The sequence below is a fragment of the Limnospira fusiformis SAG 85.79 genome, assembly GCF_012516315.1.
GTDB classification, from domain to species: domain Bacteria; phylum Cyanobacteriota; class Cyanobacteriia; order Cyanobacteriales; family Microcoleaceae; genus Limnospira; species Limnospira fusiformis.
On record NZ_CP051185.1, the window covers coordinates 1,265,497 to 1,496,182 of the forward strand.

The 230,686-nt window shown below is 44.8% G+C and carries 184 protein-coding genes, 2 tRNA genes, 6 pseudogenes and 1 riboswitch (2 of these 193 running past the window's edge); of the genes and pseudogenes, 105 read left to right on the forward strand and 87 right to left on the reverse strand.

Annotation, left to right across the window (positions count from 1 at the left end; all coding sequences use genetic code 11):
- Positions 1 to 54, forward strand: a pseudogene (locus HFV01_RS06210) (zinc ribbon domain-containing protein) (its annotated part extends 198 nt beyond the left edge of the window); the annotation flags it as partial.
- A 39-nt stretch (positions 55 to 93) separates the two neighbouring features.
- Positions 94 to 858, forward strand: a complete 765-nt coding sequence (locus HFV01_RS06215; protein WP_006624210.1) for an HpsJ family protein — start codon at positions 94 to 96, stop codon at positions 856 to 858.
- Here HFV01_RS06215 and HFV01_RS06220 read toward each other — a convergent pair.
- The 5 genes from HFV01_RS06220 to HFV01_RS06240 all read right to left on the reverse strand — a co-directional run bounded on the left by HFV01_RS06220 (position 855) and on the right by HFV01_RS06240 (position 9,798).
- Positions 855 to 4,922 carry a CHASE4 domain-containing protein gene (locus HFV01_RS06220; protein WP_193520913.1) on the reverse strand — a complete coding sequence of 1,356 codons (4,068 nt, stop codon included), beginning with the start codon at positions 4,920 to 4,922 and terminating at the stop codon, positions 855 to 857. The two genes, HFV01_RS06215 and HFV01_RS06220, sit on opposite strands and share 4 nt — an antisense overlap.
- Before the next feature lie 736 nt (positions 4,923 to 5,658).
- Positions 5,659 to 6,981, reverse strand: a complete 1,323-nt coding sequence (locus tag HFV01_RS06225; RefSeq protein WP_006624217.1) for a flavin-containing monooxygenase — start codon at positions 6,979 to 6,981, stop codon at positions 5,659 to 5,661.
- Positions 6,978 to 7,802, reverse strand: coding sequence for an SDR family NAD(P)-dependent oxidoreductase (locus HFV01_RS06230; RefSeq protein ID WP_006624219.1), 825 nt, complete (start codon positions 7,800 to 7,802; stop codon positions 6,978 to 6,980). Before HFV01_RS06230 ends, HFV01_RS06225 begins: the two co-directional genes overlap by 4 nt.
- Positions 7,803 to 7,804: 2 nt before the next feature.
- On the reverse strand, positions 7,805 to 8,785 hold the full coding sequence (locus HFV01_RS06235; protein ID WP_006624221.1) for an SDR family NAD(P)-dependent oxidoreductase: 981 nt from the start codon (positions 8,783 to 8,785) through the stop codon (positions 7,805 to 7,807).
- A gap of 77 nt (positions 8,786 to 8,862) precedes the next feature.
- Entirely contained in the window at positions 8,863 to 9,798 is a 936-nt protein-coding gene (locus tag HFV01_RS06240; protein ID WP_046321485.1) for an NAD-dependent epimerase/dehydratase family protein, read from the reverse strand.
- 298 nt (positions 9,799 to 10,096) lie between these two features.
- On the opposite strand from HFV01_RS06240, the gene HFV01_RS06245 reads away from it, so the two are divergent.
- The 3 genes from HFV01_RS06245 to HFV01_RS06255 all read left to right on the forward strand — a co-directional run bounded on the left by HFV01_RS06245 (position 10,097) and on the right by HFV01_RS06255 (position 13,367).
- Entirely contained in the window at positions 10,097 to 12,088 is a 1,992-nt protein-coding gene (locus tag HFV01_RS06245; RefSeq protein WP_193520914.1) for an adenylate/guanylate cyclase domain-containing protein, read from the forward strand.
- 83 nt (positions 12,089 to 12,171) lie between these two features.
- Positions 12,172 to 12,762, forward strand: a complete 591-nt coding sequence (locus HFV01_RS06250) for a Uma2 family endonuclease (RefSeq protein WP_006624228.1) — start codon at positions 12,172 to 12,174, stop codon at positions 12,760 to 12,762.
- Positions 12,763 to 12,770: 8 nt separating this feature from the next.
- Positions 12,771 to 13,367, forward strand: a complete 597-nt coding sequence (locus tag HFV01_RS06255) for a Uma2 family endonuclease (protein WP_006624229.1) — start codon at positions 12,771 to 12,773, stop codon at positions 13,365 to 13,367.
- On the opposite strand, the gene xth is transcribed toward HFV01_RS06255, so the two are convergent.
- The 5 genes from xth to ileS form a co-directional block, all read right to left on the reverse strand.
- On the reverse strand, positions 13,364 to 14,155 hold the full coding sequence (gene xth, locus HFV01_RS06260) for an exodeoxyribonuclease III (protein ID WP_006624231.1): 792 nt from the start codon (positions 14,153 to 14,155) through the stop codon (positions 13,364 to 13,366). The genes HFV01_RS06255 and xth overlap by 4 nt on opposite strands.
- 335 nt (positions 14,156 to 14,490) lie before the next feature.
- The gene (locus HFV01_RS30230) at positions 14,491 to 15,018 is read right to left on the reverse strand and encodes an AAA family ATPase (RefSeq protein ID WP_006624232.1); all 528 of its coding nucleotides are present in this window, start codon (positions 15,016 to 15,018) and stop codon (positions 14,491 to 14,493) included.
- A gap of 173 nt (positions 15,019 to 15,191) precedes the next feature.
- Positions 15,192 to 15,614: a type II toxin-antitoxin system VapC family toxin gene (locus tag HFV01_RS06270; protein WP_006624233.1), complete on the reverse strand. Its 423-nt coding sequence runs from the start codon at positions 15,612 to 15,614 to the stop codon at positions 15,192 to 15,194.
- Positions 15,611 to 15,856, reverse strand: coding sequence for a hypothetical protein (locus HFV01_RS06275; protein ID WP_006624235.1), 246 nt, complete (start codon positions 15,854 to 15,856; stop codon positions 15,611 to 15,613). Before HFV01_RS06275 ends, HFV01_RS06270 begins: the two co-directional genes overlap by 4 nt.
- A gap of 67 nt (positions 15,857 to 15,923) precedes the next feature.
- On the reverse strand, positions 15,924 to 18,818 hold the full coding sequence (gene ileS / locus HFV01_RS06280) for an isoleucine--tRNA ligase (protein WP_006624237.1): 2,895 nt from the start codon (positions 18,816 to 18,818) through the stop codon (positions 15,924 to 15,926).
- Between the two features lie 188 nt (positions 18,819 to 19,006).
- Here ileS and psb30 point away from each other — a divergent pair, with 188 nt between their 5' ends.
- A complete protein-coding gene (gene psb30, locus HFV01_RS06285; protein WP_006620174.1) occupies positions 19,007 to 19,138 on the forward strand; it encodes a photosystem II reaction center protein Ycf12/Psb30 in 132 nt (43 codons plus the stop codon).
- Between the two features lie 99 nt (positions 19,139 to 19,237).
- Here psb30 and HFV01_RS06290 read toward each other — a convergent pair whose 3' ends face one another.
- Positions 19,238 to 19,642 carry a DUF4346 domain-containing protein gene (locus tag HFV01_RS06290; RefSeq protein WP_006624239.1) on the reverse strand — a complete coding sequence of 135 codons (405 nt, stop codon included), beginning with the start codon at positions 19,640 to 19,642 and terminating at the stop codon, positions 19,238 to 19,240.
- Between the two features lie 234 nt (positions 19,643 to 19,876).
- Between HFV01_RS06290 and HFV01_RS06295 the strand changes: the two genes are divergently transcribed.
- From HFV01_RS06295 to HFV01_RS06325, 7 genes and pseudogenes are all read left to right on the forward strand, one after another.
- Positions 19,877 to 22,135 carry a ribonucleoside-diphosphate reductase subunit alpha gene (locus tag HFV01_RS06295; RefSeq protein WP_187758270.1) on the forward strand — a complete coding sequence of 753 codons (2,259 nt, stop codon included), beginning with the start codon at positions 19,877 to 19,879 and terminating at the stop codon, positions 22,133 to 22,135.
- 150 nt (positions 22,136 to 22,285) lie between these two features.
- Complete coding sequence (locus HFV01_RS06300) at positions 22,286 to 22,498, forward strand: hypothetical protein (protein WP_006668400.1); 213 nt, start codon at positions 22,286 to 22,288, stop codon at positions 22,496 to 22,498.
- Positions 22,499 to 22,861: 363 nt separating this feature from the next.
- A pseudogene (locus tag HFV01_RS06305) lies at positions 22,862 to 23,344 on the forward strand (ribonucleotide-diphosphate reductase subunit beta); the annotation flags it as partial.
- 318 nt (positions 23,345 to 23,662) lie between these two features.
- Positions 23,663 to 24,043 (forward strand): annotated as a pseudogene (locus tag HFV01_RS06310) (ribonucleotide-diphosphate reductase subunit beta); the annotation flags it as partial.
- 225 nt (positions 24,044 to 24,268) lie between these two features.
- Entirely contained in the window at positions 24,269 to 25,120 is an 852-nt protein-coding gene (gene map, locus HFV01_RS06315) for a type I methionyl aminopeptidase (protein WP_006624242.1), read from the forward strand.
- 148 nt (positions 25,121 to 25,268) lie between these two features.
- Positions 25,269 to 26,009, forward strand: a complete 741-nt coding sequence (locus HFV01_RS06320) for a response regulator transcription factor (protein WP_006624244.1) — start codon at positions 25,269 to 25,271, stop codon at positions 26,007 to 26,009.
- 245 nt (positions 26,010 to 26,254) lie between these two features.
- Positions 26,255 to 26,646, forward strand: a pseudogene (locus tag HFV01_RS06325) (zinc ribbon domain-containing protein); the annotation flags it as partial.
- Positions 26,647 to 26,882: 236 nt separating this feature from the next.
- Here HFV01_RS06325 and HFV01_RS06330 read toward each other — a convergent pair.
- A complete protein-coding gene (locus HFV01_RS06330; RefSeq protein ID WP_193520915.1) occupies positions 26,883 to 27,644 on the reverse strand; it encodes a PHP domain-containing protein in 762 nt (253 codons plus the stop codon).
- Between the two features lie 205 nt (positions 27,645 to 27,849).
- On the reverse strand, positions 27,850 to 29,046 hold the full coding sequence (locus HFV01_RS06335; RefSeq protein ID WP_006624247.1) for a HetZ-related protein: 1,197 nt from the start codon (positions 29,044 to 29,046) through the stop codon (positions 27,850 to 27,852).
- A 394-nt stretch (positions 29,047 to 29,440) separates the two neighbouring features.
- On the opposite strand from HFV01_RS06335, the gene HFV01_RS06340 reads away from it, so the two are divergent.
- From HFV01_RS06340 to HFV01_RS06350, 3 genes are all read left to right on the forward strand, one after another.
- Entirely contained in the window at positions 29,441 to 29,731 is a 291-nt protein-coding gene (locus HFV01_RS06340; RefSeq protein WP_006668404.1) for a hypothetical protein, read from the forward strand.
- Between the two features lie 36 nt (positions 29,732 to 29,767).
- On the forward strand, positions 29,768 to 30,022 hold the full coding sequence (locus tag HFV01_RS06345) for a hypothetical protein (protein ID WP_006668405.1): 255 nt from the start codon (positions 29,768 to 29,770) through the stop codon (positions 30,020 to 30,022).
- 73 nt (positions 30,023 to 30,095) lie between these two features.
- Positions 30,096 to 30,242, forward strand: coding sequence for a hypothetical protein (locus tag HFV01_RS06350; RefSeq protein ID WP_193520917.1), 147 nt, complete (start codon positions 30,096 to 30,098; stop codon positions 30,240 to 30,242).
- A gap of 229 nt (positions 30,243 to 30,471) precedes the next feature.
- Here HFV01_RS06350 and HFV01_RS30235 read toward each other — a convergent pair whose 3' ends face one another.
- A complete protein-coding gene (locus HFV01_RS30235; RefSeq protein ID WP_257720169.1) occupies positions 30,472 to 30,606 on the reverse strand; it encodes a hypothetical protein in 135 nt (44 codons plus the stop codon).
- A 53-nt stretch (positions 30,607 to 30,659) separates the two neighbouring features.
- Between HFV01_RS30235 and HFV01_RS30240 the strand changes: the two genes are divergently transcribed.
- The gene (locus HFV01_RS30240) at positions 30,660 to 31,403 is read left to right on the forward strand and encodes an AAA family ATPase (RefSeq protein ID WP_006668406.1); all 744 of its coding nucleotides are present in this window, start codon (positions 30,660 to 30,662) and stop codon (positions 31,401 to 31,403) included.
- A complete protein-coding gene (locus HFV01_RS30245) occupies positions 31,370 to 31,831 on the forward strand; it encodes an AAA family ATPase (protein ID WP_006624252.1) in 462 nt (153 codons plus the stop codon). The genes HFV01_RS30240 and HFV01_RS30245 overlap by 34 nt, the downstream gene beginning before the upstream one ends.
- On the opposite strand, the gene HFV01_RS06360 is transcribed toward HFV01_RS30245, so the two are convergent.
- The 3 genes from HFV01_RS06360 to HFV01_RS06370 form a co-directional block, all read right to left on the reverse strand.
- A complete protein-coding gene (locus tag HFV01_RS06360) occupies positions 31,828 to 33,756 on the reverse strand; it encodes a cation:proton antiporter (RefSeq protein WP_006668407.1) in 1,929 nt (642 codons plus the stop codon). The two genes, HFV01_RS30245 and HFV01_RS06360, sit on opposite strands and share 4 nt — an antisense overlap.
- Before the next feature lie 218 nt (positions 33,757 to 33,974).
- Positions 33,975 to 35,321, reverse strand: coding sequence for a GH25 family lysozyme (locus HFV01_RS06365; protein ID WP_006668408.1), 1,347 nt, complete (start codon positions 35,319 to 35,321; stop codon positions 33,975 to 33,977).
- A gap of 152 nt (positions 35,322 to 35,473) precedes the next feature.
- Entirely contained in the window at positions 35,474 to 36,136 is a 663-nt protein-coding gene (locus HFV01_RS06370; protein WP_006624255.1) for a class I SAM-dependent methyltransferase, read from the reverse strand.
- Positions 36,137 to 36,316: 180 nt separating this feature from the next.
- Between HFV01_RS06370 and trxB the strand changes: the two genes are divergently transcribed.
- The 12 genes from trxB to HFV01_RS06430 all read left to right on the forward strand — a co-directional run bounded on the left by trxB (position 36,317) and on the right by HFV01_RS06430 (position 53,362).
- Complete coding sequence (gene trxB / locus HFV01_RS06375) at positions 36,317 to 37,669, forward strand: thioredoxin-disulfide reductase (protein ID WP_193520918.1); 1,353 nt, start codon at positions 36,317 to 36,319, stop codon at positions 37,667 to 37,669.
- 34 nt (positions 37,670 to 37,703) lie between these two features.
- The gene (locus tag HFV01_RS06380; RefSeq protein ID WP_006668410.1) at positions 37,704 to 38,588 is read left to right on the forward strand and encodes an ABC transporter permease; all 885 of its coding nucleotides are present in this window, start codon (positions 37,704 to 37,706) and stop codon (positions 38,586 to 38,588) included.
- A 966-nt stretch (positions 38,589 to 39,554) separates the two neighbouring features.
- Complete coding sequence (gene rpoD, locus HFV01_RS06385; protein ID WP_006668411.1) at positions 39,555 to 40,718, forward strand: RNA polymerase sigma factor RpoD; 1,164 nt, start codon at positions 39,555 to 39,557, stop codon at positions 40,716 to 40,718.
- A 273-nt stretch (positions 40,719 to 40,991) separates the two neighbouring features.
- Positions 40,992 to 42,359: an NAD-dependent succinate-semialdehyde dehydrogenase gene (locus tag HFV01_RS06390; protein ID WP_193520919.1), complete on the forward strand. Its 1,368-nt coding sequence runs from the start codon at positions 40,992 to 40,994 to the stop codon at positions 42,357 to 42,359.
- 161 nt (positions 42,360 to 42,520) lie between these two features.
- Positions 42,521 to 44,158, forward strand: coding sequence for an acetolactate synthase large subunit (locus tag HFV01_RS06395; protein ID WP_006624262.1), 1,638 nt, complete (start codon positions 42,521 to 42,523; stop codon positions 44,156 to 44,158).
- Positions 44,159 to 44,372: 214 nt separating this feature from the next.
- Positions 44,373 to 45,263, forward strand: a complete 891-nt coding sequence (locus HFV01_RS06400; RefSeq protein ID WP_046321496.1) for a fumarylacetoacetate hydrolase family protein — start codon at positions 44,373 to 44,375, stop codon at positions 45,261 to 45,263.
- A 50-nt stretch (positions 45,264 to 45,313) separates the two neighbouring features.
- Positions 45,314 to 46,438, forward strand: coding sequence for a cobalt-precorrin-5B (C(1))-methyltransferase CbiD (gene cbiD, locus HFV01_RS06405; protein ID WP_006624264.1), 1,125 nt, complete (start codon positions 45,314 to 45,316; stop codon positions 46,436 to 46,438).
- Positions 46,439 to 46,549: 111 nt separating this feature from the next.
- A complete protein-coding gene (gene guaA, locus HFV01_RS06410) occupies positions 46,550 to 48,175 on the forward strand; it encodes a glutamine-hydrolyzing GMP synthase (RefSeq protein ID WP_006624265.1) in 1,626 nt (541 codons plus the stop codon).
- A gap of 1,302 nt (positions 48,176 to 49,477) precedes the next feature.
- Positions 49,478 to 49,822: a hypothetical protein gene (locus HFV01_RS06415; RefSeq protein ID WP_006624269.1), complete on the forward strand. Its 345-nt coding sequence runs from the start codon at positions 49,478 to 49,480 to the stop codon at positions 49,820 to 49,822.
- Between the two features lie 606 nt (positions 49,823 to 50,428).
- Complete coding sequence (gene mgtE, locus HFV01_RS06420; RefSeq protein ID WP_006668413.1) at positions 50,429 to 51,799, forward strand: magnesium transporter; 1,371 nt, start codon at positions 50,429 to 50,431, stop codon at positions 51,797 to 51,799.
- 79 nt (positions 51,800 to 51,878) lie between these two features.
- Positions 51,879 to 52,490: a DUF7219 family protein gene (locus tag HFV01_RS06425; protein WP_006624272.1), complete on the forward strand. Its 612-nt coding sequence runs from the start codon at positions 51,879 to 51,881 to the stop codon at positions 52,488 to 52,490.
- 164 nt (positions 52,491 to 52,654) lie between these two features.
- A complete protein-coding gene (locus tag HFV01_RS06430) occupies positions 52,655 to 53,362 on the forward strand; it encodes an MgtC/SapB family protein (RefSeq protein WP_006624273.1) in 708 nt (235 codons plus the stop codon).
- An 86-nt stretch (positions 53,363 to 53,448) separates the two neighbouring features.
- Here HFV01_RS06430 and treS read toward each other — a convergent pair whose 3' ends face one another.
- The 3 genes from treS to HFV01_RS06445 form a co-directional block, all read right to left on the reverse strand.
- Positions 53,449 to 56,769: a maltose alpha-D-glucosyltransferase gene (treS, locus tag HFV01_RS06435; RefSeq protein ID WP_006624274.1), complete on the reverse strand. Its 3,321-nt coding sequence runs from the start codon at positions 56,767 to 56,769 to the stop codon at positions 53,449 to 53,451.
- 43 nt (positions 56,770 to 56,812) lie between these two features.
- Positions 56,813 to 58,144, reverse strand: a complete 1,332-nt coding sequence (locus HFV01_RS06440; RefSeq protein WP_006624275.1) for a dihydroorotase — start codon at positions 58,142 to 58,144, stop codon at positions 56,813 to 56,815.
- 72 nt (positions 58,145 to 58,216) lie between these two features.
- The gene (locus tag HFV01_RS06445; protein WP_006624276.1) at positions 58,217 to 58,954 is read right to left on the reverse strand and encodes an AsmA family protein; all 738 of its coding nucleotides are present in this window, start codon (positions 58,952 to 58,954) and stop codon (positions 58,217 to 58,219) included.
- Positions 58,955 to 59,107: 153 nt separating this feature from the next.
- Between HFV01_RS06445 and HFV01_RS06450 the strand changes: the two genes are divergently transcribed.
- From HFV01_RS06450 to HFV01_RS06470, 5 genes are all read left to right on the forward strand, one after another.
- Positions 59,108 to 60,403 carry a glutamate-5-semialdehyde dehydrogenase gene (locus HFV01_RS06450; protein WP_193520920.1) on the forward strand — a complete coding sequence of 432 codons (1,296 nt, stop codon included), beginning with the start codon at positions 59,108 to 59,110 and terminating at the stop codon, positions 60,401 to 60,403.
- A 237-nt stretch (positions 60,404 to 60,640) separates the two neighbouring features.
- Positions 60,641 to 61,237 carry a COP23 domain-containing protein gene (locus HFV01_RS06455; RefSeq protein WP_008052611.1) on the forward strand — a complete coding sequence of 199 codons (597 nt, stop codon included), beginning with the start codon at positions 60,641 to 60,643 and terminating at the stop codon, positions 61,235 to 61,237.
- A 37-nt stretch (positions 61,238 to 61,274) separates the two neighbouring features.
- Complete coding sequence (locus HFV01_RS06460) at positions 61,275 to 62,162, forward strand: S1 family peptidase (RefSeq protein ID WP_046321503.1); 888 nt, start codon at positions 61,275 to 61,277, stop codon at positions 62,160 to 62,162.
- A gap of 36 nt (positions 62,163 to 62,198) precedes the next feature.
- Positions 62,199 to 63,449, forward strand: a complete 1,251-nt coding sequence (locus HFV01_RS06465) for a S1 family peptidase (protein WP_006668416.1) — start codon at positions 62,199 to 62,201, stop codon at positions 63,447 to 63,449.
- An 87-nt stretch (positions 63,450 to 63,536) separates the two neighbouring features.
- On the forward strand, positions 63,537 to 64,607 hold the full coding sequence (locus tag HFV01_RS06470) for a hybrid sensor histidine kinase/response regulator (protein WP_006668417.1): 1,071 nt from the start codon (positions 63,537 to 63,539) through the stop codon (positions 64,605 to 64,607).
- Between the two features lie 71 nt (positions 64,608 to 64,678).
- On the opposite strand, the gene HFV01_RS06475 is transcribed toward HFV01_RS06470, so the two are convergent.
- Positions 64,679 to 65,146: a Tic20 family protein gene (locus tag HFV01_RS06475; RefSeq protein WP_006624283.1), complete on the reverse strand. Its 468-nt coding sequence runs from the start codon at positions 65,144 to 65,146 to the stop codon at positions 64,679 to 64,681.
- Between the two features lie 160 nt (positions 65,147 to 65,306).
- Positions 65,307 to 65,501 carry a hypothetical protein gene (locus tag HFV01_RS06480; protein ID WP_006624285.1) on the reverse strand — a complete coding sequence of 65 codons (195 nt, stop codon included), beginning with the start codon at positions 65,499 to 65,501 and terminating at the stop codon, positions 65,307 to 65,309.
- A 298-nt stretch (positions 65,502 to 65,799) separates the two neighbouring features.
- Here HFV01_RS06480 and glyA point away from each other — a divergent pair, with 298 nt between their 5' ends.
- The 6 genes from glyA (at position 65,800) to HFV01_RS06510 (ending at position 71,260) form a co-directional block, all read left to right on the forward strand.
- Entirely contained in the window at positions 65,800 to 67,083 is a 1,284-nt protein-coding gene (glyA, locus tag HFV01_RS06485; RefSeq protein WP_006624286.1) for a serine hydroxymethyltransferase, read from the forward strand.
- A 141-nt stretch (positions 67,084 to 67,224) separates the two neighbouring features.
- The gene (locus tag HFV01_RS06490; protein ID WP_006624288.1) at positions 67,225 to 68,292 is read left to right on the forward strand and encodes a glycosyltransferase family 4 protein; all 1,068 of its coding nucleotides are present in this window, start codon (positions 67,225 to 67,227) and stop codon (positions 68,290 to 68,292) included.
- Positions 68,293 to 68,323: 31 nt separating this feature from the next.
- Positions 68,324 to 69,568, forward strand: coding sequence for a competence/damage-inducible protein A (locus HFV01_RS06495; protein WP_193520921.1), 1,245 nt, complete (start codon positions 68,324 to 68,326; stop codon positions 69,566 to 69,568).
- Between the two features lie 231 nt (positions 69,569 to 69,799).
- A complete protein-coding gene (locus tag HFV01_RS06500) occupies positions 69,800 to 69,937 on the forward strand; it encodes a hypothetical protein (RefSeq protein WP_006624290.1) in 138 nt (45 codons plus the stop codon).
- A 41-nt stretch (positions 69,938 to 69,978) separates the two neighbouring features.
- Complete coding sequence (gene aroQ / locus HFV01_RS06505; protein WP_006624291.1) at positions 69,979 to 70,419, forward strand: type II 3-dehydroquinate dehydratase; 441 nt, start codon at positions 69,979 to 69,981, stop codon at positions 70,417 to 70,419.
- Between the two features lie 16 nt (positions 70,420 to 70,435).
- Positions 70,436 to 71,260: a hypothetical protein gene (locus tag HFV01_RS06510; RefSeq protein ID WP_008052607.1), complete on the forward strand. Its 825-nt coding sequence runs from the start codon at positions 70,436 to 70,438 to the stop codon at positions 71,258 to 71,260.
- Between the two features lie 220 nt (positions 71,261 to 71,480).
- Here HFV01_RS06510 and HFV01_RS06515 read toward each other — a convergent pair whose 3' ends face one another.
- Positions 71,481 to 71,717: a hypothetical protein gene (locus HFV01_RS06515; RefSeq protein ID WP_006624294.1), complete on the reverse strand. Its 237-nt coding sequence runs from the start codon at positions 71,715 to 71,717 to the stop codon at positions 71,481 to 71,483.
- Between the two features lie 36 nt (positions 71,718 to 71,753).
- Positions 71,754 to 71,900: a hypothetical protein gene (locus HFV01_RS06520; protein WP_006624295.1), complete on the reverse strand. Its 147-nt coding sequence runs from the start codon at positions 71,898 to 71,900 to the stop codon at positions 71,754 to 71,756.
- Between the two features lie 898 nt (positions 71,901 to 72,798).
- On the opposite strand from HFV01_RS06520, the gene HFV01_RS06525 reads away from it, so the two are divergent.
- The 3 genes from HFV01_RS06525 to leuS all read left to right on the forward strand — a co-directional run bounded on the left by HFV01_RS06525 (position 72,799) and on the right by leuS (position 78,314).
- Positions 72,799 to 75,312 (forward strand): HD family phosphohydrolase, encoded by a 2,514-nt coding sequence (locus HFV01_RS06525; RefSeq protein ID WP_193520922.1) that lies wholly within the window; start codon positions 72,799 to 72,801, stop codon positions 75,310 to 75,312.
- Positions 75,313 to 75,326: 14 nt separating this feature from the next.
- Positions 75,327 to 75,617, forward strand: a complete 291-nt coding sequence (locus HFV01_RS06530) for a hypothetical protein (protein WP_006624299.1) — start codon at positions 75,327 to 75,329, stop codon at positions 75,615 to 75,617.
- A 117-nt stretch (positions 75,618 to 75,734) separates the two neighbouring features.
- Positions 75,735 to 78,314: a leucine--tRNA ligase gene (leuS, locus tag HFV01_RS06535; RefSeq protein ID WP_008052602.1), complete on the forward strand. Its 2,580-nt coding sequence runs from the start codon at positions 75,735 to 75,737 to the stop codon at positions 78,312 to 78,314.
- Between the two features lie 264 nt (positions 78,315 to 78,578).
- Here the strand turns inward: leuS and HFV01_RS06540 are convergent, their stop codons facing one another.
- The 3 genes from HFV01_RS06540 to HFV01_RS06550 form a co-directional block, all read right to left on the reverse strand.
- Complete coding sequence (locus HFV01_RS06540) at positions 78,579 to 79,055, reverse strand: hypothetical protein (RefSeq protein ID WP_006624302.1); 477 nt, start codon at positions 79,053 to 79,055, stop codon at positions 78,579 to 78,581.
- A 53-nt stretch (positions 79,056 to 79,108) separates the two neighbouring features.
- Positions 79,109 to 79,915, reverse strand: coding sequence for a nickel/cobalt transporter (locus tag HFV01_RS06545; protein WP_006624303.1), 807 nt, complete (start codon positions 79,913 to 79,915; stop codon positions 79,109 to 79,111).
- Positions 79,916 to 80,143: 228 nt separating this feature from the next.
- Positions 80,144 to 81,652 (reverse strand): DUF3370 domain-containing protein, encoded by a 1,509-nt coding sequence (locus HFV01_RS06550; RefSeq protein ID WP_006668425.1) that lies wholly within the window; start codon positions 81,650 to 81,652, stop codon positions 80,144 to 80,146.
- A 39-nt stretch (positions 81,653 to 81,691) separates the two neighbouring features.
- Here HFV01_RS06550 and alaS point away from each other — a divergent pair, with 39 nt between their 5' ends.
- The gene (alaS, locus tag HFV01_RS06555) at positions 81,692 to 84,322 is read left to right on the forward strand and encodes an alanine--tRNA ligase (RefSeq protein WP_193520923.1); all 2,631 of its coding nucleotides are present in this window, start codon (positions 81,692 to 81,694) and stop codon (positions 84,320 to 84,322) included.
- Between the two features lie 155 nt (positions 84,323 to 84,477).
- Positions 84,478 to 85,635 carry an AAA family ATPase gene (locus tag HFV01_RS06560; RefSeq protein ID WP_006624306.1) on the forward strand — a complete coding sequence of 386 codons (1,158 nt, stop codon included), beginning with the start codon at positions 84,478 to 84,480 and terminating at the stop codon, positions 85,633 to 85,635.
- A 130-nt stretch (positions 85,636 to 85,765) separates the two neighbouring features.
- On the opposite strand, the gene HFV01_RS06565 is transcribed toward HFV01_RS06560, so the two are convergent.
- Together HFV01_RS06565 and crn3 are read right to left on the reverse strand one after the other, a co-directional pair.
- The gene (locus tag HFV01_RS06565) at positions 85,766 to 86,695 is read right to left on the reverse strand and encodes an RluA family pseudouridine synthase (RefSeq protein ID WP_193520924.1); all 930 of its coding nucleotides are present in this window, start codon (positions 86,693 to 86,695) and stop codon (positions 85,766 to 85,768) included.
- A 188-nt stretch (positions 86,696 to 86,883) separates the two neighbouring features.
- Positions 86,884 to 87,813 carry a CRISPR-associated ring nuclease Crn3/Csx3 gene (gene crn3 / locus HFV01_RS06570; protein ID WP_006624309.1) on the reverse strand — a complete coding sequence of 310 codons (930 nt, stop codon included), beginning with the start codon at positions 87,811 to 87,813 and terminating at the stop codon, positions 86,884 to 86,886.
- An 85-nt stretch (positions 87,814 to 87,898) separates the two neighbouring features.
- Between crn3 and HFV01_RS06575 the strand changes: the two genes are divergently transcribed.
- The 3 genes from HFV01_RS06575 (at position 87,899) to HFV01_RS06585 (ending at position 92,492) form a co-directional block, all read left to right on the forward strand.
- Entirely contained in the window at positions 87,899 to 89,359 is a 1,461-nt protein-coding gene (locus tag HFV01_RS06575; protein ID WP_006624310.1) for a TIGR03985 family CRISPR-associated protein, read from the forward strand.
- Positions 89,360 to 89,426: 67 nt separating this feature from the next.
- Positions 89,427 to 89,978: a hypothetical protein gene (locus tag HFV01_RS06580; RefSeq protein ID WP_006624311.1), complete on the forward strand. Its 552-nt coding sequence runs from the start codon at positions 89,427 to 89,429 to the stop codon at positions 89,976 to 89,978.
- A gap of 108 nt (positions 89,979 to 90,086) precedes the next feature.
- Entirely contained in the window at positions 90,087 to 92,492 is a 2,406-nt protein-coding gene (locus HFV01_RS06585) for an ATP-dependent helicase (RefSeq protein WP_046321869.1), read from the forward strand.
- Positions 92,493 to 93,104: 612 nt separating this feature from the next.
- On the opposite strand, the gene HFV01_RS06590 is transcribed toward HFV01_RS06585, so the two are convergent.
- Positions 93,105 to 94,229 carry a THUMP domain-containing class I SAM-dependent RNA methyltransferase gene (locus HFV01_RS06590; protein ID WP_006624313.1) on the reverse strand — a complete coding sequence of 375 codons (1,125 nt, stop codon included), beginning with the start codon at positions 94,227 to 94,229 and terminating at the stop codon, positions 93,105 to 93,107.
- A gap of 531 nt (positions 94,230 to 94,760) precedes the next feature.
- Positions 94,761 to 95,666, reverse strand: coding sequence for an alpha/beta fold hydrolase (locus HFV01_RS06595; protein WP_046321873.1), 906 nt, complete (start codon positions 95,664 to 95,666; stop codon positions 94,761 to 94,763).
- A gap of 1,775 nt (positions 95,667 to 97,441) precedes the next feature.
- Here HFV01_RS06595 and HFV01_RS06600 point away from each other — a divergent pair.
- Together HFV01_RS06600 and HFV01_RS06605 are read left to right on the forward strand one after the other, a co-directional pair.
- Positions 97,442 to 100,957, forward strand: a complete 3,516-nt coding sequence (locus HFV01_RS06600) for a helicase-related protein (protein WP_193520925.1) — start codon at positions 97,442 to 97,444, stop codon at positions 100,955 to 100,957.
- Positions 100,958 to 103,166: 2,209 nt separating this feature from the next.
- A complete protein-coding gene (locus HFV01_RS06605) occupies positions 103,167 to 106,055 on the forward strand; it encodes a DUF1156 domain-containing protein (RefSeq protein WP_193521265.1) in 2,889 nt (962 codons plus the stop codon).
- A gap of 353 nt (positions 106,056 to 106,408) precedes the next feature.
- On the opposite strand, the gene HFV01_RS06610 is transcribed toward HFV01_RS06605, so the two are convergent.
- On the reverse strand, positions 106,409 to 106,870 hold the full coding sequence (locus HFV01_RS06610) for a hypothetical protein (protein ID WP_193520926.1): 462 nt from the start codon (positions 106,868 to 106,870) through the stop codon (positions 106,409 to 106,411).
- A gap of 1,754 nt (positions 106,871 to 108,624) precedes the next feature.
- Here HFV01_RS06610 and HFV01_RS06615 point away from each other — a divergent pair.
- Positions 108,625 to 111,996 carry a Swt1 family HEPN domain-containing protein gene (locus HFV01_RS06615; protein WP_193520927.1) on the forward strand — a complete coding sequence of 1,124 codons (3,372 nt, stop codon included), beginning with the start codon at positions 108,625 to 108,627 and terminating at the stop codon, positions 111,994 to 111,996.
- Positions 111,997 to 115,724: 3,728 nt separating this feature from the next.
- Here the strand turns inward: HFV01_RS06615 and HFV01_RS06620 are convergent.
- On the reverse strand, positions 115,725 to 116,234 hold the full coding sequence (locus tag HFV01_RS06620) for a hypothetical protein (protein WP_006624321.1): 510 nt from the start codon (positions 116,232 to 116,234) through the stop codon (positions 115,725 to 115,727).
- 61 nt (positions 116,235 to 116,295) lie between these two features.
- Here HFV01_RS06620 and HFV01_RS06625 point away from each other — a divergent pair, with 61 nt between their 5' ends.
- The 9 genes from HFV01_RS06625 to HFV01_RS06665 all read left to right on the forward strand — a co-directional run bounded on the left by HFV01_RS06625 (position 116,296) and on the right by HFV01_RS06665 (position 125,705).
- Positions 116,296 to 117,213 carry a histone deacetylase family protein gene (locus HFV01_RS06625; protein ID WP_006624322.1) on the forward strand — a complete coding sequence of 306 codons (918 nt, stop codon included), beginning with the start codon at positions 116,296 to 116,298 and terminating at the stop codon, positions 117,211 to 117,213.
- A 25-nt stretch (positions 117,214 to 117,238) separates the two neighbouring features.
- Positions 117,239 to 117,805: a DUF4126 domain-containing protein gene (locus HFV01_RS06630; protein ID WP_006624323.1), complete on the forward strand. Its 567-nt coding sequence runs from the start codon at positions 117,239 to 117,241 to the stop codon at positions 117,803 to 117,805.
- Between the two features lie 161 nt (positions 117,806 to 117,966).
- Positions 117,967 to 118,785 carry a cobyrinic acid a,c-diamide synthase gene (locus HFV01_RS06635; protein ID WP_193520928.1) on the forward strand — a complete coding sequence of 273 codons (819 nt, stop codon included), beginning with the start codon at positions 117,967 to 117,969 and terminating at the stop codon, positions 118,783 to 118,785.
- 146 nt (positions 118,786 to 118,931) lie between these two features.
- Positions 118,932 to 120,083 carry a glutamate--cysteine ligase gene (gshA, locus tag HFV01_RS06640; protein ID WP_006624325.1) on the forward strand — a complete coding sequence of 384 codons (1,152 nt, stop codon included), beginning with the start codon at positions 118,932 to 118,934 and terminating at the stop codon, positions 120,081 to 120,083.
- A 158-nt stretch (positions 120,084 to 120,241) separates the two neighbouring features.
- Positions 120,242 to 120,703, forward strand: a complete 462-nt coding sequence (locus HFV01_RS06645) for a tRNA (cytidine(34)-2'-O)-methyltransferase (protein ID WP_035759327.1) — start codon at positions 120,242 to 120,244, stop codon at positions 120,701 to 120,703.
- Positions 120,704 to 121,275: 572 nt separating this feature from the next.
- Positions 121,276 to 123,453: a peptidoglycan DD-metalloendopeptidase family protein gene (locus tag HFV01_RS06650; RefSeq protein ID WP_006668433.1), complete on the forward strand. Its 2,178-nt coding sequence runs from the start codon at positions 121,276 to 121,278 to the stop codon at positions 123,451 to 123,453.
- 137 nt (positions 123,454 to 123,590) lie between these two features.
- A tRNA-Met gene (locus HFV01_RS06655) sits at positions 123,591 to 123,663 on the forward strand.
- A gap of 206 nt (positions 123,664 to 123,869) precedes the next feature.
- On the forward strand, positions 123,870 to 124,466 hold the full coding sequence (locus HFV01_RS06660) for a peroxiredoxin (protein ID WP_006624328.1): 597 nt from the start codon (positions 123,870 to 123,872) through the stop codon (positions 124,464 to 124,466).
- Positions 124,467 to 124,523: 57 nt separating this feature from the next.
- Positions 124,524 to 125,705: a PQQ-dependent sugar dehydrogenase gene (locus HFV01_RS06665; RefSeq protein WP_006624329.1), complete on the forward strand. Its 1,182-nt coding sequence runs from the start codon at positions 124,524 to 124,526 to the stop codon at positions 125,703 to 125,705.
- A gap of 267 nt (positions 125,706 to 125,972) precedes the next feature.
- On the opposite strand, the gene HFV01_RS06670 is transcribed toward HFV01_RS06665, so the two are convergent.
- Positions 125,973 to 126,947 (reverse strand): alpha/beta fold hydrolase, encoded by a 975-nt coding sequence (locus HFV01_RS06670; RefSeq protein ID WP_006624330.1) that lies wholly within the window; start codon positions 126,945 to 126,947, stop codon positions 125,973 to 125,975.
- Between the two features lie 174 nt (positions 126,948 to 127,121).
- On the opposite strand from HFV01_RS06670, the gene infC reads away from it, so the two are divergent.
- Positions 127,122 to 127,664: a translation initiation factor IF-3 gene (infC, locus tag HFV01_RS06675; protein ID WP_006624331.1), complete on the forward strand. Its 543-nt coding sequence runs from the start codon at positions 127,122 to 127,124 to the stop codon at positions 127,662 to 127,664.
- A 341-nt stretch (positions 127,665 to 128,005) separates the two neighbouring features.
- On the opposite strand, the gene HFV01_RS31635 is transcribed toward infC, so the two are convergent.
- Entirely contained in the window at positions 128,006 to 128,170 is a 165-nt protein-coding gene (locus HFV01_RS31635; RefSeq protein WP_315640501.1) for a zinc ribbon domain-containing protein, read from the reverse strand.
- A 980-nt stretch (positions 128,171 to 129,150) separates the two neighbouring features.
- Here HFV01_RS31635 and HFV01_RS06690 point away from each other — a divergent pair.
- Positions 129,151 to 129,330: a hypothetical protein gene (locus tag HFV01_RS06690; protein ID WP_006625930.1), complete on the forward strand. Its 180-nt coding sequence runs from the start codon at positions 129,151 to 129,153 to the stop codon at positions 129,328 to 129,330.
- A 336-nt stretch (positions 129,331 to 129,666) separates the two neighbouring features.
- A complete protein-coding gene (locus HFV01_RS06695; protein WP_150105301.1) occupies positions 129,667 to 129,867 on the forward strand; it encodes a hypothetical protein in 201 nt (66 codons plus the stop codon).
- A 206-nt stretch (positions 129,868 to 130,073) separates the two neighbouring features.
- Here HFV01_RS06695 and HFV01_RS06700 read toward each other — a convergent pair whose 3' ends face one another.
- A complete protein-coding gene (locus tag HFV01_RS06700; protein WP_006624333.1) occupies positions 130,074 to 130,649 on the reverse strand; it encodes a hypothetical protein in 576 nt (191 codons plus the stop codon).
- Positions 130,650 to 130,817: 168 nt separating this feature from the next.
- Here HFV01_RS06700 and HFV01_RS06705 point away from each other — a divergent pair, with 168 nt between their 5' ends.
- Together HFV01_RS06705 and HFV01_RS06710 are read left to right on the forward strand one after the other, a co-directional pair.
- Complete coding sequence (locus tag HFV01_RS06705; protein WP_006668437.1) at positions 130,818 to 133,850, forward strand: HEAT repeat domain-containing protein; 3,033 nt, start codon at positions 130,818 to 130,820, stop codon at positions 133,848 to 133,850.
- A gap of 58 nt (positions 133,851 to 133,908) precedes the next feature.
- Positions 133,909 to 134,385, forward strand: coding sequence for a Crp/Fnr family transcriptional regulator (locus HFV01_RS06710; RefSeq protein ID WP_006624335.1), 477 nt, complete (start codon positions 133,909 to 133,911; stop codon positions 134,383 to 134,385).
- A gap of 547 nt (positions 134,386 to 134,932) precedes the next feature.
- On the opposite strand, the gene HFV01_RS06715 is transcribed toward HFV01_RS06710, so the two are convergent.
- Positions 134,933 to 135,424, reverse strand: a complete 492-nt coding sequence (locus HFV01_RS06715; RefSeq protein WP_193520929.1) for a hypothetical protein — start codon at positions 135,422 to 135,424, stop codon at positions 134,933 to 134,935.
- A 134-nt stretch (positions 135,425 to 135,558) separates the two neighbouring features.
- Here HFV01_RS06715 and HFV01_RS06720 point away from each other — a divergent pair, with 134 nt between their 5' ends.
- Complete coding sequence (locus HFV01_RS06720) at positions 135,559 to 137,181, forward strand: peptide chain release factor 3 (protein ID WP_035760108.1); 1,623 nt, start codon at positions 135,559 to 135,561, stop codon at positions 137,179 to 137,181.
- A gap of 465 nt (positions 137,182 to 137,646) precedes the next feature.
- On the opposite strand, the gene aqpZ is transcribed toward HFV01_RS06720, so the two are convergent.
- From aqpZ to HFV01_RS06740, 4 genes are all read right to left on the reverse strand, one after another.
- Complete coding sequence (gene aqpZ / locus HFV01_RS06725) at positions 137,647 to 138,393, reverse strand: aquaporin Z (protein ID WP_006624338.1); 747 nt, start codon at positions 138,391 to 138,393, stop codon at positions 137,647 to 137,649.
- A 253-nt stretch (positions 138,394 to 138,646) separates the two neighbouring features.
- Entirely contained in the window at positions 138,647 to 139,840 is a 1,194-nt protein-coding gene (locus tag HFV01_RS06730; protein WP_006624339.1) for an ABC transporter ATP-binding protein, read from the reverse strand.
- A 418-nt stretch (positions 139,841 to 140,258) separates the two neighbouring features.
- Complete coding sequence (locus tag HFV01_RS06735; RefSeq protein WP_150105303.1) at positions 140,259 to 140,531, reverse strand: hypothetical protein; 273 nt, start codon at positions 140,529 to 140,531, stop codon at positions 140,259 to 140,261.
- Between the two features lie 9 nt (positions 140,532 to 140,540).
- Positions 140,541 to 140,774, reverse strand: coding sequence for a hypothetical protein (locus tag HFV01_RS06740; protein ID WP_190593788.1), 234 nt, complete (start codon positions 140,772 to 140,774; stop codon positions 140,541 to 140,543).
- 87 nt (positions 140,775 to 140,861) lie between these two features.
- Between HFV01_RS06740 and HFV01_RS06745 the strand changes: the two genes are divergently transcribed.
- Complete coding sequence (locus tag HFV01_RS06745; RefSeq protein WP_006668440.1) at positions 140,862 to 141,506, forward strand: hypothetical protein; 645 nt, start codon at positions 140,862 to 140,864, stop codon at positions 141,504 to 141,506.
- A gap of 351 nt (positions 141,507 to 141,857) precedes the next feature.
- On the opposite strand, the gene HFV01_RS06750 is transcribed toward HFV01_RS06745, so the two are convergent.
- Both HFV01_RS06750 and HFV01_RS06755 read right to left on the reverse strand, forming a co-directional pair.
- Positions 141,858 to 142,130, reverse strand: a complete 273-nt coding sequence (locus tag HFV01_RS06750) for a hypothetical protein (protein WP_193521357.1) — start codon at positions 142,128 to 142,130, stop codon at positions 141,858 to 141,860.
- Positions 142,131 to 142,139: 9 nt separating this feature from the next.
- Entirely contained in the window at positions 142,140 to 142,373 is a 234-nt protein-coding gene (locus HFV01_RS06755) for a hypothetical protein (RefSeq protein WP_190593788.1), read from the reverse strand.
- A 404-nt stretch (positions 142,374 to 142,777) separates the two neighbouring features.
- Between HFV01_RS06755 and HFV01_RS06760 the strand changes: the two genes are divergently transcribed.
- The gene (locus HFV01_RS06760; protein ID WP_193520930.1) at positions 142,778 to 143,065 is read left to right on the forward strand and encodes a hypothetical protein; all 288 of its coding nucleotides are present in this window, start codon (positions 142,778 to 142,780) and stop codon (positions 143,063 to 143,065) included.
- A gap of 409 nt (positions 143,066 to 143,474) precedes the next feature.
- Here the strand turns inward: HFV01_RS06760 and HFV01_RS06765 are convergent, their stop codons facing one another.
- Both HFV01_RS06765 and HFV01_RS06770 read right to left on the reverse strand, forming a co-directional pair.
- Complete coding sequence (locus tag HFV01_RS06765) at positions 143,475 to 143,711, reverse strand: hypothetical protein (RefSeq protein WP_193520931.1); 237 nt, start codon at positions 143,709 to 143,711, stop codon at positions 143,475 to 143,477.
- Between the two features lie 40 nt (positions 143,712 to 143,751).
- The gene (locus HFV01_RS06770; RefSeq protein ID WP_193520932.1) at positions 143,752 to 146,382 is read right to left on the reverse strand and encodes a DNA gyrase/topoisomerase IV subunit A; all 2,631 of its coding nucleotides are present in this window, start codon (positions 146,380 to 146,382) and stop codon (positions 143,752 to 143,754) included.
- A 285-nt stretch (positions 146,383 to 146,667) separates the two neighbouring features.
- Here HFV01_RS06770 and HFV01_RS06775 point away from each other — a divergent pair, with 285 nt between their 5' ends.
- Positions 146,668 to 147,066 (forward strand): response regulator, encoded by a 399-nt coding sequence (locus HFV01_RS06775; RefSeq protein ID WP_193520933.1) that lies wholly within the window; start codon positions 146,668 to 146,670, stop codon positions 147,064 to 147,066.
- 11 nt (positions 147,067 to 147,077) lie between these two features.
- Here HFV01_RS06775 and HFV01_RS06780 read toward each other — a convergent pair whose 3' ends face one another.
- The 6 genes from HFV01_RS06780 to HFV01_RS06805 all read right to left on the reverse strand — a co-directional run bounded on the left by HFV01_RS06780 (position 147,078) and on the right by HFV01_RS06805 (position 153,773).
- On the reverse strand, positions 147,078 to 147,929 hold the full coding sequence (locus HFV01_RS06780; protein WP_006668443.1) for a tetratricopeptide repeat protein: 852 nt from the start codon (positions 147,927 to 147,929) through the stop codon (positions 147,078 to 147,080).
- Between the two features lie 88 nt (positions 147,930 to 148,017).
- On the reverse strand, positions 148,018 to 149,430 hold the full coding sequence (locus HFV01_RS06785) for a sensor histidine kinase (RefSeq protein WP_006624348.1): 1,413 nt from the start codon (positions 149,428 to 149,430) through the stop codon (positions 148,018 to 148,020).
- Positions 149,431 to 149,512: 82 nt separating this feature from the next.
- Positions 149,513 to 150,034, reverse strand: coding sequence for a pentapeptide repeat-containing protein (locus HFV01_RS06790; protein WP_006624349.1), 522 nt, complete (start codon positions 150,032 to 150,034; stop codon positions 149,513 to 149,515).
- A gap of 128 nt (positions 150,035 to 150,162) precedes the next feature.
- Positions 150,163 to 150,585, reverse strand: a complete 423-nt coding sequence (locus HFV01_RS06795) for a hypothetical protein (RefSeq protein WP_006624350.1) — start codon at positions 150,583 to 150,585, stop codon at positions 150,163 to 150,165.
- 118 nt (positions 150,586 to 150,703) lie between these two features.
- Positions 150,704 to 152,404 (reverse strand): CTP synthase, encoded by a 1,701-nt coding sequence (gene pyrG, locus HFV01_RS06800; protein ID WP_035760109.1) that lies wholly within the window; start codon positions 152,402 to 152,404, stop codon positions 150,704 to 150,706.
- Between the two features lie 193 nt (positions 152,405 to 152,597).
- Positions 152,598 to 153,773 carry an NAD(P)/FAD-dependent oxidoreductase gene (locus tag HFV01_RS06805; RefSeq protein WP_006624352.1) on the reverse strand — a complete coding sequence of 392 codons (1,176 nt, stop codon included), beginning with the start codon at positions 153,771 to 153,773 and terminating at the stop codon, positions 152,598 to 152,600.
- A 78-nt stretch (positions 153,774 to 153,851) separates the two neighbouring features.
- Between HFV01_RS06805 and HFV01_RS06810 the strand changes: the two genes are divergently transcribed.
- The gene (locus tag HFV01_RS06810) at positions 153,852 to 154,001 is read left to right on the forward strand and encodes a hypothetical protein (RefSeq protein WP_006624353.1); all 150 of its coding nucleotides are present in this window, start codon (positions 153,852 to 153,854) and stop codon (positions 153,999 to 154,001) included.
- A gap of 251 nt (positions 154,002 to 154,252) precedes the next feature.
- Here the strand turns inward: HFV01_RS06810 and HFV01_RS06815 are convergent, their stop codons facing one another.
- Together HFV01_RS06815 and HFV01_RS06820 are read right to left on the reverse strand one after the other, a co-directional pair.
- On the reverse strand, positions 154,253 to 155,473 hold the full coding sequence (locus HFV01_RS06815) for an AAA family ATPase (RefSeq protein WP_006624354.1): 1,221 nt from the start codon (positions 155,471 to 155,473) through the stop codon (positions 154,253 to 154,255).
- A 325-nt stretch (positions 155,474 to 155,798) separates the two neighbouring features.
- A complete protein-coding gene (locus tag HFV01_RS06820; RefSeq protein WP_006624355.1) occupies positions 155,799 to 156,362 on the reverse strand; it encodes a hypothetical protein in 564 nt (187 codons plus the stop codon).
- A gap of 92 nt (positions 156,363 to 156,454) precedes the next feature.
- Between HFV01_RS06820 and HFV01_RS06825 the strand changes: the two genes are divergently transcribed.
- Positions 156,455 to 157,120 (forward strand): cytochrome b/b6 domain-containing protein, encoded by a 666-nt coding sequence (locus HFV01_RS06825; RefSeq protein WP_318286195.1) that lies wholly within the window; start codon positions 156,455 to 156,457, stop codon positions 157,118 to 157,120.
- A 132-nt stretch (positions 157,121 to 157,252) separates the two neighbouring features.
- Here the strand turns inward: HFV01_RS06825 and secA are convergent, their stop codons facing one another.
- Positions 157,253 to 160,042 carry a preprotein translocase subunit SecA gene (secA, locus tag HFV01_RS06830; protein ID WP_006624357.1) on the reverse strand — a complete coding sequence of 930 codons (2,790 nt, stop codon included), beginning with the start codon at positions 160,040 to 160,042 and terminating at the stop codon, positions 157,253 to 157,255.
- Between the two features lie 141 nt (positions 160,043 to 160,183).
- On the opposite strand from secA, the gene HFV01_RS06835 reads away from it, so the two are divergent.
- Positions 160,184 to 161,068 (forward strand): alpha/beta fold hydrolase, encoded by an 885-nt coding sequence (locus tag HFV01_RS06835; RefSeq protein WP_006624358.1) that lies wholly within the window; start codon positions 160,184 to 160,186, stop codon positions 161,066 to 161,068.
- 474 nt (positions 161,069 to 161,542) lie between these two features.
- Here HFV01_RS06835 and HFV01_RS06840 read toward each other — a convergent pair whose 3' ends face one another.
- Complete coding sequence (locus HFV01_RS06840; RefSeq protein WP_193520934.1) at positions 161,543 to 162,997, reverse strand: restriction endonuclease; 1,455 nt, start codon at positions 162,995 to 162,997, stop codon at positions 161,543 to 161,545.
- Here HFV01_RS06840 and HFV01_RS30250 point away from each other — a divergent pair.
- Complete coding sequence (locus HFV01_RS30250; RefSeq protein WP_071533653.1) at positions 162,975 to 163,190, forward strand: hypothetical protein; 216 nt, start codon at positions 162,975 to 162,977, stop codon at positions 163,188 to 163,190. The two genes, HFV01_RS06840 and HFV01_RS30250, sit on opposite strands and share 23 nt — an antisense overlap.
- Before the next feature lie 588 nt (positions 163,191 to 163,778).
- Positions 163,779 to 164,732: a DNA methyltransferase gene (locus tag HFV01_RS06845; RefSeq protein WP_235677513.1), complete on the forward strand. Its 954-nt coding sequence runs from the start codon at positions 163,779 to 163,781 to the stop codon at positions 164,730 to 164,732.
- Here the strand turns inward: HFV01_RS06845 and HFV01_RS06850 are convergent.
- The 4 genes from HFV01_RS06850 to HFV01_RS06865 form a co-directional block, all read right to left on the reverse strand.
- Positions 164,698 to 165,615 (reverse strand): hypothetical protein, encoded by a 918-nt coding sequence (locus HFV01_RS06850; RefSeq protein WP_006624363.1) that lies wholly within the window; start codon positions 165,613 to 165,615, stop codon positions 164,698 to 164,700. The two genes, HFV01_RS06845 and HFV01_RS06850, sit on opposite strands and share 35 nt — an antisense overlap.
- Positions 165,612 to 165,875 (reverse strand): helix-turn-helix domain-containing protein, encoded by a 264-nt coding sequence (locus HFV01_RS06855; protein ID WP_006624364.1) that lies wholly within the window; start codon positions 165,873 to 165,875, stop codon positions 165,612 to 165,614. Before HFV01_RS06855 ends, HFV01_RS06850 begins: the two co-directional genes overlap by 4 nt.
- A 428-nt stretch (positions 165,876 to 166,303) precedes the next feature.
- Positions 166,304 to 167,137 carry a Tab2/Atab2 family RNA-binding protein gene (locus tag HFV01_RS06860; protein WP_006624366.1) on the reverse strand — a complete coding sequence of 278 codons (834 nt, stop codon included), beginning with the start codon at positions 167,135 to 167,137 and terminating at the stop codon, positions 166,304 to 166,306.
- A 22-nt stretch (positions 167,138 to 167,159) separates the two neighbouring features.
- A complete protein-coding gene (locus HFV01_RS06865) occupies positions 167,160 to 167,519 on the reverse strand; it encodes a DUF4870 domain-containing protein (protein WP_006624367.1) in 360 nt (119 codons plus the stop codon).
- A 155-nt stretch (positions 167,520 to 167,674) separates the two neighbouring features.
- On the opposite strand from HFV01_RS06865, the gene map (HFV01_RS06870) reads away from it, so the two are divergent.
- Positions 167,675 to 168,436 carry a type I methionyl aminopeptidase gene (gene map / locus HFV01_RS06870; protein ID WP_006624368.1) on the forward strand — a complete coding sequence of 254 codons (762 nt, stop codon included), beginning with the start codon at positions 167,675 to 167,677 and terminating at the stop codon, positions 168,434 to 168,436.
- Positions 168,437 to 168,548: 112 nt separating this feature from the next.
- Here map (HFV01_RS06870) and HFV01_RS06875 read toward each other — a convergent pair.
- The 3 genes from HFV01_RS06875 to HFV01_RS06885 form a co-directional block, all read right to left on the reverse strand.
- A tRNA-Gln gene (locus HFV01_RS06875) sits at positions 168,549 to 168,620 on the reverse strand.
- 119 nt (positions 168,621 to 168,739) lie between these two features.
- Complete coding sequence (locus tag HFV01_RS06880) at positions 168,740 to 172,462, reverse strand: PAS domain S-box protein (RefSeq protein ID WP_193520935.1); 3,723 nt, start codon at positions 172,460 to 172,462, stop codon at positions 168,740 to 168,742.
- 375 nt (positions 172,463 to 172,837) lie between these two features.
- Positions 172,838 to 173,944, reverse strand: a complete 1,107-nt coding sequence (locus HFV01_RS06885) for a Gfo/Idh/MocA family protein (protein ID WP_046321389.1) — start codon at positions 173,942 to 173,944, stop codon at positions 172,838 to 172,840.
- 284 nt (positions 173,945 to 174,228) lie between these two features.
- On the opposite strand from HFV01_RS06885, the gene HFV01_RS06890 reads away from it, so the two are divergent.
- From HFV01_RS06890 to HFV01_RS06900, 3 genes are all read left to right on the forward strand, one after another.
- Positions 174,229 to 175,095: a DUF6816 family protein gene (locus tag HFV01_RS06890; protein ID WP_006624371.1), complete on the forward strand. Its 867-nt coding sequence runs from the start codon at positions 174,229 to 174,231 to the stop codon at positions 175,093 to 175,095.
- A 6-nt stretch (positions 175,096 to 175,101) separates the two neighbouring features.
- Complete coding sequence (locus HFV01_RS06895; RefSeq protein ID WP_193520936.1) at positions 175,102 to 175,935, forward strand: transglutaminase-like domain-containing protein; 834 nt, start codon at positions 175,102 to 175,104, stop codon at positions 175,933 to 175,935.
- 76 nt (positions 175,936 to 176,011) lie between these two features.
- On the forward strand, positions 176,012 to 176,782 hold the full coding sequence (locus tag HFV01_RS06900) for an ABC transporter permease (protein ID WP_006624373.1): 771 nt from the start codon (positions 176,012 to 176,014) through the stop codon (positions 176,780 to 176,782).
- Positions 176,783 to 176,786: 4 nt separating this feature from the next.
- Here HFV01_RS06900 and HFV01_RS06905 read toward each other — a convergent pair whose 3' ends face one another.
- Complete coding sequence (locus HFV01_RS06905) at positions 176,787 to 177,275, reverse strand: arsenate reductase/protein-tyrosine-phosphatase family protein (protein ID WP_006624374.1); 489 nt, start codon at positions 177,273 to 177,275, stop codon at positions 176,787 to 176,789.
- 579 nt (positions 177,276 to 177,854) lie between these two features.
- On the opposite strand from HFV01_RS06905, the gene HFV01_RS06910 reads away from it, so the two are divergent.
- From HFV01_RS06910 to psbU, 5 genes are all read left to right on the forward strand, one after another.
- Positions 177,855 to 178,199: a hypothetical protein gene (locus HFV01_RS06910; protein ID WP_006624375.1), complete on the forward strand. Its 345-nt coding sequence runs from the start codon at positions 177,855 to 177,857 to the stop codon at positions 178,197 to 178,199.
- Positions 178,200 to 178,249: 50 nt separating this feature from the next.
- Positions 178,250 to 179,722 carry a 9,9'-di-cis-zeta-carotene desaturase gene (gene zds / locus HFV01_RS06915; RefSeq protein ID WP_006624376.1) on the forward strand — a complete coding sequence of 491 codons (1,473 nt, stop codon included), beginning with the start codon at positions 178,250 to 178,252 and terminating at the stop codon, positions 179,720 to 179,722.
- Between the two features lie 89 nt (positions 179,723 to 179,811).
- Entirely contained in the window at positions 179,812 to 180,258 is a 447-nt protein-coding gene (locus tag HFV01_RS06920) for an SRPBCC family protein (RefSeq protein WP_006624377.1), read from the forward strand.
- Positions 180,259 to 180,564: 306 nt separating this feature from the next.
- Positions 180,565 to 180,687, forward strand: coding sequence for a hypothetical protein (locus HFV01_RS30255; RefSeq protein WP_315663033.1), 123 nt, complete (start codon positions 180,565 to 180,567; stop codon positions 180,685 to 180,687).
- Between the two features lie 22 nt (positions 180,688 to 180,709).
- Positions 180,710 to 181,144, forward strand: coding sequence for a photosystem II complex extrinsic protein PsbU (gene psbU, locus HFV01_RS06925; protein WP_006624378.1), 435 nt, complete (start codon positions 180,710 to 180,712; stop codon positions 181,142 to 181,144).
- A 546-nt stretch (positions 181,145 to 181,690) separates the two neighbouring features.
- Here psbU and HFV01_RS06930 read toward each other — a convergent pair.
- Positions 181,691 to 182,587 carry a TIGR04168 family protein gene (locus HFV01_RS06930; protein WP_006624380.1) on the reverse strand — a complete coding sequence of 299 codons (897 nt, stop codon included), beginning with the start codon at positions 182,585 to 182,587 and terminating at the stop codon, positions 181,691 to 181,693.
- A gap of 128 nt (positions 182,588 to 182,715) precedes the next feature.
- Between HFV01_RS06930 and nadA the strand changes: the two genes are divergently transcribed.
- From nadA to HFV01_RS06945, 3 genes are all read left to right on the forward strand, one after another.
- Entirely contained in the window at positions 182,716 to 183,681 is a 966-nt protein-coding gene (gene nadA / locus HFV01_RS06935; protein WP_006624381.1) for a quinolinate synthase NadA, read from the forward strand.
- Between the two features lie 362 nt (positions 183,682 to 184,043).
- Entirely contained in the window at positions 184,044 to 185,834 is a 1,791-nt protein-coding gene (typA, locus tag HFV01_RS06940) for a translational GTPase TypA (RefSeq protein ID WP_193520937.1), read from the forward strand.
- Between the two features lie 193 nt (positions 185,835 to 186,027).
- Positions 186,028 to 186,132: riboswitch (Glutamine riboswitch) on the forward strand.
- A gap of 34 nt (positions 186,133 to 186,166) precedes the next feature.
- Positions 186,167 to 186,361, forward strand: a complete 195-nt coding sequence (locus HFV01_RS06945) for a hypothetical protein (protein WP_006624383.1) — start codon at positions 186,167 to 186,169, stop codon at positions 186,359 to 186,361.
- Positions 186,362 to 186,493: 132 nt separating this feature from the next.
- Here HFV01_RS06945 and HFV01_RS06950 read toward each other — a convergent pair whose 3' ends face one another.
- Positions 186,494 to 187,696 (reverse strand): Coenzyme F420 hydrogenase/dehydrogenase, beta subunit C-terminal domain, encoded by a 1,203-nt coding sequence (locus HFV01_RS06950; protein ID WP_006668682.1) that lies wholly within the window; start codon positions 187,694 to 187,696, stop codon positions 186,494 to 186,496.
- A gap of 195 nt (positions 187,697 to 187,891) precedes the next feature.
- On the reverse strand, positions 187,892 to 188,359 hold the full coding sequence (locus HFV01_RS06955) for a universal stress protein (protein WP_006624387.1): 468 nt from the start codon (positions 188,357 to 188,359) through the stop codon (positions 187,892 to 187,894).
- Between the two features lie 118 nt (positions 188,360 to 188,477).
- On the opposite strand from HFV01_RS06955, the gene leuB reads away from it, so the two are divergent.
- Positions 188,478 to 189,569 (forward strand): 3-isopropylmalate dehydrogenase, encoded by a 1,092-nt coding sequence (gene leuB / locus HFV01_RS06960; protein ID WP_006624388.1) that lies wholly within the window; start codon positions 188,478 to 188,480, stop codon positions 189,567 to 189,569.
- A gap of 105 nt (positions 189,570 to 189,674) precedes the next feature.
- Here leuB and HFV01_RS06965 read toward each other — a convergent pair whose 3' ends face one another.
- Positions 189,675 to 191,162, reverse strand: a complete 1,488-nt coding sequence (locus HFV01_RS06965; protein ID WP_193520938.1) for a DNA methyltransferase — start codon at positions 191,160 to 191,162, stop codon at positions 189,675 to 189,677.
- A 223-nt stretch (positions 191,163 to 191,385) separates the two neighbouring features.
- Between HFV01_RS06965 and HFV01_RS06970 the strand changes: the two genes are divergently transcribed.
- Positions 191,386 to 192,759: a helix-turn-helix domain-containing protein gene (locus tag HFV01_RS06970; protein WP_318286198.1), complete on the forward strand. Its 1,374-nt coding sequence runs from the start codon at positions 191,386 to 191,388 to the stop codon at positions 192,757 to 192,759.
- A 36-nt stretch (positions 192,760 to 192,795) separates the two neighbouring features.
- On the opposite strand, the gene HFV01_RS06975 is transcribed toward HFV01_RS06970, so the two are convergent.
- From HFV01_RS06975 to HFV01_RS06995, 5 genes are all read right to left on the reverse strand, one after another.
- Positions 192,796 to 193,089: an MAE_28990/MAE_18760 family HEPN-like nuclease gene (locus HFV01_RS06975; protein ID WP_111894793.1), complete on the reverse strand. Its 294-nt coding sequence runs from the start codon at positions 193,087 to 193,089 to the stop codon at positions 192,796 to 192,798.
- A gap of 13 nt (positions 193,090 to 193,102) precedes the next feature.
- Positions 193,103 to 194,212 (reverse strand): DUF262 domain-containing protein, encoded by a 1,110-nt coding sequence (locus HFV01_RS06980; RefSeq protein WP_193520939.1) that lies wholly within the window; start codon positions 194,210 to 194,212, stop codon positions 193,103 to 193,105.
- 356 nt (positions 194,213 to 194,568) lie between these two features.
- Positions 194,569 to 195,003: a ferredoxin gene (locus HFV01_RS06985; RefSeq protein WP_006624397.1), complete on the reverse strand. Its 435-nt coding sequence runs from the start codon at positions 195,001 to 195,003 to the stop codon at positions 194,569 to 194,571.
- Positions 195,003 to 195,389 (reverse strand): DUF1257 domain-containing protein, encoded by a 387-nt coding sequence (locus HFV01_RS06990; protein ID WP_006624398.1) that lies wholly within the window; start codon positions 195,387 to 195,389, stop codon positions 195,003 to 195,005. The genes HFV01_RS06985 and HFV01_RS06990 overlap by 1 nt, the downstream gene beginning before the upstream one ends.
- 45 nt (positions 195,390 to 195,434) lie before the next feature.
- On the reverse strand, positions 195,435 to 195,644 hold the full coding sequence (locus tag HFV01_RS06995) for a DUF2997 domain-containing protein (RefSeq protein WP_006617668.1): 210 nt from the start codon (positions 195,642 to 195,644) through the stop codon (positions 195,435 to 195,437).
- A 380-nt stretch (positions 195,645 to 196,024) separates the two neighbouring features.
- Between HFV01_RS06995 and HFV01_RS07000 the strand changes: the two genes are divergently transcribed.
- Both HFV01_RS07000 and HFV01_RS07005 read left to right on the forward strand, forming a co-directional pair.
- Positions 196,025 to 196,696, forward strand: a complete 672-nt coding sequence (locus HFV01_RS07000; protein WP_006624399.1) for a glycoside hydrolase family 108 protein — start codon at positions 196,025 to 196,027, stop codon at positions 196,694 to 196,696.
- Between the two features lie 148 nt (positions 196,697 to 196,844).
- Positions 196,845 to 197,456, forward strand: coding sequence for a class I SAM-dependent methyltransferase (locus HFV01_RS07005; protein WP_006624402.1), 612 nt, complete (start codon positions 196,845 to 196,847; stop codon positions 197,454 to 197,456).
- Positions 197,457 to 198,290: 834 nt separating this feature from the next.
- Here the strand turns inward: HFV01_RS07005 and HFV01_RS07010 are convergent.
- Complete coding sequence (locus HFV01_RS07010) at positions 198,291 to 198,989, reverse strand: HAD-IA family hydrolase (protein WP_006624403.1); 699 nt, start codon at positions 198,987 to 198,989, stop codon at positions 198,291 to 198,293.
- A 164-nt stretch (positions 198,990 to 199,153) separates the two neighbouring features.
- Complete coding sequence (gene acsF, locus HFV01_RS07015; protein ID WP_006624404.1) at positions 199,154 to 200,230, reverse strand: magnesium-protoporphyrin IX monomethyl ester (oxidative) cyclase; 1,077 nt, start codon at positions 200,228 to 200,230, stop codon at positions 199,154 to 199,156.
- 270 nt (positions 200,231 to 200,500) lie between these two features.
- Between acsF and HFV01_RS07020 the strand changes: the two genes are divergently transcribed.
- Genes HFV01_RS07020 through HFV01_RS07030 form a run of 3 tightly spaced genes read left to right on the forward strand, consistent with a single transcriptional unit; the run spans position 200,501 to position 202,938 of the window.
- Positions 200,501 to 200,977, forward strand: a complete 477-nt coding sequence (locus HFV01_RS07020) for an NINE protein (protein ID WP_193520940.1) — start codon at positions 200,501 to 200,503, stop codon at positions 200,975 to 200,977.
- Between the two features lie 2 nt (positions 200,978 to 200,979).
- Entirely contained in the window at positions 200,980 to 202,308 is a 1,329-nt protein-coding gene (gene guaD, locus HFV01_RS07025) for a guanine deaminase (RefSeq protein ID WP_193520941.1), read from the forward strand.
- Between the two features lie 12 nt (positions 202,309 to 202,320).
- The gene (locus tag HFV01_RS07030) at positions 202,321 to 202,938 is read left to right on the forward strand and encodes a TIGR04282 family arsenosugar biosynthesis glycosyltransferase (protein ID WP_006624407.1); all 618 of its coding nucleotides are present in this window, start codon (positions 202,321 to 202,323) and stop codon (positions 202,936 to 202,938) included.
- A gap of 41 nt (positions 202,939 to 202,979) precedes the next feature.
- On the opposite strand, the gene HFV01_RS07035 is transcribed toward HFV01_RS07030, so the two are convergent.
- The 6 genes and pseudogenes from HFV01_RS07035 to bicA (HFV01_RS07060) all read right to left on the reverse strand — a co-directional run bounded on the left by HFV01_RS07035 (position 202,980) and on the right by bicA (HFV01_RS07060) (position 211,703).
- Positions 202,980 to 204,605 (reverse strand): S-layer homology domain-containing protein, encoded by a 1,626-nt coding sequence (locus HFV01_RS07035; protein WP_006624408.1) that lies wholly within the window; start codon positions 204,603 to 204,605, stop codon positions 202,980 to 202,982.
- A 242-nt stretch (positions 204,606 to 204,847) separates the two neighbouring features.
- On the reverse strand, positions 204,848 to 205,915 hold the full coding sequence (locus tag HFV01_RS07040; RefSeq protein ID WP_318286200.1) for an RNA-guided endonuclease InsQ/TnpB family protein: 1,068 nt from the start codon (positions 205,913 to 205,915) through the stop codon (positions 204,848 to 204,850).
- 37 nt (positions 205,916 to 205,952) lie between these two features.
- Positions 205,953 to 206,528 (reverse strand): annotated as a pseudogene (locus HFV01_RS31970) (IS607 family transposase); the annotation flags it as partial.
- 250 nt (positions 206,529 to 206,778) lie between these two features.
- Positions 206,779 to 207,681, reverse strand: coding sequence for a carbohydrate ABC transporter permease (locus HFV01_RS07050; RefSeq protein WP_187758713.1), 903 nt, complete (start codon positions 207,679 to 207,681; stop codon positions 206,779 to 206,781).
- A gap of 75 nt (positions 207,682 to 207,756) precedes the next feature.
- On the reverse strand, positions 207,757 to 209,487 hold the full coding sequence (bicA, locus tag HFV01_RS07055; protein WP_006624412.1) for a bicarbonate transporter BicA: 1,731 nt from the start codon (positions 209,485 to 209,487) through the stop codon (positions 207,757 to 207,759).
- Between the two features lie 524 nt (positions 209,488 to 210,011).
- The gene (bicA, locus tag HFV01_RS07060) at positions 210,012 to 211,703 is read right to left on the reverse strand and encodes a bicarbonate transporter BicA (protein ID WP_006624413.1); all 1,692 of its coding nucleotides are present in this window, start codon (positions 211,701 to 211,703) and stop codon (positions 210,012 to 210,014) included.
- 105 nt (positions 211,704 to 211,808) lie between these two features.
- On the opposite strand from bicA (HFV01_RS07060), the gene HFV01_RS07065 reads away from it, so the two are divergent.
- On the forward strand, positions 211,809 to 211,961 hold the full coding sequence (locus HFV01_RS07065; protein ID WP_008052335.1) for a hypothetical protein: 153 nt from the start codon (positions 211,809 to 211,811) through the stop codon (positions 211,959 to 211,961).
- 412 nt (positions 211,962 to 212,373) lie between these two features.
- On the opposite strand, the gene HFV01_RS07070 is transcribed toward HFV01_RS07065, so the two are convergent.
- A complete protein-coding gene (locus HFV01_RS07070) occupies positions 212,374 to 213,546 on the reverse strand; it encodes a hypothetical protein (protein ID WP_006624417.1) in 1,173 nt (390 codons plus the stop codon).
- Between the two features lie 49 nt (positions 213,547 to 213,595).
- Between HFV01_RS07070 and HFV01_RS07075 the strand changes: the two genes are divergently transcribed.
- From HFV01_RS07075 to HFV01_RS07100, 6 genes are all read left to right on the forward strand, one after another.
- Positions 213,596 to 213,799 (forward strand): hypothetical protein, encoded by a 204-nt coding sequence (locus HFV01_RS07075; RefSeq protein WP_006668696.1) that lies wholly within the window; start codon positions 213,596 to 213,598, stop codon positions 213,797 to 213,799.
- Positions 213,799 to 215,742: an AMP-dependent synthetase/ligase gene (locus HFV01_RS07080; protein WP_035759345.1), complete on the forward strand. Its 1,944-nt coding sequence runs from the start codon at positions 213,799 to 213,801 to the stop codon at positions 215,740 to 215,742. The genes HFV01_RS07075 and HFV01_RS07080 overlap by 1 nt, the downstream gene beginning before the upstream one ends.
- A 211-nt stretch (positions 215,743 to 215,953) precedes the next feature.
- A complete protein-coding gene (locus tag HFV01_RS07085; RefSeq protein ID WP_006624420.1) occupies positions 215,954 to 216,403 on the forward strand; it encodes a YlqD family protein in 450 nt (149 codons plus the stop codon).
- Positions 216,404 to 216,593: 190 nt separating this feature from the next.
- Positions 216,594 to 217,868 (forward strand): dihydrolipoamide acetyltransferase family protein, encoded by a 1,275-nt coding sequence (locus HFV01_RS07090; RefSeq protein WP_006624421.1) that lies wholly within the window; start codon positions 216,594 to 216,596, stop codon positions 217,866 to 217,868.
- Between the two features lie 158 nt (positions 217,869 to 218,026).
- Positions 218,027 to 219,085: a zinc-dependent alcohol dehydrogenase family protein gene (locus HFV01_RS07095; RefSeq protein WP_006668698.1), complete on the forward strand. Its 1,059-nt coding sequence runs from the start codon at positions 218,027 to 218,029 to the stop codon at positions 219,083 to 219,085.
- A gap of 9 nt (positions 219,086 to 219,094) precedes the next feature.
- Positions 219,095 to 221,296, forward strand: coding sequence for a pentapeptide repeat-containing protein (locus HFV01_RS07100; protein WP_006668699.1), 2,202 nt, complete (start codon positions 219,095 to 219,097; stop codon positions 221,294 to 221,296).
- A 75-nt stretch (positions 221,297 to 221,371) separates the two neighbouring features.
- On the opposite strand, the gene HFV01_RS07105 is transcribed toward HFV01_RS07100, so the two are convergent.
- The 5 genes from HFV01_RS07105 to HFV01_RS07125 form a co-directional block, all read right to left on the reverse strand.
- Positions 221,372 to 222,403: a CobW family GTP-binding protein gene (locus HFV01_RS07105; RefSeq protein ID WP_006624424.1), complete on the reverse strand. Its 1,032-nt coding sequence runs from the start codon at positions 222,401 to 222,403 to the stop codon at positions 221,372 to 221,374.
- Positions 222,404 to 222,457: 54 nt separating this feature from the next.
- Positions 222,458 to 223,162 (reverse strand): hypothetical protein, encoded by a 705-nt coding sequence (locus tag HFV01_RS07110; protein WP_006624425.1) that lies wholly within the window; start codon positions 223,160 to 223,162, stop codon positions 222,458 to 222,460.
- 95 nt (positions 223,163 to 223,257) lie between these two features.
- Positions 223,258 to 223,905, reverse strand: a complete 648-nt coding sequence (gene folE / locus HFV01_RS07115; RefSeq protein ID WP_006624427.1) for a GTP cyclohydrolase I FolE — start codon at positions 223,903 to 223,905, stop codon at positions 223,258 to 223,260.
- Between the two features lie 117 nt (positions 223,906 to 224,022).
- The gene (locus tag HFV01_RS07120; RefSeq protein WP_006624428.1) at positions 224,023 to 224,841 is read right to left on the reverse strand and encodes a metallophosphoesterase family protein; all 819 of its coding nucleotides are present in this window, start codon (positions 224,839 to 224,841) and stop codon (positions 224,023 to 224,025) included.
- Positions 224,838 to 225,629 (reverse strand): GTP-binding protein, encoded by a 792-nt coding sequence (locus HFV01_RS07125; RefSeq protein WP_193520943.1) that lies wholly within the window; start codon positions 225,627 to 225,629, stop codon positions 224,838 to 224,840. Before HFV01_RS07125 ends, HFV01_RS07120 begins: the two co-directional genes overlap by 4 nt.
- Before the next feature lie 76 nt (positions 225,630 to 225,705).
- Between HFV01_RS07125 and HFV01_RS07130 the strand changes: the two genes are divergently transcribed.
- The 3 genes from HFV01_RS07130 to HFV01_RS07140 all read left to right on the forward strand — a co-directional run bounded on the left by HFV01_RS07130 (position 225,706) and on the right by HFV01_RS07140 (position 228,804).
- On the forward strand, positions 225,706 to 226,941 hold the full coding sequence (locus HFV01_RS07130) for an FAD/NAD(P)-binding protein (protein WP_006624430.1): 1,236 nt from the start codon (positions 225,706 to 225,708) through the stop codon (positions 226,939 to 226,941).
- A gap of 285 nt (positions 226,942 to 227,226) precedes the next feature.
- The gene (iscB, locus tag HFV01_RS07135) at positions 227,227 to 228,498 is read left to right on the forward strand and encodes an RNA-guided endonuclease IscB (protein ID WP_193520944.1); all 1,272 of its coding nucleotides are present in this window, start codon (positions 227,227 to 227,229) and stop codon (positions 228,496 to 228,498) included.
- A gap of 84 nt (positions 228,499 to 228,582) precedes the next feature.
- Positions 228,583 to 228,804 (forward strand): WD40 repeat domain-containing protein, encoded by a 222-nt coding sequence (locus tag HFV01_RS07140; RefSeq protein ID WP_006668704.1) that lies wholly within the window; start codon positions 228,583 to 228,585, stop codon positions 228,802 to 228,804.
- Positions 228,805 to 228,960: 156 nt separating this feature from the next.
- Here the strand turns inward: HFV01_RS07140 and HFV01_RS07145 are convergent, their stop codons facing one another.
- Positions 228,961 to 230,319: a helix-turn-helix domain-containing protein gene (locus HFV01_RS07145; protein ID WP_193520945.1), complete on the reverse strand. Its 1,359-nt coding sequence runs from the start codon at positions 230,317 to 230,319 to the stop codon at positions 228,961 to 228,963.
- Positions 230,320 to 230,523: 204 nt separating this feature from the next.
- Here HFV01_RS07145 and HFV01_RS07150 point away from each other — a divergent pair.
- Positions 230,524 to 230,686, forward strand: a pseudogene (locus HFV01_RS07150) (DUF3784 domain-containing protein) (its annotated part continues 77 nt past the right edge of the window); the annotation flags it as partial.

A 230,686-nucleotide genomic window follows, 5' to 3' on the forward strand; every position in this document is an offset into this window, starting at 1 on the left:
GGTAATAGTGCTATCGTCGCATTGTCAGGCAATAGCCGGATAAATGTCGCGTAAATGTATCAGTCTCAGTAAAAATACGGAACTTGATGTGTTATGAAAGGAACAACTCCAAATCAAATCCCGTCCCAGGCTGCTGGATTTTTGAGGCTGGCGGGGGTAATTTTATTCTTTTTTGCCCTAATTAACTATATTTTGCTGTTTGTGCCAACGAATTTTGGGGATCTCAGGTGGCAACTGAATTTTACTACTCAGATGGTAGAACAAGGGGTGATTCCGGTGTTGGCGATCGCCTTAATGTTTTGTGCATACGGGTTACAGGAGGTAGCTGGTCTATCACCAGAAAAGCCTAAACAGGGGTTTAACAGTCTCAAATTTTGGGTTTATGTGATTTCTGGCATTCTGGGGGTGATGTATTTAGTGCTGATTCCCCTGCACGTTGGCACTACTATAGCAGCGAGTAATGAAACGATTGAGAAAATTAATCAGGATGCAGCGACGGCCAAAATGCAGCTAGAAGAACGCCTGCAAGAACAACAAACCCAAATGTTAGCTATCTTAGGCAATCAGCAGCGCTTAGAAGATTATATCCAAGAACAACAGCTTACCGAAGCACAATTAGCGCGCCTGCAAGAATTTCAGGAAAACCCGGAAGCGTTGGGAGTCCAAAGCAATGCCATTGGCCAGGAACTGAAACAGGAAATTGAAAACCGTCGGCGAGAGGCAGAAAAGCGATCGCAACTGGGGACTTTCAAATCTAATCTCCGGGTCGGCTTAGGTAGTTTACTGCTGGCTAGTTGCTATCTGACTATCGCCTGGAGTGGCTTAATCAACAAACGCAGTCGCAAAAAAGCCGGTTAAATGGTCAAATTTGCGCTCGCTTCATTGGTCAGGGCTTCCTTGACTCTTTCTAACTCGGCTTGAATCTGAGTATAAACTGATTCAGCCGATGGTTGAGGAATGGGGACACCTGCATCTACTCCTTGACGGCCCATGATTTCTAATTGCAGACATAATTCGGATAAACCAAAAGCGCCTAAAGTCCCACTGATGGATTTCAGGGAATGGGCGGCCTGTTTGAGGGCTGTGGGATCATTTTGTTGGAGGGCTATTTGAATAGTGTTCAGAAGTTCCGGGGCGCTTTCGATGTACATTTCGGCGACTTCTTCCAAGGCTTCTATCTCTCGCAGTCCTTGTAAAACAGTGGGGTCAAGAATGGGGGAAGATTTGCTATCATCGGTGGTGGTATTTAAATATGTTGAAGGTACAATGGCATCGCAGGTGATGGGGCGACAGTTACGGAGAACTTTAACTAATTGTTCCATACGGATAGGTTTACTGATATAGTCATCCATTCCGGCTGCTATACATTCAGCGCGATCGCTTTCCATAGCATTGGCTGTAACGGCGATAATGCGCGGGCGTGGGGAGTAGGGTTTTTCTTGGTTATCATAGCGTTTTTTAATCTGTCGGGCTGCTTCTAAGCCATCCATAATGGGCATCTGCATATCCATTAAAATGACATCGTATGGCTGTCTTTCTAGGGCTTCGAGAACTTCTAAACCATTCCCGGCGACATCAGCCCTATATCCCATTCTTTGCAGGATTTGTAGGGCGACTTTTTGGTTAACTAGGTGATCCTCGGCTAATAAAATCCGCAGGGGGAGTTTTTCTGCTAACAGGGGAATATCTTGGGGCGATCGCATTTGGTTGCGACTCCAATTTTTAATCTGTAGAGGTTCCCCACACAGGACGTTAATCAGAATATTGTATAGGGGTGATTGTTTAATGGGTTTATTCAGAAAGGCGACAAAATCTCGATGATCGGTGGGGTTAAAATTTTGTTGACCGACGGAAATTAACATGACTAAGGGGAGGTCAACCCCGGCTGAAGTCTGTCGGACTTGGGTGGCAAAATTGAACCCGTCCAAATTGGCGATTTCCATTTCCACAATGGCGATATCAAAGGTTTTACCTTGTTTTAACCAGGCGATCGCTTCTGTGGGGCTGTCGGTATCTTCTACCACTAAACCCCAGCATTGAACTTGCTTGGTCAAAATTTGGCGATTGGTGGGGTGAGAGTCAATAATTAATAGTCGTTTTCCGGCTAATTCATCAGCATGATTCCACTGTGGTAATAAATTCTGGCTACTCTGAACTACTATGGAAAAATAGAATGTAGATCCCTGTGTGGGAGTATCTTTATTTATCTGCCAATTTTCTGGGGGATGACCACCGATCGCATCACCACTGACTACCCACATTTTACCCCCCATCATTTCGGCCAGTCGCTGACTAATAGCTAGACCTAATCCTGTCCCGCCATATTGTCGATTCGTGGAAGCATCAACCTGACTAAAGGACTTAAATAAACGATTCATGCGATCGACCGGAATACCAATACCTGTATCCGACACTGCTACCTCAATTTGATAGTGGGTAGAATACATAGATTTGGCAGTCAATTCTAAATCCGAAAACAGTGGTTTTGCTGACACTGATACCAACACTTCACCCCGGGCGGTAAACTTAACGGCGTTGCTGAGTAAATTCACTAAAATTTGCCTAACTCTTGCCATATCTCCCACCACTTCATTGGGGGTATAAGCATCAATGAAATATCCCAATTCTAGGGATTTACTCGCGGCTTTGGTCGCCAATAAGTCCAGGGATTCTTCAAGACAAGTGCGTAAACTAAAGGGGAAGGCTTCTAGGTCTAATTTTCCTGATTCTATTTTGGAGAAATCTAGGATATCATTAATTAAAGAAAGTAGGGCATCACTACTGCTGCGAATGGTTTCGACAAAATCCTGTTGAACTAGACTTAAAGGAGTATCTAATAACAATCCGGTCATCCCAATTACTGCATTCATGGGAGTCCTAATTTCATGGCTCATAGTGGCTAAAAATTCACTTTTGGCACGAGTGGCTGCGAGAGCCTCATCCCTGGCTTGACTCAATTCTTGGGCGGTTTGCTGTCGTTCTATTTCACTACCTATCCACTGCGCCATGAGTTTTAATAGTTCTTGGTCAACGGCTCTAAATGGCTCATTTAAAGGGTTTTGACTCCAAAAACAAAGAGTTCCATAAACCTGACCATAGACTTTAATAGGAATAGCCATATATGCCTCAATTTGCCAGCAATTTTCATCGGCATAAGAGGGGAATCCGGAGACTAACACTGATTCAAAAATCAGGGGGTTTTCAGCCTTTAATGTCGCCAAAATCAACGGATTATTTAAATCAAAATTATCCCCAAATGACCAGCTATTATTAGGGTCAATTCCTGCCATAATTTGGGCGGAAGGCTGGGGGGTGTCTAGGTTCAATATCTGGTTAATTATACCGACTTCTAAGTGGAATTTATCACAGCCCAACTTGAGGATTTGCTGGAGTTGTTCTTGCCAGTCTAAATGACGAGATGAGGTGATTTGATAAAGACTCCTAATTGAGGCTTCGCTGTCTTGTAGTTCCTGTTCCCGCTGTTTGCGATCGCTAATATCTCTGGAGACACCCAGAATTTCTTGCACTCTCCCGGTCTCGGGATGATAAATAGCGCGACTGGTGGTTTCAAACCAAATATATTCGCCGTTTTTGTGGCGTATACGATAGGTTAGAGTATAGGATACTTTTTGACTTAAAACAATTTCTAATGTCTTGCTGAGTGTGTTAAGGTCATCTGGGTGAAAAAATTTACTGGGGTGTTGACCAATTAAACTTTCCGGCTCATATCCTAATAGCAACGAACAGGCGGGGGAGGCGTAGCGGATCAAACCTCGGCGAGAGTGATGAGTAATTAAATCGGTGGAATATTCCGCCATTAGCCGATATCTTTCTTCACTATCCTGGCTTTGAATATTGGCTTGTTCTAAGGCTTCTAACATTTGATTAATGGTTTGTCCTAACCCGGTGAGTTCATCTTCCCCTGGGGGTACTGTCAGCCGTAGGGATGGGTCGCGACTTTGGCCGATTTGATTAATTTTGTGGGTGAGGTCTAACAGTCTGGCTAAAATCAGTTTCTCAAATACCAGTATGGTAATTGCACTTAAAATTATGCCGATCAGAAATAGGGAAAATGTGAGATAAATTAGGCTGGTGCGACCTTGGCGGAAAATGGGGCGATCGCTTTGGATTTCCAGGTTGAGAATCGGTCGATTATAAATGTCTAGGAGGGGAATAGACCCCAGGATAGTCGAAGTATCTAGGGGTTGAACTCTGATGGGGTCTTCCGCATTGATGATTTGTTGGGTTTGTTGGGGGTTGAGGGGAGTCCAAGGGTTGATTTCCACCGCAAGTTGGGTAATTTGAGTCAGGCGATCTATTTCGTTATGATCAAGATAGCGACCCACTACTAGGGTTCCCCGGCTTGGTCCATGGGCAATACTGGTAAGGATGGGACGGGCCGATAGCAGCAATGGGCCTTCTGGTAACATGACGATCCCTATTGTGGGACAGGGGATTTCCTCTTCTTTCTCAAAACAAGACCGGGAGGGGTTGGAAAATGACAGACTGACCGATTTTAGGTGAGGCGAGAGACTGGCGGGAATAGGGGTTTCTGTTTGGCTGTTGATGTCGAAACCTTTGCTGAAGACGATTTGACCTTGGCTATCTATCAGAATGAAGAGATTTAGCCTCAGATCCATAAACATAGTGTTAGCTAGGTTAGATCGCACATATCGGCTATTTTGTTGATTGATAAAGGCATAGGTATCATCCCATTTGGCTTGATCTTGAGCGATCGTATCTAAATTAGCCAGGTCATCCTCTAAGGCTTTAATTACCCGGACTACATCCTGATGCACCGACTCAATCTCCAGATTACGGAAATTCTGAATCAGGATACAGGATGCTGTTGTATACAACACCACAATTAGGCTAATTAGTGCTGCGCCAATAATGAGCAATGTCTTCTTGTGCAATTTCATAATCTTCCTCCGAGAAACCCCATCCCCTTGTGGGTGGGGAGGGATAGGAACAGCAATTGATATAGAGTGGGCGGGACCCCCAAAAGTGCATCATTCAAAAGCCATTTGAGTGCCATGGGTATTGTGCAAAGTCAGTTCTACTGTTTCTCCCTCGCCAACCACTGGTTTAAAGTAATACTAACCATCACTTCCCCTACTAACATACAATCCTGTTGCTTTCTGGGTAATTCCCCTCCGTTGTCCCAAGACTCCCTGGAGTAAGTCTGGTTGGCTTGACAAAAAATCTTTAACCATAAGGTTTGACAGTTAGGAACTAGCGACCCATTCCCAGGTAAGAACTTCAACCCTTACTCCCAAGGTAGACCCGGAAAGTCTCTCGAAGGCTTCACCCAGGTCTGTCAACTAAACTCACTTAGGTTTGTGGCTGTGGTCAGCCTCATCCCTTTGTGGGGGGTTATTGACGGCGTTTTGCGTTGATGATGCTTCTACGAAACAACTGGGATGAGTAAATAAACTTAGCACCCAACCACCCGGAAAGGCTTGGTTATTTGTGACCTGACATCAAAATAGAGACTAATAAACCCATAATCTGTTGATCCAACTCAAAACTAAGGTAGATACTTTGATTGTAGCCTAGGTTGTTGGAAAGTTGGCTAATTACATCCATAAGACCAGTTATAGCCTTGTAGGAAGTCCTGGGGTTGAGAAATTGTCTCTGAGCCGTTGATGGGTGCTTCTAGGCTTGAAAGGGATTTTCAAAATTAGGATAACGTTGATCAATTTGGTGGGCTTTTTTTGTGAACCAATTAAACAAGAGGTTAAATAGTTGAATTTGCCTCAAAACTTTCTGTGGATCAGATAGGTGAGTGGTCGGCAAAGTCTGTCCGATTTCCTTCAAGACTAAACCCAAGGGAATCTTGATTTCCTCTTGTAGTTTTAAACATCGGGTAAATAAGGGCGCATAAGCAGAAATCAACGAACCTACACCGCCTCGCGCTTGACCCCATCCGATATAATATAGCCCTTGATAATCATCTAAAAATGCCCCCCCATAACACTGCACAGTCGCCCCCTTGACTCTTTGTAATTCGGGAGGTAGAAAGGGATAGGAAACATGATAGCCTGTGCCACACACTATTAAATCAAAGGTTTCCCTGGTGCGATCGCTAAATTCTACATCCCAACCGTCTAATTTATTGACGGCGGGTTTGGGGGTGATTTTTCCATGCTTGATATAGTAGGGTACTTCATTATTTAGGGTGGGATGTTTATCGAAAATTCGATATTTTGGTTTGGGCAAACCATAGTTTTCATGGCTGCCAAAACTTAGCTTGATTATACCATAACACATTAATCTTTGCAAGGCTTCAGGCATCCACCAACGAATTAAATCCGATAGAGGAACACCAGCAAAGGTTTTGGGAATAAACCACACAGACTCCCGCAGGCTTAACACCGATTTTTGACCGACTCTAGCTGCTTCGGCGGCTAGGTCACAGGCGGAGTTACCACCACCAATTATTAAGACTCGTTTACCTCTAAGTTGGTCGGGTGTTTTGTAGTCTTTAGAATGTATCATTTCACCGTTAAAAGTTCCGGGAAATTCGGGAAATCGTTTGCACCAATGATGACCATTACATATAATCACCCCTTTATAAATTCGCTTTTCTCCATTATCAAAGCTGACTAACCAGAGATTTTTGGCGATAGGATTAACTAGGGTAACGGTGCGTTTTAGTTCAATGTTAGGGCGCAGATTAAAAGCATCAGCAAAATGGTTTAAGTAGTCCCACATTTGTTTGGCACTAGGAAAATCAGGATAATCATTCGGCATCGGAAAATGAGTGAATTGGGTGATTTTCTTCGAGGAAATAATATGGGCAGTTTCATAGACACCATGATACCAATTACCACCAATATCATCACTGGCATCTACTTGATCATAGGGAATTTTCGCGGTTTTTAAACCTTCAGCAATACCTAATCCGACAAATCCGGCTCCGATGATTAGATATTTGTCGGCAGTTTTGGGGTTATTTCCTAAGATTTGAGCAGTCATACTTTAGGTTTTTTTACAAGTTTTTTAGCAGCCAAAAACGAAATTTTATCTAACCAAAAAGGAGTATAGCGTTTGAGTAAATGAATGAAATTTGCCGGGGAGTCTGGGAATACATGGAGTTGATTGGATTGAATACCTCGCAAAGTCGCTTTCATGACCTGCTTAGGGTCGGTCAACCAAGCCTCTGGTAAACCTTGATAGTTAGTGGCTAGGGTTCCATATTTTTCAGCGTCTAAAATTGGGGTCCGACTAAAAAATGGGTAGACGGCGGTCACTTTGACATTGTAGGATTTTACCTCATCAAAGAGTCCCTCACTAAAGCCTCGTAAGCCAAATTTACTGGCGCAATAGTGAGTTAAACCAGCTTTCCCACTCCAACCAGCCACGGAGGAAATATTGACGATATGACCTTGGCGACGGCTAATCATATCCCCTACAAATAGACTGGTTAAACGCATTGGTGCAAGTAGGTTTACTTCCATGAGGGTTTCCCATTTTTCCGGGGGTGTTTCGTCCATCCGACCATAAACGGCTAGTCCGGCGTTATTGATTAAAATATCGATGGGAACTTCCAGGCTTTTGACTTGATTAAATAAGATTTCGCATCCCTCACGGTTAGATAAATCAGCCTCGAAACAAGCGAGGATTTCTCCGGTTTTAATCTCCTGTTGAATTAGTTGTGCTTGTTGGTGGAGAGTGGGTTGATGGCGATCGCTTAAAATTAAACGGCTACCTGCTGCTAATAATTGGCGGGTGAGTTGTTGACCAAATCCGCCAGTAGCACCCGTTAAAACTACTGTGGCATTTTCTAGTTGAGTCATGGTTAAATTTTCGGAGATTTTAGCATAGTTGATAATAGCACAGACCAGGGAATATTTACATTAGGAATTAATGATGCAGATTTTTGGAGTTGCGGCCATTTCATGGGTAGTAAAAAACGCAGCGATCGCAGAGAAACTGGACGATTACCATTTTCATCTACTAGATTATACTCTTGAGCGCGTTCGGCGACAATTTGCAGGCGACCACTGCGACGCATAATATTCGGATCGGCTGCTAAGGCTGCAATAACTCTCCCGGTCAAGAGGGGTGTTTCCCAATTATAGCGGTCAACAAGCGATCGGATTGCTGGATCATCTGTGGCGACATTGGAGGCTTCTATTTCCGTGGCGACCCTAGACATATGTTCTGTGTTAACAATTCCTGGCCAAACAGCAACGGAAGCGACATTATAGGGTTGGAGTTCAGTCGCAAAATCCGCCGCCAAGCGATCGCAGGCAGATTTTCCAATCCCATAAACGGCACTAAAAAGATAGGAAAATCCCCCCCAAGATGAAATAGTACAGATTAAACCTTGACGACGTTTAACCATCATTCTAGCTGCTAAAACAGCCGCCACATAATGACTGCGTAAGCCTACATTATTAACTTCATCCCAAACTTGCGGTTCGCTTTCCCAAAAGGGTTTACCCTGCATTTCTGTTAAAGTTCGCACTCCCTTATATGCGTTATTTACCAATAAATCAAGTTGTCCCTGTTGTTCCTGATCAATGCGATTAAAAAGTAATTCCACTTGTTGATCATCACCGTGATCAACCGCAATCGCGATACATTTACCCCCGGCTTTTTCCACCTCTAACCGAGTCTCTTCTAAACTGCCTCCTACAGCATCATTGGCTTGCGATAGGCTGCGACCTGTGATATAAACAGTAGCGCCAGCTTCTCCTAAACCAATGGCAATTCCTTTACCTAATCCTCTGGATGCACCTGTAACTAAGGCGACTTTACCTGCTAAGTTGGTCATGTTCGATTATTCGATGTAATGGTATAATTAAACAATTGGGGGGTAATTAATTAATAACTACCCCTTTTTGATGAAATTTACCCGGCGGCTTTGATGATTTCATCGTCGGTAGAAAAGTCTACCTCTCCTTGATTACTATTAGCTAGATAATCGTTTTGGCAGGAATCTTTTAATCCCGAAATCAGATCATATTGGGGTTGCCAATTGAGTTGATTTATGGCTTTGTGAACATCCGCAAAGAAATGCTGAACTCGCAGGGGAAATGCTTTACGTTTCCCGAAATCAAAGTTTTTGGGGTCATAATGAATTAATTGCAGGTCATCTGGGGACTGACCCGCAGCGATCGCACAGGCTTTGGCTAACCCATCAAAGGTGACAAAGCGATCGCCTGAGATATTATACACTTGACCAATAGCCGTTGAATTTCCTAATACTGCTACCATGGCATTAGCTAAGTCTTCCACATGACCTAATTGGGTGATGTGCATTCCATTACCGGGAATAGGAATGGGACGTTTAGCAACAATGCGATCGAAAAACCAGGCCTCTAAAGGGTTATAATTTTGTGGTCCGTAGATGTAAGTTGGTCGGATTGATGTCCAAGGAATACCCACTTTTTGCAAGTAGGTTTCCGTTTCATATTTCCCTAAATGGCGACTTTTGGGATCGGTGGGGTCTCCTTCAATATGAGGCATTTGATCAGACTTGAGATAGACTCCGGCTGAACTCATATAAACAAAGTGTTTCACCTGACCATTAAATAAATCGGCTAGGGGTTGGGTATCACTTAATTGGCGACCATTATTATCAAAAATGACATCAAAGGTTTCACCGGATAGCTTTTCTTTCAATTGGTTGGCATCAGTGCGATCGCCATGAATTTGTTTAATTCCGTCTACCGGACTCGGTTTATTTCCCCGATTAAATAATACCACGTCATGACCATGGCTGACTAAAATCTTGGTGAGATAAACCCCAATAAACCTAGTGCCACCCATGATTAAAATTCGCATTTTATCCATCTCCTAATGATTAATTTTTATGGTTGATAGTAAACTGGTCGCTTGGCTAATTTCTAGCCAAAAACCATAATACCATGGAGTTATACAACTTATAACTAAAGTGGTAGGAATAGCTCCCAATGGTAACTAAATTAATCTTATATGATTCTGGGTATTGATACCAACAAGTTATACGATAGCATAATTACCCGATGACCAGACACTATCCAAAAGCCATTTTAGCAGTTTCCACAGTTTTCAAGGTATACTGACGACAGTTGAAACTCAAAGTTGTCAGGTAGTTAATTCCATGTTGGCTTTCTATCTTCGCCGTTTTCAGAGACAACTCAAGCGGATATTCAGTAACATTTCACTCCGCACTATTTTAGTAGTACCGTTTTTGCTACAAGTAGCATTAACTGTCGGTTTGGTCGGTTATTTTTCTTTTCGCAATGGCGAAGCAGCCGTGCGAGATTTAGCATTTCAACTGCGCCAGGAATTAACTGCTCGCATTGACCAGCAATTACAAGCATATATTAGAATACCTCATCAAATCAATAAGTTAAATACCGATAGCTTTTGCCAGGGTCAAATTGATTTTTATAGTGGGGAAAGAATTAATGTTTTTTTGCAGCACATTAAAAACTCACCTTATCTTAATGCCGTTTATTGTGCCGAAGAAGAAACCGGAAATTTTATCGGTGTGAGTTGGAGTGATGACGGGTCATTTTTTGAGTTAATGATTAGGAATAATCAAACCAATGGAAATATGCACTTATACGGTATTGATGTCCGTGGCGATCGCCTTTATTTTCTTAGGGATGCTGGACCCTATGAGCCTCGTCAACGTCCCTGGTATCGAGCCGCACAAGCCACAGGAAAGTCCGTATGGAGTGATATTTATTTAGATTTTACCACACAATTACCCACCATTACCGCCAGTTTATCTACTTATGATCCTTGGGGAAATCGTTTTATTGGCGTGTGCGGAACTGATATTTTATTATCTGAAGAACTCCGGAGATTTTTGCAAAATTTAGGAATTGGTAAAACCGGAGAAGCCTTTATTATCGAGCGTTCTGGTTTATTAGTTTCCAGTTCCACTGATGATAGTATGACCCGGAAAATTGGCGATCATATCCAAATTCGTCAAGCTACAGAAAGTGAAAATATATTAGTCCGAGAAACCGCCAAATATTTAACCAATAAAAATTTAAACTTACACACAATCACTAAACCCAAACAATTCGATTTTAAAATCAAACGCGAACGGCAATTCGTGCAAATCTTACCATTTAGTGATGGTCATGGCTTAGACTGGTTAATTGTGTTAGTAGTTCCCGAAGATGATTTTATGGCTACTATTAATGCCAGCAAACGCACTACAATTTTAATGTGTATTTTGGCTTTAATCTTTCCTACAATTTTTAGCATTCTGATAGCTAGATGGATTAGTCTTCCTATCTCCAATTTGAGTGACGCAAGTCAGGCGATCGCTCAAGGCAAATTACAGCAAAAAGTTCATGCTAATGGTATCAAAGAACTCAGGATTTTAGCCAAGTCTTTTAACATGATGACTCAACAGGTTCAAGATGCTTTTTCCGCCTTAGAAAAACGGGTAGAGGAGCGGACGTTTGAACTCCGATATGAAAAAGATAAATCCGAAAAACTATTATTAAATATCTTGCCAAAAGCTATTGCTGATCAACTCAAGAATGAACAAAAAACCATTGCTTGCTCTATGGAAAATGTGACCATTTTATTTGCAGATATTGTCGGCTTCACTCCTTTATCTGCTCGCATTCCTCCCATTCAGTTGGTGGAATTGCTAAATCAGATGTTTTCCCGATTTGATGAATTAGCCGACAAGTATAGTTTAGAAAAAATCAAGACTATTGGTGACGCTTATATGGTAGTGGGAGGCTTACCAATTCCCCGGGATGACCATGCAGAAGCGATCGCCGATATGGCTTTAGAAATGCAGCAAATTATGGATGACTTTAAGACTTGTAAAATCTTGGGTAATATTTCAGGTTGCGAACATTTTCAAATTAGGATTGGTATTAATACTGGATCCGTAGTAGCCGGAGTAATTGGCATTAAAAAATTCTCCTATGATTTATGGGGAAATGCCGTTAACATTGCTTCCCGCATGGAATCATCAGGAAAACCTGGCTCTATTCAAGTTACAGATATCACCTATGAACGCCTAAAATATCGTTATAAATTTAAACCCAGAGGCACAATTAATGTTAAGGGGAAAGGCAATATGACCACCTATTGGCTATTAGGTAAAATTTAGACAATCGTAAACTTTTATTAATCTCAATGTTTGTCTGCATTCAAAATATGATATAATCTTAATTACTATTGGAGAGTTAGCAAATGATTGCCACACCCAATTTTGCCAATGTATCCCCAGATGATTACCTAAAACTAGAGGAGCAAAGTTCTGTCAAGCATGAATATATTGATGGGGAAGTCTACGCTATGGCGGGTGCAACTGATACCCATGTTACTATTGCTGGAAATATATTTGCCCTACTTCGCGCCCAGGTCAGAGGTTCTAGTTGTCGGGTGTATATATCAGATATGAAAGTCCGTATTCAAAAAGCCAAAAGTGAGCGTTTTTACTATCCCGATATTCTCGTAACCTGTGACCAGCGTGATAGAGATACACCCACCTATAAACAATTTCCTCAACTTATCATTGAGGTATTGTCCGACTCCACAGAAGCCTTTGATAGGGGTGATAAATTTATGGACTATCAAAGTCTTGATAGCCTACAGGAATATATATTAATTAATACCCGTCATCCTCGCTTAGAGATTTTTCGCCGTCAGGATGACAGTTGGCTATTTAATAGTTATAGTTTATCTGAGGATACAGACGACACTACTTTTCATATTGTTAGCCTGGATTTCACCGAACAAATTGCCGCCATTTACGAAGATGTTAACTTTAATAATCAATAAATATAAATATGATTGCCACACCCAATTTTGTCAATTTATCCCCAGATGATTACCTAAAACTAGAAGCCCAAAGTTCTGTCAAGCATGAATATATTGATGGAGAAGTCTACGCTATGGCGGGTGCAACTGATACCCATGTTACGATCGCTTTAAATATGGCGATCGCACTTCGTAATCATCTCAGAGGCTCTAGTTGTCGGGTGTATATATCAGATATGAAAGTCCGTATTCAAAAAGCCAAAAGTGAGCGTTTTTACTATCCCGATATTCTCGTAACCTGTGACCAGCGTGATAGAGATACACCCACCTATAAACAATTTCCTCAACTTATCATTGAGGTATTGTCCGACTCCACAGAAGCCTTTGATAGGGGTGATAAATTTATGGACTATCAAAGTCTTGATAGCCTACAGGAATATATATTAATTAATACCCGTCATCCTCGCTTAGAGATTTTTCGCCGCCAGGATGACAGTTGGCTATTTAATAGTTATAGTTTATCTGAGGATACAGACGACACTACTTTTCATATTGTTAGCCTGGATTTCACCGAACAAATTGCCGCCATTTACGAAGATGTTAACTTTAACTTACCCGAAAACTAAGTTCCGATTTCTAAAATAACGGGTGCATGATCACTCGGTTTTGGTTGGGTTCTGGGTTCAGTGTCAATGTAACAAGCGATCGCATTTTGATAGAGTCCAGGACTTAGATAATGGTGATCAATTCTCCAGCCTCGGTTGCGGGTAAATGAGGCGGCGCGGTAGTCCCACCAGGTAAAATGTCCGCCGTCTTGGGTAAACTTACGAAAGCCGTCTGCTAAACCCAAATTAGCGATCGCATCTAAGGCTTGACGTTCCGCCGCCGATGCCATAATATGATTTTCCCGGTTTTGAGGATTATAAATATCCCGATCTTCTGGCGCAATATTAAAATCACCACAAATACACAGATGAGGATATTTGATTAACATCTGTTGTAGATAATCCCCTAATCGGTTTAACCACTGTAACTTATACTCATATTTATCACTTCCCACACTCGACCCATTCGGGATATAAACATTGACAATACAGATATCATCAATCACCCCAGCAATTACCCGTTTTTGGTCGTCCAATTCCCCCACCTGGTCAGCACCCAAAATCGGAGTAAATCCCATAATTACAGACTCGATATTTAGGCGACTAAAAATTGCCACCCCATTATAGGCTTTTTGACCATAAATATAGACATGATAGCCCAATTCTTCAAAAGGCGATCGCGGAAAATCTTGATCAATAACCTTAGTTTCCTGTAGGCACAAAACATCAATATCCTGACCTTGTAACCAGCTCAAAACTTGGTCTTGTCTAGTCCGAATTGAATTCACATTCCAGGTAGCAATTTTCATATTTAGTCGGGGAAGAAAACATGATTGTTAATTATACCAAAACTCATGTAAACTTACAAATATTGCCTGGGATATTCTGAGCATAGATAAACTCTGGTCAAGTAATTATAGGGGTAAGGATATCTCCCCTTTGATTTTATCCTCCACCCTACAGCTTTCAGAGATTCATCGACGTTTCGCGATCGCATTTTCTCTGAGCAATTTAGTCTGAGCAATTTGGTCTGAACAATTGCGATCGATACCATAATATCTCACCGGAGATTTAGGGCTAAGATTAATAACCCCATTAGGTCAATCCCTGGTCAACACAGAAGGGCGATCGCATTTTTTAACCATCAACGAATGATGAAATTGGGCTTTAAGAAAATACATCTGGACAAATAAATTCTACTTTTACTCCATGAGTGGCTAATTGATCGCCAAAATCTCGCCAATCTGAATCTACCGCATTTAATATGGGCGATTGATGGTGCGATCGCCACCGCGACAAATTGGCGATCGGATAAATCAAGACCATCCAGATTTGGAGCAATGGAAAATAATGTGCGATCGGGTTCCCTTTCTAAATCGGGAATTTCTAGTAAATTGGGCAGCTTCCACTCGACAGAAATATAGAGTTTTCCCGGAATTTGATGGTTATGCAAGATGTCCGAAAATGTCCCCAACTCAACATAAGCCCCCCTCGTTTCCAGTACCCGTTGGCGATCGACTGCTTCAACAGTTTGCTTCAGCATCAGTAATAGTTGTAAGATGGAAGTTTTTCCCGAACTATTGGTGTCAAAAAAGCCAGTCAATGGGGCGATTCTGATGTAGCCAGTATCCTGCCAGGATTTGAAAGATTTGGCGCGTAACTGGGTAATCATTTTTATGGTTTACGATATCTCCTTAACAATTAAGACTAATACATATTACTATCGGGCTTGCCTCTTAGACTGAGAAAAAAGGAGAACAACTCGGTTTTCTCACGGAACAATTCAGTTAGTAAAAATCACCCGCTAAGGCAGCCACACACCGATATTTTGTCTACTTGTGATAATTATCGCTCGTTAGGAATCACTAAAGGGATGATTTCATTTTTATTTTTCCGATAGATTCTAAAGTCACTATCAAGGGTCAAGACAAGGCTATTCGGATCAATCTCTGCCATACGCACTAAACAGGCATCTGCTAGAGACATCGGAACAGACTGGTAACGTTGCATTAATTGATGAACCATCGAAAATTCATCGATGAGTCTAAACGGAATTTTGAGCTTTTGGCTGTTAATCAAGTTGAGAATGGTTGTTTCTGCACCATAAATTTTTCTGAACAAAAAGCAGGTTTCAGTTATCACAGGTTCGCAGGTTATGATTGGTGAAGAAATATTGTTTAGTTGATTTTTGACCCAACTATGGTATTGTTCGCTACGGTTTAAAAGAGCAACCAGAAACCCTGTGTCAATAATTACTGTTGGTTTCATTCTGTACCGAATCCTTCTAAGTATTTTTTATTGGTGGCTAAATCGCCGGGTCCCCCTTCTAGGCATCCGATAAATTCATGGGCATCTTCTAAAAACGATCTGCTTTCTAGGGATACATCTGTTTTTTCGGTCTTGGTTTCTGGATAACGTTTTTTGAGAAGTTGAATGAAGTCAATGAGTAAGTCTTGCGCTTCTGGTGGCAGAGTTTGAATGTCGTTTTGAATTTGGTTTAGATTATTCATACTTGTAATCTCCTATGAAGTAGGAAAAATTTAATAAACCGGGTTGGGAGAAACCCGGTTTCTGTGGTTAAAACTCTCCGGCTAAAGCCGAAACACAACGTTCGCAGATGGTGGGATGTTCTGAAGACTCACCGACATGGACAGAGTAATTCCAACAGCGATCGCATTTTTCGCCCTCAGCATTCACCACAGCGATCGCCATCAATTCCGACTCACTTTTATACTGCAAATCTGCCAGTTTATCTGGATTTTCCAGTAACTCAACCTGAGAACAAATCAACAGATATCGCAAAGCATCAACGCCGTTATTCTGCTTAAATTCCGCCGGATTTGGATTCATTGCCGCTAACTGTTGACGCAATTTTTCATCTGCCACATATAGCAAGATTTTAGCATCCAGAGAAGAACCCACCATTTTATCTTTGCGCGCCTGTTCCATCACCTGATTAACCTCGGCGCGAATCTCCCGTAATTTCACCCAAAACTCTGCTAATTCAGGCTTTTTCCAGGCTTCATCTAACCGAACCCAACCAGATTCAAATACTGATAAATATGGCGTAGAATATGGTATATTTTGCCAGATATCCTCTGCCGTATGACAAAGGACAGGCGCGATCGCTTTCGCCAAATTTTCTAGGGCGATCGCCAAAACAGTCTGACAACTGCGCCGCCGGAAACCATTTTCCGCGCTAATATATAGTCGGTCTTTCGCAATATCCAAATAGAAATTGGATAAATCGACCACACAGAAATTTTGCACTACCTGAAAGAATCGGAAAAACTGATAAGTTTCAAAAGCGTCTGTCACCTCCGCAAACACTTCCGTCATGCGGTGCAACATATACCGATCTAACTCCGGTAAATCCTCATAAGCGATCGCATCTTTTGCTGGGTCAAAATCATGCAAATTCCCCAACAAAAACCGCGCCGTATTTCTAATTTTGCGGTAAACATCCGACATCTGTTTCAGGATATTTTTACCCAAAGGTACATCCGCCGAATAATCCACCGAAGACACCCACAAACGCAGGATATCCGCACCATAAGCGGGGTCTTGTTGTTGATTTTTGCCCCCATTAATAACCACAGCCGGGTCTACCACATTTCCCAGGGATTTACTCATTTTATATCCCTTTTCATCCAGCACAAAACCATGAGTTAGCACAGTTTTATAAGGTGCAATCCCATGATTAGCCACACTGGTTAATAAACTAGACTGAAACCAACCCCGATGTTGATCAGAACCTTCCAAATAAATATCAGCCGGATAAGCCAATTCTGGGCGCTGTTTAGCCACCGCCGCCCAAGAGGAACCCGAATCAAACCAGACATCCATAGTATCGGTTCCCTTGCGGTATTTCTTGCCATTATTAACGTAAGATTCCGGCAGTAATTCCTCAACCGAAAGTTTCCACCAAGCATCAGTACCGTGTTGAGCAATAATATCTTTTACATGGTTAATCGTTTCCTCATTTAGCAGAGGTTCCCCCGTTTCTTCCTCATAAAAAACTGGAATGGGAACCCCCCAACTGCGCTGACGAGAAATACACCAATCACTGCGATCGCTTACCATTGGCGTAATCCTATTTTCTCCCTGGGAGGGAATCCACTGCACCTGTTTAATAGCTTCTAAAGCCTGTTCACGGAAACCTTCCACCGATGCAAACCATTGTTCTGTCGCCCTAAAAATTGTCGGTTTTTTCGTCCGCCAATCATAGGGATATTTATGTTGATAGGGTTCCTCTTTAATCAAAGAACCCGCCTCTTGTAACGCTTCAATAATCGCGCCATTAGCATCTTTGAGAACATTTAAACCCGCGAACTCTCCCGCCTCCTCCGTAAAATCACCATTTTCATCTACTGGCGAAAGTATAGGTAAACCATAACGCTGACCTACGATATAATCTTCCTGACCGTGACCGGGTGCTGTATGAACCAAACCCGTCCCCGATTCAGTAGTCACATAATCACCACCAATTAAAATCGGACTTTCACGGTCAAATAGAGGATGTTTATAGGTGCAATTTTCTAGCAGTGCGCCTTTCACCGTAGCTTTCACAGTTAAATTAGTGTGAAAAGTAGCTGATAACCTTTCCACCAATTCCGCAGCCACCAACAGATACTTAAACTCAATAGGACTTTCTGAATCCCCTTGAGTTTCTACCACCGCATAGGTTAATTCTGGATTCAGAGCAACTGCCAAATTTCCCGGAATCGTCCAAGGCGTAGTCGTCCAGATTGCTACTCCTAAATCCGGTAAATATGGACTCAGTAACTCTCGCACCGATTCCGCTAAACTCGTAATTCTGAAAGCCGCATAAATACTGCGGGAAGTGTGACCTTCGGGATATTCTAATTCTGCTTCCGCCAGGGCTGTTTTGGAACTCGGACTCCAATGGACTGGTTTTAGACCCCGATAAATGTATCCCTTGAGAACCATAACACCGAATACAGCAATTTGAGCCGCTTCGTATTCCGGAGTTAGGGTTAAATAGGGGTTTTCCCAGTCTCCCCACACCCCATAACGTTGAAATTGGGTTTTTTGTTCTTCAACGGTTTTCAGGGCAAAATCTCGCGCTTTCTCACGCAAAGTTAGCGGGGTGAGTTGTTCCCTTTCTGACTGCTTCATCTGTTGCAGCACTTTCAATTCAATCGGGAGTCCGTGACAGTCCCAACCCGGCACATAGCGGACTTTTTGCCCCTGTAGGGTTTGGTAGCGGTTAATAATATCTTTGAGAATCTTATTCAGGGCGTGGCCTATGTGTAGCTGTCCATTGGCATAAGGCGGGCCATCATGAATTATAAACCGATCGCCCGGATTGTTTTCACAGAGGCGATCGTATATCTGGTTATCCGCCCAAAATTTTTGTAATTCTGGTTCCCGTTTGACGGCATTAGCCCGCATATCAAACTTGGTTTTGGGCAGGTTAACCGTGTCTTTGTAGGCGTTTTTTTCGGTCACGGCAGTATACTGAACGATTCTCTTGGGTTAGCAGTTTTCAGATATTTTAACTCTTTTGGGGACAGCTTGCCACAAATTCACCATCGCGCTTGTTGAGTTTTGTAACGTTCCTTAAAATAATTGGGCGATCGCCTGATATGATTAGACCTTGGTTTATATCATCGCTTTGGGAAGTTTTGGGAGGAACAATGGACTTTATTACCAACTTGTTCAGCAATGTCAATTTTGAACTGATCGCCCAGTTACTAATGCTATCACTGATTGTGATTGCTGGCCCGGTGGTGATCGTATTGTTGGCGTTTCGTGGGGGCGACCTGTAGCATCAGACCCCCAAAATCTCTGAATCCAACGGAGGCGGGTGGGTTTTACCTAGCCTCCCGTTTTCCTGTCCCTACCAGCAGACCTACATCGACTAGAATTTAGTCCTGGATGTAATCCTGTCCATTCACTAAAGCCATTTCCGCCCGGACGAACTCCCGCCCCAGGTATAGGGCATGATCAAAACAAGTCAGCGGACAGGTACTTGCTTCTTCTGTGATTTTAATACCTAATTCTTTCGCCGTTCTTCCCCGGTAAATACCAATCGGAGTCCGCTTGAGTTCCCCTTTACACGGGAAAGGTTCCCCCGTGTCTGGATCCACAGCTAGACCCTGTTCGTTGATATCGTTGCTATAATGTTCCGCGCAAATTAAGCCCTTGTCCCGGTCAATATAAATGATAAAATAGCCCCCCGGATCGAGTTGAATAAAACGCTGGGAGAGCTTGTCATCTAAGGCTATGCGTTCTTCTGGAGATAGGTTGGTGTTCGTTGATAGAGTAGACACAAAAGTTAAAAATGCGATCGCTACAATACAGTCTACTTATTACTTTACAATATCTCGATTATTTAACAGAGGATTGTATCAATTTATACAGAAACCCCCAACTGTTAAAAATTATTAATTGGGCCATTTAGCACTAGATATAGCGTAAAACGAGAAATTTGTCAATACCTGTCACTAAATATATATATAGAGTAAATTAGTAAAGCTGATTCAAATTCCAGACAGAAACAGACCATGCAAACCCTATCAACCACAACTGATACCCCCTTCAATCGCCAAATTCAGGTAATCCGGCGGGATGGATCATTAACTCTTTTGGATGTGTCCAGAATTCGCGCAGTCGTCAACTGGGCTTGTGAAGGCTTAGATGCTAACCCCATTACTTTGGAAGCTGGACTGACCACTCGCCTGAAAAATGGAGTCACCACCAGGGAAATTCAGGATAACTTAATAGGTTGTGCCTTAGAGTTGTGTAGCCCCTCAGACCCAGACTGGCGGTATGTAGCCGGGAGGCTGCATATTTGGAACTTGTGGAAAGATACCCTAGTTAGCCGTGGCTACCAATATGAGGATTATTGCCAAACCGTTACTAGCAAAGTGAAATCTGGTCAGTATGACGCGCGCTTATTAAAATATACCCCCGACCAGTTGAGAGAAGCGGGAAGCTGGATTAACCCCCAATGGGATAAAGATTATGATTATGCGGGGGCGGTTTTACTAACTAAACGTTATTTATTACCCGAGGAATTACCCCAAGAAGCCTTATTATCTTGTGCCTTATTATTAGCCGTAGTCGAAGCCCCAGAAAAACGAATGTTTTGGGCGCAGAAATTCTATCAAGCGATCGCCCTGCGTCAGATTTCTTTAGCCACCCCGATTTTAGCTAATTTGCGGATTCCTAACGGGTCTTTGAGTTCCTGTTTTATTATCGGTATGGATGATAATTTAGAGAACATATTTGACACCATTAAAGACGCTGCCCGGATTTCCAAAAATGGCGGCGGTGTTGGCGTAAATGTCAGCCGCATTAGGGCAACAGGTAGCTGGGTAATGGGTAAGCCTAACGCATCCGGTGGCGTGATTCCCTGGATTAAACTGTTAAATGATACCGCCATTGCTGTCAATCAGGGAGGCCGTCGCGCTGGCGCAATTACCGTCAGTTTAGATGTGTGGCATTTAGACATTCTCGAATTTTTGGAGATGCAAACCGAGAATGGAGACCAGCGCCGGAAGGCTTATGATATTTTCCCTCAATTAGTCATTTCTGATGAGTTCATGCGCCGGGTGCGTAACTGCGAAAACTGGACTCTGATAGACCCCTACGAAGTCCGGGTAAAATTGGGCATAGAATTATCAGAATTATGGGGTGAAGAATTTGAGTCAGCTTATCAAAAAATAGAAGCGTCTTTAGACTATGAATTAAAACTATATAAGCGGATAAATGCTAGGGAACTGTTTAAAAACATTATGCGATCGCAAGTAGAAACCGGGATGCCTTATCTGTGGTTTAAAGATACTAGCAACGCCGCCAATCCTAACCAACACGAAGGATATATTCCTGGGGGTAACTTGTGCCAAGAATCTTGGTCTAACGTCAAACCAGGAGAACTCGCCCATACCTGCAACTTAAATAGTCTAAATCTCTCTAATTTAGATTGGCAAGACCTACCCAATATTTGCGAAATAGCCGTCCGCATTTTAGACAACACCATCGAAATTACTCACCCACCATTTCAAGCCAGTATTGACCATAATCAACGTTATCGCACCATTGGCGTGGGTGTCATGGGGTTAGCGGATTGGTTAGCCAAACGGCGTTTTTCCTATAGCCATTTACAGGAAATTAGCAACCTGTTTGAAGATATCGGATTTTACTGCACTAAAACCTCAATGGAACTCTCCAAAGAAAGGGGGGCTTATCCGGCATTTGCTGGAAGTTCCTGGAGTCAAGGTAAGTTAATTGGTGCTAAACCAGTCGATTGGTTTTTAACCCACGCCGACGATAAACAAAGGTGGAAAGAATTAAGCGAAGATATCCAAAAATATGGGATTAGGAACTCTCATATAACCGCCATTGCTCCCAACACATCATCATCCTTAGTCCAAGGTTGTACCGCCAGCGTATTACCCTGTTATAGTCGTTTCTTCTATGACAAATGGGCTAAAGGAACCGTCCCCATTGCGCCTCCCTTTATTAAAGACAACTTCTGGTTTTACCCAGAGAATAAAACCCTAGACCAGCAAATTGTTGTCAAAGCCGTAGCTGCCATGCAGCAATGGATTGATACAGGAATATCAATGGAGTTGATGTTTAACCTCAATCAAGGCGTATATTTCCCCGAGGAACCCGCGCGCAGCCTTAAAGCTAAAGATATCTTTGACACCCTGATGGCTGCTTGGGAACAGGGGTGCAAAGCCATCTATTATGTGAGGACAGTTCAGCGGGACAGCTTTCAAGAATCCGACGATGCCTGCACAGCTTGTGCAAATTAGCTATAATATCCGTTACCACTAAACTTCTGGTCGGGGGCATCCTAAATTCTCCCGATTAGTTTAGTGTTGTTGATGAAAATCAGCCGCTGATAAATACAACTTTTCAGCATTGATGAACATCAACAAAAACTCCCGTTTTGGATGGAAAAAATGACGCTTGTACTAAACTTTAACGGTCACAACAATAAGCAAATCAACAAAATGCCCCTCAATCCCATCTTTAATCCTGATGGTAACGATGATGTGGCTCACCGTTCAATGTGGTTTGGCGAGACTACCAACCTAATGCAACTCAATGATGTTCGCTATTCTTGGGCAGTCGGTTTATACAAGCAAATGCGCGAAAATTTCTGGGTTAATTAGGTAGCCCAGATTAAACCCCTTGAAAACGGGGGAACTCTGGAGTTGCATGGTTCGCCAAAACTGGGGATAACCGACAAGGAACCTTACCAAGTTGATGTTAAACAAAGAAAAGGTTTTTTTGCGCTAATGGCGATCGCATATAGCACTACAGACAATCCCGTGCCCAGCTCACAGATACTGAGAAGGTGTAGAGACTATCCAGGTTATGGAGTAGGCAGTAAGCGGTTGACTGTCGAAGCGGGGGGCTCTTTTGTTTCACAAGAGATGATGATATAGTCCGATCTATGTGGTGACACATAGCAGCTTGAATAAAGCGGGCAACACCTAGCGACTGTTGTTGAACATCAATGACCTGAAAAATTAGACATCACCCAGGATGTTGTCGATTACACTAATTTAACCCCTGATGAACGGACGGCATTTGATGGAATTCTATCTTATTTAACTTTCTTGGATTCCATTCAAACCTGCAACATTCCGTATCTGAAAAATAGTGTAACTGCCCCAGAAGTCAGCCTCTGTATGGCCGAACAAATCTCTCAAGAAGGAATGCACAATCAGAGTTATCAATACATGATTGAAACTATCATTCCTTCGGAACGGAGAAACTACGTTTATGACTTTTGGCGCACCGATAAAGTTTTACGCGATCGATGTGAGTTTATCGCCGGACTTTATCAAGAATATGTTGATGATCCCACCCCGGAAAATTACTTTGTCTCATTGATGGCAGATTACTTGTTAGAAGGAATGTACTTTTATAATGGGTTCATTTTCTTCTACAATTTGGCATCGCGAATGTTAATGCCTGGAAGTGCCGATATTTTCAAGATGATTAACCGTTAATGTTAGCGGCTATTGTCAGTAATGATAATAGAAAACCCCTTGAATTCAGGGGAAGTCTCATTGAGATAATCCTGAGCGAAACCTATGCTAATTAGCAGAATGTTCAAACTATGTCAGAGTTAAAATCTGGTAACTGTTATGAACAAGGGACGTGCAAAGACCATCCAGAAATGGAGTAGAGTCAAGCGACTCGAAGCGGGGGGAATCCTTCTTACATAAGCTAAGGATTGTGATATGGTCTGTTCTATTCGGCGACGGGTAGCTGCTTAAATCAAGCGGGTAGGGAATAGCGACCCCTACTGAACATTAAAGGACGAACTTTCTCATGTGCGGTTATTCCAGAAAATTATCCCGGAAGCTATGGCAATTTTTCCCCATTCCCAAGACCGGATTTATGAAATGTTCGATGCGGCTGTTCAACATGAATGCCGCTGGACCAATCATATTGTTGGTAACAACATTTTGGGAATTACTGAACACAGTACAGAACAGTACACTAAATATCTCGCTAATATCCGACTGCGTTCTATTGGTTTAGAATCCCTCTATAGTGACCCCAAATACCAAAAGAGTCCCTATACTCATTTAGAGCGTTTCTCGGATACTAAAAAAGAAGCTCACACTAAGGCGAACTTCTTTGAAGCCAGTGTTACCAGTTATGTGATGTCTTCTGGGGTGAGTGGCTGGGATGAAATTTGAGGATTACCCACCACTAAACTGTTAGCAACGCAACCAAGACAGGAAGAGACTATCACAAACCTTCTTCCTGTTTTGATTTCTACGGTCAGCCTCTGACGCGGAATTGCTACCATGAGTAATAATACTGAATGTTTCAGACCCATATAACCCAGACATTCCTCAACAGGTGTTCTACAATAAGATATTGCACCCCTGTAAAATTCCATTGATCCAATCTTCGAGATAATGAGAAAACTGTTTAGCGATTTAATTTCCAAACCAGCACCCCCAGCCCAACCCCAACCCCAACCCCCCCAAATTAAAAAACGCCGTGGCGGTATCAGCATTAAAACCCCCGAACAAATCGAAATCATGCGAGAGTCGGGTAGAATAGTCGCGACAGTCCTCAAAGAGATCTCACAACAGATCAAACCTGGTATGACTACCGCAGAAATCGATGCCTACGCTGAAAGGCGGATTAGGGAATTAGGCGCTGTTCCTAGCTTTAAAGGCTATCACGGCTTCCCGGCTAGTATTTGCATCTGCATTAATAACGAAGTAGTCCACGGTATCCCCCGTAAAAATAAGGTGATCCGTAACTCAGATGTGGTAAAAGTCGATACAGGAGCCTACTACCAGGGTTTTCATGGAGACTCCTGCATCACTATTGCTATTGGTGAAGTGACACCATCAGCTAGTAAACTGATTAGAGTGGCTGAAGAATGTCTGTATAAAGGCATTGAACAAGTCAAAGCTGGAGCCTACTTGCTAGACATCGCTGGAGCTATTCAAGACCACGCAGAAGCTAATAACTTTCAGATTGTCCAAGAGTTTACAGGTCATGGGGTAGGAGAAAACCTGCACGAGGAACCTTCGGTGTTTAATGTCCGCACCTATGATTTACCTAATGTCAAGCTCAAAGCAGGTATGACCCTAGCCATTGAACCTATTTTAAACGCTGGCTCTCGATTTACCCGTATCCTTAGCGATCGCTGGACGGCAGTTACGGTTGATAACGCCTTATCTGCCCAATTTGAGCATACTGTATTAGTGACTGAAAACGGCTACGAAATTTTAACCGATCGCCATCAAGTCTAAACAGATACCCCACCAGCCAAAACAGGTAAATTTTCCTCAACCCTACTAAATACCCCCTCCCTTGGGTCTAGGGTTGAGGAGAGATCCACTTTCCCCGGCTTCGGCTGATAAGTCATCAAACCTGTTAACTTTTATCAACTTTATAAAAATGTCAAATCAAATCCCAGAAAATGAGCCACAAGGGGAAGAAATACCCCCAGTATCTCCTCGACTTTTATTAGTAGATGATGAACCGGGATTAAGGGAAGCTGTCCAAGCCTATTTAGAGGACAGTAACTTTATTGTAGATGTCGCGGAGAATGCTAAACTGGGCTGGGAATTACTACAGCAAAATCTACCAGATTTGGTAATTACTGATATTATGATGCCGGAAGTTGACGGCTATCAATTCCTCGAACAAATGCGGTCAGAACCCAAATTTAAAGCACTTCCTGTGGTGTTTTTAACTGCTAAAGGTATGAAAGGCGATCGCATTCAAGGTTATCAAGCCGGTTGTGATGCCTATTTATCTAAACCCTTTGACCCAGAAGAACTGGTAGCCATTGTTAAAAACCTGTTAGAACGTCGAGCCGCCACCCGCCAGGAAGCCGAAGAAGGCACCCCAGATATTACCGCCTTAGCTGGACAAATTGCCCGCATTGAAAATATGCTCAAGGGTAAAACTGGCATCAATTTGAGTCCTTCCCCCATTAAAATTGACCTAACACCCAGAGAACAAAGTGTTTTAGATTTAGTCGCTCAAGGACTAATGAATAAAGAAATAGCCAGCCGTTTAGAAACCAGTGTCCGCAATGTCGAAAAATATGTGAGTCGGTTATTTACTAAAACTGGAACTAATAGCCGCACTGAATTAGTCCGTTATGCTCTCGAACACGGTTTAACCAAGTGAAAATACTTGGGTATTTGTTAAGATTTATTGAGAATCATCATGAAATCTCCATTTTTTTGTTAGCATTCAGTCAGAGAGCATGATTTAATCTCAAATTAGGTTAACATTTTACGGCAATACAGTATAATACCAAGTATGGGTGCGAGACCTTCGGGTATGAAATAGAGCTGAAATGGGCGAAATAACTACCCGGTGAGGACTTCAACCCCTTGGTTGATTGGGTCGCATCCCTGGCCATCCCATAACACAGCCTGATTTTTTGGCCCACCTTCGAGACTTCCAATATGGTTGCCAAGGTGAAGCGTCTAATCAGGTCTAAGACTGCCCGCGCCATGCTGACATGGGCGCATTATCGATTCAAACTAACCCTGAGACATCAAGGGGAAATAACTGAACAGTTGTAGATGTGACCGAAGAATACACCAGCAAAACCTGTACTCACTGTGGTCATGTCCATTCCCAGCTAGGTGGCTCAAAAGTGTTCCGATGTCCGGAGTGCGGGTTCACTCTACCACGGGACTGGAACGGTGCTTTTGGAATCTTTCTAAAAGCTTTGCGGGATACCGCCTCTGTTACCTTAACGGGTAATAGTGCTATCGTCGCATTGTCCGGGAACAACCGGAAAAATGTCGCGTAAATGTATCAGTTCAAATTGACAACAGTCAATCCGATTATGAAAACCTCTGTTTGGCATAAAGAATCAGTATCAACCCTAATCCAAACATTTTTACTCCTGGTGCTGCTGTTGAGTTTTTTCCTGATGATTAGTATGGCAGGCACCGTTTGAGATTAGAGATGATCGAATTATCGCGATGCACTATGCTCAATGACCAAAAATACACCCCGTCTCTTTTGAGCGGGGGAGTTGGAAATTTAAAGTCGCACTAATAGGTTAAGGCCGTGGGTATCGGTGCCACAGGTAGGCAGTAAATTGTAATCCCAAGCCAGTTGTTGTATTTCTTCAGTAATTTTCGGCGTTGGATACCAGGGGTTAGTCCGGCGATAGCCATAGAAAACCTCAACGCCATCAATTCCTAGGCGACTGGCTTCGGGGATGAGTTCTGCGGATGGGCGGCGATAGCGTGCTGGGTGAGCTAAAACAGCTAGACCGCCAGCATTTTGGATAGCGGCAATCACAGCCCCAGCCCCGGAATTTTGACGAGGGGCGGAATGATGCTGTAAATAGGGATAGATACTGGGAGCATCTGGGTCAAAAGCATAGCCCAAAATATGCACGTCGGTTTCCAGGAGGTGGGCGTTAATTTCAACACCCGTCCACAGGGTCAGGGATGGGATGTTGTCTGGTTCGCAAGCATGACTTTTCCGGTGATTTAACCAATGCTGGGCGATTTGATAGCCCTCAGTGGTATGGTGGTCTGTGATGGCAAGTCCTTTGAGTCCAATAGCGATCGCCTGTTGAATTAGGGCGATCGGGTCAAGCTGTCCATCCGATTTCGTGGTATGAGCATGGAAATTGTAGGATGTGGGACAGCTATCCGCATCAATTCCCTGTAAGACTTGAATAAGTGCTGACCGACTCATAGCCGTAGACTCAACATATTGCTTCTGAGCATTTTCCCAAGTTTTCGATAAACTGGAGAAGGATGCAGAAGCCGGGACAAGATTGACTGACATAGCCGTCGATTTCTTAATAAACCTTTACCTACATCTACTGTATCGAATTTATCAGGCCTGATGTGGGATTTCGGCTGATTTAAGGACGATTTTAGATTTAAAATTCTTATATATACTTACTAATTCTTATATATACTTACTAACTGCCATTTTAGGGAAGGATGGGGCGATCGGGTGGAATTGCCGATGCCCATTTTTCCCCACCCTAAGCTGATGCTTCACTGTTGCGATAACTAGCCGCCTGATTAAGCAATTTAGACCAACGCTTCTGTACCTGTTTGGGAGTACATTTGAGAGCGACTGCGATCGCCTTATCAGTTTCTCCATCCCGCTTGAGTTGCAATAAAGTCCTTTCCGCCAGAGACAGATTATCTTGAAACACCCGCCATTGCTCAGTAGTCATCCCCAGTTTTTGGTCTAAGTCCGCTCCCAACCACTCATGAACCAGTTTCCAGTTATTAGAGTGAGCAAACTTTTCGACATGGTACTTAAACCGTTGTTGTAAGTAGTCCCGTTGACGAGGGGTGAGATTAAGGGCCTTATCAATATCGCCGGCTTGCCAATCCTGAAGTTTCAGAACCAGATAATCTACACAATCATTCTGACCCTGAGCTTCCAAATATTGTATCAGTTCTGCAATCACGCGATCGCGCAATACAGCATCAGCCGGGTCAACCATCTCAGACACCATCAAATCGCGAATTTGCTGCATAGCGTGGGTGCGACTTTGAGCCTCAGCTTCCTCAGTTTTGCCCCCCTCAACCGCCAATTCAATATCAAGAGACATTTCTGGGGGTTGACCTTTAGCAAAACCTTGAGCCCGCAGGACGATTAACCGTTGGCGGTTGCGACCCGGTAAACCAATCTGACGCTTGGCATATTGTTCTGTAAAAGCCATATATTCAGAGAGTTCTAACCGAGTTTGGGGGGTGTATTCCGCTTCCAGTTGATGTTCACGACGAAACGCCCGCAGAGACTCAATATAGAAGCCTTGGAGGAAATCTTCAATCAAATTATACCGAGCCTGGAAATGCAGATTAGAGTTAAAAGGAGCCACATGGCGGTACACCATCGCCGCCAAATTTGAGTGCAGTTCAACCCGACCTTGGCGAGAACCCAGACGATAGTATTGTAAGCATTTTTGCAGGCGATGGCGGGCTAAGTTCAGTTGCCAGGTTCCTACTTCCCCGGAATCTTGAATCCGCTTGCTTTTGCTGCAAATGCGATCGACTTCTATAGCAATTCGCATCATTACTGACTCGCTGCTGGCTGGTTTCAGTTTCAGAACTTGCTGAATTTCCTCTAGGAGGCTGTTAACTACCGTTTGAGTATGTAAGGTCTCAACACTGTTATCTGACAGTTCAGGGGCGGCGACGACGTTGGTAGAATTAGTATTAAACATTTTAATTACCTGGTATAAGTGGGCTGTTGCAGAGGTTGAGGCGTAGGTGCAAGGTCTTGGCTGGCTTGTTTGTTTCCCTGTCCTGATTCAACTCTCTACAATTTGAATAGTAGGAGCAACCACATTCAAACAGGGTCTGAACTGTTCCACTCTTTTAAGTAACTGCAATCACTGCTAGGGTGAACTGACCCACTATGTGAATATCACTCTCGAACCTATTTCGCTCAAACTCCCTCTGGATAAGGATTTAGACATCAGCGCGATCGCTCCTTTTCCCCCATCGTTCAACCTATAGGGCTACCCCCATTTCGTAGACAGTTACCTAACTGGTTCCTTCTGTAGTCTTCTCAAATGGATCTTGGGTTCCACGCTCTATCCACCCAACCTATTAAATATGTTGGGTTCCACTACAGTTACAGAAAACCCCCTGATGTTGGGTTCCACTACAGTTACAGAAAACCCCCTGATGTTGGGTTCCACTACAGTTACAGAAAACCCCCTGATGTTGGGTTCCACTACAGTTACAGAAAACCCCCTGATGTTGGGTTCCACTACAGTTACAGAAAACCCCCTGATGTTGGGTTCCACTACAGTTACAGAAAACCCCCTGATGTTGGGTTCCACTACAGTTACAGCAAAACCCCCTGATGTTGGGTTCCACTACAGTCACAGCAAAACCCCCTGATGTTGGGTTCCACTACAGTCACAGCAAAACCCCCTGATGTTGGGTTCCACTACAGTTACAGAAAACCCCCTGATGTTGGGTTCCACTACAGTTACAGAAAACCCCCTGATGTTGGGTTCCACTACAGTTACAGAAAACCCCCTGATGTTGGGTTCCACTACAGTTACAGAAAACCCCCTGATGTTGGGTTCCACTACAGTTACAGAAAACCCCCTGATGTTGGGTTCCACTACAGTCACAGCAAAACCCCCTGATGTTGGGTTCCACTACAGTTACAGCAAAACCCCCTGATGTTGGGTTCCACTACAGTCACAGCAAAACCCCCTGATGTTGGGTTCCACTACAGTCACAGCAAAACCCCCTGATGTTGGGTTCCACTACAGTTACAGAAAACCCCCTGATGTTGGGTTCCACTACAGTTACAGAAAACCCCCTGATGTTGGGTTCCACTACAGTCACAGCAAAACCCCCTGATGTTGGGTTCCACTACAGTTACAGCAAAACCCCCTGATGTTGGGTTCCACTACAGTCACAGCAAAACCCCCTGATGTTGGGTTCCACTACAGTCACAGCAAAACCCCCTGATGTTGGGTTCCACTACAGTCACAGCAAAACCCCCTGATGTTGGGTTCCACTACAGTCACAGCAAAACCCCCTGATGTTGGGTTCCACTGCGTTACACCCAACCTACTTAAAATAGATGGCTGTATCATGGCCTGAGTTCCTGGTATAATATTCGTCTACTGGTGATTAGATGGCACAAATCCCTGAGATTCCACGAGTCCCTTCCACTGAGCATTAGAAATCTGTCGATAGTAATGTAGTAATAGCGATCGCCCTGAGCCGAAATAAATTAAATTAACAATTATTCCCATTCAGCCATCAGCTCATCCCTCCCCAAATCGATAATTAATATGCCCCCTTTTTTATGAAAATAGTAGCTCTCCGAATTAAAAACTATCGCGCCTTTGAATCCTTAGAAATTAAAGATATTCCCCCCTTCTGCGTCATCATTGGAGCCAACGGCACCGGCAAATCAACCCTCTTCGATATCTTTGGATTTCTGCGTGATGCTCTCCAAAATAATATTCGGCAAGCCCTGCAAGTTAGAGGCGGATTTAACGAAGTAGTTACCAGAGGAAAAAGCCACGAAAATATTGAAATAGAATTAAAATTCCGCATGGAAATATCCAACACAGAACGCCTGGTTACCTATATTTTGATTGTCGTTCAAGAGAAAAGACGACCCATCATCTATCGAGAAATTCTCCGCTATAAACGTGGTGAACATGGTAAACCATTTCACTTTCTGGACTTTCAAAAAGGTCAGGGATATGCTATTATCAACGAAGAAGACTTTAGCCAACCTGATGAACACCTAAAACGGGAAGAACAAAAACTTGAATCCAGCGATATTTTAGCCATTAAAGGACTAGGACAATTTCAAAGATTCAAAGCCGCCAGTGCCTTCCGTTCACTTATCGAAAACTGGCACGTTTCCGATTTTCATATTAGCGAAGCCAGAGGCAGCAAGGATGCTATGCCGAACACCTCTCCCCCACAGGCGATAATATGGCAGTCGTTGCCCAATATATCTATCAAGAACACCCGGAAATATTTGACGAAATTATCCAGAGAATGCAGCAAAGAGTCCCAGGAATTTCTAAGGTAGAAGCTCAAGAAACGCCAGATGGTAGATTAATCCTTAAATTTCAAGACCAAGCCTTTAAAGATCCTTTTATCGATCGCTATGTTTCCGATGGAACCATGAAAATGTTTGCTTATCTAATCCTCCTGTTTGACCCTAAACCTCACCCTTTACTCTGTGTCGAAGAACCAGAAAATCAACTCTATCCGAGTCTTTTATATGAACTGGCTGAAGAATTTGCCAGCTATGCTGCTAGAGGCGGACAGGTCTTTGTATCTACCCACTCTCCAGACTTTCTCAATGCTGTTCCCCTGGACAGTATTTTCTGGCTCACCAAAGAACAAGGAATCACCAAAATCTCAAAAGCCAGCCAAGATAAAAGCCTGATTAATCTCGTCAACGCCGGAGACTTACCTGGGTATCTGTGGCGTGAAGGCTGGTTGACTAGCTAGTTACTAGGTTCTTTAGCGGAAATAGTTTCGAGGTGAGGAGATGGAATCGGAACTTCCTCGACGACAGGATGCTTATCGAGGGTGAGATCGGTTTGTTGAGAACCGGATAAACGTTTAAGTAGTTTAGGTTTAGGGTCATGGAGTAAGTAAATAATACGATCGCCTGCTTGCCAAGTTTCCGCCACTGGGACTACCATTAGCTGTTCTTGACGCAACAGTAATAGAGGGAGAAACTCCCCTGACCGAATCATCGCTTGTAAATGCGATCGCTGAAACTCCAGTCCCGGTTGTCTCAGCAAAGTTTCCCCCAACTTCACCTCACGGTCTTGGACATATTGACTCCACTGTTTAAGGGGAAACTCTGGAATAAAAGCCTGTTGTACCTTCTCTTTACCATTACTGTTAGCCGTTTTCTTTTGGGGTTCTTGGGGAAAAATCGCCAACACACGGGGAGGCTGGAACTCTTCCGCCGCCCGTTGTGCTAAAACTAGATTCACCTCACCATTGCTAGTCATAGCCAGGAAAGTCCCCATAGACTCAAGTCCCGCCTCTTCCAAGACATTAGGATCAAGGGCGCTACTCTGATAAACACGCAACCCTTCATCCTTAGCCTGTTCGCAAGCCTCTGGGTCAGTATCAATAATCACCACGGACTCATTGCGTTCTTGGAACATTTGTCCAATCAGGCGGCTGATAGGATTTGAACCGACAATTACGGCTCCGGTAGCTGTAGATGATGTAACTCTTAATAGTTGAGCCACATATTTAGCCGTTAGTCCTTGGGTGACAACAGTCATAATAATCGTCAGGAAAACCAAAGCCTTAATGGAGTCTCCCCCATTCATTCCCCGTTGAGTCAACAGAATCGCAAATAGGGAAGACACAGAGGCTGATACAATTCCCCTAGGTCCTATCCAAGCAATAAAAAACTTTTGTCGCCAGTTAAGTTTACTCGATAGGGTACAAATCAAAACGTTAATGGGACGGACAATAAACATCAGAGCGAGTACAGTTAACACACTCCCCCACCCCAAGGCGACAATACTTTCTAAAGACAGATCCGCGGCTAACAGAATAAACAGCACGGACACACATAACATGGTCAGTTGTCCCTTAAAGCGGCGCAGTTGACGCATTTCTGGAACCCCGACAGAACGCACCACCATACCGGCGACAACTGCAGTCATTAGCCCCGATTCACTACTGACCAATTCAGCAGCATCATAGAGTCCCCACAGAGCAGCTAAGACGACTAAACTGGTGAGATCCTCAGACATAAACTTAGCTTGTTTGAGACTCCACCCCATTAATGCACCACCGACGACCCCGATAGTGGCACCAATTCCTAGACGAGTGATTAATTCCCGGAACAACTCCACGGGGTCAGCACTACCACTGAGAACTACATTAAGCACTAAGACGGCGAGAATAGCACCAATGGGATCGATTAGCACTCCTTCCCCTTCCAAAATCGCGGCTACGGGTCGATCCACAGAAACCTGTTTGAGTAGGGGACCAACTACAGTAGGTCCGGTCACAACGACTAAGGACGCATACAGAAAGGCGATCGGCCAGGGAAATTCCCCTAGCCAATGAGCAGCCATACCACCACCGACCAAGGTGATCAATGTTCCGGCTGTTACTAAGTTACGGATACTTCCCGAAACAGCCCCTAAAGCTCTCAGTTCTAGACTTAATCCCCCTTCAAACAGAATTAGGGCTACCGAAAGGGAGACAATGACTTCTAAGCCATCGCCGAGTAAGTTGGGATGGACTAGCCCTAAAATATCATTGCCTACTAGGATACCGAATATCAGTAGAAAGACAATGGCAGGAACTTTCAGGTAGTCCGCTAAAACTTGAGCACCGATACCACTAATGATGGTTATGACCATCAGCATGGTGATCTCAAAGGATGTGTCCATAAGGGTTACTGTCGCACGCTCAAAATATCTTTCTTAACTTGATATCAGACCCGCCATGAAACAGAGGAGGATTCCATCTGCTCCAACAAATCAAAAATTGATTATTGTTGAACTTCTGGCGGGGTAACTACTTGGGGTAGATAGTGGGAACTGGGAACAGTGAGGTTAATCTTAACCTATCCTAGATTTGGCGATCGCCTTACCCCCTATATAGCAGTTTATCGAGAACTGGGTCTACGCCATAATCTGGCAAACTCTACCATGGTAGGGGCGGGAATTTGCGTTTGTAGCCATTCGATCGCCTCTTTTTGGGTAGCAGTCCCACTGTAGAATCTACAGACATCGAGTAACCGAATATCAACCACTACTTCCGGGGTGGCGTTCCATTTCTGCTCAAATTCCAGCAAGATAGTCGCTGGAATTTCCCGCTGTAACCACCGCAGAGCTTGATTTTGGTTCGGCAGATCCCGATAATAACGGCACACATCTATAATTCTAATCGACTGGGTTTGGGGAATAGCCTGATTTCTCCACAAACGCGCAAACTCTAATAAGGTCTCCGATGGGATTCTCTCCTGTAACCAGACTAAGGCTTTATCTTCCGTCGCAGAACCACGATAGATCCTACAGATATCAATTAGTTCTAAGGTTGGTGTCGGTGCGGGTGCGGGTGCGGGTGCGGGTGCGGGTTCCGGTGCGGGTTCCGGTGCGGGTTCCGGTGCGGGTTCCGGTGCGGGTGCGGGTGTCGGTTCTGGTGTCGGTTCGGCTTCTACCCTTGGTGGGACGAAGTTTTCCACTTGACCCATTAATGCAGTCCAGGTTTTTAAGCCAGCTACCCCATTTTTTTCTTTAATGCCTTTGTTATCCTGAAAACTGATGACAGCCCTTTCGGTTCCCGCGCCAAAAATGCCGTCAATTACTCCGGGTTCAAAGCCGCGTTTTTTCAGCATTGTCTGCATCAATTCTACTTTCGGTCCCCGTTCCCCTCTGCGGATACTCTCAAAGATGTTTATATCTACCCCGCCTCGGATACCATCAACTTGACCGCGATCTGTATATTGCCAAAATACCCAGGTTTTCCATTTTCCTGGTATGGCTGGTTTTTCGGCTTGGGTATAGTGGGCGATCCATAGGGGATATTCCGAAAAGCGATCGGTGTTCAGTTGTTGCCAAAATCCTGGATAGGTGTAAATTATCGGTTGATATCCGGTGGCTGCTTCGATCGCTTCTAGCCACACAGCAGCGCGATCGCATATTGTTTTGGAATCTAGCCCGTCCGTGGTTTCAATATCTAACACCGGGGGTAAATCTCCCGGTTCCAGGGGAACAGTTCTCAGGAAGTTATCGATTTGTCCTTGAATATTGCTGGCCGGCCTAAAAAAGTGATATGCTCCCCTAATTAAGCCGTTGGCTTTGGTTGCTTTCCAATAGGGAGCAAAAACATCCGCCACAAAGGTGGCTCCCTCCGTTGATTTAATTACAGCAAACTCCATACCGGAATTAGCCACTGCTTTCCAGTCAACGTTGGGTTGGTAGTCTGAAACATCTATACCGCGTATACTCATGGGTTTGACATTTAACAATAATATTTTGATCGGGTATTGGCGAAAATTCGGATCAGCTCATCAAATCGCTATCGGGCCAGTAAATTTAGCCATTGACTCCAGTTTCGCACTTTGACTATCATACTTCTGAGTTCCGTTGATTAACAGTTATGTTAGCCGATCGCTATTTTTTCCGCCGTCCAGTGGCGATCGCTTGATGTATAAACTTTAATATCCCCTAATCCAGCTTGGTTTACCATCTCCTGCACTTCTTCTAAGGTAAATGCCGCCTGTAGGGAATCTCGGAATAGTTGTTTTTGATGCTGGTTACAGTCCCCTGCATATTCCTCTACTAGGCGATCGCGATCGGCTTCATTTTGCGGTCGCTGTAAGTCCCGCAGGAAAATCCCTCCCCCCGGTTTTAATACTCGTTTTACCTCACACAAAAAAGGTAAAGGGTCCCCTAGATGATGCACTATACTATTGGAAATTACTAAATCAAACTGACCGTCAATATATGGCAACTTTTTGGCATCCACTAAGGCTAATTCCACTTGATTACTCACTGCCGCAGCCTTGATATTACTCTCCCCTATTTTCAGCATATTTTCGGATAAGTCAATCCCGATAATTTGCCATCCTGGCTTGTGTTGGGCTATCAAAATCGGGATGCGTGCTGTTCCCGTTCCCGCATCTAATACCATCCCTTTTGATTTGGGTAAAACGGCGATCGCCTGTTCCGCAAAAGCTCTATTCACCTCTACAAAGTCCATAGAGTCATACTCTACAGCCTCCGACCAACTATCCATTACTTCCGGTTCTAACACTCGTTTCATTTAGATTCCTTTACCCATAAACTTTGACAAAAAATCATTTATTAACCTTAAATTATTATTGATGAATTATTGATTGTCAAGTCCTGAACCCTCCTCGGATGATTTTAGGAAACTTGCCTTAAACAAAGTCCTGATGGTTTATAATGAAAGATTGTATAATTTCCCCCTACCATATTGAAAATGGTTGAAAATTTAGTGATTATCGGTTCTGGTCCCGCTGGATACACTGCCGCTATCTATGCAGGACGCGCTAACCTCAAACCCATTGTATTTGAAGGATATCATAAGGGTGGGGTTCCCGGTGGACAATTAATGACCACCACAGAAGTAGAAAACTTCCCCGGTTTTCCTGATGGTATCACCGGACCGCAATTAATGGATCGCATGAAAGCACAAGCCGCGCGCTGGGGGGCTGAATTAATTACCGAAGACGTGATTAAAGTGGATCTCAGTCAAAGACCCTTTACCCTCACTTCCCCAGAGCGGGAAATCTCTACCCATAGTATTATTATTGCTACGGGAGCTACTGCTAAACGCCTAAACCTACCAGGGGAAGAAATTTTCTGGAGTAATGGCATTTCCGCCTGTGCTATTTGTGATGGCGCTAGTCCCCTATTTAAAGGAGTGGAATTAGCCGTTATCGGTGGCGGCGACTCAGCCGCAGAGGAAGCGGTTTATTTAACTAAATATGGCAGTCATGTACATCTTTTGGTGCGTCGAGATGAGTTGCGTGCTAGTAAAGCTATGCAGCAGCGGGTTTTACAAAACCCCCAAATAACCGTTCATTGGAATACCCAGGCATTTAAAGTATTTGGCAATGGTAAACTTGGGGGAATTATCGTCAAAAATAATCGCACCAACCAGGAAAGTGAATTGCGGGTTAATGGTTTATTTTATGCCATTGGTCATACTCCCAACACTGATATTTTTGAGGGACAGTTAGAACTGGATGCTGTCGGTTATATTGTCACTAAAAATAATGGCGTAGAAACCAGCGTTGAGGGTGTTTATGCCGTTGGAGATGTTCAAGATCATGAATTTCGTCAAGCGGTGACAGCGGCGGGTAGTGGCTGCATGGGGGCGATGTTGGCAGAACGATGGTTATCCTCTCATAATTTGGCTCGGGAATTTGCACAAACTCAATCATCATCAGAGACAACAGCCACTCACCCAGAAACTGAGGCCGCAGACACTGAGGAAACTTACGATATCAATAAAACTAAGCATAAAGGAAGTTATGCCCTGCGGAAACTCTACCATGAGAGCGATCGCCTAATTATGGTTAAATATGTATCCCCCACCTGCGGCCCCTGTCACAGCCTCAAACCGATTTTAAATAAATTGGTCGATGAGTTTGATGGTGAAATCCACTTTGTCGAAATTGATATAGAACAGGACCCGGAAATTGCACAAAATGCCGGAGTGATGGGAACTCCAACTATTCAGTTTTTTAAACATAAGGAGTTAGTCAGAGAAATGAAGGGGGTTAAACAAAAAAGTCAGTATCGAGATGTCATTCAAAGTAATTTATAGTTATCCTTTCGGTATGTTAGCTGTTAACTGAACAATGACTTCCACTAAATCTCGATTGGCTCGATTTTGGACCCGCGCGGGTTCCCCTAGTGTTTCCAGTTGGATGATGACAATTGGTTTTGTGATCACAACTGTTTTTGTGGCGATCGCTATTTTCTCCCCAGTATTAGAAAGTTGGGGATGGATACAGAGTCCCACCGAATTTCTCGCCAACCCCATTCATCAACCCCCCGGACTCAAGCACTGGTTTGGAACCAATCGCCAGGGGTATGATATCTTTTCTCGTACCCTATTCGGCACTCAAGCAGCCTGGAAGGTGGTACTGTTAGCAACAGTATTAAGTTTATGTATCGGCGTTCCTCTGGGGCTTCTGAGTGGCTATCAGGGCGGGAAAATAGATCGTTGCTTGTTGTTTTTGATGGATACCATCTACACCTTACCGGGACTGCTGCTATCCATTACCTTAGCCTTTGTCGTTGGTCGTGGGGTGTTTAATGCAGCCTTAGCCCTTAGTATTGCCTATATCCCCCAGTATTATCGGGTAGTTCGTAACCATACCACCAGCGTCAAAACCGAATTATTTGTCGAAGCCGCCCAAGCCATGGGGGCTGATACTTGGACAGTGCTTTCTCGCTACCTGTTCTTAAATGTAATTCAGAGTGTCCCGGTTTTGTTAACTCTGAATGCAGCCGATGCGATCCTGATTTTAGGAGGATTAGGATTTTTAGGCTTAGGGCTACCACCAGAAACTCCTGAATGGGGCCATGATTTACGCCTAGCCTTAGAAGCGCTTCCCACTGGGATTTGGTGGAGTACATTGTTTCCCGGATTAGCCCTTACCATCATGGTAGTGGGGCTATCTTTGTTAGGAGAGGGAATTAGTGAGTGGATAAATCCTAAGACCCGAAATCAAAGTTAAACCCAGAAAATGATTAATAAATCAACAATTGACCACCAAATATTAAGAGATGACAGCAAAAACTTAATGTGATTTAACATTTTATGGGATTCCATTTTTTCAAATTTGAGCTACCTTAACAGAAAAGGCTGACGCAATCTGAGAACTCAATGATCACGTTTACCGTGGAAGTCTTTATTGAACTGGAGTTCTCCGATTCGTCTGGTTTCAGTTTTTTGAGCAGATCCCTTGGCTCAAGACCAAACCCAGCAACTTAGCCTCTATATGATGCAAGTTGGCATTAGTCCTGTGAAAGCGGGAAAACTGAGGATATCCTGTATTCGACAACCCAGTTGGCCGGTTTGAGAATACCCAGTCTTGAAAATTCTCTATTGAGGACAGACCAAGGGATTGAGACCTGAAGTAGCGCCAGCTATGGAATCACCGAGATGGTGCTGACCAGATATGTATTTCAATTCTGAATTAAACTCCTCGAAGTTTCTCCGCGAGGTTTGGGATGAAAATTAAAATAGGATTGCTCAATTAACCTAACCCCCATAGTCTCTTATATGGGCTAACATAGATTGGGAAAGCGATTCATAAATCACTTAATGAATTGTACCTACCATACTTATTGTGTTCCTTGACACGCTAGGGGTAGGGTAAGCCAGAATGAATCGATGGCAGTAGTAGTCAAACTCCCTTGGTCTCCAATGCTGTTGCTAATGGGACTGAGTTGGCTGTTGTAGTTCACCCGGTCAGGGCCGACCCTGGTCAATGAAACCTGAGATATTTTATCTATATGGTTTGAACAACTTTTGTCACCCCTAGCTGATTGGCTGTGTCGGAATTAAATCATCAATAGTTTATGATGATCAAGCCGATGTTACAGTCAGACCCAGTGGGTAATTGGCTAAACTGTCATAAGACAGATATATTCTGTCTCTCGTGATGGATTCTTGAATTGAGGAGCATGAGGAACGCGGCATGATCCAAATAAAAGACGGACTCGCAACCACCATTGAGCCTGAAATGGAAACAATTGAATTATCTGACCCGAAATCTGATCCAGATTTAGTTGAAAATTTGTTTGAACATGGAGAATCTCTCCAACAAGAATTAGAGGAGTCTCAATCTGAAACAGAACTAGCTAAGGCTGGGAGTGCCGGGAAATCTCGGCGACGTGCCCAGACAAAAAAAAAGCACTATACAGAAGATTCGATTCGACTGTATCTTCAGGAAATTGGTCGGATTCGCTTACTGCGAGCCGATGAGGAAATTGAACTGGCTCGTAAAATTGCCGATTTGCTGGAGTTGGAGCGAATACGAGAAAAGCTAATAGAGCATTATCATCGCGAACCTAACGAAAAGGAATGGGCAAATGCGGTTGATATGAGGCTACCAGAATTCCGCCGTCGCCTATTTCTGGGCAGACGAGCTAAGGATAAAATGGTTCAGTCTAACTTGAGGTTGGTGGTTTCCATTGCTAAAAAGTACATGAATCGGGGTTTGTCGTTTCAAGACTTAATTCAAGAGGGAAGCCTAGGGTTAATCCGGGCGGCGGAAAAATTCGATCACGAGAAAGGCTATAAGTTCAGTACCTATGCGACTTGGTGGATTCGTCAGGCTATTACTCGGGCGATCGCTGATCAGTCTCGGACGATAAGACTTCCAGTTCACCTGTATGAAACTATCTCTCGGATCAAAAAGACTACTAAACTCCTATCTCAGGAAATGGGTCGTAAACCGACGGAGGAAGAAATCGCTACCCGGATGGAAATGACCATCGAGAAGTTAAGATTTATTGCGAAATCCGCTCAACTACCTATTTCTCTGGAAACTCCCATTGGTAAAGAAGAAGATTCTCGCTTGGGAGACTTTATTGAGTCTGATGGAGAAACCCCAGAAGATCAGGTTTCTAAGAATTTGCTACGGGAAGACCTCGAAAGTGTATTAGATACTCTCAGCCCCAGGGAACGAGATGTTTTGCGACTACGCTATGGACTCGATGACGGACGGATGAAAACCCTAGAAGAAATAGGGCAGATATTCAACGTGACTCGGGAGCGCATTCGCCAGATAGAAGCTAAGGCTTTACGAAAGTTACGTCACCCCAACCGCAATAGTATTCTCAAAGAGTATATTCGCTAGGGGATACCTACAGCCTGAACCATAATTTGGTCTTATATCACCCAGAGAACAGCTTTCTGGGTGTTCTTTTAGTTTTGTAAGTAAGATGAAGAAAAATTAAATTTGTCGGGAATTAGAGCCGGATGTTTTCTCATAAATTTTAAGTTATTTAAATAAAGTTATAGATTTGTGTAAACAGTTGGCTGAAGGGGAAATTAATTGATAATAGATGGTTTTTCAGAGGTAGGATGATTAGATGTAAACATTTAATTTTATGAAAAACATCAATTTGTTATGGGAATCGCCACCATCAACCCAGCCACGGGAGAAGTGGTCAAAACCTTTGAATCCCTGACTGACTCGGAGATAGAAGCCTGTCTGGAATCAGCAGAGCAAGCCTTTACCCGTTACCGCTATCTGCCTTTTGACAAAAAAGCTGAATGGATGAACCGAGCGGCGGAGATTTTGGAGCGAGATGCACAGAGATTTGCTCAAATCATGACATTGGAGATGGGAAAACCTATCAAAGATGCGATCGCCGAAGCGAAAAAAAGCGCCTTGGTTTGTCGGTTTTATGGGGAAAACGCGCCTCAGTTTCTGGCTGATGTTCCGGCTGCCAGTGATGCGACTCGGAGTTTCGTGCGCTATCAACCCCTAGGAGCCATTTTAGCGGTCATGCCTTGGAATTTCCCATTTTGGCAGGTGTTCCGCTTTGCGGCTCCGGCTTTAATGGCGGGAAATGTGGGGTTGCTCAAACACGCCTCTAACGTGCCTCAATGTGCTTTAGCTATTGCCGAAATCTTCAAAGCGGCTGGGTTTCCCCCTGGAGTTTTCCAAACCCTCCTAGTGGGAGCAGACAAAGTAGCTCAAATTGTGGCTGACCCGCGCGTTAAAGCGGCCACCCTGACAGGAAGTGAACCGGCTGGAGCTAGTTTAGCTTCGGAAGCTGGTAAAAATCTCAAAAAAACAGTGCTAGAATTAGGAGGCAGCGATCCATTTATTGTGCTAGAAAGTGCCGATCTAGAAGCAGCAGTACAAACGGCGGTGACAGCTAGAATGCTGAATAACGGTCAGTCTTGTATTGCGGCCAAGCGGTTTATTCTTGCCGATCGCATCGCCGGAGAATTTGAAAAAAAACTGGTCGCCAAATTTAAGGCGTTGAAAGTGGGAGACCCAATGCTCCCAGATACAGAAGTAGGTCCCCTGGCTACGCCGGGAATTCTCAAGGATATTGACGAACAAGTGCAAACTTGCCTAGCAGCAGGAGCCAAAGCGCTCACTGGCGGTCATCGACTCTCTGAGCGTCCGGGAAACTTCTATGCGCCTACTATTTTAGCTTCCATCCCCCCCGGAACACCTGCTGATCAGGAGGAATTTTTTGGACCTGTGGCGCTCTTATTTAGGGTGAAAAGCCTAGATGAGGCGATCGCATTAGCGAATAGCACATCTTTTGGTCTGGGTGCAAGTGCATGGACTACAGACACTGCCGAACAGGATCGTTTAACTTTAGAACTAGAAGCCGGAGCCGTGTTTATTAACGGTTTGGTCAAATCCGATCCGCGCTTGCCCTTTGGTGGCATTAAACGCTCTGGCTACGGACGAGAGTTAAGCATCCAAGGCATTCATGAGTTTGTCAATGTGAAAACGGTCTGGATTAAATAACTCCGACTCCAAATTAGGGGTAAAAATTACCTGGTTAATTGTTGATATATGACATTTTTACTGGGGGATTTTGCGCCTATATTTGACCCTAAAAACTGCGGAAATTATGCGGATAATTATCCGGTTGTTTTAATCTATTTGTATGGTTGAAAAATTGCCCAATGAATACAGCCGAACTTTTGGTAAAATGCCTCGAAAATGAAGGGGTTAAATATGTCTTCGGACTACCGGGAGAAGAGAATATGGAAGTTCTCGAATCCCTGAAAGATTCTTCTATCCAATTTATCACCACCCGCCATGAACAAGGTGCTGCATTTATGGCAGATGTCTACGGACGTTTGACCGGAAAAGCAGGGGTTTGTTTGTCTACCTTGGGACCTGGTGCTACTAACCTAATGACAGGGGTCGCAGATGCTAACCTTGATGGCGCTCCCTTGGTGGCAATTACGGGTCAGGTGGGTACAGACAGAATGCACATTGAATCCCATCAATACCTGGATTTGGTGGCAATGTTTTCCCCTGTAACTAAGTGGAATGCTCAAATTGTCCGACCTAGCATTACCCCGGAAATTGTCCGTAAGGCTTTTAAATTAGCCCAAACGGAAAAACCCGGTGCGGTTCATATTGATTTACCGGAAAATATTGCTAGTATGGCTGTGGAAGGGCAGCCGCTAAATCGCGATCGCCGCGAAAAAATTTATTGTGCTTATCAAAGCATGAATGAAGCAGCCAGCGCTATCTCTAAAGCTGTTAATCCCCTTATCCTAGTAGGTAATGGAGCTTTGAGAGCTAATGCTAGTGAGGCGGTGACTGAATTTGCTACCCAACTAAATATTCCTGTAGCTAATACTTTTATGGGTAAGGGGGCGATTCCTTATACCCATCCTTTATCTCTGTGGACTACAGGACTTCAGTTGCGGGATTTCATTAGTTGCGCTTTTGATAAAGCTGATTTGGTGATTGCCATTGGCTATGATTTGATTGAATATTCCCCGAAAAAATGGAATCCTAAAGGCACAATTCCGATTATTCATGTGGGGGCTAATGCCGCGGAAATCGATAGCAGTTATATTCCTATTGCCGAAATTGTTGGGGATATTTCAGATTCTCTTCATGAGATTCTGCGTCGGTCTGACCGCACTGGTAAACCTGACCCCTATGGGGTAAAACTGCGCTCAGAGATTCGCCAAGATTATGAACGCTATGCTAATGATGATGGTTTCCCCATTAAACCTCAAAAAATTATCTATGATTTGCGGCAGGTGATGGGACCGGAAGATATCGTGATTTCTGATGTCGGGGCCCATAAAATGTGGATGGCAAGACATTACCACTGCGATCGCCCTAATACTTGTTTGATTTCCAATGGTTTTGCGGCTATGGGAATTGCTATTCCCGGGGCGATCGCCGCTAAATTTGTCAATCCTGAATTAAAAGTAGTGGCTGTTACTGGAGATGGCGGTTTTATGATGAACTGTCAGGAATTAGAAACCGCCCTGCGAGTTGGTACACCTTTTGTCACCCTGATTTTTAATGATGGTGGCTATGGTTTGATTGAATGGAAACAAGAAGACCAGTTTGGCTCGTCCTCGTTTATTAAATTCGGTAATCCTGATTTTGTCAAGTTTGCTGAAAGTATGGGATTGAAAGGATACCGGGTTCAGGCGGCGACTGATTTGGTTCCTATTCTTAAAGAAGCACTGGCTTCGGAAGTTCCTGTGGTGATTGATTGTCCCGTAGACTATCGGGAAAATGCCCGCTTTAGCCAACGGGCTGGCGGTTTGTGCTGTCCTATTTAACTATTGATTTGATTTCACCACCAACCCGCTGAGACTTTCTGATTTTCTCAGATTTGCATTTCTCAGACCCAGCGATCGCCTTTGGTCGCTGGGTACTCCCTTTCTGGGAGAGGGCTTGGGGGCGAGGGCTTATTTGTCGGTTGATTCAGGATTGCTATCAATAGCCTGATACAATTGTGGTCATGTAGGATGTGCAGTGGGTGAGATTCTAAGTATGAAGTTTGTAACCCTAAAAAATGGACAATTGGGGACTTTAGTTGCTCAGACTGTTGTGGACTTAGTTAAAGCTAGTCAGATTTTGGATGAGTCCTTAACTACTCAGACTTTATTAGAATTAGTAGAAGCTGGAGAAACTGCTATTCAGGCGGTTGGGGATTTGACCGAGATCGCTTTCGCGGCAAAAATTGCCTGTGCGCCGTTGACAGATACTCAAATTCTCGCGCCTTTTCCTCATCCTAAACGCAATATTTTTTGTTTGGGTAAAAACTATTTAGATCATGCTAAAGAAATGCTGGGTAGAGTTGACCAGGACGATAAACTACCCACCCAAATGATTATTTTTACTAAAGCTACCACTACGGCGATCGCTACCGGTGACATAATTCCTAGCTATAGCCATTTAACCTCGAAATTAGACTATGAGGCAGAATTGGCGATTATTATTGGTAAAAAAGGCAGTAATATTTTACCGGAAAATGCCTGGGATTATGTATTCGGTTATACGGCTTTAAATGATGTATCGGCTAGGGATTTGCAATCAGATCACCGCCAATGGTTTCGGGGAAAAAGCCTAGATGGTTTTGCGCCTATGGGTCCGGTAGTGGTGCATCGTTCGATTATGCCACCTCCGGCAAATATTGAGATTTGCTGTTGGGTGAATGGGGAAAAAAGACAACAAGCTAAGTTTGATCAAGTTATCTTTGATGTCCCCGCAATTATATCTACTCTGTCGGCGGGAATGACTCTATTACCAGGAGATATTATTGCGACAGGTACTCCGGCGGGGGTAGGTATGGGATTTAATCCCCCCCGTTTCCTAACTGCTGGAGATGAGGTAGTTGTGGAAGTGACAGGGGTAGGTAAATTGATTAATAAGGTAGGGTAAAATATGGGAGAAGATGATATATATAATTTACTCATATCTAGGTTTGACTTATGACTAAACCTCGTTCTGGATATACACTCCCGGTTTTTGCTTGTGCGGCGGCGATCGCAGCTTTGGAGCATCTCCAAGACCCGACCCCTAATGATAAAAATACGGTGAACGTGGATTTAATTGACCCACCAGAAACGGCGGAAATTGCGATCGAACAGGTGGCTCGTATTAGTGATCATGCCGCTTTAGGAATTACTCGTTCAGACCCAGGAGATAACTTAGATATTACTCGCCATACACCAGTTTGGGCAATAGTAGAAATAATAGGCCGTAATATTAACTCCCTAGAAACCCCCATTAAAATTGTCGGTGGTGAAGGGGTGGGAGTCCAGGAAAAAGGGGAACAGGCGGCGATTTATAAATATGCCAAATCCCTGATTTTAAGTAACCTGAAATCCCTGGTATCACTAGGCGATCGCATTCAAGTTACCATTATTTTACCAGAAGGCAAAAAACTAGCCAAACGCACATCTAACGAAGCCTTTGGAGTCATCCAAGGACTATCATTGCTGGGGACAACAGGTATATCCCAACCCCTCAGCGTCCCGGAACAGTTGGAAGTGTATCGGGAGACCCTGGAAGCCAAAGCTACCGACTTTCAGACCCTAGTATTTTGTATTGGTGAAAATGGATTCGACCTAGCCACCCATTTAGGTATTAAGCCCGAACAAATTGTCAAAACGGCTAACTGGTTGGGACCAATGCTAGTAACAGCAGGATTTGTGGAAGTTGAATCAATTTTACTATTTGGATATCACGGAAAGCTGATCAAAATGGCTGGGGGTATTTTCCACACCCATCACCACCTCGCAGACGGACGCTTAGAAATTTTAACCGCCCACTGTGCGGATATGGGATTACCAACCCCAGATCTACAGAAGGTTTTGCATTCTCCGACCACCGAAGATGCTTTATTGTACCTGCGGGAACTAAAAGGGGATTGGGTCGATCGCATATATGGTTCGATCGCCTCGGCTATTGATCATCGCGCCGCCGCCTATATCCACACCCACGCCGAAGTAAATGTCCAGGTGGGGTCAGTGTTATTTGATCGCCAACGTCAAATTATCTGCAAAAGTGCGATCGGTGATACAATTTGGCAGCAAATTTGTTATGCTGGTTAAGATAGTCTCTCAACAAATTATCAGCAAAATTCTCGCATTTTCACTCCTCCCGGTGCTACCAGAACCCACTAGCCCCATGACTCTATTAACATCTACAACCCTGAACTAAATATGACTGTGCAAACCTCAGCCCCAGAGCAAACTCGACCGACACCAATAGCCGAACCGGTTACCTCAGTTAATCGGGAAATGGTTGTCATCTTAGATTTCGGTTCCCAATACTCCGAACTGATCGCCCGTCGCATTCGGGAAACCGAAGTCTATTCCGAAGTCATTTCCTATCGCACCAGCGCCCAAAAATTAGCCGACCTGAACTTAAAAGGGATTATCTTATCCGGTGGACCTAGTTCGGTCTATGACGAAAAAGCCCCCCATTGTGACCCAGAAATTTGGAATCTGGGGGTTCCGGTGTTGGGTGTATGTTATGGAATGCAGTTAATGGTTCAACAACTGGGGGGAGGGGTAGAACGCGCTAAACTAGCCGAATATGGTAAGGCTTCCCTAACTATTGATGATCCGACCGATTTACTCACTAATGTAGAGCAAGGGTCTACCATGTGGATGAGTCATGGTGACTCCTGTACCAGACTACCAGAAGGGTTTGAGGTTCTCGCCCATACCGAGAATACACGCTGTGCAGCGATCGCTCACCATGAACGCCAACTCTATGGAGTTCAGTTTCACCCCGAAGTAGTTCACTCTATTGGTGGTCAAGCCTTAATCAGGAATTTCGTTTATCATATATGCGACTGTGAACCGACCTGGACGACAGAAACCTTTGTCGAAGAAGCTATCCGCGAGATTCGGGCTAGAGTAGGAGATAAACGGGTATTATTAGCCCTTTCTGGCGGCGTGGACTCCTCAACTCTGGCATTTTTACTCCATCAGGCGATCGGAGATCAACTTACCTGTATGTTTATTGACCAGGGGTTTATGCGGAAATATGAACCCGAAAAACTGGTAAAATTATTTGATGCTCGGTTTCATATCTCCGTTGAATACGTTAACGCCCGCGATCGCTTTCTGGAAAAACTCAAAGGAGTGACCGACCCCGAAGAAAAACGCAAACGCATTGGGGCGGAATTTATCCAGGTATTTGAAGAAGAATCAGCCCGTCTCGGACCCTTTGACTATCTCGCCCAGGGAACCCTTTATCCTGATGTCATTGAGTCAGCCGATACCAATGTTGACCCGAAAACTGGGGAAAGGGTAGCCGTGAAAATCAAAAGCCATCACAACGTTGGCGGTTTACCCAAGGACTTACGGTTCAAATTAGTTGAACCTCTCCGTAAACTGTTTAAAGATGAAGTTCGCAAAGTTGGGCGATCGATAGGTTTACCCGAAGAAATCGTCCGCCGCCACCCCTTCCCCGGTCCGGGTTTAGCCATTCGTATTCTGGGGGAAGTTACCGCCGAAAAACTGAATATTCTCCGTGATGCTGATTTTATCGTCCGTGATGAAATTCACAAATCCGGCGTTTATCATGATTTTTGGCAAGCCTTCGCCGTATTGCTTCCCGTCCGCAGTGTAGGAGTTATGGGAGATCAGCGTACTTACGCCTATCCCGTCGTGTTGCGATTTGTCTCTAGTGAAGATGGTATGACCGCCGACTGGTCGCGGGTTCCCTACGATTTACTCGAAACTATTTCTAACCGCATTGTCAATGAAGTGCGAGGGGTCAATCGGGTAGTTTACGATATCACATCTAAACCCCCAGGAACCATCGAATGGGAGTAGGATAATTAATAATTAATAATTAATAATTAATAATTAATAATTATTAGTTGTTCATCCTGTAGGGGCGGGTTCTGCTGTAAATCATCATTCCCACCGGGGTTTTGGTAAACCCGCCCCACTCCCGTCAATCATCACCCCACCCGGATAATTAATAATTAATAATTAATAATTAATAATTAATAATTATTAGTTGTTCATCCTGTAGGGGCGGGTTCTGCTGTAAATCATCATTCCCACGGGGGTTTTGGTAAACCCGCCCCACAGCGGTAAATCATCATTCCCACCCGGATAATTAATAATTAATAATTAATAATTAATAATTAATAATTATTAGTTGTTCATCCTGTAGGGGCGGGTTCTGCTGTAAATCATCATTCCCACCGGGGTTTTGGTAAACCCGCCCCACAGCGGTAAATCATCATTCCCACCCGGATAATTAATAATTAATAATTAATAATTAATAATTAATAATTATTAGTTGTTCATCCTGTAGGGGCGGGTTCTGCTGTAAATCATCATTCCCACCGGGGTTTTGGTAAACCCGCCCCACAGCGGTAAATCATCATTCCCACCCGGATAATTAATAATTAATAATTAATAATTAATAATTAATTATTATTAGTTGTTCATCCTGTAGGGGCGGGTTCTGCTGTAAATCATCATTCCCACGGGGGTTTTGGTAAACCCGCCCCACAGCGGTAAATCATCATTCCCACCCGGATAATTAATAATTAATAATTAATAATTAATAATTAATTATTATTAGTTGTTCATCCTGTAGGGGCGGGTTCTGCTGTAAATCATCATTCCCACGGGGGTTTTGGTAAACCCCACAGCGGATAATTAATCATTATTCCCACCCGGATAATTAATAATAATAATAATAATATAATTATAATTAATTATTATTCGGGTTCACTAGGGCGGGTTCTGCTGTAAATCATCATTCCCACGGGGGTTTTGGTAAACCCGCCCCACAGCGGTAAATCATCATTCCCACGGGGGTTTTGGTAAACCCGCCCCACAGCGGTAAATCATCATTCCCACGGGGGTTTTAGTAAACCCGCCCCACAGCGGTAAATCATCATTCCCACGGGGGTTTTGGTAAACCCGCCCCACAGCGGTAAATCATCACCCCACGGGGGTTTTGGTAAACCCGCCCCACAGCGGTAAATCATCACCCCCACCCGAATCATTATTAATTGTTAATTATTAATTGTTAATTATTAATTGTTAATTATTAATTGTTAATTATTAATTGTTAATTATTCATTGTTAATTATTCATTGTTACTGATGAAAAATGGACTATAAAACTGCCCGTAGTTTCTTAATTGACCAGGGTATGGCTTTGGAAATACAAAATAACCCCGATGCCTTTTTAATTCGTCTGAAAGAAGGTAAGCCCCCGGTCCCTGGTCAAGTGACATCGATTTTGTTAGCAATTAAACTGGTGTATGACTCCCTCAAAGAAACCGATAACTTCGATCGCCCCCTGGTGTTGGCTTTGTATCAATTAGCCATGGAAAGCCATCAGCAATTGATTCTCAAGTCTAAACAGGGTGTCGAATGGCCTCCCCTACTCCAAGAAGATCTTAATCGGATATCTCTGGGGGTGAAAAGTATTTTTTCCGGTCAATGGTATTGACAAAAACCAGATTGTATGCTTACAATGCTAAGGTGTATGGCAGAAGGCTGGTTTATGCCAGCTTGGATGCCACAAGTTTGCTTTAACTTTTTGAGGAAACTAAACCAATGGAGATTCCTGGTAGTAGTAGTTTTATAACTACACATCAAGAGTCCGATTCGTCTACAGAAGACCCTGACCCTGGCCCTAGGTGTGGCTGGCAGTTGATTGGTTTGATGAATTTGCCCCGATCGCTTTATTAGAGATTAGGGGGTTCATCTCCGGTCACTGCTGGGCATAGTGACTGGGAAGGAAGGAGGTAAACCCCCTAGACTATTACTGAATATTTCAATCAATTTCGAGTTGGTTTTTTCTGGTTATTGGAAGAAAAAGCCAGGCTGTTTTTGGATGTTTGATTATTGAATAAATAGTGCAGCCAGTGGACTGGTTGACAGGTTGGATCTTTGAGGATTTATTCAGCCTGAAACTGTGTTTGGTCTACTTTTGCCACTCCCAAAATGACCTTTTGTGAGTCGGTTTTTGCTGGCAAATATCCTCAAAAAATTAAGGCAATAAACATGGTTTGATGCTGCCAATTATCCGGTATTTCGTGAGTAGAGGTGAAAAATGCGTGGCAATGTTTTGAACGATTTACTACAACCTTTTGCATTAGAAGCGGCGAAAAAAGAGGCGAATAGTTTACCAGCTTCGGAATTGGTACAACTGCTGATGCAAATTGAACCCCATAAGCGAGTGATAGCGTTTCGATTACTAGAAAAAAACCGAGCGATCGCTGTTTTTGAATATTTACGCCCGGAAGAACAAGCCGATCTAATTCAAGATATGGAAAATCCCGAAGTAATGACGCTTCTGGAAGCACTTGATCCTGATGATCGTGTGCAGCTATTTGAGGAACTTCCGGCTAAAGTGACTAAGCGACTGATAGGGAAACTCAGTCCCCAAGCCAGGGAAACCGTTAACTTACTACTGGGATATCCCGAAAATAGTGCGGGAAGAATTATGAATCTGCGGTTTATTACAGTCCGCAGTAACATGACCGTTGCGGATGCCCTAAGCATTATCCGCCAATCGGAATTAGACCCGAATCAACTGGCGGTTGTGTTTATTATTGATGCCGAAAGATATTATCGCGGATTTGTTTCTACCGTTAACCTGATTAGATTCGACCCCCATCAAATTATTGGTGAATTAGCCGAGGGAGAAACCATTGCCGTCCGCGCCAGCGATCGCGATTTAAAAGCGGCTAAACTCCTGAAAAATAACGACCTTCCCGCCATTCCCGTAGTCGATAACGAAGGGCGATTAATTGGAGATATCACCTTTGATGATGTGATTGACTTAGTGGAAGAAGAAGCCACCGAGACAATTTTAGGCCAAGCCGGAGTCGGGAATTTATTAACCCGCGATCAAGGCTGGAGTGAAAAACTGGTGCGTGGTCCTTCCATATATGCCATTAGACTGCGGATAATTTTCTTAATTGTCACCCTGATTGGCGGTTTTTTAGTCGGTGGTGTGATCGAAAGGTTTGAAGATACCCTAGAGGCGATCGTGGCGGCTGCCGTATTTATTCCCCTAGTCATGGATATGGGAGGAAATGTCGGCACTCAATCAAGCACTATTTTCGCCCGTGGTTTAGCCTGGAGTCAAATTCACCCCAGCCAGTTTACTGCTTATCTATTCCGAGAAATTCGCATTGGCTTGATTATGGGGGTGATTTTAGGCACTGTGGCGGGAGTAGCCGCCTACTTCTGGCAAGGATTACCTAACGATATCCCCCAACTCGGTTTAGCCGTCGGAATTGCCCTAGCTTGTGTAATTACTCTGGGAGCAATTTTAGGGGCAATGTTACCGATGATTATGCTAAGACTAGGCTTTGATCACGGTCCTGGTGCCGATCCATTTATCACCACAATTAAAGACTTTTCCGGTCTGTGGATTTATTTTTCCCTAGTGGGGTTACTGGTTGGCGTTAGTTAACTGCCATTAAACCCAGTATCTGAGTCACGGAATCACCCTAAGCTGGCAAAAAGATTGTAACAACTAAGGAGATAAGAACATGATGATGAGTCAAGCTATCACTTCCCGCCCCAGTGTTATTTCTACCCTCAAACAAATTTGTTTGCGGAAACAGGAAATTGCACAAATTTACAAAGCTATGGCAAAACGGGAATCTTCGGCATCCCGTCGGGAGACTTTACGCAAAATGGCGAGTTCCTCCGAGCAATCTATTTTATCTCCAGCTTGCACATTGAACCAGTTAGGGGAATCAGTACCTAGTCTCAAATATTCATGGTGGCAGCGGTCATGGCATCAATTAATTGCCCAAGTTAATCTTCCCTTGATTTTGCATTTGATTCAGAAGTTAGAGGCACAGGATAACTATTATTTGAATCAAATTTTGGCTGAATATGGACAAAAAACTACTGCTGCTATCAATGATCGGAGCGAAGATCGGCTGGTTTTGCAACAAATGTTATCTCCCCATTGTCGCTATCGCGGACAACTGACTTCAGAACATCTGCGTTTTAACCAAGTTTTTCAGGATTTTTCTAATCAAGTGGCGATCGCCTGTGCTTTAGAAACCAGTGGTAAAATCTCACCCGGACAAGCAATGGAGCGTCTGGAACAGTTGTGGGAGGAGTTGCAAGACTCCCAACCCGAATCATAACCGCTCCCGAATAGGGCAATATGGGGAGGTTGAACCCCTCCCCATCACTTATTTTTCCGGTGAGTGCTGCCGAAAATATCCTAAAATCAGCAGTCAGTAGGTTCTTGGCATAGTTTAACTCAACTGTGTACAGAGTCCATCGAACCACAATCGGAAGGTGATACATGGAGTGGACAGAAACATTGCTGAGACTGACTGTGGCATTTTTGTTAGGCTCGGCTTTGGGAATTGAACGTCAGTGGCGACAGCGCATGGCTGGGTTACGGACTAATACATTGGTAGCCACGGGAGCGTCTATGTTTGTTATTCTTTCCGTGATGACTCCCGGAGAGGGTAGCCCTACCCGCATTGCGGCTCAAGTTGTGTCTGGAATTGGTTTTCTGGCTGGGGGTGTAATTTTAAAAGAAGGCCTCACGGTTAAGGGGTTGAATACGGCGGCGACTATTTGGTGCGCTGCGGCAATTGGGACTTTATCGGGGGCTGGTTTTTTTTCCGAAGCATTTATGGGAGCCGGTGCGGTTTTGATTGCTAACACGGTTTTGCGCCCCTTGAGTCTTCGCATTAACCAGCAACCTACAGAAGGGACTGAATTGGAATTTAATTATCTCTGTTCCCTGGTTTGTCGGGGTAATGAGGAAGCTAATGTCAGGATTTTGTTACTGGATGCTCTGGGTCAAATGAAGAAAATTAAGCTGCGTTCTTTGCGGAGTCAAGATTTGGATGACTTTAATCATTTGGTTGAGGTTGAAGCTGAAATGATAGCCCAGAATCGTGATGATAATTTGTTGGAGCAAATAATTAGCCGATTAAGTTTAGATCCTTCGATTAAATCTGTGAGTTGGCGGATTCTTGAGCAAGACTATGATGAATAATTAATGGTTGATTATCAATTATTCATGACCCGGTAGAGGCGGGTTACACTGTCAATGCTCCGCCTCCCCATCGATTCGATAAACCTTTAGACCACAACCTCTAAGAGTTGCTGTAAGGGAATATCAATTAGTTGTTGATTGCGATTATAGTGGAAGTCTAAACTTTGGATAATTCGCTCTAGGAGGTAGCTGTCCAGCAATACCTGTAATTCCTGCTTGGTCTTGGGTAAAAATCCATCCTCTTTAGCTACTTCTAAATAACTGCCCAAAAATTTAGCACCTACCCAATTATACCAGATTTTCGCCCATTGTTCCATTTCGGGTACGTTTTCGGGTCGAATCATGCCATTTTCTACCTCGTTGAGTAAAGCCACACGAGTGGCATAATTGAGGGATTGTAACATGGCGGCGACATCCCGCAAAGGCGATCGCTTCATCCGCCTTTCATTTAAAGTGCGGTAGGTTTCTCCCTCAAAGTCAATCACCCAAAAATCTTTACCTGTATAGAGGATTTCATCTAAGGAATAGTCCCCATGACAACGGGTTCGCATTCCGGTAATTTTGAGGTTCAGTAGGGATTGAAAACGCCCTAAAATATACTCATGTTTACTCAGAACTTTTTTGGCTAAATCGCGGGTTTCCGGTTTCATAGAACCCAGTCCTTTTCTCAGCTTTAGCATTACCTGTCCGGTCAGGTTTCGGGAATATTGATAAATCGATCGCTGATACAAAGATGAAAATGGTTCTGGGGTAAAATTCGGATCGTCGGTATCGCTGGATAAGGCAATATGTAACTCGGCTGTGCGTTGACCTAGTAGTTGAATATTACTCAGATATGATCCGATCGCGATCCCTACTTCTTCGGGAATTTCCTCATTTTTTAAGGTTAGCAGAGATTCTGAGGGAACCTCCACCGGAGTTTCCGTGGTTGGTAAAGTTATGCGATCGAAAAAGTCTCGGAGATTATCTAAAGTATAATTCCAAGCCTTAACACCATCGGGAATATATACCTGCAAAACTCCTAAAGTTGTAGACTCTCCGCGACGGGGTTGATATTTTAACCCTCCCATTACTGGCGCAATGTGTTCTAATTGTTGTTTCTGTCCCAAAAAACTGCGAATTTCTAATTCGGGATTAATACCCGGTTCGACTCGGCGGAAGAATTTGAAAATTAGGCGATCGCCATAAACAACTAAGGCATTTTTATCCGTTTTTCCCATTAGCTGAGGGTTGAGTTTCTCTTGACTCATATCTACCCCCGCCAGCGCCTCCGTAGTCGTGGCCGTTAAAGTGCCATGTTTACCCTTATACTGTTGGCGGTTCCGAATCATATCTAAGGGGAGAGTTAAGAAGTCTTGATCAGCACTTGCTTCAAATAAAATTCCCTCCTGATCATCGATTTTTACTGAAGCCAGTACCGCACTAGGAAAGTTAGCACTAACTTCTTTTGATTGTTCACCAATAGCACAAGATAACAGCACTACATAGGTTTCGGCAAACCCTTCCGTATAGTCTACATTTAGCATGACAATAGCTGCTTCCTGTTTCGGAAAAGGAATCGGAATAAAATCAGCAATTGTCACCGACTGCATAACCCTAGATTTACTAATAAACCACGAGGATCGATGCAGATATTCCGGGAATAAAGACTCTAAACGTTCGCGGGTATCCGACTGAGAAAATATTTGATGCCAACTTTTAGCCACTTCTAAAGCTGGCAGTTGGTGGCGGGGACGTGGTAGCAGGCTGGTGGCTGGATCAAACTGAAGCATAAACCAGTAAAATCCATAGGGTGCGATACTCAGAAAATAGCTAGATTCACCAATTTTGGGGAACTGATTTCGCCCGAAAATTTCCACGGGAACCATTCCCTGGAATGGGGTTAAATCTAATTCTACACTCTGCACAAATCGCGACAGGTTTGCCACTACTAAAATATGTTCCCCAGAGTAGGTGCGGACAAATGCTAATACTTTCCTGTTTTCGGGATGTAACAGTTCAAAAGTTCCACGTCCAAAGGCTTGAAAACGTTTCCGCATCGCAATTAAACGTTTCATCCATGACAGCAGGGAATTAGGATTAGCGCTTTGCGCTTCCACGTTGATGGCTTCGTAGTGATATTCAGAGTCTAAAATAACTGGTTGATACAGTTTCTGAGGGTTGGCACGACTAAAGCCAGCGTTACGGTCAGGACTCCACTGCATGGGGGTGCGAACTCCATTGCGATCGCCTATATATATATTATCCCCCATACCAATTTCATCACCATAGTACAGCACGGGAGTTCCTGGTAAGGAAAGCAGCAGACTATTCATTAGTTCAATTTGGCGGCGATCGTTCCCCAGTAGTGGCGCGAGACGGCGACGAATGCCTAAATTTAGTCGCGCTTGGGTATCTTCTGCATAGACCCGATACATATAATCTCGGTCCTCGTCTGTCACCATTTCTAAGGTTAACTCGTCATGGTTACGCAGAAATAATGCCCACTGACAATTATTAGGAATAGAGGGAGTTTGGTTGAGAATATCCACAATGGGGAAACTATCTTCCATTCGTAATGCCATAAACAAACGAGGCATTAACGGGAAGTGAAAATTCATCTGACATTCATCACCTTCCCCATAGTAAGCGGCGGCATCTTCCGGCCATTGATTGGCTTCCGCTAATAGCATCCGATCCTCATATTTGCTATCAATATAAGCCCGTAATCTTTTCAAAAAGGCATGGGTTTCTGGCAGGTTTTCGCAGTTGGTTCCTTCCCTCACACACAGATAGGGGACTGCATCTAAGCGCATCCCATCTACTCCCATTCCTAACCAAAAATCCGCGAGTTCTAACACGGCTTGCTGCAATTCGGGACTCTCATAATTTAAGTCCGGTTGATGGGAGTAAAAACGATGCCAATAATAGGCTTTTGCTACCGGGTCCCACGCCCAATTAGAGGTCTCAAAATCCTGGAAAATAATCCTAACTTCTGGGTATTTGTCGGGGGTATCACTCCATACATAAAATTCCCGTTCTTTACTGCCTTTGGGGAGTCTCCTCGCCCGCTGAAACCACGGGTGCTGGTCGGAAGTGTGGTTAACTACTAACTCGATGATTACCCTAATTCCCCTTTCATGGGCGGCATCCAGAAAGGTTTTAAAATCATCTAAATTACCATAGATATAATTAACATCTCGGTAATCGGAAATATCATAACCATCATCTCGCAAGGGAGAGGGGAAAAATGGTAAAATCCAGATGGCAGTGATGCCGAGTTCTTCCAGATAATCTAATTTTTCCGTGAGTCCAGCAAAGTCGCCAATACCATCGCCATTACTATCACAATAGGCGCGGACTGGCACTTCGTAAATAATCGCATCTTTGAACCAAAGCGGATCATTATTGAGTTTTGATTGTGCCATAGGTTGAATTTCTGTTCGTCAATATTTGCTGATGTTTAGGGGTTTAATGATGGTCAAATGTCAAGGCTTTCCCTCTTACTTCTAAGTTAAGTTTGCCATGGTCATACACTACTTGACCTCCGACAATAGTAACCACTGGCCACCCGGTTAGCTGCCAACCCTCAAAGGGACTCCAGCCACACTTGGTTTGCAATTCTGAGGCTAAAACTGGGCGATAATTGTTTAAATCAACTAACACTAAGTCAGCATCATAACCAGGGGCGATCGCTCCTTTATTCGGGATATTATAACCTTTTGCTACGGCTGTTGACATCCAGTTAGATACCTGGGCAACACTACAACGTCCGACGGCGATCGCCTGAGTTAGCATCACTGGTAAGGATGTCTCAACTCCCGGCATTCCTGAAGGGCTATTGGGATATGGTTTGGCTTTTTCTTCTAGGGTGTGGGGGGCGTGATCTGTAGCAATAAAGTCGATGACTCCATCCAACAACGCTCGCCAGAGAACTTCATTATTTTCAGGCGATCGCAAAGGCGGATTCATTTGAGCTTTGGTGCCAATTTTACCATAATCGGTGATATTTAGCACCAAATGTTGGGGGGTAACTTCTGCTGTTACCCAGGCGGGTTTATCCTGTCGCAGCAATTCGGCTTCTATACCTGTAGATAGATGCAAAATGTGCAATCTTCGTTGATACTTTTTAGACAGCTTCAGAGCCAGTTGGGTGGCTTCTAGGGCGGCTTGTTCATCCTGGATCTGGGAGTGAATGGCTGGATCTGTTTGTCCCGCAAATTCCTCGCGCCGACGATTAATCCGGTCCTGGTTTTCCGCGTGTACCGCAATTAGGCGATCGCCTTTAGCAAAAATCGGTTCTAAAATTTCTTCGTGATCGACCAATAAAGGTCCGTGCATTGACCCCATAAAAATTTTAATCCCAGGACTCGGGTTAGCCTCTAATAAATCCGGTAAATTCTCAGGAGTCGCCCCCATAAAAAAGCCATAATTTACCAAACACTTTTGGGCAGCCCTTTCTAGTTTATCCGCCAACGCTTCCTTTGTGCTAGTTAAAGGGCGAGTATTCGGCATCTCCAAAAACGACGTAACGCCACCTTTAGCGCAGGCGCGACTGGCTGTTGATAAATCTTCTTTATATTCTAGTCCCGGTTCCCGAAAATGAACCTGGGGGTCAATTACTCCCGGTAACAGAGTTAACCCCTCTGCATTTAGGTCCATTTCTGACTCTCCGGCGGCGGGAAGTTCTGAACTAATTTCCAGAATTTTACCCCCCCCCAGTTTAACATCTCCTAAGCTGAAATTGCCATCCGGTAGCAGAATATTCGCGCCACGGATATAGATGATTTGGGTAGTAGACATGACTGATTTGTGACCGTGTAGTTTAGATAACCACTACCATTTTACCATCAACTGGCTACAACTTATCATCATTTAGCTCGGATTAGTTTCCGGGGCGATCGCTTCTTGTAAAATCTCCGGGATTTTTTCCCCACCATCTCTAATAATACTCTCGAATATATCTTGTACAACTTGCCGAATCAAGTCGCTGGTCAAAATTTCTTCAAAGTCCTCTGATGACACATTAGTTAGACGCAGGTTAGGGAGTTGAAAATCGAGAGAACTGGCAAATCCCAAAGGTGCTAAAGTCACATTAACTTTAGTATTCTGAACATCGATAACATCAAAGTTAATTTTTAGCTTAGTTTTCGAGGTTTCCTCTGTGGTTTCAGTCCGTGTCTGCGGTTCCGAAGGTTGGGTGGATTTCAGATTATTGATAATTGCCAGGATATTGTTGTTTAGTAGTCTCTGTTCGATGTTGACATCAATATAGTTAATCGCGAAATTATTGATTTCCACCACATCAGTTAACAGGCTTCTCGGAGTCACATCAATATCCACCTGATGAATCTTGAGAACATGGGGAGTGCTAAAATTATCAGGATTGTTGATGGTCAGATTATTAATCCGCAAATCACCCCGCAATTTATCCAAACTCAAAGATTGAATTTCGGTCGGTACTCCTAGGGTAGAACTCACTGTATTTTCTAGGTAGTTTTGCAATTGGCTATCTACCCTTGATAAAGTCACATTGGCGATCGCAGCTAGGACAATCAGCACCCCGCCCACAATCCCAGCAATAGTTAACCAATTTTTCCGTTTTTTAGTCATGGTTTCACTCCAGATTTAGCCCGTGATTTGGATATATTATAGACCAGAAAATTTCACAGTTGATAGGTTCCCCGTCAATTGTTTGCTATAATTATTATAGCTGTCTACTGTCCACTACTACTGCTTAACTATATTTTACATAAATTGCTGACCATGACTATTTCTCCGTTGCTAATTGAAACCGCCCAAAAAACCCAAGCAGCAGCCCGCCAATTGGCTGTTTTATCTACAGATGCCAAAAATCAGGCGATCGCATCCATAGCCCAAGCCCTAGAAAATGCCGCCCCAGACATTCTCGCCGCCAACCAGATGGACTGTCAGCAAGCCCAAGCTGATGGTATTGCGAAACCTCTTTATAACCGCTTAAAACTCGATGAAGCCAAGTTAAAAGGCGCGATTTCCGGCTTGCGAGATGTCGAAAAATTAGCCGACCCAGTAGGCGCAATTCAAATTAATCGGGAACTAGACCAAGGCTTAAACTTGCGCCGGATAACCTGTCCTTTAGGAGTCTTAGGAGTAGTCTTCGAGGCGCGACCAGATGCCGTTATTCAAATTTCCGCCTTAGCCGTCAAGTCGGGAAATGGCGTAATCTTAAAAGGTGGCAAAGAGGCGATTAATTCCTGTCGAGAACTCGTCAAAGCCATCCGCCAGGGACTAGCCACAACAGCAGTCAATCCCGAAGTCGTACAGTTATTAACTACTCGCTCCGAAATTATTGAGTTATTGCAGTTAGATAAATATGTCGATTTAATTATCCCCAGGGGCTCCAATTCTTTTGTACAATTCGTCCAGGAAAATACCCGGATTCCCGTTTTAGGTCATGCGGATGGTATTTGTCATCTATATATAGACCGGGAGGCAGATATATCCAAAGCCCTACCCATAGTCATTGACTCAAAAATCCAATATCCAGCCGCTTGTAATGCCCTAGAAACCCTGTTAGTGCATCAGCAAATAGCCCCGCAATTTTTACCCAAACTAGCCGCAGAACTCCAACAAAAAGGAGTAGAATTAAGGGGGGATAGTCACAGCCAAAAAATCGTCAATATTGCCCCAGCCACAGACGCAGACTGGCAGACAGAATATACTGATTTAATTCTCTCAATTAAAGTAGTCGAAAATTTAGAAGCCGCCATTTCTCATATTAATACCTACGGTTCAGGGCATACAGATGGCATCATTACCGAAGACCAAGAAGCCGCCCAAACCTTTATGGCAATTGTAGATTCAGCCGGAGTATTTCATAACTGTTCCACCCGTTTTGCTGATGGTTTTCGCTATGGTTTTGGGGCGGAAGTTGGTATCAGTACCCACAAAATGCCCCCCAGAGGTCCCGTAGGTTTAGAAGGATTAGTGACCTATAAATATCAATTAATTGGGGATGGTCATATCGTCGCCACTTACGCCGGAAATAATCCTAAACCATTTACCCATAGAAACTTACTTTAATAACAGCCTAGCCATTTCCACCTAGAAAGGCGGGAGCAATTATTCAGGTTGATCATCTCACCCCCAACATTGCTTAACCCGCCTAACTGATTATGGTTAACTAGATTACACCAAGTTACTAGAATTATTATTTAGCATAAATTTTCCTAAAATTCCCAAAACATAATCATTTCTTAATAGTTGACGATCGCCCCCAAACCGTCCATAATATAAGGTAAGGTCTCAAGGGCTTATAAAATGCAAAAAAATCCAACTGTGCAACTAGCAACTGTAGCAGCCATTGCCTTGGGAGGTTTCGCCGTATTTCAGCCGCCTGATGTCGCCCAAGCGCAAGCAACATCCTTTTACTGCGACATGAACTCCCCCATAGGCTATCCCACCGTCTATGCTCGCACACCCGCCGGAAATAAACCCATAGTTAGCTTATATTCTGAATATTTCAGCGCCTCTGGCTATTCCCCAGAACGCCGCTGTCAGGAAATCGCCCAAAGGTTTACCAACTTTTCCCATACTGGACAACTGAGATATCTAACCGCCGGATATGTCAACAATTTACCAGTAATTTGCGTAGTTTCCGATCATGGAATGCCCTGCGCTAGTAACACCATATTATTTACCATGAAAGCGGACGACCCCGAACCCGCCGAAAGTAAACTTCAGCGACTGTTCAACATCCGCCGAGGAGCCAGTGATATCCTATTTGAAAGCGAAGATGATGCAGGTGTCTACATCAACTTTGATCAATTTTTAGGGGGAGTTCCCGCCGAAAGTTCTACCCCCGCACCCATGACACCATCAGACCCCCCCAGTTCTCAACCGGGGACAGCGTGGTGAGCCTTCAAATATCTACCAAGTATCTCAAGTATCTAAGGTGCAGCAACCACTCAAATTTTTAGCGAGAGCGATCGCCATTAGTTTTCCCCTGTTAGGATTAAGCTGTCAAGCACAAGTGCTGACAGAAGAAGAAAGCAGACAATTTCAGCGGGAACCAACCCTAGCCGCCAACACCAGTCCACCAATTCCCTCAACAGCCGCACTGCACCAAAAAGCTAGACAGATTACTGTCCGCGTTTATTCAGGAAGGATGTGGGGAACCGGGGTAATTATTGACCATCAGGGTGGCATTTATACAGTGGTCACCAATGATCATGTTTTGCTACCAGGGGGAGGGCAAAATTATCGAGTCCAGACCTACGATAACCGCATCCATGCTGCCGAAATAGTTAACTCTATATCTTGGTTTCACAATGATTTAGGGATTGTGCAATTTCGCAGTGTAGATCACTCCTATAATGTAGCAGCGATCGCCTCCACCCCAGTAGACCTAGGAGAAACGGTAATCGCGGCTGGATTTCCCTTAGAACCCGACCCATCAGCCCCCCAAGGGTTTGTGATTACAGAAGGTGAAGTCTCCCTTTGGATGCCACAGCCATTTATCGGAGGTTATCAGGTAGGATACACCAACGACATTTTTTCAGGAATGAGTGGCGGACCCCTATTAAATCGCCGAGGGGAACTGGTGGCTATTAATGGAATGCACAAATATCCACTGTGGGGAAATGCTTATGAATTTGTAGACGGTTCATCCCCGGACCCCGCCCTAGCAGCAAAACTGGTTGAGTACAGTTGGGCGGTTCCCATTCACACCGTGTTACAACTCGCCCCCAATTTCACATCAGCAAACACCATCAACCCCAAACCCTCACCCCCCGTTGAACCCGTTGAACCGGTATCCTCACCCTCGCAATGGTTTTGGTAAACCAGAACAAATATCAGGTTAGGAACAATGACAAAAATGCGATCGCTTACTCAAAATCTACTACTGTTAGCCGGAGTCTCCCTATTAGCGACTCTAGCGCCCGCCGCCCTGGCTGCACTTTCCCCCGCAGAAATCAACTCCATCGCCAGCCAAACCACCGTATTAATTGCGCCAGAATTGCGACCGGAACTCATCGAAGCCCTAGAAAATAACTACAGAAATCCCCTAGCCAGCCAAAACAACCCCGATGGCGTATGGCATCCCGGCTCTGGTGTCATTATCGCCCGCGAAGGTAATCGCCACTATGTTCTGACTGTTAGCCACAACTTCCGACAGCGAGACCTAAATGCTGGAATCTCTTACGGTATCCGCACCAGTGACGGTAAAGTTCATATAGTCCAACAACCCAACGATGGGCGAGGCTGTCCCCTCAACGGTTCTCCCACCCCAGGAAATTTAATGAGATTTGGCTGTTATTCCATCAGCCTACCCACGAGAGTAGACGGACCGGATCTAGCCGTAGTAGTATTTGAAAGCGATCATCACTATCCTGTAGCCCCTTCCGCGACCGAAAACTCCCTCAATGTGGGCGACCCTATTTATGTTTCCGGCTGGCCTGACCCCGAAAAAGAAAGAGATGCCACCACCGGACGCTGTCTCGGGAGAGCAGCCCGTCGCCAAAGACGATTTACCTGGGGACCGGTTACGGGAGTAGTTAACCCCGCCAGCAGCGAAAACGGTTATAGCATTTTTTACTTAGACAATACCCGTCCGGGAATGAGTGGCGGTCCTGTATTTGACAACCAAGGTCGCGTGGTCGGCGTTCACGGTCGCGGTTCCGCTGGGAAAGCCCAACTGGTCAATCGATTCTGTTCGGTTAGTAATGCCCCCAACGCCCAAGCCTTTGAGTCGGGGGATTTTGCGATCGAAGGTCAAGGAACCGGACGCGCAGACCCAGAGGCTCTACGAACCCGCTTTAGTAGCGGTCAAGCCTTTAATAATTTTATCGGCTTAATTCGCCGCACGGGTTTAAATCTATCATTTAATACCAATCCTCCACCGCCCCAAATGATTCAATTCGCCTTGACCGCCATTCCCGCCGGAAGTAGCACGGGAACGGTAGATTTTGCGATCGGATCTGTTCCTGTTGGCAGTTTTGATGACCCTCAAGATGTAATTCCTAACATTTATGATAGTTACAGTTCTTTTGAGGGATTAGGTTCTCGACTGCGAGATACACCGTCTGGCGGTTGCGATAGTCTACTTTTGGGAGAGCCTTGTTGGTAAATGTATGTTATAATAGCCCAAATTAGACTGGCTCCCGTGTCTTGGTAGTTGCGACAACTACTGGGATATCATCTGAAAAGTTAACTTATGACATCTTCCTTGCCATCTATTCTGATTGTAGATGATGACCCCGATAATTTTGATGTAATCGAAACTTTATTATCAGACCAAAATTATCAGTTGCATTATACATCTAATGGGACTCGGGCGATCGCCTCCTTGGATATACTGCAACCCAATTTAATTTTACTCGATGTCATGATGCCCGACATGGATGGCCAGCAAGTTTGTCGCGCTATTAAAGACATTCGCAAATGGCAAACTTTACCCATTATTATGGTCACCGCCTTAGACAGTAAAGAAGACCTCGCCCGCTGCTTAGAAACCGGGGCTGATGATTTTATTAGTAAACCCATTAATCGGGTGGAACTCGTTGCTAGAGTTAACTCTATGTTGCGGATAAAGTCTCAATATGATGACCTGGAAGCTATTCTAAAATCCCGCGAAGATATGGTTAATATGATAGTTCATGACCTGCGGAATCCTTTAATGAGTTTATTATTTAGCCTATATCTTTTACAGAGGACAGAACTTCCCCATAAAATTGAAGATAAAATTGGTAAATGCTTACTCTCCGCCCAACGTTTACAAGCGTTAATCAACGACTTGGTAATCATGGGGAAAATGGAAAACCGACACATTGAGTTAAATTTGGCGGATGTTGATCTGTGTACTACTATTCAATCCACTGTGGAAAATTTCCAGGTTATCGCCACTCAAAAAAATATCCAACTTATTTGTCAACTTCCCGCGCCTGGTGGTACAATTAGAGTGGATGAGGCACTATTTACACGAGTTTTAGATAACTTACTTTCCAACGCCACGAAATTCTCACCCCGTCATAGTGAAATTATTATTAATGCTGATTATCTTACCCCCAAAGGTGCTAGGGTCCAAGTAGTTGATTTTGGTCCGGGAGTCCCGGAGGAATTTAGAGCGAGTATTTTTAATAAATATGACATCGGTAAAATAGTTAAAAATGTCTCTCAAATTGGCTTGGGATTGGCTTTTTGTAAAATGGTTGTTGAAGCACACGGCGGACACATTAGAGTTATCCCTAACCAACCACAAGGCAGTATTTTTGAGATTACTATATAATAGTTATTTCCGACTGTCGGAAAACAAGGGCAGCCCCTAAGACCGCCCCCAGATATTAACAGTTGGTAATTTTAGCGAACCTGCATATAAACGGCATCGGATATAGTCGGAATTTCTGCATACTGTCCCCGGATAGATTGGACAATACCATAACTAACAGAGGCTAAAACACCCAAGAAAATCATATTAAACAGAGTTTCTTGGATAAACCCTTGCAATGGGATAATCCCCAAAATCAGACTACAGCCCAAAATGATAATATTCAACAAAATCGACTGCATGGCATTAAATCTGATAAAGTGGGGGATATTTTCGTTACGCACCACCAGCAGATACAGCAAGAAAAAGACAATCAGACCCGCAAAAGGAATAGACTGAAAAATTGCCATTAGGGGAGCTACGGGAATCAAAATAATCTGTAGTATGGGAAATTGAGTTAATAAAAATCTGCCGAACTGTACTCCATACATCAAGGGTAGCATATAGGGCAAACAAGCAAAAATGCGATCGCGAACAGTCGTTGTCCCACGCCAATTCATAGTCAGCTCTCCTGTTAACCAAAAAAAGTCGATACTCCCAGGATAACGCAGTGACGACGGAATATGGCTCAACTACCAATTTAGATTTCACAGAGACAGCCCCCGTTATAGCCAAACCTAACGGGAGTATGAATAGCGATCGCTCAACCCACGCCGCCAGTTAAATATTAGCAATGCGGAATCCCATCTGACACTCATACTGACCGGGTTGATTATCTCCGGGTTTACGGATCAGATGACCACAACTGAGATGGTCGCCACGCCATCGGGGTTGACCGCTATGGTCGGCGAGTAAACACCCCTGACACACTTGATGGCTTTCAATAATTTGGTTTTCCATGACCATGACTAACATAATCCTCCCTCCCCGCGATTGCTGAAGCCCTATCCCCATTATATTTTGAGATTCGTTAAGACCCCAGGATTGATGCACAACTTAACATGGCCATTAATATCAGGTTGTGTCACGGGATACATCCAATGATCAGATTTTGTTGGCTGGGGTGGAAATATCAACTGGCGGCGGCCAGATTTTTCTGGGTTAAATGTATCTGGGGGCAGTAAGCGGGTTATGATGGTGAATTTGGGGCGCACTTTCAAGCGATCGCTCCATAGTACCAAAACCTAAGAACTCTGAAAGGGGAATTTATACAGTGAGTGACACCAACCTAGACCAATTAGCCCAAAGTGATCCAACGGTAACAGAACTCATCGGACAGGAATTACAGCGTCAACGGGAACACCTGGAACTAATCGCCAGCGAAAACTTTACCTCCGCCGCCGTTTTAGCCGCCCAAGGGTCAGTCCTCACCAACAAATATGCGGAAGGACTCCCCAAAAAACGCTACTATGGCGGTTGCGAATTTATCGATCAAATCGAGCAAATAGCCATCGATCGCGCTTGTCAGCTCTTTGATGCTACCCATGCGAACGTTCAACCCCATTCAGGCGCTCAAGCTAATTTTGCCGTGTTCCTGGCTCTCCTACAGCCGGGAGATACAATCATGGGGATGGATCTATCCCACGGGGGACATTTAACCCACGGTTCCCCGGTCAATGTGTCGGGTAAATGGTTTAATGTTTGCCACTATGGAGTCAGTCCAGAAACGGAAACCTTGGACTATGACAAGATTTTGGAACTGGCTAAACAACATCAACCCAAACTGATGATTTGTGGCTATTCCGCCTATCCCCGGATTATTGAATTTGACAAATTCCGAGCGATCGCCGATGAGGTGGGAGCATATCTCCTAGCGGACATCGCCCATATTGCGGGACTGGTCGCCACAGGTCATCACCCCAACCCATTACCCCATTGTCACGTGGTCACCACCACCACCCATAAAACTCTGCGGGGACCTAGGGGGGGGTTAATCCTTACCCGTGACCCAGAATTGGGCAAAAAACTAGATAAAGCGGTTTTCCCCGGTACTCAAGGCGGACCCCTGGAGCACGTGATTGCTGGTAAAGCGGTCGCCTTTGGGGAAGCACTAAAACCGGAATTTAAAACCTACTCAACCGAAGTGATCGCCAATGCTCAAGCGTTAGCTAACTGCTTACAGCAACGGGGCTTAAAAATTGTTTCTGGTGGTACAGACAACCATCTGATGTTGGTGGATTTGCGATCGGTGAAAATGACCGGAAAAATTGCCGATCGCTTGATGAGTGAAATCAACATCACCGCCAATAAAAACACAGTCCCCTTTGACCCAGAATCACCCTTTGTCACCAGTGGTCTGCGGTTAGGTTCTCCAGCCATGACCACCAGAGGGATGGGAATTTCAGAATTTATGGAAATCGGTAATATTATCGCCGATCGCCTATTAAATCCTGATGATGACACAGTGACAGCCGACTGTCGCGCGCGCGTCGCCCAACTTTGCGATCGCTTCCCCCTATATCCCCATCTACAAATCAAAGTTCCCGCACTGACTTAATCAGTTTCTGGGTCTGATGGGTGCCAAAATAACCAACAATACCCCCATCTTTTAAAGGGAGACTGTGATCAGGCGGTTCAAAATATAGTAGACTCACCCTGAACTAGCTTTTAGCACCCATCCCAAAAAAACTTTGATCAGATGCCCTATCCTTTTTATCATCTGCTGGCTTTTGTAATTTCTACCGTCGTGGTCCTGTGGAGTACACCGATAGTCAAAAATATCGGGCTGAAAAGTGGACGAGTAGATTTACCCTGCGATCGCAAAGTGCATAAGCGTCCTATGGTTCGCTTGGGGGGAGTTTCTATCTTCATCGGTACACTCATCGCACTACTATTAGTTTGGTGCTTGGGTGGTTTTATCGGCGCAGATGGTCAGCCCCTCCCCCCTAAACAAGAATTTGAAATTTTAGGGGTCGCTATAGGCGCTATAGCATTCTTTCTCATTGGCTTGGGAGACGATTTATTTGGTCTGTCTCCCTTAACTCGATTAATCTTACAAACAGCGATCGCCAGTTCAGTCTGGTGGGTCGGAGTCCGCATTGAATTTCTGAGTATCCCCTACTTTGGCGGCTTAATACATATCGGCTGGTTAAGTTTACCCGTCACCGTCCTTTGGTTAGTGGGAATGACTAATGCTATAAATTGGATTGACGGTCTCGACGGTCTCGCTGCTGGAGTTTCCGGTATTGCAGCCGTGGTGATGTTAATCGCATCTCTATATATGAATCAACCCGCCGCCGCCCTCATTGCCGCCGCCCTAGCTGGGGGGTGTCTGGGATTTCTCCGATATAATTTTAACCCCGCTCAGATTTTTATGGGCGATGGCGGTTCCTATTTTATGGGGTTTACCTTGGCTGGTGTCGGAGTTATTGGTTTAGTTAAAACTACCGCCGTAACCTCTGTTTTACTACCCTATCTAATTCTAGCTGTGCCGATTTTGGATATGTCAGCAGTTATTATTGAACGATTACGACATGGAAAATCTCCCTTTGCTGCTGATAACCGCCATCTGCATCACCGACTACTAAAAGCGGGTTTATCTCAAAGGTTAACCGTTCTCTTTATCTATACTCTCACCCTATGGGTAGGGAGTTTGGCTCTGGCTTTCTCCGGTTTTCCCAGTGGTTTGGTCTATGCTTGGGGGGCTACCGGATTGTTGGGTTATACCAGTTGGAAAGCCGTAAAGCGTGCCAAATCATCAAGTTAATAATCTCTGACGATTTTTCATCATCAAATATATGACGGCTGAAATTATTTGTGTGGGGACAGAATTACTCCTGGGTAACATTACTAATACTAATGCCCAATTTCTGGGAGAACAATTAGCCGAACTTGGTATTCCTCACTATTATCAAACTGTGGTGGGAGATAACCCAGAACGTCTCAAAAAAGCGATCGCGATCGCCTCGGAAAGATCACAACTCCTAATTTTTACCGGAGGCTTGGGACCGACTCCCGACGACCTGACGGTAGAAACCATTGCCGACTTTTTCCAGACCCCCCTGATTGAAAAACCAGAAATCATCCAAGATATTGCCCAAAAATTCGCCAGCCGTGGGCGAGAAATGTCTCCCAGTAACCGCAAACAAGCCCTAATTCCCCAAGGGGCAGACATCCTCTACAATCCTATTGGTAGCGCTCCGGGGATTATTTGGCAACCAAAAGGCGATCGCCTCACCATCCTAACATTCCCCGGAGTTCCCGCCGAAATGAAACGAATGTGGGTAGAAATCGCCATTCCCTACCTACGGCTACAAGGCTGGTGTTCTCAGACCATCTACAGCTGCATCCTCAAATTTTGGGGCATTACCGAATCAGCATTAGCCGAACAAGTAGCCCCCTTCCTAGACCTACAAAATCCCACAGTAGCCCCCTATGCTAATTATGGCGAAGTCAAACTGCGAATTTCCGCCTGTGCCGAATCTGCCACCCGCGCCGCCGCACTTATTGAACCAATCGTAACCCAATTAAGACAAATTGCCGGATTAAACTGTTATGGTGCGGATGATGACACCCTCGCCTCCGTGGTCGGTCAGCATTTGCGACAAACACAACAGACCCTGAGTGTAGCTGAATCCTGCACCGGCGGCGGTTTGGGTAAAATGATTACCGAAATTTCTGGCAGTTCCCAATATTTCTTAGGTGGAGTTATCGCATACGATAACCGCATCAAACACCAACTCCTGGGAGTTAATGCCACCGACTTAGAGCAATTGGGGGCAGTATCCGCTACAGTTGCCGAACAAATGGCTCTGGGAGTGCGATCGCTCCTCCAAACCGACTGGGGACTATCCATAACCGGAATTGCTGGACCATCAGGAGGTACAGACAGCAAACCCGTCGGATTAGTATACATCGGACTAGCCCAACCCGACGGAACCGCCACCGTCCAAGAATTTCGTTTCGGGGACCAGCGAGAACGCTCCTGGATTCAACGAGCCAGCGCCTGTAGCGCCCTAGACCTACTCCGCCGCCAATTTTAACCTGATCATCTTGCCAAATTCTATGAAGATTTGTTATGATTAAATCAGTGCTGGGCAACTAGCTAATCTTAGGGTATGTCAGTTTTGCTAACAGTAGGCACTGAAGGCTAATAGTCTGTCTACCCATTTCGTGTAGGAGCAGTTCCGAAATTGCTACTACCCTAAAATCAAAGAAATTGCGGGTTGGAGTTAGATTAGCCTGCGAATTTGTAAAAAGGAGCCATTTTTGCAATGGAATACATTGAAAAGGTACTGGAGAAACTCCGGGAATGGGCGCGGGATCTAATCGAAGCATTATTAGGTCCAGAAGCACAACCGGAAGCGGAACCAGTTCCTGTCCCAGTAAGAGATTTTCCTCGCCAGAGATAGTAGTAAATCAGTCTAAAGTCAACTGCTGAGGTATTAAGAAATTGTTAAGTATTCTGGTGCTGCATGGTCCTAACCTAAACCTCTTAGGTCAGCGGGAACCGGGTATCTATGGCAAAGCCACTTTAGATGACATTAACCAACTGCTAACACAGGAGGCAGCATCATTAGGGGCTGAGGTTGTGGCTAGGCAGTCTAATCACGAGGGAGTCTTGGTCGATGCCATTCACTCAGCATTAGATCACCATCATGGCTTGCTGATCAATGCAGGAGCCTATACTCATACCAGTATTGCTATTAGGGACGCTATATCAGCAGTCAAAATTCCCACTGTTGAGGTTCACCTGAGTAATATTTACACCCGCGAACCCTTTAGGCATCATTCCTATATAGCCCCGATCGCGATCGGTCAGATTAGCGGTTTTGGGGCTGATAGTTATTGTTTAGGTTTGAGAGCATTGGTAAACTATCTGCGATCGCCCTAAAACCCAAACCTTCCACATGGAACACCCATTATTAGCAAAGTTCCAAGGCGCTTTGCTAGGCGCGGCTTGCGGTAGTTATCTCAGTCATCACCCACCCGAACCGGACTGGGTGGGTTTAACTATGGCTTTCACCGCCAGTCTCATTGAGCATCAAGGCTTAGATTTAGACCATTGGGGTCAAATTTGGCAAAAAAGCTGCCAGCGCCCCCCAGATAGCCCACCAAACCCCGATGAAGCGGCTTTAATTGCCTTCCCTGTAGCTCTATTTTTCCATGAAAACCGACCCCTCCAGCAACAGCAATTAAAACAATTAGCCGAAATATGGTCTGAGAGTGATGGCAGTCTGGAAAGGGAAGCCACAATGTTAGTGATGGGTGAAATCATAGCCCAAATCATGGCAACAGCAAGGGATAATCGCCCCATAATACCGAGGATATTAGAAAACCTATCCACCAACAACACCAGGGTTGAGCAGCAACTGTCTCAGGTGCAAATAGCCCTAGCTGAATCAATGACGCTGATACAAACACAGGCGCATTTGTCGAGTTTTCCTCATTCCAGCCTAGCCCTAGGATTGTACTGTTTTCTGAGTACACCTGAGCAACCCCTATTAACCCTAAAGCGTTCATCCCAAGTTAATTCAAGGTCTGCACTGACAACCATCATCAGTGGTATATTATCGGGAGCCTATAATACTCTGTTAGGCATTCCTGTCGGTTGGAGAATCAACCATCAAACTCCCCACCCCCCAGCGGAAATCTCTATGCTTGACCTAGGAGAAAAATTATTTAAAATTTGGTCTGGGGTTGATCCATGCGCCCTGGACAGTGCTTTAATTTAACAGGTCCACAATATGGCGGGGGTTATCTAGCGATCGAAAGGCGATCGCATTATTCTCCATAGTCTTAGATCAGGGGTTTTGCTTCTGGAAGTTTGCCGATCCGATATTTGGTGGCAATTTCCCAGACGGTGGGACTGCTAACCATAATGTAATGGTTGGGGTTACGAATTGTGGTCATTGAAAAGCCACCAGAGGAGGATATGAGTATCAACGAGATAGCTTATTCCCATCGCTGCAATTCTTCTTCTGGTAAAGGTTCAAAAAATGCGTCTGAGAGTTCTCCGGTGAGTAAACCAGGGCGGCGCGGTTCCGCTTCGTTATCGGTCACAGTGGCAGATTTTTCTGGATTTAAACCCAAACGGAAATAGTGAATTAGGTCATAAATTTCGGTGAGTTTGTCTTCGGGAATAGCTTGTAATTCTTGGATGATTTTTTCAATTAACATAAATTCTGCCATATTCCATGGTTAGATTAACTAGAAATATCCCAAATTTTAGGCGGCGGTGTCCTCGTTACTGGCAGCCATTTCTTTAGCCTTTTCGCTGGTGAGATTTTTCTGGGTGTTGGGTTTCGTCCCATAACTCATCCAAGCTGAGGGCGTGGGAGTAACTTTACCCCAGCCACACTCTACACACTGCACATATGTTGTCCCCACCTGAGAACATTGCCCGGATCAATACATTGAAACTGCCGAACAGAACCATTGACTATTCCAAAAGTTAGACTCAGACCTGTTCTATATTTGGCATAGGTAACAGCACTGACATCGCCACAATTGCTGATTATTTGGTGCGATAGAGAGTTAAGCATTTGAGGAGAATTTAATATATCATCCGCCCACTCAAATTGTCGTGGATGAAAGGGGTATCCACCTAACTTAACTACTAGATGAGCCAATCGACCGGAAGGAAAAGCCCGCCACCTTTCTCTAACGTCCCTAACTTCAAAGTTAACAACGATATTCCGACGATTTTGAATAGTGGTCCTAACGTTTATTACTGCATTACGACAAGAATTAGACTGTGCAAAAGATGGCAATTGACTGCCAAAAAGCAGACTTATACTACAAAAGAGAACGGTGATTGATTGTTTCATAAAAAACTCCTATCCGTGATGGCGGCGAGGGTGGTAAAGGTTTCTTAGGAGGTTTGGGGGGTGGCTATGGTCTCAAGGCGGGGGTTCCCGGCGGATAGATTCTGGCTTTGACTCCCTTGTGAATAAACTCGATCGCACCATTAGCACTATAATACCATCAGAGGATAGGTGATTGTCGATTTTCCGGGCAAGTCGCCCCTCAATTCCCGCCGCCAATCTATGTATCCCGACACTCAAAAAAGGGGGTGGTTCGCGGGACTTATACCCGTCCGAACAAAACACAAGTTAAAATAACAAATACTGCCCGCCGCTAGGCAGAAAAGGGGCGGATTCGAGGGGTCTAGGACCTAAATAACTACTGGTGCGGAAATATGACTCATCCCAATTGAGGAATATCGCGCCGGGGATTTAGGTTAAATTTAAATTGTGCCGGATAGGTTTGTATGGATAGGTTTGAGTCAATCACCCGACAGATTGAAAGGCTTCGGAGTCATACTCGCCATTTATCATCGCGAGGAGGGACTGCTGAAGTGGTAAATCAGGGTACAAATAAGCAAAAATCTAGTGCGATCGCATTGAATAACTCAGAAACTGCGGCGGGAAACGGTAACGGTTCCCCGACCCGGAAAAGGCGATCGTCTCAAATCGGTTATCCCCTCCTGTGGGTAATAGCAATTAGCACCCTCACAGGTGTCATGGGGGTTCGCTTTTATAACCAACCCAGATTATCAGTCGGCAGATATGCTCCCGAATCCTTTATCGCTCCGGCTGATGCTACTATTGAAGACATAAAAACCACCGAAGAAAAGCGCCGAGCCGCTCAGATGGGGGAGATATCCGTTCTGGTTATCGATCCGACTATTGACCGGGAAATTCTGCAAAACCTGGAATCAGTATTTGATCAAATTAACACCATTCGAGAATTAGCTGGACCCCTTCCCTATGTTAACACTGGCATTGTCTCCACAGATGTCCAGAGCCATATTCGCCAGCTACCACAACGACAATGGCAAGAGTTGATTACCAAAGTTAATCAGACCCCTAGTTTAGAAACCACCGACGAACCGGAAACCGTCACGGTCGATAAATCTAATATCCAAAAGTTTAAGAGTAAATTGGAGCAGGAAAGACAGCAACGTAAGGCTTATTTACAACTGTCTCAATACCGCAACCGAGTTGACGAGGAAGTTTTTTCAGATTTAATCTCGGAAATCTCAAATGCTCGTCGCAGCTATGCCCAAGCGGTTGATTTACTCTCCGAACAACAGACCTCAGAAGCTAGAGAGCTATATGATAGCACTGTATTAAACTGGTCTGATCAACTATGGCAAGAGACCCAATTTAGCATTTTACAGATAGCTAGACAAATGCTATCCCAAGGTATCGCTCTAGGTTTACCTAATGACATTATCAGACAAGCTGCCAGTCTCCATATTAACGGTGTAATTCCCCCAGAATCCCAAGGCTTTGCTAATACAGTTTTAACCAGATATCTCCGACCTAATTTGATTAAAGATCCCGTAGCTACCCGACGACGAGCTGAATTAGCTGCCCAAAAAGTTGAAACTGTGATGGTGAATGTCAATCAAGGTGATGTGATTATCCAAGAAGGTGAGACGATCACTCAGCGAGAATTTGTCATCCTTGACTATTTTGGGAAGAGTGAACGGGGGATTAATTGGAGAGGCTTAATGGGGTTTGTCTGCTTAGTGACAGTCTCGATTGTGATTGTGCTTGTAGTACAAAGAAAATTCCGTCCGGGTTTGCGACGACGAGATTATATTCTCTTATTGATACTAAGTCTCAGCACTCCGGTGTTATTACTGTTAAAAATACCAGCTACGAATTTGCCAGCGGTGGGGTTATTAATCGGGAGTTTTTATGGCTCTGCAGTCGGTGTGACTGTGGTAACTCTCCTATCAATAATGCTTCCCATTGGTATGGAAATTGAGACCATTTCCCTGGTGGCTAGTGCCGCTGGTGGTCTGGTGGGTAGTTTAATGGCTGGAAAGTTGCGATCGCGTGAAGAATTAGCCCTCCTAGGTGGGGCGGTAGGTATAACTCAAGGGCTAGTTTATTTAATCGCTACCCTGATGGTAAGTTCTACGGCTACGGTGATTTTTCATGTGCTGCTGGGGGCGGTCACTCTCAAAGTTTTGGAAGGTTTGGCTTGGAGTATTGTCGCTTTAGGATTAAGCCCCTATTTAGAGCACGTTTTTGACCTAATTACACCCATACGACTAGCAGAATTAGCTAATCCGAATCGCCCCCTACTGAAAAGATTAGCCACAGAAGCTCCTGGCACTTTTCAGCATACCATGTTTGTGGCTAGTTTAGCAGAAGCCGCCGCCAGTCACCTAGGCTGTAATGTGGAACTGGTACGGACGGGAACCCTTTACCATGATATTGGTAAAATGCACGACCCCCTAGGATTTATTGAAAATCAGATGGGTGGTCCGAATAAACATGATGAAATTGACGACCCCACAGAAAGCGCTCGCATTATTAAAAAGCACGTCAGCGAGGGTTTAGTTATGGCTCGTAAATGTCGCTTACCTAAAGCTATTCAGGCTTTTATCCCCGAACATCAGGGACAAATGTTGATTGCTTATTTTTACTATGCAGCCCAACAAAAAGCCAAAGAAGATAATAGCATTGTAGTTAAGGAAGAAGATTTCCGCTATGATGGACCTATCCCCCAATCTAAGGAAACTGGTATTGTCATGTTAGCAGATTCCTGTGAGGCGGCATTGCGATCGCTTAAAGATGCCACCCACGAAGAAGCCTTACAAATGGTTAATAAAATTCTGCGCGCTCGGTGGCAAGATAATCAATTAGTAGATTCGGGATTAACACGGGAAGACATGGCAAAAATTGCCGAAATTTTCGTCCGGGTCTGGGAACAAGTTAACCATAAACGTATCGCTTACCCCAAAGGTGTTTTCTCATCAAGATAATGGATAATTGACAAATGTTTTCCCAAGTTTATTATTTACTCTGCTCTCAAAAAGATGGTCAATATGTAGCCGCTCATCCTAACCCGGATTTACCCGAAAGCTATGTGCTGCTATTTGCCGAACATTTTGAAGCCCTTAGCTACCTGAACCAACATGGCGCAGAAGTTAGCGATCGCTTTACCGTTGAATCTATCTCAGGTTCTCAAATCCAAAGCATTGTTCAACGTTGGGGATTTTCTGGCTTGGGGATGGTCAAAGACCCCCTGATTCCCACCATTGAATTTTTATCCATTCAACCGGGATAATAATAACCGCTCCCTGGGGTATTTCCTCTAACTGCATTTCACAGATGCCATCTAGCCCTCAATGTGCAAAAATAATCCCAGAGAGTTCTATGATCATCAACAGCGCGGAGTTAAACTGTGGAGTCCCGATATAATCCTGCATCCATCGAACAGAAGTGGCAAAACACATGGGCTGAACAGGGGTTGTACCAAACCCATCAAGACCCCAATAAACCCAAATTTTATGCCCTATCCATGTTTCCCTACCCATCGGGAAGCCTGCACATGGGTCATGTGCGTAATTACACCATCACCGATGTAATCGCGCGACTGAAGCGGATGCAAGGATATCGCGTCCTACACCCCATGGGATGGGATGCCTTTGGACTACCAGCCGAAAATGCAGCCATTGATCGCGGTATCCCTCCCCAAACCTGGACTTATCAAAACATCGCCCAAATGCGCGAACAACTCCAACGGCTGGGATTTTCCATTGATTGGGATGCTGAAGTAACCACCTGTTCGCCGGAATATTATCGCTGGACTCAGTGGATTTTTCTGCAATTTTTCCAAGCCGGACTCGCCTACCAAAAAGAATCGGCGGTTAACTGGGACCCCATCGACCAAACCGTATTAGCTAACGAACAAGTAGATAATGAGGGGCGTTCCTGGCGTTCTGGTGCCATAGTAGAACGGAAATTATTGCGCCAGTGGTTCCTCAAAATTACCGACTACGCCGAAGAACTCCTCAATGACCTGGAAAAACTCCCCGGTTGGCCAGAACGAGTGAAACTAATGCAGGCTAACTGGATTGGTAAATCTGTGGGGGCGCGTTTAGATTTCCCCATTGTGGGAGTTGATGATCAAATCTCTGTGTTTACCACCCGTCCTGATACGGTCTATGGGGTGACTTACGTTGTTCTCGCCCCAGAACATCCCTTAGTCGCCCAAGTTACCACAAAAGACCGCAAAGCTGAGGTAGAAGCCTTTATTAAACAAGTGACGGCTGAAAGCGAAATGGAACGCACCGCTGAGGATAAACCCAAGCGCGGCATTCCCACGGGTGGAAAAGCTATCAATCCTTTTACTAAAAAAGAGGTTCCTATTTGGATTGCGGATTATGTCCTCTATGAATACGGAACTGGCGCGGTGATGGGGGTTCCCGCCCATGATGTCAGAGATTTTGCCTTTGCTACTCAATACAATTTACCCATTCGCCAGGTGATTGTTCCTGATGATGCTGATAACGATAATGACCCGGATGATGAGGTGAAGCAAGCCTACACGGAACCGGGAATTATGGTAGACTCAGGACCTTTTAGCGGCGAACACTCTAGCCACGGTAAACAGGCGGTGATTGAGTATGCGGAAGATGAAGGCTATGGGGAAGGAAGGGTTCAATATCGCCTCCGGGATTGGTTGATTTCTCGTCAACGCTATTGGGGTTGTCCGATTCCGATTATTCATTGTCCTGACTGTGGGGCGGTTCCGGTTCCTGATGGGGATTTACCTGTGAAATTGCCGCAAAATGTGGAATTTAGCGGCCGTGGTCCGTCTCCGTTGGCAACTTTGGAAGATTGGGTTAATGTTCCCTGTCCTAGTTGTGGCACGCCAGCCAAGCGGGAAACTGACACTATGGATACGTTTATTGATTCTTCCTGGTATTTCCTGCGCTATCCTGATGCTCAAAATGCTGACCAGGTTTTTGATGTGGCTCAGACTAATGATTGGATGCCTGTTGATCAGTATGTGGGGGGGATTGAACACGCGATTCTACATTTGTTGTATTCTCGCTTTTTTACCAAGGTATTACGCGATCGCAATTTATTAAAGTTTGATGAACCTTTCCAACGGTTATTAACTCAGGGGATGGTGCAGGGGATTACTTACAAAAACCCGAAAACTGGTAAATATATCCCCCCGAATCTAGTTAACACCAATGAACCCAAAGACCCGGAAACAGGCGATCGCTTGCAGGTTTTCTTTGAGAAAATGTCGAAATCCAAATATAATGGAGTTGATCCATTATTGGTAATGGAAAAATATGGCGCAGACACCGCCCGTATGTTTATCCTCTTTAAAGCACCCCCAGAAAAGGATTTAGAATGGGATGATGCTGATGTCGAAGGACAATTTAGATTCCTGAATCGGGTATGGCGGTTAGTTACCGAATTTGCGGCTAATCACTCGGTTAGTAGTACCAAATCAACTACTGGGAATCTGAATAAAGCCGAAAAAGACCTGCGCCGCGCTATCCATAATGCTATTAAAGAAGTTACCGAGGATTTAGAGGGGGATTACCAATTTAATACAGCCGTATCGGAAATGATGAAATTGAGTAACGCCCTATCTGATAACAGCAAAATTCAAGACTCCCCCATTTATCAGGAAGGAATCGAGACTCTGTTAAAACTTCTGGCTCCTTTTAGTCCCCATATTACTGAGGATTTGTGGCATCAAATTGGTCATAGTGATTCAGTTCATCTACAGTCTTGGCCGACATTTGACCCCAGTGCTTTAGTGGTGGATGAAATCACCTTAGTAATTCAAATCAATGGTAAAACTCGCGGCACTATTCAGGTGGCTAGTGGGGCGGATAAGTCTACTTTGGAACAACTAGCCAAAGACTCAGAAATTGCTCAACGACACCTGGAGGGTAAGCAACTACGCAAGGTGATTGTTGTACCTGGTAAGTTAGTCAATTTTGTGGTCGGTTAATTTACCATTTAACGATTTGGGTAGGGTGCGTCCAAACCCGGCTATATGAATCCTCACCGAATAACTATCGGCTGACGCACCTTCAATCAATTATCGGGTGTTCAGGATAATTCTCTAATCATGATTTGGGTAGGGTGCGTCCAAACCCGGCTATATAAATCCTCACCGAATAACTATCGGCTGACGCACCTTCAATCAATTATCGGGTGTTCAGGATAATTCTCGGTGTCTGACGCACCCTACGGGAACTAGGGTAGCTGGGGGTTAAAAGCGGATTTTGTTTTTCATAAAATGCCCGAAAAGTCCGAAACAAAGGGCAATTTCTGCGACAATGATTTGATCACCAAAATGGTGATGGCGTTGGGGGGAATGATAATGAACTTGGCTGATAGCATTTAAGTCAATAATGCGATCGCTGATGGGAATCATCAACTTATCCCAGTGGCTACCTTCGCCAATTTCTACAGCCCAACTACCCATGACTGAGTAATCAGGTTCAAACAAAAATAAACCGTTTTCGTCTGTTATTCCTTTGGTCTCGGGCAAATTGGAGTCGGCGGGAGGATGCACGACTACATCGGCATTATAAAAGGCTTCTCCGGTACTAAATACGGCCTCGATTTCTAGGGCTTCCCCTTGTAGATGATAGTTGGTGAGGACACTATGGGCTAAGGCATCTCCGGGAAAACCTAGGAGACTAATAAAAATGGCGATCGCTACTACAAACTGTTTAAATTTCATCGGCTTTGGAGAATACTAAAATTGACTAATTGGCACTACTGATATCGGTCGTTTTAGGCGAAAGAGTGGGCTGAGATAAATGTTAAACCCATGCCAATCAAAACGACAAAGAAGGCACTTACAATAGATAACTTCTGCAAAATCATCTGATTTTCTGGGAACTTTTCCAGCCACTGACCAGCATAAACGGCTACTAAGCCTAAACTGACTAGGACTAATGCTAACCCTAAACTAAAACTGCCCACTAGAAATAATCCATAGACGATCTGGTGTAGGGCTACTGCACTTAATAACAGAACAAGTGCTGTAGGGCAAGGAACTAACCCGCCAGCAATCCCTAATTTAATCAGAGATGATACACTACTTGAGGTGTGACTGTGGCTGTGGCTGTGACCGTGGCTGTGACCGTGTCTGTGGCTGTGACTGTGACCGTGGCTGTGACTGTGGCTGTGACTGTGACTGTGGCTGTGGCTGTGGGAATTTAATCTTTTTCTGAGTAGGTCTAAGCCAATGAGACAAATGGCGAATCCACTGAAACCACTCAGTAGGGGATACAATTGTTCTGGTAAGATATATTGGGAAGCAAATAGGGCGATCGCACCTAAGACAAAAACACTGAGGGTATGGGTGGCTGTGGTGGTGACTCCTAGTAAAATGGCTTGTTGTGGGGTTCCCTTACTGCCGATTAAATAGGCACTTACTAGGGTTTTACCATGTCCTGGGGATAGGGCATGAATTGCACCTAGACCAAAGGCAATGGCTACCCCTACCAGAATTGTAGTTAAATTCGGATCGGCTGTAAGCAGATTCACCAAATCGGCGCTATGGTTGAGATGGGCGAAAATTAGATTTGCTCTCATGTTAACAGTGATATGCTATAGGTCTGATTTGACGGTTAAGTTGATATTACGACAATAGCCAATTATAAGCTGTCGTTGATGGATATGGGGAAAAGTTGCAGGGTGAGTTTTGGTTGATGACTTGTGATTATGATTGATTTGCCCTAATAGTGCGGTTGATTTTTGGGCAGTTTGATAAGTCTCATGGGTGAGGATTTACAGGTGATTAAATAACGGAGATTTACGGGACTATTTTAAGGTTCTGATAGTCACCACCTGGGGAGGTGTAGCATCTGGGGGATAGCGGAAATCTAACCGAACTAAACGGGTTTCTTGTGGCTTCAGCTTGAGAGTTAGTAGGGGTTCAAGAATTTGTCCGCGACGATGCCATAAATGCAGATATTTAGTATTTTCCACAGAGCGATCGTCGTGATATTGTAGGCGGACGGTGCCGCGAAAATAGGGGAAATCCCAGGGAGGCTGTCGGAACATCAACCCGCCTTGGGATAGGTTTTCTTCCTTTTGAGGAGTTTCTAAAGTAATGGTGACTACCTGTTGAGTATCTGTAGGATTAAACAGGGGAGTAGTTAGATCATAATGAACGCCATAATTACCATGGGATTGATAAGCAGTATCAGGATAGCGAACGGCTAATTCGGCGGCTTGAATTTGACGGGTTCCCAAGGTGCCGCTTCGGATGGTACTAATCACATAAGAAATGGCTTTTCCGGCTTCAGGAATAGTTAGGTAGTTAGCGGCTTCATCAACTAAATCGGCTTGCCATTTAGAACCCTTTTGTACTCCAGCGACTCGACTATAAACTAACTGACCAGTAGTTTGTTCGGGTGGAGTTGGTAAGCGATCGCGAGGCTGTGCTAAACTGCCATTATACAGGAGATTTTGCCATTCTTGTAATTCTGGCGATCGCTCCTTACCATCAGGGGAAATCTTGGCATACATTGCCAAACTTGCCACATACAGATGAGAAGGAGTGGGAACAGTGCCACTGGTGGTACAATTGAGGCGCATAAAAGTCGATCGCCCATTGACCGGACGTTCCAAGCCTTTAACCGGAATTGGATGATTTAACAACATCCGCATTTCGCCGGGGGGAATTTCTAACTGAGAGGGAAAATCGGCTAGTCGGGTTCCCCGCATCACCGCATCAACGGCGCGAATACCGGGTCCTGAATAGACATTTCCCAGGGAATTATCAGCCATGGGCGGTTTCTCCTGAAAAGGGGCATCAGGTTCCAACAAATAACTCGCCACCGCCGGAATATGCAGCCTCACAGGCTCGTTATGGGGGTTGTAGACCAAAATACCTATATAGAGGGTTTTGGACTCTGGTGGCGTATGTACGAAGTGATGGGCGAACAATTCAAACTCACCCCCCAGAGGATAATCAAGATGGGCTTCTGGGACAGCCTTACCATGAGGGGGAAATGTGGATAGCAAAATTCCCTCCTGCTTCACCCACTCCGGGCTGTTACTATTAAACATTGGGATATCGTCCAAAGCGCCGGGGAGAGGTCGCACTTCCCCCGGTTGAATGGCGACTGAATGTTCCCTTTGGGCTTTCAGAGCAGCCAATAGGGGGTTTTTAGGGGACTTCCAGGCTAGTAATTGGGTAGTTACCTGGCTTTTCACCGGAACTACCACGGACACCCGAAACAAGATCCCCGCCAAACCGCCGCCTAAAGCTGCGAGTGCGACAATGCAAATAGAGGTGATGAGATTGAAAACTCGATCCTTCATTGATCCTGAGATTTTAGAGTTCCAAATTGTTAATTGATTATGTCCTATTCACCACAATTCCTCAGCGGGAGCGAAATTCGTCAGAAATTCCTCAATTTCTACGCCGAACGTCAGCATAAAATTATGCCTAGCGCTTCTTTGGTCCCAGAAGATCCTACCGTCCTGCTAACTATCGCGGGAATGCTACAGTTTAAACCCATATTTCTAGGACAGCGACCCCGGGAAGTTAACCGCGCCACTACGTCCCAGAAATGTATCCGCACCAATGATATCGAAAATGTAGGACGCACCGCCCGCCATCATACTTTTTTTGAGATGTTGGGTAATTTTAGCTTTGGAGACTATTTTAAAGAACAAGCGATCGCTTGGGGTTGGGAAATTTCTACCGAGGTATTCGGACTGCCGCCAGAACGTTTAATTGTTAGTGTATTTGAGGAGGACGACGAAGCCTTTGCGATTTGGCGAGATCAAATTGGTATCCCCCCCCACCGCATTCAACGTATGGGTGAAGAAGATAACTTCTGGAAATCTGGACCGACGGGACCCTGTGGCCCCTGTTCGGAGATTTATTATGATTTCCACCCAGAAAAGGGGGATGACCATATCGACTTGGAAGATGATAGCCGATTTATTGAATTTTACAACCTGGTTTTTATGCAATATAACCGGGATGCTGATGGCAACCTGACCCCTTTACAAAATCAGAATATTGACACGGGTATGGGGTTGGAAAGAATGGCGCAAATTCTGCAATGTGTGCCGAACAACTATGAAACTGATCTGATTTTCCCGATTATTAAAACGGCGGCGGATCTGGCGGGTATTGATTACGCTAAAAGTGATGATAAAACTAAGGTTTCTCTCAAGGTGATAGGGGACCATCTGCGGGCGGTGGTTCATCTGATTGCTGATGGGGTGACTGCTTCTAATGTGGGGCGAGGTTATATTCTGCGGCGCTTAATTCGCCGGGTGGTACGTCATGGGCGCTTGATTGGTATCACCGGAGAATTTACTACCAAGGTGGCGGAAACGGCGATTGGTTTATCGGAAGATGTTTACCCGAATACCCGCGAACGGGAAAGGGTGATTAAGGGGGAATTGCAACGGGAAGAATCGCGGTTTTTGGAGACTTTGGAAAGAGGAGAAAAACTGCTGGCTGAATTGTTGGCAAAACAGCCGGATCAAATTTCTGGTCAGGATGCTTTTGTTCTCTATGATACCTATGGATTTCCCCTAGAATTAACTCAGGAAATAGCTGAGGAAAATGGGTTAACTGTTGATGTGGATGGTTTTGAGGCGGAAATGTCTGCCCAAAGAAAGCGATCGCAAGCCGCCCATGAAACTATTGATTTAACTGTTCAGGGTAGTTTGGATAAGTTGGCAGAACAGATCCACCCAACGACATTTTTGGGCTATGATTTCCCGGACTCTGAAGCGACGGTGGAAGCGGTTTTAATTGCTGGTAAATCGGTGACGGAAGCGGTGGCGGGAAGTGAGGTGCAAATTGTGCTTGACCAAACTCCTTTTTATGGGGAGTCTGGGGGACAAATTGGCGATCGCGGTTATTTGACTACTTCTGATGTGATTGTCCGGGTTGATGATGTGAAAAAAGATTCGGATATTTTTATTCACTTTGGTAGGGTGGAAAGGGGAACTTTAACTGCGGGAATTACTGTGAATGCACGCATTGACCGCGCTTGTCGTCGTCGCGCGCAGGCTAATCATACGGCTACCCATTTATTGCAAGCGGCACTAAAATTAATTGTTGATCCGGGTATTTCTCAGGCGGGTTCTTTGGTGGCTTTTGACCGCCTACGATTTGATTTTAACTGTCCTCGTGCTTTGACAACTGAGGAGTTACAACAGGTGGAAAATCAGGTGAATAGTTGGATCGCTGAAGCACACCCAGCCACGGTGACACAAATGGCTTTAGAGGAGGCTAAAAATAAGGGGGCGATCGCTATGTTTGGGGAAAAATATGCGGCGGTGGTGCGGGTGGTTGATTACCCGGGTGTATCTATGGAGTTGTGCGGCGGAACTCATGTTACTAATACGGCGGAAATTGGATTATTTAAGATAGTTTCGGAAACCGGAATTGCGGCGGGTATTCGGCGCATTGAAGCTGTCGCGGGACAGTCGGTTTTGGATTATTTGAATGTCCGAGATGCGGTGGTTAAAGAATTAGGCGATCGCTTGAAAGCTAAACCGGAGGAATTGCCAGAACGCTTCACTAATTTACAAGCGGAATTAAAAACGACTCAGAAACAGTTGGAAGCTGTGAAAGCTGAGTTGGCTATAGCACAATCTGACCAATTATTATCTACTGCTGAAAGGGTGGGAGATTTGCCAATTCTGGTGGCGGAACTTCCCGGAGTTGATGGAGAGTCCCTGAAAACGGCGGCGGAACGTTTACAGCAGAAATTAGGCGAAAGTGCGGTGGTTTTGGGGTCTGTAAGTGATGGTAAGGTTAGCCTGGTGGCGGCTTTTAGTCCGGTGGTAATTAAGGATAAGAAGTTGCAGGCTGGTAAGTTTATTGGTGCGATCGCTAAATTATGCGGCGGTGGCGGCGGTGGTCGTCCGAATTTAGCCCAAGCTGGCGGACGCGACCCTAGTAAATTACCCGAGGCTTTATCAACAGCAAAATCTCAGCTAATTGACGCATTGAAATAGTTAGTAAATCAGGTGGGTATTTTACCCACCTTTTTTGATACCTAGGCTATAATTATGGCTACAGGTTCAACGAATAATGAATCCAGATAATTAATTAAGTGCCTAGATTTATGTTATAATTGGCTGCTGCCATAATTTACCGATAACGTCAAACTATGAAAATCAATCAACTACAATATTACGATGAAGAATATCAATGGAGGCTGGCACCCATAGATTTATTAGAAAATTGTAACCTACTGGTGGGGGTGTCTGGTGCTGGGAAAACCAGAATCTTAAAATCTATCTATAGTTTAAAAGCCATAGCCAATGGTGCGTCTTTAAATGGCGTTAGCTGGAGTGTTAATTTTTCTACCAAAGATAATCATCAATATCTGTGGTCTGGTAAATTTGAAACCAAAGAAAATTTAACCCTTATTGATAGTGATTCTGAGAAAAAAAACCCGGCTAGAATTCTCGAAGAAACTCTCCAATTAAATGGAGATATCATTGTCAATAGAACGCCAGAAAACATAATTTTTCAGGGTTCAAAAACCCCTAAGTTATCGCCTTTTGAGAGCGTTATAGAATTATTAAAAGAAGAAGATATTATTATTCCAATTAAACAAGAACTAGACAAAATTATAATTACTGATTCAGCACGTGATTTTGATAAAATCTGGAGATTACCAGTCTCTGTATTTAGAAAGCATGAAAATGCCTCTTTGTCAGTTATTAAAGGAAGTGATTTACCTATTTTTATTAAATTGGCTATTGTTTATAGAATACTTCCCCAAGAGTTTGCCAAAATCAAAACAACTTTTATCAGTATCTTTAATAATGTCGAAGATATCAAAGTAGAAACTTTAAAAGATGAGGATATTCCTATGGCATTATCCCGATTATTACAAGAGGCGACGATGGTTAGTATCAAGGAAAAAGGGGTAGACAAATGGATTGATAATATTTCATCAGGAATGTTTAAAACTTTGATGTATATCAGTGAATTATATTTATCTCCTAATGATGGCGTGATTCTGATTGATGAATTTGAGAATAGTTTAGGAGTTAATTGCATTGAACAGGTCACGGAGTTAATTTTAACCGATAGACAATCTCAATTTATTCTGACCAGCCATCACCCTTATATCATTAATAATATCAGTCCTGCTTATTGGAAAATAGTCACTCGTAAAGGGGGTTTAGTCACCGTGAAAAGTGCCAAAGATTTTCATATCCCAGAATCGAGACAAAAGGCTTTTATTGATTTAATTAATGTCCTTAAAGATGACGAACTGGCAAATAATAATAATTATCATCTCATAAGTTCATAAGCCTAATTGATAATTAATTTGGGTCTGGGGGCGGGTTTAGCAATATGGTCGCTGGGAAATTTAATTGACTGTGGAACCCGCCCCTACGGGATAAATGCTAGTTTTTGTGAAATGATTAAAACCCAAATATCTACATAGGTGGATATTCGGTAGATAATTCCTGGGGTGGGGTAGCGGTTAGATGGAGATTTGCGCCAGTTTGAGGATGTTGGAAACTCAGAGAATAAGCGTGTAAATAATATCCACAATCTCCCGGAAATGTGCTATGATTGTTTGAGGTTGGGTCGGGTATGCGTGGCTTTCCGCCAATGGTATAAAGAGGATCTCCCACTAGGGGAAATCCGGCGGCGGCGAGGTGAATGCGAATTTGATGGGGTCTACCTGTCAGAATGGTTACTTGTACGATCATTTTATCGGTGTCTCGCTTAATTACTTGACAGTGACTTTCGGCGGATAATCCGGTTTCTGTCGCGCCGTAAATATACCCGATAATCGGATGGGGAATTTTGCCGATCGCACAATTAATACTAAAATAATCCCTAGGACTACAACCTTCAGCTAAGGCTAAATAAACCTTAGTAATTTGTCGGTGGCGCATTTGTTGGGTTAAATGCGATCGCCCTAAGGTAGACCTCGCCAATAGCACCAGTCCTGATGTTCCCCTACCTAAGCGATGAATTGGTATCGGTGTATCCTGGGGATATTCCCTTTGTAATTGTCGCAGTAGGGTATGTTCCAAAAAACCGCCACCAGGTATCACTGGAAGTCCTGACGGTTTAGCAACTACTAAAATATCTGCATCCTCATAAATTACCTGGAAAGATAGGGGAACATCTGGTTCACTCCACGGGGGTCGATGATAGGCGAGTTGCTGTCCGGCTTGAAGTTCTATTTCTGCTGTCGCTGGCTTTCCATCTAACCAAATCTGCTGCTTATTAATGCGATCGCACCATTCATTTCTACTGGAATGGGTATATCGCTTGCTATAGTAATCCAAGACAGTTAATCCGGCGCTAAGGCGATCGACTTTTTCCCGATAAATCCAACCTGAATTTAACAATTAACTCTCTTCTCAAGACATGAGATTAAATCTATCACCAAATCACCAATTTGTCAACCCATGACCATCACATATCACCTGGGGGAAACTCTCCCTAACAGGTAAATTTCCCCCTCAACATACTAGATGATTACACCAAATTTTATACATGAGATAACCTTCGATTAATTGGTGAATTAAAGTAGACTTTACTGCGGTTTGTTTAGGAGTGTTTTTACCTGCTCTAGTAAAACTGTGGGAATTTGGCAAATACCCCCTTGTTCCAGTACACCCCAAGTCATTTCTAGCCAAGGTTCCCGTTTATGGATTACTTCCTCTATTTCCAAAGAACTATGCAGAACCGTCAGACATTTGAGATTACCGCGATCGCGACAAAATTCATGCCACGGGGCAATTTCTTCTGGCTTAGAACTAATGATTAAATAATGAGTACAGGCTTCTAGTAACGGTACTTTTTCCGTCTGTACTTGACCACCTACATCTACCACAACTAAAGTTTTTTGACGACGTAGATTAAGGATAGCTTGACTATGATGCTGGAAAAAATTATCAGTTATCCCACCTTTATAAGCAAGTTTATAGGCTTCGCGATCGCTTGATTTTGTCATCTCCCCTAACTCCAAAATCCAGTTACCTTCACCATCCCAGTGAGCCCTCTGTAAATATATGTCAGAATACTCAGTTAATAGGGTGCGGAATAGTGCGTGGGACAGGACAGATTTACCGCTGTCAGGTGGTCCTACAATCATCATGGCTGGACACAAACGCGGGGGTAAATTTTCCTGTACATCGATAGATAAAACCTGTCCGACCTGAGTTTGGCGGGAGTGGGTGGCAACTACCACCGCACCTAAGCGCGGATCGTAGCAAGCCACCCAAGCAGCCGGGTGTAGTTCATGAATTAGATAGCCATAAAGCCAGATCGGACCACGCCCGGAAATAACTATACCACCTTTATAGTCAATGTGGGCAGGTAAATTCTGGTCTCTCAAATCTTCCGGGGAGATTAGGCGGTCTTTAGTTACCAATTCAATAGACAGAATCTGATAACTTAACCCTTGTACAGACCGGGATTGACTTAAAGTTAATTTAATCGCTGGTTCAGCAGACTGGGGCATTTTTTTTAACCGACAAATTAAGCTACAAATATTGTAGAGTATTATGGCATAGCAATTGAAGAGGGTACTTCTACAACTAATTAGTATGTTTACTTATCCACCTACTCCCGCGATTTTGCAATGGTTGAGTCAGGGACAGTTTCCTAGTCGGTTACATAGATCAGTCAGAATGTGGTTAATACTCGATCGCCTTTATGGAGGACAATTTAACTGGGTTCAATCTCTATCCCAGCCATTTCGTTATAGCCAATTACGCGATCGTCTATTTTCTCTCAGTCATAGCAAAGGCGAAACTTTATCAGCCCAAGAATTAACCGTAAATTGTTCTGACCCCAAATGTTTATGTCATCAGTCACTTAGTACCATATTAAGCCATAGTAACTTACCTCAAAGTTTGAGTGAATGGGTAACTGAAACATCCCAACGCACAGGCTTATCTGTCGCGGAAATTCAAACTCACCTAGATGACTGTCCTTTTGCTACCGTTCACCGTTCATTACGAGACGATTTAACCCTGTTAGCATCCCAGGGATGGTTAAAGCATAGAAACCGACAAGGCTATTATTCTTTACCTCCCCAACAGTTACCAAAGCCACCTATAGCCCCTCAGTCTAACCGCCACTTTGAGCAACTATCTTCTAGCCAGAAATCGCATCTTATCCATATATTAGAATCCGTGGCTTTTGTACAGCCAGATATTGACATCGCTATTAATACATTGTGGGAGGAATTGACTGAATCACCGCCTAACTCATCTGACTATTTGATCGAGCAAAATCGGCGGATATTTCTGCATTTTGACTATATTCTATCCTCGGAAATTCAAGAAAAAGTCGATGATTGGCAACAACAAATTGAATCCTTATGGTATAATCATGATGGTGGCATAATTCAATTTAAAACCTGGGTGGTAAGGGAAAACCGGGTGGCTTTAGTTACAGTGTATCCTGTGTGTTTACACTATGCTAGACGCGCTAAATATCTAAGTGCTTATGGAGTTGATCCTTGGGGTGAAATTACTTGGCATAATTATCGACTCGATCGCATTATGTCTCCCCAATTGAGGATTTTATCCTGGGATGATCCAGCAGTTCCTCAACTGCTCAAAAAACAGCACGAAACTGGTACACTTCCTAATCCTGGATGGATTGAAGAACAACTAGAGGAAGCCTGGGGGTTTAATTTTTATCTACCTAAAGCTCTATTGATTATGCGCTTTCCTGTAGACTTTGCTAGTAATTATGTGGATGATACTGTGAGACATTCAACTTTTCAAAAAATCCCTTATTCGGAATTATTTAGCTCCGTTGAAACCCAGATTAATAATAGGGAAGAAAGACAACTTATCCAGAAAATTTTGCGGCAACGTTCTCCTGATGATGCCTACTATCAAGCATGGGTGAGGGTCGGTGATATTAACATAGTGATGCGACTGCGAGACTGGCGACCCCAGGGAGAAATAATTGCACCAGTTGTGCTACGTCAACAAATGTGGGAGGAGGTAGAAGCCGAACGTTTGCATTATGGTCAGGACTTCAGCAATTAACAGGCTGATTAAATGTTAATACAGGCATTAACAAATTTATCAAATTTTCGCGAGTAAATATCAAGCCATGGTTTCAATTTCTAGCTGGTCTAAAAAAGAGATAATCATTCATAAACTGCGCCATCATATTCATAGTGCCGCCGCTGAGTTTGCGATTTCTCCCGAAATTGTGGGAGGGATTATTTTAGATGAATTACAACGGCGAGGTTTTAAAGATGATTGGGAAGAAATTATTGCCAGAATTTTCCCTCGGTTAGTTTATTGGGCTAACTGGTCTATTGGGGTGGCTCAATTTAAACCCAAAACGGCGGAATTAGTCTATAGTGAATTATTAGATGATTATCCGAGACCTGTAGCCATTGTGCGATCGCTTCTTGATGATGCTTTATCCTGTCGTTTAGTCGCCGCCTATTGTCGTTATATTATCAATCTCTGGAAGCCAGTATATCCCCAGGCGGAAAATACTAATATTGACCAAAATGGCGCTCGTTTGTTAGGAACCCTGTACTCCCTAGAAGCTACGGGAACTTGGGGAGTAAATGATAATCCCATATTTAATGACCGAGGAGAAGGTATAGTCTCTAGTATGCCGAAAATTAGGCAATTAATTCAGGATTAAAAAAACCCAGATTAATTACTTGGTTTTTCGGGAAAATTTAGCCAATCACTTGCTAAAAATCCCCAAATCTGCTAAACTGGAAATCATACGATAAAATGGGCGCGGTCTGTGACTAAAGATACCGAAGACCAATTAAACCCGTCCCCTGATAGCGGGTGGAACCTGTGGGACTCAAGCTATAACCTCGACTCGGAGACAGCAGAAATCAGCAGGCGAGAAAGACAAAAAGCCCTTGATAGCATAGAGTCTAGCCTACGTCCGGGACAGGATGCGATGGGTAAATGGAAAGGGGGACCCTTGGCGGTTTCGGCGGTTCCTGGTGCGGGAAAATCGACGGGAATGGCCGCGGCGGCAGCTTTAGCGATCGCCCGTCATCAACTCAACCCCCAACGCCAATTAATCGTTGTCACCTTCACCCGCGCCGCCGCCAGTAATATCCGCGCCAAAATTCGCCAACACCTGAACAACCTATCCATTCCCCCCGTCGGCTTCGTGGTGAATACCCTCCACGGACTAGCGCTATACATTGCGACCAGTCACCCGGAATTATCAGGCTTAGACCTAGACAACTTCACCTTAGTAGTTCCCACTTCCAGCCACCGCCTAATCCGCGCCTGTGTGGAACAGTGGATAACCCATAATCCCCGCCTGTACGAAACCCTAATCGAGGGATGTCAATTTGACTCGGAAGAAACCGAAAAATTGCGGCGGCGATCGGTTTTGCGTACCGAAGTTTTACCAGAGTTAGCCTGGAAAGTTATTCAGGAAGCCAAAAGCTCTGGTTTAACTCCCGACCAGTTGCGAAGTTTAGGGCAAAAAATCCCGGACGATTACGAAATCATGAACATAGCGGCTGGGTTATATTATAACTATCAACAACTGTTACAAAAGCAGCCATTTTTGGATTATGAGGAAATGATTTTAGGGGCGTTGCGAGTCTTGGAAAATCCCCCAATCCGTCTCCGTTGGCAACAGCGAGTTTTTGCGGTGTTTGAGGACGAAGCCCAAGACTCGACACCATTGCAAAATAAACTCATAGAAATTTTAGCCCAGGATAGTAGTAATAACTCAGATTTGGATAACTTAAACTTAGTGCGAGTGGGAGACCCAAATCAAGCGATTAACTCAACATTTACCCCCGCCGACCCGGTGTATTTTCGTCAATTTTGTGAAAACTGCGAAGCCTTGGAAAGGTTAGCCACCATGGATAGGGCGGGACGTAGTAATCAGATTATTATTGCAGCGGCTAACTTTGTATTAAAGTGGGTAAATCATAAAGTTTCTCAGCCAAATGAACTTCCGTTTAGAGAACAGGAAATTCGCCCGGTTGACCCGGATGACCCACAAGAAAACGCCAACCCTAATCCCACAGGAAAAGGATTAGAAATATATGAGCCGGAAAATATTTATGATACAGTTAACCTCATTGTTAAGCGAATTATATCCATTTTTCAGCAACACAAGGAGGGAAGTTTTGCAATTTTAGTCCGAGAACATCGCCAAGGAGAATTTATCGCTAATGCACTGCGTCAACCCCAAGAATATGACCTAGAGGTTAACTTTAGTGATTATCCAATTACCATATTTGATGCTTATGAAAGCACTCGTCAGTCTCATATTCCTAGGGAAATGTTGCACTTACTGCAATTTATACACCGTCCCCATTCTCCCGAATATTTGAAGGCTGCTCTCAAAGTATTAAGCGATCGCCATCGTATTCCCAACCAAGATTTTAACATACTAGCAGCACAGCCAGAACAATTTTTATATCCCAGTCCTCTCTCACCTCCTCAGCCAGAAACAGTCAGCCGCTGTCGTCAACTTTGCTGTAACCTAATTAAAGCCCGTGTCGAACTTCCCGCTTATGAATTAATTGCATTTCTCGCCCTCGCTTTACAATACGAAAAAAGCGAACTCGCCAGCGCCGATAAACTCGCCACTAAAATTTCTCATAAGACCGCAGGAAATCAATCCTTATCGGCAATGTTAACGGCTTTGGATGAAATGGTTAGTTCCGAAAGATTTGAGACCATAGAAGAGGAAGAAAATTCAGATGATAGTATTTTTACCCGTCCCGGTCAGGTAACAATTATCACCATGCACAAAGCCAAAGGACTAGACTGGGATTATGTATTTCTGCCATTTTTACATGAAAAAATTATCCCCGGCAACCTGCGAGTTAATCCCCAAATCAGATTTTTAGGGGATTTTACCCTATCGGAAGTCGCTCGCGCCCAAATTCGCGCTAACCTCCATAATTCCCAGCAATTACCGGATATAACCACGGCTTGGGAACAGGCAAAATACCTAAAAACTGCTGAGGAATATCGCTTACTTTATGTAGCCATGACTAGAGCCAAACGGCTGTTATGGATGTCCGCCGCCCAACGGGCCCCTTCTTATTGGCGCAGACCAGAAAACCAGGATAAACAAAGACCATGTCCGGTTTTAGCTGCCTTAAAAAAAGAATTTCCCCATAGTTTCATATCTAGGAGTTACAATGAAGATAATTAATTAGGTATCCCCTTGTAATTCATCGACTGTAAACAATCAACTCTCAACTATTTCCCATTATGTTGAAGTTTAAACTACCTTTACTGTCACTTTCCCTTTCCGTGGCTACCTGACTGAGTGGTTGTACTCAGGAGACACCTTTTGAATGCACAGATGCGATCGCTTGCGTTACCATTAACCCAGGAGAACCTATAAAAATAGGAGTTCTGCAAACTCTGAGTGGGGGAACTGCTCCCGGTGGTATTGATCAAGTCCGTACCATTGAACTGGTGGTAGAACAACAGGGAGATATATTAAATCATCCCATTCTTCTCAAAGTTAAAGCAGAATTTATCATTGAAATTCCAGTCAATTAATAATTAATAATGGTAGGGGCGGGTTCTGTTGTCAATTCTCCATCCCCACGACTTAATGAATAAACTCGCCCCACCGTGTTGAGAAACCGGGTTTCTTTGAGAAACCGGGTTTCTTGACCTTTGGGGGAGAAACCCGGCGATAATTAATTAATAATGGTAGGGGCGGGTTCTGTTGTCAATTCTCCATCCCCACGACTTAATGAATAAACTCGCCCCACCGTGTTGAGAAACCGGGTTTCTTGACCTTTGGGGGCTGTTAGTATAACTCATACTTGAGTAAAGTGCAGGGTAGGGCCCCATTGTATAGGGGTATACGTTGGGAAGTTCTTAATCCAATGCGCTTTGATAGGGCTTTGTTTCCGGTAAAGATAAACGCCGTCCACCCCTTAAAGCGTTGTTTGAGAATATCCCCAAGTTGCTGATATAAGTCTCCCAACTCCTCCACATTTCCTAAACGTTCCCCATAGGGAGGGTTGCAGACAATTAAACCATTATCCCCGGTGGGTTCCACCTCTGATAGGTATGCCTCCCATAAGCTAATATGACTATCTACGCCGCACTTTTTGGCATTATAATTGGCTTGGGCGATCGCTTCTGAATCGCGATCGCATCCCCCGATAGAGATCTTCAAATCTTCCCGACAACTAGCTTGGGCCTCCCGGACCAACTGCTTCCACAGAGACTCATCAAAATCCGACCACTTCATCAAAGCAAATGTTTCACGAAATAGCCCTGGCGCGACGTTGAGGGCTTTTAAAGTCGCTTCTAGGGGGAGAGTACCAGAACCGCACAAAGGGTCTAAAAACGGGCGATCGCCTTGCCATTGTGCTAAGTCCAATAACCCCGCGGCCAGACTTTCTTTAAGGGGTGCTTTTCCCACCGCCGGACGATATCCCCGCCGATGTAGACTAGGACCAGAACTATCTAGGCTGAGGATGCCATGATTACCGTTAATATGCAGATTTATGTGTAGATCAGCATCCAAAATATCCACCGTTGACCGCTGACTAAACTTGTCTCGCTGTTGGTCAACGATCGCATTTTTCACCTGTAAAGCCGTAAAATGGGTATGATTTAACTGTCTATTTTTACCCGTACAGTGAACCGATAAAGTCTGATGGGGTTTAATATATTCTTCCCAGTCTATTTTCTGGACTTCCTTATAAAGGCGATCGCCATTCGGACAGGGAAATTTCGCTATGGGAACCAAAACCCTAAAAATAGTTCTCGACCATAGATTCACCTTATAAAGCAAGTGGCGATCGCCACTAAAACTCACCCCCGCAAAGTCCGGCTTTACCTGTCTCGCGCCCAAACTTTCCAACTCATTAGCCGCCACCGATTCCAACCCATGAGCCACCGTCGCAAAATACTCAGACATTCAACTACCGCTCACAATTTCACCCGAATATTTACTAGGTGCAAATACCAACTCTCACATGGCAGTTTACCATCACAACCACAATTCTATATCCTTTTTACTCAAATCTAAGCAGCCAGACACATATCTGCAATCAAAATTTCATCAGACAAAGCCCATATATGGCACTCTTAATTAAAAGCGGAGATTATGGGAGCGACCATTAAAGCGATCGCCCCATTTCACTCACACACCACATAAGAATGAAGCATATTTAGCAGACATTACTATTCTTTTTTCAGAAAGGACACCGACGACTGGCCGTGTTTCGTCTCGGTGTCCCAACTGGTTCGCTCCTCACACGATTGTAACTCTAGCCAACCCCCATAGTTTTGTCAACACTTTTATCAAAAAAAATTTTGATGAATGCCCAAAACCCTTGCCAAATAGGTAATTTTTATAGTTCCCCACACCGTTAGCAATGGATGTTTGCTTAGACCCATTCAGCAGCGAATAGGGGGGGTCAGTCCCCACCTTCGATAAATTCTGACCCTAAAGCGACCCACCCAGGTTGTCCAACCAATTAAGAATCAGAGGATTAACCACAGTTGGCCGTTCATCGTGGGGACAGTGGCCAGTTTCGGGAATAGAAACAAACTCAACCGATGCACCAGTTGTCGCTAAATCCCGATAAATATCAGCACCCTTAATCGGAGTCCAGGGGTCATTTTCCCCCCAGATTACTAATAAAGGACGCTGTAATTTCGGCAAAAGTTCCGAAGGGCGAGGGCCAGCCGGGGCGGTTAAAATGGAAGCAAAAACCTGTTGTGCGCCCACATCATTAGAGGGTTGATAGAGTAAATCCACCAACTCATCTGTGATTGCGTCTCGGTTTCCGTAGACTTGGCGGAGGGTGTTGCGGATGCGGTGTTTTTGGCGGACTTGGTTAAACACAAACGGCCCAATAGCCGGGGAAGCGACTAGCTTAGTAAATGTTCCCATGACCACCCGTAGGGGAAAATTCAACTCTTCCGGGCGATGATTCAAGCCTCCCGCGCAGTTTAACAGGACTGCCCCCCGGCAAATATCCGGGTAATTTACCGCCATCATTAAACTCAGCAGCGCCCCAATGGAGTTACCGACAAAAACAGCAGGTTCTCCCACTTGTTCACTCCAGAAATCCCGCAGCAATTCTTCCCATAGGTCCAAACTATAATCAACGGCTGGTTTCCCAGAAGCCCCAAAACCCAATAAATCTAAGGCAAAGACCCGATATCCTCCAGCGGCTAAAACGGGGATATTTTGTCGCCAATGACCAATAGAAGCCCCAAACCCATGGACTAAAATCAGGGGTTGGCCTGTTCCCTGGACTGTATAGCGGATTTGGTGACTTTTCCAGGTCCAATCGAGAGGTTCCAAACAACTACGGACAGTAACAGACGGTTGGGTTGCGGTCATATTGTGAACTTTTGTAAACTCTGTACTTCCATCATACAACATAAATAATTAATAATTAATAATTAATAATTAATAATTGTAGGGGCGGGTTCTGCTGTTAATTCTCTCACCCCACCAGGATATTAATAAACCCGCCCTCCGGGTTCTGCTGTTAATTCTCTCACCCCACGGTTTGCTTAGAAACCCGGTTTCTCAAAGAAACCGGGTTTCTTGACCAATAATTAATAATTAATAATTAATAATTAATAATGGTAGGGGCGGGTTCTGTTGTCAATTCTCGGACCCCACCAGGATATTAATAAACCCGCCCTCCGGGTTCTGCTGTTAATTCTCTCACCCCACGGTTTGCTTAGAAACCCGGTTTCTTGACCAATAATTAATAATTAATAATTAATAATTAATAATGGTAGGGGCGGGTTCTGTTGTCAATTCTCGGACCCCACCAGGATATTAATAAACCCGCCCTCCGGGTTCTGCTGTTAATTCTCTCACCCCACGGTTTGCTTAGAAACCCGGTTTCTTGACCAATAATTAATAATTAATAATTAATAATTAATAATGGTAGGGGCGGGTTCTGCTGTTAATTCTCTCACCCCACCAGGATATTAATAAACCCGCCCTCCGGGTTCTGCTGTTAATTCTCTCACCCCACCAGGATATTAATAAACCCGCCCTCCGGGTTCTGTTGTCAATTCTCGGACCCCACCAGGATATTAATAAACCCGCCCTCCGGGTTCTGCTGTTAATTCTCTCACCCCACGGTTTGCTTAGAAACCCGGTTTCTTGACCAATAATTAATAATTAATAATTAATAATTAATAATGGTAGGGGCGGGTTCTGCTGTTAATTCTCTCACCCCACCAGGATATTAATAAACCCGCCCTCCGGGTTCTGCTGTTAATTCTCTCACCCCACCAGGATATTAATAAACCCGCCCTCCGGGTTCTGTTGTCAATTCTCGGACCCCACCAGGATATTAATAAACCCGCCCTCCGGGTTCTGCTGTTAATTCTCTCACCCCACGGTTTGCTTAGAAACCCGGTTTCTCAAAGAAACCGGGTTTCTTGACCAATAATTAATAATTAATAATTAATAATTAATAATGGTAGGGGCGGGTTCTGCTGTTAATTCTCTCACCCCACCAGGATATTAATAAACCCGCCCTCCGGGTTCTGCTGTTAATTCTCTCACCCCACCAGGATATTAATAAACCCGCCCTCCGGGTTCTGCTGTTAATTCTCTCACCCCACCAGGATATTAATAAACCCGCCCTCCGGGTTCTGCTGTTAATTCTCTCACCCCACCAGGATATTAATAAACCCGCCCTCCGGGTTCTGCTGTTAATTCTCTCACCCCACGGTTTGCTTAGAAACCCGGTTTCTCAAAGAAACCGGGTTTCTTGACCACGATAGGGGCGGTGCGTCAAAGGAATGAAATTTGCGGTTAACCCGATAGGTTATCCCTCTGACGCACCCTACTTCTATAATTTATAAAGGCGATCGCTTTTCTATCCGGTGTAACAACCGCGCGAAAAACTGCAAAGGCTCTTTTCCCTTTCGGTACTCAGAAGCCTTGCAGTTATGGGGGAACAAAGCCCATTAGCATTAGGGCTGGGTTCTAGTTATATCTTCTATGCGCTGGGGTCTTAACTCACAAAGGAGCCATAGGACAGTCCCAGAGCCTACAATATACAGTATATCTCAGATGATGAGAATTGTCAATGAATCTCAATGGCTCGGAACCAAATAGATTTTTTCACAGAGTAAAAAAGGGATATGATTAGACTAGAAGATATAACTCGTGGTACAATTATTAAAGGGATTTTGCCTAATGAAAATGTTACCGTTATTGATGCTGCTTGGTATGGTGATGATGCGATTGAATTGACCTATAAAGATAGTCGGGGGAAACCTGGTAATGAACTACTATTTCGCAGTGACCAAGATAGATTAGAAATTGTTAGGGATGGACAGCCCTGGAGTTTTAACGGAGATGGTGCTATATTTAGATTGGTTTCCGAAGCTCACCGCATTCGCCTGGCTCATTTGTTTGACCCTCGGCTGGCTGTTCATACTTCTTTGGTGGAACCTCTCCCACACCAAATTGATGCCGTTTATAACCAAATGCTGAACCGTCAACCTTTGCGGTTTCTGTTGGCTGATGACCCCGGGGCGGGTAAAACTATTATGGCGGGATTATTGATTCGGGAATTGTTGATTAGAGGGGATTTACAAAAGTGTTTGATTGTCTGTCCGGGGAGTTTGGCGATACAGTGGCAAGATGAATTGTCTCAGAAGTTTCACCTACCTTTTGAAATTTTGACAAACGATCGCCTTGAAGCTGCCCGCAGTGGGAACGCTTTTACGGAAATTCCCCTACTGGTTGCTCAATTAGATAAACTTAGCCGTAATCCTAAGTTACAGGCTAAACTCGCCCAAACTGATTGGGATTTGGTCGTAGTTGATGAGGCTCATAAACTCTCGGCTTCCTTTTTTGGGGGGGAAATTAAGGAAACTAAACGCTATAAATTGGGGAAACTTCTGTCGGGGTTGACTCGCCATTTTTTGCTGATGACCGCTACGCCGCATAATGGGAAAGAAGAGGATTTTCAGCTATTTTTGGCTCTGTTGGATGCCGATCGCTTTGAGGGGAAATTTCGGGATGGTGTCCATGTCTGCGAGACCGCTGATTTGATGCGTCGCCTCATTAAAGAAAACTTGCTAAAATTTGATGGTCGTCCCCTGTTTCCAGAACGTCGCGCCCATACCGTGGAATATCGTCTCTCGGAGTTGGAAGCCATCCTTTATAAACAAGTAACCGACTATGTGAAAGAAGAATTTAATCGCGCCGATAACCTGCAAAAAGGACGTAGGGGAACCGTGGGTTTTGCCTTAACTATTCTCCAGCGTCGTCTGGCTTCCTCTCCCGAAGCTATTTATCAGTCTCTGAAACGACGGCGCGATCGCCTCCAAAAAAGACTGCGGGAAGAACAACTAAACCAACGAGGACTCAACGCGGAATTTGACCTTGATCAACAAGACATTGATGATGATTTGGAAGACTTACCCAGTAGCGAGAGGGAAAACATCGAAACCGAAGTCGTTGACCTGGCGACCGCTTCTCGGACTATTCAGGAATTACAGACAGAAATCGAACGTTTGCGCCAATTGGAAGAGTTAGCCCAACGGGTGCGCCAGAGTGGGAAAGATTGCAAATGGGAACAATTATCTAAGGTTATGGAAAACGAAATTTTTGCCTTTCCTAACCCCCAGAATGGCGACCATGAACCCGGACAGAAAGCATTGCGGAAACTGGTAATTTTTACGGAACATCGCGATACCCTTAACTATTTGCGCGATCGCATTAAAACCCTTTTAGGTCGTCCTGAAGCCGTAGTTACCATTCATGGAAGTATGGGACGGGATGAACGCAAAAAAGCCGAAGAAGACTTTAAACAGGATGTTACCGTCCAGGTATTAGTAGCCACCGACGCAGCGGGGGAAGGAATTAACCTACAACGCGCCCATCTTATGGTTAATTATGACCTACCTTGGAATCCGAATCGTTTGGAGCAGAGATTTGGGCGCATTCACCGGATCGGACAGACGGAAGTTTGTCATTTGTGGAATTTGGTCGCCGGGGAAACGCGGGAGGGGGATGTATATTTATCGCTGTTGCGGAAACTGGAAATTGAGCAAAACGCCCTGGGGGGTCAGGTGTTTGATGTGTTGGGAAAAGCGATCGCTCAGGTAGAATTGCGGGAGTTGCTCATTGAAGCTATCCGCTATGGCGATCGCCCTGATATTAAAGCCAAACAGCAGCAATTGAGCGATCGCCTGAACCGGGAATATTTGCAAACACTCATCGAAGAAAAAGCCCTCGCGAGAGACTCCTTGGATACCATCAAAGTTCAAGCCATTCGGAAGGACATGGAAAGGGCGCAAGCGCGGAAACTCCAACCCCATTTTATCGGCTTATTTTTCCAGGAGGCTTTTACCCGCCTAGGGGGAACCATGCGACTCCGGGAACCCCAACGTTATCAAATAAACAACGTTCCCGCCGTTATTCGTCATCGCGATCGCCAAATAGGACTGAGTAAACCTATACTAAGTTATGAGCGGATCTGTTTTGAGAAGGATTTAGTCAGCGTCCCCGGGAAACCCATAGCCGACCTAGTTTGTCCTGGTCATCCCCTTCTTGATGCCACCCTAGACCTGATTTTAGAACGTCATCGAAATCTATTGCGTCAGGGGAGCATTTTGGTTGATGATAGTCCTAACCCGCAGCCAGAGAGAATCTTAGTTTATCTGGAACATAGCATTCAGGACGCGCGAACCGACTCCAACGGACAGCGGCGGTTAGTCTCCCGCAGAATGCAATATGTGGAACTTCCCTGTAGTCTGTTTCCCGACGGCGACCCGACTCCCTCCCCCGCTATTAATGGGGGATATGCGCCTTATTTGGACTATCGCCCCCTCACCGAAGAGGAACATAAAGCGATCGCTCCTTTTCTGCCTAATTTACCGCCAAAAGAGGACATTGAGAAACAGGCGACTACCTACGCCATTACCCATTTAGTCCAACCCCACCTGGAAGAGGTCCAGAAACCCAAACAGGAACTCATTGATAAAACCCTAGTCGCCGTCAAAGACCGACTCACCAAGGAAATTAACTATTGGGACCAAAGGGCTGTCAGTTTGCGCCTGGATGAAAAAGCGGGGAAACCCAATGCTAAACTTAACTCTAGCAAAGCCCAGCAACGGGCGGACGAGTTAGCCTCCCGCCTAGAAAAAAGGCTCCGCGAACTGGAAGACGAGCGCCGACTTTCACCTTTACCCCCCGTGGTGGTAGGGGCAGCTTTAATCATTCCCAGCCACCGTCTGGCAGCCCTACAACCCCCCTCGCCGAAGATTTCCGACACTTTTGCCCAAAACCGGCAAGCCGTGGAATTAGCGGCAATGGAGGCGGTGATGCGGAAGGAAACGGAGTTAGGCTATCAACCGCGAGACGTTAGCGCCGAAAAGTGCGGTTATGATATCGAGTCGGTCATTCCCGAAACGGGAAAATTGCGGTTTATCGAGGTGAAAGGACGCATTGAGGGGGCGCAAACGGTGACGGTGACTAAAAACGAGATTTTGACGGCCTTAAACCGACCTGATAGCTATATCCTAGCATTAGTGGAAGTTCCAGGCGATCGCATTTCCTATATCCACCAACCGTTTCAGCAACAACCCGATTTTGCCGCTCACAGTATCAATTATAGTTGGCGAGACCTAATAATTAATAATTAATAATTAATAATTAATAATTAATAATTGGGGAAAACTGTTGTGGTGGCTGAGAAACCCGGTTTCTTTGAGAAACCGGGTTTCTTGACTTGTGGGGGGAAACTCCGTTGACTGGAGGCTGAGAAACCCGGCTTATTTCTGGAGGGTTAGAAACCCGGTTTCTTTGAGAAACCGGGTTTCTTGACTTGTGGGGGGAAACTCCGTTGACTGGAGGCTGAGAAACCCGGCTTATTTCTGGTGGCTGAGAAACCCGGTTTCTTTGAGAAACCGGGTTTCTTGACTTGTGGGGGGAAACTCCGTTGACTGGAGGCTGAGAAACTCGGCTTATTTCTGGAGGGTTAGAAACCCGGTTTCTTTGAGAAACCGGGTTTCTTGACTTGTGGGGGGAAACTCCGTTGACTGGAGGCTGAGAAACCCGGCTTATTTCTGGTGGCTGAGAAACCCGGTTTCTTTGAGAAACCGGGTTTCTTGACTTGTGGGGGGAAACTCCGTTGACTGGAGGCTGAGAAACCCGGCTTATTTCTGGTGGCTGAGAAACCCGGTTTCTTTGAGAAACCGGGTTTCTTGACTTCTGGGGGGAAACTCCGTTGACTGGAGGCTGAGAAACTCGGCTTATTTCTGGAGGGTTAGAAACCCGGTTTCTTTGAGAAACCGGGTTTCTTGACTTCTGGGGGGAAACTCCGTTGACTGGAGGCTGAGAAACCCGGCTTATTTCTGGAGGGTTAGAAACCCGGTTTCTTTGAGAAACCGGGTTTCTTGACTTCTGGGGGAAACTCCGTTGACTGGAGGCTGAGAAACCCGGCTTATTTCTGGAGGGTGAGAAACCCGGTTTCTTTGAGAAACCGGGTTTCTTGACTTCTGGGGGAAACTCCGTTGACTGGAGGCTGAGAACTCCGGCTTATTTCTGGAGGGTTAGAAACCCGGTTTCTTTGAGAAACCGGGTTTCTTGACTTCTGGGGGGAAACTCCGTTGACTGGAGGCTGAGAAACCCGGCTTATTTCTGGAGGGTTAGAAACCCGGTTTCTTTGAGAAACCGGGTTTCTTGACTTCTGGGGGGAAACTCCGTTGACTGGAGGCTGAGAAACTCGGCTTATTTCTGGAGGGTTAGAAACCCGGTTTCTTTGAGAAACCGGGTTTCTTGACTTCTGGGGGGAAACTCCGTTGACTGGAGGCTGAGAAACTCGGCTTATTTCTGGAGGGTTAGAAACCCGGTTTCTTTGAGAAACCGGGTTTCTTGACTTCTGGGGGGAAACTCCGTTGACTGGAGGCTGAGAAACCCGGCTTATTTGTGGTGGCTGAGAAACCCGGTTTCTTTGAGAAACCGGGTTTCTTGACTTCTGGGGGGAAACTCCGTTGACTGGAGGCTGAGAAACTCGGCTTATTTCTGGAGGGTTAGAAACCCGGTTTCTTTGAGAAACCGGGTTTCTTGACTTCTGGGGGGAAACTCCGTTGACTGGAGGCTGAGAAACTCGGCTTATTTCTGGAGGGTTAGAAACCCGGTTTCTTTGAGAAACCGGGTTTCTTGACTTCTGGGGGGAAACTCCGTTGACTGGAGGCTGAGAAACCCGGCTTATTTCTGGTGGCTGAGAAACCCGGTTTCTTTGAGAAACCGGGTTTCTTGACTTGTGGGGGGAAACTCCGTTGACTGGAGGCTGAGAAACCCGGCTTATTTCTGGAGGGTTAGAAACCCGGTTTCTTTGAGAAACCGGGTTTCTTGACTTGTGGGGGGAAACTCCGTTGACTGGAGGCTGAGAAACCCGGCTTATTTCTGGTGGCTGAGAAACCCGGTTTCTTTGAGAAACCGGGTTTCTTGACTTGTGGGGGGAAACTCCGTTGACTGGAGGCTGAGAAACCCGGCTTATTTGTGGTGGCTGAGAAACCCGGCTTATTTCTGGCGGGTTAGAAACCCGGTTTCTTTGAGAAACCCGGTTTCTTGACTTGTGGGGGGAAACTCCGTTGACTGGAGGCTGAGAAACCCGGCTTATTTGTGGTGGCTGAGAAACCCGGCTTATTTGTGGTGGCTGAGAAACCCGGTTTCTTTGAGAAACCCGGTTTCTTGACTTGTGGGGGGGGAAAGCCGGGTAGGTTATCCATATAACGCCACGAGGGCGATAATAATTAATTATCCATTATTAATTATTAATTATTAATTATTAATTATTAATTGATGCCTGACCAGCTATACTGGGAGTCGGTGTCTACACTGCTTCCCATGACCTACCGCAAAAAACTCATCGAAGTTGCCCTACCCCTCGAAGCCATTAATATGGAGTCCGCGCGGGAAAAGTCTATTCGTCACGGACACCCCTCGACTCTGCATTTGTGGTGGGCGCGGCGACCTTTGGCGGCTTGTAGGGCGGTGCTTTGGGCTTCTTTGGTAGATGACCCCAGTAGTTGGCCGGAAAAATTCCCCACCCTGGAAGCACAAACCCAGGAAAGACAACGCCTTTTTGATATCTTAGGCCGAATTGTGGTCGATACCGATAAGAAGGGGAAACAAAAACAGGTGGTGCGGGGTTTGGTGTCTTGGGATGATATCAAAGACCCCCAGGTTATTCAAGACGCACAAAGGGAGATAGCCCGCTGTTTGGCGTGGGGAAGGGGGGAAAAACCACCGACGAAACCGGAAGAGGTCCGGGAGTATATCGCCCAGTATGCGCCACCCGCCTATGACCCTTTTGCGGGAGGTGGGTCTATTCCCCTGGAAGCGCAACGGTTGGGGTTGGAAGCCCATGCTAGTGATTTGAACCCGGTGGCGGTATTAATTAATAAGGCGTTGATTGAAATTCCCCCTCGGTTTGCGAATTTACCCCCGGTGAATGGAGATGATAGAAAACGGACTGGGTTAGAGTCTTGGCGTGGCGCACAGGGGTTGGCTGCCGATGTGCGATATTATGGAAGTTGGATGCGAGAGGTGGCTGTTAACGGCATTGGGGATTTATATCCTCCGGTGACTTTGGAAAATGGCGACAAGGCGACGGTTATTGCTTGGTTATGGGCGCGGACGGTGACTTGTCCTAACCCTGCTTGTGGCTGTCAAATGCCTTTGGTGCGAAGTTTTAACCTTTCCACAAAGACGGGAAAGGAGACTTGGGTTGAATATGCCATTAACGGGGAAACTAGCCCCCCCGAAATTGATTTTGTGGTGAAGACGGGGAAGGGAAAACCACGGGAGGGGACGGTTGACCGCAAGGGGGCGGTTTGTCTGGCTTGCGGCACTTCTGTAAAATTGGATTATGTGCGGTCAGAAGGTCGTCAGAAACGCATGGGGGTTAAATTAATGGCTATTGTGGCTGAAGGTAAAAATGGCAGGATTTATTTACCCCCCACCAAACAACAGGAAAATATTGCTTTTTCCGCTAAACCAAAATGGCAGCCTGATGCAATTCTACCCAAAAATCCACGGGATTTTAAAACTCCTAATTATGGGATGACAAGTTTTGGCGATTTATTCACCTCCCGTCAATTGGTGGCTTTAACTACTTTTAGTGATTTGGTCGGGGAAGCTAAAGATAAGGCTTTTCAAGATGCCCTGGCTGTGGGATTATCTGATGATGATATTCCCTTGAATAAGGGGGGTAATGGCGCGAGGGCTTATAGTGAAGCGATCGCAGTTTATTTGGCGTTTGCTTTGGATAAATGTGCAGATTACTGGAATACTATTGCCACTTGGATGCCAAGAGGAACAGTAGGTCATTTGTTTACAAAACAGGCTATCCAAATGACATGGGATTTTGTAGAAGCTAATGGGCTTGTTGATTTTCATTGTGCATGGCATGAATCTTTTGAATGGGTTTCAAAAAACCTCGAAACTTACTCTAATATCTCACTCGGAAAAGTTACCCAACATGATGCAACCGCCCCTCACCCCAACGACACCACCCCAAAACTCATCTCAACCGACCCGCCCTATTATGATAATATTGGCTACGCGGATTTATCGGATTTTTTCTATGTGTGGCTGCGTCAATCTTTGGGTTTAATTTATCCTGATGTTTGCAGCACCCTGTTAGTGCCGAAATCTCAAGAATTGATAGCAACCCCCTACCGCCATAAAGGCGAAAAAAACCAGGCTAAACAATTTTTTGAAGCCGGATTAATGCAGGCGTTTAAGCGCATCAATAGCATAGCTGATGCTAACTATCCGGTGACCGTTTATTATGCTTTTAAACAAGCCGAAACTGATGCTAAAGATAAGGTTGCTTCTACGGGTTGGGAAACCATGTTAGAAGGGTTAATGCAGGCTAACTTTAGCATTGGTGGAACATGGCCAATGCGTAGCGAACGCAGTGGTCGCATGGTTGCCAATAATTCAAACGCCCTATCTTCTTCTATAGTGTTAGTGTGTCGTCCCCGTGGTGAGAATGCGGCACCAACGACGAAGCGAAAATTTTTAAGTGAATTGCAAAACGAACTCCCCCAGGCGCTAAAAACGCTGCAAGAGGGAAACATCGCCCCGGTTGACCTAGCCCAAGCCAGTATCGGACCGGGTATGGCAATATATAGCAAGTATAGCGAAGTTTTAGAAAACGATGGCAGCAAGTTGACCGTCCGCAGCGCCCTACAATTAATTAATCAACTCCTAGATGAATACCTGACGGACCAAGAAGGGGAATTTGACAGCGATACCCGTTGGGCGTTAACATGGTTTCAACAATACCAATTCGACCCCGGACTATATGGGGAAGCCGAAACCCTGTCGAAGGCGAGAAATACCAGTATAGAAGGGTTAGAAACGGCGGGAATTTTAACGGCGAAAGCGGGGAAAGTCCGGTTGCTGACACGGGATGAACTCCCGGAGAAATTGACGGCGGAAAAAGATACACGCCTCCCCCACTGGAAACTCACCCAAGGGCTAATTCAGCGACTCCTACAAAAGGGAGAAACGGGGGCGGCGGAGTTGCTGTCTGGGCTTCGACAACAGAAAGCGGAGGTAGAAATAGCCAGGGACCTCGCCTATCGTCTATATAATTTATGCGATCGCAAAGGATGGTCATCGGAAGCGATCGCCTATAATAGTCTAGTAGTATCCTGGCCGGAAATCACCCGTTTAGCCAGTGAGTTTGCCGCTAAACCTTCCCAAGGGGAACTTTTCAATTAATAGGCTTAGAAACCCGGTTTCTTTATAATTAATAATTAATAATTAATAATTAATAATTGGGGAGTGGCGGGTTAGAAACCCGGTTTCTTTGAGAAACCGGGTTTCTTGACTTCTGGGGGGGAAACTCGGTTGACTTGTTGGCGGGAAACCGGGTTTCTTGACTTCTGGGGGGGAAACCCAGTTGACTGGAGGCTGAGAAACTCGGCTTATTTGTGGCGGGTTAGAAACCCGGTTTCTTTGAGAAACCGGGTTTCTTGACTTACGGGGGGAAACTCGGTTGACTTGTTGGTGGGAAACCGGGTTTCTTGACTTCTGGGGGGAAACTCGGTTGACTGGAGGCTGAGAAACTCGGCTTATTTGTGGCGGGTTAGAAACCCGGTTTCTTTGAGAAACCGGGTTTCTTGACTTCTGGGGGAAACTCGGTTGACTTGTTGGCGGGAAACCGGGTTTCTTGACTTCTGGGGGGAAACTCGGTTGACTGGAGGCTGAGAAACTCGGCTTATTTGTGGCGGGTTAGAAACCCGGTTTCTTTGAGAAACCGGGTTTCTTGACTTACGGGGGGAAACTCGGTTGACTTGTTGGTGGGAAACCGGGTTTCTTGACTTCTGGGGGGAAACCCAGTTGACTGGAGGCTGAGAAACTCGGCTTATTTGTGGCGGGTTAGAAACCCGGTTTCTTTGAGAAACCGGGTTTCTTGACTTGAACTCGTTGACTTGTTGTGGGAAACCGGTTTCTTGACTTCTGAAACCCAGTTGACTGGAGGCTAGGAAGCTCGGCTTATTTGTGGCGGTTAGAAACCCGGTTTCTTTGACCAAACCGGGTTTCTTGACTTACTGGGGAAACTCAGTTGACTGGTTGAGAAACTCGGCTTATTTGTGGCAGAAACCCGGTTTCTTTGAGTTTCTTGACTCTGGGAAACTCGGTTGACTGGAAAGGGTTTCTTGACTTCTGGGGGAAACGACTGGAGGCTGAGAAACTCGGCTTAATTGTGGCGGGTTAGAAACCGGTTTCTTTGAGAAAACCGGGTTTCTTGACTTCGGGGGAAACTCGGTTGACTTGTTGGTGGGAAACCGGGTTTCTTGACTTCTGGGGGGAAACCCAGTTGACTGGAGGCTGAGAAACTCGGCTTATTTGGCGGGTTAGAAACCGGTTTCTTTGAGAAACCGGGTTTCTTGACTTACGGGGGGGGGAAACTCGGTTGACTTGTTGGTGGGAAACCGGTTTCTTGACTTCTGGGGGGAAACCCAGTTGACTGGAGGCTGAGAACTCGGCTTATTTGTGGCGGTTAGAAGCCCGGTTTCTTTGAGAAACCGTTTCTTTAACTCGGTTTATTTAGAAACCCGGTTTTTTGAGAAACCGGGTTTCTTACTTACGGGGAAACTCGGTTGACTGGGAAACCGGGTTTCTTACTCTGGGGGAAACCCGGTTGACTGGAGGCTGAGAAACTCGGCTTATTTGTGGGGTTAGAAACCTGGTTTCTTTTTTGAGAAACCGGGTTTTTGACTGGGGGAAACTCGGTTGACTTGTTGGTGGAAACCGGGTTTGACTTCTGGGGGAAACCCAGTTGACTGGAGTCTGAGAAACTCGGCTTATTTGGTTAGAAACCCGGTTTTCTTTTGAGAAACCGGGTTTCTGACTTACGGGGGAAACTCGGTTGACTTGTTGGTGGGAAACCGGGTTTCTTGACTTCTGGGGGGAAACCCAGTTGACTGGAGGCTGAGAAACTCGGCTTATTTGTGGAGGGTTAGAAACGTTTCTTTGAGAAACCGGGTTTCTTGACTTACGGGGGGAAACTCGGTTGACTTGTTGGTGGGAAACCGGGTTTCTTTGACTTCTGGGGGAAACTCGGTTGACTGGAGGCTGAGAAACTCGGCTTATTTAGAGAGGGTTAGAAACCCGGTTTCTTTGAGAAACCGGGTTTCTTGACTTCGGGGAAAAACTCGGTTGACTTGTTGGTGGGAAACCGGGTTTCTTGACTTCTGGGGGAAACTCGGTTGACTGGAGGCTGAGAAACTCGGCTTATTTGGGTTAGAAACCCGGTTTCTTTGAGAAACCGGGTTTCTTGGACTTACGGGGGGAAACTCGGTTGACTTGTTGGTGGGAAACCGGGTTTCTTGACTTGGGGGGAAACCCAGTTGACTGGAGGCTGAGAAACTCGCTTATTTGTGGGGGTTAGAAACCCGGTTTTCTTTTTGAGAAACCGGGTTTCTTGACTTACGGGGGAAACTCGGTTGACTTGTTGGTGGGAAACCGGGTTTCTTGACTTCTGGGGGAAACCCAGTTGACTGGAGGCTGAGAAACTCGGTATTTGTTAAGAAACCCGGTTAGAAACTTTTGAGAAACCGGGTTTCTTGACTTACGGGGGGAAACTCGGTTGACTTGTTGGTGGGAAACCGGGTTTCTTGACTTCTGGGGGGAAACCCAGTTGACTGGAGGCTGAGAAACTCGGCTTATTTGTGGCGGGTTAGAAACCCGGTTTCTTTGAGAAACCGGGTTTCTTGACTTCAACAGGTGAACACAATTGGCGGTTTTGGCATATAATTGATCTCAATTACGCATCCTACCGATTATGGCTATCAGCAATCATGAGAGAGTTACTCGCGCTTTAAGGATACTCCAAGAAGGATTGTATCCCTTCGTGGAAAGGGAAATGCGATCGCATTATGGCGATAATCACTGGTTGACCGCCGCCAGTGCCTCGCTTTCCGATAGTTATGTTAACAATCGTAGCCGACAACCTGTTGAAAAGATTCTTAAAGAAGATCTCTATGCTCTGCTGATGGTCGTGTGGGAACATTGGAATGACGTATTTCGCCAAATTCTGGGAAGGAGTGAACGCAGCATTGTCAGCGAATTGCGCGATAACCGCAACCAATGGGCGCACCAAACCACTTTCTCGACTGATGATGCTTACCGTATCCTTGATAATATCAGCCGTCTGTTAACCGCTATTTCCGCCCCAGAAGCCAGCCAAGTCGAAAAAGAGAAAAATGAATTGATGCGATCGCGTTTTGAAGCCGAAGCCCGTCGCGAAAGAAGGAAAGTCACCGTCACCCCCACAGAAGGACAACCTCAAACCGGACTCAAACCCTGGCGAGAGATTGTTACACCTCATCCTGACGTGGCTGGCGGGACTTTCCAACAAGCAGAATTCGCCGCGGACTTATGGGAAGTATACCTCGATCAGGGGTCTGATGAATATAGAGACCCGACCGAATTTTATCGCCGCACTTACCTCACCGAAGGCCTAAAACAGCTTCTCAGTAATGCACTGCTACGGTTAACTGGTCAAGGGGGAGACCCGGTAATTGAATTGCAAACTAACTTCGGCGGCGGCAAAACTCACGCCCTGTTATCCCTCTATCACCTTTGCCAAGCCTGCCATATTCATAACTTACCAGGGATGGAAGAGATTTTTCAACAGGTGGGTATATCTCAACCTCCCCAAAATGTTAACGTCGCTGTGTTGGTGGGGAATAAACTGCCCCCCAGTGGCATTAAACCCTATGGAAAAGGCGATCGTAACCGTCCCCCCATAATTAAAACCCTCTGGGGGGAGTTGGCTTGGCAGTTGGGAGGAGAAGAAGGTTATCAAATGTTGCGGGAGGCTGACGAAACGGCAACTAATCCCGGTGATATACTTAAACAACTGTTTAACCGCTTCTCCCCCTGTCTAATTCTGATTGATGAATGGGTCGCCTATGCTAGACAACTCCACGAAAAACCTGATGTGGTGGGGGGGACTTTCGACACTCAATTCACTTTTGCCCAAACTTTGAGTGAGTCCGCCAAAAATGCTAAGGATACCCTGCTGGTGGTGAGTGTTCCCGCGTCGGATATTGAAAAAGGCGGCGAGAAGGGATACGAAGCGACCGACAGGCTGAAAAATGCGATCGGTCGCGTAGAGTCCCCTTGGCGACCTGCCAGCGCCGAAGAAGGTTTTGAAATCGTCCGGCGGCGCTTATTTCAGTCTACCACGGATACAACTCTCTTGGCTCAACGAGATGCGGTGATAGATACCTTTTACAATATGTATCGGGAACATAGCCAGGAGTTTCCCACGGATACCAAGGAGGCTAACTATAAACGCCGTATGCGAGAGGCTTATCCTATTCACCCAGAATTGTTCGATCGCCTTTATGAGGACTGGTCGAGTTTAGATAAGTTTCAGCGGACCCGTGGGGTTTTGCGTCTCATGGCTAAGGTGATTCATACCCTATGGGAACGTAATGATGCTAATCTGTTGATTATGCCGGGAAATGTGCCGATGGATGACCATCAAGTGCAGTCGGAACTTACCCGCTACCTGGAAGATAATTGGACTCCCATTATTGATAAAGATGTCGATGGACCATTATCTTTACCCCTAGATCTCGATCGCCAATACCCTAATTTCGGCCGTTATTCCGCTTGTCGTCGCGTTACCCGCACTATCTACATGGGGTCAGCACCAACCCAGAAAGCTGCTAACCGTGGCTTAGAAGACCGTAGAATAAAGCTAGGTTGTGTGCAACCGGGAGAGGCGGCGGCGACTTTTGGGGACGCACTCCGACGACTCAGCGATCGCGCTACCTATCTCTATGTTGATAATAAACGCTACTGGATTTCCACTCAACCTAATGTTAACCGCACAGCGGCGGAAAGGGCTGATCAGTTTCTCGGTGAAGGCGATCGCTATTTGGTTGAAAAGGAAATTGTTAAACGTCTCAAAAAATTTGGCGATCGGGGTATCTTTACCACGGTTCATGTGGCCCCCAATTCTAGCGGGGATATCCCTGATGATAAACGTTCCGGTGTGCGTCTGGTTATACTCCCCCCACAATTCCCCCACGACCAAGGCTTAAATTTACAGAGTCCGGCTTGCAAATGGGTGGCTGATGTGTTAGACTACAGGGGGGAGACTCGTCGCTCTTACCAAAATACCCTGGTGTTTTTGGCTGCTGATAAAACCAAGTGGGAAACCCTGGGAAAAAATGCCGCCCAATATCTCGCCTGGGAGTCCATTTGTCGCGAAAAGGAAGAGTTGAACCTAGATGCTTTTCAGGCTAAACAAGCCCACACCAAACTACAGCAGTTTGATGATGATGTCCAAAAGCAGATTTCCGAAACCTACCAATGGTTATTAGTCCCTGAACAACCAGACCCCAAAGAAGCGATCGCCTGGAAAACTATCCGCCTCCGTAATCTTGAGTCCTCCCCGACACTTAACGCCAGCAAAAAGGCGATCGACGAATCCCACCTCTCAGATACCTACGCCCCCCTAAATCTCTATTTAGAGGTTTTGGAACCCTTCGTCTGGCGCGACAAAAACCACATCAGCCTACAGGAGATCTGGGAATATCTAACTAAATATCCCTATCTGCCCCGCCTCAAGGATGAACAGGTTTTGCTGAAAGCGATCGCCGACGGCGTATCCTCGACCGCTTGGAGTCAGTGGTTTGCCTACGCGGAAGGCTTCGATCCAGAAACCGGCACCTATCAGGGACTGAAAGCCGGGGAATCCATCAATCCTACAATAGCTCAAAATAGTTTAATTGTCAAGCCCGATGTAGCCCAAAAACAGTTACAACTGAGCCAGCAGCCCAGCCCCAATTCCTTGGAGCAATATTCCGCCCCCTCACCGGGTCAGGAAAGGGAGGTAAATGCGATCGTAGGGGAGGACATAAACCCCGGAAATTATAGAGTTTCCCCGGCTCAAAATCAGCCCCTAAGACGCTTTTACGGGGTGGTAGAAATTGAGGCTTTACGACTCAACAGAGACGCGGGAGTAATTAGCGATGAAGTCATTCAACATTTAATCTCTCTCAAAAACACCAAGGTAAAAATTACCCTAGAAATTCAGGCAGACATTCCCGACGGTATCCCGGAAAATGTAGCCCGGACAATTATGGAAAATTGCCAAACCCTAAAATTCCAGCAAAAAGGCTTGGAAACCAATTAATAATTAATAATTAATAATTAATAATTATTACCCTCGTAGCGTCCGAGGGATAACCTATCGGGTAAACGGCAAATTTTATTCATCTGACACACCACCGATATCGCGGTCAAGAAACCCGTTTGTCCCAGAGGTCAAGAATAATTAATAATTAATAATTAATAATTAATAATTATTACCCTCGTAGCGTCCGAGGGATAACCTATCGGGTAAACGGCAAATTTTATTCATCTGACACACCACCGATATCGCGGTCAAGAAACCTGTTTGTCCCAGAGGTCAAGAATAATTAATAATTAATAATTAATAATTAATAATTAATAATTAATAATTATTACCCTCGTAGCGTCCGAGGGATAACCTATCGGGTAAACGGCAAATTTTATTCATCTGACACACCACCGATATCGCGGTCAAGAAACCTGTTTGTCCCAGAGGTCAAGAATAATTAATAATTAATAATTAATAATTATTACCCTCGTAGCGTCCGAGGGATAACCTATCGGGTAAACGGCAAATTTTATTCATCTGACACACCACCGATATCGCGGTCAAGAAACCTGTTTGTCCCAGAGGTCAAGAATAATTAATAATTAATAATTAATAATTAATAATTAATAATTAATAATTATTACCCTCGTAGCGTCCGAGGGATAACCTATCGGGTAAACGGCAAATTTTATTCATCTGACACACCACCGATATCGCGGTCAAGAAACCTGTTTGTCCCAGAGGTCAAGAATAATTAATAATTAATAATTAATAATTAATAATTAATAATTAATAATTATTACCCTCGTAGCGTCCGAGGGATAACCTATCGGGTAAACGGCAAATTTTATTCATCTGACGCACCACCGATATCGCGGTCAAGAAACCCGTTTGTCCCAGAGGTCAAGAATAATTAATAATTAATAATTAATAATTAATAATTAATAATTAATAATTATTACCCTCGTAGCGTCCGAGGGATAACCTATCGGGTAAACGGCAAATTTTATTCATCTGACACACCACCGATATCGCGGTCAAGAAACCCGTTTGTCCCAGAGGTCAAGAATATTAATAATTATAATTAATAATTAATAATTAATAATTAATAATTATTACCCTCGTAGCGTCCGAGGGATAACCTATCGGGTAAACGGCAAATTTTATTCATCTGACACACCACCGATATCGCGGTCAAGAAACCCGTTTGTCCCAGAGGTCAAGAATAATTAATAATTAATAATTAATAATTAATAATTAATAATTAATAATTATTACCCTCGTAGCGTCCGAGGGATAACCTATCGGGTAAACGGCAAATTTTATTCATCTGACACACCACCGATATCGCGGTCAAGAAACCCGTTTGTCCCAGAGGTCAAGAATAATTAATAATTAATAATTAATAATTAATAATTAATAATTAATAATTATTACCCTCGTAGCGTCCGAGGGATAACCTATCGGGTAAACGGCAAATTTTATTCATCTGACGCACCACCGATATCGCGGTCAAGAAACCCGTTTGTCCCAGAGGTCAAGAATAATTAATAATTAATAATTAATAATTAATAATTAATAATTAATAATTATTACCCTCGTAGCGTCCGAGGGATAACCTATCGGGTAAACGGCAAATTTTATTCATCTGACACACCACCGATATCGCGGTCAAGAAACCCGTTTGTCCCAGAGGTCAAGAATAATTAATAATTAATAATTAATAATTAATAATTAATAATTAATAATTATTACCCTCGTAGCGTCCGAGGGATAACCTATCGGGTAAACGGCAAATTTTATTCATCTGACACACCACCGATATCGCGGTCAAGAAACCCGTTTGTCCCAGAGGTCAAGAATAATTAATAATTATTAATAATATAATAATTAATAATTTAATATTACCCTCGTAGCGTCCGAGGGATAACCTATCGGGTAAACGGCAAATTTTATTCATCTGACACACCACCGATATCGCGGTCAAGAAACCCGTTTGTCCCAGAGGTCAAGAATAATTAATAATTAATAATTAATAATTAATAATTAATAATTAATAATTATTATCCCTCGTAGCGTCCGAGGGATAACCTATCGGGTAAACGGCAAATTTTATTCATCTGACACACCACCGATATCGCGGTCAAGAAACCCGTTTGTCCCAGAGGTCAAGAATAATTAATAATTAATAATTAATAATTAATAATTATTACCCTCGTAGCGTCCGAGGGATAACCTATCGGGTAAACGGCAAATTTTATTCATCTGACACACCACCGATATCGCGGTCAAGAAACCCGTTTGTCCCAGAGGTCAAGAATAATTAATAATTAATAATTAATAATTAATAATTAATAATTAATAATTAATAATTAATAATTATTACCCTCGTAGCGTCCGAGGGATAACCTATCGGGTAAACGGCAAATTTTATTCATCTGACACACCACCGATATCGCGGTCAAGAAACCCGTTTGTCCCAGAGGTCAAGAATAATTAATAATTAATAATTAATAATTAATAATTATTACCCTCGTAGCGTCCGAGGGATAACCTATCGGGTAAACGGCAAATTTTATTCATCTGACGCACCACCGATATCGCGGTCAAGAAACCCGTTTGTCCCAGAGGTCAAGAATAATTAATAATTAATAATTAATAATTAATAATTAATAATTAATAATTATTACCCTCGTAGCGTCCGAGGGATAACCTATCGGGTAAACGGCAAATTTTATTCATCTGACACACCACCGATATCGCGGTCAAGAAACCCGTTTGTCCCAGAGGTCAAGAATAATTAATAATTAATAATTAATAATTAATAATTATTACCCTCGTAGCGTCCGAGGGATAACCTATCGGGTAAACGGCAAATTTTATTCATCTGACGCACCACCGATATCGCGGTCAAGAAACCCGTTTGTCCCAGAGGTCAAGAATAATTAATAATTAATAATTAATAATTAATAATTAATAATTAATAATTATTACCCTCGTAGCGTCCGAGGGATAACCTATCGGGTAAACGGCAAATTTTATTCATCTGACACACCACCGATATCGCGGTCAAGAAACCCGTTTGTCCCAGAGGTCAAGAATAATTAATAATTAATAATTAATAATTAATAATTATTACCCTCGTAGCGTCCGAGGGATAACCTATCGGGTAAACGGCAAATTTTATTCATCTGACACACCACCGATATCGCGGTCAAGAAACCCGTTTGTCCCAGAGGTCAAGAATAATTAATAATTAATAATTAATAATTAATAATTAATAATTAATAATTATTACCCTCGTAGCGTCCGAGGGATAACCTATCGGGTAAACGGCAAATTTTATTCATCTGACACACCACCGATATCGCGGTCAAGAAACCCGTTTGTCCCAGAGGTCAAGAATAATTAATAATTAATAATTAATAATTAATAATTATTACCCTCGTAGCGTCCGAGGGATAACCTATCGGGTAAACGGCAAATTTTATTCATCTGACACACCACCGATATCGCGGTCAAGAAACCCGTTTGTCCCAGAGGTCAAGAATAATTAATAATTAATAATTAATAATTAATAATTAATAATTAATAATTAATTATTAATAATTATTACCCTCGTAGCGTCCGAGGGATAACCTATCGGGTAAACGGCAAATTTTATTCATCTGACACACCACCGATATCGCGGTCAAGAAACCCGTTTGTCCCAGAGGTCAAGAAACCCGGTTTCTCAATTATTAAATTAATTTTTGCTTGAGTTGCTGTAATTTTTCTGGGGTAAGAATTACCTTGACATCCAATAATTGTGCCGGGTCTCTAAATAGTATCATTAAGCCATTATTGCCCACGGCAATATGAGGATTTTCGATATTGATGGTGTCATATTTAAGCTCAGGGATACTAACTTTCAGCACCAGTTGCTGTTGAGATTGAGAGAAAATATAAAGCTGTTGGTGGTCAAGGTAAAGCACCATTTTCCGGGGGGTGATACTACGTTGGTCGGGGTTGTTTGGTTTACTCCAAAAAATGGTGATTCCCCTGATTTCGGGGTTGCAAATTACAAAATTTTCGTCAAACTTTTGGGGTTCCCAGTTTAACTGACTGGGGTCTGTATCCTGTGGCATAAGTCGCTGTTGCCAGTCGATTTTAATATTCTGGAGGTTAGCCCACCATTGTCTAATAACTTCCAGGTTATTGGCATTATCAGGGTTGCTGCTGCCTAACTCCCAAATAGTTGTGCTATCCATGTTAATTGTCTCTAGTTGAATTTAATATTAGTTAGATTGTACAACCTGAATATATGCACCGATGAATTTGCCGATTGTTTTTCATCCCGACTATGTAGCCCCCCTGCCACCAGGACACCGTTTTCCGATGCCGAAATTTGGGTTACTTTGTGATATGTTACTCCAAGAAGGCGTAATCAGACGATCGCAACTTCACCTACCCAAACTGCCACCTACTGAGTGGATCGAATTAGTCCACCACCGGGACTATGTAGAGGCTTACTGTCAGGGGAAACTAGACCCGAAAGCACAACGTCGCATAGGTCTCCCCTGGAGTCAGGCTTTAGCACAGCGGACCTGTATCGCAGTGGGGGGTGCCATATTGACGGCTAAACTAGCATTATCTCACGGTTTAGCCTGCAACACGGCCGGAGGCACTCACCACGCCTTCCCTAACTATGGATCTGGTTTCTGCATATTCAATGATATAGCGATCGCTGCCTGTGTCATGCAAAAATTAGGACTAGCCAAAAAAATCCTGATTGTGGATCTTGATGTACACCAGGGGGACGCAACGGCGGTAATTTTTCAAGATAACCCCCATGTATTTACCTTTTCAATGCACTGTCAAGCTAACTTTCCGGCTAAAAAACAAACAAGCGATCGCGATATTCCCCTAGCCGTGGGTATGGAAGACGAAGAATATTTGCAAATTTTAGCCAGTCATTTACCTGACTTGCTTACGGAATTTCGCCCAGATCTAGTGATCTATGATGCAGGAGTAGATACCCATATTGGCGATCGCTTAGGAAAATTGGCCCTAACTGACTCTGGGTTATGGCGGCGGGAAATGCAAGTTTTGTCTACCTGTGTGGGAATGGGATATCCGGTGGCGGGAATTATTGGCGGTGGTTACTGTGAAGATATGCAGAGTTTGGTTTACCGCCATTCTCTCCTACACCGCGCCGCTACGGACGTTTACCGCCAGTATCGCCTGTAATTAGATAATAGTAGAAAGTGAAAATATGATGATGAATTATCTGTTAGGGATTTTTTGCGGCGTTGGTTTAAGCGCCGCCTGTGGGTTTAGAATATTTGTACCCCCGGTAATTTTGAGCACAGCCGCCATATACGGCGATTTTGACCTACCCCCCGACTTAGAGATTTTGGGAACCGAGACGGGGTTGATAGCCGTCGCTACTCTGTTAGCAGTGGAGGCGATCGTCTATTTTATCCCCGGAGTCGATCATGCTTTGGATATCCTGGAAGCACCGATCGCTATGGTGGTGGCTACTTTGATTGTAGCTGCATTTTTACCAGACATGGAACCTCGGTGGATGTGGACAGTCTCTATAATTCTGGGGGCTGGATCAGCCGGAGTGATTGAAATGTTAATGGGTATTACCCGTGTCGCCTCTACTATGGCCACCGGAGGCTTGGCTAATCCATTGGTATCCACAATGGAGTTGCTGTGCGCTATGATCTTATCAGTATTGGCGATTTCTCTGCCTATATTGGGGGCGATAACAGTGGCGATCGTACTGGTGTTGGTAGTTCCGAAAATTTTGAGACGTAATTGGCAGCGATCATAAGTTGTGAAATAGGATTTTTACCCCCCACAAAGTTGCCCCGGTTGGCATAGGTGGAAAATGGCGATCGCCCCTGTGAAAATGGTAACAATGTCTCCAGTGATGCAGTGGCTTAGAATTGCTGTCAGCTAATATCAAAAAACCGACAGTGGGACACAACTACTATGAAACTCGAATCAAACGCTGACATTTTAGCCCCTCTCAAAAATAACATTTTATTTGATAAACTACCTCCCAAAGCCCAAGAATGGGCGGAAAGTTTGCCTTGGGAACAGCGGCGCTATTTACTGTCTTTGTGTTATATATTCTGTGCCTCCCCTCCCGAAAAACAGGCGGAATTTTTAGATGAATATACCGCCGATGGCTTAGTGTCTAAATTACTGGAAGATATCGACTCAATTAATCGGATTCAAAGATACTTTAACTGGTTTAAAGTGACTAGCCCCTTGACCGAGGGAGTTCTCCGCAAATATATCCGTCAGTTTTATATACACTCCGCCCAAGATGCCAGATGTCAGCCAGATATCTACTTGGAATCAGCTTTAAAATTGGTAGCCAGCACCCAAGAAAAAGAGAACGTTTTTAATTATATTGTCGGCTTTGAATTGATTAAAATCATGTTCACAATGAGTTGGCAACAACACGAAAGACTAGCCCGACTGCAAAAAAATCAGGACGATTTTATCAAACAATATATTAAACCTATTCAATATGCCCACCGCATTAATCGCCTGGTGGTCCCGAAAGATGAAAAAGTATTTTTTGCCAAACGAGATTATTTTGTGAAACCACCGGAAGTCAGTTCTCAAAAACTCATGGCTTTAATTATGGCAACTTTTACCACTGACCAAATTGTTAACTGTGGCTTTTCTGTAACTAGGCATATCCGGGCGCTAGAATTTGATTATGACTATATTTTTAACTTTTCGGAATCGGAAAGTATTTTTCCTTGGAACTCCGAATCAATGCTAGAATCAACTTAAAACTCACTCTCAGAGTGGGTCTTAGTCGTCATGTCTATAAACACGGGAACTGGGAAAGTCGGAGTCCTTACTTAATAGCTGTCAACTGTCCACTATAGGGACCCTATCCTAGTTTCCGTTCATCTAAATTTAAGTGAGGCACAAAAGTGTTACTACCCAAAGGTTTTGAAGTCGAAATGTACACGGGTACACCCCAGGGGGACATAGTAGGCTTTTCCGATAAAATAGTTAAAAATCTTGATGGGTTTGTCCGGGAACCAGATACCCGCAATGTGGAGTATATCACCGCCCCAATTTGCAGTTACGATCGCTCTCTTTGCGCTTTAGTCAAACCTCGGCAACAACTGCGACAATACCTGCGCCAACTTGGCAACTACACCATTATACCAGGTAGCACTCTCTCTCTGGGAGATAGTCGGCGCTTTTACCGTTCTGACCCCAACAACCCCTATCATGCCTACATTCAGGAAACCTACGGAACTGATGTAGTTACGGCCAGCATCCATATTAACATCGGTATTGATGATCCAGAAGTGCTAATGCGTGCCGTGCGCCTAGTGCGGGTAGAAGCACCATTATACCTCGCCCTAAGTGCCTCCTCTCCCTTTTTGGACGGTAAACCCACCGGTTATCACTCCCATAGGTGGCATTTGTTCCCCAAAACTCCCCGCCACGTTCCCCTCTTTGAAAGTCATTCTCATTATATCCAGTGGACTAATGAACAACTAGAAGCCGGAACTATGAGAAATGTGCGACACCTGTGGTGTTCCGTGCGTCCTAATGGGGTTCGTCGCCCCTACAGCCTCAATCGCCTGGAATTAAGGATTTGTGACCTAATGGTGAATCCCATAGCCTTACTGGCGACTACAGCCTTCTTAGAGGCAAGGTTATGGCAACTGATGGAGACCCCGAACCTAGACCCCCTGGAATTGAGTAGCCTACCAGCAAACACCCGCAATCAGGAATTAGTGGCGATCGCAGATGCCAACGAGGAAGCAGTAGCGCACCGGAGTCTGGATGCTAACCTGAAACACTGGAAAGATGGCAGCAGTATTTTAGCCCGCGATTGGATCGATAATCTGTATCAAGAAGTTTGGCCAGTGGCTAAACAGCGTGGTTTTAGCTGTTTTCTGTCTCCCCTCAAAAAGATTCTGCGGTCGGGAAACAGCGCCCAACAGTGGCTAAAACAGTATGAAAGTGGCATCGATACTCGTAGTATTATCAAAAAGGCGATCGCTGATGCTTATGAACAGGAGCAGGAACTTGAAGATAAATTATGTCAATTACTGGTTACCTAGTGGGTTGATGCAAAAGACCTATTAATATATCTTATGTCCTCAGCCAAGGAGGAAATATAAAGAAAAGCTATAGAAATGTGGCTTTTAGTTCAGGAGTTGGGGATTATATAGTATTAACTTCTGGCGGGTAAATTCCTGGCCTTTCAATGCGATCGACTATGCCCCAACTCGTTCTAGTTAATCCTCAAATCCCCCAAAATACAGGGAATATTGCCCGCACCTGTGCGGCGACCCAAACACCCTTGCATCTGGTGGGCCCCCTGGGATTTGAAATTAGCGATCGCTATCTGAAACGGGCAGGACTAGATTACTGGCCCTATGTACCCCTTAAATACCATACCCATATAGAGGATTTCCAAGCCTTTCACCAACCATTAGGGGGCCGCTGGGTAGGATTTAGCGCCCGTGGAAAACAGAATTATGTGTCCTTTCAATTTCAGGAAAATGATTGGCTGCTGTTTGGTAGCGAGACAGAAGGACTCCCCCCAGAAGTTCTAGCCCTCTGTCAAGCTACCGTCTACATCCCCATGTGTCAGCCGAATGTCCGCAGCCTGAACCTCTCCGTTAGTGCCGCTGTAGGATTGTTTGAAGCCCGCCGACAACTAGGTTTGCTGGCTTAACCCCCACGGTCTAAACATAAGTTTTGATTATATACTCTAGGAGGAGTAGCTCTATGTCTTCTGATAGATTTTCGTGATCAATCCAAGGATGTCTGGGTGAGAGGGTAAAGTCGGCGTAAGGATTGATGTATCAAGTTGTTGGCTACTTGAGTATATTCTTAACACTACTCTGCTAAAGTTGGGAAACCACAAAACATGGTTCCCAAGCCATTGTGTTTTTTGAGGTAGATGGTGTAAAGTTTGATTCGGGATCAACGGATTCCCAATCTGCATTTCCTGCCAACTGTCTTTTATCTATGACATCAAGGGAATTGCCAGATTGTTAACTCACACTCTCAACTTTGTGGTAATTGATGGGTAAAGGTGGCTTGTCGAAATTCAAAAAGCAAGGTAATCTGACCTAATCAATATCAATATGGCTGCCAGTGGTGGGCATCATGCAATCAGCATGATAAATATCACTTATCAGTTACTGTAATCGCAGGTTCTGCTTAAAGCCGTGTTAAATACAGATAACTGAGGAAAACCAGCCCCAAAAACAGTTTAAGCGCTTCTCCATAGGAGGTCGTTCTTTGAAAGGAACAGTTCCACACAACAATCAGCCTGTTGTTACGGATGCCATTAATACAGATATGAACGTGGAAACTACACAACAGGTGACAGCCCCCAGTCGGAGCAAGGTAAAAACCTCTGCTGCGTTCTTGGGTTTAGCGATTGCATCAGGTCTTCTGTTTCCCGAAGGGGGTAGTGCTGCTACTGAGTCACTAAAAGCCGATAGCACCAAATCGATGCAGTCTTCTTCCAATCAAGCTGCACTTAATCAAGACGGCGACTCAGTATCTGATTCATCAGATTGGCAACCATCCATTCTGCGAAACCTGACAGAATCTAATTCTGGGTCTATGGGTTCGGCAACCCCAGTAGAACCAGCAGCAGTTATTGACCATCAGGAAAACGAGACTCAAGCCCAAGAGCAAGCCCAGCCTGGGTCTGTGGTTGTCTCGGAACCGTCTTTATCAAAATCTGAAGAAAAACCTTTCCCCTATCAGTTTGACACCATAGAAAGGTTTGACACCACAGAAAGGGCTGTGGGAAATGGCATTAGCGGTTCAGACTCCTATAGCTCTGATGTGACGGAAAACACTGCCCCTAGCCCACGGTTTTCTCAACCTTCCCAGGTGAGCAATGCGGTTAGGGAGACAATTAGGGAAACTGATATCAGTTCCTTTAATAGGGTTCCCGGTACCTTGGTGATTGACTCAGACCCCACTCAGTCGGTTTCGGTGGTCTATAAGGTCAGTTCAGGAGACACTATAGCTCGAATTGCTGAGGCCCACGGGGTGTCAGTAGATGATGTGATTAGAGCTAATAATTTGACTGACCCTCACTTGATTAAGGTTGATCAAGAACTGAGGATTCCTAAACGTTTGCATAACTATCTGGCATCTCCAAGAGATAGTTACACAGCAGATCACAACTTAAACAACTCCAGAATTGATTTGGGTTCTGCCCAAACTACTACTCCTAGCCACAGAGCATCTACTAACAACAATACTCCGGGAGCTTCTGTTAGACTACGCTTGAGTCAAACTGTGACTCCTACAGTTCTCCCGTCCCAAATATCTGGCGATATCACCAAACCGGTGGGCCTGAAAGTGGATTTGGGCGATCGCTTGGGTACATCAAATGATGGCGGCGATCGCATTTCCCCCAGGAAACTTTCGGAACTCAGTCAACAAACCCCTGTCATAGAGTCTAACTATACTGATAACTCAACTACAGCTTCACGAAAGGATCTATCAACTAGTGGTGAGTCCCAACCCAGTAGTAATGGGGAATTTAGTCTTGCTGATGCTGAGGAGAGAAGGCTTACCCCTCTCAATCGCCGCCACAGCGGCAGTAGACTCTATAGCGATCGCCTGAGAACTGAGATTGAGCGACTGCGAAACGAGTACCACGCTCAACAGTCTCAACCCACCTATTCCTATCAAACTGTCAGCTTTTCTCAGGAACCAGAAGAAGTAGTGATCGAGGCGAAAGCCGAAAAAGCCGAAACCGCTGATCAGGTGTTGGCTGCTACTGAACCTAACCCCAGACGACTACAACGGATTAACCCTGAGTTTAACCCCACAGCCTACCAATATCAAAAGGATATCGATGGGGAAAAACCCTCAGACGGGGCTACTCAAGAGATTTCCCGCCGCCCAGAACCAGGTTCCGAAGATAACCCCAATTCATTGGTTGCTACTGCTCCTCTGGGGGCTAGTGCTTATGATCCACTTCAGAACCCTACTCTCGGTCGCATTGTTTCCCCCGATTTACCGCCACTACTTGGCCCGGATGCCTACCTACCGGGAGGCTCCACACGGTTTGCTGGCTATATTTGGCCAGCCGAGGGAATTTTAACCTCCGGCTACGGTTGGCGTTGGGGAAGAATGCACCGAGGTATTGATATTGCCGGTCCGGTGGGTACTCCCATCTTAGCAGCCGCTCCGGGAGTGGTTATCTTTTCTGGTTGGAACAGCGGTGGCTATGGCAACTTGGTGGAACTAGAGCATCCTGATGGCAGTGTTACCCTTTATGCTCATAATCACCGGAATCTGGTCAGTAAAGGGCAGAAAGTTACCCAAGGTCAGCTAATTGCGGAAATGGGTAGCACCGGGTTTAGCACTGGTCCTCACTTGCACTTTGAAATTCACCCCACCGGAAATGGGGCTGTCAATCCTATGGCTTTGTTGTCCAGGGATTAATGACCAATTTGCGGCTAAGAACAGACCCAGATCTTCCCCTGGTCTGTTCCCCCCCCTTAACAGGTTGAAAATTTTTTGGGCGATAGCTTGCCATATATGGGGAAAAGGTGCTAGGATTATAAATTGTTGAAGAACAAGGCTCTGTAGCTCAGTGGTTAGAGCAGGGGACTCATAAGCCCAAGGTCGCAGGTTCAAATCCCGCCAGAGCCATTTATTGAACTGATTTAACCTAGGGTCCTACACAAAAACACATGGGACCCTTTGAGCCAGGCCCCCCATAAACCGGGGCCTCTAACCAACGCGCCGGCGGAAATATCTGGCGGTCAATTATAGTATGATCAGGATGATGCAAGCATAACAAATGGTAAACTCAGCCATAAAAAACTGGGTTTTCAGAGGAATTAGGAGATTGACCCATGACAAGTGAGTGTATTCGCGTTGGTTTAGCAGCCCCGGATTTTACCGCCACAGCGGTTATTGACCAAGAGTTCAAAACTATTAAGTTATCTGAATATCGGGGTAAATACGTTGTTCTGTTCTTTTATCCCCTGGACTTTACTTTTGTCTGTCCGACAGAAATTACCGCATTTAGCGATCGCGCTGAAGAATTTTCAGCCATTAACACCCAAATCTTAGGGGTTTCTGTCGATAGCGAATTTTCTCACCTAGCTTGGATTCAAAGCGATCGCCAGTCCGGTGGAGTTGGCGACCTCAACTATCCCCTAGTGTCTGACATTAAAAAAGAAATCAGCGCCGCCTACAATGTGCTTGACCCAGAAGCCGGAATTGCACTGCGGGGTCTGTTCATTATTGACAAAGATGGCATTATTCAACACGCCACTATCAATAACCTCGCCTTCGGTCGTAATGTAGACGAAACCCTACGGACCTTACAAGCGATCCAATATGTGCAAGCTAACCCCGGCGAAGTTTGTCCCGCAGGTTGGAAGCCAGGAGATAAAACCATGAACCCCGACCCAGTTAAGTCTAAAGAGTTCTTCGCAGCTATCTAAATCAATAATAGTGCATAGTTAACAGTTGACCGTGACCAAGGCCCCATGAGATTCAAGATGATTCAACTCCTTACTCCCATTGCTGGCAGTTTGCTAGGAAGTTTGCTCTTGATGGCTTGTGCAACACCAACCGGAGTAGAAACCCAACCGGAAAACCCTATAGGACAAATCCTATCCACCGAGGTTGAGTCTGGTGCATCTATCCCTCTGAATCGGGAGTGGGAACAAACCACAGTAGTGGAGAATTTGGAACATCCCTGGGGATTAGCGTGGCTTCCTGATGGGACAATGCTGATTACTGAGCGACCAGGACGCTTACGGATAGTGCGCGATGGGGTTCTCGACCCTACTCCTGTAGCTGGGTTGCCAGAAATCTTAGTCCTGAATCAGGGAGGTTTACTCGATATTGCCGTTCATCCCCGGTTTGAGGAAAATTCATTGATTTATTTCACCTATTCCCAAGGAACGCCCGAAGCCAATGGGGTGGCAGTGGGTAGAGGGGAGTTAAGGGGAAACAGCCTAGAGAATGTCGAGGTGATTTTCCAAGCTGTTCCTTTGAAGCGGGGAGGACAACACTTTGGTTCGCGCATCGTGTGGTTACCCGATGATACTCTGCTGGTGGCGATTGGTGATGGGGGAAATCCACCGGTGGAACTCGACGGGGAACTGATTCGCTTACAGGCTCAAAATCGAGAGAGTCATTTGGGTAAGATTGTACGCCTGAATGACGATGGCTCAATTCCCGGTGATAATCCTTGGCAGGGAGACCCTGATAGTGACCCTGCTATTTGGAGTTATGGTCATCGGAATATTCAGGGGTTGGCGATTGATTCCCAACGGGGTCACGTTTGGTCTACGGAACATGGGGCGCTTGGTGGGGATGAGTTAAATCTGATTAAAGGGGGGAAAAATTACGGCTGGCCTCTTGTAACCCATAGTCGGGAATATACGGGGGGGCAGATTTCCGATCGCCAAACCCATCCAGATATGGTTGACCCCCATATCGTTTGGACACCAGCGATCGCTCCGTCCGGGTTAGCCGTGCATGGGGGCGATTTGTTTGCTGGGGGTTTGGTATCCCAATCCGTGCATCATATCCAATTAAATGAGTCCGGTGAGGTGATAGACCAACGAGCGATCGCGATCGGTCAGCGTGTGCGGGATGTTCGGGAAAGTCCTGATGGTCATCTCTATGTGTTGACTGATGCCGCCCCCGGGCGGTTAATTCGACTTCATTAACTTAGCGCGAGTTTTCTGGCTGTCTCCTGGATCCGGAAAAATTCAGTTTCTGCCTCAATTCTAACCCCTGGCGTGCAACTGACCGGATTTTCCAGAATTTGACCCTTCTCCCAGGTTAGGGAACTGGCGTCTTCTAGCTTGGTCTCACAGCGCAGCGGGGATTGGATTAGCCCCGTTGTATGCCCTCAATCATCAGGATTATCAACAAATCCGCCAGAAAATTGATACAGCTCTGGACGACTGACGATATCAGTGACGAGTTCGGCGTTAGGGTAGAGTTAGAGTTTCCCCTAAGCAACTTTTAATCCAGTCGAAAATTTCCCGGTTCACCCGTTCGGGACATTCATCATGGGGGCAGTGACCCGCGCCCTCCAGTTCTACTAACTTGATGTGGGGATTATATTTTAGGTAGAGGTGAGGTTTAGCCAGTTTCAGGGGAATCAGTCGATCCTGTTTTCCCCAGAGTAGTAATATGGGAACCTGCACCTGGGGAAATAGACTGCGTACAGCAGGGCCGAGTTTAGAACTCCCCATAATCCGAAACAGAATAGTAAAAGCCCTAGCTGCCCCTCGTTCTTGGGGTGGAGTAGATAGAATATGTATCAGTTCCTCTGTAACTGCATCAGGATTGTGATAGGCTAATTTAACCCAACGACTGATGACAGATGGTTGTCTCACTAGATAGAATATGGGACGTAATATAATAGGGGAAGCAACCAAACTTTGGATTAACTCAACTGGGGGAACCATCCACCCAGGTAATAAGTCCGCTTGAGCGGCGGGATCGGGTAAACTGAGCATAACCAAACCTTTAGCGGTTTTGGGATATTGAGCAACAGTTGCTAAGGCGATTAGAGAACCAATAGAGTTTCCCACCCAGATGGTCGGACGGCGGATAAAAGTTTGCCAAAAGTCATGCACCAATTCGGTCCAGAGGGAAACATTATATGGAGCGATCGCCTTTTCAGAACCACCAAACCCCAATAAGTCCAAAGCATAAACTGGGTGCGAATGACTGAAGACCGACAAATTGTGTCTCCAGTGGCCGATAGATGCACCAAAGCCGTGAAGGAAAATTAAAGGAACAGGAGAGTTGCTCCCGAGTGGGTCTTGAACCTCAAAAATAGGCGATTTAGCCTCTTTAGGGTGCTGCCAACGCAGAAAAGTATAGCGAACTCTCCAACCCCTCCAAATCCAATCACGCTGAAAGCCCATCTGTTTGTGCAAGTCTGGTAAATCCATCTAACCGTCGTCCTGAGTGCAACATAACTTGAAAGTTACCCCTAAAATACTAGGGTCCCTAAAGTTTAGATTAAATGTCAAGCCTATTGATATGGGAAATCAGTACAATGTTCGGTTAGTGCGACCCACAATTTTCGAGACATTCGTTAACCTCATTAACTTAAAATTCCTGTAATGCCTGTGATAGAATCAAAAAGAAATCGCAACTTACCTCAAATCAACGACAATATCCGCTTTCCTAAGATTCGCCTGATCGATACCGAAGGCGGTCAGCTAGGGATCATGACTCCCAGGGAAGCCATGAAACTAGCTCAGGAAAAGGAACTAGACCTAGTTCTGGTTAGCGATAAAGCTGACCCTCCCGTATGCCGGATTATGGATTATGGGAAGTTCAAATATGAACAGGAAAAGAAAGTTCGGGAAGCTCGTAAAAAGCAGCATACCGCCGATGTCAAAGAAGTTAAGATGCGTTACAAAATTGATGATCACGACTATCAGGTGCGTGTGAATCAAGCCAAGCGCTTCCTTAAATCCGGCGATAAGGTCAAAGCCACAATCATGTTCCGGGGTCGAGAAATTCAGCATAGCAACCTGGCCCGGGAGCTGCTAAAACGTATGGCAGTAGACCTAGAAGAACACGCAGAAGTTCAACAGTCCCCCAAACAAGAGGGACGGAGCATGATGATGCTGTTGGCTCCCAAAAAAACAACTAGCTGAGACTTAGGAATTGCGGGCCATTGTCATTTATCAAACCTGTTGCTGCTACAGTTATGATAAACCAGTAACCCCAGTTCCCCCCCCCATAACTGATAATTTAGAAAAGAGTTGACACTCCCCGTTCTAAAGAGACGGGGATTCTTGGTTCGCGCTACTCGCCATTAGACCGCAGGTTTACACCAACAGCCCAAGAGAGCCAATCTCCCCAAGCGTAAGTTCCGGCGTGCCCCGCCTTAGCTAGTCCGCGTTTCCGGATATTCGCTGCCACATTAACATCACGGTCGGCTACATACCCACAGTGCGAACACATTATGTGTTCTTTCTCATAGGGTTTTCTTGACTCATTGACCCCAGTTTGAGCATTCTTGGCTGGTATAGCGAGGCTCTGCAGCTACCGTCACCTTGCCATATTTCACACCAAAATACTCTAGCCAACTGCGAAAAGTAGACCAACCTGCATCAGAAATAGATTTAGCTAGTTTTCGATTTCTTGCCAGCCCTTTCACATTCAAGTCTGTAGATTGGATAACGGAATATGCTAATCTCTTGCAATATTCTTTTCGCTGCCTACTTACTCTTAAATGCTTACGAGCATATCTATTTATAGCTTTGTGATAGTTTTTAGATGGTTTTGGTCTGGCTTTCTTTTGAGCGTAACTGTACTTTTTGGTAGGGGTCGAAAGGGAAGTCGCCTTCCCCAACTCCCATACAAAACCGTGCTTGATACTTTCACATCACACGGCTCCTGATGTGGATACCCTATTGTCAGTAGGAACAGGGTTACTACCCCCTGCTTTATGACTTCAACTTTGGGAGCTATATACACTACGTAGTCTTTAAACTCGCTCTGGTCATAAGTACTCCTACTTATCGCAGTCTCTATATCCACACCGTGACTAGTGGGCATATCCCAACCATTACAGTTAGGCATTAGCTTTCAGTCACATCCCTTCCCCTTATGGGGTTAGGGGTCGAGAGTGAAGTCACCTTCACCCTCTCCCATTCAGAACCGTGCTTGATAGTTTCCCATCACACGGCTCCTGGTGTGGATACCCTATTTGTCAAAGGAGCAGAATCAAGAGACCTGCTTTCTACTTCGATGTTCAGAGCTATATGCACCACGTAGTCTTTAAACTCGTCCTCGCCATTATACTCTTACTGACCGCAGTATCTATATCCACACCGTGACCTGTGGGCATATCCCAACCATGACAATTGGGCTTTAGCTTCTGGTCACATCCTTCACCCTCTAAGCATGCGCTTACATTTTTCACTACTGCCTTGTGAATAGCATTACTCACTGGTTTATAGGCAGAGCATTAGAGGGGTTACAACGTTCCGATTATATGGGCATTCCATCGTTAGATTTGTCCTCTCCGCCGGGGTACTTTTAAAGGTCTGTGTAGGTAGTCGCACGAACCCCCTACTTTTCCCCTTGCCCTTTTGAGCGCAGCGTGTCAACCTATTTCGCTGCTAGTGTATTACGATGGTTCAAGTCGGACATTCGGTCTTGCTAATCATAGATGGTTGGCAGTGGTCGCGTCTTGGTAGTAGGTTCTACCTCACGCCTTCCGTTCCCCGCTTCAATCCTGGAGTTATGATTTCCAAAACTGGGGGTGGCTATCGCCGTTACTCTCTACTCCCTGATTTCTCAGTTCGTTTATGACCTTGAGTTCCCTGCCTTGCTTAGTTCCCTAAGCGTCGGGACATATAACCAGTTATGAGGATGGTCAGGAGAGGTCTCCTTATATCCAGATTCGGAGCTGGAATCCTCACCGGGTAGTTATTTCGGGCATTTCAGCCCTATTTCATACCCGAACGTCTCGCACCATACGCTTACACTTTTCACTACTCTACGAGATGTACTCGTAGAGAGCCCAATAGGGGTTTCAACGTTCCGTATATATGGGCATTCCATCTTTAGATTTGTCCTATCCACCGGGGTAATTTTAAAGGTCTTTGTAGGTAGTAAGTCTAAACTCCTACTTTTCCCCTTGCTCTTTTGAGCGCAGCGTGTCAACATATTTCGCTGCTTGGTAATTACGATGGTTCAGGCCAGACATTCGGTTTCCCTAATCATGGATGGTTGGCAGTGGTCGCATATAGTAGTATGTTCTACATCACGCCTTCCGTTCCCCGCTTCAATCCTAGGGTTGTGAATCCTAAAACTGGGGGTGGCTATCGCCTTTACTCTTTCCCATAATCACCCCAAGTGGGTTAAATACTCCTCCTAAGTATACTTGGACGGTACTTTGTGATTTCTTAAAATGGGATTGACCCTGAGTTCCCTGCCTTGCTTAGAGTCACGACTTCTAAGCGTCGGGACATATATACAGTTAAGGGGTAGACTTGTCGAAGGTCTAACTCCCTCTAGGAGGTTATTTCAGGCATTGCAGCCTTATTTCACTCCTAAACATCTCGCACAGACTTCTCTACCATAGCATCTACAGCATCTACAGCGATCGCAAATTGAGCATAGTATCCATCAGCCTGGCGGACTAATCTTACTCGCTTAATTTGTGTGATGTCGTAGTAGTTCAGGTCCCAGGTTCCCTTTAATTTCAGAGTCCCGATACCTTTTTTGTCAGAAAAGGTAATAGCTTTTCTGGTTTCCGAAAGTTGCCATCCGCTAGTTTTATATTCAACAGAGCGACTATGTTTTTTGAACTTAGGAAAACCTTTTTTACCCTTAACACTCAGCGAAGTCAAGGCTTTAACTTTTTTCTGACAGTTATCGTAGAACCGAGAAATAGCAAACCAAGCGCGTTCAGCCACTGATTGTCTAGCCATCGAGTTCAATTCCTTGGCAAAAGGAAACTCAGCCGCTAAGACAGCACAATATTTATTTAGGTCATATTTACCCCCCCCTTTATTATCCATCCAATAGCGCCAACATTTGTTTTGGATAAACTGAGATGTGCGAATAGCCTCGTCTATAGCTTGGTACTGAGATGGTTTAGCTTTGATGGGCGAACTCGTATACAATCATTGCTCACTCTAACAACCTTATGCTATTATAGGATACCAATGAAAAGATAGCAATAGTAGGTAGGCGAATAAATTTGCCCTAGCCGCTACATCCGCCCTATAAAGAGAGGCGGCCAAAGTGGCTATCAGGTGTTTTCAGATAACATTGAGGGGTCTCAATACGGGATGGAAAAGCGAATTGGTGAACCCGCAGGAGTGGGACAGGGTGTGCTACGCGGTCTAAATCTCCGCCCAGAAGAAGTAGAGCGAACCTTATTAATGTTCGCAGTTTATACTTTTTCATCCATCGGACTGATTTGGTTAGAACTAAGTACCGTCGGCCTATTTATTGATCAATATGGGGCAGAAAAACTGCCTTGGATTTATATTGCTAGTGCTGGGATCGGGTCTAGTTTGGGTGTAGTTTACTCTCGGTTACAGACCTTTTTACCCCTGCGCCGGGTGATTGTTCTGATTTTACTACTGATGGCAATCCCCCTGTTTCTATTTCGTTTTGGTTTGAGAATAGAAAATTTCAGGTTCTTGGGATTAAGTCTTCAGTTTGTTACCCTATTTGTCATGTGGCTGTGGGTTGAGGCTTGTTATCTTCTCAACGATCTCAATACCTCCATTACCTCTAATCAACTTTTTAACATTCGGGAGATCAAGCGCACCTATCCCATTATCAGTAGTGGTTATCTGGTGGCTGGGGTGGTTAGCGGTTTCTCCCTACCTCTATTGCTGAGATTTGTAGGATTAAACAATGTCACCCTAGTATCTGGGACTATGGTTCTCGTGGGTGCAGGTGTTTTATTTTATCTGTCCCAAAGATATGAACAGTCTTTCCCAGATTCTTCCCGGTGGACCCCCGAAGACGAACTCCCCGAATTTAGTACCCGTAGCCTCAAAGGTCCCCTACAAGGCTATGTCATTCCCTTGGTGCTATTTTTCGTCATGGCTGAAGTCGTCTATGTCATGGTCGATTTCCAGTTTTTCAGTCAATTAGAATACCGTAGTATCGGTGGCGCTAGTTGGATTGTTAGCTTCCTGGGACTATTTGAGGGGGTTTTGAGTACCTTCCAAGTAGCCACTCAGTGGTTTGCTTCCAGTCGCTTGGTCGAAAAAATAGGCGTGTTTGGTACAGCATCTATCCTTCCTGTGGGGGTAGTCGCCTTGGGCCTGTTTTCCTTGATAGGGGGGGCTACGGGTTTATTTACCATATTTATAGGGTTTTTGATTCTCAGATTTTTAGATGAACTGTTCCACTACACTCTCATCGAAACTACCGGGACGGTTCTATTTCAACCCCTACCAGAAAATATTAGGAGTGATATTCAGACCCTGGTTAATGGTGTCTTTGAACCCCTGTCAACGGGTTTGAGTGGTATCGGGATTTTGCTGTTGCTGTGGCTGATTAACCTATTTTTACCCGATGGTGTCCCAGAAGGTATTTTCCTGCAAGACCAAAGTCTGATTTTTGTCGTAACTATTATTTTGTTGGCTTTTGTCTGGTTGTGGGTGGTCTGGAAAATTCGCTCCCAATATGTAAGACTTCTAGTCCGTAGTGCTGAACGCGGTCGCCTGGGAACTACAGATATTGATATGCGTAGCCTCAAGCGATCGGTGGTCGATGAGTTGAAACAGCCAACCCCAGAAGCTGATAAGCGTTCCTGTATTGAATTACTCAGCCAACTTGATCCTAAAAATGTCGGGGATACTCTGGTTCCACTACTGGAGATTATGTCCCCGAATCTTCAGCGTCAAGCCCTAGAACTGATGCTAGATTATCCTAATCCCGCTCATTTAGAGGCGATTAGATCCCTATCTCGTAGCAGTCTACCTCCTGAAGTTTTGGCTTTGGCACTACGCTATATCTGGTTAACTGAATCTAACCCAGATATTAATCAGTTGAAACCTTACCTACAACCAAGGGTCGATCCGGTGGTACGGGGAACAGCCGCAGCCTTGATTATGCGTCGTGGCGATCGCGAACAAAAAGCGGCGGCTACTAATACTATCCGCCGCATGATCGTCTCTAATCAAGAACCCGAACGGGTGATGGGAGTCCGGGCTCTGGGTGATGCTGATTATCTGCAAGGGTTGCGAGTTTATCTTAATGACCTCCTCGCTGATGAATCTCTCAGGGTCCGCTGTTCGGTCTTGGAAGTCATTGCGGCTACTAAGATGGAAGAATACTATGGCTCCCTATTAAAAGCCGTTTCCTACCGTTCTACCAGAGAAGCAGCAAGAATGGCCTTAGTCCGATTGGGAAATGAGGCTATTCCTCTATTAATGAGAATAGCAACGGATATCTATAAATCAGATTTGGTCAGACTTCAGGCTTGGTCTGCTTTGGGAGAAATTGGTACGCCAGAAGCCTTAGATACTCTCATTGATAATCTGTTAATTTCCTGGGGAACCACCCGACGTAATATTCTCCGCATTCTCCTGAAAATTCCCGATGATGCGGGGATTGAAAGAACTTTAGACCGCATTGGACGTAATGGGGTGGAAACGTTAATTGAACAGGAGTTGATGTTTATTGGTCAAATCTATAGCACTCTTTTAGACCTCGAACCTGAAAAACCTACAGCTCCTATCTTACCTTCTACTGTCTCCCTTGAGGTCGCTTCCCCCCTAGAAATGCTCTGTCGCGCGCTCCGTAATCTTGAATCTGATGCCATAGACCGCTGTTTTCTGCTGATGAAGTTCCTTTACTCCCTCGGATCTATTCAGGCGGCGGCTTTCAATATTCGCTCTGGACAACAGGGAAATATTGCTCGTGGGTTGGAAATCTTGGATAATACTGTTGATATTTCCCGTAAACGAGCCTTGATTGGCATTTTGGATAATCACTCTATTGTCCAAAAAATTGAGGACCTCTCCCCTTTGATTTCCTATAAACCAATGACACCTAGCGAGCGCCTTCGTCGTTTACTGGAGTTTCGCCATTTCCTCTCGGATTGGTCTTTGGCTTGTTGCTTCCACCAAGCGCGGTCCGCCAGTTGGAGTCTCACCGCTGAACAGACTTTGATGTGTCTGAGACATCCCACAGGTTTTGTCCGGGAAGCTGTTTTGGCTTACCTCAAGATGGGAGCGCGTCAGGCTTTGGTAGAATTATTGCCAATGCTACAAACCGATCCAGACCCTTTGGTGGCTCACCAAGTACAACAATTAATCTCGGAATTAGCTGTACACATAAAAACCGAAATGCCTTGAGCAATGGGGAGTCCCTCTGGATTCAAGTTTACTAACTCGCGCTTTACCTCGTCTGATTATGTTAACTAGCGTACAACGCCTATTGTTTGTCCGAAAAGTCCCCATTTTTCAAGAACTTAGGGATGATTTCTTGGTGCGTCTTGCTTCTGTTATGGATGAATTGTCTTTTCCCCCTAATCAAAGTATTTTTACTGAGGGACAAGAAGGGCGATCGCTTTATATTGTCGTTTCTGGTCAGGTCAAGGTTCATCATGGCGATCGTGAATTGGCTCGTTTGGGTAAGGAAGACTGTTTTGGCGAAATGTCTCTATTTGATGCTGAACCGCGATCGGCTTCTGTCACTACCCTAGAACCCTGTGAATGTCTCATGCTCACACAGATGCAGCTTTATGATGCTATTGATGAGACTCCTGGTATTGCGGTTAATATTATTCGCTTACTATCTCGCCGCATCCGAGAATTGAACCAAAAAGCCAACGATCAAAACCCTAAATCTTCCATTTCCGAAGTTAAAGTCCCACCCCCTCGGTCTTGATGTATCTTGATTTTTTTTCAAAAAAAAATTGGGGTCGCTTTTTTGCCTCGCGGGCATTGACAACCCAGGGCATTCCTGCTATTATATTGACAATATCTTTAATAATTGGATATAGCCAAAAATAAAAATTTTACAACCATCCCATTATATTAAAAGTATAGCGCAAGTAGCCACGAAAGGCAACCCCCCTCCCCCCAAAAAATTCGCATTTTGCCAGTTGATTTTTTTTTCAAAAAAAAATTGGGGTCGCTTTTTTGCCTCGCGGGCATTGACAACCCAGGGCATTCCTGCTATTATATTGACAATATCTTTAATAATTGGATATAGCCAAAAATAAAAATTTTACAACCATCCCATTATATTAAAAGTGTAGCGCAAGTAGCCGCCAAAGGCAACCCCCCTCCCCCCAAAAAAATTTTTTGCAACATTTATTAAAATTTTGTTACAAAAGTTAATAAAGTTATAGTTTGGTAGGAAGGGATTAGTCTGTAAGCTAATGTTTGGACACACAGTTACCCATTAATCCCAAAATTGGGCAGCTATTTGGCTAGGGTAGGTGTAGCAGTTCGTGGCTGACAGAAGCACCCCGAGGGCGGGTGTAGCAGTCTTGCTGGTGTTGGTAGTAGCTGACAGAAGCACCCCGAGGGCGGGTGTAGCAGTCTTGCTGGTGTTGGTAGTAGCTGACAGAAGCACCCCGTGGGCGGGTGTAGCAGTCTTGCTGGTGTTGGTAGTAGCTGACAGAAGCACCCCGAGGGCGGGTGTAGCAGTCTTGCTGGTGTTGGTAGTAGCTGACAGAAGCACCCCGTGGGCGGGTGTAGCAGTCTTGCTGGTGTTGGTAGTAGCTGACAGAAGCACCCCGAGGGCGGGTGTAGCAGTCTTGCTGGTGTTGGTAGTAGCTGACAGAAGCACCCGCCCCTACTGTCAATGCAGAAAGAAAAGTCTTGTATCTGCTATGATAATTCAATAGCCCAGGTACTCTGGGTGGTAATGCCTGTGGAGCTGTCGGAACGGGGTAAGACTGTTGGGAGGTTTCGGCCACTTGTACCAACAACTGCTGGGGAAGACCAAGGAAGCAGGAATGCCTTATCGTGAGGTAAGGAAGCCCGTGTCGTAATCTTTGATTCGATGACGGGAGGATGTCACGTCGGAGATGGCAAAATCTATCAAGGTCCTATGTCAACAGAAATTAAGGACGAATTACAGCTAGAAGTGCAACGCCGCCGTAATTTCGCCATTATCTCCCACCCAGACGCGGGAAAAACCACGTTAACAGAAAAACTACTTCTGTATGGAGGAGCCATTCACGAAGCGGGAGCAGTAAAAGTCCGCAGGTCGCAGCGTCACGCGACATCAGACTGGATGGCGATGGAACAACAACGGGGGATTTCCATCACTTCAACAGTGTTGCAGTTTGAATATCATAACACTCAGATTAACTTACTGGATACTCCCGGACACCAAGATTTCAGTGAAGATACCTATAGGACGTTGGCGGCGGCGGATAATGCGGTGATGCTGGAAGATGCAGCTAAGGGTTTAGAACCTCAAACCCGGAAGCTGTTTGAGGTGTGTAAGATGCGGGGCTTACCTATTTTTACGTTTATTAATAAAATGGATCGCCCTGGTCGGGAACCTTTGGAACTTCTTGATGAAATTGAGCAGGAATTGGGGTTACACCCTTACCCGGTAAACTGGCCAATTGGTATGGGCGATCGCTTTAAAGGAGTTTTTGACCGCCATAAGGGACAAATTCATCTATTTGAACGGACAGCCCACGGTTCTCGGGAAGCGGTAGATACAGTGATAGATTTGGGAGATCCGCGCATTGAGGATTTATTAGACCAGGATCTGTATTATCAACTCAAGGAAGAATTGGAACTGTTGGACGCTTTAGGTTCAGACTTGGATCTGTCGGCGGTACATAGTGGGAAAATGACCCCAGTATTTTTTGGTAGCGCCATGACTAACTTTGGGGTACAACTGTTTCTGGATGCTTTCCTAGAATATTCGTTAAAACCAGGTCCCCACAATAGCACGATTGGGGATATTCCCCCAGATTATCCAGAGTTTACAGGGTTTGTGTTTAAGTTACAGGCGAATATGGACCCGAAACATCGCGATCGCGTGGCTTTTGTGCGGGTATGTACAGGAAGATTTGAGAAGGACATGACGGTTAGCCATGCTAGAACCGGAAAAACGGTGCGTCTGTCACGTCCGCAAAAACTGTTCGCGCAGGATCGTGAGTCAATTGAGGCGGCTTATCCTGGGGATGTCATTGGTTTAAATAATCCGGGAGTATTTGCGATCGGTGATACCATCTACAATGGTCAAAAACTGGAATATGAGGGGATTCCCTGTTTTTCGCCGGAACTTTTCGCCTATCTGAAAAATCCTAATCCGTCTAAATTTAAGCAGTTCAATAAGGGTATTACAGAACTGAGGGAAGAGGGAGCAATTCAGATCATGTATTCTCAGGATGATTCTAAACGCGATCCAATTTTGGCGGCGGTGGGTCAACTTCAGTTTGAGGTAGTTCAGTTTCGGATGCAGAATGAATATGGGGTGGAAACTCGCCTAGAATTGTTACCCTATAGTGTGGCTAGATGGGTAGCAGGGGGATGGGAAGCGTTAACCAAGGTGGGAAGACTGTTTAATACTGTTACTGTTAAGGACAGTTGGGGTCGCCCAGTTTTGTTATTTAAGAATGAGTGGAATTGTCAACAGGTACAGTCGGAACATCCAGAACTGGAATTAAGAAGTTCGGCTCCGGTGGTGTCGGGTCAGCAACCGCAATAGTGGGAAAAATTGAGTAGGGACAACATATAGTTGTCCCTATCGTTTGTGTGTATATACAGAATTGACAGAAAGACAATGAGGATCCTTGTGTTGACTACTCCCCGCGCTAAAGCGACGGGGATTCCCCGGAGGGATTTCAGAACTTCCGACAAGTCGGACTCCTAGGCGAAGTCAAATACGCCTCTATAGGTGGCCCGAAGGCTTCCTTTTACTTATTTTCATTCAATCACCTTTTGTCTCTCGCCAATGAAACGTCTTTGCTGCCGACATTTCTGCATGATGCAAGTCTGCCCTCACGGGATGTTAAGCCCCTTTCATTTGGGTCATAGAGAAGGCGATACCATTCTATCATAGTCATTGCGGCTAAAGCCGCCGAGTCGTTTTTCCGCCCCGCTTTAAAAAGACGGAGCTACCAAACTCCCGAATTTTTGCCGTGTTGTATATGGAGGGAAGCGCAATAGTTAGTTATTCGACAATAGCGGGGGTTTCTTCGATTGGCGTTTCAGAAAATAAGGCTGTATAGGCATATCCGGCGGCGATCGCTCCTACAATGGGAGCCAACCAGAATAACCACACTTGACTAAACAATTCTACGCCAGCAAACAGGGCTGGTCCTGTGCTGCGAGCGGGGTTAACAGAAGTGTTGGTCACGGGAATGCTGATTAAGTGAATTAGGGTTAGGGCTAAACCAATAGCAATAGGAGCAAAGCCCTTGGGGGCTCGGCTATCTGTTGATCCCAAAATCACCATCAAAAACATGAATGTCAGAACTACTTCTGTGATTAAACACGAAAGTAAGGAAAAGCCACCGGGAGAGTGAGGCCCAAAACCATTAGTAGCCAGAGGATTAGTACCAGTAAGGATAAAATCTGGTTGACCTATGGCGATTAGATAGACCAAACCGGCGGCAACGATCGCACCTATAACCTGAGCGACAATATAGGGGAGTAAATCCGAGGCTGGGAAGCGTTTTGCTGCCCATAAACCAAAGGAAACTGCCGGGTTAAGGTGACAACCGGAAATGTGACCAATGGCATAAGCCATAGTCAATACGGTGAGACCAAAGGCGATCGCCACACCAATAAAGGCAATCCCAAAAGGATTATCAACACCCCGTGGAAATTCGGCTGCTAATACCGCACTACCACAACCTCCGAACACGAGCCAAAACGTACCGAGAAACTCGGCGATGCACCGTTTATTCAGGGGCATTTTTTTCACCTCAAATAACTAATTGGGTAAGTTTAAGCAGCAATGCTATCACGTCTGCTTCTGGGAGTGAATTGTTGTTAGTAAAACTTTATAATTGTCGTGGCTATCTGGAAGCCCTAGACTATTATTAAATGAACATATAACTATATGTTAACCTAACAGATATCTAGTATTTGTTGGGTATGCCCTGAGACCAGGTATGGCTTATATATCCTGTGGAAAAGCAGTTATAGAGTTAATTAAACATAGTTAATCAAAGACGATCGCCTGTTTGTGGGTGAAAAAGATGCACTTTTTCATAGGCGATCGCCAAGTTAATTTTATCCCCCAAACTGACATCAATGGCTGCGGGAATCCTCACCTGTAAGCCATCTTCTGGGGGGTGGGTAAACCTAGCAAATAACAGGGTTTCATGTCCCAAGGATTCGACCCGTTCAACCCTGACATTAAGATGATTCGGGCTAGGTTCTGCGAGGGTTAAATGTTCCGAACGCACGCCCAAAACGATAGACTGATCAGCCAAATTCGTGAGATTAGCTATGGTTTCCTGAGATAAACTGAGGCGAAAATGGGGATGGATTAACTCACCGGACTTAGACAATTTAACGGTGAGAAAATTCATGGGACTAGAGCCAATAAACTCGGCTACAAAACGATTAGCGGGGGAGTTATACAAAACCATGGGACTGTCAATTTGCTGAATTTGTCCGCCATTCAGGACAGCAATTCGAGTCCCCATAGTCATAGCTTCGGTTTGGTCGTGGGTAACATAAATAGTGGTAGTTCCTAACTGTCGTTGTAAGTCAACAATTTGCGATCGCATTTCGGTGCGTAACCTAGCATCCAAATTAGATAAGGGTTCATCCATGAGAAAAACCTGGGGATTTCGAGCCATAGCCCTTCCTAAAGCGACCCGTTGCTTTTGACCGCCGGAAAGTTGTTTGGGAAACCGATCTAGTAGGGGTTCAATTTGCAACATCTCAGCAATTTGTTGTACTCGCAGCGCAATGGAACGTTCCCGACTAGACTGGTTACGGAAGGAATTAGGAAAAGGGAGCGATCGCTTTATAGTTCCGGCTAGTCTTTGAGGCAATTTTTCGGGTTGGCCAGTACGTCGCAACCCAAAAGCCAAATTATCATAAACTTTAATGTGGGGATATAGGGCGTAATTTTGAAATACCATAGCGACATCGCGGTTTTTGGGAGGATAATCATTAACTAAGCGATCGCCAATCCAAATCTTTCCGGCTGTGGGAGTTTCCAAGCCAGCAATCAAGCGTAATAGGGTACTTTTTCCGCAGCCAGAAGGTCCGACAAACACCATAAATTCACCATCACGGACGGTGAGGTTAATATTACGAAGGACGGCTCTATCTCGGTCGGTTTCCGAGGGGGTATTTTCCTGGGAAAAACGCTTATAAATATTCTCCAAAACGACGATCGCCATAGTGATTAACCCTCGATTTTTGTACGGTGAATGGGGCTAACCACGGACAAAATCGGTTCCCCAGCATTCAATTCTACCAGGCGATCGCCATAACCATCCTTACCCCAAACCGGAACCACATCAGGAACTAAAGTTACCTAATGATTTTCACTGGTTAAACAATATACAACCTCACGGGGAGTAGTCGCGGCCAACCCCCGACAAGCATATCATGATGACGGAGAGTTTAACATCTGAGTACCAAGGACTAACTGGACTATGGAGGTTTAAGCGATCGCAATTCATTTTTGAGGGATTTTAATAACTCGGAGCGATCTGATCATCAACCGCCTACCCCCACCGGGTGCGATCGTTTGATTCCCGCTCAGTTAGTAGGGTGAGATGGTGGTGTTGGGTTCCGTACCTCCACCCAACCTACTCAAATAGGCGATCGCCCTTTGTGGCTCGGGTGAAACCCAACATTTGTTGCTTGGGTTTCACCCAACAGGGAGAGATATGACGGAAAAAGCGATCGCCCTTTGTGGCTCGGGTGAAACCCAACAGGGAGAGATATGACGGAAAAAGCGATCACCCTTTGTGGCTTGGGTGAAACCCAACAGGGAGAGATATGACAGAAAAAGCGATCGCTCTTTGTGGCTTGGGTGAAACCCAACAGGGAGAGATATGGTGGTGTTGGGTTTCGTTCCTCCACCCAACCTACTCAAATAAGCGATCGCCCTTTGTGGCTCGGGTGAAACCCAACATTTGTTGCTTGGGTGAAACCCAACAGGGAGAGATATGACGGAAAAAGCGATCGCTCTTTGTGGCTTGGGTGAAACCCAACAGGGAGAGATATGGTGGTGTTGGGTTTCGTTCCTCCACCCAACCTACTCAAATAAGCGATCGCTCCTGGGAAGTCTCTAGGCGATCGCTCTACGGCTTGGCTAAACTGCACATATATTCACTATCAAAGGAACCAGAAACCATAGTACAATAAACCCAATTGTTTAGATATCTCTTTATTGAAAAAAAAGGAGTTGTTATGGCTTTAATCAATCTAAATTTATTGTGGGTTATAGCAAAAACGGCAGAAGCCTCCTTGCCTGTGGTCGCAGATATTGCAGTAGGAGCGGCAGAAGCCTCGTTGCCTGTGGTTGCCGGAATTGCAGGTGCAGCGGTAGAATCGTTGCCTGTGGTTGCGGGAATTGCAGTGGGAGCGGCAGAAGCCTCGTTGCCTGTGGTTGCCGGAATTGCAGGTGCAGCGGTAGAATCGTTGCCTGTGGTTGCGGGAATTGCAGTGGGAGCGGCAGAAGCCTCGTTGCCTGTGGTTGCCGGAATTGCAGGTGCAGCGGTAGAATCGTTGCCTGTGGTTGCGGGAATTGCAGTAGGAGCGGCAGAAGCCTCGTTGCCTGTGGTTGCCGGAATTGCAGGCGCAGCGGTAGAATCGTTGCCTGTGGTTGCGGGAATTGCAGTAGGAGCGACAGAAGCCTCGTTGCCTGTGGTTGCTGGAATTGCAGTAGGAGTGGCAGAAGCCTCGTTGCCTGTGGTTGCCGGAATTGCAGCCGGAGCGGTGGCAGAAGCTTTGTTGCCTGTGGTTGTGCCTGTCGTTATAGGTTCTACGGTAATTAAGGTTACAGTTGAGATTATTAACTCTCCAGAACCGCAACCAAAACTCAAACCAGCATGAAAGCTCCTGAGAAGTGGCTAGACTCAACTTCGTAGGTTGGGTGAAACTCCGTGAAACCCAACAATTAGGGGTTAAAGATGGTGGTGTTGGGTTCCGTACCTCCACCCAACCTACTCAAATAGGCTAACCCCCGACAAGCATATCATGATGACGGAGAGTTTAACATCTGAGTACCAAGGACTAACTGGACTATGGAGGTTTAAGCGATCGCAATTCATTTTTGAGGGATTTTAATAACTCGGAGCGATCTGATCATCAACCGCCTACCCCCACCGGGTGCGATCGTTTGATTCCCGCTCAGTTAGTAGGGTGAGATGGTGGTGTTGGGTTCCGTACCTCCACCCAACCTACTCAAATAGGCGATCGCCCTTTGTGGCTCGGGTGAAACCCAACATTTGTTGCTTGGGTTTCACCCAACAGGGAGAGATATGACGGAAAAAGCGATCGCCCTTTGTGGCTCGGGTGAAACCCAACAGGGAGAGATATGACGGAAAAAGCGATCGCCCTTTGTTGCTTGGGTGAAACCCAACAGGGAGAGATATGACAGAAAAAGCGATCGCTCTTTGTTGCTTGGGTGAAACCCAACAGGGAGAGATATGGTGGTGTTGGGTTTCGTTCCTCCACCCAACCTACTCAAATAAGCGATCGCCCTTTGTGGCTCGGGTGAAACCCAACATTTGTTGCTTGGGTGAAACCCAACAGGGAGAGATATGACGGAAAAAGCGATCGCTCTTTGTGGCTTGGGTGAAACCCAACAGGGAGAGATATGGTGGTGTTGGGTTTCGTTCCTCCACCCAACCTACTCAAATAAGCGATCGCTCCTGGGAAGTCTCTAGGCGATCGCTCTACGGCTTGGCTAAACTGCACATATATTCACTATCAAAGGAACCAGAAACCATAGTACAATAAACCCAATTGTTTAGATATCTCTTTATTGAAAAAAAAGGAGTTGTTATGGCTTTAATCAATCTAAATTTATTGTGGGTTATAGCAAAAACGGCAGAAGCCTCCTTGCCTGTGGTCGCAGATATTGCAGTAGGAGCGGCAGAAGCCTCGTTGCCTGTGGTTGCCGGAATTGCAGGCGCAGCGGTAGAATCGTTGCCTGTGGTTGCGGGAATTGCAGTGGGCAGAAGCCGTTGCGTGGTTGCCATGCAGTGCAGGGTAGAATCGTTGCCTGTGGTTGCGGGAATTGCAGTGGGAGCAAGCCTCGTTGCCTGTGGTTGCCGGAATTGCAGGCGCAGCGGTAGAATCGTTGCCTGTGGTTGCGGGAATTGCCAGAAGCCTCGTTGCCTGTGGTTGCCGGAATTGCAGGCGCAGCGGTAGAATCGTTGCCTGTGGTTGCGGAATTGCAGGCGAAAGCCTCGTTGCCTGTGGTTGCTGGAATTGCAGTAGGAGTGGCAGAAGCCTCGTTGCCTGTGGTTGCCGGAATTGCAGCCGGAGCGGTGGCAGAAGCTTTGTTGCCTGTGGTTGTGCCTGTCGTTATAGGTTCTACGGTAATTAAGGTTACAGTTGAGATTATTAACTCTCCAGAACCGCAACCAAAACTCAAACCAGCATGAAAGCTCCTGAGAAGTGGCTAGACTCAACTTCGTAGGTTGGGTGAAACTCCGTGAAACCCAACAATTAGGGGTTAAAGATGGTGGTGTTGGGTTCCGTACCTCCACCCAACCTACTCAAATAGGCTAACCCCCGACAAGCATATCATGATGACGGAGAGTTTAACATCTGAGTACCAAGGACTAACTGGACTATGGAGGTTTAAGCGATCGCAATTCATTTTTGAGGGATTTTAATAACTCGGAGCGATCTGATCATCAACCGCCTACCCCCACCGGGTGCGATCGTTTGATTCCCGCTCAGTTAGTAGGGTGAGATGGTGGTGTTGGGTTCCGTACCTCCACCCAACCTACTCAAATAGGCGATCGCCCTTTGTGGCTCGGGTGAAACCCAACATTTGTTGCTTGGGTTTCACCCAACAGGGAGAGATATGACGGAAAAAGCGATCGCCCTTTGTGGCTCGGGTTTCACCCAACAGGGAGAGATATGACGGAAAAAGCGATCGCCCTTTGTGGCTCGGGTGAAACCCAACAGGGAGAGGAGAGATATGACGGAAAAAGCGATCGCTCTTTGTGGCTTGGGTGAAACCCAACAGGGAGAGATATGACGGAAAAAGCGATCGCCCTTTGTGGCTCGGGTGAAACCCAACAGGGAGAGATATGACAGAAAAAGCGATCGCTCTCAGTGATTAACCCTCCATTGTTGTACGGTAAATGGGGCTAACCACCGACAAAATGCGTTCCCCAGAATTCAATTCCACCATGCGATCGCCATAACCATCCTTACCCCAAACCGGAACCACATCAGGAACTAAAGTTACCATACGATTTTCACTGGTTAAACAATAGACAACCTCACCGGGACTAATCGCCGCCAACCCCCGACAAGCATCATCACGGGTGTGAAACTGTAACATTTGAGTACCAATTCCCCCTCGACGGGAACGTTGGAGACTTTGTAGAGAAATCCGTTTAAAATACCCTTGTTCTGACACCAACAGAATAAACTGGTTGTTTAACTCACCCGTTGATGACAGCGTAATACAGCCCACCAACTGTTCATTTTTTCGGAGTCGGGTAGCCACAGAACCCTGAGCGGTTCTTCCCATGACCGGGATCTGCTCAGAATTAATATCCAAACGCAACAGCCGCCCTCCAGAGGTAGCTAAAACCACTTGATCGCCTGTAGCAGCCAGATTAGCATAACTCAACTCATCATTATCTTTGAGTTTCATTACCGTAATCCCCCTAGCACTCAAATCCATGAAATCAGTCCCGGAGAAGCGCTTAATCTTCCCCTCTGCTGATAGCATGATTAAATCAGTCTCTGGGGAAAAAGCACTCTTGGGGGAGGTTCCGCCATCAGTTGTCCGTCTTAGGGGAGAGCTTTGTAAACCCGCCCCCGCAAATGCAGCTACAATCAAATCTTGAGGGCGACTACTGGCATCTTTGGTGGCGGAGGGAGATAATAAGGTGATTAAAGGTACACCACGGGACTTCTGAGACACACTGGGGATATCAGCCACGCTCAAGGGGTAAGCCTTACCCATGCGGTTAATAATCACCAGGGTTTCCGCTGTGGTAGTTAGATAAGAAGCTACGGGAAAATCATCGATCGCCTCAATCGTAATATCCTCACGGGACTGGGGACGAGACAGGGCGCTGGGAGTCACTCGTCGCACATATCCTTTTAGGGTCATTTCGACCAAAGTCTCTTCTACAGCCGGTAATTGGGGGCGTAAAATCTTGGATTTCGTAGGTTTTGAGGGGGGATGCACCTCCTGAGAGGAGGGGACAGACACGGAGGGAGATTCCTGGGGTTCTGAAGAAACAATGCGAGTGCGACGTGGGTCTGAATATCGACGTTTGAGCGATCGCAATTCCTTTTTGAGGGATTTTAATAACTCCGCGCGCTCTGATAATAAAAGGCGCAGGCGATCGATTTGCGCCGCCAACTCCGCCGCTTCCTGCTGCAACTTTTGCCCTTCCAACTGCGTCAATCGTCTGAGGGGCATAGCTAGAATTGTATCGGCTTGCTCGCCAGTCAGATCTAAACGAGTTTCTAGGGATATTTTAGCCGAAGTACCATCGGGAGCATTTCGCAAAATCTCGATCACCTCATCCAAAGCTGCTAAAGCCTTGAGTAAGCCTCCCACCATCAAAGCGCGACGTTCCGCTATCTGTAACTCGGATCTATAGCGACGCAGGAGAGTTTGTTCACGAAACCCTAGAAATTCCTGGAGGATTTGTTTAAGGCTCAGTTGTCGAGGTTGACTGTTGACCAAAGCCAGGAAAATCGCCCCAAATTTCGACATCAAATCCGTGTGCTGATAGAGATTATGCAGCACCACTTCTGGGGTGGCTTCCCGTTTCAGTTCGATTACCACTCTAATCCCTTCGCGATCGCTTTCGTCTCGGATATCAGAAATCCCCTCCAATTTACCCGCATTCACCAAAACCGCCACCTTTTCAATCCATCCGGCTTTGTTGACCTGAAAAGGTAATTCCGTCACCACAATCGCATTTTTAGTGCGTTTACGACCCGCCGTTGGTACCTGCTCAATTTTCGCGACCCCCCGCATGACAATACTACCTCGCCCTGATGTGTAGGCTTCTGTAATCCCTGCTGTAGCCACAATTTCCCCCCCAGTGGGAAAGTCCGGTCCCGGAATGAGTTGCATTAACTTCTGATCGGAAAGGTCGGGATGATCAATCAAAGCGATTAAGCCATCGACTACCTCCCCTAAATTGTGGGGAGGAATATTAGTCGCCATACCTACTGCGATACCAGAGCTACCATTGAGGATTAAAAACGGTAGTTGCGCCGGGAGAACTGTGGGTTCTTGTTGGGAATTGTCAAAGTTACTCGTAAAATCAACCGTCGCTTCTCCTACCTGGGTAAGCAGTCCCTCATTACCAATAGCAGCTAACCGGGTCTCTGTATACCTCATGGCGGCGGGAGGGTCGTTATCTACCGAACCAAAGTTACCGTGACCCGCCAATAACGGATAACGACTAGAAAACTCTTGCACTAACCGCACTAGAGCATCATATACCGACTGGTCGCCGTGGGGGTGGTATTTTCCTAATACGTCCCCAACTACCCGCGCACACTTACGATAAGGGCGATCGGGTGTTAGCCCTAGTTCGTGCATGGCATATAATATGCGACGGTGTACTGGTTTTAAGCCGTCTCGGACATCTGGTAGCGCTCGCCCCACAATTACACTCATGGCGTATTCGAGGTACGATTGCTGCATTTCATTGGTTAATGATGTGGGTATCACTTCCCCGCAAAGAAAATTTAACTGTTTAGCCATGAGTTGGATCGATTTTAGGGTTTAGCAATTTTAATATTTGAGAAACTCTAGGGATTTCAACACCTGAGTTAAGGACGATTTCGGAGCCTACTATTTTAGGTTAACTGCAATGTTGCCCCGTTTTGACCAAAATTTTCAGATTCAATTGCCGATGGAATCAGGTTCAAGTTGCTGTTTTGTGCTCATAATGATATCAGACGGGGATTTTTTGGGTTCGCCCAATACTATCAACCTCGTGTTATGATTGCACATCGTAACTGGAGAGTATGTCCAGCGGAGACTCTGATGAAGACCGTTCTGATTGTAGAAGACGATCCGGTTAATGCCCGCGTTTTTGCCAAAATTTTGAGCAAACGAGGGGGATTAGCGGTTAAGCACACTGAAAACGTAGACGAAGTAATGCAGATAGCTCGCACTAAAGAGGCTGACCTGATTTTGATGGATGTGTCATTGGCTCGCAGTGTGTATCTGGGTAAAGCAATCGATGGGATTAAAATTACCCAGTTGCTCAAGGCTGATCCAGATACAGCTAAGTTACCAATTATTCTAGTGACCGCCCACGCTATGGCGGGCGATCGCGAAGATTTTTTGGCGGAAAGTGGCGCTGACGACTATATTTCCAAACCTGTCATTGATCATCAAGAATTTGTCAATAAAATTAAGTCCCTACTCCCCAAGGATTAGCTATGCTATCCTTAGAGTCGGCTGATGGTTTGCTGCATCCGAGGTGTGGAAAAAAAAGTCCGAGCATCCTCCATGAGGCGATCGCCCCAGAGATTTTCTCGGAGAAATTCAAGCTCTGCATAACGACTATCTAGTTGCAGGGCTTGTTCTCCCAAGGTTAAAGCCCTTTCTGTGTCGCCCTGTCGATAAAGGGCTACTGCAATGGCTAACAATGGCTCGGCGGCGGTTTCATCAATGGCAAAAGCCTCTTCCCAACGCTGCACTGCTGAATCGGTTTTACCGAGTTCGTATTCCACTAAACCAATATTATTAATTGCTGGCCAGAGGAGTCTTTCCAGGTTATAGGCTTCTTTGTATTTGGCGATCGCTTCGTCGAATTTTCCCAGTTGAAAATAGGCATTACCTAAATCAAACAAGGCTCCGGGAACGTTAGGATTGATTCTTAAACCCTGTTCGATTTCCTCCACAGACCTCTGATACTCTCCTTTGCGAAAGTAAGCATCCCCTAAGACAAACCTAATTGCTGGGTTGTCAGGGGCTAAGGCTTGGGCTCTGTTTAGGGCTTCGATTCCGGCTTCTATGCGATCAACCTGGACGTAAAGGCTACCTAATAAAGCCCAGGTTTGATAGTTTTTGGGTGCTAATTGGGTCGCTAATTCAGCCCTGGGTAGGGCGAGTTGGTATTGCTGAAATCGCGTGAGTTGGGCGGCTTCTTCAATTAAACCATCTCCGGTTTGTTGTAAATGTTCTGAGTCTACTTGCAGAGTGTAAGGTAATAGGGCTTGGGCGAATGCTGCTTGGCGCACACCCGCCAGACTTAACCACAGGGGGAGGGTCAGTAGTAACCCCCCTAATTGCCTCATTAGGCGGAAATGGCGACTTGTGAAATGGCTAAAAATTGATGTCCAGAGCATGATGGTTACAGGTGATCAAAGGGGGTTTAATTTAGATTTAGGTTAGGGGGAGCCAAATTTCAAATTCTGTGCCTACACCCAGTTGCGATCGCAGATTTAGCTTGCCTCCGTGTTTGGCGGTGACAATTTGATAGCTTAACCCTAAACTGGTTTCTTTGTCAGCGCGACGATGAGCCGAGAATGACTCCAGGATTTTTTTCAACTGCGACGATGACATCCCCAGACCATTATCACTTATTTTAATTAAAACCCAGGACTCCTGATTTGACTCCCCCCTGGGGGTATCTCCTTGGTCGTCTGTCATGGCACTAACCTTGATGGTAATTTCAATTCGGGGGCGATCGCTTCTTTGAACCCGATGCACTGGCCCAAACTCTTCTACCCAGTCCTGTCTCACCGCCCGATCAATCAGAGCGCTAACCGCATTGGTGAGAATATTCATAAACACCTGATTTAACTGTCCAATATAGCAGGAAATCGGCGGAACTTGACCGTAGTGCCTAATAATTTCGATTTCCCCTTTGATTTGGCTTTGGATTAACAAGACAATACCATCCAAAGACCCCTGCAAATCTGCTGGCTTGGGGTGGACATTATCAATATGGCAGAAGTTCTGTAAGCTGGTGGCTAATCGATTTAGGCGATCGGCCCCTCCACTAATACTAGCAACTACTCGCGGTAAATCCGATCGCACAAAGTCTAAGTCTATCTCCTCCTGTTTAGCTTCAATCTCTGGCGGCACTTGGGGAAAATGCTTCTCATAAGCTGATAATAACTCCATTAACCCTTGGGCGTATTCGTTTAAATGGGTAAGATTACCCCAAATAAATCCCACCGGATCTAAGATTTCGTGGGCGACACCATCTACCAAGCGCCCTAGGTTACTCATTTTTTCACTCTGAATCATTTGGATCTGGGTGCGTTCATAACGCACTTGGGTTTCAATACCTCTAATTTGCCAATGGGCAATATTGAGATCGTCAATATTTAAAATAGAATAGGGGATGGCTGGATTTCCTCGATGAGCTACAACAATTGGTTCGGCAATTAGTTCTGGCGATCGCCTTCTAGCATAGCGCGCCGCTTCTAAAATCGTCATCGTTTCCGGTAAAACCAGCATCGGGAAACCCCCATAGCTATAACAAACTCCCAAGGGTTGACTTGACAACATTTCCCCCCCTTGAGGTCGGATGAAAAACTCTAATAATTGTCGTCGGGAAAGTAGCCCCACTAATTGGGGTTCCTCCGATTCTATGTCTTCCCAAATTAATACCCCAGGTAGTAAAGCGTGACGCTGAAATTGTCGGACTACTTCTGACACCAGGCTATCTGATTTGAGCCCAAAATGATAAGTGGGTAAATCCCCTAAAGTGGCTTCCCAGTCTAGGTCTGGGCTATTTCCCTCTAACAGCCGGGGAAAGGATAAGTAAGTTTTAAATGGCTCTGACACTGGATACTATGGCGATCGGAATTTTGACGCTCATTTGATTATAAATTATTCCGAGCCTTGGTCAGATGAAATCTGACTATCTTTACATAAACCCATTGGGACCAATAGTGCGATCGCATTGTTCAGGAGATAGATTAACTCCCTTAGCCCGAAACAGGTTACAACCAATAAATATAGCCTTTTCTATCTGGGCTCCTTCCAGGTTAGCACCCTGTAGGTCAACATTGACTAGATAAGCATCTTGTAAATCCGCATTATACAAGTCCGCCGCTTGTAAATTGACATCAGACAATTGAGCCCTCTGTAAGTTACTATAGCGCAGATTAGCTCGATAAAAATTACTATGGGATAGGCAAGCATCAGATAAATTACCCTCCTTCAGCTTCACATCCCCAAATTCACTCTCAATAATCTCTGTATTGCTCAAATTAGCATAACTTAAATTAGCATAGGGCATATATACTTTAATTAATCGACTTGCTAGCAGTTGAATATTTCGCAAATCTACCTCAAATAAATTTGCTCTCACTATTTCAATCTTTACAAAATCTCGTTGACCATTAACATAATTTCGCCATAAATCCTGATCAGTTAACTTCTGCATTTTGGAATTATTCAAGATATCATTTCTTTTCAGGAATCTTTCCCCGAAAAGTCGATTGCCGTTTTACACTGTAGGACACCTATACACCAAAACCGATAAGTTTTAATCTTTTTTTTATAGTTAGCGATTTATGGCATTGAATAGCCGGTAGTTTTATAAATATAATCTTGAATTCTTTGATAAGTACCCGGGTTGCTGTGGCGATTAATCACTACCTGTTCACGGGTATTCGCCAACCAAAATACAATCCGCTGAGTACCATCACAGCTAAATACTTGGATACGACTCAAATCAATTATATATTCATTGCGGTCATAATTAAACTTAATCCAAAACCCTGTTTCTGGACTTTCTGCTGTTTGTGTTTTGATGTAATCGAGAATAATTTGATAGGTTTCTGGGTGAGTTTTTGGATTAATTACAATAGGATAGTTACCGTCTTTTAACCAAAAGGTTAGGCGATGATTTAAGCCAAAACAAAATGCACCGATGCTATGGAGATCGATAATATAGGTTTCTCTTTCATATATCAATTTAATCCAGTGCGCCACAAGATTACCTCAAATCTGTGATTCTTGCCATAATTAGTCTTAGGAAAAATGCAGCATTATAGATTACCAAAATCCAGCCCCAACCAACTGATAAAATTCAATTGGTGGGCGGTAATTGCTAGGACTTATCAGCGGAATTATTGACTACCGCCGGAGGTTTACTTTCTGACCCCAAGGTGGTTGTCTTGTCTTTCTTTAATAAATGACAAGCGGCTTGAATTAACCCTTTGAACAGGGGGTGGGGAGTATTAGGTCGAGATTGAAACTCAGGATGGAATTGGGTAGCAATGAAAAATGGATGCTCGGGAAATTCAATAATTTCTACCAAGCGACCATCTGGAGATGTACCACTGATCATATAACCGGTTTCCAAAAATAGACTTCGATAGGCATTATTAAACTCATACCGATGTCGGTGGCGTTCATAAACCACTTCCTGATCGTACAGTTTGGAGGCGAGGGTATCAGGCTTTAACCTACAAGGATATAACCCTAAACGCATAGTTCCACCAAGATCGACAACATCCTGCTGTTCTGGTAATAAGTTAATTACCGGGTTAGGGGTGTTGGGATCAAATTCGGCACTATCTGCGTTTGCTAGTCCCGCACAATAACGCGCCCATTCGATAATAGAACATTGCATCCCTAAGCATAGACCTAAAAACGGGATTTGATGTTCTCTGGCATAACGAATCGCCGCAATTTTACCATCAATTCCCCTGACCCCAAATCCCCCCGGTACAATAATACCGTGAACTTCTTTCAGGGCTGATTGTACATCATCAGTTTGTAGGTCTTCTGAATTTACCCATCTGAGATTGACTTCGGTTCCCACATCAATTGCTGCATGGCGCACGGCTTCTACTACGGATAGGTAAGCATCGCTTAACTGGATGTATTTACCGACGATCGCAATTTCCACGGGGGTGGGTTCCATAGTCGCCAATCCACCCCTTTGGGTATGATAGAGGCGATCGACAAGAGTTTGCCAAGAACTCAGATCTGGCTGTCGCTGTTCTAATTGTAGAAGTTCCAAGGTTTGCTGGGCGAGTCCTTCTTTTTCCAAAATTAGGGGTACTTCGTAAATGCTATCAGCATCTTGGGCTGTAATCACACTCTCTACCTCTACATCGCAAAACTCGGAGATCTTCTCTTTTATCCCCATAGGTAAAGGGCGATCGCATCTACAAACCAGAATATCTGGTTGAATACCAATTGATCGCAATTCCTTGACCGAATGTTGAGTCGGCTTAGTTTTCATCTCCCCCGCCGCACTAATAAAAGGCATTAAGGTAACATGGAGATAGACCACATTTTTTCGGCCCACATCTTTCCGAAATTGTCGGATCGCCTCCAAAAAGGGTAAAGACTCGATATCCCCCACGGTTCCACCCACCTCTGTAATTACCACATCTGAATGAGTATTCTGGGCTACCCTATGGATACGTTCCTTACACTCATTGGTAATATGGGGGATCACCTGGACTGTTCCCCCTTGATAGTCTCCCCGTCTCTCTTTATTGATTACAGCTTGATAAATCGCCCCCGCTGTCACACTATTGAGCCGGGACATAGAAGTGTCAGTAAATCTTTCATAATGTCCCAAGTCTAAATCAGTTTCTGCCCCATCTTGGGTAACAAACACCTCCCCATGCTGAAACGGACTCATAGTTCCCGGATCGACGTTAATATAGGGATCTAACTTGAGGATGGAGACCGAATAGTTACGGGATTTTAGCAAACGCCCTAAACTCGCGGCCACAATTCCCTTACCGATACTGGAGACGACCCCACCTGTAATAAAAACAAACTTAGCCATAAAAATGATCCAACGCTCACCCATTGGGACTACACTTATTCTGCCATAAAACTGAACCCTTGCTAGTTAAATCTTGACACTGAACACTTAATTTTTGTTAATGTTCGTTAATGTGTTTCCCTCTGGGCTAGACCAAAGCATCCTCCCGGCTACATTTGTTGACAGCCATTAAACCCCATTAGTATCACGATATTTAAACATATAATCTACTGGGAGATAATTGCTCAAATATAGAATCGGCTTTTCCAGCTAGATACTCCCCATAGCGCTGGGCTAAGGGTGGCACAAATACCAAGGGATTACTAAAGCCTGAAAATATATGGATTCCTGACCAATTCGGCACCGCACCTATCAGGGGTAAACCATCCCCGCTAAAGGCGACTAAACAGTGATGCCAAGTGGCTGGCAAATCGGCTAAACTCGGTAAAATTTTGGCGATCGCCTCTCGGATAGTTGCCTCACTTTCCGCCTGATTAATCACCGCGTTGGGATTACTCAAAGTTCGCGAAGGTTGCCCGATTCTCAAACGACCATCTAACAATTGTACAGCACTAGGGTCTATAATAAATGGTGCTAATTCCTGATAGGGGTCATCCCACAACTCTTCTAGTTCCGGCTGAGTAGCGATCGCTTCCAGCCTAAATCTGGGCATAGTCGCCGACATCACTACAGTTCTCAATTTTGGCGGCAATTTATCGGTTTCTAAAACCTCCGTATGAGTAAAGTGTATTTTTACTTTAATTCCCGCTGCTTTTAACAGTTCCCTACTCATACCACCCGCACAAACCACCACATTAGCAGCCGATAAATTTTCCCCATCTGCAATCACACCAGTTATCCGATTTCCCACTCTGATTAAATCAGAAACTATGCCAATTTTGACAGTTCCCCCTAACCGTTGGAAACCATGTATATATCCCTGGTTTAGAGCCTCTGGTAAAATGTGACCATGGCGCACCGTAAACGCACCAGCTATTTCTTCCGGGTTTAGTAGGGGTTCTAATTCGCAAGCGGTTTGAGTATCCACCCACCTAGGAGGAGTCACAAAAGGGGGATAATTAGCGGCTATAGCTTCCGGGTGAGTATCTCTGGGGACTGTTAACACCAGATCGACTTCCCGCAACTGTGTATCAACCCCTAACTCCTCTGATAAAACCTGATGGCGTTTCCGTCCCTGTTGACACAATTCATAGGTTAAATCATTATAACCCCCCCAATAAGCTAGTCCCCCATAACTGTAGCGCGTAGCATTTTCTGGGGTCGGAAACTGATCTATTAACATCACGGAAAATCCGGTTTTGGCTAATTCATAACTGAGGGAAGCACCAGCAATTCCCGCACCAACTACAATCCAATCAACAGTTTTCATGGTCTAATTTTTATATGGATTACCTAAGATTTTCCCATAAATAGCGATCGCACTACTATATTATTCATACCCACCCCAATGGTTCAGGAAAGGGTCAACCCCATAGTTACTATAGGCGATCGCTCCAGTGTCAGACCCCCTAAACCTATCACCTTACCCAATAACTTGGAAAGTGGCTATTCTGTTACTCATCCTGATGAGAATCGATATAAGCAAGCAACCATTTAGCTTCATCGAAATCTTCCATGATAGTTTTTAAGTCTAGTAATCCGATTAATTTATAAACATCAACAGCTTATGAACAGTTAAAATCGCCTTATTTTGTGCTTTAACTACTTCTATATAAATCGTAATATATATCATGTCTCACCGCCTTCATTTCATGATTTGTCTGAATTTTGGGTATATTACAGACATGAATGGATGGCTATGATTGGCTAACTCTATGTAATTCAAATTTATGTATATCAACGGAATATCTACCATCTTTTACCGCCTATAAGACCTTGCAGCCATGCTTGACCGACCAGAAAATTATCAAGCCAGTCCTCAAACTCATCTGATGACTTAAAATTTACCTCTGTCTCATTTTTCTGGTTTTTTTCAAATATTAATACATCCTCAATATCGAATGAATTTAGCAGCAATGGTGAATGAGTCGTTACGATTATTTGCGTATTTTTCGATGCTTGCTTGAGTGCATCTGTGATGGTATTAATCATGTCGGGATGAAGATTTGTTTCCGGCTCATCAATACAGACTAAGTTACCTCGTTCAGGGTTAAATAATATGGATAATAGCAAAAGATAGCGGAGGGTTCCATCTGAGATATGTTCCATAGAAACTGACTTAGCCAGATAATCTTCACGAAGGACTAAGTATAATTTAGAACCCAAAAAATTAAAATTGATGTCTTTAAAATGTGGGTTAATTTTCTTGATGGCTTGCTCGATTTCAGCATACCAGAGAGAATTGTTATTTCTGATGTTGTTAATAATCGTCATCAGGTTTTGTCCATCATGGGACAATTTTCTTTCAGTACCATAGCTGGAAGGTTGTCTGATGACACTTTCAAAGGTGGTATCAAAATAATAATAGACAGCTACCTCTTCTAAAGCTCTTTTTAAGGTGAAAATAGGATAAAATCTCTCCGGGTCTGAAATCTGACTTAAAACGGGTTCTGTGGATTTAAAATTGACCTGTTGACTTTCTTGGGGATATCTCTGAAAACCCACTTTTCCTTCTTCCCGAGTGGAAATAACTCCCTGGGCATTATTCATGTCCATGAAGATAAAATCATCTTGATCATCACTTCGGCAATATAGCTTTTCTTTCAAGTAATATGAAGTTGACCCCGCTTTAAAGATTGTGAGTTCGTAAATGGGATTAGTTTTAAATTGGAATCCTCTTCTATTGTGATTTTGGTGAATTGCATCTTTGCTAAATTCAAAGCCGAGTTTTATATAGTCTTTGGTGTCCTCATTAAAATTGGCCACGGCATCAAAGCCACTCCACTTTTTTAAAAAAGTCTTTTCCAATCCATTCCCGGCAATAATCTCATACAGTAAAGCGATCGCCTTTAACAAGTTGGATTTGCCACTACCATTAATACCTAGGAGAATATTCACACCAGGATTCAGCTTGATGGTTGTGGGTTTTCGGAAACTAAAAAAGTTTTCTAAGGTAATTTCTGACAGCATTCTTATGGATTTTTCTTTGATATGGTCTGTGTCTGTCTAAGTTATACAGCTTGTTCACCAGTCGCTTAATACATTGCCCTCACCCTAAATCTGGATCCCAGAAAGGGAGAGGGACTTTGAGAGGTGATCAGATGATTTCTGAACAGGCTGTAACTTGGATTATACTATAAAGATGCTTGATTTCGGTCTGGGGACTGTTTCTGGCTGCTGTCTTTTCATTCTTCCACACTTCTCCTCTTGATAGTCAGACAAGTTTGCGCCCCAACTAGGCTGGGGGTGAATGGCGACTATGGGGACTACAATCCTATCCATTTATGGGTAAAAATTAAGGCGGCGATATGGGTTCATATAAGATGGTTTTTCCTCGCCTTTGACCAGAATCTTGCCATCCCCGTTTATGTAGTTCTCCTAGGCGGTTTAAAGTGGTAATATATGGGGCGGAAACTCCCAAAATTTGCGCTAATTCTTTGCCGGTTTTTAAGCGAGAATCAACTTCTTTAGGTGATGGTTGGCGTGATGATGGTGGCGAGGGTTTTGATAACTTATTTGATAACTTACCAGCCGGGGATGCTGGCGGCGGTGGTGCAGAAGCGCGATCGCTCGCTTTTGAGTCTATATAATTCGGCAATATGTCCCGAATTTGGGGTTCCAGATTTTGTTGCAAATAATCTTCAATAATTTGTTTGATATCGAGATCCATTCTCCCATCTGAACCAGAGGAAAAGGCGATCGCTACCTGATGATCCAGAGGTGCCAGATAAATTTTGATTAACCCAACTAACACCTGTTCAGGGGACATTTGATAGGTCGCACAACGTTGCTGGAAATCCTGCCATAGCTTAGGATTAACCCTCAAATTAATCGAAACTTCATGGTTTGAGACAACCACAGAATTTACCCTATTGTAATAGCCTTTCTCATTATAGATTACTCCTTTTCTCGCCCAAATCACACGGAGAACAAAGGATAATTATACCCATTGTGCAAGTTATCCTAAAACCCTGCTATACTATTGATAAAGAAACTCAAAAAGACCTAATTATGAGCGCTTCCAAACCCTACCAGCCCTTGCTATTTCGCCTATTACACGGCTTGAATAGCCTTTTAGTATTTGGATGTATTATCACTGGCTATCTCGTTTACGAAAGCTACGATCGCCGTTTCGGGACTCTCTGGTTAATCCCGGAAGATAGCAACCTGATCGACATCCATGGAACCTGGGGATTTTTCCTATTTTTTATGGCCTTAGCCTTCACCTACTACAGCCTACGTCGGGGGAAAAAACGCCTCATCCAACCTGACACCCTAGCCCAACTCAAACGGACCACACAGCCAATCTGGTGGTACACCCTCCATCGAATCACCAACACCATAGCCTTATTAGCCCTAGCACTAGCCGTCATTTCTGGGAAATTCCAGGACGAAAACTGGCTGAGGGTAGGGGAAACACACCATTTGTCGTATAATATCCACCTGTTAGCTTGGGCAATTATGATTGTGGCGATCGCCCTTCATGTTCTGATGGCGGCGCGGGTTGGAGGTGTTCCCCTGCTGCTGTCTATGGCTAATTCTCAAATCAAATCCAGCGACCATCCCCGTCTCTGGTGGGGTAACTTGCGAAACTGGCTAAAACATCCCCGAATTTGACTATAAAAACGGAAAAGGCACTTGGGAGTCTGGCCGAGTTTCGACCCCAAGTACCTCTTCCTTCAAACCTTACTCCTCACACTTGACAACCAATATATACTATTTTCCGAGATTGTCAAGAGCATTTCCCAATTAAGCCACCGCAGGCTGAGGCTGAAACTGGAACATCGAGTAAATCACATTCCGGCGAATATCCGTCATCATATCCAGGAAAAGTTCGTAACCCTCCCGTTTATACTCCACCAGCGGGTCTTTCTGACCATAGCCTCGCAGACCCACAGACTCCCGCAAAGCATCCATTTGCTGCAAATGTTCCCGCCACAGAGTATCAATCTGTTGGAGAATAAAAAACCTTTCCGCATCACGCATCAGTCCAGGGCGAATCTGATTTACCTGAGCCTCCTTAATATCATAGGCATTACGCAGTTGTTCATACAAGAAAGTCTTAATCTCCTCAACCGTCATATCAAACAACTGTTCAGAAGTCAGATCCTTCAGCAAATAAACAAACTCCTTCACCTTAGCCACCAAAGTCTCAAGATCCCACTCTTCCGAAGGCAGATCCGGGTTAATATAAGCCTCGACGATATCATCCATCGTCTTTTCGCCATACTTAATCACCTGTTCCTTGAGATCCTGACCTTCCAATACCCGGCGGCGTTCCGCATAAATAGCCCGACGCTGATTATTCATTACCTCGTCGTACTCGAACACCTGCTTACGGATATCATAATAATAAGTTTCTACCTTTTTCTGGGCATTTTCCAGCGATCGCGTCAACAACTTCGACTCAATAGGTAAATCCTCCTCCACCTGAAAAGCCGTCATCATCGCCGCCACCCGTTCACCACCAAAAATCCGTAGCAAATTATCTTCCAGACTCAAAAAGAAGCGAGTCGAACCCGGGTCTCCCTGACGACCAGCCCTTCCCCGCAACTGGTTATCTACCCGACGGGACTCATGGCGTTCTGTACCGATAACGTGCAATCCTCCCAGGGACACCACCTCATCATGTTCCTCATGAGTAAACACCTCATACTCAGCCACAATAGCCTGATAAACCTCCCGTATCCGCTGAACCACCACATCAGTAGTGGGAGCTTTTTCCGAGGCTACAGCTAGGATATCCTCAGCCATAAGTTCAGGAACACTACGTTCCCCATAAACCGACACCGCAAAATCTACCGCCGATCGCAGTTTCTCTTGAGTCTCTACCGACAACTCCGTGGGAAAAATTCCCGCCGCCACCTTCCAAACCTTCGGCTTATCAGCAGCAGCAAAACCCTGGGGCTTATTACGACGGGGACCCCCTCCGATTTGAGGGATAGCCAATTCTCGCTCATCTTGCGGTTTCACAATTCGGGGCATAAAATACTCCCGTAACTTCAACCGCGCCATATAATCAGCATTACCCCCCAGGATAATATCAGTTCCTCGCCCCGCCATGTTAGTAGCAATAGTTACAGCCCCTTTGCGACCAGCCTGCGCCACAATTTCTGATTCCCTTTCCACATTTTCCGGCTTCGCATTCAAAAGATTATGGGGAACCTCCTGCTGTGATAACAAACCAGAAAGCAACTCCGATTTTTCCACACTGGTAGTTCCCACCAATACAGGTCTACCCATATTGTGCATTTGCGCGCATTCAGTAGCGATCGCCAGCCATTTCCCCTGCTCAGTTTTATAAACCATATCCGACAAATCCGCACGAGCCGTCGGTCGGTTAGTCGGAACTACCGTCACCTGCAAATTATAAATCTTCTCAATTTCCGCCTCCTCAGTTTTCGCCGTCCCCGTCATCCCCGACAATTTGGGATATAGCAAAAAGAAATTTTGATAAGTAATTGTCGCCAAAGTTTGGGTTTCCGGCTGAATTTCCACACCTTCCTTAGCCTCGATCGCCTGATGTAAGCCATCACTCCAACGCCGACCCTGCATTACCCGTCCCGTGAACTCGTCTACAATAACGACTTCATCATCCCGAACGATATAATTAACATCCTTGATAAACAATTCTTTTGCTTTCAACGCATTAAACACAAAATGCGCCCAAGGGTCATTAGGATCATATAAATCCTTAACCCCCAAAAACTCTTCCGCCGCCGCAAAACCCTCATCCGTCAGCAGAACATTACGCGCCTTTTCGTCCACCTCATAATGTTCCTTATCCTTCTGTAGCGCCTTCGCCACCTCCGCCGCCCTCATATACTTCTCACTAGGACGTTCTACCTGACCAGAGATAATCAACGGAGTGCGCGCCTCATCAATTAGCACCGAGTCCACTTCGTCAATAATGCAATAATTGAAAGGACGCTGCACCACCTCTTCCATAGAGGTCGCCATATTATCCCGCAAATAGTCAAACCCAACCTCACTGTTAGTTGCGTAGGTAATATCACAGCTATAGTTCTTTTTCCGTTCCTCTGGACCCATTCCCTGCTGGATTAATCCCACACTCAACCCCAGAAAACGGTGTACCTGTCCCATCCACTCAGCATCACGACGCGCTAAATAATCATTAACCGTGATAATATGCACCCCGTGACCTGATAACCCATTTAGATAAGCCGGGAGGGTCGAAACCAGGGTTTTTCCTTCCCCCGTTTTCATCTCCGCGATTTCCCCCTTATGTAAAATCATACCCCCCAGCACCTGAACATCAAAGTGCCGCATTCCTAACACCCGTCGGGAAGCCTCCCTGACTACAGCAAACGCTAACGGTAAAATTTCCTCCAGGATTTGTTCCCTTTCCTCCCGGTTTTTGGCTTTCGCCAACATCTCCTTAAACTCCCCCGTCTTTGCCTTTAGACCTTCATCGGAGAGCGATCGCACATCTTCCTCTAGGATATTAACATCCGTCACTACAGGCTGATATTTTTTGATTTTCCGGGCATTAGGATCGCCCAGCAGAGCTTTAAGCATAGCAATAACAGGATAATCTCAACACTTTCCTATCTAGTATAGGGTTTATTCTTTACCATGAAACTCCCATAGCCAGATCTTTTCCAATGCGATCGCATCCCTGTTGGTTTAGATTATAATTACTGATTGCCATTGCTTTTTATGTTTCCTGAGTATTTACCCCCACTGGCTGAACCACTCACCGAATTGACTTCTATCTCCCTCGCTGAAGCAATTATTGCTCAACCCATAACCCTCCCAGCCGTCCCTCAACCTATCCTCACTACCTATGTCCGCCAAGGAAACCCACAGCCTCCCATTCTTCTCCTACACGGTTTCGATAGTTCCGTCCTAGAGTTTCGCCGACTCTTACCACTATTAGCTAATACCACCGAAACCTGGGCCGTGGATCTATTGGGCTTTGGCTTTACGCAGCGATCGCCTTATTTAACCGTTAATCCTGCTCATATCCTAGCCCATCTCTACGCTTTCTGGCAATCCCGCATCAATCAGCCAGTTATCTTAGTTGGCGCTTCTATGGGAGGTGCTACAGCCATCGACTTTACCCTAAATCATCCCCACGCTGTACAATCTCTCGTCCTAATTGATAGTGCCGGAATCAATAAAGGTCCCATCGCTGGCAAGTTTTTATTTCCACCCTTCGACTATCTCGCTACCGAATTTCTGCGACAACCCAAAGTTCGCCAAAGTATCAGCGAAAACGCCTATTTTGACAAAACCCTCGCCTCCCGTGATGCTCAGTTATGCGCCGCGTGGCATCTACAATCACCATTATGGAATCGCGGTTTAATTGAGTTTACCAAAAGTGGCGGTTATGGTGCTTTTGGCGATCGCTTAAATACTATTCAACAACCCACCTTAATTTTATGGGGCAACAATGACAAAATCTTGGGAACCAAAGATGCCGATAAATTCCGAACCGCTATCCCTAACAGTAAACTTATCTGGATTGACAAATGCGGTCATGTTCCCCACCTCGAACAGCCACAAATTACCGCCAATCAAATACTCGAATTTGTCAATTAGCCACCCTCTCCCCCGCCCCCGCCTCATTCCCCCCAACCCTTGACAATTCCCCTCCCCATCAGTTACCATATTCTTGTGGGGGTTACATGGCTATACGCTTGATTTTTTATTCAACATCCCGTCCGCGCCTCATTTCCCCCCAACCCTTGACAATTCCCCTCCCCATCAGTTACCATATTCTTGTGGGGGTTACATGGGTATACGCTTGATTTTTTATTCAACACTCCGTCCGCGCCTCATTTCCGCCAACCCTTGACAATTCCCTTCCCCATCAGTTACCATATTCTTGTGGGGGTTACATGGGTATACGCTTGATTTTTTATTCAACATAGAGCGATCGCCTCTATTAAATACATATTCTGCCAGTGGGAATATGATCCAACAACTTACCATTACAGTTCTGGTAGAAAATACAGCCGGGCGGAAAGGACTCCTAGGAGAACACGGGTTCTCTATTCTAGTGGAATTATAATTTCATTCTAAATCGGAGGTATAACTATCATTCTGAGCGAAGGCATCGGCATCCAGTTCTAATACTTCGATCGCTTTCGTTTTCACCCCGATTCCATATTCGATTAACAGATCCAGCAGTTTTTCTCCGTTGATTAACGTGATTGGCGGCGCACCCGGGGCGAACGCCACCTCCACCGTCCCCTTGGAAAAATCGCCCGTGGTGATAATCGTACCCCGCACCGCTTGAAACCGATACAAACACCCCCGCAAAGCATCCAAAATTGGTCTTTGAATGTTCCCCTGTTGTCGCTTCACCTGCACCACTTCCCGCACCGAAGTGATCCCCAGTTCGATATCCGCGACCACATCGACTCCCTTATCATTCGTCGGTGATGTCACCTCCACATTTTGATAATTCATTGCCTCCAACAATTGCTTGATCAAATACTCAAAAGCGGTGGGAGCCATCGTCGATAGGATTTCTTTAATGCTGGATCTGACCGAGGCTTTCTGCTCTTTAACCAGGGTTAAAATTTCCTGTACTTTCCCCCCGCCGTCGAGTTCTTCATCGCCTCCCGAATCTTTCAAATAATTCAAACCCGCGTCGGTAATGCTGTAGGTTGTCCCCGTTTTGATCAATAATTCGCGATCGGCTAAATTGTAAAGCCGCCGCCACAGCGTATCTTTGATGGTGCTGTCTGTGCCGAATTGGGAGTAACGCTTGAGATAGTCCGACCAATCGGGTACAAAATCTCCGCGACGACCTCCCCCTTTTTCAGCCACCACACTTAGTAATTTTAATAAGCCTTCCCGTTCGTCAATTTGTTTTTCAACGTCTCCCAAGGAATGGCAGATAAAATCCCGTCCCGCATCAGTTAATACAACTTTCCCCCCTGAATCGTCTTCCAGCAATTCATAGATTCGAGACAGCAGCCAGTGTCCGTAAACGTGACGGGGGTTCACCCGGCGATCGCTTCCCGTCCAAATCGCCTCCGCCAGTTCTCGATTCTCCCCTTCCAGGCGTTCCCATATCCAGCGGTCTGGATTGGTCCAATCTACCGGATTTTGGGGGGTTCCCGACAGACTCATTATCGCCGATCGCAGTCCCGTGATTTGCGCGCGATCGCGTCCATTCCAAATCGGTAAAATCAATCTCAATTCCGAATAGGTGGGAAAGTGGGGAATTTTAACCCGGCGTTCGGTTTGCGGGTCTGATGTCGTCGAATTCGATTCGGAATCCATCGAGGTTACATCCCATTTTCTCAACCCAAAAACCCCGCGATTAATCTTCACGAAGCGACTGTGATCGCCCTTCTGTTTGATTTCGACGGCGATGATGGCGTTGAGGGTGGCTTCGGGACTTTTGCCGTTCGTTGGAATTAAATTCCGTGCGATCGCGATTTCAGCAATTTTGCGATAGTGGAGGGGAGAGCCAACATCTTCTAAAACTTGAATGGCAGCATCGGCGAAAGACATAGGAATCGTTAAAAATCAGAAATCATCAATTTTGTCACGTAAAACTCCTGGGAGGGTTGGAAGCTCCGTGATTTATCACGGAGAGGAAAACCGACTCAAGCGGATGACCGCCGCCAGCACCCCCTTGCGGGGTGGAGGGGTATGGTTGCCCCTCCATGGAGCTATGGTTGGCTCCGACTCCCTTGCGGGGTAATGTTTGCGCTTGCGCTAACGCGCACGCTGCGCGAACGCCAATGTTCAGAGTCGGTACTATCCAAATCGCACGTCCTTAACCCCTTAGAGATGTTTAACGATTCGGTTCATGAGCCTGGAACTAGGACGCATTCCAGGGTAGGAACTTTAACTCTTGCTCTGAACGGAGCCAGTTAAGGCTATAGCTGGTCAGCTACCTGAAAGGGGGGCACGAAGCCCCCGTGCTTCAGCCGGGGGTGCTGACATCTAAAACAACCTGATTAGGCGAGATCTTCAATTAAAAGGACAACTCGATCCGCAATGGGGAGATGTTGTCGCCCCATCTCAAGTATAATATGAAAGGGGCACCCACCACCCTTGCCCTTCACTTCAATCATTGGTTAGATCGCCAAATATTCCCAGATGGGATAAAGTATAGATGTTTAGCCTGTTTGTGAAACCTAATGAAAGATACATGGGTCTATCTGAGCCGTACCATAAGCTGCCAACCACAAAGAAAAATAAAGCAACCAGTACCGTCGGACGCAGCAAATCCGTTCAACTGGACCAACCACTCACCTTTTCAAGCTGGAGTAACAACAGTGTCAGTTTGAATCTTGGTGATAGTGCCGAATATTATCAGTCTTGGGACAAACCCACAGTCATCATATCAGATGGAGCCTACGGTATTTTAGGCTTTGAAGGTGATACATCTGATCATCTCGATTTGCCCGAGTGGTATGAACCCCATATCGCAGCTTGGTCAAAGTTGGCATTGCCCAGTACAACCCTCTGGTTTTGGAATTCAGAGATTGGATGGGCCGTCGTACATCCAATCCTTGAGAAATTGGGTTGGCGCTATGTCAACTGCAATATATGGAACAAGGGAAAAGCTCATATTGCTGGGAATGTCAATACAGAAAAAATCAGACGTTTTCCTGTGGTAACAGAAGTTTGTGTTCAATATGTCAGAGAAGTTAAATTCGATGACTTAACCTTGAAAGAATGGTTGCGAAAAGAATGGTTGCGATCGGGTTTACCTTTACGCAAAGCCAATCTGGCTTGTGGTGTCGCAGATGCCGCCACCAGAAAGTATTTCGACCAAGGGCATTTATGGTATTTTCCTCCACCCGATATGTTTCAGAAATTAGTTGGCTATGCCAACCAATATGGAAAACCCGACGGAAAGCCTTATTTTTCTGTAGATGGCCTACATCCTTTGACCGCTGAAGAATGGGGGAAAATGCGTTCCCAATTTCGATGTCCTCACGGTTTTACCAATGTTTGGCAGCGATCGGCTTTACGGAATAACGAACGAATAAAAACCCCCAACGGTAAAGCCGTCCATTTGAATCAAAAGCCCCTCGACCTCATGCAGCTAATTATTGAAGCTTCTAGCCAAGAAAGGGATGTTATTTGGGAACCATTTGGCGGACTGTTTAGTGCTTCTTTGGCTGCTAACATACTTAACCGCAAAGCTTTCGCTTGTGAAATTGACGAAACTTATTTCTATTATGGGGTGAAACGGTTTAGTCAAGTATTTTATCAATGTTCTCTTCTGTAATTCCCAGATATCTTCTCAAGGCAGATTTCATTGACTCATCTCGCCGACTCGCCAAAAGTTTTTGCCATTGATAAATTTCCATTCCAGAACACTCAGTTTTATAAATACGTTCCTTAAAACTTTCAATTTCTGGATGTACAATTCTGTCCATCTTGGCAAAGTTGGTGTCCAATCTGTATTTAAAATGTGCGATCAGTTCTCGTAAAAGTTTCTGATATTCTGGCGTTGGCTTATAAACTCTTCCATCATTCCCCCAAGATTTAACTATTTCCTCGGCTTCCATGAAATCTTCATCTGTCCCTTGGAACTTATAACCATTTGTATTTGTTTGTTGCAAATTTGCTGTTCTTTCGGTTGTATCTTCTGGCTCGATAATCAGATAATCTGGGGGGTTATGATAGTGATCGTCTCTAGCTTTAGCGATCGAGTAACCCGACACAACACATACATCAATAATCTTGGGTCTACCATAAATTACAGCTTCCGGTAACCAAGCTATCAGTGCAACGTATGTTTGATCGCGGCGAAAATGATTTTGACTATCTTTAAAACGAGCCGTTATTTCGGTGGCTAATGGAAACCATACTTTTATCTCTAATCCTGGTGTTGGCTTGATGTCGCCGACAAAAATAGTGTCGGGAAATCCTGGGTCTTGCCTTTTCCATTCTCCGAATGTTGCAAATATTTCTTGGTTATTTAACAACTCAACTGTGTTGAATTCAATCAGATTTCCCAATAGCGGTGATAGCTTTGAAATCACTTTAGCTAGATTAACTGCTGCCTCGGCAGATGTGGGTTTATAAACCTTTAATATATCGAACGTATGCCCTGATAAATTAGCTAAATATTCAGATGCTAATCTAATAATGTCTTGTGTATTCATACTTTGCCCTCGCCAGATGTAGTGCCCAAAGATTGCTCAACTTGTCTGATAATTTCGCAAGGGTCTACACCGATCGCATGAGTCAGTCTCAGGAACTCAATCACATCTAATCTACGTTCCCTATTCTCGTACTTGGCGACGAAAGATTGAGGCTTTTTGACGGCTTTGGCAAGGGTTGCCTGGGTAAGATTCGCATTTTTTCGAGCCGCAATCATACACTTCCGAAAAACATCATATTCTTGACTAAAGGTGGACTTCATCGTGCATTATTTAGCATGGTATTCACAAAAATCAGCATAAACCCATGATCGGATAATCCCAAAATGGGATTTTGCGAATCCGCCGATCAGTCTTAGAAGTAACAATCCCCCACCCGACTTGACGGCTCAAGTGTCAAACTTAAGTGAAGTCGCACAATAATAGGCTATTTTTTCAACTGACAAAATTTCTATCCAACCGCTGAAGCGATCGCCTATTCGGAACCAACACCCCATAACCTCCCACAAAAATTGATTTTTTGTTCAACACTCTCAGCCGCGCCTCATTTCCCCCAACCGTTGACAATTCCCCTCCCCATCAGTTACCATATTCTTGTGGGGGTTACATGGCTATACGCTTGATTTTTTATTCAACACAGCGATCGCGCCCATATTCAGGGGATGAGCAACAACTTTTGAGGGGGAATTTTTCATTCCCCTGCTAACAACCAAAAACCCGTATAAGTTACCCCAGAATCATCAGGTTGAATCAAGAGAAAATGTAATCCCTTAGCCAAGCGTTTACGAGTCTCAAACATCCGCGCCGCCTGAGCGACATCATCATCATCAAAAGTAGCAACTACCCAGCGATCGCTCAACCCCGCCTCTAAAATCAAGCCATCAGGTTGTCCGGGAATGTAATTCAAGCCGACAGGTTTAACCGACTGTAACCATCTAGCCAAGCGCATAGACTGGCGACCCCCATCAATAACCACCCCGGAAATAGCAACGGTAGAAGCCAGACCCAAATTCAGGGGTAGTAAAAATGATGGCATATCCAAAATAGGAATAGGGCGATCGCCAAAGACTTCCTGAAGGTCTCCCGCTGGAAGAGTCGCAAACCGCCAGCGCGTCCCCCAGAGATTTTCCGGTAGAGGTAAAGGGGGTAATTTATCAATAGCCAAAGGATCATAATCCTCGCCAGTATAACCTGGCATTTGGGGATAAATTAACATCATCTCTGCCAGCAATTTTTTTAAACCCAGCGTCCGACGAGTCCCCTGGACAGTCACCCCCAACTGTTTACCCACCACCTCAAAGAGATTCAAGCAAGCAGGTCGAAACACCTGAATCAGATCAGGTTGATCAGTGTCCCAAATTTCTTCTAACTGTTTCAGCAGCCAAGTAGAGTTAGCTTCCGACTGAGGACAAGTCGCCACCAATAAGCGATCGCCCAATTCATCACAAAGTAACAGTTCCCACAAAGGCTGTCCGCTGTCATCCCGAAGAGGACGGCGATAAAAATCAGCTTGCCATATCCGCATAAAAAATCAAGCCATTAGTGAATCATTTAATCAATCTTAAAGTCAAAGGATAGCGATATCTGATACCCTCATTAGCTTTGCTGGCTGCCACAATAGTAAAAATCAAATCAAACAACAACACCGCAAATAGCAGAGGAATTCCAACTAAAAACACAATCAACACGATGGATACAAACAGATATATCAAAATGCTGATTTGAAAATTCAACGCTTCTTTAGCTTGATATTCAACAAATGGCATCTCATCCTTTTTCAGCAGCCAAATCACCAAAGGTCCAACGATATTAGCCACAGGTATGACATAACCCACAAAAGAGCTCAGGTGTGCGATCATACCCCAAGTTCTGCTTTCTTGATCTATCTGGTTCCGTCGATCAGTCATGTTGCCTCCATAGCTAAGTATGATGCCACTGTTGATCTATCTTAATACCATTTTAAGCAGATAGTACCTTAGCGCACCCCGTAGAACCATCAACTGTGATAGGTTAGGTAGAGAAAAAGCCTACTAATTAGGGTATCAACTAGCTAATTATACAAATGGGAACCGAAACAATCGTACTGCTATCGAGCCGAGAAATTGAAAAGATGCGCCAAGCCGGAAAGTTAGCCGCGCAACTACTGAACCACCTAGAACCGATGGTTAAACCAGGAGTCAGTACCCTAGAACTCAACGATGAAGCCGAACGCTGGACTCAGGCTCATGGTGCCCGTAGCGCTCCCCTCGGTTATAATGGGTTCCCCAAGTCTATTTGTACCAGTGTTAACGAAGTTATCTGTCACGGTATCCCCAGCGCCAAGCAGATTCTTCAAGATGGAGATATCATCAATATTGATGTCACCCCTATAGTTGATGGCTACCACGGCGACACCTCAAAAACCTTTTTTGTAGGTAATCCTTCCCCGACGGCTCAAAAATTGGTTGAAGTCACGGAGGAATGTTTGCGGCGGGCTATTGCGACGGTGAAACCGGGTAGTCGCATAGGGGATATTGGGGCTGCTATTCAAGAGTACGCGGAAAGTTATGGGTTTTCTGTAGTGCGGGATTTTGTCGGTCACGGGGTTAATACGGTCTTTCATACAGCACCGCAAATTCCCCATTATGGAACCCGTGGAAAAGGTAAAAAACTGCGCTCAGGAATGGTTTTTACGATTGAACCGATGATTAATGAGGGAACCTGGGAAGCAGAGGTACTCGATGATGGTTGGACAGCAATTACCACAGATGGTAAGCTGTCTGCTCAATTTGAACACACGATCGCTGTAACTGACCAGGGAGTTGATATTTTAACTTTACCATAGCGCTCTTGGTTAAACCAGCCAGGTAGGGACAATTGATCAGTTGCCCCTACTCTCGGAAATAGCTAATATTAACTCCAGCCTAGGATATGGCTTGATAACTCATTACAGTAAACTGGGGCGGAAGGATTCGAACCTCCGAATGGCGGGACCAAAACCCGCTGCCTTACCGCTTGGCGACGCCCCAATAATCTCTCAGCCTTATTATCATATCAACACTCACCCCGGTTTTGTCAAGTGTTTTGGGAAATTTTTTTTCAGCCCCCTATCTTCCCGGACATGGAAAGCAGTCAGAGGCTGGTAGATCTAATGAGCGTGCTTGAGTTCCGGGGGGGGTTGAATAGGAATCTGAATCGCAAATGTGCAGCCATCTCCCGGCTTGGAGATACATTTGAGGCTTCCTCCGTGCTTTTCAACAATAATCCGGTAACTAATTGATAGTCCCAGTCCGGTCCCCTTCCCAACGGGTTTAGTGGTAAAAAATGGATCAAACAATCGATTTTTTAAATCCTCTGGAATACCTTGACCATTGTCATGAATCTCAATCAACACCTGTTCGCTTTTGGATACGGGAGGTTTGATCATCCCTTCAGAGGTGGTTTTGATGACATCAGAAGCGGGAAGTGGAAATAAGTTAGACCCAGAGCTAATTGATACGACTTCGGTGGTAATGGTGATCATACGGGGGTCTGGTTGATTATCTAAAGCATCGATCGCATTACTGAGAATATTCATAAACACCTGGTTAAGCTGTCCCGCATAACATTCCACCCTAGGAAGTTGACCATATTTTTTAACCAGTTCAATACCAGAACTACTACCTTTTGCTTTCAGGCGGTTTTGCAGAATCAATAAGGTGCTATCAATACCCTCGTGAATATCCACGGGTTTCATTTCCGCCTCGTCTAAACGGGAGAAGTTCCGTAGAGAGACGACAATTTGACGAATGCGATCGGCTCCCATTTCCATGGAAGACAGGATTTTCGGTAAATCCTCCACCAAAAAGTCTAGGTCAATATCTTCTATGCGTTCTTGGATCACTTCCAGGGGTTCTGGATATTGTTCTTGATACAGTTCCACCAATTCCAGCAGATCCTTAGTATAATCGCGGGCATAGGTGAGGTTCCCATAGATAAAATTAACCGGGTTATTAATTTCGTGGGCTACCCCCGCCACCATTTGTCCTAAACTAGACATTTTTTCACTTTGAATCAATTGTGACTCTTTTTGTTGCAAGTCCTGGAGAGCCTCGCTTAGGTGGAAGGCTTGAGTTTGGGCGGCTAAGGCGGCGGCTCTAGTTTGGGCGTAAAGTTCGGCTTGGTCAATGGCGATCGCTAATTGATCTACTACGGCTCGTAATAGTTCCACATCACTATCTATCCAATCGCGAGGACTATTATATTGATTACAGACGACAGCCCCCCGCTGTCCCGATCGCGTCTCCAGGGGTAGTAAAATTTCCGAAGCAATTCCCGCATCTTCCAGTAATCCCCTGGTAGTTGCATCTAAAACGGTTGTATCTTGTAGATTATTAACCTGTACTGTTTCCCGGTTACAGATTTTATGAGCCAACCAGCCAATTTTATCGGAGGGGTAATCTTCTAAAACTGTTGATAAAGAAGGCGATCGCGATTCGTGAGTAATGGCAAAATTATGTCTGTTCGGTTGGGTGGGTAAGTACCACAAAAAATGGCATTGGTCGATTTGTAGAACACTGCGGATCTCCTGAACTGCTGTTCCCAAAATTGTGTCAATATCTAGGGAATTGCGGATTTGACTAGCCAAGCGAAATAGTAAGGCTTCCCTACGGCTTTGCAATTCTTCGCGGGCTTTTACCCGGTCAATTCCTACAGCGATCGCATTAGCAATCCAACCTAGCACATCCTGAACTTGCGGAGATAATGGATGAGAACTACAAATAGCCATCATCCCCATTAACCGCCCTTCTACCACCAGTGGAACTTCTAAGGTTTGGTGGGAAAGCTGCGCCATCTGTTGAGACATTTGCGATAGTTCATGGTTCCATAGCTGAGGTGTGGGTGCTTTCAGGGTAACAATTCCCGCCCCAGCTTGTCGTTCGAGTTGATTAGTTTGACTGTTTATGGTCCATATCGATACCCCCGCGACTTTTAAATACTGATCCATTGCTTTCGCGCAACGATTCAAAATAGTTGGTATTGTCCCACCTTGTCCTAGGGCTTTCCCAACTTCCGCCTCTAATAAAGAAAGGTGCGATCGCTCCCGCAGGATTTCTTCTGCTTGTTTGCGTTCGGTAATGTCACGAGATATAGATACGATCTCTTGGATATCATTATTCTCTTGATTGCGGATAGCATGAGAAGTAGTTTCAAACCATATAAAACTACCATCGGAACGCCGAACTCGATAACTTACCGTATCCACATCAGAGTTACTCAATAAGGTCTGGTGAGATTTCTGGATGCGCTCTCTATCATCAGGGTGGAAAAAATTATAAGCGGAAATTCCTATTAATTCTTCCGGTTCATAACCTAGTAAATCTCGACAGGCTGGAGACGCATAAATATAAATACCCTCAGCATCATGTCGGGAGATTAAGTCTGTAGCATGATCGGCTAACAGACGGTAGCGGGCTTCACTTTCTCGCAGAGCATCTTCGGACTGCTTCCGTTCGGTAATATCAGTTTGAATACCAATAAAATGGGTGAGTTTTCCTCGGTGGTCTCGCACCGGAGAAATAGCTAGTTCATTCCAGAAGCAGCTACCATTTTTCCGATAATTTTTTAATGTCACTTTACATCCTTGTTTGCGTTTGATGGATTGTCTAATCATAGCGATCGCATCTTCATGGGTTTCTGGTCCTTGTAGAAACCGACAGTTTTGACCAATCACCTCTTCTTTAGTATACCCAGTTAGCTTTTCAAAAGCTGCATTACAGTAAATAATTGGCAGATCATTTTTGGTGTTTTCCGAAATTACAATCCCATTAGGACTAGCTTCGATCGCCCGTTGCAATAAATGCAACATTTCTTCGGACTGTTTGCGGTTAGTAATATCAATTCCACAGCCTAATATATATCTGAGAGAGCCATCTGGATTCCTAATGGCACTATTTGACCAAGCGACTAAATGGGAATCTCCATTAGCTCCTTCCCAGAGGTTCTCACACTGTCTTGGAAAATGACCCATCCTTATACTATTCGATTGGACCTGATGAGATGATGGGGGCGGATCGTCAAACTCAATGGCTGCTAAACCCCAATTCAATGATTCCCAGTCTTGATCAAAAATTGATAATCCTAAATCCTCAATCAATAAGCCCTCAACATCTCCCGCTTTATATCCCGTTAATTGTTCACAACTTTTATTAAAACGGACAATCTGACCATCCGGATCAATCACCACTACTAGGGCGCTAATAGTATCTAAAACCGCATTGACAAAATCCCGTTCTTGTCGGACAATATCCCATACCTTTCTCCTTTCTTGGATAATAGTTTCCAGATGACTTAGTTTCCCGTGTAGGTCCATTAATTGTCTGTGTAAATTAACTTGGTTAGCTACTTGACGACTGAGGGATTCTAGGGCTATAATCTGCCCTGATGAAGGTTGCCAGCACTCATAAGTCATCACTGATAGCATCCCCAATTGATAGCCATCTCGGGTAGTAATTGGAACACCCAGATAGGATTTGATGGGTTGCTCATTGTTAGCGATCGCATGATTAGCCAGCTTGGGGTGAGTGCTGATATCTTGAATAATAATCGGTTGGGAGGTAGGACTGTCGGGCTCGGTGCTGAGATTCCCACCACGATGATAGGCGATCGCATATCCGCAAAAATCCAAATAAACACTCAGATCATCAGATAAGCCTATTTGAGCCTTCAGCCACTGATGAGTTTGGTCGATAAAGCTGATGAAAGCGATCGGTGCATTGGTAATGTGGATAGTCAGGCGAGTTATATCGTCAAAGGAGATGTCAGGGCTAATGCCGATCTGACGCAATACCCCACTTCCCAGGTCGAAAACTCGGCCGTTTAATCTGGACATAGTTTTACCTTAAATTTTACTGTCATATAATTATTCCCACTTCAGGGAAGAGACTGGCACAAAGCACGGATCAGTCTATAACAACGGGTCTGACTATAACAGACCTTAATTGAGAGGGGTAATACCAAACATCCGCATTGATTTTTAACTCGCAACTGGCTTTAAATGGCTTGTCCAAAGTCTTAATGCCACACCGCAATTACCTTTAATTTAATCTTAACAAAAAAACAGGCCGTTCTTATAAATTTGTAACTGGACTTAACACCATCAATGACCTAGCGCGTGAACATAACCATACTGTTATACTTACATTTAGGCTCTCACCTATATTAGCCATCATATCCTAGGATGTAGGGCTAGTATCCCTGCACAAATCTACAATAAATTGTTCAGATCAGGAACATCAACCCAAGTCCCTGTAACATTGGATTCATGGGTGAGATCCATTAGTAATTGAGAATAGACCCCCTCCCGCAAAGAAGGTACCAGGGACTCATGGCGTGAGATAGCTTCCATCCAGCGATCGACAACCCGCAAAAAGGCAGAGATGCGACCATCATCATGAGTTTTGGGAAACTGCAAATTATCGGGAATGGCAATTTCTGCCAAATCTTCCCCAGCTTTACTTCCCCACAATTTGAAACCGTGGATATAGTCTTTTTGATTATTGCTACCGAGAATTAATGTTCCATCACTACCATAGACTTCTACCCAGTGTCCCCGTCCCTGGAAGGTGCAAGAACTCAAACATACCTGACAGGGGGTTCCGTCGGCTAACTCCAAGATTAAATTACAGGTATCATCGGCATCTACAGGCTTCAGTTTGCCGGACTCAGCCGGATCAGGACGTTCGGCTATGGTTGTGCTTAACTGTCCGCACAGGCGGCTTATCGGACCAAATAGCCAGTGTATATAGTCGAAGCTGTGGGAACCGATCGCGCCTAAAGCACCGCCGCCCTTTTGTTTCTCAGCATACCAGTTCCAGGGTCGATTAGCATCGGCGCGACTGGACACTAACCAATCAATCTTGACTAGCCTCGGTTGTCCGACATATCCCTGGCGTAGTAGTTTTTCTAATTGCAGCCATTGCGGGACAAAGCGAAATTCAAAATCCATGGTGGTGACACAGTTTTTGTCGTTAGCCAGTTGATACAGATATTTGGCCTCTTCAACATTAAGAGTGGTGGGTTTTTCTAATAACAGATGTTTTCCAGCGTGGAGAACTTCTTTGGCCATCTGAAAGTGGAGAAATGGGGGGGTAGCAACCGTAACAGCGCTGACTTCTGGTATAGTGACCATTTGACTCACCCGATCGCTGGCGTGGGGAATATTATGTTCAGATGCGATCGCCTTGGCTTTGTCTAGATCTCGATGGTAAACTGCTATAATCTCCGTGCGGGGGTGTTCCTTGAGAGCCGGGATGTGGACTTTTTGACCAAATCCCGTCCCGACTACGGCAATACCAATTTTATTTGCGGTCATAACTTACTCGTTCCGATCATCTATCCTAAGTGGGATCCTAGCACTGTTTAGTTAACTATTGTTAGCCGCTGGACTGCTAATGATGGTCAACTATTGCCAACAGGCGATCGCACCACAGACTTGATCAACCTCCTTGCTACTAGCCCAAAAGCTGACCTAAGTTCACCAAGATTTAATTTTAACCATCGTCAAAAATCTCGAAGTGTGTTATAATAGGAGTAGCGGCGGAAAATAGTTTTTTCCCCGTGCATTAGATACATTAATTTTTCTCACTCCAATCAACAATGGGTCTTGTATTTAAGCAAGGCTATGCTTGTCCTGTTCCTGGTAATATGAATTTGCTTTATAGGATGAGGTGCGATCGCGCCACTTTGGCTTTATTATTGTTTTTAGGTGGGCTGCTGTTCTGGTTATCGCCATCTGCGGCGTGGGCGGGTTCATTAAGCGATCGTGAATTTCCCGACTGGAAAGGAAAACCCGTCTTGAGTGAAGCGAGGGGAGATTTAGTCTACCCAGAATGGATGGCGGGAAAATGGGATGTCACCAGTACCCTAGTGGAGGCGCGCGCCCCCCTAGCACCGGATCTGGTAACTCCTGGTTTTGAGGGAAATCTTGGCTATCTCGATCAACCCATAAGTTTTCAAGTCCAGTTTAGGGAGATGAAATCTGCGCCTATATCCTCGGTGTTATCTCCGGTTCCCCGGTTGAAGTTAGAGGAAAAACTCTATCCTGAGATAGTAGCCGATCGCTCTGGTAATGGGTTAAATATTGCTAAGGCTATATTAGGCGATCGGGGGGTGATATCCGTACAGGTTGACCCCAATAATCCCAACCGCCAAATTACTAAATTTCCTGGCGATCGTAGCTTGATATCTGTGGTAACCAGTCGCGGAACAGAAACACCATCACCAGGAGAATTTATCGCCTCAGAAATCGCCCAGCAGATATTTGAGGGAGAATCAACCCTATATCTGAATGAGGTAGAAACAACCACAGCTTATCGACAGGAGAAACAAGGGATAGTAGGTAATCAGATGACAGCGATTTACCTATCCCCACAAGATCCTAATTACTTTAAAGCCGCCGGAAATCCCGTCGCCCTTTATCGCTATCAACTAACGTTACAACAAGTTACCAATCAGGGGGATTAATTATCTATGAAATTCAATTTAGGCTGTCAGCTAAATTATGAGATTTATAGCGATAGTACCTTAATTTTCAATATTGCAGTTTGCAATAACCGATTTCAAAATATCCTCCAAGAAGACCTACACATTGCACCTGATGTTCCTATGGATGAATACATTCCTCCAGAACTAGAAAACCGATACATTAGGGTTAATTCACCTACCGGAAATTTGGAAGTATCTTATCAAGCCACAGTTGAATTTAAACCCTTTGAAGAACACCCTCACGATATTCCAGAAGTTCCCCCAGCGAAACTGCCTTTGGATGTGTTACCTTATTTATATCCTAGTCGCTATTGTGAGTCCGATCGCTTGATGCGGTTCGCCCAGACCGAGTTTGGTGATTTAGTTCCTGACTATTCGCGAGTGACAGCTATCTGTAATTGGATTTATGAAAATGTCACTTATTTATCAGGGAGTACCAACGCCCATACCTCCGCTTTTGATACCGCCACCGAAAGGGCGGGAGTTTGTCGAGATTTTGCCCATTTAGGTATTGCTTTCTGTCGGTCTTTGAATATTCCCGCGCGGTTTGTGACTGGCTATGCTTATGATTTGCAACCCCCCGATTTTCATGCCTATTTTGAGGCTTATTTAGGCGATCGCTGGTATTTGTTTGATGCGACTCGTTTAGTTCCCCGGACTGGGTTGATCCGCATTGGGACCGGAAGAGATGCAGCCGATGTTTCTTTTGCTACCATTTTCGGGTCAGTCTTTATGTCGAAAATGGAGTTATTTGTTGATTGTATCAGTCCCGGTGAATGTCCTATATATACTGAGGAGGCGATCGCCTTTTTGGAGTAGTCAACATCAGATTACGCTAATATGAAAGAATCCTAGTCAAGTGATAACCATCGTGGTTATAGGAGGGTCAAACATCATGTTGGGAAGGATAATGGCGATCGCCAAAAATGTGTTTTGGGAAGTCATGCGCGCTAGGGTTCTCTATATTTTGGGTATCTTTGCGCTGTTGATGGTAGCAGCAGTTGAACTAATGCCGCAAGTCGCTGCTAGTTTAGAAGATAAAATTGTCTTAGATCTCGGTTTAGCTGCTATCAGCATTCTTAGCTTAATTGTCGCAGTTTTTGTCAGTACCAACTTAATTAACCAGGAAATTGAAAAACGCACCGTTTACTTACTGATTTCCAAGCCAGTTAGCCGCCCAGAATTGATTATTGGTAAACATTTGGGTTTGTGGGCGGTCTTAGCAGTTTTATTGGTGGTAATGACAGTCATATATATGGGGGTTTTAAGTCTTAACCAAATTCCCTACCCCGGACAAAGTATCGCCATTTCTAATCTGTTTATTTGGATTAAGTTTGGGCTAATTGGAGCCGCCGGGATTTTGTTAGGGGTGTTGACCAGTTCTCTCTTGGCTACACTCCTAACTTTTGCGGTTTATGTAATGGGGAGTTTGAGTCGAGACTTACTCGAATTAGGTCAAATTAGCGATAGTAACACCATTGAAAATGTCACTACGGCTATGTATGTCATTTTACCGGATTTAGCCCGTCTGAATCTCAAAAATGATGCCGTTTATGCCGAGATCCCTGATGTTCCTATTCTCGTGGCTAATGCTGGATATGGTATCATTTACACCGTCCTACTCTTAGCCTTGGCGATCGCTATTTTTTCCCGCCGAGAATTATAAGCCATTAGTCATCATATCCCGCCCACACAGAGGCTAAATTTCCCTGACTGGGTGCTAACTGGTTAATAAGTTGGTTAATCCGCTTTTCTAGCTGTTGTAAAGACGACTCTCGGCTGGCTGGTTTGATATCGGATAAATTCCAATACTCGACCGTATTCACCCAGGAAGGATATCGTTTAACCATTAATGGACGATAGGTTGATTCATCAATGGCAATCGTTTTATTGGCATTTTTAAAGTTGATTTGAGATACGGGTCTGATAGTCCGCACAGAATAATCTAAGGAAATACCCCGTTTCTCCAATTCGTCAATCACCTCTAAGGCGATCGCCCCCATTGAATAATTACTAGAATAATGGCTTTTATCTACTGGTAATAAACCAGAATAAGCACGCCAACTCAAGCCCCTGGTTTCCGCCAAATAATTAAACAAATATTCAGAAAATCGACTGAGGTAGTCATTTCCTGTAGACAAAAATAAAATGGTTTTCATAAGCACCTTGATGTTGATTAGATGTGGGTTCAGACAGCGACCATGTATCTGCTAGGGGAGAAGTTGCTAAATTAGCCCTGCCATGTTCTCAATCAATCTTACCGTAGATCATAGTATAGCAACAACCACTATAACTTATTTGACAGATTTCGGCAATTTATTTGATGGCGATAAACTTAGAACGCCCCCAGACAGTGGATAATCAGAATAGTCTCAACTCATAGACTGAGTACCATAGTGATAAAACTTCTCAAAAGTGATCATCTTAACCCAGTGGCGAGTTGTGACAATTGACTAAAAATGCGATCGCATTATACCACAACCATAGCCATTCAGTGTATTGTCAATCACATAAAACTTTTCAGTTATACAATTGGTTCACCATCACGGCGTAAATGGTTAAGGCTGGGGTTCTGTGGTCACTTATTAAGTTTTTTGGAAAACTGAATCATTTTCTCCCAGATGGCAGGATAATAACAGAGATAGGGTTAGGTCCACAAAGCTGAGACTTTGAGGACAGCCGGGCAATTATCCGCCCTCAACTCCTATCAGTAATAAGATTTACAAGCCAATCACCCTATGAATATTCAAACGGTTATCCTACGGGGTTCTTATTTAGATCAGCTAGTCCATGAACTCTGCGACTACTTCCCCGATGTCATTGTCCGCACTATTGGTAATGTCAATATCTTAGTCGAGGAGTCTTTGTCGGCGCGAATTTCTGCCAATTTGTCAACCACGATAATTTTAAACTATGCCGAATTTGACTATTGTGAAATCGATGTCATCACTGCTGGTGGAGATGTCGGGTTTTTAAATCTAGGTTATGGTGCGGGTAAAGCTAGGATTGACAGCTTTGTGGAGATGCTAGAATCAATCTGCAAGTCCCATAACTGGAAAATTGAACGAAAAATCGATCAGTAGGATCACTTTATTGTTAAAATTCGTAAAGGAACTGTTAAGGATAATGTAGGATGCGGGTTGCGATCGCTGGAGCTGGATTAGCTGGCATGGCCACGGCTGTTGATCTGGTTGATGCCGGACATGAAGTAGAACTATTTGAGTCTCGCCCCTTTGTGGGTGGTAAAGTAGGTAGCTGGGTAGACCCAGAAGGTAATCATGTCGAAATGGGTCTGCACGTCTTTTTTGGCTGCTACTACCAACTATTTGATTTAATGAAAAAGGTGGGAGCCTTTGAGAATCTGCGATTAAAAGACCATATTCACTGCTTTGTCAACCGCGATGGCGTGATCGGAAGTTTAGATTTCCGGTTCATCACTGGCGCACCCTTCAACGGACTCAAGGCCTTTTTCACAACTTCTCAGCTTTCCGTTCAGGATAAATTGCAAAATGCGATCGCCCTGGGAACTAGCCCCATTGTCCGGGGTTTGGTAGACTTTGAGGGAGCCATGAGAAACATTCGAGACCTAGATCAAGTCAGTTTTGCGGACTGGTTTCGCCGCCAGGGAGGGTCTGAAGGTAGCCTCAAACGAATGTGGAACCCCATCGCCTATGCTTTAGGTTTTATCGATACTGAAAATATCTCCGCGCGCTGTATGCTGACGATTTTTCAGTTTTTCGCCGCCAAAACAGAAGCCTCCGTCTTGCGAATGTTGGAAGGGTCTCCAGCGGAATATCTCCATAAACCTATTGTTAACTATCTCCAACAACGGGGCGCTAAAATTCATCTGCGACGACGGGTTAGAGAAATTCAGTTTACCGAAATTGACGGCCAAACCCATGTCACTGGCTTGGTGGTAGCCCAAGGGGAAACCGAAGAAACCATTATTGCAGATGCTTATGTTTGCGCCTGTGATGTTCCTGGGGCTCAAAAAATGCTCCCAGAGGCTTGGCGAAAATGGCCGGAATTTGACAATATTTACAAGTTAGATACTGTTCCCGTAGCCACAGTGCAATTGCGCTTTGATGGTTGGGTAACAGAACTTCAAGACTCACTCGCACGCCAACAGTTAGAAAAAGCCGCAGGTATAGATAACTTGCTGTATACTGCTGATGCCGATTTCTCCTGTTTTGCTGATTTGGCTTTAACCAGTCCGGGGGACTATTACCGTCCCGGACAGGGTTCTCTGCTACAGTTAGTTTTGACTCCTGGCGACCCTTTTATTAAACAAAATAATGAGGCGATCGCCAATCATGTTCTCCAGCAAGTTCACCAACTTTTCCCATCTTCCCGAGAGTTAAATATGACTTGGTATAGTGTAGTTAAACTAGCCCAGTCCCTCTATCGGGAAGCCCCCGGAATGGACCCCTACCGTCCCCCCCAAAAAACTCCCATTGCTAACTTTTTCTTGGCTGGAAGTTACACACAACAGGATTATATTGATAGCATGGAAGGTGCTACCCTCTCTGGGCGACAGGCTGCCCGTGTGATCCTGGAAAATGCTGCTAACTTTCTCCAAATGAGCAAGCCGGGCGTACAGCCATAAAATCTTGTCCCTGTCTGGCTTGCTATAAGTAGGGCGGGGACTGTGCCTAAATATCAACTACCTCACACCTTAATAATTAAGTAACTAAAATGGCTGATTGGTTAGAACATAGCGTGCAAATTGAAGTTAATGTTCCCATTGATATCGCGTGGGATTTATGGTCAGATTTAGAACAAATGCCACGGTGGATGAAGTGGATCGAGTCCGTCAAAATCTTAGACGACAACCCGGAACTTTCTAAGTGGAAATTAGCTAGTGGTAACTTTGAATTTAGCTGGCTTTCTCGCATTCTTAAAGAGATTCCACATCAGATTATTCAATGGGAATCAGTCGATGGGTTGCCTAACCGAGGCGCTATCCGTTTTTACGATCGCCATGGTAGTAGTATTGTCCGCCTCTCAGTCTCTTATGCCATTCCCGGTCTGTTAGGGAAAATTATGGATAATCTCTTTCTTGGGGGTGTCGTTGAGTCTACTATTGCTAAGGATTTGGAACGTTTTAGGGATTATGCTTTAGATTATTATGCTCGTCGCTGAACTTTATTTATGGGAAGGGTTGACAGGTCGCCCCAAATCGTGATACTATATTGACATACTTTCAAATAATGGTAGTATTTGCAAACCATAAAATTTTGTCTATATTGCGATTTTTTAATATAGTAGCAGAAACGAACTCAGAAAGCAACCCCTACCCCCTACTTGTGACGAGGGGCTTGTTACAAAACTTAACATAATTCCGAGGACAATTAACAATGAACAATTCCCGGTGATTGGCTATTGCCTAATGGGGGCGGGTTGAGGAAAATCAAATTATGTAGGAATTGATAGTTGAGAGGGTCTGGGGTGAAACGATCCATGATCGACAATTCCGAATTATTTTCCTTTAAAGGTGCGGTGTTGGGGTATATTCAACAATATTGCAGGATTCGTAATACAGATTTTGTGGATTCTGTCTATGTAGTTTAGAACAAATGGGAGAAGAATTTTAATGAAACGATTGGGTCAGGTATTAGCCTTAGTAGGCTTGTTGGTAGGTTTGCTAGGATGGAGTGTCCCTCAGCCTGCATGGGCAGCGGATTTGAGTTTTGTTCAATTACGGAGTCTGCAAGCACCTGTTTTGGCGGAAGTTAACCGTAGAAACAAGGCTGATGCCAAGTTGGGTACTGAATTTGGGAAAAAATTGGATTTGAATAATAGCTCAATCCGAGAATTCCGTCAATATCCGGGAATGTTTCCCACCTTGGCCAAAATTATCATTGACGCAGCGCCCTATGATTCAGTGGAGGAAGTATTAGAAATTCCGGGGTTAACCGATGCCCAGAAAGAGATTATAGAACGCTATATCGGTGAGTTTACCATCACTCCGGTAGAGCCGATTCTACAGGAAGGAGATTTCCGCCTCAATACCGGAGTCTATGACTAGGTTGGAGTAGAGAATCCGTTGATGGCTCAAATATAAGTATTCAAGGCTAGGAATCAGGCTAAGAATTATGACCGCCGCCATTTCTCTGGACAACGCGCCCTAAGTAGGTGTGGGTCTGTCAGCACCCCCGGCTGAAGCACAGGGGCTTCGTGCCCCCCTTTCAGGTAGCTGACCAGCTATAGCCTTAACTGGCTACGTTCAGAGCAAGAGTTAAAGTTCCTACCCTGGAATGCGTGCTAGTTCCAGGCTCATGAACCGAATCGTTAAACATCTCTAAGGGGTTAAGGACGTGCGATTTGGATAGTACCGACTCTGAACATTGGCGTTCGCGCAGCGTGCGCGTTAGCGCAAGCGCAAACATTACCCCGCAAGGGAGTTGGAGCCAACCATAGCTCCATGGAGGGGCAACCATACCCCTCCACCCCGCAAGGGGGTGCTGGCGGCGGTCAGCCGCTTGAGTCGGTTTTCCTCTCCGCGATAAATCACGGAGCTTCCAACCCTCCCAGGAGTTTTACATGAGAAAGGGAGGCGGTCCATTTTTGTGGTCTATGGGTATAGATGTTGTTGTTGGATGATCTGACCGAGTGAGTTGACCCAAATATGGGAGGCTTCCCGAATTTGACCCTGTTTAAGTATAGCGATCGCAAAATGTCTATATTTATCAGGTCCTGTGCCTTGAATGCGTGGGACGCTGGCAGCATTAAGATATATAGTCTGATGTTCATCGACAGCTAGGGATTTCCGCAGATAGGCTTTAGTATGGCGGAGGGTGTGGTGCATATGACCAAAACCGACTAGGGGGATAGTTTTTCCATAATTGCGGGTTTGGGTAATAGCTTCGGCAAAGTCTGGGTCGCCATAGTCGCCGCCAATAGGTTTCCAGTCTTTACCACAGGGTGATTCTGGGGTATCTCCTAAACCAAATGGGCCGTTATGTCCCAAAAAAATAATCTGGTCAAATGCGGCGTTTTTAACTTGGGCTAAAATGCGATCGCTTGATTCTTGGTTGCTGTTGACACCAAAGCGGGTTTGATAAAATTCTTGATTTGTCCATTGTGGCCCCCCCCAACTAAAGGGTCGAGTACCCACAACCGTTAATCCTAACTCAGGAAAATCTCGTTTTCCATAGCCCACGTGGGCGGGTCCCAGCATATCAATTTGGGTTTGCACCCGGTCTTCCATGGTGCGATCGTAAGGACACTTTTGGCGACCCCATTCGGTCATGCTATACCAAGCATCATGGTTTCCAAACACTACCGCCTTGGGTAAATCTAAGTTAGCGATCGCCTTGACCACCTCTAGGGCTTCATTACCAAAATCACCTACAAATAGGGCTAAGTCTACCCCCAACTGTTTTAAGGCTATCTCATCTTCTGGTTCCCATTGGTCGTGGATATCTCCAATGAGGGCAATTTTGATAGTTAATTCCGGTGATGGGCTCATTGTATCTGATAGTACGTTTTTTTCTAGGATAAGTTGTTGCGACCCCAGGTTGAGATTTCTGGCTTTACTCTTTTTGGTGAATTCAACTATAATTAGGAATTAGAGAATCACAAACCAGAGGTCAACTGATGTTTGCAGCGACTTTAGACCGACAACCGACTGAATATGAGAAGCCAGAGGACTTGTTTGAGGCGATCGCCACTTTAAAGAAGGACCTTAATGCGATCGTGCTGGCCCACTATTACCAAGACCCCGATATTCAGGACATCGCTGATTATATTGGCGACTCCCTAGGACTGTCGCGCCAAGCTGCCGAAACCCATGCAGATGTTATTGTCTTTGCGGGGGTTCACTTCATGGCAGAAACCGCTAAAATTCTCAATCCAGAAAAACAGGTTTTACTCCCCGATCTTAATGCAGGATGTTCTCTAGCTGATAGTTGTCCTCCCGATGCTTTCGCTGCCTTCAAAGCTGCCCATCCTGACCATTTAGTGGTATCTTATATTAATTGCACTGCCGACATTAAGGCGATGAGTGATATCATCTGCACCAGTGCTAATGCCGTCAAAATAGTTAGCCAAATTCCCGCAGATCAGCCAATTATTTTTGCACCCGATCGCAACTTAGGGCGCTATGTCATGGCGGAAACTCAACGAGAAATGCTATTATGGGAGGGGGCTTGCATGGTGCATGAGAATTTCTCCGAAAAGAAAATTGTGCAACTACGGATTGAATATCCCGGCGCGGAAATTATTGCTCACCCCGAATGTGAACCCCCAGTTTTACGTCATGCCAATTATATAGGCTCTACCACTGCTTTATTAAAGTATGCCAAAGAAAGTGCTAATTCTACCTTTATTGTAGTGACAGAACCTGGAATTATTCACCAGATGAAAAAAGAGGCTCCCGACAAACTGTTTATTGCCGCGCCCCCCCTAAACAGTTGCGCCTGCAATGAGTGTCCCCACATGAGGCTAAATACCCTCGAAAAACTCTATTTATCTATGAAAAATAGACAGCCAGAAATCACCTTACCTAAATCTACCATAGAGGCTGCTTGGCGACCTATTCAGCGGATGTTAGAGATGAGTTAATTAATAGGGAATAGAGAATTTGACACCCCCTCTCTGTCTACCTCTGGGAGAGGGCGATCTCATGTAGGGGCGGCGTTCCGCTAGTTCCTCGACTAGCGGCGAGAAGATAAATAAACCCGGCTTCTGGGTTGGGGTAGTTCTTCCGGGGGTAGGTGGGGGCGAGAAGATAAATAAACTCAGCTTTTGGGTTAGGGTAGTTCCTGCGGGGGTAGGTGGGGGCGAGAACATGAATAAACCCGGCTTCTGGGGAGGGGGTGAGACGAAAGGTTTTTTTGTGAGTTTCGGCCAGATAGGTTAAAATTATTAAGAGATGTGAAATTTTTGCATTTCCAGATAATCTCTGTTATCCCAACTGATCAAGTATGTCTCTTCCCATTCGCAACGTTGCTATTATCGCTCACGTCGATCACGGCAAAACCACATTAGTAGATGCTCTTCTCAAACAGTCCGGTATTTTCCGGGAAGGGGAAGATGTCCCGGACTGTATTATGGACTCCAATGATATTGAACGGGAACGGGGAATCACCATTCTCTCTAAAAATACCGCCGTTCGCTACGGAGAAACACTAATTAATATTGTCGATACCCCCGGTCACGCCGACTTTGGCGGAGAAGTGGAACGGGTGCTAGGTATGGTTGATGGCTGTATACTGATTGTCGATGCTAACGAAGGCCCGATGCCTCAAACGCGCTTTGTCCTGAAAAAGGCGCTAGAAAAGGGACTCCGCCCCATTGTGGTGATTAACAAAATCGATCGCCCTCGTGCCGAACCCTATGGCGCAGTTGATAAAGTCCTAGATTTATTCTTGGAACTGGGGGCAGATGATGACCAGTGCGAGTTCCCCTATCTGTTTGCATCAGGTTTAGCAGGATACGCCAAACAGGACTTGGAAGAAGAAGGGGTAGACATGAAACCCCTATTTGACTACATTATCGACCATGTACCACCACCTGTAGGCGACCCAGAAAAACCCCTACAACTGCAAGTTACCACCCTAGACTATTCCGAATATGTAGGCCGTATCGTTATTGGTAAAATCCATAATGGAGTGATTAGAGCCGGACAACAGGCTGCTTTAGCGAAAGAAAATGGCGAGGTAGTTCGTAGCAAAATCACCAAGTTAATGGGATTTGAAGGCCTGAGCCGGATTGATTTAGAATCCTCTAGCGCCGGAAATCTGGTAGCTGTGGCTGGTTTCAGTGATGCTAATATTGGGGAAACCATCACCTGCCCTAATGAACCCCAGGCTTTACCTTTAATCCGGGTGGATGAACCGACTTTGCAAATGGCTTTCTCGGTGAATGATTCCCCGTTTGCTGGTCAAGAAGGTACTTATGTCACTTCTCGACAATTACGCGATCGCTTAATGCGAGAATTAGAAACCAACGTCGCCCTACGGGTTGAAGAAACCGACTCCCCTGATAAATTCATGGTTTCCGGTCGTGGGGAACTGCATCTAGGTATTTTAATTGAAAATATGCGTCGGGAGGGTTACGAGTTCCAAGTATCCCAACCCCAGGTAATTTACCGAGAAGTTAGCGGTCAACCCTGCGAACCCTTTGAATATCTGGTTTTAGATGTTCCAGAAGAGGCTGTAGGGAGTTGTATGGAACGCTTGGGTCAGCGCCGCGCCGAAATGCAGGATATGCGTATGGGGGTTAATGGTCGCGGCCAATTGGAATTTGTAGTTCCCGCCCGTGGTTTAGTAGGTTTCCGGGGGGAATTTATGCGGATGACCCGTGGTGAAGGGATTATGAACCACAGTTTCCTAGAATATCGTCCCATGAGTGGAGATATTGAAGCGCGACGCAATGGGGTGTTAATTTCTTTTGAAGAGGGGGTTAGCACTTTCTACGCCCTGAAAAATGCTGAGGATCGGGGTGTGTTTTTCATTACCCCAGGAACTAAGGTTTATAAAGGCATGATTGTTGGGGAACACAACCGACCCCAAGACCTGGAGTTAAATGTCTGCAAAACTAAGCAGTTGACTAACCACCGTTCTGCTACTGGGGATGAATTGGTACAATTACAGACTCCCATGGATATGAGTTTAGAACGTGCCTTAGAATATATCGGCCCTGATGAGTTGGTGGAGGTTACTCCTGAGTCCGTGCGTCTGCGTAAGGTGAGTAAAAAGTTGGTTAAACGCTAAACCTACCTAAAACTACCTTGGCGCTAGGGTTCAGCGGGCGGGTTGCTGTGGCTGTATATTAGACAATACAGCGCGCACCCGCCCCTCAATTTTTCTGAGCCGGGGACAGGGAACCGTCAGGAAATCTTAACCCCAATTTCAAGGAAGGTTATTGACATATAATAAATTGTGTTATATTTGATAAAATATGCAAATCGTTCATCTCCCCCACCCGTTAACTCAACTGGCCGTTTGTCCAGTTATTGGTTAACGTTCTGAGGAAGACGGAAGTAGGGACCCATGCCCGAAGGAACGCGCCACATTTTGACAGTTGGTTGAAGGGAGTCAGTACAATGTTTGTACCTTCTTTGGTGGCTTTTTCCGTCGCTTGCTTGGCGATTTACTTGAGTTTTCACACTTCTGAGGAGGTTGTTAAAGTTGGAGCGAGGGGGACTGCATTTGTCTGTTTATTGATCAGTCTGGTTTATGCACCTTGGTCAGTTTTGCTGGTCTTAATTGTTCCAGTATTGGCTTACCGACTGGCATAACAGAGATTGGGGTGGTTTCCTCCTGACAAATGATATGTTTCGAGAACTGAGACAGGGATTTTGACAAAATTAGCCAGTTTTTTGACTGCTAATTTTACCCTGCCCCAGTCAGCCCTTACGGGGGTCTTTTTTTTATTCTGGTAGTTTGTACTGTGCTACAATCCGTTTAGCAAAATCGGGGACGTGATTCTCTAGTTTCTCTGGGTAATTGCGTTTGACATAGAGATAGTTGCGGGTGTAGTGAGAGTCGATGGAAAAGCGGGCATATTCTAAGCCTTTGGGTCCAATGCGTTCAATAACTACCCCCATCATTTTAGCTGCCCACATGGGTATGGTGACGGCTTTATCGTAGGCGGGGATGCTCTGTTGAACGGCGGCGCGACGATCGCCCTGGGAAGATACGGGCTGAGTGTCCAGTTGGTCTTGAATCAGATCGAGCATTTCCTGTCCGCGATCGTTACGAACGACGATCCATTGCCAGCCAAAAGGAGCCCCCATATATCCTACCACTAAATCAGCAAGTGAGTTCACATAATCAAAACAACTGAGACAGGAGGGGGCAAAAATATCTTTAAGTTGGTTAGTTTTCAAGCCAAAAAATGGGACGGTTTCGGTGGAACCATCTTCGTGCTTAAAGTGGACGCGGAAATCCTGCATAAATTCATAATGGACAACGGTTTCGGGCGATCGGCTAGTAGTTTCCAAAAACTTTTGTAGACCGGCGCGGGTAACATTGTCAACGCAGGGAGTACCGAGAACATAGAGTTTTTCTAAGCCCATTTGTTTCTCAACGGCACGAAGGGCTTGAATCTGACATCCTACACCGATAACGAGTAATTTTTTCATACCCGATCGCTCTACTTCTTCCAAAACTGATAAGTTAGGGGAGAGGGTAGGCTTGTTAACCCTGGCGGCGAGAACTTCCTCCGGGGTGCGGGCGAGGATCGGCATAGGTCCAAAGCGATCCTCTTTGGTATTTTGGACACAAACCACCCCTTCGACTATACCTTGGTTAAGCATCTCACAGGCGATCGTGCTGACAATGCCTGTCCACTGTGCGCCTGGTATAGGTTCTTTTTTGCGGGCGGCCATCATATCCTGATGAACCCCAAAATACAGGTCATCTGAGTTGTCTAAATTACGGGATCTGCCGTGGGCTTGTTCTTCGAGGTTAGCGATCTGTTCGTTAAGAAAAGCACAGGCTTCCTTGACATAGTGGATATAGTAGGTATCGCAGAGACCGCATTCGCTACAGAGGGCTTTAGCGGGGCGACGGCTTCCGGGTTTAAGGGCTTTGGCTTTCTGATGCGAGTGAGGTTGCTGTAATGAAGTCATTGAAAGCGTGTTTGTTATGTGTAAGATTCAGTGGCTCAATTTTAGCATTTAGGCGACCACTTGGGGATTACCTGATAATTTATTGTATAATTATAAGTTTTTTTTTACCCCTGGGGGCAGTAATAGGAGAATTGATGAAGGGGAGATATCCTAATCATTAAAAAGGCGATCGCCCCTCAAATGCCTATTTTTTTATTAAGGGTTTTGAACTATCAAAACGGAACACCTGAGATGATGGATCACATGATTACTAACACTACCAAGAAACAGTTCAGCCAGTTCGGAACGTCCCCTTCTTCCCATGACGACTAAATCAGGATTCCAGGATAAAGACACTTCTCTAATCCAATAACCTGCCTCACCAATTTTATACTCAGATGTAGCCCTAATCCCCTGCTGTTCACACTCATCTAAAAAAGTTTGTAGCCAACTTTTGACCTCCTCAACTTCCTTAGCCATAAGTTCTTGTTGCACCTGCGCCGCCCGTCCCAACCCCTGTCCATAAATATCCCCAGCCGAACCAAAAGCCAGGGGAGACAGTCCCACACAATGAAAAATCTTCAGTTCCGCCTGTTCTACTTTAGCGAGGTGAAATGCTTTTTGGAACACGAGCCTACTTTGGGATGACCTATCAATGGCCACCAGAATTTTAGAATATTCCATAACCCGAACCAAATACGCCTTAAATTTATGATACCCCTTTATTGACAGTATCAGAGGAAATTATCTATTTTCCTGTTATGATATAAGGCTGCACTGCAATATATGAAACGATATCAAAATGACCCAAAACTACCGCATTACCCTTCTGTCAGGTGATGGCATCGGCCCCGAAATTATGGCGGTGGCGGTGGATGTCCTCAAGGCTGTTGGTAAACAATTAGACCTAAATTTTGAATTTAAAGAAGCTCTCATGGGGGGAGTGGCTATTGATGCTACAGGGGAACCGCTACCAGAGGAATCATTACAGGCTTGTCGCGATAGTGATGCGGTGTTGCTGGCGGCGATCGGTGGCTACAAGTGGGACAATTTACCGCGTCAGCAGCGCCCAGAAACGGGACTTTTGGCACTGAGAGCAGGTTTGGGGCTATTTGCTAACCTGCGTCCGGCTACTATTTTGCCTCACTTGCTTGATGCGTCATCTCTGAAGCGGGAAGTTGTGGAAGGGGTAGATATTATGGTGGTGCGAGAGTTGACGGGGGGTATTTATTTCGGTCAACCCAAGGGTATTTTTGAGACGGAGACGGGGGAAAAACGAGGGGTCAATACGATGGCCTATGGAGAATCGGAAATAGACCGGATTGGACGGGTGGGGTTTGAAACGGCGAAAAAACGCCAGGGTCGCCTGTGTTCGGTGGATAAGGCTAATGTTCTGGATGTTTCTCAGTTATGGCGCGATCGCATTATGGCTCTGGCGGCGGACTATCCAGAGGTGGAATTGTCTCATTTATATGTGGATAATGCGGCTATGCAATTGGTGCGCTGGCCGAAACAGTTTGATACTATTGTGACTGGTAATTTGTTTGGGGATATCCTCTCAGACGCGGCGGCTATGCTAACGGGAAGTATTGGGATGCTACCTTCGGCGAGTTTGGGTGCTTCTGGTCCTGGGGTGTTTGAGCCTGTACACGGTTCGGCTCCAGATATCGCGGGACAGGATAAGGCGAACCCGTTGGCTCAGGTATTGAGTGCTGCTATGATGTTGCGTTATGGTTTGGATGAACCGGCAGCGAGCGATCGCCTTGAGAAAGCGGTGTTAAAGGTTCTGGATTGGGGATACCGCACGGGGGATATTATGTCTGAGGGTATGAAGGCGGTAGGCTGTCGGGAAATGGGGGATATGTTATTAAAGGCTGTGTCTGAACAGGGTTGATGACAATTCCCTGATCATGCGATCGCTTCCGGTTAGCTTAATTCTGGGGTTAATTTTGGGGAGGCGATCGCTATTTTCATAAGGTTATGAGATTTTGAAGAATGCTCAAAGGTCGAACTCCCCTTGCTTAAAGTTAACCAGTTTCTGTTTTTCGGCACTTTTCAGCACTTCATAACTGAGCCGAATATTTAATCTCTGTCGCTTCTCCACAATATCCTTAACGGTAACAATCTGAATCTTATCACAACTATCAGTTATGTATTGGCTGCGATAAAATCCCGCAGATTTTGCGGTTGTTAGCATTTCTTTAGTAGGTTCTTGGAGGGTGATAAAAATCGCAAGACTAGCATTTTGTAGGGTCATGGTTCCGATTAAGTCCCGAATGTCTCCTGATTTGACTTTTCCTGATTTGACTTGGAAAATCATTTTTTCCGGTGTCTGTTGATCGCCTTGAAATAAAACGACTCCATCAACTCCTTGGTCTGCGCCTTTTTTGTGGTTAATTAATGCTCGGTTATTTGTATATGTTAAAACCGCCCATTTTTCAAATTCTTTCCTAGTGCGATCGTCCGCTTTGTTGGCTAATGCTATGGCGCTTTCCATGTCTTGGGGTATACCATGCCGTTTGATGGTCTCTAATACTCCCTTACCAAAGCTATCTTCTAATCTTTTTAAAATTAAGCTAATACTTTGATAGGTAATATCAATTCCTATCCATTTTCGGTTAAATTTTTCGCACACTGCAACTGTTGTACCACAGCCACAATAAGCATCTAATACTATATCACCCTCATTAGAACTGGCTTGGATTATTCTTTCTAATAATGCTTCTGGTTTTTGTGTGGGATAACCTAAACGCTCTCTGCTCGAAGGCATCACTGGTTGAATTTCCCACCAATCTTCAGGATGCTTGCCATTTTGATTTTGTTGATAATTATCATATACTTTTTTGCCTCTAAAAGATCTAGCTTTGTATTTTAATCTTTGCTCACTATCTTCTGAATATGGAATCCGAATATCATTAACATTAAAGGAATAGATATTGCCTTTTGAGTATCTAAAAATAATATCATGCTTTCGCGCAAAATCTCTTCTGGGTACACCACCACCACGATAACACCAAATAATCTCATTTAAGAAATTGCCACCCTGAGAACAAAAAACCGCATCTAACACTAACTTTAAATAATGGCTGGCGGTTGGATCGCAGTGTAGGTAAAAGCTCCCGGTAGGTTTTAAAACTCGGTGAATTTCGGTTATTCTTAAAGTCATACTAACTAAATAAGCTAGTAAACTTCCTTTACCCAATACATTCTCTAAGCCAGTGATTAAATAAACAGCTTGCTCAGTGAATAAACCATTATAATTGCTGCTGATTTCCTCAAAGCCGTGCATAGCACGATTGTCCCATTCCCAGGTGTCAATAAATGCTTGAGCTTGTGCTTTGTCTTCCGAACCAATATTATTATAAATTTGATTATAATTTCGCTTAGAATTAAAAGGCGGATCGATATAACATAAGTCAACCGAATCATCTTTGATGTAGCGTCTCAAAACCTCTAAGTTGTCACCGTAATAAAGATGATTAGCCATGATTTTTCACCAAAGTGGTTGGGTTGAACTTGTTAAATCTCTACTTTTTCTAATTACGACAATGCCACAAACTTTAGGTATTTGGCTATACTTAAAAATCAGATTATGACGTAAGTTTTGTGAATAAATATTAACTAAATGACGTAAAATGACGTAAAATGACGTAAAATGACGGGCATCAACTAAGGTATAATGGCTAAATCGATTAGCCTGTTTAAGTTCAATGGATGTAACAGAAGTTTTACAATTGGCAGATCATCTAGTGTTTCAGCAAACAGAAAAGCACTTAGACGACTCTCAGCAAACTGTGATTAAGGCAGTATGGGAAGGTAAAACCTATGATCAAATTGCCGATTTATCTCATTTGAGTGAGCGTTATGTTAGAGATATTGGTTATAAATTATGGCAAATATTGTCTGAAGCATTAGGTGAGGATATAAAAAAAAATAACTTTCGGTCAACCTTTGAACGGTTAGAATTTAATTTATCACAATCTACTAATATCAACAACATACAAAACAATGTGCAAAGTAGCAATAATTTACAATTTTATTCACCTCCTAGTCAACCCCTAAATAGGGAGCAAAGACACGAGGATATATTCCAGAAAATCGATTTAAGTTTAGCGCCTGAAATTATTGGTTTTTCCAGACGAGAAACGGAATTAAAGATGCTGGAAAATTGGTTATTAAATAAGGGAAAGAGTCGTTTAATTTCGGTGTTAGGAGTATCTGGTATTGGGAAAACTACTCTAGTTAAAAGATTTGTAGATCAGCACTTAGATAGATTTGAAGTAATAATTTGGAGGAACTTAAAATTTCCAGAATCGTTGACATCGCTAGTTAATGATTTATTGAAAGTTAGCGAAAAAGAACCAAAAGGAACTGTGAGCGATCGCCTTAAACAACTATTAGGTTTCTTCACGGAAAAGCACTGTTTAATCATCCTGGACGATGTACAAAATCTGTTTACGAGAGGCGCATTAGTCGGACAATACGAAAGAGACTATCAAGATTATCAAAACTTTTTCCGGGCGATCGCCGACTTAGAACATCAGAGTAATGTTATATTAATCAGTCGAGAGAAATGTCGAGAGATGGAGTGTTTAGATGAGCAATTATATCCGATAAAATCTTTAGAGTTATCCGGTTTAGAGGATGTAGAAATCCTGAGAAATATGGGAGGAGGACTGCTGAAGGATGAGGATAATTGGTTAAAGTTAATCCAATTATATCAGGGAAATCCTGGTTATTTGAAACAGATTGCTTTTATCATCCACAACATTTTTGATGGTCATGTCGCTGATTTTTTAGCCGAGAATAGCTTGATAATCACCCCAGAAATGCAGTTTGGTTTTCAGCAGCTATTTGAGCGACTCTCACCCATAGAACAGCAACTTATCTTAGAGTTGAGCCAGTTAGATAAACCTGTAACTAGAGAAGATTTAACCGAGAGTTTACAGTTATCATCAATGGACTTAATTAACGGGTTACAGTCCTTACAGCAGCGATATATAGTTACGAAAATTCGAGAAAATCGGCTGTTGTTTAAGGTGTGTCCGGTATTGAGGGAGTATCTGATCCGTTGTCAAAAGTGATAGGAATTGGTAGAATGGATTGGTATAGTGATGTGGCTAAAGAGAGCGATCGCAGTTATTCGGGGTGGTTGAGGTATATATGGCAGTGATTTCTTTAAAAATCTCCGAGGATAGATTCGAGGCGGTCGAGATCGCATCTTTGGGTAAAACCGACCTTTGATTTAACTCCGAAATAAAAAATTTGCAGATAGGGATATAGACTGAAGGTTTATTGGTCTCTTTTGACTTCTTCAGTTTTTCCTTCATCGCCAAAGCCAAAAAATTGCTCGAAAGTTCTTGATAATTCAGCTTTTGCAGGCGAACATAGTCCAGATAAGCATTCGCTGCCAAGTCGTTCGCATTTTCATAGGGGAGAAAATACCTCTCGACCCAATTTAATTAGATGGGGTAAACGTCTGGTTGCATTAACTCCAGCACCGGAATTATGGCGATAGGTTGGATTTGACCAAATGCTCTTGATGCGATCGCAGACTCGATCTTTGTGAAGGGGATTTTTATAATGATACCCTATTCCGAGGGCAATTACTTCATAGGCAGACAATAAAAACCCACCCAGAAATCTATCATCTTCGAGTTTATATCGCTTAAAGCTATTATCGCCCATCGTTTCATGCAAGATCTTAAAAGTCACATCAAAGGCTGTTTCTATATCGCCAAAATTCCAATTATTATCGATGGTTTTATCTCGCATTTCCTTAGTCAATAAATCACTGACATCACCTTTCATGTTTTCAAGATTTTCATCATCCCGGTCAAACAGAAGCATGAAACGCAATACTAATTCCATATCATACTGTTCTTCATAGAGGCGATCGCTCAAAGCAATACAGTTTTTGAAGGTATCCCTTTCCGCAAGCGATCGCATCACATTATATAGATTTTTATCTAACATTAATGCCATGCAATTCCTCACTTCTTGAGGCGTAGCGATCGACCCCCTTGTGTTGAGTCGCTGAAATAACTCATATTTGATAATTCTATCACTTTCTGGCAAAACAATATTTACCGTAATTTTCGCTCTCTTAATCAACAAACGCTGTGTCGGAGTCAGAGAATTTTCCTGGTCGTCCGGATCATCCCATTTTTTGCCCTTTAATGAAGGCAAGTACATGGTAGAATCCAAAATATAGAAATCGGTATCTTTATCTGGATGTTTGTCTCTCCAAATGCCGACAAATTCATAGATAGTTGAAAGTCTTTGTAAACCATCAATCACCTCCCACACACCGTCATTTCCTTGACTGACAAAAATTGGCGGAATCGGTATTCCCAAAACTATCGATTCTATAAATGATGATTTTTGGTAGTTTGACCACCTAAAATAACGTTGAAAATCCGGGCGAATTTCGATTTCTTTATGCTCATATAGACTCATCAACTCACCGATGGACATTGAGTAGCTGTCCGTTTTGATATTTCGTCTGTGTTTATCGATTTCTTCTTGTAATGACATGGGGGGATAAGTAGCAAATTTTAAAAGAGATTATAACCCATTATAACAGCATATAATCGATGGTGTAAAAACCATCCGATGGCGCGATCGCTCCATTGATCTGCGAGTTCGTCTCATTCCACCCAGTATCTATAAATCACTCCTCCCCAATTCCCTTTTTTTCGCCAACCATCCCCCCTTGTCCAGATATTTGGGAAATGGGAACCCCCCCACCACTGGGAAATGTCTATTGATTCTCCAAGCATTTCACACTCCCCGACAAAAAAGCAAAAGCAAGATGTTCTCACTTTTGCTGAACTTGTAATAATTTAGGGATTAGGGGATAATAGAGGAATTACCCCTAGTTTGATTGTAGTTTACCTTGGGGACTGTTTACGTTTCCGGGGTGCGATCGCCGCCTCAGCCGGAAAACCAACCCTAGCGATCACCTGATTTTGACGTTCTTGTTCAAGGACTTTGAGTTCCGTATAGTCAACCCAGTGAATGCAATCAACCGGACAAGTATCGATCGCCTCTTGAATGACATCTTCCGAATCTCCATCCTGGCGAAACACTCGCGATCGGCCATGGTCTGGCTCAATATAGAATGTGTTTCTAGCCACATGAGCGCAATGCTTGCAACCAATACAAGTAGGCTCATCAACATAAACCCCTTTTTGGCGCAGTGTACCCCCCAACTCTGGCTCAAACCCAGAACGCTCAGGTGCATCCCGCAAAAACCCACCCAATTCCGGTTCTAACCCCGAACGTTCTGAGTGAGACTGTTGTGATGATGCAGACAATTGAGACATTAAGCACTCCAGCGTTGAACAACTAAGCGGATCGATCCATCTTGATTATTGTGCTGTTCGGAAACTTGGAAACCTTGGGCCGTACTCGCGGTAACCACAGTGTGGAAAGCATAACGTTGAGTAACTTTTCTCAGGAAATGATCAACCGGGGTAGCTTGTTGCCAAAATTGCAAATCTGCCACCAGTTCATATTCCTGACCATTCCAAGCGAAGCCGATATCATAACCATTCTCTTGTTGGATAACCACTTCCGCCGCCAGAGTTTGACCACGATAACCTCGAACCTCGCGGGGTCCAGGCTTCCAGTCAATACCTAAATCAGTCAAAGCAGCTTTTAAAGAGGTGATATTCCGAATTTGGGTTTTGATTTGGCTAAAGTGTGACATAGTTGGTAAATTGTGAATGAATTGCTTGAACGGTATAGATAGAATTTACCAGTTACTCAAACCCACTTGAGCAGTGGCATTCTGAGACTGGTGATTCCCTTGGGCGAAATATTCAGAAGTTGTCTCCTGATTTAATACCACCCCTAACTCAGCTTCGATCGCCGCCGTAACCTCAGCACAGGACGCACCAACAATTCCGGTGACTCGTTCCTGAACTCGGCCGTCGGGATGGATGATAAACTCTAGGGTTTCCATAGCTTAAATCGACTGCACAAAGTGGTCTAATACAATACCGATACCAGAGAAGATCTCTGATATAGGCAGGCTGTCAGCTAAATCAGATGGTTCTGACTGCACTGTTCAGACATCAGGGGTAATCAGTTGGACAAAAACCCCTGAGAACTTGACAAAAGTTATCAATGCCTGAAGCAGTAGGTTCATTATATGTTAAGTTTCGCGTAGATGCTCCGAACCGTCAAGGCATGGTACTATTGACCCGATAACATCTACTTCCGGCTCTCTGTATTTCCCCTCTGAGCCTGGGTAGGAGACGGCTGGCAGGGATTGGTCAGCTTTGCTGCTATCCTTAGTTGAGAGTTGAGTGAACTCACCAGACCAAAGGACTCGTTAGATCTATGAATGTACAACAAGCAACTGGTAAGCTGAAGCATATCAATCTCAAGTCTCGCCTGATTGCTGGCGGTTTGGGGTTATTGGTGGCTATTTCTATTCCCCTGATTGGTCACGAAACCTTGGCTCGTACCCGCAGTAAAAGCGATTACGAACAGCGACTTTTTGATGCCGCTTTGGGATTTACTCTCTATTTTGAGGGTGGCTTTAGTGACCATCCGGCAGATATTGGCGGCCGCACCTATAGGGGTATTCTCCAAACTGAGTATAATGCCTATCGTGCCAGCAGGGGTTTACCTCCCTTGGATGTGCTACAAATGTCTGATGCGGAAATGCTGGAAATTTATGATGGCTATTGGAGAGGTAGCGGCGCTCCCGCCATGCACCCCGCTTTAGCGATCGTCATGTTTGACACAGCCGTTAACTTTGGCATTCATAATTCCATTACTTTTTTACAACAAGCCCTGGGGTTGCCACAAACGGGGGTATTTGATGCCGAAACTCGCGCGGCTCTCGCACAGGGTAACAATAAGTTTACCGCTCTCCAAATTGTTAATGAGCGCATCCTGTATCGTTATAAGCGGGTTCAGGAAAAGCCCAGTCAAATGGCTTTCTTTCATGGTTGGCTCAGTCGTGATTATAGTCTCTGGGGATATGTTAGCCAGATTCAAAATTAATTGATATTCCGGGATTGATCACAGAGCTATAATATCGGTTAGAGATATATATTCCGGTGCGTCAGAGTTACCAGTGTTTCTGGTGACCCAAAAGCTCCTGGGTCTGACGCTACCTTACTATTTTCTATGTGGGGGATATCTTTAATCTATGACTGACAGCTTTTTTCAGAATAAACAATCGTTTTTTGACCGCTGGGCTCCTTTTTATGATTTCCTGCTGACCACGGTTTTCTATCAGGCTGTACATAAGCGTTTATTGGAGTTTGCGGAGTTTCCTAATTCCGCTAATATTCTTGATATTGGCTGTGGTACAGGACGACTGCTACAGCGTTTGGCTAAACAGTTTCCTGACCTTCAGGGGACGGGGTTGGACTTATCTCCTCAAATGATTAAAGAGGCGAAAAACCAAAATGTCTATGGCGATCGCCTACAGTTTCTACAGGGGAATGTTGAGGCTTTACCTTTTCCTGAGTCGAGTTTTGATGCCGTTTTTTGTACTATCAGTTTTCTCCATTATCCTCACCCTGAATTCGTCCTAGCAGAAATTAAACGGGTTTTGCGATCGCAGGGAGTTTTTTATCTGGCTGATTATACCGTTAATGATTGGACTGAATATCGAGAGGTTGCTGTCTCTCCTGGTAAGTTGCGGTGGTACAGCCGCAAAAAAAGGGAACAGTTGGCTAATTCTGCGGGTTTGTCTTGTTTGGGTCATCACTATTTAATCGGTCCGGTTCTCCTCACTAAGTTTGTTAATTATTAACCAATGAACTGCCTCTTATTTTCACTTCCTCTCCGTCCGGGATAGGCTGCGGAAAGCGGTTATGCACATAATCGCCTTTTTGTCAATAGGTAGAAAATTGGCCGTCCCCTTTTTCCCAAAAACTCGTGCATCGCCAGCTTAATTTTTTCCTCAGAGAATAACTTTAAGCGCCATAGAATCAGGGTTGTAGCCTTTTTTTTTGCATATAGACACAGTAGCCCCTTGGGTGCGATTTATTTGAGTGTATCACAACCCCCATAATCTCGTCAACTATTTGCGAGCGATTAGCAATAAAATCGTAATAAATCTTAACAATCTTTGTGATATTAAATTCATCTGGCGGTATAAATTAGTTAAACTTATGTTTTTGGGGGTGATCATGGCTGTTGGGGGTTAATAACCCAACCTAGGATCGAAAGGCGATCGCCTCCCAACGAGAAAATTAATCAACTCAAACCTCCCCCCGAAACGGCTATGCACATAATCGCCTTTTTGTCAATAGGTAGAAAATTGGCCGTCCCCTTTTTCCCAAAAACTCGTGCATCGCCAGCTTAATTTTTTCCTCAGAGAATAACTTTAAGCGCCATATAATCAGGGTTGTAGCCTTTTTTTTTGCATATAGACACAGCAACCCCTTGGGTGCGATTTATTTGAGTGTATCACAACCCCCATAATCTCGTCAACTATTTGCGAGCAATTAGCAATAAAATCGTAATAAATCTTAACAATCTTTGTGATATTAAATTCATCTGGCGGTATAAATTAGTTAAACTTATGTTTTTGGGGGTGATCATGGCTGTTGGGGGTTAATAACCAAACCTAGGAGAATATCGCCTAAACTTGCGCGGGGGAAACCCGGTGATGATCAGGTTCAAAAGCCGGAAGATGCCAATATTCTGGTTTAAAATCTTCTAGGGAAGTCAGGACTTGATCAGCTTGTTGATAGGCGCTGTAGTCCATTTCTGGCGGTGGAATAGCCACCACATACATTCCCGCTTGTCGCGCAGCCATTACCCCAGCGAGGGAGTCTTCAAACACTAGGCAATTTTCAGGTTTAGCACCTAGTCGTTTAGCCGCAATTAAGAATATATCTGGTGCGGGTTTTCCTCTGGTTAATTCCGGGTCATCTCCTCTGACAATACAGCGGAATAGGGAAAACCAGGCTTGATGGGGTTGGGTTTTGGCGGTAAAGGGTCTGGTAGCAGAACTGGTGGCGACGGCTTGGGGGATATTGTGGTTAGCGAGGTGATGGGTAAGCCGAACTATTCCGGGTAGGGGGGGAACTTGGGGATAGTATTGATAGATAATTGCGTCTTTTTCCTGCAAAAATGCTTCGGGGGTTAGGGGTAATTGCAGGGTTTCTACAATTAAGGCGGCGGAGTCTTTAGACTTACGACCACAAAGTTGATATTGTAGGGTTCTGTCAATGGTTTTACCATAACGGTTAGCGATCGCCTGATTTACTTGAGCATGGAGAGGCTCAGTATCTAATAGTATACCGTCAAGATCATAAATAACGTGGGTGATCGCCATAACCAATAAGGTAGGAATTACTTGGAGTTTTGGGCTAGTTAGGTGTTATTTAACTACGGAAACTAGGGAGACATCAGCCTTGTCTGTCCTAGTTATGGTGTTTGATGTGGGGTGGAGACACCCCCCCGTAAATGGGGGGGAGGTAGGTAGGTGTTCAGTGACAATTAGCGAACTACACCATGACTGGGTTCTACATTAATGGGTTTGAGTAGGTACAGGTTTAAGAACTGCCAACCATTAGAGATGTAGTGGGGTAGTTTTTGGAAGAACTTGACGAAACCAGGTGCGTTAGAATTAGCGATCGCACTAAGTTTTTCATTAGTCTTCACGCACTCATCAAGACGTTGGTAGAAACTGGGGTGATTGACATTAAGGATAATGGGGAACACCCGACCAGCAGTTTCGTTAGTTTTTTCGATTACTTCGATGTCATAATCGCGAGCATTCAAGCCAATAGCCGCATAGAAGTCCGCACGCTGTAGGTCATTTAGATACATAGTCGCGAACACAGATAGCAGGAAGAAGCGACACCATAGGCGAGCTTTCCAGTCGTTCAACAGGCTAGGCTGAGACTTGAGTATCGCATCAAAGAAATCACCGTGGCGGTTTTCATCCTGACACCAGTTTTCAAAGAAACGGAAAATCGGGTAAATCCGATCTTCTGGATGAGCTTCTAAATGGCGATAGATTTTGATGTAACGCCAGTAACCAATCTTCTCAGAAAGATAGGTAGCGTAGAAGATAAACTTGGGTTTAAAGAAGGTGTACTTCCGGCTTTTGGTGAGAAAACCCAGATCCAGAGATAAGTTAAAATCGGACAGAGCTTTGTTAAGGAAACCGGCATGGCGTGCTTCATCTCGTGACATGAGCAAGAAGCATTCAGCCAAGACAGGGCTTTTTTCTTTAAGGCGACGGCTGAGTTCTTTGTAAAGCAGGAAGCCAGAAAATTCGGCGGTGCAGGAACGCTCTAAAAACTCTACAAAAACCTTGCGAGTTTCGCCATCAATGTGGTCCCAGGACTGTTCAAACTCTTCGTCACGGACAAAGTGATGACGGTTGTAGTCAACCCGGAACTCTTCCAAGATCGCCCTGATTTCCTCTTCATTAGCAGAGATGTCCATTTTTTCCATCTCTTCAAAATCTGTGGTGTAGAACCGAGGTGTCAGGATGGTTTCCTTAGCTGGAACCTTAACCCCAGGACGTATCTCTTCAAATGTGGGTTTTTTCAGGGAATCTACCATAATGCTCGTGTTTTATTAATTATTGCAAGGGACTTGGTGTGGGCGATGGGCTACTATGGGCTGAACATCGCCCTTTAGTTAAAATGACCAACCCGCTTGGGGCTGCAATCAAAAGCGTTTAATATGCAACGCATTCCAGTCTAGCAAGTAATGGTGTCGCCTGCATAGTCAATTCGGTTAAGAATTGCTACACCTACTGCTGTTCAGCAAAGATATTTCAGATGTGCGATCATGGTTATAGTCCCTTGATGTCAGGACTTGGAGGTTATCGTGAAAAAAATTACCACGAGTTATATACTATGGGCGATCGGCTTGATTACTCCCATCAGTGGTTTACATCGCCTGTACAATGGCCAGATTGTCACCGGTGTAATTTGGATGTGTACTTTGGGACTGTTCCGAGTTGGCCAGTTGGTGGATGTATTTTTGATTCCCAGTATGGTGGAGGAATATAATGCTAAAGCACAGGCCAGGCTGGGAGTTGCGCCGGACGGTTCCCCACTTCCCGAAAGTAACCCAGTGACGTTAATTGTGACTGGAGACTTGCAGGAACGTCTGCGAATGAGATTACTACAGGCAGCGGCGGCGCGGGGTGGTAAACTGTCAGTTACTCAGGGAGTCATGGCAACCGGCGCGGACTTTGAACGGGTGGAAAATGTTTTAAATGATATGTTCAAAAGGGGTTATGTGAGTATTACCAACGACCCTGATTCTGGTATTGTGATTTATGATTTCCACGAGTTATAAATATGTACGGAGTTCGCAGCGCTTTTCTGGATTTTATTGATGATCCGTTTGTGGTGTCTCCCACGGAAAGCTATCGCTATCTTGAGGATGGGTTATTAATTGTTGAGGATGGCAAAATTAAGGCTTTCGGTTCCTATGACCATATCCGAACCGATTATCCTGAAATTGAGATTATCGACTATAGCCAAAGGTTGATCATCCCTGGTTTTGTTGATACTCATGTTCACTATCCACAAACGGAGATTATTGCTTCCTATGGGGAACAGCTTTTGCAGTGGTTAGAAAAATATGCTTTCCCCGGTGAGCAAAGGTTCAAAGACCCATTACACGCTCGCGAGGTCGCCGGGTTCTTTTTTGATGAGTTGGCGCGGAATGGCACGACTACAGCGGTGGTAATGACAACCGTTTTCCCAGAGTCAACCCGGGTATTTTTTGAGGAAGCACAAAGTCGTAATATTCGGGCGATCGCTGGTCAGGTGATGATGGACAGAAATGCACCTGAGTCCCTATTGGATAACCCGGAAACTGCCTACCACAATAATAAAGATTTGATTAAAGAATGGCATAATCGCGGTCGGTTGTGCTATACAATTACTCCGAGGTTTGCGATAACTTCGACCCCAGAACAGTTGGAAGTAGCCGGACAACTAAAACGAGAATTTCCTGATGTGTATGTTCATACTCATTTATCAGAAAATCAAGAAGAATTAGTGACGGTTTCCCAATTGTTTCCTGAGTGTAAAGATTATTTGGAGGTATACGAAAAAGCGGGTTTAGTAGGCGATCGCTCAATTTTTGCCCACGGCATTTATTTAAGCAATTCCGAGTTTAAACGTTTGTCCGAAGCGGGTTCAGCCATAGCTTTCTGTCCGACTTCCAATATGTTCATTGGTAGTGGATTATTTAATCTGAAAGAGGCGAAATCACCCGCGCACCCCATAGCGGTAGGTTTAGCCAGTGATGTGGGTGCGGGAACCAGTTTTTCCATGCTAAAAACCATGTCCGCCGCCTATAAAGTCACCCAGCTACAAAAGCAAACTCTGTCACCATTGCCAGCCTTTTATTTAGCTACCCTAGGGGGTGCTAAAGCCATTCATTTAGACTCATATATCGGCAACTTTCAAATAGGGAAAGAATCCGATTTTATTGTATTAAATTGGCAAGCCACACCATTAATGGCATTCCGCCACCCTCAGCATAGCATAGAATCAGTGGAAAAACTCAACGAAATCCTATTTTCTCTGATGATTTTAGGGGACGATCGCAGCATTGATGCTACCTATATTGGGGGGAACCTAGCCTATCGCAAGCCTGATTATATGACCTGGTAAAATTGTCAAATTATGGAACATTTAATTGTTTTCACCCGTTACCCAGAACCCGGTCAAACCAAAACGCGACTAATTCCCGCGCTGGGTATTGAAGGCGCGGCGAAACTACATCGCCAAATGACCGAAAAAGCGATCGCCACAGTGGACAAACTCCAGGAATTGCGTCCCATTTCCACAGAAATTAAATTCACAGGAACTACCCTAAGTCAAATGCAAGATTGGTTAGGGTGTCATCTGTGTTATAATCCTCAAGTAGGGGGGAATTTAGGCGAGAGAATGTCGGAAGCATTCCAGTCAGCATTTAACCGTAAATATAGGTCGGTAGTGATGATTGGAAGCGACTGTCCAGCCATCACTTCCCATATCCTTAGTCAAGCCTTCCAGCTACTCCAGCAGTTTGATATAGTCCTGGGACCCGCGACGGACGGAGGATATTATTTAATCGGACTATCAAGGTTTATCCCCGAAATATTTGAGGGAGTGAATTGGGGAACCGAATTAGTCTGGAAACAAACAATTTCTATCTGTCATCATCTTAACATAGCGGTTGCTAATTTAACCATTTTGACTGATATTGACAGACCAGAAGACTTAGAAAAACTCACAGATCCCATATCGGAAATTATCTAAAATCATCAGATCAGGGAATAACTGTGAGTCCAGTCTATTGGCTACTGTTCAATATAGCCTGTATCCTGCAAAAACCGTGTTACATCTGCTAATAAATCGGATATATTTCTATCCTCAAAAAGCGATCGCACTTTTCGCCACCCCAACTCTCCCTGACCGAGGGAATATTGATTAGCCATATAAGCGGCGATGACCCCGCGAACATCCTGATTTTGGCGGTGTCGTTGTTCAATATCTCGCCAAATGCGATCGAGGTGAAGGGTCACAAATTCTGGATAATTAGCAGTGACATTTTGAAATTGTCCAGCGCGATATTCCCAAATTGTCAGAGGGACCTGTGATTGAGATTGTAGATTAAATTCCCGCGCAAATCGGTAATCATACCCCACAAATCTGGGTAAGCCATCATCAGTAATTTCGGTTAAATCATAGTGCCAAATACCCCAACTTTTAGGAATAATACCATATTGCTTGGCTAAGGGTCTATAATGGTAAATCAGCGAGTAATAACCGCCACTTTGGAGGTCTACAATTAACTCAGGTTCCCTATCTCCATTTAAATCGATGGTGCGGACATCTAAAACCCTGATGGTATCTAAGTTACTTGATATCAAATTATTGAGGATATCTTCTGGTATATTATCATCTAAAACAACCTCTCCGCGCCGCGTCATTTTCAATCTAAATTTAGGGCTAGGGCGAGGGTTAAAATCAAATTCTGCCAGCAAATTATCAAATTCAATAGTTTTGTTAATTGGTTCTTGTGGTGGCAATGCTTGGGCTGGTGGTTGAAAAACTTGGCTTTCAGTAGGTGGAGAATCGGGGATTTTTTGGGGTGGTTCTGATGAAGTTTCGGCAGGTTTATTGAGGGAAATATCAGCGGGACTTGATGGAGTTTCGGCGGGTTCGGACTCGGTAACTGCTTGGGTTTCTGGGGTGGTCAGTGGCATTTTTGCGAAGGGTTGATCATCCACAGAAATGCGGGCAATATACTGAGCAGGCACTAAGGCACTTTCATCAAAGTTAGTGATAGCCTGACAGATAAATGTAGCGACATCAGCCCTAGTCGCCGGACGGTTAGGCTGCAATTGTCTAACATTAGGATAGTTAACGACTAACCAATTTTCAGTGGCGGCGGCGATCGCCTCTTTAGCATAATCAGGAATGGTGGCGCTATCGATAAAAACATCTCCCAATTGTTCAGGAGACAACTGCTGGGGCTTAAATCCTAAACCATTGCTAATAGCCACCAGGGCTTGTACCCTAGGAATATTAACCAGAGGATTAAAAACACTACCGATATATCCTGATAAAAACCCTTTTTGACTAGCCAGACTAATGGCATCATAAGCCCAAAAATCTGTGGGAATATCGACAAAATTCTGGCGGCGGCGGGTGGGTTGTACTCTCGGAAATGCTTGATTAACTAGGGCGGCGAATTCAGCGCGGGTAATGGGGTTATTAGGGCGGAAGGTGTTGTCACTGTAGCCGGTAATAATTTGGCGATCGGCTAATTCCTTAATACAAGGCTGCGCCCAATGGTTTTGGACATCTGTAAAACCAGCCTCCCCGACAGGGAAAGCTGGGTTAGTTTGGGATGGGTGGGTTATCAAAACTGCGATCGCTGCGACTAAGGTAAGTATGATATGCCATCGATTGGTTTTCATAATTCGTTGTTTGTTGCGTCTCTCACACCATTTACTTACCCTATTTTGTCTAACAATTGGCCGTTTGTGTGCAAAATTTTAACTTTCCGTGTTTTCGGGTATCCAACCTAACAGCAAGTAGATGCAGCCTAAATAAAACACCGCTGGGATTAACATTCTCAGCCAGTCGAAATCAGCCATGATCATATTTCTCCTTGTTGACCCTAAGTTATTTTGTTACTACGGTTGAAGAACTGATACATTTACGCGACATTTTTCCGGTTGTTCCCGGACAATGCGACGATAGCACTATTACCGGTTAAGGTAACAGAGGCGGTATCCCGCAAAGCTTTTAGAAAGATTCCAAAAGCACCGTTCCAGTCCCTGGGTAGAGTGAACCCGCACTCAGGACATCGGAACACTTTTGAGCCACCTAGCTGGGAATGCATCTGACCACAGTGAGTACAGGTTTTGCTGGTGTATTCTTCCGTCACATCTACAACTGTGGTTCCAGTTATCTCGGCTTGATGTCTCAGGGTTAGTTTGAATCGATAATGCGCCCATGTCAGCATGGCGCGGGCAGTCTTAGACCTAATTAGACGCTTCACCTTGGCAACCATATCGGAAGTCTCGAAGGTCGGCAGAAAAATTATGCTGTAGTTGTGAGTCAAGTAGTGAGCAATTTGTTTGTGGGCTTCATCAACTAGATTGCGGATTTTGGTTCTCATTCGTTGAGCCGCTTGCCTCATCCGTCGCCTTCTTGAACGACAGGGTTCCTTGGCGATTCGGCTCATTAAATCATCCAAATGTTGACATAGCCTAGTAATGCGTCCAATATCCCCGGAGCCCAATTCCAGAAATCGTGAACCATCAAACCCGGTTATGAAAGTTCGCACACCCGGGTCTAATGCAATCACGCCAGTAGCGTCAGTTGGGGTAACGGCAACTGGTTCAGGGAAAATCGCAAACCATCGACCTTTGGTAAACACCAACTGAGTCCCTTGCCCGCAAGTTTTAGGGATGGGTTCGGAAACCATGAAAGTTAATCCTTTCGTGAGTCTTGGATACCAACTCCCTGAAGAGAAATTAGTATTATTGAACTTAATCCCTTGAGAGCTGTCACGACAACTTCTAAACCTTGCATCAGGACTAGCGGTCAAAGCCTGATAGGCATCAAAGATGGCATTTTGCCGAATGTGGCAGGGTGTTTCTTTGACCCATTCGGGTAAGTCACTCTGCATCACTTGATTGCGTAACTTTAACTTGCTTAGTCGTTTACCACTCCGGGATAATGCAATTGCTTGGTTGTAGCAATACCGACAAGCGGCCAACCATTGGCGCCAGACTTGATTTAGCTCCGGGCTGGGGTAAATCCGGATCTTCTTTGACCTGAGTTTTGTATTTACTCCGTCGGTATAATCGGGAACTGAAGCAGTGGAGGATGGCGAGGATGTCCTCAACCATTTCTGGTTCTGGACTGAGACTTGTCTGGTTGAGAACCATGAGTGAACACCTGTTTTGCTCACAGAGCCATCGAAACAAGTCAAATCCCCATATTGCCAATCGGTCTGGGTGGGCAACGACAACCATGCGGACATCTCCTGACAAATGATGTCCCAGTAAGGCCAGCATTTTCTTTCCCTTGAAGTTGAGCCCGCCTCGGATTTCTGAGACGACTTCTGCTTCGGGGTAGAGGTTGGACAGTGCGGCCACCTGTCGGTTGAGGTCGGACTGCTGGGCGCGGCTACTAACTCTGGCATAGATAACGACTTTGCGTTTGTCACTGCCTGATTTGGCAGCAGTATATCACTCAACGTTGTATCGTCGTTGCCCAGCGGGGGTTCTGATGGTCTCGATTGAGCGATTGTCGTCCCATCTGCGGAGTGTTCTTTCATGGACTCCAAGGATTTGGGCGGCTTCCTTGGGTTTGACATATTTGGCAATAGGTTTATCCTCAACTCTTCTCGCTTCTTATACCGTATTGCCCTAAAATATTAACCTAATTTGAGATTAAATCATGCTCCCCTTTCAGTTTGGTTCAGATATGATTTATCCTGGGTCTGCTGACCCTAAGCCTATATATTGACGGGCAATTCCATCTACTTCTATTATGGCTTAATTTCAGGAATTTAGCAAAAATTAGGGGAAAGTATGAACTATGGTCGCGGGTCCCCCCAACTCCTGGGGGATGATTTCACCAAGTGGCCTGGTTTTGATTACCTGTGAAACGGTTAACAATTAACCGGAGTAATGATAAACTAAAAACTATCCCAAATAGCACTAATCCAATGGTACAGGCATAACCAATATCTAAGTTTTGAAAAGCCCTTTCATAGAGATAATAAACAATGGTTTTAGAACTATTTAAGGGGCCGCCTTGGGTCATGATATAAACTTCTTCAAATACCTTGGTAGCAGAAATGGCAGAAATTACCGAGACTAAAATTATATAAGGTGTCATTAGAGGTAAAGTGATATCCCAATGACTGTGCCACCCGTCGGAACCGTCTAAACTAGCGGCTTCGTAAAGTTCTGCGGGGATAGATTGTAAGCCAGCGAGATAAATTACCATATAATAACCCAATCCTTTCCAAATGGTAACTGCCATAACTGAAAATAAGGCTAAATTAGGATCGGTTAACCAGGGAATTCGGAATTGAGTAGATGAGGGGAGGAAAAATGAGGTAAAATATTGGAGTAATTGATTAAGTAATCCATTCTCTGCATATAACCATTTCCAAGCTAGTCCGGCTACGACCATGGAAATTACAACCGGCACATAATAGGCGGTTCTAAACCAGTGAATGCCACGGAGTTTTTGATTAACTAAAATAGCTAATCCCAAGGGTGCGATCGCCAAAATAGGAACGACTACTATTATATAAAGTCCGGTGTTTTTTAAGGTTTGCCAAAATACTTGATCTTGCCAAAGTCTTTGAAAATTCCCCCAACCGACCCACCGAGGTTCTCGAATTAAGTCATAATCAAAAAAGCTGAGATAAAAGGCTTGTAAGGACGGCCAAAATACAGTGAGGGTTAAAATGAGTAATGCGGGTAATAGAAATAAATAGGGGGTGAAATTAAGTCGCGATCGCATGATAATCTTTGTGAAAAACCAGAAATCCGGAGGCAAACCGGGTTTCTTGAGAGAAGCCCGGTTTGGGGGTAGGGTTCAATTATTGATGGTCAAATCATCTGGAAGAATGGAAGAACCATGAGGATAATTAACTTCGGCAACCTCTGGAATAGGACCAGTAGAGGAACGAACCATAGCCACTGCTGTCTGTAGAGCTTGCATTCTATCCATGACCAAATTATCGGGACTGAGCATTTCAAAAACTCCCAACTTCTGTAAGCGCTGTTTACACTGTCCAGAAGCGCCGACAATGAAAACATGACGACCGAGATCAACAGCTTCTTTAACAGCATTTTCCAAGGCGAGAGAAGAAGTGACCCCCAACAGAGGCACATCACTTAAATCTAAGATGAGAACATCATAGCTACCAATAACTGCGTGTTCACGGGCGATCGCTTTAGATACACCAAAAATCATCGGACCGCTAAGGTGGAAAAGTAGAATGCGACCATTAGCCTGTTTGAGCAATGCTTTTTCATCGGGACTTAGAACAATGTTGTCATCAGCATCAGTAATGGCTTTAACATCCTTAGAACGCAAATCAGTGAGGCGCTGAATAGTGAGGATATTAGCGACAAATAGCCCCAAGCCCACAGCCATAATCAAGTCAACAAAAACAGTTAAACCAATTACCCCATACATAATCAAGGCAGCTTTGACAGATACCTTGTGGGCGCGTTTCAAGAAGCCCCAATCGATGATATCAACACCAACTTTTAAGGCAATACCAGCCAAAACCGCCATAGGGATACTTTGAGTTAAAGGAGCCGCCCACAGCACCACAACTAACAGAATAATTGCACGAGTGAGACCGGATAAAGCCGTGCGACCGCCAGCCTGAATATTAACCACTGTCCCCATAGTAGCTCCCGCCCCAGGAATACCGCCAAACAAACCAGAAGCGAGGTTTCCTAATCCTTGACCAATCAATTCTTTATCAGAGTCGTGTTGATAGCGGGTGAGACTGTCAGAAATCACAGAGGTGAGGAGAGCATCAATACAACCCAACATCCCCAGCACCAAGGAATCAATGAACATGGTCTGGATTTGGCCTGCACTAAATGTAGGAACTTGCAGGGAGGGGAGACCGGTAGGAATTTCACCAATTCGACGAATATCAATATCAGGAAAAGCAATTAGGGAAAATATGGTGACGGCAACCAAGGCTAATAACTGAGGAGGAACCAAGCGTTTTAGCTTACCAGGCATCAACACCAGAATTGCCACAGTGATGAGACCCAAGATGGTTTCAGAGAGGTTAATATTAGTCAGCAGTGATGGTATATTCTGAATAGTACCAATGACACCACCTCTGGGGGGAGCCTGCCCCAAAAAAGGACCGATTTGGAGAACTACGAGAATTATACCAATCCCGGACATAAAGCCGGAGATAACTGTATAGGGCATGAGGGTGACATATTTACCCAGACGCAGAAAACCAAATATAATTTGGACAATCCCTGCCATCATCACCACGGTAAAAGCCATGGCCATGCCGTTTTCATCATTAGCAGCGGTGAGGTTAGCAATAACAGCAGTCATAACCACGGTCATGGGACCGGTAGGCTCAGAAATGAGGGTTGGGGTTCCCCCAAACAGAGCAGCAAAAAAACCAACTAGGACGGCTCCATATAGGCCAGCAGCCGGACCAGCACCGGAAGCGACACCGAAGGCTAGAGCCATGGGTAGGGCAATGATAGCAGCAGTCATGCCACCAAAGATATCGCCCCGAACGTTTCTAAAATGAATATGATTCAGGAGTTGCATGATAAGGGAAAACAGTTAACAACCAGGTATTTATCGCTATTAATCTATAAAAAAACTACGATTCATAGATTGAAATGAATCATAAAGCCAAAACAAGTATTTGTCTACACATTTTCTTAATTTTTTCTGATAGAGTCACCCCTGACCAGCTTATGGGATATTTCGGTGATTATGGCTAGGTTCGGGGGCTGAGTCCCTAGCTGGTAGGGTGCGTCAGATAGAGAAAATGGGAAGGAATAGGGGATAATTGATTGCTGACGCACCAGAAAAATTATCTGGCTGGTAGGGTGCGTCAGATAGAGAAAATGGGAAGGAATAGGGGATAATTGATTGCTGACGCACCAGAAAAATTATCTGGCTGGTAGGGTGCGTCAGATAGAGAAAATGGGAAGGAATAGGGGATAATTGATTGCTGACGCACCAGAAAAATTATCTGGCTGGTAGGGTGCGTCAGATAGAGAAAATGGGAAGGAATAGGGGATAATTGATTGCTGACGCACCAGAAAAATTATCTCGCCCTACAGCTAGGAGAGATCAGCATTAGTGGTGATGCTGGGCTGTTTTTGCTTGACGATCGCTAAACCTTCTTTGAGTGCTGTTAAGCGATCGCCCATCCAATAATTACCAGGAATTAAGCCAGCAATGCCCAATTTTTCTAACCTGCCTTTCACCTTACCAGTTGCACCGACTACAATCACATCACGACCGGCATCAATTGCCTCTGTAATGGAACTTTCAATAGCCAAGGAAGAAGTCACGCCCAAAATTGGCACTTCACTTAAATCAACAATCAACACATCATAACTATTAATAGCCTGATGTTCTCGGGAAATAGCTTTAGCCACCCCAAAAATCATCGGACCACTCAAATGGAACAGCAGAACCCGGCCATTTGCCAAGTCTAAAATTTCTTTTTCTTGAGCATTTAGAACAATTTGGTCATCGGCATCAGTGATAGCTTTTACAGACTGAGACTGAAACTCATTCAGACGTTCAATAGTCAAGATATTGGCAATAAAGACACCGACAGCGACGGCTACCATTAAATCAACAAATACGGTGAGGATAACGACACCATAAACAATGCCAGCGGCTTTCCAAGAAATTTGGTGAACCCGCTTTAAAAATCCCCAATCAATGATATTAATACCGACTTTGAGGACAATAGCTGCCAAAACTGCTAAAGGGATACCAGAGGTTAAAGGTGCTGCCCATAACACGACAATTAACAATATAACAGCGCGAGTAATGCCAGCTAAGGCGGTGCGTCCTCCTGCGTAAATACTGACGACGGTGGCTGTGGTGGCTCCTGAACCGGGAATACCACCGCACAAACCAGTAATTAAATTGGCTGCACCCTGACCGATTAATTCTTTATTGGAGTTATGTTCGGTGCGGGTGAGACTATCTGATACTAAACAAGTTAACAGACAATCAATAGAACCGACCATTCCTAAGACCATAGCATTGACAAACATTAACCGCAAATCTTCTTGGGTAAATGTGGGCATTTGTGGTTCAGGAAAGCCGGGGGTAATTTCACCAATGGTGGAAATTGTCCGAATTTCTACGCCACTAAATACGACTAAGGAAATGATTGTACCAATGAGTAAAGCGACGAGTTGAGGAGGTACAACTTTTTTGAGATTAGCTGGATAAAAGAACAGAATAGCTAAAGTAATTGACCCTAAAATAGTTTCCCAAGGATTAATATTGGAAATTATATCGGGAAAATTTCTGATGACACCAATTACGCCACCAGGGGGGGTTGCTTGACCCAGGAAGGGGGCTATTTGTAGAAAAATCAGAATCACGCCAATTCCGGTCATAAACCCGGAAATCACGTTATAGGGCAGCATGGTAATATACTTACCTAATTTTAAAATCCCAAAGATAATTTGAAAGATACCGGCGAGCATGACTACGGTAAAAGCCATGGCTAAACCGTTTTCTGGGTTCTTAGCCATTAATTCGGCTATGACTGCTGTGATAATGACGGTCATGGGACCTGTGGGTTCAGAAATTAGGCTAGGAGTTCCGCCAAATAAGGAAGCAAAAAATCCGATTAATATTGCACCCCATAAACCAGCGGAAGCCCCCGCCCCAGAGGCGATTCCGAAAGCTAGGGACATAGGTAAAGCGACGACGGCGGCGGTTAAACCACCAAATATGTCGCCTTTGAGATTACGAAAATTTATGGTATTAATAATCTGCATAAACCAAATATCCTTGTTTTTATGATGATGCACAAAACCATCAGCTAAATTAAAGTAAAATCAACTGAGATTATCGAGTAACTAAGGGAACTATAAAACTGGGATATGGCTGCTTATGAACATGGGGCGCTGGTGCTGCTGATTACTGAATGCCGGATTCGAGGTAAATTTCCCCCAGATGGACTTCAGCCCAAAGGGTCGGCAACCCGGGTTTACCCTGTACAATTAAATCATAATTTTGTCCCCACATTCCTCTAAACAATCTACCCCCAATCCAGTTTGGTGAATCAAGTTAATTGGCTCTGCAAGCAGGAGCTTTGCGACTTAGGTATTGAGTCCCCTTTTGATAACTATTCCTATTTGGGTTTACTCTCACAGTTACACCGGGATTATACAGGAGGAGGGGTAAATTTTGACATGAAATTTAATTAATCTCGCTCTAAAGATTAATAAAAACCTAGGAAAACTACGATTGATAAAATGGGGGCAATATGAATAATTACATCAGCAACTATATGGGAAAAATGGCTGTTAATAGTGGCTGATAGTGATGGCAATATCTATATTATTGGTGATTTTAAGTGGTATCATAGACATCAATTAAAAGGCGGGTTATATGGTGTCAAATAACGACAATATACCCGCCTGCATATTTGGAGAAATTTTCGGTTCAAAATCTCTCGCCGACAACGATGCTGCGGACTTCTCCATTGCGACGAATGACGGCTTCCTGGTTAGCAACTGATGATAAACTCCAGCCGCTGGCTGCAATACTTTCACCGACATAAATACGGCGAGCTACTCCATTGACTTCAAATAAGGCGGCGGAACGATCGCCTAATTCCAAAATCCCGACTAAGGTATGAATTCCAGCAGCAGGGGAAGTAGTATCTGGTGACACGGCGGCTGTTTCTTCGGGGGGCGCAGTGGGGGGAGTAGGAATGGCTGGAGGGTCAGGAATGCTGACAGGAGCAGAGGCGGTGGTTTCCTGGGTGGTGGTGGGTGCAGGAGAACTAGAGGCGGTGGTTTCAGGAACTACCCCGGATGCTTGACCCCCTGGGGTAGCCTGTGCTTGTGGCGCTGGTTGTTGATTTTGCTGATTTTGGGCTTGCAGACTTGCCATAACTTGATTAGACAAGGCTGCGGTCTGATTAGAGGCTTCTTGAACTGCCTCTGCGACTCGGTTGATAGCAGCAATTAAATTGTTAGTATTAGCGAGGGCGGCGGCATCAGGGGCTGGGGCGGGAGCTGGAGTGTCAGGAATTGCTAGGGTAGGGAGTTCCATCATTGGGGGAGCGCCGGGGACAGGTTGAGCCATACCTGGTTGAGCGGTTCCAGCTCTGTTACGGCTAATGGCTTCGAGCGATCGCTGTAAATAATTGACAAACTTAGCATCTGCCTGGGTTTGTTGGCTCAACTGAGGATCTACGGCCACAGGTGCGGGGGCAAACAGTCGCCCCAGACCGCCTCTAGTTGCCATCCACAGGGATAAAGTAACGACCAGGGAAGCACAGGCGGCCGCCAATAGAATTTTATCAAAGGAATGAGAGCGATCGGCGTTAGCATCGCGGAGTTGAGTTTCTGCGGAAATAGCAACCTCGCGATCAGCCTCAGTTTCGACGGAAGGCAGAATAATCTGAGGAACCTTAATAGATTGAAGTGAGACAAACTCCGGCTGTACAGGGTCTTTAGGCAGCTTAGTTATACCACTGAGACTGCGATCGATATCCTGAAAGATGTCATCAATGAACTGATCAGCATGAACATCGATCGCCAATGGTTCCATTGGTACTTGTTCTGCCAAATTGACATCATAGTTTTGACGTTGGATTTCCTGAACCATCCCTTTATATCCTCCCGACCCATTGGATCAACCTATACCGATTAATATTATGCGATTGTTTGAACCGATCGCCGTTTCTATCATTAACAAATTTTATCTAAAATTGGGTTGCCACTGTCCTAGGGACAATTATATATCTGTCCCCTTGGGTATCAAAGTTGCTCCAATTAAAGATACCATAATCGAAATAGATACTGCTAATGACGATAAAGATAGCGATCGCCTAATAACTACAGAGCCAATTAACTTATGATGGATAACTCTAACCTAACCGCCCAGTATCAATCTGTTCAATCCTTACCAGAAATTTGGCCAATTCTCGCCCAACAGATCCCGCAACAAGTCGCCCTATTTAACCCCCACAGTCAGCCAGAAGTACAAATCACCTATAGCGACCTGTGGACTCAGATCCAACAATTTGCGGCCGGACTGCAACAATTGGGAGTTGAACCCGCCGAGGACTTACCCAATCGCGTCGCCTTATTTGCTGATGATAGTCCCCGGTGGATGATTGCTGATCAAGGTATTCTCACCGCCGGAGCTGCTAATGTGGTGAGAGGTGCGACCGCCGACCCTCAAGAACTCGCCTATATTCTCCAAAATAGTGGGAGTACGGGGTTAGTAGTCGATAACCTAGCCTTACTGCACAAGTTAGAAAAAGCGATCCAAGATTTGCCGATTCGGTTTGTGGTGTTACTGTCGGATGAAGACATAACGGCTGAGGATAGCCTAAGTATACCCATTGTCAACTTTAGCCAACTGATAACTAAGGGTGAGGATATGACTTTGTTAAATCCCCCCACTACCAAACTGGAAGATTTAGCGACTCTGCTTTATACCTCTGGGACAACCGGGAAACCCAAGGGGGTGATGTTAACTCACCGGAATTTTTTGCACCAACTGATTACTATTGCTGATGTGATTGCGCCGCAACCGGGGGAAATTGTCCTGAGTATTCTGCCGACGTGGCATAGTTTGGGGCGGAGTGGACAATATTATTTTCTGTCCCGGGGAACCATGGTGATTTATACTAATATCCGCTATTTTAAGCAGGATTTGCAGGAGTTTAAGCCTCAGTATATGGTTAGTGTGCCTCGGATTTGGGAATCGATTTATGAGGCGGCGCAGAAGCAGTTTCGTGATGGACCCGCCACCCGGCAAAAGTTGGTTAATTTCTTCTTTGGGATGAGCAACCGCTATATTCAAGCCCGCCGCATTGTACAAAAATTGACAATTCCCGGACAAGGTAGTAACCAGAACTCATCCACAGCTTTGGCTAAATTGCAAACTATTCTGTTAACTCCTGTTCACGCCTTGGGGGATAAATTGATTTATCAGAAGGTGCGGCAGGCTGTGGGGGGAAAACTCAAGTTTGCTATTAGTGGTGGTGGGTCCCTAGCCATGCACTTGGAAAATTTCTATGAAATTGTGGGAATTGACCTGTTGGTGGGTTATGGGTTGACGGAAACTGCTCCGGTTTTGACGGCGCGACGACCTAGCCATAATTTACGGGGTTCTGCGGGGCGACCTATCCCTGAAACGGAAATTCGGATTATTGACCCGGAGACTCGCCAAACCTGTGAACCGGGATATAAGGGGTTGGTTTTGGCGCGGGGTCCCCAGGTGATGACGGGCTATTTTCAAAATCCTGAAGCCACTGATAAGGCTATTGACCCGGAGGGGTGGTTTGATACGGGAGATCTCGGTTGGCTGACTCCTCAGAAAGATTTGGTGTTGACGGGACGAGCAAAAGATACGATTGTGTTAACTAATGGGGAGAATATCGAACCTCAACCGATTGAGGATGCTTGTGTTCGTAGTCCCTATATTGACCAAATCGTTTTGGTTGGTCAAGACCAGAAGTCCCTGGGAGCGCTAATTGTGCCTAATTTGGATGCGCTGAAACAGTGGGCTAGTGGACAGGGTTTGCATCTGCAAGTACCTGGGGAAGAACAACAGGGGGAAACTGAAAATGCGATCGCTATCGATAGTCAGCCTATACAAAGTCTGTTTCGTCAGGAGTTGAACCTTCAGGTCAAAAACCGCCCTAGTTTCCGACCTGATGATCGCATTGGTCAGTTTAGGTTGATTTTGGAACCCTTTAGTATTGATAATGGCCTACTGACCCAGACTTTGAAAATCAAGCGCCCGGTTGTAATGGAACGTTACCGCGATATGATTGACGAGATGTATTAAACGGGGTCAGCAGTAATAGATGGCTCACCTGTGGCTGGTTTGATGGCCTGACGGCGATTAATATAACTTCTGCTGGGTGCGATCGCCTAACTCTTGTCAACTTCTGAACATAAGCTATTGGCGATCGTCATGATGATTTGGTGGTTTAGACCGTCTAAAACACCCCCTGACTCTCGATTACTGAATTGGTGAAAACTACAGGACACTATACATGGAGATTTCTAAAAATCAACTGCTTCTCAAACGTCCCATCAACGTGAAAGCTGTGGTTACCCCTCGCTGGAAAGAAGAAGCACAACAACAACTACAAGCCCAAATTAATCAGCTTGATAGTCAGCTTCAACAACTGGAAATGCAAGGACAACGCATGATTGGGGAACTCAAAAAACAAAGCCTACAACCTCCAGGACCAGAGACTTTGGTTCAAATTGATAATATCCAAAATCAGGTGAATGAACAAAAAAGTAAACTTCTGGATCAGAAAAATCAGATCCTCCAACAACTTCAGCAATTGCAAACTTTGGAACTAGAACAGGAAGTCAGCCAAGGTCAAATTGACAGTGTATTTGCGGTCGAACAGGGTGATAACTTAATCCGCAAAATGCAGGTGGAAATTCTCCTGCGAGACGGTGTGGTTGAGGAAATACGCGGTGATGTTTAATGGACTGAACGGCGGCAGGCTCTAGGTAAGCCATAGCCCATCACTCATTAATGATTACCTATTTTATCCCATCCTATTTTAAAATGGGTAAACCTGGATATAAATAGGTTAACTAGCCGCTACAATTGATTGCTGGCTTTTCCTCCCCGGTATTTTTATGCCGGGTTTTCCAAGCTAATAGGAGGCTATTATGATTCACGAAGTGTTTATGCCCGCCCTCAGTTCAACTATGACAGAGGGCAAAATTGTATCGTGGCAAAAATCCCCAGGCGATCGCGTCGGGAAAGGGGAAACCGTCCTGATTGTAGAATCAGATAAGGCTGATATGGATGTAGAAGCCTTTTACGAGGGCTTTTTAGCTACCATTATCGTTCCGGAAGGGGGAACCGCTGGGGTCGGTCAAACGATCGCCCTCATTGCCGAAACAGAAGCGGAAATTGAAGAGGCCAAAAAACAAGCCACCGCCACCGCCCCCACCCCATCACCAGAAGCTACCCCTACCCCCTCTGTAGGTACTCCAGAACCTGTGGCCGCTACCGTTGCCATAGATAGCACCCCTAGCCGTCGTAATGGTCGCATTGTCGCTACTCCTCGCGCTCGCAAATTGGCGAAACAACTCAATGTAGACTTAAATAACCTCCAGGGTAGTGGCCCCCACGGTCGCATTGTGGCTGAAGATGTCGAAGCGGCTACCGGAAGGACTCAGACTCCTACCGTTGCGCCTCAACCTACTGTTTCCCCTGTTGCGCCTCCCACACCTATTGCCACCCCCGCACCAGCCCCGGTTCCTTTAGGGGAGGTTGTGGGGATGAATACTCTACAAAATGCCGTAGTCCGCAATATGTTGGCGAGTTTGCAGGTTCCTACTTTCCATGTGGGCTACACTATCACTACCGACAACTTGGATAAACTCTATAAACAGGTTAAGTCCAAAGGTGTGACCATGACCGCTTTGCTGGCTAAGGCGGTGGCAGTTGCTATACAGAAATATCCTATTGTCAATGCCAGTTATGTTGACTCTGGTATTCAGTACAATAAGGCTATTAATATTGCTGTAGCAGTAGCCATGCCCGACGGTGGGTTAATTACTCCCGTACTCTCCAATGCTGATCAGATTGATATTTATTCCCTCTCTCGCACTTGGAAGGATTTAGTCGCCCGCGCCCGCAGCAAACAATTACAACCCCAAGAATACAGCAGCGGAACCTTTACTCTCTCTAACTTGGGGATGTTTGGGGTCGATCGCTTTGATGCCATTTTGCCTCCCGGTCAGGGTTCAATTTTGGCGATCGGTGCTTCTCGTCCTACTGTCGTCGCCACCGATGATGGCATGATGGGAATTAAACCGCAAATGCAGGTTAACATTACCTGCGATCACCGTATCATCTACGGCGCAGATGCCGCAGCTTTCCTGCAATATCTCGCCCAACTGATTGAAACTAACCCTCAATCATTAACCCTGTAGAAACCCATCGAAGCGTCACACTGAATCATTCCCTGGGGAAACCGAAAAATGTGGTGATGTGACCCACCAAACATTAATCATTCCCTGGGGAAACCGAAAAATGTGGTGATGTGACCCACCGACTTAGGAAAACTTTTACTAATGGTAAATTGAAGCAGATGAAAGCCATTGTCATGACCAAAGTTGGGAAACCCGAGGTTTTGCAACTCCAAGAAGTCCCCGACCCGCAAATCAAAACAGCCACCCAAGTTTTAGTCCGACTAAAAGCCGCCGGAGTTAATCCTATTGATACTAAACTCCGCAGTCGTGGCACATTTTATCCTGACCAAATGCCCGCGATTTTAGGCTGTGATGGTGCTGGGATAGTTGAAGCTGTCGGTAGCGCAGTTGAAGATTTTGCCGTTGGTGATGAAGTCTATTTTTGTGATGGTGGACTCGGCGCACAGACCGGAAATTATGCCGAGTTAACAGTAGTAGAAGAAAAATTTATCGCCCGGAAACCTATTTCCCTTGGCTTTGCTGAGGCTGCCGCCGCACCTTTAGTATTAATTACTGCTTGGGAGGCTTTGTACGATCGCGGCAGGTTACAACCCGGACAGCAGGTGCTAATTCATGCTGGGGCTGGAGGTGTTGGTCATGTTGCTATTCAACTAGCTAAACTGCAAGGGGCAGAAGTAGCAACTACTGTGGGATCTACCGAAAACGCAGCTTTTGTTCAAGAGTTAGGGGCTGATTTAGTCATTAACTATAAAGAGGAAGATTTTGTCGAGGCTGTCCTGCATTGGACTCAAGGCGAAGGCGTTGATTTAGCCTTTGATACAGTCGGGAAAGAAACATTTTTTCAGAGTGTTTATGCCGTCCGCAATTATGGAGATATTGTCACCCTATTAGAGCCAGATTTTAGCCTCGGAAATCTCAAGGATGCCCGAACTAAAAATCTGCGGATTTCTTGGGAATTGATGTTAACTCCCATGCTGCAAAATCGCGAGGATGACCAGTTAGACCAAACCAAGATTTTACAGCAGTGTGCCAGGTTAATTGATGAGAATAAGTTGAATATTTTCCTTAACCAAACTTTTCCCCTCGCCGAGGCGGCTGCTTCTCATCAGTTATTGGAAGCTGGGGGAATGAAAGGTAAATTAGCCTTAGTTATCAATGATAATGATGATAGTGATGATGATAGTGATGATGATAGTGATGATGAGAATCAAGGTTAGTTGGTGTTAATGAGGCTAATTAAAATTGCCCTGTGTGTTCTGCTGTTGACTGTTTTTATGCTGCGTTCATCCCTATCTGTTCAGGCGGCAAATGGTCAACCAGAACCCACTTTATTGACCCTAGAATTGCTCCAGGAAAGGCTAAATAATCCTAGCAACATTGAGGGAGTCGCTGCTATTGATTTACAGCATCTCATTATTGATATACGCCCCGAAAATGCTGAGTTTAGGAACCAGTTTTATCGACTATTAAAAACTACTCTAAATCAGTCAACTAAACCCCTAGGATTAGACTTGAGTTATTCCCAAATTCAAGGGGATTTTAATGGGGGTAACTTGGGGGTGAGAGTTCCCCTGATTGAAGAAACTATTAAATCTGTATTTTCCCAGGAAGAAGTAGAGCAAATTAAGTCTAAATCCGCCTATTTATCAATTTTTAAATCCCCTCAATCTTTCTCAGCATCTTTGCCTAAATTAACCGTATGGCGGGGACGATTGAAATTAGAAGAAACACAATTTCAGGGAAAAGTTGATTTTCACAATATCTTTTTTCTCAAAGGGGTTGATAGTCGTTATGCAGATTTTCAGAAAACCGCTAATTGGTCTGATTGTCGGTTGAGTTTGTTGGCAAATTTTGGCGGGGCTAGTTTCCGAGAATCTGCGAATTTTCAACATAGCTATTTTATCACATCTGCACAATTTAAGCAAGCTAATTTTCAGGGATTAACCGACTTCCAAGGTAGTCATTTTAATGGGGGTAATTTTCACCAAGTGCGATTTGGTGGGGCGGCGGATTTTGACAAAACTGTTTGGGAGGAAAGCACAGATTTTAGCGATTCTTTGTGGTCAGACAGGGCGGGTTTTACTAAGTCTATATTTAATGCTTCTGTGAGTTTTAATCAGTCTCGATTTGCGGATTCTGTGGATTTTAGAGATACTCGCTTTAGTGAAAACTTGAATCTCCGAGAAGCCAGTATTGAGGGATTAATGGATTTTAGTGATGTGGGTTTTAATCATGGTAAAATGTTGAATATTGACCATTTTATGTTTGACTCTAAAGCCGCTCAAATTATGGGAGATCCGGGAATAATTGGTCAATTGATAACTGTTCCGACTCTTCAGGGAAATGAGAATTTACTGCGAAAGTTGATTAGAAATTTTCGGGAACAGGAACAAATTGTTGATGCTAATTATATCGAGTTGTTGCGGGCGAAATTACGATTAAATACTTGGTGGGGACGAATTTTTGGGGTGAATATTAACACCGCTTCCGTTTCCCGGTTGGTGGCTATTGGTTTTGAACCGCAACAGGCGGAAACTATTGTCCGAGTTAGGGAAGAACAACCTTTTCGGAATTTGGTGGAAATTCTCAGGCTGGATGGTATTAATTTGGCGACTTATATTACAGTATATAATCGCGCGATCGCTAATAGTCAAGAAGCCGCTATAGCTGATAACTATAGTAGTTGTTGGCAGCGTTTTTTGAGGCTAACTCATCTCAAATATGGGGTCGAAAAACTGTTAACTATTCTCCAATGGTTACAGTGGGAAATTTTGCTATTGCTAACTGGATATGGCACTAATTTTCCCCTAATTTTTGGGGTGGGAATAGTGGCGATCGCCTATTTTGGCTTATTGTTTTGGCTGGTAGATCGGGTCAGACGCTGGCGACCATCTCCCATTCTTCCCACCCCTTTAGAAACTACTTCTATGGTGGGAAGTTATGCTATATTTACGGCGATCGGTTTATTAGAAATTTTCTCCGCTTCTACTCAACCAGGACTTACCCTCCTCTGTTTAGGTGTGTTTCTCCTTCCTATTCCGGGTCTAATTTTAGGGATTATTTATCGGCGCGGACGCTATCATAATTTATTGAATACCTCCTATTTAACAGAAGATGGTAGCCTGCGACAGTTACGATTAATGATTGGTCGTCTTCCCATAATGCCGCGTTATCCTCTCTTCCGTGAAAGGTATTTACCGATTTTATGGGATCGGCGTTGGAATTGGTTAAATTACTATGATTTCAGTTTGAATAATTTGCTAAAATTTGGCTTTAATGACCTGCGAATGCGCGATGAATTTGTCCCCGGTTTAATCACCACTTTGGTTTGGTATCAGTGGAGTTTGGGAGTCCTCTATTTGATTCTGCTATTATGGACCCTTTCTCGCACCATCCCCGGATTAAACCTATTAATCTATTTAAAATAATTATCTGCTAGGGGGGGTTATACTCTCAGTGATTAATTCCATTAATCTGACTCAACCCCCCCTCACCTGGTTAGGTCAGACTAAACAACTATTTAACTGCTGCTTAATTTCCTCGCTGTTGAGATGACGACCAATAAAAACTACCTGGTTTTTAGATTGTCTCAAAGTTTCCCCTAGTTGAATATCATACCGGGGACCGCTAAGTTGAAAAATGTAGGGTGTTTCACTCTCACTAAACCAGAGAATCCCTTTAGCGCGAAATACTCCAGTTGGCATTTTTTCAGTTAAAAATTGCTCGAATTTGTTGACATCAAAAGGGCGATCGCTTTCAAACGCAATAGACACAAAACCATCATTGGCTAAATGATCAGAATGGTGATGATGATGATGGTGGTCGTGGTCGTGGTCGTGGTCGTGGTCGTGGTCGTGGTCGTGGTCGTCGTGGTCTTGATACTCTTCAGTAGGCGTTAAACCCACATCCAAAATTAACGGTAATGGAACCCTACCATATTCACTTCTAATAATTCTTGCACCCCGTTTAACGGTGGAAATATAAGCCTCCAATTCTTGCAGCTTCTCAGCAGTCGCCAAGTCAGTTTTATTCAAGATAATCATATCACTGTAGGAGATTTGTTTTAAAGCCGCTTCACTGTCAAAGTGATCTGGGGTAAAACTTTCCGAGTCCACCACACCAATCACAGAATCCAGGTTAGTTAAATCTCTTAATTCCGTACCTAAAAACGTTAAAATAATCGGGAGAGGGTCAGCCACCCCTGTAGTTTCAATCACCATATAATCAATGCGATCGCTTCTTTCCAAAACCCGATAAACCGCATCAACTAACCCCTCGTTAATCGTGCAGCAAATGCAACCATTGCTCAACTCCACCATATCATCATCAGTGGAGACGAGCAACTGAGAATCAATATTAATATCCCCAAATTCATTAACCAAAACCGCAATTTTCAAATTCTGTTTATTTTCCAAAATTTGATTAAGTAAAGTGGTTTTACCACTCCCCAAAAAACCCGTAATAATTGTCACAGGCATTCCCCGCTTCGGCAAATCTGGAATCAAAGCCGATGATGATTGTGTGGCTCCGGTCATAATCTTAAATTACTCCTAGTAAATCCTCAATTAAATTATATAGTAATCCCCCAATTAATCATAGTCAACTTTGCAAAATGTAACCTGATTAGAATAGGGATTATATAAAGTATAGGTAGCCGTACCCCAATGGCGACCCACCGCACCGACTCCAATCACTTTTTTATTTTTCAATTCCACAGTTTGGGAAGGTTGTTGTTCATCCAAAGTTAGAACAGTAGAAGCCAGGGAACCCGCCGCCAATTCATACTCAAAAACCTGACCAGACCGACCACAAAACAACTGATTTGCGCCAACTCTTTGCAAGCGATCCAACATTTTCCAAGCCGGGGTATCCACGGTCAGTTCATCACTGGCCCCTACACTACTTCCATGAATTAACAAACAGTCCAATTCTAAAAAGCCAAAATTCTGTTCTCGCAGCCATTCAACGGTTTTCCGAGAAACCGATTTCCACAATAACTTAACCGTATCTCCCCCATATTTTTTCAACAATTCATCACCCTGTACATTCGTCCCAAAACCATACAAATTAAAACACTGTTCCTCCCACCAACCCAGACAGACTTGGGGTTCAATTTCTCCTGACTCAGCGGCATTTCTGACCATCTCAACCAGCAATTCACTGTTAGGATTTGGACCGACCAAATCTCCCAAAATATAAAACTGTTCAATCTCAACTCGGCGTTTAATGATATCCTTAACCACTTCTTGATAAGCCACCAAATTGCCTTCAATACCGCTTAAAATAGCCCACATAACCATAACTTAAAAGTAAAATAAGGTGTTGAGTTAGGCGCAAACCCAACCCAACTATTGCGATCGCCAAACGGCGAGGATAAAATCCCCACAAACTAGCTAAAATTCGGGGTATGGCGAATCAAAGACATAAACTCTTGGCGAGTTTTGGCATCCTCAGAAAACACCCCCCGCACCGCACTGGTAGAAGTCCAAGAACCCACCTTTTGTACACCGCGCATGACCATACACATATGGCTGGCTTCCACGACAACAGCGACCCCTTTCGGCTTGAGTAAACCCTGTAAAGCATCGGCAATTTGAGCAGTCAATCTTTCTTGAACCTGTAACCTTCTAGCATACATTTCACAGATACGAGCCACCTTAGATAATCCGATAACTTTACCATCAGGAATATAAGCGACATGAGCGCGACCTAAGATAGGTAAAATATGGTGTTCACAAGAACTAAAGATATCGATATCTCGCACCAAAACCATCTCATCAGTATTCTCATGAAATACCGCACCATTTAGCAGTTCATCCAGAGACTGATGATAACCAGAGGTCAAAAACTTTAAGGCTTTAACCACCCGTTTAGGGGTATCCTTCAAACCTTCCCGGTCGGGATTTTCTCCAAGTCCCAGTAACAAAGTCCGCACCGCTTGACGCATTTCTTCCTCAGAAACTAAAGGTGCTGTTTCGGTGGTCAAATTGGGTAAATTGCCATTGATACTGGCTTGAAGTTCCTGGGCTAAAGTCATGTTTTTAAGTGAAAGTAAACTACAATTGGCGGGCTTAATCTGCCCGAAAAATTGGGCAAAGTGATAATTTTATTATAGCAGATATTTACCAAAATTGCCAGGTTTTGGGAAACTTATTTAACGTTGACAAACATGGGTCGGATCATCAGCTTTTTCGGCATATTCCAAACCCTGAGATAAACGCCAAGCAAAAATAGGCGGTAACCCCTTCTCAATAATGGCGGCACAAGTTTTGCGATAATCATACTCAACCTCTCGGAGAGTAACCTGTTGGGTATCGGTATCATAAATCACATAGGTAGCATTAGGGCGACCGTGGCGAGGTTCTCCGACAGAACCGACATTAATCACCCGTTTTAAGGGAGTCTGAAAACTGCAATCTTGTGGATTTTCACCCCCACCCATTTGGCGAATTTTCACCTGTAGTTGACCCGCTTCTAAGTGGCGCACGTATGGAACATGGGTATGTCCACAAAAAAGGACATCCGCATCAGTAGACAAAACTCTTTCTAACACGGTAAAAGCATCCATATTCGGCATCAAATACTCATGGTTGCTATGGGGGGAACCATGAACAAAACAGAGATTATCCTTCTTTAAACTCAAAGGTAATTGAGCCAAAAATTCCCTGGTTTCTGGGTAGACATTATCATTAGTCCACTCATGAGCCAAGCGCCCCCTTTGTTCCGCCAATAGGGATGGATAACTACATTCACAAGCATTTAATCCCTCGACAATATCTTCATCCCAACATCCTTGAACAGTGGGAATATCTAGGGAGCGAATTTGCTCAACTACGGCATGAGGAAAAGGACCATAACCGACCAAATCTCCCAAACAATAAATTTGGTCAGCTTTTTGTTTATCGATATCCAACAAAACTGTATCCAGGGCTTCATAATTACCATGGATACAAGACATGACGGCTATTTTCATACTAAAACCTCGGTTTCTCTCGCTAAGGAATCATGCTGCATTTGTTGCTGATAATAGTGTATATGAGATTCTGGTAAACAGCAATCTTTGAGAGTTTGTGATATTCCCTGTTTATCTAATCCTTGTCCGACAATTTCAAAGCCACTAAATCGCTCAGGTCTCCCGGAAGTGTGGATAGGTAAATCCAGGGCGAAAAACTCCCGATTAGCTGTCCCAAAGACGAAATCTCCATAAATTGACTCACCGCTAACAATATCAAAAATTCCCTTAGCTCTAATTACCTGACCGTATGCTCCATGAATGAGTTCAAACCAAAACACGGTCAAACTCGCCCAATCGATAATTTCGCCGGATAGTAACCCTTGATGAATTTGCACATCATCAGATATACTCTCCCACAATTCTTGGCTGGGGGCTGCCGCTGAATTTCCGTTAATTATTTGGTCTGACCACTGTTCAAACTCGGAATTTTGCGGGGTGGCAGGTAGCACAGCAATCCGTTGACAATCGAGGTTATTTAAAAGGGGTTCAAAGTTGGATAATTCCAAATAACAAGGTAATTCAATATAAACATTAACCCCGGATTCAATTAAAGTTAATAGTTCGGCTTCTTGACCACGAGATAGGATGTGCAGATGGGGAAATTCTGTGGCTAAACAGGTTTTATCAATGCACACGCCATTAATCTCTGGGGCGAAATAGCACTGTGGTTGGGGGTTTTGGGCTATCTGTTCTCGAATCCAGTAGGTTTTCCCAGCACCGGGGGGACCTGCGATCGCAAAAATCATGGTTTAACAAGAATGAGAATCATTATCAGACTAAGATAACACACATAACACAGGATTCGAGAAAATTCCGAAAAATATGTTCGATCGCCCTTTACCGAGTTTGATTGACCTAGCGATTGTGGGAGCAGGTCCCCAAGCCCTGACGTTAGTTACCCATATATTGCAGAAACGCCAAAAATTCAGGAACCGATTTATGGTCTTAGACCCCAGTGGGACTTGGTTAGAACAATGGCGACATCAATTTAAGGCGCAGGAAATCCCCCATTTGCGATCGCCAGCAGTACATCACCCCGACCCCGACCCCTATAGCCTCAGACGATTTGCTGAGAATAGGTCGATGGAATTGTTCCCCCCCTACGACCTACCAGGAACCGAGCTATTTGAGGATTTCTGTGGTGAGGTAGTGAAAAAATGGGAGTTAACAGACCGGGTATATCCGGGAAAAGTCAGCCAAGTGTTACCGATTCAATGGTCCCAAAAGCCCAGATTTCAGATAGTTTTAACTGATGGTAGTTCCTTAATTGCGCGGCGGGTAGTATTAGCAACGGGGGCGGCGGTTCCCAATATTCCCCAGTGGGTAGAAGAAATTAGGACCCCCTATCCTCCCAGTAGCCTTTGTCATTCTCAACAGGTTGATTTGCGGTTAATTAAGGATTTGTCTGGAGAAGATATTGTAATTGTGGGAGGGGGTTTAACCAGCGGTCATTTGGCTATGGGGGCGCTAAAACGAGGCGCTATGGTGACATTAGTAGTGCGGCGACAGTTGCGCGAGAGGTTATTTGATGCGGAACCTGGTTGGTTAGGACCCAAATATTTAAAGGGTTTTGAAGGGGAGGACTGTTGGTATGGTCGTTGGGAGATGATTAAACAGGCTCGTGATGGGGGTTCGGTGACTCCCGCGCTGATGTTACAGTTAAGACGGGCGGCGCGTCAGGGGAAATTGAGGATTTTAGAAAATACTGAGATTCTGGGGGCGGTTTGGAAGGATGAACAGTGGCGAGTGAGGCTGAATGGGGAAGTTTCACTAATGTTTAATCGGATTTGGTTGGCTACGGGAACTCAATTTAATGGACACCAAGATAATTTACTGACTGATGTGCTACGAATTTATCGGACGGAGATGATTAATGGTTTACCTGTCCTAGATGAAAATTTGCGGATTCCTGGGTCTGAATGTTTTATAATGGGGGGATTAGCGGCTTTGATTGTGGGTCCTGTGGCTAGGAATTTATCGGGGGGAAGAATGGCAAGCGATCGCCTAGTTAAAGCGATTATTAAGCCTAATACCATGCTTCCTTTAGGGATTTCCTAAGCCAAAAAGCGGAGGATTTGCGGATGAATGGGGCGGAAAGTCAGCACCCCCGGCTGAAGCACGGGGGCTTCGTGCCCCCGCTTTCAGGTAGCTGACCAGCTTAAGCCTTAACTGGCTACGTGAGCGAGCAAGAGTTAAAGTTCCTACCCTGGAATGCGTGCTAGTTCCAGGCTCATGAACCAAATCGTTAAACAGTCCTAAGGGGTTAAGACAGTGCGATTTGGAAAGTACCGACTCTGAACATTAGCGAAGCAAACGTTACGAGCAATCAGAACAGACGCAACAATGTCTAACCATGTTTTCGTTTTAGATACCAACCGCAAGCCCCTGACACCGTGCAAGCCAGGGGTGGCACGATCACTGCTCAAAGCCGGGAAAGCATCGGTATTTCGACGCTACCCATTCACCATTATTCTAAACAAGGAGGTTGACGCTAATCCTGAACCCCTCGAACTAAAATTAGACCCAGGCTCTAAAGTCACTGGAATTGCCTTGAAGCAAGGGAATCATATTATCTTTGCTGCCGAGTTGCAGCACCGAGGACAGCAGATTAAAGAAGCATTGCTCTCTCGTCGTCAACTCCGACGTTCTCGACGAAACCGCAAGACCCGATATCGACCAGCTCGGTTCTTGAATCGGACTCGGAGCAAGGGTTGGTTAGCTCCCAGCTTGCAGCATCGAGTAGATACTCTAATGACCTGGGTTCACCGATTTCGTAGACTTGCCCCAGTTGGCTGCATTGCTCAAGAGCTAGTACGGTTCGACCTGCAATTGATGGAAAACCCTGAGATATCAGGTGTTGAGTATCAGCAGGGAGAATTACAAGGCTATGAAGTCAGGGAATACCTGTTGTTCAAGTGGGACAGAACCTGTGCTTACTGTGGGGCTCAAAATGTACCACTTGAAGTTGAGCATATCCACCCTCGGTCTAAGGGTGGCTCTGACCGGGTTTCTAACCTGACGATGGCTTGCCACTCATGCAATCAAGCCAAAGGCAATGGGGACATTCGGGATTTTTTATCGGGCCAGCCTGATGTCCTGAGTCGTCTTCTCAGGCAGGCCAAATCACCCCTTAAAGATGCGGCTGCCGTTAACTCGACCCGATGGGCCTTGTTCAAGGCTCTGAAAGCAACAGGACTCCCAGTTACCACAGGAACGGGCGGACAAACGAAGTTCAATCGACTGAGGCTCAACCTACCTAAAGCTCACTGGCTTGATGCTGCCTGTGTTGGACCAGTCGAATCACTGGAAGTTCTGACTTCAAAACCGTTGCTGATTTTAGCAAAGGGGCATGGAACCCGTCAGATGTGCGGGACGAATAAGTACGGATTCCCCACTCGTCACCGCTCCAGGAGGCAAATTCATAAAGGCTTTGAGACTGGCGACATGGTGACGGCTACGGTCACAGCGGGGAAGAAAATTGGCTCATATCTAGGACGGGTTCTCTGCCGTGCGTCTGGTAGTTTTGATATTACCACCGCTTCGGTACGGGTGGCAGGCATCAGCCACAAATACTGCCAACCCATTCACAGGAAGGATGGTTACGCCTATGCTTGAAAGATTGACGGGGACTAAAGTCCCCCTGTCGCGTTTCCTCCCCGGTCTAAAGACACGGGGCTTCCACGCTCCCAAGAGGTTTACGTGAATGCAGTGGCGATCGCGCCGGACGGCAAAACTGCCGTTTCCGCATCCTCTGATCGCACCCTGAAACTGTGGGATTTGGCAACGGGGGGAGTGTTAGCTACCTTCACCGGGGAGGCTCCGATGATTTCCTGTGCTGTAGCTGATGATGGGGTGACGGTGGTGGCGGGGGACTGGTTGGGGGGAGTAAATTTTCTGCGGTTGGAGGGGTTGAGAGATTGAAAAACCGGGTTTCTGGGATGTGGGTGGGGGGCCAGAAACCTGGTTGCTGGGACGATTTGAAAACCATGCTAGAAATCACCCTAAACTAGGACATCACCGCATAAATTCAATGCCCGTCGGGTTGATCATATCGGATAAATTGACCCCCCACATTTATTAAATCAAATGATGGATAATATACTGCTTGATGGCTTTGGGTAGTCTGTAGAGATTGTCTGGCTTTTCCAGCCAACAACGTCGCAGCAAAGATTGAATCGAATTGAGACAATCTGCGGGAGGCATTATCGCCATTTCTAGCAATCCTCCCAAGCTGATAGGTTCGCTCTCGCGGGCTAATAAAACCATCACTTGTTTTTCAGTTTCCGACAGGCGATCGTACTGTTGCCGTAAAATACACTTCACATCTTCCGGCAACAATAAAGTATCATTTTTCAAAATATCGGGGACAAACCCGCCCAACTCTTGAATCTGGCTGGCGAGACTTTTCACCCAGAACGGATTTCCATCATAGCAGTCAATCAGTGGGGAATTTTCATCAATTTCTGTCAATCCGTAATCTTGGAGAATCTTTCGAGTCGTGGCGATATCTAACCCGGTGAGTTGTAGCGTCCGCAGCGGGCTATTTTGCTTGGCACTGGGGGGGAGTTCAATGGAGGGTTCCCAACCGATGAGTAAAACGCAGCTTTGATGGGATAAGTTCTCAACTTGCTTAAAAAAGGATTGATAGTCTTGGCACTCGGCTTGATATTTGCCCGCCAACTCTCCCGAAACAAACAAATTGTGAAGGTCATCTAAAACTAGCAAACAGCGATATTGTTGTAAATAATGAATGACGAATAAAGGCTCTGAGGTGAGGTGGAAAGAGCGATCGGTTGGCGATTTTGAGAAAAACTTTAGCAGGCGATTTTGCCAGTCTGAAAAGGTGGGAGGCGACGCTAGGCTACACCAGAAAACGGACTCGAACTCATCTTTGATTTGCTGCACCAGTTGGGAGACTAAGGCGGTTTTGCCGATGCCACTCATGCCTGTGATTGCTATGAGGCGACAGCGTTCGTTTAGAATCCAATCACTCAGGGTTTCCAGTTCGAGGGTGCGATCGTAAAAAACACCCAAATCCGGCATCTCGCTTAACTCTTGACTGCATACCTCTCGATTGGGTGGGTGTCGGTTTGGTATATCCGGCGGGTGTCTTCCCTCCCCACAAAAATTTAAACTACCAACTTGAACGTGATCTGGTACAACATTTGAAAATAGGGAAAATTGAAACCGCTCCATTGCCGAGCGAAAATTGGATTTATTAACTTCTTCTCCCAACTCCTCCGAAAGGATATGCCACAACTGCGAACCCGCATTTCTGACGCTGCTTTCCGAGTAATCATACTCTTTGGCAATGCGTTGATAAGTCTCCCGTTCCAGCGTTCCTCTCAGTACCGCCTCCTGTAGATCGTCAAGGTGATGTCCGGTCTTCGCAAACACGATGCGATCGGCGATATTTAACATTTCTTTAAGGTTCATAGCATAGGGGTGCTTGTACGGGACTTTGGTATTATACCACATTTTAGTACATTTTGGAATTTGTTTATACAAAACTAGATTTTATAACTCTGATACCCGTTAATACTTGAGGCAAAATAATATATATTTGAGGTTGACAAACACCGAAACCATCAAAGATAATAATAGACAGAGCATTTAGTTGATCAAGCCGAAAAATTTAGTTGGTTGTATCTTGGTTTTTGGCAAGCCATCAAAAAAAGAAACCGCAAAAAAATTAAGGAGAAAAAAATGGCTGCTATATTCGGAATCATTGCGCTACTTTTGGGTGCGTTATTTGTTTTAATTGGAGTCATACCGGATATGGGTATGACTAGGTTACGCCGTA

Coding starts and splice junctions, on each gene's coding strand:
- HFV01_RS06910 (WP_006624375.1), top strand. CDS start 177,855: ATGAATATTCAAACGGTTATCCTACGGGGTTCTTATTTAGATCAGCTA.
- HFV01_RS30245 (WP_006624252.1), top strand. CDS start 31,370: ATGCAGCAAAGAGTCCCAGGAATTTCTAAGGTAGAAGCTCAAGAAACG.
- HFV01_RS06215 (WP_006624210.1), top strand. CDS start 94: ATGAAAGGAACAACTCCAAATCAAATCCCGTCCCAGGCTGCTGGATTT.
- HFV01_RS06885 (WP_046321389.1), bottom strand. CDS start 173,944: ATGACCGCAAATAAAATTGGTATTGCCGTAGTCGGGACGGGATTTGGT.
- HFV01_RS06530 (WP_006624299.1), top strand. CDS start 75,327: ATGTTTTCCCAAGTTTATTATTTACTCTGCTCTCAAAAAGATGGTCAA.
- HFV01_RS06490 (WP_006624288.1), top strand. CDS start 67,225: ATGCCCTATCCTTTTTATCATCTGCTGGCTTTTGTAATTTCTACCGTC.
- HFV01_RS06390 (WP_193520919.1), top strand. CDS start 40,992: ATGGGAATCGCCACCATCAACCCAGCCACGGGAGAAGTGGTCAAAACC.
- HFV01_RS07105 (WP_006624424.1), bottom strand. CDS start 222,403: ATGACCGGAGCCACACAATCATCATCGGCTTTGATTCCAGATTTGCCG.
- HFV01_RS06625 (WP_006624322.1), top strand. CDS start 116,296: ATGAATTTGCCGATTGTTTTTCATCCCGACTATGTAGCCCCCCTGCCA.
- leuB (WP_006624388.1), top strand. CDS start 188,478: ATGACCCAAAACTACCGCATTACCCTTCTGTCAGGTGATGGCATCGGC.
- HFV01_RS06995 (WP_006617668.1), bottom strand. CDS start 195,644: ATGGAAACCCTAGAGTTTATCATCCATCCCGACGGCCGAGTTCAGGAA.
- HFV01_RS06630 (WP_006624323.1), top strand. CDS start 117,239: ATGATGATGAATTATCTGTTAGGGATTTTTTGCGGCGTTGGTTTAAGC.
- HFV01_RS07000 (WP_006624399.1), top strand. CDS start 196,025: ATGAATGTACAACAAGCAACTGGTAAGCTGAAGCATATCAATCTCAAG.
- HFV01_RS06860 (WP_006624366.1), bottom strand. CDS start 167,137: ATGCGGATATGGCAAGCTGATTTTTATCGCCGTCCTCTTCGGGATGAC.
- HFV01_RS06730 (WP_006624339.1), bottom strand. CDS start 139,840: ATGGCGATCGTCGTTTTGGAGAATATTTATAAGCGTTTTTCCCAGGAA.
- HFV01_RS06300 (WP_006668400.1), top strand. CDS start 22,286: ATGACGCTTGTACTAAACTTTAACGGTCACAACAATAAGCAAATCAAC.
- mgtE (WP_006668413.1), top strand. CDS start 50,429: ATGCGTGGCAATGTTTTGAACGATTTACTACAACCTTTTGCATTAGAA.
- HFV01_RS06510 (WP_008052607.1), top strand. CDS start 70,436: ATGGAACACCCATTATTAGCAAAGTTCCAAGGCGCTTTGCTAGGCGCG.
- HFV01_RS06275 (WP_006624235.1), bottom strand. CDS start 15,856: ATGAATAATCTAAACCAAATTCAAAACGACATTCAAACTCTGCCACCA.
- trxB (WP_193520918.1), top strand. CDS start 36,317: ATGGTTGAAAATTTAGTGATTATCGGTTCTGGTCCCGCTGGATACACT.
- HFV01_RS06970 (WP_318286198.1), top strand. CDS start 191,386: ATGGATGTAACAGAAGTTTTACAATTGGCAGATCATCTAGTGTTTCAG.
- secA (WP_006624357.1), bottom strand. CDS start 160,042: ATGCTTAAAGCTCTGCTGGGCGATCCTAATGCCCGGAAAATCAAAAAA.
- HFV01_RS06980 (WP_193520939.1), bottom strand. CDS start 194,212: ATGTCATTACAAGAAGAAATCGATAAACACAGACGAAATATCAAAACG.
- HFV01_RS06345 (WP_006668405.1), top strand. CDS start 29,768: ATGTTGGGTTCCACTACAGTTACAGAAAACCCCCTGATGTTGGGTTCC.
- HFV01_RS06985 (WP_006624397.1), bottom strand. CDS start 195,003: ATGTCTCAATTGTCTGCATCATCACAACAGTCTCACTCAGAACGTTCG.
- HFV01_RS07070 (WP_006624417.1), bottom strand. CDS start 213,546: ATGGTTCAGGAAATCCAACGTCAAAACTATGATGTCAATTTGGCAGAA.
- HFV01_RS06620 (WP_006624321.1), bottom strand. CDS start 116,234: ATGGATAGCACAACTATTTGGGAGTTAGGCAGCAGCAACCCTGATAAT.
- iscB (WP_193520944.1), top strand. CDS start 227,227: ATGTCTAACCATGTTTTCGTTTTAGATACCAACCGCAAGCCCCTGACA.
- HFV01_RS06965 (WP_193520938.1), bottom strand. CDS start 191,162: ATGGCTAATCATCTTTATTACGGTGACAACTTAGAGGTTTTGAGACGC.
- HFV01_RS07080 (WP_035759345.1), top strand. CDS start 213,799: ATGGATAACTCTAACCTAACCGCCCAGTATCAATCTGTTCAATCCTTA.
- psb30 (WP_006620174.1), top strand. CDS start 19,007: ATGGACTTTATTACCAACTTGTTCAGCAATGTCAATTTTGAACTGATC.
- HFV01_RS07120 (WP_006624428.1), bottom strand. CDS start 224,841: ATGAAAATAGCCGTCATGTCTTGTATCCATGGTAATTATGAAGCCCTG.
- HFV01_RS06720 (WP_035760108.1), top strand. CDS start 135,559: ATGTCAACAGAAATTAAGGACGAATTACAGCTAGAAGTGCAACGCCGC.
- HFV01_RS06895 (WP_193520936.1), top strand. CDS start 175,102: ATGAAATTCAATTTAGGCTGTCAGCTAAATTATGAGATTTATAGCGAT.
- HFV01_RS06815 (WP_006624354.1), bottom strand. CDS start 155,473: ATGCTGTCAGAAATTACCTTAGAAAACTTTTTTAGTTTCCGAAAACCC.
- rpoD (WP_006668411.1), top strand. CDS start 39,555: ATGATCCAAATAAAAGACGGACTCGCAACCACCATTGAGCCTGAAATG.
- nadA (WP_006624381.1), top strand. CDS start 182,716: ATGTTTGCAGCGACTTTAGACCGACAACCGACTGAATATGAGAAGCCA.
- HFV01_RS06635 (WP_193520928.1), top strand. CDS start 117,967: ATGAAACTCGAATCAAACGCTGACATTTTAGCCCCTCTCAAAAATAAC.
- HFV01_RS06950 (WP_006668682.1), bottom strand. CDS start 187,696: ATGACTTCATTACAGCAACCTCACTCGCATCAGAAAGCCAAAGCCCTT.
- HFV01_RS06240 (WP_046321485.1), bottom strand. CDS start 9,798: ATGCGAATTTTAATCATGGGTGGCACTAGGTTTATTGGGGTTTATCTC.
- HFV01_RS06540 (WP_006624302.1), bottom strand. CDS start 79,055: ATGAAATTTAAACAGTTTGTAGTAGCGATCGCCATTTTTATTAGTCTC.
- HFV01_RS06350 (WP_193520917.1), top strand. CDS start 30,096: ATGTTGGGTTCCACTACAGTTACAGAAAACCCCCTGATGTTGGGTTCC.
- HFV01_RS06415 (WP_006624269.1), top strand. CDS start 49,478: ATGGACTATAAAACTGCCCGTAGTTTCTTAATTGACCAGGGTATGGCT.
- HFV01_RS06780 (WP_006668443.1), bottom strand. CDS start 147,929: ATGAGGCAATTAGGGGGGTTACTACTGACCCTCCCCCTGTGGTTAAGT.
- aqpZ (WP_006624338.1), bottom strand. CDS start 138,393: ATGCCCCTGAATAAACGGTGCATCGCCGAGTTTCTCGGTACGTTTTGG.
- HFV01_RS07100 (WP_006668699.1), top strand. CDS start 219,095: ATGAGGCTAATTAAAATTGCCCTGTGTGTTCTGCTGTTGACTGTTTTT.
- HFV01_RS06380 (WP_006668410.1), top strand. CDS start 37,704: ATGACTTCCACTAAATCTCGATTGGCTCGATTTTGGACCCGCGCGGGT.
- HFV01_RS06560 (WP_006624306.1), top strand. CDS start 84,478: ATGAAAATCAATCAACTACAATATTACGATGAAGAATATCAATGGAGG.
- HFV01_RS06495 (WP_193520921.1), top strand. CDS start 68,324: ATGACGGCTGAAATTATTTGTGTGGGGACAGAATTACTCCTGGGTAAC.
- HFV01_RS06465 (WP_006668416.1), top strand. CDS start 62,199: ATGCGATCGCTTACTCAAAATCTACTACTGTTAGCCGGAGTCTCCCTA.
- HFV01_RS06865 (WP_006624367.1), bottom strand. CDS start 167,519: ATGACTGATCGACGGAACCAGATAGATCAAGAAAGCAGAACTTGGGGT.
- acsF (WP_006624404.1), bottom strand. CDS start 200,230: ATGGTAGATTCCCTGAAAAAACCCACATTTGAAGAGATACGTCCTGGG.
- HFV01_RS06445 (WP_006624276.1), bottom strand. CDS start 58,954: ATGACTAAAAAACGGAAAAATTGGTTAACTATTGCTGGGATTGTGGGC.
- HFV01_RS06855 (WP_006624364.1), bottom strand. CDS start 165,875: ATGAAGTCCACCTTTAGTCAAGAATATGATGTTTTTCGGAAGTGTATG.
- HFV01_RS06835 (WP_006624358.1), top strand. CDS start 160,184: ATGTTTCCTGAGTATTTACCCCCACTGGCTGAACCACTCACCGAATTG.
- typA (WP_193520937.1), top strand. CDS start 184,044: ATGTCTCTTCCCATTCGCAACGTTGCTATTATCGCTCACGTCGATCAC.
- HFV01_RS06990 (WP_006624398.1), bottom strand. CDS start 195,389: ATGTCACACTTTAGCCAAATCAAAACCCAAATTCGGAATATCACCTCT.
- psbU (WP_006624378.1), top strand. CDS start 180,710: ATGAAACGATTGGGTCAGGTATTAGCCTTAGTAGGCTTGTTGGTAGGT.
- HFV01_RS06930 (WP_006624380.1), bottom strand. CDS start 182,587: ATGAGCCCATCACCGGAATTAACTATCAAAATTGCCCTCATTGGAGAT.
- HFV01_RS07030 (WP_006624407.1), top strand. CDS start 202,321: ATGGAACATTTAATTGTTTTCACCCGTTACCCAGAACCCGGTCAAACC.
- HFV01_RS06580 (WP_006624311.1), top strand. CDS start 89,427: ATGGTTTCAATTTCTAGCTGGTCTAAAAAAGAGATAATCATTCATAAA.
- HFV01_RS06395 (WP_006624262.1), top strand. CDS start 42,521: ATGAATACAGCCGAACTTTTGGTAAAATGCCTCGAAAATGAAGGGGTT.
- map (WP_006624368.1), top strand. CDS start 167,675: ATGGGAACCGAAACAATCGTACTGCTATCGAGCCGAGAAATTGAAAAG.
- HFV01_RS30230 (WP_006624232.1), bottom strand. CDS start 15,018: ATGATTACCCAGTTACGCGCCAAATCTTTCAAATCCTGGCAGGATACT.
- HFV01_RS06790 (WP_006624349.1), bottom strand. CDS start 150,034: ATGCAGAAGTTAACTGATCAGGATTTATGGCGAAATTATGTTAATGGT.
- HFV01_RS06545 (WP_006624303.1), bottom strand. CDS start 79,915: ATGAGAGCAAATCTAATTTTCGCCCATCTCAACCATAGCGCCGATTTG.
- HFV01_RS06250 (WP_006624228.1), top strand. CDS start 12,172: ATGATTGCCACACCCAATTTTGCCAATGTATCCCCAGATGATTACCTA.
- HFV01_RS06615 (WP_193520927.1), top strand. CDS start 108,625: ATGGCTATCAGCAATCATGAGAGAGTTACTCGCGCTTTAAGGATACTC.
- infC (WP_006624331.1), top strand. CDS start 127,122: ATGCCTGTGATAGAATCAAAAAGAAATCGCAACTTACCTCAAATCAAC.
- HFV01_RS06470 (WP_006668417.1), top strand. CDS start 63,537: ATGACATCTTCCTTGCCATCTATTCTGATTGTAGATGATGACCCCGAT.
- HFV01_RS06665 (WP_006624329.1), top strand. CDS start 124,524: ATGATTCAACTCCTTACTCCCATTGCTGGCAGTTTGCTAGGAAGTTTG.
- HFV01_RS06805 (WP_006624352.1), bottom strand. CDS start 153,773: ATGAAAACTGTTGATTGGATTGTAGTTGGTGCGGGAATTGCTGGTGCT.
- HFV01_RS06500 (WP_006624290.1), top strand. CDS start 69,800: ATGGAATACATTGAAAAGGTACTGGAGAAACTCCGGGAATGGGCGCGG.
- HFV01_RS07050 (WP_187758713.1), bottom strand. CDS start 207,681: ATGCGATCGCGACTTAATTTCACCCCCTATTTATTTCTATTACCCGCA.
- HFV01_RS06955 (WP_006624387.1), bottom strand. CDS start 188,359: ATGGAATATTCTAAAATTCTGGTGGCCATTGATAGGTCATCCCAAAGT.
- HFV01_RS06340 (WP_006668404.1), top strand. CDS start 29,441: ATGTTGGGTTCCACTACAGTTACAGAAAACCCCCTGATGTTGGGTTCC.
- HFV01_RS06745 (WP_006668440.1), top strand. CDS start 140,862: ATGGCTTTAATCAATCTAAATTTATTGTGGGTTATAGCAAAAACGGCA.
- HFV01_RS06515 (WP_006624294.1), bottom strand. CDS start 71,717: ATGGCAGAATTTATGTTAATTGAAAAAATCATCCAAGAATTACAAGCT.
- HFV01_RS30240 (WP_006668406.1), top strand. CDS start 30,660: ATGAAAATAGTAGCTCTCCGAATTAAAAACTATCGCGCCTTTGAATCC.
- cbiD (WP_006624264.1), top strand. CDS start 45,314: ATGACTAAACCTCGTTCTGGATATACACTCCCGGTTTTTGCTTGTGCG.
- HFV01_RS06705 (WP_006668437.1), top strand. CDS start 130,818: ATGGAAAAGCGAATTGGTGAACCCGCAGGAGTGGGACAGGGTGTGCTA.
- HFV01_RS07130 (WP_006624430.1), top strand. CDS start 225,706: ATGTTCGATCGCCCTTTACCGAGTTTGATTGACCTAGCGATTGTGGGA.
- HFV01_RS06770 (WP_193520932.1), bottom strand. CDS start 146,382: ATGGCTAAACAGTTAAATTTTCTTTGCGGGGAAGTGATACCCACATCA.
- HFV01_RS07145 (WP_193520945.1), bottom strand. CDS start 230,319: ATGAACCTTAAAGAAATGTTAAATATCGCCGATCGCATCGTGTTTGCG.
- HFV01_RS06245 (WP_193520914.1), top strand. CDS start 10,097: ATGTTGGCTTTCTATCTTCGCCGTTTTCAGAGACAACTCAAGCGGATA.
- HFV01_RS06660 (WP_006624328.1), top strand. CDS start 123,870: ATGACAAGTGAGTGTATTCGCGTTGGTTTAGCAGCCCCGGATTTTACC.
- HFV01_RS07090 (WP_006624421.1), top strand. CDS start 216,594: ATGATTCACGAAGTGTTTATGCCCGCCCTCAGTTCAACTATGACAGAG.
- HFV01_RS06670 (WP_006624330.1), bottom strand. CDS start 126,947: ATGGATTTACCAGACTTGCACAAACAGATGGGCTTTCAGCGTGATTGG.
- HFV01_RS06235 (WP_006624221.1), bottom strand. CDS start 8,785: ATGACCAACTTAGCAGGTAAAGTCGCCTTAGTTACAGGTGCATCCAGA.
- pyrG (WP_035760109.1), bottom strand. CDS start 152,404: ATGGCTAAGTTTGTTTTTATTACAGGTGGGGTCGTCTCCAGTATCGGT.
- HFV01_RS06220 (WP_193520913.1), bottom strand. CDS start 4,922: ATGAAATTGCACAAGAAGACATTGCTCATTATTGGCGCAGCACTAATT.
- HFV01_RS07065 (WP_008052335.1), top strand. CDS start 211,809: ATGGCTGCTTATGAACATGGGGCGCTGGTGCTGCTGATTACTGAATGC.
- HFV01_RS06710 (WP_006624335.1), top strand. CDS start 133,909: ATGTTAACTAGCGTACAACGCCTATTGTTTGTCCGAAAAGTCCCCATT.
- HFV01_RS07085 (WP_006624420.1), top strand. CDS start 215,954: ATGGAGATTTCTAAAAATCAACTGCTTCTCAAACGTCCCATCAACGTG.
- HFV01_RS06690 (WP_006625930.1), top strand. CDS start 129,151: ATGGTTCAAGTCGGACATTCGGTCTTGCTAATCATAGATGGTTGGCAG.
- HFV01_RS06430 (WP_006624273.1), top strand. CDS start 52,655: ATGGAGTGGACAGAAACATTGCTGAGACTGACTGTGGCATTTTTGTTA.
- HFV01_RS06270 (WP_006624233.1), bottom strand. CDS start 15,614: ATGAAACCAACAGTAATTATTGACACAGGGTTTCTGGTTGCTCTTTTA.
- zds (WP_006624376.1), top strand. CDS start 178,250: ATGCGGGTTGCGATCGCTGGAGCTGGATTAGCTGGCATGGCCACGGCT.
- HFV01_RS06890 (WP_006624371.1), top strand. CDS start 174,229: ATGGGTCTTGTATTTAAGCAAGGCTATGCTTGTCCTGTTCCTGGTAAT.
- bicA (WP_006624413.1), bottom strand. CDS start 211,703: ATGCAGATTATTAATACCATAAATTTTCGTAATCTCAAAGGCGACATA.
- HFV01_RS06945 (WP_006624383.1), top strand. CDS start 186,167: ATGTTTGTACCTTCTTTGGTGGCTTTTTCCGTCGCTTGCTTGGCGATT.
- map (WP_006624242.1), top strand. CDS start 24,269: ATGAGAAAACTGTTTAGCGATTTAATTTCCAAACCAGCACCCCCAGCC.
- HFV01_RS06905 (WP_006624374.1), bottom strand. CDS start 177,275: ATGAAAACCATTTTATTTTTGTCTACAGGAAATGACTACCTCAGTCGA.
- HFV01_RS06330 (WP_193520915.1), bottom strand. CDS start 27,644: ATGTCAGTCAATCTTGTCCCGGCTTCTGCATCCTTCTCCAGTTTATCG.
- bicA (WP_006624412.1), bottom strand. CDS start 209,487: ATGCAACTCCTGAATCATATTCATTTTAGAAACGTTCGGGGCGATATC.
- HFV01_RS30250 (WP_071533653.1), top strand. CDS start 162,975: ATGGCAGCATCGGCGAAAGACATAGGAATCGTTAAAAATCAGAAATCA.
- HFV01_RS06225 (WP_006624217.1), bottom strand. CDS start 6,981: ATGACTGCTCAAATCTTAGGAAATAACCCCAAAACTGCCGACAAATAT.
- HFV01_RS06590 (WP_006624313.1), bottom strand. CDS start 94,229: ATGTCTGAGTATTTTGCGACGGTGGCTCATGGGTTGGAATCGGTGGCG.
- HFV01_RS06880 (WP_193520935.1), bottom strand. CDS start 172,462: ATGTCCAGATTAAACGGCCGAGTTTTCGACCTGGGAAGTGGGGTATTG.
- HFV01_RS06575 (WP_006624310.1), top strand. CDS start 87,899: ATGTTTACTTATCCACCTACTCCCGCGATTTTGCAATGGTTGAGTCAG.
- HFV01_RS07125 (WP_193520943.1), bottom strand. CDS start 225,629: ATGATTTTTGCGATCGCAGGTCCCCCCGGTGCTGGGAAAACCTACTGG.
- HFV01_RS06900 (WP_006624373.1), top strand. CDS start 176,012: ATGTTGGGAAGGATAATGGCGATCGCCAAAAATGTGTTTTGGGAAGTC.
- HFV01_RS06360 (WP_006668407.1), bottom strand. CDS start 33,756: ATGGACACATCCTTTGAGATCACCATGCTGATGGTCATAACCATCATT.
- HFV01_RS06255 (WP_006624229.1), top strand. CDS start 12,771: ATGATTGCCACACCCAATTTTGTCAATTTATCCCCAGATGATTACCTA.
- HFV01_RS06600 (WP_193520925.1), top strand. CDS start 97,442: ATGATTAGACTAGAAGATATAACTCGTGGTACAATTATTAAAGGGATT.
- HFV01_RS06440 (WP_006624275.1), bottom strand. CDS start 58,144: ATGTCTACTACCCAAATCATCTATATCCGTGGCGCGAATATTCTGCTA.
- HFV01_RS07095 (WP_006668698.1), top strand. CDS start 218,027: ATGAAAGCCATTGTCATGACCAAAGTTGGGAAACCCGAGGTTTTGCAA.
- HFV01_RS06295 (WP_187758270.1), top strand. CDS start 19,877: ATGCAAACCCTATCAACCACAACTGATACCCCCTTCAATCGCCAAATT.
- HFV01_RS06230 (WP_006624219.1), bottom strand. CDS start 7,802: ATGACTCAACTAGAAAATGCCACAGTAGTTTTAACGGGTGCTACTGGC.
- HFV01_RS06480 (WP_006624285.1), bottom strand. CDS start 65,501: ATGTTAGTCATGGTCATGGAAAACCAAATTATTGAAAGCCATCAAGTG.
- HFV01_RS06475 (WP_006624283.1), bottom strand. CDS start 65,146: ATGAATTGGCGTGGGACAACGACTGTTCGCGATCGCATTTTTGCTTGT.
- xth (WP_006624231.1), bottom strand. CDS start 14,155: ATGAAAATTGCTACCTGGAATGTGAATTCAATTCGGACTAGACAAGAC.
- alaS (WP_193520923.1), top strand. CDS start 81,692: ATGTCCTATTCACCACAATTCCTCAGCGGGAGCGAAATTCGTCAGAAA.
- HFV01_RS06605 (WP_193521265.1), top strand. CDS start 103,167: ATGACCTACCGCAAAAAACTCATCGAAGTTGCCCTACCCCTCGAAGCC.
- HFV01_RS06850 (WP_006624363.1), bottom strand. CDS start 165,615: ATGAATACACAAGACATTATTAGATTAGCATCTGAATATTTAGCTAAT.
- guaA (WP_006624265.1), top strand. CDS start 46,550: ATGACTGTGCAAACCTCAGCCCCAGAGCAAACTCGACCGACACCAATA.
- HFV01_RS07110 (WP_006624425.1), bottom strand. CDS start 223,162: ATGTGGGCTATTTTAAGCGGTATTGAAGGCAATTTGGTGGCTTATCAA.
- treS (WP_006624274.1), bottom strand. CDS start 56,769: ATGGCACAATCAAAACTCAATAATGATCCGCTTTGGTTCAAAGATGCG.
- HFV01_RS06810 (WP_006624353.1), top strand. CDS start 153,852: ATGGTTCAGGAAAGGGTCAACCCCATAGTTACTATAGGCGATCGCTCC.
- HFV01_RS06400 (WP_046321496.1), top strand. CDS start 44,373: ATGAAGTTTGTAACCCTAAAAAATGGACAATTGGGGACTTTAGTTGCT.
- HFV01_RS07005 (WP_006624402.1), top strand. CDS start 196,845: ATGACTGACAGCTTTTTTCAGAATAAACAATCGTTTTTTGACCGCTGG.
- HFV01_RS06550 (WP_006668425.1), bottom strand. CDS start 81,652: ATGAAGGATCGAGTTTTCAATCTCATCACCTCTATTTGCATTGTCGCA.
- HFV01_RS06335 (WP_006624247.1), bottom strand. CDS start 29,046: ATGTTTAATACTAATTCTACCAACGTCGTCGCCGCCCCTGAACTGTCA.
- HFV01_RS06920 (WP_006624377.1), top strand. CDS start 179,812: ATGGCTGATTGGTTAGAACATAGCGTGCAAATTGAAGTTAATGTTCCC.
- HFV01_RS06320 (WP_006624244.1), top strand. CDS start 25,269: ATGTCAAATCAAATCCCAGAAAATGAGCCACAAGGGGAAGAAATACCC.
- HFV01_RS06840 (WP_193520934.1), bottom strand. CDS start 162,997: ATGTCTTTCGCCGATGCTGCCATTCAAGTTTTAGAAGATGTTGGCTCT.
- HFV01_RS07075 (WP_006668696.1), top strand. CDS start 213,596: ATGCGATTGTTTGAACCGATCGCCGTTTCTATCATTAACAAATTTTAT.
- HFV01_RS07010 (WP_006624403.1), bottom strand. CDS start 198,989: ATGGCGATCACCCACGTTATTTATGATCTTGACGGTATACTATTAGAT.
- HFV01_RS06455 (WP_008052611.1), top strand. CDS start 60,641: ATGCAAAAAAATCCAACTGTGCAACTAGCAACTGTAGCAGCCATTGCC.
- HFV01_RS06370 (WP_006624255.1), bottom strand. CDS start 36,136: ATGAAACGAGTGTTAGAACCGGAAGTAATGGATAGTTGGTCGGAGGCT.
- HFV01_RS06425 (WP_006624272.1), top strand. CDS start 51,879: ATGATGATGAGTCAAGCTATCACTTCCCGCCCCAGTGTTATTTCTACC.
- HFV01_RS07035 (WP_006624408.1), bottom strand. CDS start 204,605: ATGAAAACCAATCGATGGCATATCATACTTACCTTAGTCGCAGCGATC.
- HFV01_RS06450 (WP_193520920.1), top strand. CDS start 59,108: ATGACTATTTCTCCGTTGCTAATTGAAACCGCCCAAAAAACCCAAGCA.
- folE (WP_006624427.1), bottom strand. CDS start 223,905: ATGACTTTAGCCCAGGAACTTCAAGCCAGTATCAATGGCAATTTACCC.
- HFV01_RS06775 (WP_193520933.1), top strand. CDS start 146,668: ATGAAGACCGTTCTGATTGTAGAAGACGATCCGGTTAATGCCCGCGTT.
- HFV01_RS06645 (WP_035759327.1), top strand. CDS start 120,242: ATGCCCCAACTCGTTCTAGTTAATCCTCAAATCCCCCAAAATACAGGG.
- HFV01_RS06595 (WP_046321873.1), bottom strand. CDS start 95,666: ATGACCGCAACCCAACCGTCTGTTACTGTCCGTAGTTGTTTGGAACCT.
- HFV01_RS06365 (WP_006668408.1), bottom strand. CDS start 35,321: ATGAGTATACGCGGTATAGATGTTTCAGACTACCAACCCAACGTTGAC.
- crn3 (WP_006624309.1), bottom strand. CDS start 87,813: ATGCCCCAGTCTGCTGAACCAGCGATTAAATTAACTTTAAGTCAATCC.
- HFV01_RS06525 (WP_193520922.1), top strand. CDS start 72,799: ATGGATAGGTTTGAGTCAATCACCCGACAGATTGAAAGGCTTCGGAGT.
- guaD (WP_193520941.1), top strand. CDS start 200,980: ATGTACGGAGTTCGCAGCGCTTTTCTGGATTTTATTGATGATCCGTTT.
- HFV01_RS30235 (WP_257720169.1), bottom strand. CDS start 30,606: ATGGGAATAATTGTTAATTTAATTTATTTCGGCTCAGGGCGATCGCTA.